We start from the raw sequence: 223,740 nt of genomic DNA, 5'->3' as shown, positions 1-223,740 counted from the left end.
CGTAGTGGGCGAGCACGAGCAGCGCCTGGTAGCCGTCGGCGGCGCGCGCGACGATGCCCTCCAGCGACCCCTGCGTGCCGCCGACCGCCGCCGCGAACAGCGCGATGTCGCCGACGGTGAGGACGCCCGCGCGCACCCGCAGCACCGCCCACACCAGGCCCGCGCCCGCCACCAGCGCGCCCGCGAGCGCGAGGCCGCCCTGGCCGCCGAGCACCCGCCGGTCCAGCGTCCGCTCGGCGCGGTTGATCGCGCGGGTCTCGCCGAGCATCCGCTCGCGGAACCAGCCGCCGAGCCCGTACAGCCGGATCTCGGTCGCGGCGCGCACGTCGGTCTGCAGCCCGGCGAACAGGCCCTGCCGCCGCGCCGCCGGGCTGGTGCCCCACAGGAACTCCGCCCGCCGCCGCGCCAGGCGCAGCTCGACGAGCAGCAGCGGCAGCGCCGAGACCAGCACGAACGCGGTCATCGGCGCGCTGATCACCAGCAGCGCCGTGACGAACCCGGCGAGCGTGAGCGCGCTCTGCACCCCCATGAAGACCGCCGACACCAGCTGCATGGGGGTGGTCTGGCCCGCCTGCTGCGCCATCCGGATGCGGTCCAGGAACCGCGGGTCCTCGAAGCGCCGCACGCCGGTGAAGGCGTTCACCGAGGCGAACAGCCGGTCCTGCATCGCCAGGCCCACCTCGCGGCGGACCTGCGCGTCCAGGTACCGGGTGAGGTGCGAGGTCATCGCCAGCACCGCGCCGAGCACGGCGAGCGCGAGGACCGGCGCGAGCACCGCGCCGCCGCCGGTGAGCCGGTCGAGCAGCAGCTTGGTGACCCAGGCCGCCGCCGGCGGGACGAGCCCGCCGGCCGCGACCACGGCGAGGTGGCCGGTGGCGGCCGCCGGGGCCGCCCGCCAGGTGAGCCGGAGCAGCCCCGGCAGGCGCCGGGCGGCGCCGCGGGCGCCGCCCCGCGGCGCACCGGTCACGCGGCCACCGGCGCGGGCAGCGCCCGGATGCTGGTGTGCCCGGCCGCGACCGTGGCGTCCGGCCCGACCAGGTAGAAGGTCGGGAACACCCCGACCTTGAACGCCGCCGCGAGCCGCCCGTCGGCGGGTTCGGCGACCACCCGGACGTGCTCGCGCAGCGCGGCGACCAGGTCCGCGCCCTCGGCGGCGTCGCCGCTCACCACCGCGACCGCGTCGGTGACGGCCCGGCCCCGCACGTAGGCCAGGAACGGCTCGACGTGGGCGCGGCAGGACTGGCAGGAGCCGGAGAAGAACCCGACCACGGTGGTGCCGCCGGTGAAGTCGACGGGCCGCCCGGCGAGGTCGGCGGCCTGGACGGCGGGCACCGGCGTCCCGGTCTCCAGCAGGCTGAACGGCAGCGCGGCGGCCTCGTCGCGGTCGTGGTCGTGCTGCGGCTGGTCGCGCAGCCGCCGGATGATGGTGACGGTGAGCAGCAGGTTCAAGACGGTGAGGGCGCCGAGCAGGACGACGGCGGCGGCGAGATAGGGCATGGGGGCTCCTAGCTTCGGGCGAACAGCGAGGTCAGGTCGTCGAACAGCAGGACGAGGACGAGGCCGAGGGCGGCCCCGGCGAGCGCCACCGTCACCCCGGCGGGGTGGCCCAGGTGGACGGGGCCGGCGAGGCGGCCGGCGGTGGCGGTCACCGCCGCCGCCAGCAGCAGGCCGTTGCGGATCAGGTGCGCGGCGCCGAGCGGCGCCTCCGACGCCCCGAAGCAGCGGCACGGCACCCGGTCGCCGCGTGCGAGGCTCACCGCGATCCCGGCCGACAGGACCGACAGCAGCGCGGCGGCGGCGACCGGCCCGGCCGCCGAGGGCAGGCAGAGCAGGACGGCGGCGGCCGCCTCGGCCGCCACGACCACCGCCGCGACCGCCTTCGCCCGCTGCGGCGGGACGAGCCGCAGCCGCCGCAGCGACCAGGCGAAGTCGTCGAACGCGCCCGCGCGGCCGAACGCGGGGACGGGCAGCTTGCTCGCCGCCGACACCGCGAACACCCCGGCCAGCAGGCACTGGCAGGCGAGGATCAGATAACCCATGAGGGCACTCCCGGGACGGTCCCGGGGCGGGCCGGCCGCCCCGGGACCTCATCGGATCAGCAGGGGACGGAACGGCCGCAGTCGTAGGAGCAGCCGCGGTTGACGGCCTCGCACCGGCAGTTGTAGCAGTAGCGGCACGACACGACGCAGCTCCCGGCGCAGTGCGCCTCGGTCCAGCAGTCCGGCGGACAGCAGGCCGACGCGTCCGCGCCCGGCAGCACCGTGGTGAGCAACCGCTCACCGATGGACAGGACGGATTTGACCATGACGCCTCCTGGGAGGGCTCGACAACGGACGCCCCATCGTGCGCGCCGCCCCTACCAGCGCCCTGCCGTCCGTCTGCCGTCGCGCTAACAGGCCTGGCGGCGAGCGCCGCAGCCTCCGGTCGCGCCCGTGTGCCGTACGCCGCCGGGCGTAGGCGGTGCCATGCGGATGCGCCTCATGGCGCAGGGGCGGTGTCTCTTCCGGCCCGACGACGCAGGGGGTGCCGTCGGCCGACGATCTTCTGTATGGGCAATGCGGCAGAGGCACGAAGGTCGGTCATGGAGGCGCGGGGCGGCACGGTCGTCGCGCACGTGGGTCCCGGCGCGGCGCGCGCCGAGGTCTACGGCGGGGTCGCGCGGGAGCTGTGGGGGCGCCGGCGGCGCATCGCGGGCCTGGCCGGTGCGGTGATGCTCGCCGTCGCCTTCCTCGCCGGCACCCTCGCGCTCGGTGACGCCGAGGTCGTCGACGGCACGGTGCCGAGCGGCCTGCGGTCGGTGCTCGCCGGGTTCGGCGGCGTCGCGCTGCTGGTGGCGGCGTTCGGGGTGCACCGCGCCTGCACGGGCACCGCCGCGCAGCGCGCCCGCGAGACGGCGCGGCTGCGCGCCCGCGGCGTCGCGGCCGGCCGCATCCGCGCCCTCGCCGCCGCCGAGGCCCTCGCGGCCGGCGCCGCCGGCACCGTGCTCGGCCTCGCGGCCGCCGCCTGGTGCGTGCGGCTGCTGAGCGCGCTGTTCCCGGCGGCGGGCCTGCACGGCCTCGCGGCCGGCGCCACGCCGGGCCCGGCCGTGGCGGCGGCCGGCCTGCTGGTCCCGCTGCACGCCGTGCTGCGCCGGACCGGGTCCGGCGGCCCCTCGGAGTCGCGGGTCATCATCGGCGGCGCGGTCGCCGCCGTCGCGGCCGGGGCGGTGGTGTCCGGCGCGTTCGGCGGCCGCGCCGACCTCGCCATGGCGGGCGCGATCATGATGCTGGGCGTGGTGGTCGTCCTCGGGCCGGTCGTGGCCGGGGGGCGCGCCGCGACCGCGCCGGCGGTCGGGTTCGGCGCGGTCGCGCTGCTGGCCGTGCTGGCCGGCTCGCTCCGCGCCGACCTGCGCGATGTGGTCTACGCGATGCTGCTGCTGGCGGGCACGATCGTGCTGCCCGGCTGCCTGGCGCTGGCGGCGCGCGAGCCCGGGCCGCGCACCTGGCCGGCGACGCCGGCGGGCGCCGCGGCCGGGCTGCTGCTCGGCCTCCTGCTCGGCTGGGGAGTGGCCGGTGCGCTCGGCGGTCCGTCCGCCACGCCGTGATCGGGCCCGGATATGGTGTGTCCATGCAGGTCACCCAGTCGGGCAAGCTCACCAACGTCTGTTACGACATCCGCGGGCCGGTGCTGAAGCGCGCCAGGCAGCTGGAGGAGGCCGGGCACCGCATCCTCAAGCTGCACATCGGCAACCCCGCCCCGTTCGGCTTCGAGGCGCCGCCCGAGCTGCTCCAGGACATGATCCGCAATCTGCCGGACGCGCACGGCTACAGCGACTCCAAGGGCATCCTGCCCGCGCGGCGCGCCGTCGTGCAGCGCTACCAGGACCAGGGCATCGCCGGGGTGGACGTGGAGGACGTCTACCTCGGCAACGGCGTGTCCGAGCTGATCGTGATGACGCTGCAGGCGCTGCTGAACGACGGCGACCAGGTGCTGATCCCGGCGCCGGACTACCCGCTGTGGACGGCGGCCGCGTCGCTGTGCGGCGGCACCCCGGTGCACTACCTGTGCGACGAGCAGAACGGCTGGCAGCCCTCGGTCGAGGACATCGAGGCCAAGATCACCGAGCGCACCCGGGCGCTGGTGATCATCAACCCGAACAACCCGACCGGCGCCGTCTACTCGCGCCCGGTGCTGGAGCGGCTGGTCGAGGTCGCCCGCCGGCACGGCCTGCTGATCTTCGCCGACGAGATCTACGACCGGATCCTGTACGACGAGGCCGCGCACACCTCGATCGCCTCGCTCGCCCCCGACCTGCTCTGCCTCACCTTCGGCGGGCTGTCCAAGAACTACCGCGTCGCGGGCTTCCGGTCCGGCTGGGTCGTGCTGTCGGGGCCGAAGGAGCACGCCGAGTCCTACATCGAGGGCCTGGACATCCTGGCCAACATGCGGCTCTGCCCGAACGTCCCCGGCCAGCACGCCATCCAGGCGGCGCTCGGCGGCCACCAGAGCATCGACGAGCTGGTGCTGCCGACGGGCCGGCTCGGCGAGCAGCGCGACCGCGCCGCCAAGCTGCTCAACGACCTGCCCGGCGTGAGCTGCGTGCGGCCGCAGGGCGCGCTGTACGTCTTCCCCCGGCTCGACCCGCAGATGTACCCGATCGTGGACGACGCCCGGTTCGCGCTCGACCTGCTGGAGCAGCAGAACATCCTGGTCGTGCAGGGGACGGGCTTCAACTGGCCCGCCCACGACCACTTCCGCGTCGTCACCCTGCAGTACGCCGACGAGCTGGAGGAGGCCATCGGCCGCATCGGCGACTTCCTGGAGACGATCCGCCGCTAGCCCTTCCCGCCCGCCGCCTCGTCCAGGCGGCGCAGCGCGCCCCGCACGACCTGCGGGTCGGTGGTGGCCCAGAACGGCGGCAGCGAGTTCTTCAGGAAGCCGCCGTAGCGGGCCGTCGCCAGCCGCGGGTCGAGGACCGCGACCACGCCCCGGTCGTCCATCGACCGCAGCAGGCGGCCCGCGCCCTGCGCGAGCAGCAGCGCGGCGTGCGTGGCGGCGACCGCCATGAAGCCGTTGCCGCCGTGCGCCGCGACCGCGCGCTGGCGCGCCGACTGGACCGGGTCGTCGGGGCGCGGGAACGGGATGCGGTCCATGATGACCAGCTGCAGCGACGGGCCCGGCACGTCCACGCCCTGCCAGAGCGACAGCGTGCCGAACAGCGACGTGCGCTCCTCCTCGGCGAACTGCTTGACCAGCAGCGAGGTGGAGTCCTCGCCCTGGCAGAGCAGCGGGTGCGTCAGGTGGCCGGCCAGCTCGTCGGCGGCCTGGCGGGCCGCGCGCATCGAGGAGAACAGCCCGAGCGTGCGGCCGCCCGCCGCCTCGATCAGCTCGGTGATCTCGGTCAGGTAGGCGTCGGAGAGGCCGTCGCGGCCCGGCGCGGGCAGATGCCGGGCGACGTACAGGATGCCCGCCTTCGGGTGGTCGAACGGCGAGCCGACGTCCAGGCCCGTCCAGACCAGCTTGTCGTCGGTGGAGTCGTCCTTGGTCGCGGTGTGCGCGAGGCCCTCGGCGGCGGCCTTGGCGTCGCGCGGCGCGGCCTGCTCCAGCGACGGCAGGCCCCACTGGCGGGCGAGCGGCTCGAACGAGCCGCCGAGCGTCAGCGTCGCCGACGTCAGGATGGCGGTGCGCTGCTCGAACAGCGTGGTGCGCAGCAGGCCGCCGACGCCGATCGGCGCGACGTACAGCGTCGGCGGGCGCTTCGGCCGGCCCTCGGGCGCGAACGGCTGGTCGACCCAGACGACGTCGAAGCGCGCGGAGATCTCGGGCTTGAACGACTCCAGCGTCCGCCCGGCGGTGTCGTGCAGCTCCTCCAGCGCGGACCGGGCGGCCTTGCGGGCGCCGGCGTCGGCGGGGTCCTGGTCCTTGTTCTCCGGCCCGATCGCGGTGAGGCAGGCGTGCGCGGCGTCGCGGACGACGGCCAGGGTGGTGCCGAGCGCGGGCGGCAGCACGTCCATCCGCCCGGCGGGGGCGTCCTCCAGCAGGGCGCCGAGCGCCTCGCCGGCCTCGGTCAGCCGGGCCGCGACGCCTTCTTCCACCAGCCGCCCGCAGCGCCGCGCGGCGGCCTCCACGCCCGGCCCCGACAGGTCGCCGGTCGCGACGGAGGTGACCCGGTCGACCAGCTCGTGCGCCTCGTCCACGATCACCACGTCGTGCTCGGGCAGGACCTGGAACTCCTCCAGCGCGTCGATCGCCAGCAGCGCGTGGTTGGTGACGACGATGTGCGCCTCGCCGGCCTCGGCGCGGGCCAGCTCGGCGAAGCACTCGGTGCCCTGCGGGCAGCGCGCCGCGCCGAGGCACTCGCGGGCGGTCACCGCGACCTGCCGCCACGCCTGCTCGCCCACCCCGGGGACGAGCTCGTCGCGGTCGCCGGTGGTGGTCTCCTCGGCCCACTCGTTCAGCCGCTTGACCTGGCGGCCGAGCGTGGACAGCTGCTGCGGGTCGAACAGGCCGGGGCCGTCCTCGGGGTCCTCGGGCGCGCCGGTCTGCACCCGGTGCAGGCACAGGTAGTTGCGGCGGCCCTTCAGGATCGCGAACTTCAGCTCCCGGCCGAGCAGCGGGCGCAGCGCCTCGGCGAGCCGGGGCAGGTCGCGGTCGACCAGCTGGCGCTGCAGCGCGATCGTCGCGGTGGACACGACCACGGTGGTGTTCTTGCGCATCGCGTGCCGGATCGCCGGGATCAGGTAGGCCAGCGACTTGCCGGTGCCGGTCCCGGCCTGGGCGGCGACGTGCTCGCCGGTCTCGATCGCGTGCGCGACGGCCTCGGCCATCCGGACCTGGCCGGGGCGCTCGGCGCCGCCGATCGCCGCTACGGCGGCGGCGAGCAGGGGGCCGATGTCGGGAATCGCGGTAGCGCTGTCGTTCAGCAGTTCAGGGGCGGGCACGTCGCCCAACGCTACCGGCCGCGCGGCGCGCGCGTGCCCGGGCCGGGCGAGCCGGGGCGCGCCGCGCGTAGATCATTCGAGCCGCCGGGCTCAGCGGTCCGGTTCCGCGCGCCCGGTGTCGCCGAGGGAGACCAGCAGGCGGCGCAGCAGGTCCGTGAGCTGTTCGCGGTCGGCCGCGGACAGGCCCTCCAGGAGCCGCCGCTCGTTGGCGAGGTGGTGGCCGAGCGCGTCGTCGACCAGGCGCATCCCCCGCTCGGTCAGGGAGACCAGCACGCGGCGGCGGTGCGCCGGGTCCACCGCGCGGTCGACCAGGCCCTTGTCCACCAGCCGGTCGACCCGGTTGGTGAGGGCGGCCGAGCTCACCATCGACGCGGTGCTGAGCTCGCCGGCGGTCAGCGTGTGCGGCGGGCCCGAGCGCAGCAGGGTGGCCAGGACGTCGAACTCCCACGGCTCCAGCCCGTGCCGCGCGAACTCCTCCTTGACCCCCCGCTCCAGCAGCCGCGACGCCCGCGACAGGCGCCCGACGACGCCCATCGGGGAGCAGTCCAGGCCGGGCCTGACCGTCTGCCACTGCTGAAGGATCATGTCCACGCCGTCCTCGGTGCCGTCCATCCGCATCCCTTCGCCGTGCCGATGCGCCCACTCTAACTCTTCGACGTCGAAGTGTTTGACGTTTGCTGGATCTTGTGGTTAAAGTTTCGACATCGAAGTTTTTGATGGAGGTTTGATCATGCGTACTCTTCTCATCGGCGCCGCCGGCTACCTGGGCACGGCCGCCGCCGAGGCACTGACCGCCGCCGGGCACGAGGTCGTGGAGCTGGCCCGTCCCGGGACCGAGGGTCCCGCGGGCGGCCGCGAGCGCCGCACCGGCGACCTGGCCGACCCCGCCTCGCTCACCGCGGCGGTCACTCCCGACATCGACGCGGTGATCCACCTGGCGACGCCCCTCGGCGACGCGGACGCCGACGCGGCGGCCGTCGAGGCGCTGCTCGCGCCGCTGCGCGGCACCGGCCGGGCGTTCGTCTACACCAGCGGCATCTGGGTCCTCGGCGCCACCGGGGACGCGACCGCCGACGAGGAGTCGCCGACCGACCCGCTCCCGATCGTCGGCTACCGGCCGGGCATCGAGCGCCAGGTGCTCGCCGCCGCCGAGGACGGCGTGCGCGCCGCCGTGATCCGCCCCGGCATCGCGCACGGGCGCGGCGGCGGCATCCCCGCCCTGCTGGTCGAGCTGGCCCGCAAGAACGGCGCGCCGCGCGTCGTCGGGAACCTGGCGGTGCGCTGGCCGTCGGTCCACGCCGACGACCTCGCCGAGCTGTTCGTCGCGGTCGCGGAGCGCGCGCCCGCCGGCACGCTGTGGCACGGCGTGGCCGAGTCCGCCGTCCCCGTCCGGGACCTCGCCGCCGCCGCGGGCGAGGCGGCCGGCGTCTCCGGCGAGCCGGAGGTCTGGCCGCTGGAGGAGGCCCGCGCCGAACTCGGCGAGCTGTTCGCCGACGCGCTCGCGCTCGACCAGTCCGTCAGCGGCGCCGCGGCCCGCGACCGGCTGGGGTGGCGCCCCTCCCGCGCCGGCGCCGTCGCCGACGTGCGCACCGGCTCCTACCGCTGAACCCCGGAAGGTGGGGACATCATGAGCATCGAGGTCTTCGGAGCCGACGGCGACCGGCAGGCCGACGTCGAGGCGATCACCGCCCTGGTCGCCAAGGTCCAGCACGCCCAGCAGAACGAGCTGCCCGGCGCGTTCATGGAGCTGTTCAGCAGGCGGGACCCGGTGTGGACCACCGGCCACGGCATGCGCCTGTCGGGCTGGGACACCATCTCCGAGTTCACCCACAAGGTGCTGCCGGGGGCGATGAAGGAGGGGACGGCCACCTACGAGGTGGTGCGCGTCCTGTTTGTCCGCCCCGACGTGGCGGCCGTGAACGTCCACCAGCGGCCGGTCGGCCCCGGCGGTGAGCCGCGGCCCGGCCTGCCCGAGGGCCGTCCCTTCTACATCCTGGCGAAGGAGGGCGGCGAGTGGAAGATCGCCGCGGCCCAGAACACACAGGTCGTGGGGTAAGGATCCACCCGCGCCAGAGGTGTCTGGAACGTGCGGGCGCACGTCCGGGCGGGGCCGGGCCGCAGATGGCGGCCCGGCCTCGCCGCTTCGTTCGGGTCAGGACTCGACGGCGGCCTGGACGGGCTCCCGCTCCTGGGCGTCCTCCAGGATCATGCGTCCCATCACCTCGTAGCGGTGCGGATGCCGGGCCCTCATGTACAGGGCGAAGGCGACGCCGGCGGCGAAGACCCCGCCGACGATCCACGGGATCAGCGTGAACACCAGGGACTTGCTGGCCGCGCCGGCGGCGAAGGACAGGTTGTCCACCAGCAGCCAGATCGCGGTGAGCATGCCGAGGCCGCCGAGCAGCGGCGCGGCGAGCGTGGCGAACCAGGGCCGCTCCTGCGGGGGCCGGCGCCGGAAGTAGGCGATCACCGCGAACGAGCAGAGCGTCTGCACGATCAGCAGGGCGAGCGTGCCGAGGATCGCCATCAGGCCGTACAGGTCGGTGTAGGGGTCCTTGCCGCTCACCGCGAAGGCCAGCACGATGGCCGTCGCGATCACGGTCTGCGCGAAGGACGCGACGAAAGGCGAGCCGTGCCGGGGATGGGTCCGCCCGAGCGCGCGGTGGATGAACCCCTCACGCCCGATCGCGTACAGGTACCGCGAGGCGCACTGGTGGAACGCCATGCCGCAGGCGAACGCGCTGGTGCACATCAGCCACTCGAACACGCTCACCGACCAGTGCCCGACGTAGTGGTCCAGCGGGCCGGTGAACAGCCGCAGCGGCTCGGGGGAGCCCGCCGTCCGCACCGACTCGGCGAACCCGTTGCCGGAGATGGTCATCCAGGTGACGAACGTGTACAGCGTGCCGAGCCCGATCACGGCGAACAGGGTCGCGCGGGGGATGACCCGCTTGGGGTTGCGGGACTCCTCGCCGTACATCGCGGTGGACTCGAACCCGATCCACGACCAGAAGCAGAAGAACAGCCCGATCCCCGCGGACGGGCCGGAGAACGCCTCGACCGGGTCGAGCGACTTGACGGCCAGGCCGTCCGGGCCGCCCCCGTGCACGAGGACCGACCCGGCGAGGATCAGCAGGATGCTCACCTCGCCCACCAGGAACACCCCGAGGATCTTGGCCGCGATGTCGATGTCGAAGTACGACAGCACCGCGGTGACCGCGAGCATCCCGAGGGCGTAGGCCTCCCACGGCCCGTCCCACCCGAGCTGCGCGGCCACGGCGGTCTTGGCGAAGTAGGCGAAGATGCCGACGATGGACGCCTCGAACACCATGTAGGCGAGCACGGCGAGCAGCCCGGAGGCCATGCCGGCGACCCGGCCGAGGCCGTAGGAGACATAGCCATAGAAGGCGCCCGCGGCGGTGATGTACCGGGCCATCGCGACATAGCCGATGGTGAAGACGGTGAGCACGAGCGTGACGAGCAGGAACCCGGCGGGCGCGCCGATCCCGTCGCCGCCGATGACATAGGGCATGTTGCCGGCCATCGCGGTGACCGGGGCGGCGGTGGCCAGCGCCATGAACACCACGCCGATCACCCCGACCGAGTCGGGCTTCAGCCGGTCCGGGCGGGCGGGGGCCGGCCTTTCGGGCGGCGGGAGAACGGACAACTGCGCACCTCCGCAATGAGGGGATCGCTTGATCGCGGCCACGGTGAGCCGCTGGCCGTCAGCATCAGGCCGGGGGACGGGCCGGACAAGCGGCAGACCGTCGATATGTGGGCGCGGAGCTGGACGCAGTGTCGTTGCATCGGGCGATGACGGCCGGAATTGACCATCTCGTAACATGCGGCGGCGCGGTCGGCCGGTACATTTCGCCGCCATGGAAGGTTCGCTGGTGACGGGCCCGCCGGCGGAGATCTCCGTCCGCGACGCCCTGGAGCTCCCGGCGCTCCGCCACGGGCTGCCCGAGGTGGTGGCCGGGGCGGACGGCCTGGACCGGCCCATCCGGTGGGTGCACGCCGGCGAGGTCCCCAACATGGCCCAGCTGCTGCGCGGCGGCGAGCTGTTGCTCACCACCGGGATGGGCGTCGGCACCCGCCGCGCCGAGCAGCGGCGCTTCGTCGGCGAGCTGGCCGACCGCGGCATCGCCGCGCTCGTGGTCGAGCTCGGGGTGCGCTTCCCCGTCCTGCCCGACGCGCTGGTCGACGCGGCCCGCGGGCGGGGGCTGCCGCTGGTCCAGCTGCACCGGCAGGTCCCGTTCGTCGCGGTCACCGAGGCCGTCCACACCGCGATCGTCAACGGCCACTACCGGCTGCTGCGCAGCGCCGAGGAGATAGCGCGCCGGTTCTCCGAGGCGCTGCTGGCGGGCGAGGGCGTCCCCGCGGTGCTCCGGCTCCTGGCCGGCCACACGGGCAATCCGGTGGTGGTGGAGAACGCCGAGGGCCGGGTCCTGGCCTACGCGGGCGGCGCGGACCACGACCGGCCCGAGCCGTCCAGCTCCGCGCTGGCCGTCTGGGAGGCGGCGGCCCGGCGGGCGTGCGGACCGGCGCTGCGGATCCCGGTCCCGATGGGGTCGCCGGACCGGCTCGGGCACCTGGTGGTCGTCCCCGTCGACTCGGCGCTGACCCCGCTGCACCGGATCGTGGCCGACCGGGCCGCCTCGCTGATCGCCCTGGCGATGCTGCGCTCCCGGCAGGAGGAGGAGCTGGCCGCGCACGGCCACAGCGACTTCCTGGACGACCTGGCGTCCGGCCGGATCCCCGCGGACGAGGCCGCCGGACGGGCCAGGGTCCTCGGCTTCGCCGCCCGCGCGCTGCTGGTCCCCGCGGTGGTCCGGCTGCCGCCGGACGACGGCCTGGTGGCCGGGGACCCGCGCCCGGGCGGCGCGCCCTGGCGCACGGCCGGCCGGGCGATCGGCGCGGAGCTGGCCGGGCTCGGGCTGCCGGTGATGGTCGGCAGCAGCCCGCCGGCGGGGCGGCTGCTCGTCCTGGCGGGCGTGCCCGACCGCGGCCGGCGGACGGCGACCGCCGACCGGATCGCGGCCGCCGCGCAGGCCGGCGCCGCCCGCGCGGGCCTCACCGGCCGCCCGCTCGTGATCGTCGGCCAGGTGCAGACCTGGGCGACGGCCGCCGCCGGGCTGCGGCACGCCGCCGAGGTGGCCGTGGCGGCCGCCGGGCTGGCGCCCCGGCCCTGGCACGACGCGCGCACGCTCGACGTGGAGCTGCTGCTCTGGCTGCAGCGCGAGCACGGGAGCCTGGCGGGGTTCGTCCGCCGCAACCTCGGCCCGCTGCTCGGGCCGGCCCACCGGCAGGCGCTGGGCACCCTGGAGGCCTACTGCCGGCACGGCGGCCGCAAGGCCGAGGCCGCGCGCGAGCTCCAGATCAACCGGCAGACGCTCTACGCCCGGCTGGCCCGCATCAGGCGGCTGCTCGACGTCGACCTGGCCGACCACGAGGCGATCCTGACCCTGAGCCTGGCCCTGCGCGCCCGCCGCCACCTGCCGCAGGAGGGCGGCGACCCGGGGTTATCCACAGGTGACCGGAGCGCTGGCACCGGCCCGGCCCGCCCGCAAGGCTGGGAGGCATGAAACCGCTGGAGATCCGCACTCCCGAGGACGCCATCGCGGCCGTCCCCTACATGCTCGGCTTCCACCCCTCCGACAGCATCGTCTGCGTCGGCTTCGACGGGCCCGAAAGCACCTGCGCCATCCGCCAGGACCTGCCGCGGACCGACTGCCGCGCGGCCGAGGTCCTGGCCGGGAACGGCTTCCGCCGGGCCCTCCTGCTCGGCTACGGCCCCGCCGCCGAGGTGGCCGAGGCCGCCGGGCGGCTGCACACCGCGCTGACGGAGGCGGGCCTGCAGGTGCTCGACATGCTGCACGTCACCGGCGGCCGCTGGCGCTCCCTCGCCTGCGCCGACCAGGACTGCTGCCCGCCCGAGGGCAGGCGCTACGACAGCTCCGCGTCCCGGGTGGCCGCCGAGGCCACCCTCGCCGGCCACGTGGCGCTGGCCGGGCGGGCCGAGCTCGCCCGCACCATCGCCCCGCTGGAGGGGCCGGCCCGCGCCGCCATGCGCCGGGCCACGGCCCGCGCCGAGGCCCGCTACTTCGGCCTCGGCCGCGGGTTCCGCTCGCGCGCCGACCGCGAGGGCAGGGAACTGGTCGCCGGGCTGCTCGACCGCGCCCGCTCGGGGGCCGGCCCCCCGGACGACGACGAGGTCGCCTGGCTGGGGGTGCTGCTGACCGGCGTCCGCGTCCGCGACGAGGCATGGGTGCGCATCGACGAGGACGACCCGGCCGCCGACATCGCCTTCTGGCGTGACTTCCTGCGCCGCGTCGAGGACCGCTACGCCGCGCCGCCCGCCACCCTGCTCGCCTTCGCCGCCTACGCGGCGGGCGACGGCGCCCTGGCCAACGTGGTCCTGGACCGCGCTCTGGAGGCGGACCCGGCCTACTCGGCGGCCATCGTGATCCGTGACCTCATCAACGCCGGCATCCCGCCCGGCAAGGCCCGCATCCGGATGACCCCGGAGGACCTGGCCGCCGTCTACGCCGACGACGAGCAGCCCACCTCCCACAGCCCTCCGCCCGAAACCCGCCGGGCAAGCTGACCCGGCACAGAACCCTGCCCGCACACGGCACCCTGACGCCAAGCCGCGACCTTCCACCAGCCGAGGGCCGCCCACGCGAGGTGGTGACCTGCCCCGCGCGGCGCGGTGCTCTGCACACACGCGGTGCCCGCCTGCAGAGCCGGGCACTCCATCTGCGTGGACTCCTGTCCGCGCGAGGTGGTGTCCTGCCCTGTGTGGCCGTGGTGCTCTGCCTGCACGCGGTGCCCTGATGTCATGACGCGGCATCCCATCTGCCGAGGGCTGTCCGTGCGAGGTGGTGTCTTGCCTTGTGCGGCGCGGTGTTCTGCCTGCACGCGGTGCCCTGATGTCATGACGCGGCATCCCATCTGCCGAGGGCTGTCCGTGCGAGGTGGTGTCTTGCCTTGTGCGGCGCGGTGTTCTGCCTGCACGCGGTGCTCTGTCTGCACGCGGTGCTCTGTCTGCAGGGTGGGGCACTCCATCTGCGTGGGTTCTTGTCCGCGCGAGGTGGTGTCCTGCCTCGTTTAGCGCGGTGTTCTGCACGCACGCGGTTCCCTGCTTGCAGGACGCGGCACTCCGCCTGCATGGGGCCCGGTCCGCGTGAGGTGGTGACTTGCCTTGTGTGGCGCTGCACGCGGTGCTTGTCTGCAGGGCGGGGCGCTCCGCCTGTGTGGGTTCTGTGCGCGCGAGTGGTGCTCTGCTGCGCCGGGGGTGTGTCGGGGCGGTGACGGGTCAGGAGGAGACGGCTTCGCCGGGGGTGCCGGGGTCCAGGCGGCGGCGGTCGCGGTTGCGCTCGTTCCAGGCGCGCATGCGGGGCGGGTAGCCGACGATCTGCACGTCGTAGGCCGGCAGGCCGCGGTCGCGGGCGACCTTGGCGATCACCTTGGGGGAGCCGACGCGGCGGCGGATCCACTCGCCGTCGTGGGCGACCGCGACCGCGGTGGTGTCGGTGGCGAAGGTCTCGGGCTCGATGAAGAACTCCACGCCGCGGCGGGCCTCCGCGAAGGCGATGAGGGCCTCGATGTCGGCGTCGGTGGCCTCGCGGTCCAGCTTGGTGACCGTGGCGCCACGGTGCCTGCGGATGCCGAAACGGTCGCGGAACCTCATCGGATGTCCCGTCCTGTCTGCCGCTCCGGAACGGCTCCGGAGTCAGGAAGGCGAGTTATGACAATAACGATCTATCGGGCGGGGCGGGTTCCCGACACGGATGTTCATGCCATGAACGGAGGACGTCCAGTACCTACACTGGCGGGCTTACCCGACTGCGCGAGGGGGCGTTCATGCAGGGTGCGGCGCGGCGGGCCGCCTGGGTGGTGATCGCTCTGGTGGGCTGCGGCTGGCTGAGCGCGCTGCCTTCCAGGACGGCGGACGACCGGGCGCCGATGACGGCCGGGATCCTGGCCCGGCCGGTGGCACAGGAGCGTCCGGTGCCGCGGGTCGACTGCGCGCGGGCCCGGTGCGTCGCGCTGACCTTCGACGACGGGCCGGCGGGCGGCACCGCCGGGCTGCTCGCCATCCTGGCCGGGCGCGGGGTCAAGGCGACCTTCTTCGTGGTGGGGCGCAACGTGGCGGAGCGGCCCGACCTGGTGCGGCAGGAGGCGGCCGCCGGCCACGAGGTCGGCGACCACGGCTACACGCACGCCGACCTCGGCAAGGCGTCCGCGGCGAAGATCGACCAGGAGCTGACGCGGACCCAGGAGGTGATCCGGCAGGCCACCGGGACCACGCCGGTGCTGATGCGGCCGCCCTACGGCTCGACGGGCCGCGCGCTGACCGAGGCGGTCAAGCGGCGGGGCATGGCCCAGATCATGTGGACCGTGGACCCGGTCGACTGGAAGGTCCGCGACACCCGGGCGGTCGAGCGGCGCATCCTGGACCAGGCGCGCCCCGGCTCCATCCTGCTGGTCCACGACATCCACCCGACGTCGGTCGCCGCGGTGCCCGCCATCATCGACGGGCTGCGCCGCAAGGGCTACGTCTTCGCCACCGTCTCGGAGCTGATCGGCCGGCCCCTCGTCCCGGGGAGGAGGTACGACCGGCGGCCCTCCCCCTGACGGGCGGGGGAAGTCAGGGACGGCTCAGGGACTTCCCCGATGGCGGTGGCGCGTCCCGGCGCCGACCATGAAGTCATGAACAGCCAAGCGACGGGCCATCTGCGCGTCTCGGACGCAGAACGCGAACCGGTCATCGAGCGTCTCCAGACCGCCTACGCCGAGGGGCGGCTGGACCACGACGAGTTCGACATGCGGACCCACCTGGCCATGACGGCCAAGACCCGCGACGAGCTCGCCGTCGTGCTGCGCGACCTGGCGCCGCCGGCGAAGGGCATGGTCCCTGCGGGGGCCGAGACGGGGGAGGACCGCGTGCTCGCCGCCCTCGCGCACGGGCTGGCGATCCCCACCGTGTTCGTGGGCCCGCTGGTGCTGATGCTGGTCAGCGGGAAGCGCTCGCCGTACGTGCGGCGGCACGCCGCCGAGGCGGTGAACTTCCAGCTCACCCTGCTGCTCGTCACGATCGTGACGTTCGGGATCGGCGGCGTGGTGTACGCGGTGGCCTGGATCGCCTCCGCCGTCGCGGCGATCATGGCGCTGGCCGGGGCCGACTTCCGCTACCCGTGGACGCTGCGGCCCGTCAAGTGAGCGCGGGCAGCCCGTCGATGCTGGTGGCGTTCTTCTTGGCCCGGTAGGCCTCCAGCTGCTCGGGCGACTTGCGGCCGGCCCAGTCCTTCAGCATGTCGCGGTCGCCGGCGACCTCCATGTAGGGGACGCCGTAGCCGCACGAGTCCGAGACCCGCTCGACCGCGATCGTGATGACGGCGCGGGTGCCGGGCGTCTCGGGGAAGAGGCCGACCAGTTCCGGCCAGGACGGCTCGCCGGGCAGCACGACCGTGCCCGTCCCGTGCAGCCGCACGATGTTGGGCGTGCGGCCGAACGAGCAGAACATGACGGTGATCCGGCCGTTCTCGCGCAGGTGCGCGATCGTCTCCGCGCCCGAGCCGGTCAGGTCCAGGTAGGCGACGGTGTGGTCGTCGATGACGGCGAAGGTGCCCGCGTACCCCTTCGGGGAGACGTTGACATGGCCCTCCGCCGGGGCGGTCGCGACGAAGTACATAGGCTGGTCGGCGATGAACGCGCGGAGCCGCTCGTCGATCCGTTCGTGCACTTTGCCCATGACTTTTATTCCCCTCGCTGCCTGTGACGACGCTCTCGCCCGTTTATGTGGAACATACATGGGATGATCGGTTTACTGTCACGGGGAGGGACGCATGACGGAGCTTCTGGTCAACGATGATCATCAGCGGGCGGTGTCCGCGCTGCGCAGGTCGTACGAGGCGATCCCGGCGGGCACACCGGTCCGGCTGGCGAAGAAGACCTCCAACCTGTTCCGGTGGCGCGATCCGTCGCAGGCCCCGGGCCTGGACGTGTCCGGCTTCGACAAGGTGCTGAGCGTCGATCCGGAGACGCGCACCGCGCAGGTGCAGGGCATGACCACCTACGAGGACCTGGTCGACGCGACCCTGCCGCACGGGCTGATGCCGACGGTGGTGCCGCAGCTGAAGACGATCACGCTCGGCGGGGCGGTCACCGGCCTCGGCATCGAGTCGACGTCGTTCCGGCTCGGCCTGCCGCACGAGGCCGTGCTGGAGATGGAGGTGCTGACCGGCGCCGGTGAGATCGTCGTCGCCACCAAGGACAACGAGCACAGCGACCTGTTCCACGGCTTCCCCAATTCTTACGGGACGCTCGGCTACAGCCTGCGGCTGAAGATCGGGCTCATCGAGGTCAAGCCGTACGTGAAGGTGCGGCACCTGCGGTTCGCGAGCGCGGCCGAGCTGACGGCGGCGATGGCCGAGATCACCGAGGCGGGCGAGTACGACGGCGAGACCGTCGACTTCATGGACGGCACCGTCTTCGGCGCGGACGAGCAGTACATCACGCTCGGCTTCTTCACCGACTCGGCGCCCTACACCTCCGACTACACCGGCCAGCGGATCTACTACCGCTCGATCCAGCAGCGGTCGGTGGACTTCCTGACGGTCCGCGACTACATCTGGCGCTGGGACACCGACTGGTTCTGGTGCTCGGGCGCGTTCGGCGTGCAGAACCCGCTGGTGCGCCGGGTGTGGCCGGACAAGGCCAAGCGGTCGGACGTCTACCGCAAGCTCGTCGCCTACGACCGGCGCTACCAGGTCATCGCCCGGATCGAGCGCTGGAAGGGCCTGCGCCCCCGCGAGGACGTCATCCAGGACATCGAGGTGCCCATCGAGCGGCTGCCCGAGTTCCTGGAGTTCTTCCACGACAAGGTGGGGATGAAGCCGGTCTGGCTGTGCCCGCTGCGCGCGCGCGAGGGCTGGCCCCTGTACCCGCTGGAGCCGGGCCGCACCTACGTGAACGTCGGTTTCTGGGGCACGGTGCGCCTGCCTCCGGGCCAGATTCCCGAGTACCACAACCGCTTGATCGAGCGCAAGGTCGCCGCTCTTGAAGGCCACAAATCCCTCTACTCGACGGCTTTTTACAGCCGGGACGAGTTCTGGCGCTACTACGACGGGGAGACCTACCAGCGGCTGAAGGAAGCCTACGACCCCGCGAAACGGCTGCTGGATCTCTACGACAAGTGCGTGCGCGGGCGCTGAGGCGTCCGAGGCATCGGGGGGAGGGCCCCGGGACCGGGGCCATGATGCCGTCGCCCCTGCACGGGGGCGGAGAGACAGGAGGAACAAGATGACGCTGGCCAGGGTCTTCGAGCGGCTCGCCGGGGCTGGGGCGCCAGTGGAGTTCGCGGCGTACGACGGGTCGCGGGCCGGGGTGCCGGGCGCCGGCATCCGGTTCGACGTGCGTTCGCCCTACGCGGTGTCGTACCTGGTGCACTCGCCGGGTGCGCTCGGCCTCGCCCGCGCCTACGTCACCGGCATGATCGACGTGAGCGGCGACATGTACACCGCCCTGTCGACCATGCAGCAGGTGCTGGGGGAGGTCGGCCCGCGCGACAAGATGAAGATCGTCGGTGCGGTGGCCCGCGACCCGCTGCTGCGCGGCGCGATCTCGCGGCGGCTGGACCCGCCGCCGCAGGAGGCGCCGTTCAGCCGGCTGCCGTCGTGGCTGCGGCACTCCAAGCGCCGCGACGCCAAGGCGATCTCCCACCACTACGACGTCTCCAACACCTTCTACGAGTGGGTGCTCGGCCCGTCCATGGCCTACACCTGCGCCTGTTATCCCAGCGAGCACGCGACGCTGGAGGAGGCGCAGTACCACAAGTTCGACCTGGTGGCCCGCAAGCTCGGCCTGAAGCCGGGCATGCGGCTGCTGGACGTCGGCTGCGGCTGGGGCGGCATGGTCATGCACGCCGCGAAGGAGTACGGCGTGAAGGCCCTCGGCGTCACGCTGTCCAAGCAGCAGGCCGAGTGGGCGCAGAAGGCCATCGCCGACCGGGGGCTGAGCGACCTGGCCGAGGTGCGGCACCTGGACTACCGGGACGTCACCGAGACCGGGTTCGACGCCGTCAGCTCGATCGGCCTCACCGAGCACATCGGCAAGGCGAACCTGCCCGGCTACTTCTCCTTCCTGTACGGGAAGCTGAAGCCGCACGGGCGGATGCTCAACCACACCATCACCCGCCCCGACAACATCGCCCCGGCGATCAAGCAGGACGGGTTCATCAACCGGTACGTGTTCCCCGACGGCGAGCTGGAGGGCCCCGGGTACGTCCAGTCGCAGATGAACGACGCCGGCTTCGAGATCCGGCACCAGGAGAACCTGCGCGAGCACTACGCCCGCACGCTCCGGGGATGGTGCCGCAACCTGGACGAGCACTGGGACGAGGCCGTCGCCGAGGTCGGCGAGGGCACCGCCCGGGTCTGGAAGGTCTACATGGCCGGCTGCGTCCTCGGCTTCGAGCAGAACTGGATCCAGCTGCACCAGACGCTCGGCGTCAAGACCGACGAGCAGGGCCGCTCGGACATGCCGCTGCGTCCCGACTGGGGCGTCTGAGCGGTATCGGGTGAACGGGCCGGCCGGGGGTCTTCCCCGGCCGGCCCGCCGCGCGTCAGAGCATGCGCGTGGTGTCGGCGATGCGGTCGGTGTCGGCGGGCATGTCGCCCTGCTTGGCGGTGACGGTCACCGTGCAGGACCGCCCGCCTGAGTTGACCATGTACTGGCGGCCGGTCAGCACCCCGAGCTGGGAGTTCAGCTCGTAGGAGGTCTTGACACCGGGCACCCCGGCGACGAGGGTGTCGGTGACCTGGACGTTCCTGGCGCCGATCTTGGTGAGGCCCAGCCGGACGCTGGCCTTCAGCTGGTCCAGCGAGCCGGTCGCCGACGGCGAGCAGAGGCCGTTCACCGAGGTGGCGTAGCCCTTGGCGGCCGACTCGGTCTCGATGGCGAACACGGCCTTCTGCTGCTGGAGCTGCTGCAGGCTCTGCCGCATCGTCGCCGCGCTGGGGCCCTTCAGGCCGAGCTTGTCCAGCCCCTCCTCCAGGTTGCCCTGGGTCAGGTGGATCTCGGTCCAGCCCTCCGGGACGGCGAACGACAGCCCGTTGTCGGGGCCGCCGATGGTCTTCCAGCCGGGCGGTGTCGAGGCGGCGCTGGTGGGCCGGCCGGTGGCGGTGGAGCCGGCGGCGGGGGAGTCGGTGCCGGAGACGCCCGCGGAGACCTGCGTCGTCGGGCCCTCGCCTGCCGGGTCCTTGTCGTTTCCGCCGAGGCAGCCCGTGAGGGTGAGCGTGGCGCTCGCGCCCACGACGGCCACAGCGATCATCCGGCGATTCATCGGCGCCCCTTGTTCAGTTGCTTCGAACCTGCCAAAAGAAGATGTCCGAACCGGGGGAATGGTTCGCCGTCTCCGCTTGTGACCTGCATCACTTCGTTGGGCCGGGGTGATGCTGGACACTTTTTCGCCCAGTGTCCAGTGGACTCTGTGCTGGTCCGTGACCTGGACCCCGTTTCCGGTGGTCCGGCGCTCCATCGGAACGGAGAGTGAGAACATGGACGCGGGCGGCATGCAGTGATATTCCAGTCCCGTCAGGGTCGCCGACAGTGCGGCCCCACGTCACCGGGAGCCCCCATGGAATTCGACTACGTCGTCGTCGGCGCCGGCTCGGCGGGCGCCGCCGTCGCGGCGCGCCTCGCCGAGGACACCTCGGTGCGGGTCGCGCTGCTGGAGGCCGGGGGCCCGGACGCCAAGCAGGAGATCCACATCCCGGCCGCGTTCCCCAAGCTGTTCAAGACCGAGTACGACTGGGACTACAGCACCGTCAAGCAGGACGGGCTCGGCGGCCGTGAGCTGTACTGGCCGCGCGGCAGGACGCTCGGCGGGTCGTCCTCCCTGAACGCCATGATGTGGGTGCGCGGCCACCGCGCCGACTACGACGGCTGGGACCTGCCCGGCTGGTCCTACGACGAGGTGCTGCCCTACTTCAAGCGCCTGGAGGGCCGCGTCGGCAGCAACGAGGGCGCCGTCTACGGCACCGACGGACCGCAGACGGTCTCCGAGCAGCGCAGCCCGAACGTGACGACCCGGGCGTTCCTGGCGGCCTGCGAAGCGGCCGGGCTGACCCGGCTGCCCGAGCTGAACGGGCCGTCCAACGAGGGCTTCGCGCCGACCCCGGTCAGCCAGCGGCGCGGCCGCCGCTGGAGCACCGCCGACGCCTACCTGCGGCCGGCCCGCAAGCGCCCCAACCTGACCGTGCTCACCGGCGCGCACGTGTCGCGCGTGGTGATCGAGGACGGCCGCGCCACCGGCGTGGAGTACGACGGCAAGCGGGTCGGCGCGCGGCGCGAGGTCGTGCTGTGCGCGGGGGCGATCGGCTCCCCGCAGCTGCTGATGCTGTCGGGCGTCGGCGACCCCGGGCACCTGCGCGAGATCGGCGTCGAGCCCGTCGTGGAGAGCCCGGCGGTCGGCCGGCACCTGCGCGACCACCTGTCGGTCGCGGTGCTGCGGCACTGCCCGCGCCCGGTCACCCTCACCGGTGCCGACAGCCCCGCGAACATCGCCCGCTACCTGCTCGCGCGGCGCGGGCCGCTCACCTCCAACGTCGGCGAGGCGGCCGCGTTCATCAAGAGCGACCCGGCGCTGCCCGCCCCCGACCTGGAACTGATCTTCGCGCCGGTGCCGTTCACGAACCACGGGCTGACGGCGCCGGCCGAGCACGGCGTCACCGTCGGCGTGGTGCTGCTGCGCCCCGAGTCGGCCGGCCGCATCACCCTCGCCTCCGCCGACCCGGCGGCCGCGCCGGCGATCGACCCGGGCTACCTGACCGAGGAGGCCGACCTGCGCCGGCTGGTGCACGGCGTCCGCTTCGCCGAGGAGATCCTCGGCACCGCGCCGCTGAAGGGGTACGCGGCCGGGCCGCTCGCGCCGTACCCGGGCGCGGACGACGACGAGGCCCTCGCCGCCTACGTCCGGGCGCACTCCGAGACCCTCTACCACCCGACCGGCACCTGCCGGATGGGCACCGGCGACGACGCCGTCGTGGACCCCGAGCTGCGGGTGCGCGGCGTCGAGGGGCTGCGGGTGGCGGACGCGTCGGTGCTGCCGGAGATCATCCGCGGCCACACCAACGCGCCCGCCATCATGGTCGGCGAGAAGGCCGCCGACCTGCTGCGCGGCTGAACCCGGGGGCGTGCCCCCGTGGGCACGCCCTACAGGCGGGCCCAGGCCTCGGTGAGCACCGAGCGCAGGATCTGCTCCATCTCCACGAAGTGCGACTCGTCGCAGATCAGCGGCGGCGCGAGCTGGACGACGGGGTCGCCGCGGTCGTCGGCCCGGCAGTACAGCCCGGCCTCGTAGAGGGCCTTGTCCAGGAAGCCGCGGAGCAGCCGCTCGGACTCGTCGGCGTTGAAGGTCTCGCGCGTGGCCTGGTCCTTGACCAGCTCGATGCCGTAGAAGAAGCCGTCGCCGCGCACGTCGCCGACGATCGGCAGGTCGCGCAGCTTGTCCAGGGTCGCGCGGAACACCGGCTCGTTGCGGCGGACGTGGCCGAGCAGGTCCTCGCGCTCGAACAGGTCCAGGTTGGCGAGCGCGACCGCCGACGACACCGGGTGGCCGCCGAAGGTGTAGCCGTGCGCGAACATCGTGTCGCCGTGCCTGAACGGCTCGAACAGCCGGTCGGCGACCATCATGCCGCCGAGCGGGGAGTAGCCGGAGGTGACGCCCTTGGCGAAGGTGATGATGTCGGGCACGTAGTCGAACTTCTGCGAGCCGAACATCGTGCCGAGCCGGCCGAACGCGCAGATGACCTCGTCGGAGACCAGCAGCACGTCGTGCCGGTCGCAGATCTCGCGGACCCGCTGGAAGTAGCCGGGCGGCGGCGGGAAGCAGCCGCCGGCGTTCTGCACCGGCTCCAGGAACACCGCCGCGACGGTGTCGGGGCCCTCGAACTCGATGGCCTCCTCGATCCGGTCGGCGGCCCAGCGGCCGAACGCCTCGGGGTCGTCGCCGTGCGCGGCGGCGCGGTAGATGTTGGTGTTGGGCACCCGGAAGCCGCTCGGCACGAGCGGCTCGAAGGGGGCCTTCAGCCCCGGCAGCCCGGTGATCGACAGCGCGCCGTGCGGGGTGCCGTGGTAGGCGACCGCGCGGCTGATCACCTTGTGCTTGGTCGGCTTGCCGACGAGCTTGTAGTACTGCTTGGCCAGCTTCCAGGCGCTCTCCACCGCCTCGCCGCCGCCCGAGGTGAAGAACACCCGGTTCAGGTCGCCCGGCGCGTGGTGCGCGAGCCGCTCGGCGAGCTCGATGGCCTTCGGGTGGGCGTAGGACCACAGCGGGAAGAAGGCCAGCTCGGCGGCCTGCTTGGCGGCGGCCTGCGCCAGCTCCTCCCGGCCGTGCCCGGCCTGGACGGTGAACAGCCCGGCCAGGCCGTCCAGGTACCGCTTGCCCGCGGTGTCGTAGACGTAGGGGCCGTCGCCGCGGACGATCGTCGGGATCTCGCCGCCGTCCTGGTACCCCGAGTGGCGGGCGAAGTGCAGCCACAGGTGGTCCCGGGCGGCGGACTGCTGATGGGCTGTCTGCTCCGTCATCACGCTTCCTCAGTATACGAGCGATCCAGTCGTCCTGATGCTAGATGACTGCGGAATCCGATGTAAACACATACCGATACAGCGATATCCGAAGATCTGGTGAAGCTTCTCACCTCTGCGGCGTCAGGATAGGGTCACCTGCGGGCCACGAAGGGACGGGCATGGACGCCATCAGGCAGGGCACGGTCAAGGCGAACGGGCTGGACTTCGGCTACCTGGAGGCGGGCCCGGACGACGGGCCGCTCGCCCTCTGCCTGCACGGATTCCCCGATTCGGCGCACACCTGGCGGCACCTGCTGCCCGAGCTGGCCGCCGCCGGATACCGGGCCGTCGCGCCCTTCAGCCGCGGCTACGCGCCGACGGGCGTCCCCGAGGACGGCGCCTACCAGGCCGGCGCGCTCGCGGCGGACGCGAACGCGCTGCACGACGCCTTCGGCGGCGGCCCCGACGCCGTCATCATCGGGCACGACTGGGGCGCGTTCGCCACCTACGGCGCGTCCGCCCACGCCCCCGGTCGCTGGCGCAAGGCGGTCGCGATGTCGGTGCCGCCGCTCGGCGCGCTGATGGGCGCCTTCTTCACCTACGAGCAGCTGAAGCGGTCCTTCTACATCTTCGTGTTCCAGACGCCGGTCGCCGAGATGGTGCTGAACCGGGCGTTCGTCGAGTCCCTCTGGCGTGACTGGTCGCCCGGCCACGACGCCGCCGAGGACGTCGAGCACGTGATGGCCTGCCTGTCCCTGCCCGAGAACCGGGCGGCGGCGATCGGCTATTACCGCACGATGCTCGACTCCTCGCGGCACGTCGCGCGCTACGCCGCCGAGCAGGCCGCGGCGGCCACGCCCGGCGAGCGGCCCGTCCTGTACCTGCACGGCGGCGCCGACGGCTGCCTGGACGCGGCGGCGGCCGACCCGGCGGCGGTGCTCGCGCACCTGCCCGCCGGGTCGCGCGCCGAGATCGTCGACGGCGCCGGCCACTTCCTGCAGCTGGACCACCCGGCGGAGGTCAACCGGCTGATCCTGGACTGGCTGGCCGACTGACCCGCCGCCGGGGGACGGGCGCGCCGGGCTCGGGGGAGCAGCGTCAACGGCGGTGCTCTACCCCGCCGGCCCCGGCACCCGCTCCTGCGAGGCCCTGCGGCCGCTGCGGGTGATCGGCGCGCAGGACCTGGCCGTGCGAACGGCCTTTCCCGGCCGGCCGCGGGCCGGCCGGGAGGCGGCGGGCTAGCGCAGCTCGCGCTTGAGGATCTTGCCGGTGGCGGTCATCGGCAGCTCGTCGCGGAACTCCACGATGCGCGGGTACTTGTAGTTGGCGAACTGCTCCTTGCCCCACTCGACCAGCTCGGCCTCGGTGACCTCCACGCCCGGCTTGCGGATCACGTACGCCTTGATCTCCTCGCCGTGCGAGTCGTGCGGGACGCCCACCACGGCCGCGAGCGAGACGGCCGGGTGGGTCATCAGGACCTCCTCCAGCTCACGCGGGTAGACGTTGAAGCCGCCCCGGATGATCATGTCCTTGGAGCGGTCGATGATGTAGTAGTAGCCCTCGTCGTCGCGGCGGGCCACGTCACCGGTGCGGAACCAGCCGTCCTGGATGCTCGCCTCGGTCGCCTCGGGCCGCTTGTAGTAGCCCTTCATGATGTTGTGCCCGCGGATGGCGATCTCGCCGGGCCCCTCGCCCTCGATCTCCTTCCACTCGTCGTCGATCAGCTTCATCTCCACGCCCCAGACGGGCAGGCCGATCGAGCCGGGCTTGGTCGGGCGGTCCGGGCGGTTGAACGAGGCGACCGGGGAGGTCTCCGACAGGCCGTAGCCCTCCAGCACGTCGACGCCGAACTTCTCCTTGATCCCCTTCAGCACCTCCAGCGGCAGCGACGCGCCGCCCGCGACCGCGACGTTGAGGTTCTCGCGGATCGCGGCGATGTCGGCCTCGCCGGTGTCGTCGGCCAGCAGCGCCCAGTACATCGTCGGGACGCCCGCGAACACGGTGACCTTCTCGTCCACCATCAGGCGGATCGCGGCCTTGGCGTCGAAGCGCGGCTGCATGATCAGGGTGGAGCGCCGATAGAAGCCGACGTTCATCACGCACGTCTGGCCGAAGATGTGGAACAGCGGCAGCGTCACCAGCGAGACGTCGTGCGCCGTCTTGGCGAACAGGGTGTCGTCCACCATCGTGTTCATCAGCAGGTTGCCGTGCGTGAGCTCGGCGCCCTTGGGCTGGCCGGTGGTGCCGCTGGTGTAGATGATCACCGCGGTGTCGGTCGGCTCGGTCTGCGCCGTCTCGAAGGTCTTCGGCTGGTCGGCCAGCGCCGCCCAGAACAGCTCGGCGCCCTCGATCGGCGACTCGGTGGTGGCCAGGCTCGCCGGCAGCAGGAAGAAGTGCTCGCACTCCTCGGCCCGCTCGAACCCGGCGTGCCCCGACTCGCCGAGCGGCAGCTCGGGCGTGCCCTCGAAACAGAAGAACGCCTTGGCGTCGGAGTCGCCCAGGTGGTAGGCGATCTCACGCGGCTTCAGCAGCACGTTCAGCGGCACCACGACGGCGCCGGCCTTGAGCGCGCCGAAGTAGATCATCGGGAAGTACGGCAGGTTCGGCGACGCGATCGCGATCTTGTCACCGCGCTCGATGCCGCGTGCGCGCAGCAGGTTCGCCACCTGGTTGGCGACCTGGTCGATGAAGGAGTACGAGAGGCGGATGTCGCCGAAGACCACGGCGTCGCGGTCCGGGGTCTCTCGCGCGGCGTCCTCAAGAAGCACGGACAGGTTGAGCATGGCACTCCTCGCACGGGGCTTGTCACCAGGCGGTTGTTACCGACGAGTGTAGGAACGGTCACGCTCATCCTGGTACATAAGCGCTTGCCTGCGCCATCCGTGCCCACCCCCATGTTGTGGCCGGGGTGCGTCAAGCCGCGCCCGGGCCCGTTCCGGACGTGTCCGGGCGGCGCCCCCAAGGCTTGCGACTGCGCTAGTCTTGATATATGCGAGCCAGGCTGCTCCTTATCTGACCACGTCGGCGGACTGAGACGCCGGCGTGGTGGCCCCTCCTGCGCGAGGGGCACTTTCATGTCAGCAGCCCTTACGAACCTGTGAAGGACCGGAGCCAGTAACCGTGAGCAGCGACGAGCAGCAGTACGACCCGCGGGCAGTTCAGGACAAGTGGCAGGCCCGCTGGGCGGAGCTCGAGCCCTTCAAGGCGGCGGAGGGCGACGACGGCCGCGAGCGCCGCTACGCGCTGGACATGTTCCCCTACCCCTCGGGCGACCTGCACATGGGCCACGCCGAGGCGTTCGCCATCGGCGACGTCCCGGCCCGCTACTGGTTCCAGCGCGGCTACAACGTCCTGCACCCCATCGGCTGGGACTCCTTCGGCCTGCCCGCCGAGAACGCCGCGATCAAGCGCGACTCGCACCCGGCCGAGTGGACCTACGCCAACATCGAGACGCAGGCCGGCTCCTTCCACCGCTACGCGGCGTCCTTCGACTGGTCCCGGCGGCTGCACACCTCCGACCCCGAGTACTACCGCTGGACGCAGTGGCTGTTCCTGCGCTTCTACGAGCGTGGCCTGGCCTACCGCAAGGGCGGCCAGGTCAACTGGTGCCCCAACGACCAGACCGTGCTGGCCAACGAGCAGGTCGTCGGCGGCCACTGCGAGCGCTGCGGCGCGCTGGTGGAGAAGCGGGTGCTGACCCAGTGGTACTTCAAGATCACTGACTACGCGGACCGGCTGCTGGACGACATGAAGCAGCTGGAGGGCGGCTGGCCCGAGCGCGTCCTGCTGATGCAGCGCAACTGGATCGGCCGCTCCACCGGCGCCGACGTCGACTTCGTCATCGAGGGCCGCGACGAGCCGGTCACGGTGTACACCACCCGCCCCGACACCCTGTACGGCGCCACCTTCATGGTCGTGGCGGCCGACGCCGCGCTCGCCGAGGAGATCGTCGCCCCCGAGCAGCGCGCCGCGTTCGAGGCCTACCGCGACGAGGTCTCGCGGGAGAGCGAGATCGAGCGGCTGTCCACCGAGCGCGAGAAGACCGGCGTGTTCCTCGGCCGCTACGCGATCAACCCGGTGAACGGCGACCGCATCCCGATCTGGGCGTCGGACTACGTGCTGGCCGAGTACGGGCACGGCGCGATCATGGCGGTGCCCGCGCACGACCAGCGCGACCTGGACTTCGCGCTGAAGTTCGGCCTGCCGGTGCGGGTCGTGGTCGAGACCGGCGAGCCCGACCCCGCCGAGACCGGCGTCGCCACCGCCGGCGACGGCGCCATCGTCAACTCCGGCCCGATCGACGGCCTGGCCAAGGCCGACGCCATCGCCCGCATCACCGCGCTGCTGGCCGACAAGGGCCTCGGCAAGGCCGCGGTCAACTTCCGGCTGCGCGACTGGCTGGTGTCCCGGCAGCGGTTCTGGGGCTGCCCCATCCCGATCGTGCACTGCCCGGCGTGCGGCGAGGTCCCCGTCCCCGACGACCAGCTGCCGGTGACGCTGCCGGCGAACCTGCGCGGCTCGGACCTGGCGCCGAAGGGCACCTCGCCGCTCGCCGCCGCCGAGGACTGGGTCAACGTCGACTGCCCCAAGTGCGGCGGCGCCGCCAAGCGCGACTCCGACACCATGGACACCTTCGTCGACTCTTCCTGGTACTACTACCGGTACTGCTCGCCGGGCTACGAGGACGGCCCGTTCGACCCCGAGGCCGTGCGCCGGTGGATGCCGGTCGACCAGTACACCGGCGGCGTCGAGCACGCCATCCTGCACCTGCTGTACAGCCGGTTCTTCACCAAGGTCCTGTACGACATGGGCATGGTGGACTTCACCGAGCCGTTCACCCGCCTGCTGAACCAGGGGCAGGTGATCCTGAACGCCAAGGCCATGTCGAAGTCCACCGGCAACCTGGTCGACCTCGGCGAGCAGATCTCCGAGTACGGCGTGGACGTCGTCCGGCTGGCGATGCTGTTCTCGGGCCCGCCCGAGGACGACATCGACTGGGCCGACGTGTCCCCGTCCGGCATGGCCAAGTTCCTGACCCGGGTGCACCGCATCGCCACCGAGGTCGCCTCCGCGCCCGGCGCCGACCCGGCCGGCGGCGACACCGCGCTGCGGCGCGTCACCCACCGCACCATCGACGAGGCCACCGTGCTGGTCGAGGCGCACCGGTTCAACGTGGCGATCGCGCGGATCATGACGCTGGTCAACGCCGTCCGCAAGGCCATCGACTCCGGCCCCGGCGCGGGCGACCCGGCGGTCCGCGAGGCCGCCGAGACGATCACCGTGCTGCTGTCGCTGTTCGCGCCCTACACCGCCGAGGAGGCCTGGGCCGTGCTCGGCCACCAGGCCCCGGTGATCCGGGCGGGCTGGCCCGCCGCCGACCCGGCGCTGCTGGTGGAGGAGTCGGTGACCTGCGTGGTGCAGATCGCGGGCAAGGTCCGCGACCGGCTGGAGGTCTCGCCGGCCATCGAGACGGCCGAGCTGGAGCGGCAGGCCCTGTCGTCGCCGAAGGTGCAGGAGGCGCTGGGCGGGGCGGAGATCGTGAAGGTGATCGTGCGCGCCCCCAAGATCGTGAACATCGTGGTGCGGTAGCGGGTCCCGTGCGGGGGCTTCGGGCTCTGGTTGACCTCGGGTCCGGTCGAGGTTGCACGATCGTTTCCGGAGGGCGGGCCGGCCGTCCTCCGGAAACGAGGAGAGTGCGATGGACGCCCCCGAGGACTTCTGCTCGGTGATCGACCACATCGTGGACGGTCCCGAGACCCAGCGGGAACCGGTGGCGGCCTTCGCCTACCGGCGCTTCGAGCGGGGATCCGACGCCGAGGGCCGCATGGCCGCGATCATGGCCGCCCTGGCGGGGCTGACGGGGAAGGCCGAGCCGCGCATGACGGAGTCGCCGCGCTACCGGGTGGCCCGCGAGGTCACCGCCGGCCCGCAGCGCGTGGACTCCTGATGCTGATCGAGGTCTACGCGGACATCCTGTGCCCGTGGTGCTACATCGGCAAGCGGCGGCTGTCGGCCGCGCTGGCCGGGCTGGAGGAGCGGGTGGAGGTCGTCTGGCGCTCCTTCGAGCTCGGCCCGGACGCCTCCCGAGAGCCCGGCGTCTCGGCGGCCGAGGCGATGCGGGAGTGGTGGGGCGACGAGACGGAGGCGCGGGTCGCCCGGATCCGCTCGCTGGGGGCGGCCGAGGGGCTCGACCTGGCCATGGACAGGGCGCGGCCGGTGAACACCTTCGACGCGCACCGCCTGATCCATCTGGCCACGGAGCGGGGCCTGGGGGACGCCATGGCGGAGCGGCTGCTGCGTGCGTACCACACGGAGGGGTTGAACGTCGCCGACCTGGGCGTTCTTGCCGGGCTTGGCGTGGAGGCGGGTGTGGAGTCCGCTGAGGCGCACGCCGTGCTCAACGGGGACCGGTACGCCGAGCGGGTGCGGGAGGACGAGCGGCGGGGGAGGGCCCGGGGGATCGGCGGGGTGCCGACCCTGGTGATCGCGGAGGGGGCGCCGATGTCGGCCGTGCGGTCGCCGGAGCTGCTGCGGGAGGCCGTGCTGGCGGCTTTGGCGTAGCGGCCGGACATGGCGAAGGGCCCGGTCGCGGCAGGCGCGGCCGGGCCCTTCACCGTGCGTTCTCAGGAGCGCGGCGCGAGAACGCGGGGGGCCTCACATCTTGCGCAGCACGGCGACGACGCGGCCGAGCACCGACGCCTCGTCGCCCGGGATCGGCTCGTAGGCCGCGTTCTGCGGCATCAGCCAGATGTGCCCGTCCTTGCGCTTGAAGGTCTTGACCGTGGCCTCACCGTCGATCATGGCGGCCACGATGTCGCCCTGCTCGGCGACCGGCTGCTGGCGCACCACGACCCAGTCGCCGTCGGCGATGGCGGCCTCGATCATCGAGTCGCCCGACACCTTCAGCAGGAAGTGGGTGCCCTCGCCGACCAGCTGCTTGGGCAGCGTGAACACGTCCTCCACGGCCTCCTCGGCCAGGATCGGGCCACCGGCGGCGATCCGGCCGACCAGCGGCACGTAGGCGGGCGCGGGGCGGGCGCCGGGGTCGGCGGCGGGCGTCTCGAAGGGCTCGTCGTCGGTGCGCACCGGGGTGGCGCCCGGGACGCGCACCTCCACCGCGCGCGGCCGGTTCGGGTCGCGCCGCAGGAAACCCTTGCGCTGCAGGGTGCGCAGCTGGTGCGACACGCTGGAGGTGCTGGTCAGGCCGACCGCCTCGCCGATCTCGCGCATCGACGGCGGGTAGCCGCGCCGGTGCACCGAGTCGCGGATGACCTCCAGCACCATGCGCTGCCGCTGGGTCAGGCCGGTCTCGTCGCTCGGGCCGTCGGGCAGCTCCCGGACCTTGCTCATCGCTCGTCGCCTCCAGACGCGTGGGCCGTCACTCCTTGTCATGGGACGGTATCGCGTTCGAGCCGGATGATCAAACAATTGTTCGAAGTTGGGCCTCGCCATTGCGCGCCGTCCTGTTGTAGAACATCGTACAGACGTTCGATCGAAAATTCATTCGAAGCGCGTCGGTGGTCGGCTGGTCGCGAGGGGGGTGCCGTAGATGTCCGGAACGCGGCGGCACACGGTGGCGTATGGCGCGGCCGGGAGGTGCGGGCCGGCGCGGGCGGCGGGCGGGGCCCGGCGGCCCGTGGCGCGGCGCGTCCGGCTCGCCGACATCGGCCCGGGGGAGATCCGGCGGCCCGCCCCGGCGCGCCCGGCCGCGGCCCGCCCGGCGCCGCCCGCGCGCGAGCCGGCCGGCCTGCGGCTCACCCGGCGCGGGCGTGTGGTGTTGATCTCCTTCGCCGCGGGCGTCCTGCTGCTGATCCTCTGGCTCGCCGCCGGGCACTGGGCGCAGGCCCGGTCCGGCGGTGCGCGGCCGGTGAACGATCAAGCCCCCGGTGGCCCTAAGGTGTACTCCGTCGTCGTCGAGCCAGGCGAGACGCTCTGGGAGATCGCGGTGCGGGCCGACCCGCACGCCGACCCCCGCGTCACCGTCCGCCGCATCACCGACCTCAACGGCCTCTCCGGCTCCATCATCCAGCCCGGGCAGCGGCTGCGCGTGCCCGTGCGCTGAACCGTGCCACGAACCCCTGGCAGGGTGTTCGGGCAGGTCAGGCGGGGTAGTGAAGCAGGCGATCCGGTCGCCGGGAGTGATCGTGTGAGCGCGACACGCCGGGGCCGCGTCCGGCATGGCCGACGTGACCAGGGGGGACGCGCGGACCCCCCGGTTCCAGGTTGCGAAGCCCTCTGCCGAGCCCTACCGTTGACCACAACATCTAGTAGTCACATCGGCAACAGCAGGCACAAATTGTGCCTGCGGTCGGTTCTTGGGAACCGGCGTGTCGGGAGGGAGGGAGCGCGGTGCACTGCCCGTTCTGCCGTAACCCCGACACCAAGGTGATCGACAGCCGCTCCACCGACGACGGCGCCGCCATCCGGCGGCGCCGCTCGTGCCCGGAGTGCGGCAAGCGGTTCACCACCCAGGAGAACGTGCTCCTCATGGTGGCCAAGCGCAGCGGGGTCACCGAGCCGTTCTCCCGCGACAAGATCGTCGCCGGGGTGCGCCGGGCCTGCCAGGGCCGCCCGGTGGGCGAGGACGCGCTCGCCAAGCTCGGCCAGCGGGTCGAGGAGGCGCTGCGCGCGACCGGCGCCGCGGAGATCCCCTCACACGAGGTGGGGCTGGCGATCCTCGGGCCGCTCGGCGAGCTCGACGAGGTCGCCTACCTGCGATTCGCCTCGGTCTACCGGGGCTTCGAGTCGCTGGAGGACTTCGCGCGGGAGATAGAGGCACTGCGGCGGGCCGGTTCCGCGGAGGAACCCGCCCCGCCGCCGCACTGACGCGCAACTGCACAGGCATTCGACACATTTCACAGCGCCCCGGACGGCATGGGCCGGCGGTGGGCGGGGTTGTACCTGAACAGGGCCCGGCGGGAGGGCCCGGAGGGGGAAGAGGCGATGACGGAGACGGTGAGCTCGGCGGCCCGGCGCGGCAAGGGGGGCCGCAAGGGGCTGAAGATGGAGCGGATCTTCACCACGCCCGGCGTGCACCCGTACGACGAGATCCGCTGGGAGCGTCGTGACGTGGTCATGACCAACTGGCGGGACGGCTCGGTCAACTTCGAGCAGCGCGGGGTGGAGTTCCCCGACTTCTGGTCGCTGAACGCCGTCAACATCGTGACGTCCAAGTACTTCCGCGGCGCCGTCGGCACGCCGGCCCGCGAGTGGAGCCTGAAGCAGCTCATCGACCGGGTCGTGCGGATGTACGTCGGCACCGGCCGCGAGCACGGCTACTTCGCCACGCCCGAGGACGCCGAGATCTTCGAGCACGAGCTGACCTACGCGCTCGCGCACCAGATGTTCAGCTTCAACTCGCCGGTCTGGTTCAACGTCGGCACCAAGTCGCCGCAGCAGGTCTCGGCCTGCTTCATCCTCTCGGTCGACGACACGATGGAGTCGATCCTGGACTGGTACAAGGAGGAGGGGATCATCTTCAAGGGCGGGTCGGGCGCCGGCCTGAACCTGTCGCGGATCCGCTCGTCCAAGGAGCTGCTGTCGTCCGGCGGCACCGCCAGCGGCCCGGTGTCGTTCATGCGCGGCGCCGACGCCTCCGCCGGGACGATCAAGTCGGGCGGCGCCACCCGCCGCGCCGCCAAGATGGTCGTGCTGGACGTCGACCACCCCGACATCGCCGAGTTCATCGAGACCAAGGCCCGCGAAGAGGACAAGATCCGGGCCCTGCGCGACGCCGGGTTCGACATGGACCTCGGCGGCAAGGACATCGGCAGCGTCCAGTACCAGAACGCCAACAACTCCGTCCGCGTCTCCGACGAGTTCATGCGCGCGGTGGAGACCGACGGCGAGTTCGCGCTGCGCGCCCGGATGACCGGCGAGGTCGTGGAGACCGTCAAGGCCAAGGAGCTGTTCCGGCTCATGGCCAAGGCCGCCTGGGAGTGCGCCGACCCCGGCATCCAGTACGACGACGTCATCAACGACTGGCACACCAACCCCGAGACGGGCCGCATCACCGCGTCCAACCCGTGCTCGGAGTACATGTCGCTGGACAACTCCTCCTGCAACCTGGCCAGCATCAACCTGCTGAAGTTCCTCGGCGCGGGCAACGTCTTCGACACCGAGCGCTTCGTCAAGCTCACCGAGCTGGTCATCACGGCGATGGACATCTCCATCACCTTCGCCGACTTCCCGACCGAGCCGATCGCGCGGACCACCCGCGACTACCGCCAGCTCGGCATCGGCTACGCCAACCTCGGCGCGCTGCTGATGGCCACCGGCCACGCCTACGACTCCGACGGCGGCCGCGGCCTCGCCGCCGCGATCACCTCGCTGATGACCGGCGTCGCCTACCGCCGCTCCGCCGAGATCGCCGGCGTCGTCGGCCCGTACGCCGGCTACGCCCGCAACGCCGAGGCGCACAAGCGCGTCATGCGCAAGCACGCCGCCGCCAACGACGAGATCCGCCCGCTGGACGAGATGGACAAGTCCATCGTCGCCGCGGCGACCCGGCAGTGGCAGGAGTGCCTGAAGGCCGGCGAGAAGCACGGCTACCGCAACGCCCAGGCGTCGCTGCTCGCGCCGACCGGCACCATCGGCCTGATGATGGACTGCGACACCACCGGCATCGAGCCCGACCTGGCGCTGGTGAAGTTCAAGAAGCTCGTCGGCGGCGGCTCGATGCAGATCGTCAACCACACGGTGCCGCGCGCCCTGGACAAGCTCGGCTACCAGCAGGAGCAGATCGAGGCGATCGTCGAGTACATCTCCGAGAACGGCCACGTCGTGGACGCCCCGGGCCTTCGCCCCGAGCACTACGAGGTGTTCGACTGCGCGATGGGCGAGCGGGCGATCAGCCCGATGGGGCACGTGCGGATGATGGCGGCCGTCCAGCCGTTCCTGTCCGGCGCGATCTCCAAGACCGTCAACATGCCCGAGCAGGCCACCATCGAGGACATCGAGAAGGTCTACTACGAGGGCTGGAAGCTCGGCCTGAAGGCGCTGGCGATCTACCGCGACAACTGCAAGGTCGGCCAGCCGCTGTCGGCCGCGGGCAAGAAGGAGGAGCCGAAGGCCGCCGCCGCCCCGGCCGCGCCGGCCGAGGTGCGCCCGGTCCGCCGCCGGCTGCCCAAGCAGCGCCCGGCGACCGTCACCCGCTTCTCCGTCGCGGGCGCCGAGGGCTACATGACGGCCTCGTCCTACCCCGACGACGGCCTCGGCGAGGTCTTCCTCAAGCTCGGCAAGCAGGGCTCCACCCTGGCCGGCGTGATGGACGCCTTCTCCATGGCCATCTCCATCAGCCTCCAGTACGGCGTGCCGCTGGAGACCTGGGTGGAGAAGTTCACCAACATGCGCTTCGAGCCCGCCGGCATGACCGACGACCCCGACATCCGCATGGCCACCTCGGTGATGGACTACATCTTCCGCCGCCTCGCGCTGGACAACATGCCGTTCGAGCAGCGCGCCGAGCTCGGCATCTTCACCGCCGAGGAGCGGGCGATGCAGGCCAACGGCGAGGACCCGGCGACGCTGCACGCCGACAACCAGGTCGAGCACGACATGCTCGCCCAGTCGGCGCCGATCGCCGCCCCGGCCGCACCGGCCCCGGCCGCCCCGGCGCAGGCCCCGGGCGCGGCGCGCTCGTCGATGGAGGTCATCGAGAGCCGCCAGGGCCGCACCGCCGACGCGCCGCTCTGCATGACCTGCGGCACGAAGATGCGCCCGGCCGGCAGCTGCTACGTCTGCGAGGGCTGCGGTTCCACCAGCGGCTGCAGCTGAAAGTGAGCACCACCCGGGCGTGAAACGCCTGGTCAGAGCGGGGAGTCCGGCGGCGGGCCGGCTCCCCGCTCTTGCCGTGCCGCAGGCGCCGCGTCGCCCGGCCGGCTTGACCACGCCGGGCAGGCCCTTGCCGAGGGCATCCCGCCCGACTCCGCCGAGGCCGTCCCCGTCCTCGATCGCATCATCGCGCCCGACACCCCCACAGCGCAGCGGGCCCGCATCCTTGAACAACTGGAGACGTTCGTCGACGCCCGGGTGGAGCGGTACTGGCAGCTACTGGCGATCATCAACGGCCGGCTGCCCCAGCCGCCGGCGGTCCCCGGCTCCGAATGGCTGATCGCCGCCCTCCGCGCCGACGGCAGGACCCGGAAGACCGCACCTTCGGAATGAGTGCGCTGCCCCAGGAGCCCGATCGGCGCCTGCCGGGGGCGAGGGGTGCGGGCGTGCGCCGGCACCCGCCCGCGTCAGGCCCGCTGTTCTCCGGGGCGGCCGCTCAGCCGGTTTCCCCGGCCACCCGGGCGCGGGCGCGTTCGATCTCGTTGATGTGCGTCTCCGTCCACCGGCGGAGCGCGGCGATCGGCTCGGCGAGGCTGCGGCCGAGCTCGGTCAGGTCGTAGTCGACCCGGGGCGGGACGGTGGGGTGCACCCGGCGGGAGACGAACCCGTCGGCCTCGAGGCCGCGCAGCGTCTGGGTGAGCATCTTCTGCGACACGCCCTCGATGCGGCGGTACAGGTCGGTATAGCGCTGGGTGCCCTCGGTGAGGGCGTCCACGACCAGGATGGTCCACTTGCCGGAGATGTGGTCGATGACCTGGCGGGTCGGGCACTTCGCGGAGTAGACGTCGGCCGGCAGCCCGGACGATTCCACGGTGGTCTTCATGCGGGGAGGGTAACGCACTTTCAGGTGCCCTCTTCCTGAAAGAGAGTGACTCTCTAATAGTTAGTGGCATGACGAGTCCCACGATGTCCGTCGCGGAGGCCATCCGCACCCGCCGCACCGTCCGCCACTATCTGCCCGACCCGGTCCCGCGGGACGCGCTCGACGCGCTCCTCGATCTCGCCGTCGAGGCCCCCAGCAGCTGGAACCTCCAGGACCGCTCGATCGTGGCGGTGACCGGGGACGAGGGCCGCGCGGGGCTGGCCTGGGCCACCGGGGGCCAGCCGCAGCCGCAGGAGGCCCCGGTCGTCCTGGTCTTCGTCGCCGAGCCGCAGTCCTGGCGCGACGACCACGGCGACGTCCACGAGCAGGCGCGGCGGAGCGGGGCGTGGAGCGAGGAGTTCGCCGCGATGTTCGCCGCCGCGTCGCGGGAGTTCCAGCAGGACCTGGACCGCCGCGGCCTGCTCCGCGAGTACGCGGTCAAGGACGCCATGATCGCGGCCTCCTTCGTGATGCTCGCCGCCACGGAGCTGGGCCTGGCGACCTCGCCCATGAACGGCTGGGACGAGGCGAAGGTGAAGAAGGTGATCGGGATCGGCGACCGGGACGACCTGGCCATCGCGCTGCTGATGTCGGTCGGGTACCCGGCGGAGGAGCGGCGCCACCCGGGCCGGCGCGCCCGGGAGCGCAACGTCTTCCACGAAGCGCACGGGGTCCGCGCGGCGGAGGACGGCGCGCGCCGGGAGTGAGGCCCTCGGCCCGTGTCCCGGAGTGTCAGCGGCCGGCCGTGCGCGCCAGGACGCGGTCGAGGGCGGTCGCCAGGGCGGCGGCGGGGTTCTCCGTCATGGCGGGGGAGCGCCAGGCGACGAAACCGTCGGGACGGACCAGGAGCGCGCCGTCGGCTTCGAGGCCGGCGACGTGCGGCCACCGGCCCTCGGTGTCGTGGACGATGCGGTGTGCGGCGAGGCCCGCGCCGAGGCCGCGCGCGGCCTGGACCCAGCCGTCGCCGGCGGGGCCGGTGAGCACGGTGAAACGTGATTCCAGCAGGTCCAGGGTGGAGACGCGGCGGCCGTCGCGCTCCAGCCAGACGTGGGGGACGCGGGAGCCGGGGGAGCCGTCCAGGGCGGGTTCCACGTCCTCGGCCGAAGGCAGGTCCGGCCGCGGATCGATGATCGCTGCGGAGTCGTAGCGGTAGCCGAGCTGCACGACCGGCGCGTTCAGCACCCCGGCCGCGGCGCGCGCGGCCGCCACCTCCGGCCCGGAACCCCAGTGCAGGCGCGGGTCGGGCAGGCGCCGCATCGCCTGGTCCAGGGTCAGCGCCGCGACCGGGCGCCGCTCGGCCTCGTAGGTGGTCAGGAGGGCGGGGCCGGCGCGGCCGTCCAGGACGGCGGCCAGCTTCCACGCCAGGTTGTGCGCGTCGGCGACGCCGGTGTTCATGCCGAACGCGCCGAGGGGCGGGACGGCGTGGGCGGCGTCCCCGGCCAGGAACACCCGGCCGTCCTGGAAGCGGTCGGCGAGCAGGCCCCGCACCCGCCAGGGCAGGACGCTGAGCACCTCCACGTCGAGACCGGGGTCGCCGATCGCGGCGCGGACCAGCTCGCGGCAGCGCCCGGGCGTGAAGTCCGCCGGGGACGCGCCCGCCTCGGGGTCGTAGGCGACGTGGAAGGTCCACTCCTTCTCCCCGTCCACGGTCAGCAGCATGCCGGGGGAGGCGGGGGTGGTGATGTCGCACCCGACGAACGAGCGGCCCTGGGTGTAGGGGGTGAGATCGGCCCGGAACAGGATGTTCATCTTGGGGGTGCCGAGCGCGCCGGGGCCGGTCGTGCCGATGCCGAGCGCGTCGCGGACGCCGCTGCGCGCGCCGTCGGCGGCCACCAGGTAGGACGCCCGGACGACCTGGGTGCCGGCGGGGCCGGCGAGGGTCGCGGTGACGCCGTCCGCGTCCTGCTTGAAGGACACCAGCCGGGTCGAGTACCGCACGTCCGCGCCGCGTGCGGTCGCCTCCCGCAGCAGCACCGCGTCCAGCCGGTTCTGCGGGCAGGTGCCGCGCAGCGCGCCCGGGCTGACCCTGCCGTACGCCTGCGCGACCTGGTGGGGACGCGGCGGGGGCTCGGGCAGGACGGCCTGGGCGAGCGTCTCGGCGGAGATCTTGCCGAGGTTGCCCGCGGACATGTCGACGGCCACGGCGTTCACCGCGTCCTCGATGCCGACCTCGCGGAGGAACTCCACGGTGCGCGGGCCGACGCCGGTGGCGCGGGGGTGGACCGAGGGGCCGTCCTGGCCTTCCGCGACCAGGGGCGCGACGCCGTGGTGGGCCAGGAACAGCGCAGTGGACAGGCCGACCGTGCCGCCGCCGGCGATCAGGACGGGGACGTGGACCTCGGACATGGCTCCTCCTTGTGGCTACATCGTTCTCATTGCGGCTACACCGTAGCCAGATGGGTACGATGTACGCAATGCCGAGACCGACAAGGGAGGACCGCGATGGCCGACCCGGCGCAGGAACCGGGCCTGGTGTGGACCAGGGACCGGCGCACGCCGCGCCGCCGCGCCCCGGGCGTGGAGCAGATCGTGGCGCGGGCCGTCGCCATCGCCGACGCCGAGGGCGCGGGCGCGCTGTCGATGCGGCGGGTCGCCGCCGACCTCGGCTCCGGCACCGCCTCGCTCTACCGGTACGTGGCCGGCCGGGACGAGCTGCTGGACCTGATGGTCGACGCGGTGCGGGGCGAGGACGCGCCGCCGCCCCCGACCGGCGACTGGCGGCACGACCTGGCGGACGTCGCGCGGCGGCTGCGGGCCGCCCTGCTCCGCCATCCCTGGCTCGGCCCTGAGCTCACCGGGCGCCCGGCCCTCGGCCCGAACTCGCTCCGCCAGGCCGACGCGGCGCTCGGCGCCGCCGCCGCGCTCACCCCGGACGCCACCCTCGCCTCCTGCGCCGTCGACACGGTGGCGGCGTACGTCCTCGGCGCGGTCGCGGGGGAGCTCGCCGAGGCGCAGGCGCAGCGGCGCACCGGCCTGACCGAGGACGAGTGGCGGGCGAGCGTCGGCCCCTACATCCGCAAGGTCGTCGAAAGCGGCGACTACCCGCACTTCGCGCGCCGGGTCGTCGACGCCGAGGACCCCGACGCCACCGAGCGCTTCGAGTTCGGCCTCGCCTGCGTGCTCGACGGCTTGGCGGCCCGGCTGGGGGATTGAGCGCCTACCCGCAGGCGGTGCAGGGCCTGCGGGTGCGGCGGGCGAAGGCGACCGTGGCGATGGCCAGGCCGACGCCCCAGAGGAGATAGCCGGGGACGGCCAGCCAGAAGAAGGTCTCGGGCAGGGCGAGACCGCCGTCGGGCGGGAAGGGGTTCCGGCCCTGCAGCCGCTCGGAGATCATCTGGAGCTGCATCAGGCCGAAGTAGACGATCAGCCCGGCCGAGACGCCGGCCGCGGGCCACAGCACCAGTGGGCGCGGGACGCGGCGCCCGCCCGTCAGCGGCCAGACGCGTCCCCAGGAGTGCACCAGCGCGAGGGGGAGCACGATGCCCGCGAGCAGGAAACCGGCCTCGAACAGCAGCGGCGCGGCGGCGGCCTCGACGAGCCTGCCGCCGTCGAAGGCGAGCTGCGCGGCGAGCCGCGCCAGGCAGCCCGCCACGGCCAGGTAGGCGGCCCACCATGCCCAGGCGGGCGTGCGCCGGTCGATCGGCGCGGGCGCGGTCTTCCCGCAGGTGAGGCAGGCGCCCCGGGCCCGGCGCCGGAACGACAGCGCCGCCAGGCCGACCGCGGCCCCCATGCCCGCGCAGGCCGCGCGGCTGGCCGCGCCCAGCGGGTAGAACCGCACGCCGACGCCGGGCAGGAGCAGGCCGACGACGTCCAGCAGGAGCATGGCGCTGGACGCGACGAGGGCGAGGCCGACCGCCCACGCGGCGAACGGCAGCACCCGGCGGCCCGGACCGCCGGCCGGCGCGGCCAGCAGGACGGCCGACACCAGGGCGGCCGCCGCGCACAGGCCGACCGAGGCCCAGCCGGTGAAGGCGACGAGGTCGTACCCGACCGGCGACATGCGGTCCGGCATGTGACCGGATTGCCAGTATCCCCGGACCGCCCCATAGAGGACGGCCCAGAGCAGGGCGATGCCCGCGAGGCGCCGGTGCGGAATGGCGGTGAGCGTCATACCTGGCGAGTGTCCGGAAAACGCGCGCGCCGGGCCTCACCAGCGGAGGGGAGACGCCTCCCCCGCCCGGGGGAAGCGCCGGAGCGGCGGGGGACCGAGGCTTCCGATCATGAACGGTTCATCGGCCGCGCGGCGGTTCGCGGGGTACGGGGCGGCCCTGGCGATGTCCTGCTACCTGTCGGTCAAGATCGGCTGGGTGGCCCTGGTGCTGCTCGGGCACGCCGCGCCGGGGATGAGGAGGGCCGAGTGGGCGGTCCTGAACGGCGTCACGGCCGTGATGGCGACGCTGGGCGTCGCGCTCGTGCTCGCGCAGCCGTTGGGACGGCGCATCCCCGCGCCGCCGCTGCTGCTGGGCGACTTCGGGTTCGGCGCGCTCCTGGCGGCCGGGTCCGGCTGGGCGCTCACGTCTCGCCGCGCCCTGCCGACGGGCATACCGGTGACGATCGGGTTCGTGACATCGGGGATGCTGTTCGCGTGGAGCGCCTGGAAGCTGCCGCTGGCGTTGCTGCGTCCCGGGGGCTACGCGCCGCCCGAGCACCTGGCCGTGGCGGTCGTCGAGCACGGGCTGGGCATCGGCGCGGGCGTCGCGCTTCTGCGCCTCCTCCTCAAGACCGTCCGCGCACGCGCGGCGGGGGTGGACGATCGGAGAACATGAGATGAGCGACCTTGAAGTGCGGCCCGTCCCGGTGGAGTGCGGAGGCCGGGAGGACGTCACGGCCGCCCCGGTGCACGAGCTGCTCAAGCCGCGGCGGATGCCGCTCGGCGAGAGCACGGTCGTGCGGCGGCTGCTGCCGAGCCTCGGCCGGCGGATGGTGGGCGCCTGGTGCTTCGTGGACCACTACGGCCCCGACGACATCGCGGGCGAACCCGGCATGCAGGTGCCGCCGCACCCGCACATCGGGCTGCAGACGGTGAGCTGGCTGCACGGCGGCGAGGTGCTGCACCGCGACAGCCTGGGCAGCCTGCAGACCGTCCGGCCGAGGGAGCTCGGGCTGATGACGGCGGGCCGGGCCATCTCCCACTCGGAGGAGTCGCCCCGGGACCACGCGCCGATCCTGCACGGCGCCCAGCTCTGGGTGGCGCTGCCGGACGAGCACCGCGGCACCGCGCCCGCCTTCGAGCACCATGCGGACCTGCCCCGCCTTTCCCGGCCCGGGTTCGAGGCCACGGTCATCCTCGGCGAGCTGGCCGGGGCCCGCTCGCCCGGCACGGCGTTCACCCCGATCGTCGGCGCCGACCTGGCGCTCGCCGACGGGGCCGAGGCCCGGCTGCCGGTGGAGCCGGACTTCGAGTACGCGGTCCTGACGATGTCGGGCCTGACCGAGGTCGACGGCGTGCGGCTGGAGCCCGGCTCGATGCTCTACCTCGGCTGCGGCCGCCGCGAGCTGGCGCTGCGGGCGCACGGCGACAGCGGCCTGATCCTGCTCGGCGGCGAGCCGTTCGAGGAGAGGCTCGTGATGTGGTGGAACTTCGTCGGCCGGTCGGGGGAGGAGATCGCGCAGGCCCGCGCCGACTGGATGGCGGGCGACCGCTTCGGCACCGTGCGCGGATACGACGGCGCCCCGCTCCGCGCGCCCGCCCTCCCGCCGACCCCGCTGAAGCCCCGCGGCCGCACCCGCTGACGCCGGGTGCGACCCCGCCGCTTCCCGCGCCTGCGATCACCCCGGATCCGCACGGCCGAGCGCTTCCTGCGCGGAGGCCCGGGGACTGGACTCCGGCGGTCCCCACGCCCGTGGGTGGTTCAAGCCAGGGCTTCGGCCTCTTCACGGGTGCGGGCCGGGTCGGTGCCCGGCACGTAAGCGGGGTCGGTGGGGACGGCGGTGGTGCCCGCGGCGACCCGGGCCTGGGCCTGCCGGAACTCCTCGATCGGGCCGGTGGCGGCGTAGACGCCGTTGAGGAGCAGCCGGAGGGCGGTGCGGCGGGCCCGCAGCTCGACGGGGTTGGGCGGGCGGTGCATGACCATGGTGGCGGCCCAGCCCGGCAGGGTGTCGCGGACGGCCCAGTCCATGAACGGGCCGGTGAGCAGGGTGGTGGGGACGTCGCGGAGGTTGGGGCCGGTGCGGGCCGCCTGGCCGTGGGTGAGCGCCAGGCAGGGCAGGTGCGCCCTCAGGCATTCGAGGGTCTCGGCCTTGGTGGTGGGCAGGTCGGTCCCGCCGAGGGCGTGGCCGACGCGCACGAACTCGCCGTAGTAGCGGTCCAGGTCCTTCCCGCGTAGCGGGCGGGGGTGGTAGCGCTCGTGGGCGGTGGCCAGCCCCCATACGACGGTGGCGTAGTTCCAGCGCAGCCACTGGGGGTCGTCGGCGTCATAGGCCAGGCCGTCGGGACGGGTGCCCTTGACGGTGTGGTGCATGGCGCGCACGGTCCGGGCGAGGCGTTCGGCGGTCGCGGTGGAGCCGTAGGCGGTGCCGATGAAGAACGACAGGGAGTGCCCGAACCGGATGGCGGCCCCTTCCGGGTCGATCCCGCCGACGGGTCTTCCGTCGCCGTCCTTGGTGACGATCCGGGAGTGCTGGACGCCCATCCAGTAGATGCTGGGGTCCAGCCCTTCCAGGTAGGCCGCGCACGCCAGCCCGAAGGACAGGAGCGGGGTGTGGGAGTGCACGTGCCACACCGCGCTGCCGGGGCCGAACCAGCCCGGGTCGCCCTCGGGCCCGGCGAACTCCAGCCCCCGGAAGAAGCGGGATCTGACCTGGGTGTCGAAGTGGCCGTCGAACCGTCCGGCGATCGACCGGACGAGTGCGCGGTGGGGCAGGGGGACCATGCCGACTCCCTACTCTGGCTACAGGTGTGTCCAGAGTAGGGCATTTCTGGCCACGGGTGTAGCCAGAATGAGGCCGGGATAGGGTGGGCCGGTGGCGAGCGACGCAAGGACCGCGGCGACCCGGTGGGCCGGCATGCCGCTGGCCGCCCGGCGCGAGGAGCGCCGGGCCCGGCTGGTGGAGGCGGCGTTCGAGCTGTTCGGCACCCAGGGCGAGGCGGGGGTGTCGGTCCGCGCGGTGTGCCGGGCCTGCGGCCTGCACGCCCGCTACTTCTACGAGAGCTTCGCCGACACCGGCCAGCTCCTCGGCGCGGTCTACGACACGGTCGCCGCCGAGCTGTCCGGCCGCCTCCTGGCGGCCCTGGCGGCGGCCGGCGACGACCGGGCGGTACGGGTCCGGGCCGGCATCCGCACCGTGCTGGACTTCAGCTCGGCCGACCCGCGCCGGGGCCGGGTGCTGTTCACCGAGGCCCGCGCCAACCCCGTGCTGGCCGCCCGCCGCCAGGCCGCCCAGACCGCGCTGATGGACGAGGTCCTGCACGAGGAGACGCGCACCCGCCCCGCCGTCGACCCCCGCCTGGCCCGGGTGAGCGCCGCGATGTTCACCGGCGCGATGGTGGAACTGGCCCAGCAGTGGCTGTCGGGCACCCTGGGCGACGACCTGGACGCCGTCGTCGACCACGCCGCCCGGCAGCTGGCACCGCACGTGGCGTAGGGCCTGGCCTGGCCACGACAGATTCAGCGGCGGCTTGTGCTCATGCGGGGGTGTGCAGCTGTCGGGCAGCCTGGGTGATGGCCCGGTCGCCGTTGTCGGTTACGCCGTCTATTGGCCGGCACCCCACGTCCTGTTGGGCTGGCCTGGTCATGGGAGATTCGGTGGCGGCTTGTGCTCATGCGGGGGTGTGTGGCTGTCGGGCGGCTCGGGGGATGGCCTGGACGTCGTCGTCGGCTACACCACCCGGCCGATGGCGCCGCACGTGGCGTGAAGCCGGATCGGTAGGCAAGGCCTCAGCGGAGATTTCTGCGGCGGTTCAAGGTCATGTTGGGGATCGGGGCGTATCGCGGGCGTATCGGAAAACGCATACGCCGCGGCAACGGCCCTTCGTCTTCAGTGGGGCCATGGACCGCAGCGCATCGACGGCCGGTCCCCTCGCTCGGGAAAGGGCTGTGATCATGGATTTGGATTCCGCACGCGGCATCGATCGGCGGCGGCTGCTCGGGTGGGGCGGGCTGACGGCCGCCGGAGTGGCGGCGGCCGCCACGCCGCTGGTGGGCGCCCGGCCCGGTCACGCCGAACCGGCCGGCCCTGACGTGGTCCCGCCCGACACGCGGCCTGGCGGGGCCTACGACCGGTACGTGGCGAAGCTGGCCGCCGAGGGCAGATTCTCCGGCGTGGTGCTGCTGTCGCACCGGGGGCGGACGGTGCTGTCGCGCAGCTACGGCATGGCCGACAAGGAGAAGGGCGTTCCCAACGGCGAGGACATCGCGTTCAGTCTCAGCTCGGCGGGCAAGCCGTTCCACGCGGTGGCCATCCTGCAGCTGGCTCAGCAGGGCAAACTGCGGTTGTCGGACACGGTGGGCACCCACCTGAAGGACTACGCCAAGGACATCGCCGAGAAGGTGACCGTCCACCACATGCTCACCGGCACGTCCGGGCTGAAGACCCCGGACGAGGACGTGCAGCGCGTCTTCCAGAGCCGGGAGGAGGTGCACGAGTTCTACGAGCGGTGGGCCCGGCAGGCGACGCCGGAGGCCCCTCCCGGCACACCCAGCGACCATTCCGGCGCCGATGTCGCCATCCCCGCGCAGATCATCGAAGCCGTGTCCGGCCAGAGCTACTGGGACTACGTCCAGGAGAACATCTTCAAGCGCTGCGGCATGACCGGTTCGGGCTTCTACACCAGGCCGCAGTGGCTGACGGACCGGCACATCGCGCACCCGTACATGGAGCTGGCCGACGGCAGCGTGGTGGACGCGGTCCGCAACCTGGACAAGGGCAGTCCGCACCAGTACGAAGCGGGCAAGAATCCAGGCCGCGCCTTCATCGACGCCCCCGGGGACGGCGGCTTCGTCACGGCGCCGGACCTGGTCCGCTTCGCCCGCGCGCTGGGCGACGGCACGCTGCTGGACCGGCACTACGCCGAACTGCTCACCGGACCCAAGCTTCCCCTCCTCCCTCAGGGCGGCGGCGCCCTGGCCCGCCGGACGGCCCCCGCCGACGCGGGGTTCGGGGCGTACCAGATACCGGTCAGCCTCGTCAGCGGCCAGTGGGTGTGGAACCGGGCCGGCGCCAATCCCGGTGTCGGCGCCAGCTGGACCATCTACCCCGACACCGGCTGGGTCGGCGTCATCCTCGTCAACTCCGACGGCGTGCCGCTGTGGGAGATCGTCGAGCAGGAGTCCCAGGCCGTCATCGGCCGGCGCTGACACGCCCCCACCACCGACCGGCACCCGGAGAGGACCGCTCGCTTGCACGTCCCCGTCTGCCCGACGTGCTTGATGCGCCCGGCGTGCCGGGGTGGTGGCCCGGCACCGGGACACCTCGGCCTGCAACTGGGCGGGCGGGCAGTCGGGTGGTCAGGCCGGCCGGCGCATCGGCCGGTCGGGTGGTTCGGTGGGTGTTCTCATGAGGCCGCTGAGCTGGGTGGGCACGTCACCGGGCTTGCGCTGCTTCCGCTGGGGGTGGGCGTGGCAGGTGCGGGAGCGGCCAGGCGCGCGGCGGGGGCCGGACGGCGTTCGGGGCGGAGGATCAGGCGCCAGGCGGTCAGGGCGGCGGCGGCGTAGGCGGCGCCGATCAGGGCGAAGGACAGGGCCGCGCCGGTCGGCCAGTCGGGGGACGCCGCGAGGAGGGCGCCGATGGCCGCGATGCCGATCAGGGAGCCGATCTGGCGGTTGGTGTTCAGGACCGAGCCCGCGGTGTGGCCGTGTTCGGGGCCGGCGGCGTCCACCAGGGTGGCCGTCATGGCGGGGGAGATGATGCCGCCCGCGACGCCGGTGACGGCCAGGGCGAGGGCGATCGCCCAGTAGGGGGTCACCACGAGCAGGGTGAAGGAGGCGGCGGAGGCCAGCAGGAGCGCGATGGTGATGAGGGGGCCGTTGGCGAAGCGCGTCGAGACGCGGGCGTAGAGGAGGTTGCTCAGCGGCAGCACGAGCGTCAGCGGCAGGAGCTCCAGGCCCGCGCGGAGCGGGGACGCGCCGCGGGAGTGCTGGAAGTGGAGGGCCAGCAGGAAGAGGATCCCGAAGAAGGCGGCGTTGAACAGGAAGCCCACCAGGTTGGCGCCGGTGAAGCGGGGGCGGCCGAACAGGGCCCAGGGCATCACCGTGGTGGTGGCGCGGCGTTCGCGGGCGAGGAGCAGCAGCGCGGAGGCCGCGGTGACGGCGGCCGCCAGCGCGACCGGCGGGGACGTCCAGCCGCGGTGCGGGCCCTCGATCAGGGTGAGGCTGAGCGCGGCCAGGCCGAGGACGACCAGCAGGTGGCCCGGGACCGCCAGCGGCGCCGGCCGGCCGGCGGACGGGGCGATGCAGCGGCGGGTCAGCGCCATGCCCGCCAGGCCGATCGGCAGGTTGACCAGGAAGATGCTCGGCCAGCCGAACGCCGAGACCAGCACGCCGCCGAGGGTCGGCCCGAAGGCCACCGAGGACGACACGATCGCCGACCACAGGCCGAGGACGCGGGTGCGCTCGCGGGGGTCGGGGAACGCCTCGATCAGCAGGCCGAGCGAGCTCGGCATGAACAGGGCCGCGCCGGCGCCCTGGAGCAGGCGCGCCCCGACGAGGAACCCGATGCCGGGGGCGAGGGCGGCCAGCAGGGACGCGGTGAAGAACACCGCCATGCCGCCCAGGTAGACGCGGCGGGCGCCGAACCGGGCCGACAGGCCGCCGGCGAGCATCAGCAGGGCGGCGAAGGCCAGCACGTAGCCGTCGACCGCCCAGGTGAGCGGGGTGAGGCCGGTGTGCAGGTCGTGCTGGATCGTCGGTCCCGCGACCTGCATGACGGTCGTGTCCACCGCCGCCATGACGAAGCCGGTGGCCAGGGCGGTGATCTTGAAGGCGGGAGAGGCCATGGATGCCCTTTCGCTCAAGCGGACGGATGGCGTCCGCTTGAGCACCGTAACCCAAGCGGACGCCCGGCGTCCACTTAAAGCGGACGCGAGTCGTCCGCTTGCGGGTAGGGTGGACTCCATGACCGTGAGTGCCGTGGAGCGGCTGCTGGCCGGGCGCGTCACCCGGGCGGACGCGCGCCGCAACGTCGAGCTGCTGGTCGGCGCCGCGCGGGAGGCCGCGAACGAGGGCGGCGAGTTCTCCGCGCACGACATCGCCCGCCGCGCCGGCGTCGGGGTGGGCACCTTCTACCGCCGGGTCGGCACCCTGGAGACGCTGCTGGAGGCCGTGCTCGAGGAGGTCGCCGCCGAGATCCTGGCCAAGGCCGAGGAGGGGCTGGCCGAACCGGACGCCTGGGAGGGGTTCCGGCGGTTCGCCATGGCGTACGTCGACCTGCGCAACGAGCTGTGCGACCTCAACGCCGCGCGCGGCGGTGGGAGCATCCGCGCCCTCGCCGAGATGCGCGACTCGATGCGGCGGCTGGTCGAGCGCGCGCAGGAGTCCGGGGGCATGCGCGCCGACCTCGGCTGGACCGACGTGGCGTTCCTGCTGGTGTCGGTCTCGACCGGTGACCACACGATCGGCCTGCGGGCCGCGCCGCACCAGCGCGAGCGCAACCTGCAGGTCGTCCTGGACGGGATGCGCACCCCCGACCCGGGCCCGCTGCCGGGAGAGCCGCCGCGCGCCGAGGAACCTTGACCCGGTCCCGTCCGTCTCGCTGAGAGGCCCGGATGTCGCCGGGGACGTCATCCGGCATAGGTTGGTGGCGTTCGGATCAGGAGGAGGGTTCATGTCCTTGCAGAAGGGCGCCAACATCGCGGTGCCGGTTCCCGCCGTGCGGGTGGAGCTGGGCTGGCAGGGCGGTCCGGGCGTCCCGGACGCCGACGCGTCCGCGCTGCTGCTCGCCGAGACGGGCAAGGTCCGCTCCGACGGCGACTTCGTCTTCTACAACCAGCCCGCGCACGCCTCGGGCGCGGTCCGGTACGAGGGCAAGCAGCAGGGGCCGGCGGTCCGGGACGTGCTGTTCGCCGATCTGGCCCGGGTCGAGCCGGCGATCGACAAGATCGTGATCGCGGCGTCCGCGGACGGCGGCACCTTCGCGCAGTTCAAGGGCCTGTACGTGCGGGTGCTGGACGCCGGGACCGGCAGCGAGATCACCCGGTTCGACAGCGACGGTGCGACGACCGAGACCGCCTACGTCCTCGGGGAGCTGTACCGCCGCCAGGGCGCCTGGAAGTTCCGGGCGGTCGGGCAGGGCTACGACTCCGGTCTCGCGGGGCTGGCCACCGATTTCGGCATCAGCGTGGACGACGCTCCGCCTCCGCCGGCTCCTCAGCAGCAGCAGTACGCGCCCCCGCCTCCGCCGCCTGCTCCGCAGCCGCAGAACCAGTACGCGCCCCCGCCGCCTCCGCAGCAGCAGTACGCTCCGCCGCCGCCCCCGCAGCAGTACGCCCCGCCGCCGCCTCCGCCGCAGCAGCAGTACATGCCGCCGCCCCAGCAGTACGCGCCCCCGCCGCCTCCGCAGCAGTACGCGCCGCCGCCGGCTCCTTCGCAGCCCCAGCAGCAGGGCGGCACCATCTCGCTGACCAAGAACTCCCCGTCGGTCTCGCTCACCAAGCAGGGCGCGACCTCGGGCCACATGCGCGTCAACCTCAACTGGACGGCCCGGGCGGGCGCGCCCAAGGGCCTGCTCGGCAAGCGCCGCCGCGGCCACGACCTCGACCTGGACCTGTGCTGCCTCTGGGAGCTGCAGGACGGCAGCAAGGGCATCATCCACGCCCTCGGCGACATGGGCGCCCTCGACCGCGCCCCGTTCATCCAGCTCGACAAGGACGACCGGACCGGCGCCATCGAGTCCGGCGAGAACATGACGATCAACCTGGACCACACCGCGAAGTTCAAGCGGATCCTGGTGTTCGCCGAGATCTACGACGGCGCCGACGACTTCCGCGGCCTGGACGCGATCGCCACGCTCTACCCGGTCGGGTCGGCCCCGATCCAGATGCGCATGGACGACTGCCACGACGCCTCCCGCGACGCCGTCCTCGCCCTGATCGAGAACGTGAACGGGGAGCTGGTGGTGCGCCGCGAGGGCCGGTTCGTGCCGCCGCCGCCCGGCCGCCCGCGCTGGGGCAAGATGGCCGTCGACCAGGCCTACGGCTGGAACCTGGAGTGGGTGGCCTCGCGCGGCAAGGATTGAGCTGATCTTGCCATTGCCCAGGGCCGGGAGAGCGGGATAGGAACGGTGCCATGAGCACCCCCTATCCGGTCGTCCCGGCCCCGCGCTTCGACGTGCCCGGCGAGCAGGCGGTGGCGCGCGCCCGCGCGTTCGCCGACGCGATGGCGCTGCGCCGCACCGTCCGGGACTTCGCGTCCCGGCCGGTGCCGCCCGAGGTGATCGACCACGCGGTCCGGGCCGCGGCGACCGCGCCGAGCGGCGCGAACCTGCAGCCCTGGCGGTTCGTGGTGATCACCGATCCGGAGCGCAAGCGGCGGCTGCGCGCGGCCGCCGAGGACGCCGAGCGCGAGTTCTACGAGCGGCGCGCCTCGCCCGAGTGGCTGGCGGCCCTCGCGCCGCTCGGCACCGACTGGCGCAAGCCGTTCCTGGAGGAGGCGCCCGCCGTCATCGTGGTGTTCGAGGTGCACAAGGGCCCGCACACGCCCCGGCCGTACTATGTAAAGGAATCGGTCGGGATCGCCGTCGGGTTCCTGCTGGCCGCGCTGCACCAGGCGGGCCTGGCGACGCTCACGCACACGCCGAGCCCGATGCGGTTCCTCAACGAGGTGTGCGAGCGGCCGCAGGAGGAGCGCGCCTATGTGGTGATCCCCGTCGGCTACCCGGCGGACGACGCGATGGTCCCCGACATCACCCGCAAGCCGGCGGAGGAGGTCGTCGTCCGGCTGTGAACGACGACCTCCGCGCGGTCACCCCTTGACCACCGCCTCGGCGAGCCTGCGGTCCCGGCCGGCCCGGACGAGCGCGGCGGCGAACCGGGCGATGTCCTTGTCGGCGACCTCGTCGGCGAGGCGTTTGGGGTCGGTGGGCAGGCCGAGCCGTTCGGCGCCCTTGAGGGCGTGCGCGTCGAAGTAGGGCCGCAGCCACGGCCACATCGCCTGCGCCTCGCGGCAGAAGATGTCGACGCCCGTCGGGCCGATGCCGGGGAACTCCCGCAGCAGCGCGGCGGCGCGCTCGATGTCGCGTCCGGCCTCGATGGGCAGGCGCCGCAGGTCGCCTCCGTAGCGTTCCTGGACGAGGTCGGCCATGTCGCCGAGCCGGGTCGCGGTGCTCTCGTCGTAGCGGACGTAGTGGGCGCGGCCGAGCGCGTCCACCCGGTTCTGCCAGCTCAGCCGCGCCATGCCCCGCGCCGTGCCGCCGCCGGCGTCGAACAGTTCCCGTGCCGCCGCCATCGCGATGTCCGAGGAGATGCGCGTGCTCAGCAGGTTGGCCAGCGTCAGCAGTTTGAACAGTGCCGCGGGCTGGTCCTTCAGGGGGATCCCGGCCTCCTCGGCGAAGGTCTCGCCGCCCGCTGTGCGCAGCAGTCTCTTCACGACAGTGCCCATGCCTGTTACCTCCCGTTTACCCGGGCTTACCCAGGTGGACGGGAGTAACGCTCACAGGAGACTGAGTTGGCCTTCTCCGGTAAGGGGGTCGCGGTGCCGTTTCAGGTGCCGCCAGCGCGGCAGGTCGTCCAGGTACGACCAGGACATGCGGTGGTGCGGGGTGGGGCCGTGCTCCTCCAGCGCCTTCTGGTGGACGGGGGAGGGGTAGCCGGCGCTGCCGGCGAACCCGTAGCCGGGGAACTCGGCGTCCAGGGCGGCCATCAGCCGGTCGCGGTGCACCTTGGCGAGGACGGACGCCGCCGCGACCGTCACCGACCGCTGGTCGGCCTTGATCTCGGTCCGTACCCGCCACGGCGCGCCGAGGAAGTCGTGCTTGCCGTCCAGCAGGACGATGTCGGGCGGTTCGGGCAGCGCCTGGAGCGCGCGGACGGCGGCGCGGCGCAGCGCCCCGGTCATGCCGAGCTCGTCGATCTCGGCGGGGGAGGCCGCGCCGATGGCGTGCCCGGCGAGCCAGGCCGGCAGCACGTCGGCGAAGGCCTCGCGGTGCGCCTCGGTGAGCAGCTTGGAGTCGGTCAGCCGGACGGTCTTGGTGCCGCGTCCGGGCAGTTCGGGCGGTGCGGACAGGTCGGTGACGGCCGCGCAGACCACGACCGGCCCGGCCCAGGCGCCCCGTCCGACCTCGTCGACGCCGGCGATGCGCAGCGGGCGGCCGCCGGGCGACCGGGCCTGCAGGTCGTCCTCGATGGCGTAGCCGGCGTGGCGGGGGACGGCGGGTGCGGACGCGGTGGCGTCCAGGCCGGGCAGGGCGTCGGTCAAGGGGTCTCCTGGACGAAGGCGGCGACGGCGTGCGCGAGCCGCTCCCCGTCGTCCTCCTGCAGGAAGTGGCCGGCGCCCTCGATCGTAGGGTGCGCGAGGCCCTTGGCGCCGGGGATCAGGTCCTTGAACAGCGGCGCCATCGGCCCGGTGATCGGGTCGCGGTCGCTGAAGGCGACCAGGAACGGCTTGTCCCAGGCGCGCAGGACGTCCCAGGCGTCGCGGTTCGGCTGGGCCTGCGGGTCGTCCGGGTCGGCGGGGACGAGGCCGGGCATGGCGCGCGGGCCGGCCTTGTAGGTCTCGTCGGGGAACGGCGCGTCGTAGGCGGCGCGGACGTCGGCGGGCAGGGTGGTGCGGCAGCCGGACTGGATGCCGCGCGCGACGTCGAACTCGGGGGCGGTGCGGACCGATTCGCGGAAGCGCAGCCAGGTCTCGGGCATCGGGAAGTCGCCGGTGGGCAGGCCGGTGTTGGCGGCGACGATCCGGGCGAACCGCTCGGGGTGCGCCACGGCGAGGCGCAGGCCGATGAGGCCGCCCCAGTCCTGCCCGACGAGGGTGACGTCGCGCAGGTCCAGGGCGTCGAAGACCAGCGCGCGGATCCACTCGATGTGCCGGGCGTAGGTGTGGTCGGCGATCTCGGCGGGTTTGTCCGAGCGGCCGAACCCGACCAGGTCGGGGGCGACGACGCGCAGCCCCGCGTCCGCCAGCACGCCGATCACCTTGCGGTACAGGAAGGACCAGCTCGGCTCGCCGTGCAGGCAGAGGACCACGGGCCCGTCGGGTGGCCCGGCGTCCACGTAGGCCATTCGCAGGGTGCCGCCGTCCTGGTCGGGGACGTCGGCGTAGCGCGGTTCCCACGGGAAGCCGGGCAGGGCGCCGAACCGGTCGTCGGGGGTGCGCAGGGTTCGCATACCGCCCATCATGGCGTCACAGCCAGCCGTTGTGCCGGGCGGTTCCCACCGCTTCGATGCGGTTGCGCGCGCCGGTCTTGCCGATCGCCGCCGACAGGTAGTTGCGGACGGTGCTCTCCGAAAGGTACAGCCGGGCCGCGATGTCGGCGACGGTGGCGCCGTCCGCCGCCGCCGTGAGGACGTCGCGTTCCCGCTCGGTGAGCGGGTTCGGCCCGACCGACAGGGCGGCGGTGGCGAGGGCGGGGTCCACGACCTGCTCGCCCGCCAGGACGCGGCGCACTGCTGCTACCAGGTCCTCGATCGGGCCGTCCTTGACCAGGAACCCGCGCGCGCCCGCCTCCATCGCCCGCCGCAGGTAGCCGGGCCGCCCGAAGGTCGTGACGATCAGCACCTTGCAGTCGGGCAGTTCGCGGCGCAGGTCGGCGGCGACGTCCAGGCCGCCGCGCCCGGGCATCTCGATGTCCAGGATCGCCACGTCGGGGCGGGTCCGCCGGGCGGCCTCCAGCGCCTCCAGGCCGTCGCCGGCCTCGGCGACGACCTCGATGTCCTCTTCCAGGCCGAGCAGCAGCGCGAGCGCGCCGCGCATCATGCCCTGGTCCTCGGCGAGCAGCAGCTTGATCACGTCGTCCATTGTCCCGTCTCCAGCGTGGCGGTCAGCAGGAAGCCGCCGCCGGGCGCCGGGCCGGTGCGGACGGTGCCGCCCGCGGCGTCCAGCCGTTCGGCCAGCCCGCGCAGTCCGTTGCCGGCGGGGCCGCCGGGCGCGGGCCCGGCGCCGTCGTCGCAGATCTCCAGGACGGCCCGCCCGGCGTCGTGCCGCAGCGTGATCTCGCAGCGCCGGGCGCCGCTGTGCCGGATCACGTTGGTGACGCCCTCGCGGACGACCCAGCCGAGCAGCGCGTCCGCCTCGTCCGGCAGCGGGCCGCCCGCCCGGTCGAGCACCGGCTGCACGCCCGCGTCGGTGAGGGCGGTGCGCGCCGCGTCCAGTTCGGCGCCGGCGCCCCGGCCCCGGTAGCCGGCGACGGCCTGGCGGACCTCGGTGAGGGCCTGCCGGCCGACGGTCTCGATGTCGGCGGCCTGCGCGGCGGCGACCGCCGGGTCGCGTTCGGCGATCAGCCGGACGGCCTGCGCCTTCACCACCATCAGCGACAGCGTGTGGCCGAGCAGGTCGTGCAGGTCGCGGGAGAAGCGCAGCCGCTCCTGCTCGACGGCGGCCTCGGCCAGTTCCTCGCGGGCCTCGCGCAGCATGGCGACGACGGTGAACAGCCGGATGACGATGGCCGAGACCGCGCCCGCGGTGAGCGCCGAGTAGCCGGATCCGAGCATCGCGCCGGTGCTCGCGCCGCCGAGCCACGCCGACGCCAGGACGGCGGCCGAGGCGCCGCCGACGCAGAGCAGCATCGGCAGCTCCGGCCCGTGCGTCCGGCGCGGCAGGTGCCCGGCCACGACGCCGGCGGCGAGGCCGAGCAGCGCGTACGCGGCGGCCCAGCGCCCGTCGAACACCGGGATCGCGACGGCGCCGAAGGCGGTGTGCACGACCAGCAGCGCGACCGGGACCCGCAGCGGGAACCGGCCGTCGAAGGCGGTGCGCACCACGCCGAGGTAGAGCGCGGCGAGCGCCGCCAGGGCGAGCGCGGGGAGCCAGGGGGCCTGCGGGCCGCGGCCCGCCACGACGTCGCGCAGCGGCCAGACCAGCAGGAGCGCCCAGGCCGTGAAGGCGCCGGGGCCCGGCCCCCGGCCGTCCAGCCGGCTGAGGTCGATCTTGGGTTTCCGCGGCACGGTGCCCCTTATCTGCCATTTCGTCACGCGGTCACCGTACGGGTTCCCGGCGGCGGGGTCCGCTTCGCCGGTTCCGGACGGCGAAGCCGCGTCATCCGTCACGGACCTGACGCTAAGGCCGGGCGCGCCGCGGCGGCAGGGCCGAACATCCGCAGCTGGGTGGGACGAATGTCCCGCCTTCGCAACCCGCGGTCTTCACCCGGCCGGACCCGCGCGAGTCAATGAACCCGCCCCGGGTAGTCCCCTTACGTCGGTACCTACGATTTACTCGGCTCAATGGCTTTGTTCGGCGGCTTCCGCTCCCGCCCGGCGGCGGCGACCACGGCGCGGGATCTGTTCGAGCGCCTTCGATCGCGCTACTTCCAGGTGGTACCGGGGCTGAGGTTCCTCGGCGGCGTGGTGCTGACGGTCGCCATGGTGGCGCTCGCGGTGGTGCTGGAGCTGCCCGTCGCCGCCGCCGCGGCGTTCACCGTCATCCTGCTGATCGTGGCCCATCTGACCTTGCGCTCCCCGGCCGGGATGGCGGTCGTGACGGTCGTGGCGTGCTGGCTCGCCGCGTCCGTCCCGCTCGGCGACCTGTACCCGCACCCGCACTACCAGGGCCTGCTGCTGGCCGCCCTCGCGCTGCCGGTGGCGGCCGTGGCGCTCCGCCTCAGCGGCTACGCGCCCTGGCGGACCGCGCTGCTGGCGCTGCTCGCGGCGGGCGCCGCCACCGCCGCGCTCGCGCCGCCGCTGCCCGCGGCGGGCGTCGCGCCCGGCTGGCTGGCCGCCCTCGCCGTCCTCGGCTACCGCTGGGACCGGGCTCGCCGTACGGTGTCCGCGGAGGCCTACGACACCGGCTGGGTCCAGGAGCAGTCCAGCCCGAGAGGGGACGCCATGACGCTTCCCGGCAGGCCGCCGCCCGACCGGGGCCGCCGCGACGGCGACGCGGCCGGCGTCCCGGCGGCGACCCAGTCCGCCTACGACCAGCGCGCCGCCGCCGAGTCGGCGGCCGAGCCCGCCGAGGAGGCGCCGCGGCCGTCGGTCACCGAGGCGCTGGCCGAACTGGAGGCGATGGTCGGGCTCGCGCCGGTCAAGCGGCAGGTGCGCGCGATCGCCGCGTCGATCGAGGCCGCGCACCTGCGCGCCGCCGCCGGGGTGCCGACCGAGAAGCCGATGCGGCACTTCGTGTTCGTCGGCCCGCCCGGCACCGGCAAGACCAGCGTCGCCCGCGTCCTCGCCAAGATCTTCTACGCGTTCGGGCTGCTGCCCACCCCCGGCATGGTCGAGGTGCACCGCGGCGACCTGGTCGGCGAGTACCTCGGCGCCACCGCGATCAAGACCGGCCAGGTGGTCGACTCCGCGCTCGGCGGCGTGCTGTTCATCGACGAGGCCTACGGCCTGGTCAACGCCGCCGAGGGGCAGCCCGACCGGTTCGGCAACGAGGCCGTGCAGACGCTGCTGAAGCGCGCCGAGGACGACCGCGACAACCTGGTGATCATCCTGGCCGGGTACGAGGCGCAGATGGCGGCGTTCCTGGACTCCAACCCGGGCCTGGCGTCGCGGTTCGGCACCCGGGTGCACTTCCCCTCCTACTCGCCCGAGGAGCTGCTGCGCATCGCCGAGTACCACACCGGCCTGCGCGACGACCGGCTGGACGAGGAGGCCCGGCGGCGCCTGGCGGCCCGGTTCGCCGAGCTGGAGCGGCGCGGGATCGTCGACGAGCTCGGCAACGGCCGGTTCGTCCGGTCGCTGACCGAGACCGCCGCCCGCGCCCGCGACGTGCGCGTCGTCGGCGCCGCGGCCGGCCGCACCCCGAGCGCCGAGGAACTGGTCACGCTGCGCGCCGAGGACGTGGAGAGCGCGTTCGCCGAGGCCACCGAGCGCTACCGCGGCTACGCCGAGACCCCCACGCTGGCCGAGGCGCTCGCCGAGCTGGAGGAGATGATCGGGCTCGCCCCGGTCAAGCGGCAGGTCCGCGAGATCGCCGCCCAGCTCCAGGTCGCCCGGCTGCGCCAGGAGCAGGGCCTGGTCACCCGCCCGCCGACCCGGCACTTCGTGTTCACCGGCCCGCCCGGCACCGGCAAGACCACCGTGGCGCGGGTGCTCGGCCGGATCTTCGCCGCGCTCGGCCTGCTCGCCCGGCCCGCGGTGGTGGAGGCCCAGCGCGCCGACCTGGTCGGCGACCACCTCGGCTCGACCGCGCTGAAGACCAACAAGGTCGTCGACTCCGCGCTCGGCGGCGTGCTGTTCATCGACGAGGCCTACGCGCTCAGCAACGCCGGCTACTCCGGCGGCGACGCGTTCGGCGCCGAGGCCGTGCAGACGCTGCTGAAGCGCGCCGAGGACGACCGGGACCGGCTCGTCGTCGTGCTCGCCGGCTACGAGGCCGACATGGAGCGCTTCCTGGCCTCCAACCCGGGCCTGGCGTCGCGGTTCGACGCGCGGGTGGACTTCCCCTCCTACGGCCCCGACGAGCTGCTGCGGATCGCCCAGCTGATCGCCGCGCAGGGCGGCGACGAGTGGGAGGAGCGTGCCCTGGACGACCTGGCGCTGGTCTTCCAGCGCGCCGTCGGCTTCGGCAGGATCGACGAGCTGGGCAACGGCCGGTTCGCCCGCACCCTGTACGAGAAGGCGTGCGCCTGCCGGGCGCTGCGCGCGGCGGGCCTCGGGCACGCCGCCACGCCCGCCGACCTCACCGTGCTGACCGCCGAGGACGTCCGCGCGGCGTTCGCCGAGCTGGCCCACCGCCTGGGCTGACGGATGCCCGCCGCTGTGGTGGGATCTGATCATGAGTTCGGTGACATGGCCCCAGGTGCTGGCCTGGCGGATGGGACGGCAGTACCTCACCACCCCGGGCGGCGGCCCGGTCGAGATCGTCCGGCGGCTCGCCGGGGTGCAGGCGCAGGTCGCCTCGGCCGCCGAGCTGGCCGTCGCGCTCCGCCAGGCCGCCCCGGGCGGCGCCGCGCGGGCGCTGGAGGAGCGGGCGCTGGTCAAGACCTGGGCGATGCGCGGCACCCTGCACCTGCTCCCGGCCGGCGAGGCCGCGGCCTACCTCGCGCTGTGCGCGACGATCCGCAACTGGGAGAAGGCGAGCTGGCAGAAGACCTTCGGCGCGACCCCCGCCGACCTGGAGGCCATCGCGGCGGCGGCCGCCACCGCGCTCGCCCCCGGGACGCCCCTCACCCGCGAGGAGCTGGCCGCCGCGATCATCGAGGAGACCGGCTCGGCGCACCTGGCCGAGCTGCTCGGCTCCGGCTGGGGCGTGCTGCTGAAGCCGCTCGCCTGGTGGGGCGTGCTCTGCTACGGCCCGGCGCAGGGCACCCGCGTCACCTTCACCTCGCCCGCCGCGTGGCTGCCGGGCTGGACGGCCCCGCCGCCGGTGGAGGACGCGGCCCGCACGGTGATCCGCGCGTTCCTCGGCGCGCACGGCCCCGCCACGCCCGAGATGTTCGACAACTGGCTGATGCGCAAGACGAGCAGGAAGAAGGACGTCAAGGCCTGGTTCGCGGCGGTCGCGGACGAGCTGGCCACCGTCGAGGTCGAGGGCGAGCCGATGCACGTCCTCGCCGAGCACCGCGACGAACTCCTGGCCACCGCGCCGGACGCCTCGGTGCGGCTGCTCGGCGCGTTCGACCAGTACGTGCTCGGCGCGGGCACCGCGGCCACCTACCTGATCCCGGCCGAGCACCGGCCGGCGGTCAGCCGCGCGGCCGGGTGGATCTCCCCGGTCGTGCTCCACCAGGGGCGCGTCGCGGGCGTCTGGGAGGCCAAGGACGACGACATCGCCGTCACGACCTTCGAGGACGTCCCGGTCGCCGCCCTCAGCGAGGAGATCGACCGCCTGCGCCCGCTCCTCCAGCGCACCTGAACCGCACGGTCTGACCGGGGCGCAGCTGGGCGGCGAGGGGGAGGTCGGCGGACGCCACCACCGCGATCACCGGGTAGCCGCCGGTGGTCGGGTGGTCGGCCAGGAAGAGGATCGGCAGGCCGTTCGGCGGCACCTGCAGCGCGCCGGTGACCATGCCCTCGCTGCTCAGCTCGCCGTCGCGCGCGCGGGCGAGGGCGGACCCCTGGAGCCGGACGCCCACCCGGTTGCTCTCCGAGCTGGCCTCGTAGGGGGCGGAGGTGAGCGTTTCCAGGGCGTCCGGGGTGAACCAGTCGTCGCGGGGGCCGGGTAGGACGTGCAGAACGGGCTCGTCGGGAAAGCCGGGGGTCGGGGCGACGTCGACCGTGATGTCGGCCAGGCCCCGGGCGGGCCCGATGGGCAGGCGGTCGCCGGGGGAGAGGGGCGCGGGCCCGAGGCCCGACAGCAGGTCGGTGGAGCGGCTGCCGAGGACGGGTTCCACGGCCAGGCCGCCCCGCACCGCCAGATAGCTGCGCAACCCCTGAGACGGTATGCCGAGTTCCAGCACGGCTCCGGCAGGGACATGGCAGGGGGCGTTCATGCCGTGGGCGCGGCCGTCCACACGCACCGGCAGCGGCGCGCCGGTGACGGCGATCCAAGCCGGGGAATGGAAGCGCAGAGCGGCGCCGCCGAAGGTGAACTCCACGCCCGCGCAGGCCTCGGCGTTGCCGACCAGGCGGTTGGCCAGGCGCAGCGCACGGGCGTCGGCGGCGCCCGACCCTGGCACGCCGAGGTGCGCCAGGCCCGCCCGGCCGAGGTCCTGGACGGTCGCCAGCGGCCCCGGCCGCACCACCTCGATCATGAGGCGTCCGCGACGAACCGGACCCGGGCGCCGGGCCGCAGCAGCGACGGCGGATCGCGGGTCACGTCCCACAGCGCCAGGTCGGTGCGGCCGAGCAGCCGCCAGCCGCCGGGCGAGGGCGCGGGGTAGACCGCCGCGTACGGCCCGGCGATCGCCACCGCCCCCGCCGGCACCGCCGTGCGCGGCGAGTCGCGGCGCGGCACGCGCAGCTCAGCCGGCAGGCCCGTGAGGTAGCCGAAGCCGGGGGAGAAGCCCAGGTAGGCGACGGTGTACTCGGCGGCGGTGTGCCGGGCCACGACCTCCTCCGGCGACAGCCCGGTCAGCTCGGCGACCTCGGCGAGGTCGGCGCCGTCGTAGACGACCGGGATCTGCACCGGCGGCGCGTCCCCCGCGGCCTGCTCCGGCAGCGGCAGGCCCGGCAGGCGCTCGGCGAGCCGGCCGGGATCGCCGGCCGTGGTGATCAGGACGGTCCGCTCGCCGGGCACGACGTCGAGAACGCCCGGTAGGCCCGCGGCGCGGACCGCGGCGTGCAGCCGGTGCGGGTCGCCGGTCTCCACCAGCAGCCCCCGGTCGCCCGCGCGGCGGATCCTCATGCGAACGGCTCCACCCGCACCCCGGCCTCGGCGAGCGCGGCCCGCACCGCGCGGGCCAGCCCGACCGCGCCGGAGGTGTCGCCGTGCACGCAGAGGGACCGCGCGGGGATGTCGACCACGCTGCCGTCGACGGCCTCCACGGTGCCCTCGGCGGCCATCCGGACGGCGCGCGCGACCACGGCGTCCCGGTCGTGGATCACCGCGCCCGGCTCGCGGCGCGACACCAGGGCACCGGCAGGGGTGTAGGCGCGGTCGGCGAAGCACTCGGCGACGACGGTCAGGCCGCCGGCGGCCTCGTGCACGGCCGATCCGGGCAGCGTCAGCAGCGGCAGCGCCGGGTCGTAGGCGCGGACGGCGTCCGCGACGGCGGCGGCCTGCACCGGATCGCGCACGATGCGGTTGTAGAGCGCCCCGTGCGGTTTGACGTAGGCGACGCGGCCGCCCTCGGCCCGCGCGACGCCGTCCAGCGCGGCGATCTGGTACAGCACCTCGGCGGTCAGCTCGGCGGGCGCCACGTCCATCTCGCGGCGGCCGAAACCGGCCAGGTCCCGGTAGGAGACCTGCGCGCCGATCGTGACGCCGCGCGCGACCGCGCCCGCGCACACCCGCCGCATGATCAGCGGGTCGCCGGCGTGGAAGCCGCAGGCCACGTTGGCGCTGGTGACCACCTCCAGCAGCGCGTCGTCGTCGCCGAGGTCCCAGCGGCCGAACCCCTCGCCGAGGTCGGCGTTGACGTCGATCACCGGCGGCATCTAGACGGCCTCCTCGCGGATGTCGCCCACCTCGCCGCGCGGCGCCCACGCCTGGTAGACGCCGCGGTCGAACGGCTCCAGGCCGAGCCGCTCGGCGACCGGCGCCTTGCCGCCGGTGTACTCCACCCGCAGCCAGCCCTCGTGCTCGGCGAGGACGGCGAACGGCTCGCCGCGCCACTGGCAGAACGTGGTGACGTACACCAGCGACTCGACCTCGGCGGCGGGCACCACCCGGACATGGCGGGTCTCGGTGACCTGGGCGAACCCCTCGGCGGGACGGGCCCGGTAGAGGCGGACGCGGGCGCCGTCGGGGCTCGCCTCGTACTCGGCGCCCTGCCAGCGCGCGTAGTAGCCGTGCCTGATGCTCATCCCCGTCCCCCCGGTGCCGGCGGCCGCCAGGCGCCCCGGTCGGCGTCGTAGACCGCCACCAGCGCCACCGTGCCGTCGCGGCAGACGCGGTGGATCTCGGCGCCGTGCGGCAGCCGCTGAGTGTTGATCTTGAATTCGGGGATCGCGGCGCCCTCGCCCGGCGCGTACCCCGAGCCCGGGAACGGCGCCTTCTCGATCACCCAGCCGCCCGGGATGATGCTCATGCTCCACTCGTCGATGCCGCCGAGCGGGGTGCGGAACAGCGCCGGCTTCACCGCGGGCCAGCGGACCACGTGCACGGTCTCGTCGGCGGCGTCGAACGGCGCGCCCTCGTACACCAGGCCGAGGCCCCGGACCAGCTTGGCCGGGGTGGTCAGGTCCTGGACGTCGACGAGGCGGTGCACGTACCCGGCGACGCGGTCGTAGCCGCCCTTCAGGTAGTGCTGGACGTGCTCGGGCCGCAGCACCTTCTGCATGACGACGAAGTCGGTGGGCGGCGGCTTCGGCCTGGTCCGCGGCCGGGCCTGCGGCACGGGCGGCGGCGACGGCGGTGCGGACGGAGGAGCCTTCGGCGCGGGCGGAGGCGCCTGCGGCGCGGGCGTGGGCGTGGGCGCTTGCGGCGTGGGCGGAGGCGCCTGCGGCGCGGGCGGGGGAGAGGGCGGCGCGGGCGGGCGGGCCGGTGGGCTCTGCCCGGCGGGAAGAAGGGTGTGCGCCTCCAGATAGGCGGCGCTCGGCAGCCCCGGGTTGATCGCCAGCTGCCACTCCGGGTGCGGCCAGACCCGCGCCAGCTCGGCGGGCGCGACGGCGCGGTGCCGGGCGGCCTGGCCGCGCAGCGAGTGCCGCATCGCCTCGGGCGAGGTGAAGGCCAGCACGAACGTGCCGTCGCCGAACCGCGCCGTCGCGTACTGCTGCACGCCGTTGGCGTCCAGGCCGCCGGCGTCGGGCAGGAACAGCGTGGCCCGGCCGAGCAGCTCCAGGTAGGCCCGCTGGTCGCCGCGCTCGCGGGCGGCGCCGAGCGCCCCCTCCAGGTCGGCGCCCGGGTCCGGCCCGGCCGGCGCGGCGGGCGGCGCCTCGCCCTCCGCCTCGGGGATGGCCATCGGGATGCCGAGGCCGGGCAGCGCCAGGCCGCCGCCGCCCGGGCCGCTGCGGCCGGCCTGGTAGACCAGCTCCAGCGGCGAGCGGACGCCGTAGACGTCGCGGAACGCCGCGACCATCCGCCCGGCGGTGTACTGGAAGTCGCGGCGCCGGCCCGGCAGCTCGAAGCGGAACGTCCAGTTGCGCATGTCGCGGCCGTCGGGCTCCTGCCAGCCGAGCGCCGCCAGCCGCCGCTCCTGGCGCGCCGACAGCGGCCGCGGCAGGAACGCGCTGCCCACCGCCTCGGCGTCGAACGACTCGCCCGCCCGCATGGCCTGCACGTACGGCAGGCCGCTCGGCCCCTGCACGATCAGGAACGCGCCGTCGGTGAGCCGTGTCAGCTCACGGGTCAGCCGCCCGGCGAAGTCTTCCCAGTCCACTTCGAGCCCAACCTCGCGTCCCCTGGTCCTTGATGCCTTACCCGACGGTAGCCGTTCGGCGGGGTCAGTCGGTCCGGGAGGTGGGCAGCGCCTCGGTGCGGACGGGGGTCCAGGCGGCGCCGATCGCGTCGTACACCGCGACCGGGACGTCCTCGCCGCCGTCGGCCGCCGCGCGCCACAGGCGGGTGCCGTGCGGCGGGCGCAGCGTGACGCCGGGCGCGGGCGGCGCGGCGGCCGGGCCGGCGGCGGCGTCCTCGGCGGCGAGCTGCTGGGCGGCCAGCCGGGCGACCGCGGCGGTGTCCAGGTGGATCTCGCTGGGCAGCCCCGGGTTGATCGCCAGCTGCCAGGCCGGATCCGGCCAGCCGCCCGCGATCAGCGGGAACGAGGTCGGGTAGGACGGGCCGTCGCCCATCGCCTCCTGGGAGGTGAACACCGTCACGTAGGTGCCCGCGCCGATCTGGATGATCGGCAGGCCGGACCCGTCGGCGTCGGAGACCGCGGGCAGCACCAGGTCGGCGGTGAGCAGCAGCTCGAAGTAGGTGGCGTGGTCGCCGCGCTGGCGGGCGGCGGCGAGGCGCGCCTCCAGCTCCCCGCCGGCCGCCGGTGCGGGGCCGGGGGGCGCGGGCGGCGGCGGGAGAGGCGAGGCGGGGATGGGCGAGGAGGGCACGGGCGGGCCCGCGCCGGGCAGGCCCGCGCCGGGACCGGGCGCGGGCTCGCCGGGGCCGGGCGGGCCAGGGAACGGCACGCCGTTGGCGGGCGGCACCGGGGCGCCGTAGACCGGCTCGGGGCGGGCGGCCGGCCAGGCGGGCGCGGCGGGCGCGCCCGAGCCGCGGCGCTCGTCGACCCGGGCCGGGTCCGCGACCTCGATGCCGAAGTCCAGCAGCTCGATCAGCCCGGTGCCGTGCCGGTGGAACGACTCGTACACCAGGTCCGAGGGGCGGCGCACGCCCTGCACGTCGCGCAGCGCGGTGACCATCACCTCGGCCAGCCGGGCGAAGTCGGCGGGCCCGGCCGCCGCGGGCAGCTCGGTCCACCAGTTGCGCGGCGCGGGGTCGGCGGGCGGCTGCCAGCCGGCCTCGCTCATGACCTCCTCGTCGGCGAGGGTGAGCAGCAGCGGGCCGTCCAGGAAGTTGTTGCTGACGGCCTCGGCGTAGAGCCGGTCCGGCTCGCGCATGGCCTGCACGTAGTGCCGGCTCTCGTCGCGTTCGCGCACGATCAGGATGGTGTCGGGGCCGAGACCCGCCAGCTCCCGCCCCAGCCGCCGAGCGAACTCGGACCACTCCAACAAGATCACTCCCTATGACCGGGGACGGCCCCCTTGGGTCCCGCGGGACCCATGCCCGAGATCCTGATGATTGTCGTCCCGGACGCCTTCTGGCAAACCGGGCGTCACTCCGGTGGCGCTTCGTGACGCAGCACACGCAGCGCCTCGCGCAGCGCCCGCGGGTCGTCGCCGCAGCGGTCCAGCAGGGCGATCAGCCGGTGCAGGATGTCGTGCCGCTCGAAGCCCACGTCCAGCAGCGCCTGCGCGGTCTCCCACAGCTGCGGCGGGTCGCCGTCCCACAGCCGCAGGGTGAGCCGCTCGTGCGCGTCCAGGTGCGCCGGGTCGGCGCCGGGGTGCTCGAACTCCAGGACGACCCGCCGGTCGGCGGGGTCGGCCGGGTCCAGGGTGGCCAGGTCGATCCAGCCGTGCCGGCCCGACAGCCGGTGCCGCCCCGACAGGAACGGCAGCGCGAACGCCCGGCGCGGCAGGGCCTCCAGATCGCCGTCGGGCAGCAGCCGGTCGACCAGGTCGCGGTCCAGCCCGAACGCCGACGGGTCGCGGTAGGCGCTCGCGAACTTGGCGGTGGCGTCCCACACCGCGTCCAGCGTCGCCCGGACGCCCTCCTCGGGCAGCCCGGTGCGCCGCCCCGCCCAGCGCACCCAGGACGCCAATACGTGCGGCACCGCCTCCTGCTCGCTCGGCGACAGCAGCACCTTGCGCGGCAGCCAGTCCAGCAGGAACATCTCGGCCTTGACCGGGCTGACCCGCAGCGGCCGCCCGAAGTCGTGCGTGCAGCCGTAGTCGATGATCCGGTCGACGCAGCGGCCGGCCGCGGACCGGTCCGACAGGTCCTCGGCCTCGTCGGACGCCAGGAACTGGATGGCGATCTTGGCGCGCCGGTCGCGGCCGTACACCGGCGGCTGCGGGACGTGCCCGCCGGGCGGCAGCGCGCGCAGCCGGGCGCGCAGGAAGGCGTGGTAGGAGCCGAAGGTGTCGTTGACCGGCGGGTCGGGGGTCTCGTTGGTGAACTCCAGCGCCCGCTGCAGCATGGCGCGGGTGTCGCGCGGGTCGAGCTCCTCGAAGCGCATCAGCGGGTTGGTGCGGCCCTCGTGCCGGGAGTGCTCCAGCAGCCGGTCGACCTTGGACGACACCCAGGCGTCGCGGACCAGGCCGCCGGCGGGCGGGCGGCCGCCGGCCGGGACCGGCAGCACCGTCGCCTTGGTGCGGTCCACCAGCACCACCAGCGCGTGCCGCTCGGCGCCGCCGTAGGAGTAGACGCACACGATCGAGTCCTGGTCGCCGTAGACGTCGCGCGAGACGTAGCAGCCCTCGTGCGCGATCGTCCCGACCCGGTCGGCCCAGGCGGGCCGGGGCACGCCCTTGTCCATCAGCTCCAGCACGGCCCGTTCGGCGCGCACCGCCTGCCCCGGGGTGCCGAGGTAGCAGATGCCGGTCAGCAGGGCGAGCGCGGCCGGGGTGGCGGCCCGCGCGGCGTGCTCGACCAGTTCCTCGCCGATGACCCGCTCGACGTCGCCGCCCTCGGCCCGCCGGCCCCACCAGGACCCCAGGATCTCGCTGACGATCAGTTCGGCGTCCAGCGGGCTGCGCACCGCCAGCAGCTCGCGGGCGTGCTGCAGCATCCCGTCGAAGATCGCCGAGATCTCGCCGGGGGGCCGCCCCTCCGGTGCCGGGTCCCCGGGCGGGCGGCGTTGGCTGCGCGGACTCACGCCTCATAGCTTCGCAGATTCGGCGGCCCGGATCGTCCCGGACGCGGGCGGCGGTCGAAATGGGCCGGGTCCGCTCAGCCGTCCACCCCCGCCCCGCGCCGCGGCGGCGGGCCGCTCCACGCGCCCGGGACGCGCCCGGACGGCGGCTCGGACTTGACCATGCCGACCAGGTGCTCGCGCGCCATCCGCTCCACCAGCGCCGGGGTGGCGTCGATGCCGAGATGGGTCACGCAGGCCAGCACGTCGGCGACGCAGCGGTCCACGGTGTCGGAGGGAAAGGACAGGAACTCATCGGCCAGCCGCCGCGCGAGGTCGTCGCGGGCCTGCCGGCGGTGATCGGTCAGTGCGGGCATCTGGGACACCTTTCGCGCCCGAAAGGTCCGGCGGACGGGGAGAACGCCGGTGAGCCGGGGCCGGGTCGTCCGCCCGGGTGAGGGCGAACGGCCGAACCTCGCCTCGATGTCTCATTCCAACGCTTTTATCCCCAGAGTCAAGGCTTGCACGCACCCGGATCGGCCGGTTCCTTCCCGGGGCCGTCCGAGGCCGGCGGCGCCACCTCGTCCAGCCAGGCCGGATGGTGCCGCGCGGCCCACCGGCGGTCCACCCGGCCGGTGAGGGCCCCGGCCAGCGCGCCCCGGTCGCGCAGCGCCTCCCACAGATGGCCCGCCGTCACCACCGCGATCACCAGGAACAGCCAGTCGTGCACGAAGGTCGCGCCCGTCCGCCACCGGTCGGGGAAGGGGCCCGGGAAGGCGAGCATCAGGCCGGTGCCGAGCATCACCGCGATCGCGCCGCCGGTGAAGGCGGCGTTCAGCTTCTGCCCGGCGTTGAACTTGCCGACCGGGACGATCCCGCGCCCGTCCAGCACCGCCCGCCGGTCGCGGCGGCGCAGCCACGCCCGGTCGGCCGCGGTGAACCGGTCGAGCCGGCCGAGGTCGGCCCGGAACGCCCGGGAGGCCAGCCCGAGCAGGATCGGCACCGGCAGCGCGTACCCGCACCACACGTGCACCGTCTTGACCAGGTCCCGGCGGCCCACCACCGTCGCCAGCGACGGCAGGTACAGCAGGGCCGCGGTCACCAGGCAGACCAGCATCAGCAGCGCCGTCACGTGGTGGACGGCCCGCTCGGCCCGCCCGAACCGGAGCAGGAGATCACGTGGGCTCATCGTCGCGTCCGTTCGACCGCCCGACCCATGCATCGACGTCATAGCCGCGCCGCTCCCAGTAGCCCGAGACCACCTTGTCTGTCACCTCGATGGCGCCGAGCCACTTCAGCGACTTGTACCCGTACATCGGCGCCACGAAGAGCCGCACCGGCCCCCCGTGGTCGTGGGTGACGGGCCCGCCGAGCATCCGCGTGGCGATCAGCACGTCCGGCCGCCGCGCCTGCTCCATGGTCAGCGACTCGCTGTAGACGCCGTCGAACGAGCGGAACCGCACCGCCGTCGCCTCCGGCGAGGCCCCGACGGCGTCCAGCAGGTCGGGCAGCGCGACCCCCGCCCACGCCACCCCCGGCACCCGCCACCCCGTCACGCACTGGAAGTCGCGGGTGACCTGCGTCTGCTTGAGCGCGCCGAGCTCGGGGATGGTGAACGCCCTCGTCCTGCCCACCATCCCCGACACCGCCAGCCGGTACTCGTCGGCCGTCCGCTCGCGCACGCTGCCGACGACCGAGTAGTACCGGAACCCGCCCGCCGCCGGGAGCACGTCCCCGAGCCCCCGCACGGGCGCGAGCGCCCGGTTCACCCCTGTCTGCAGGGACGCGCCGACCGCGATCCCGCCGGCGCCGAGCCCGATCATCCCGAGCACGACCCGCCGCCCGACCGGCGTCCCCTCCTTGAGTTCCACCCCTCCAGTGGAGCACCGTCCCGCCCCCGGCCGCCATGCCCGGGCCCCGCCCGTAAGCACTTCGTCACATCCGGCCGACGCCGCCCGGAACGAGAACAAATAAATCCCGCTATTTCCATATCTGGAACTCGGTCACCGCCGCCGGCCCGCCCGAAGACCTACCCGTTCTTTAATGACGGCTCCATTCCCTGATCATACAATCAAACAGAAAAAGAGAATCCAGTGAAAGGAAGAGTGCATGCGCAAAGTGCGGGCCCTGGCCATGTCGATCGTCGTGGCGGCCACCGCCGGCACGGCCGTCCCCGCCGCCGCGGCCGACCGCAGGGAGGACGTCACCAGGCCGTTCGACGTCACCATCGGCGTGGGATGGCGTTCCAAGAGGTTCCCGCAGAACGCCGGGACCGACGTCTTCGTCTGGCAGTGCCTCGGCATCGCCGGCGAGGAGTACCGCTTCGCCGTCTACAACTTCCGGACCATCGCCAGCCCGCCGCAGGAGGTCTACAGCAAGGTCTACACCTGCGTTCCCAAAAAGGGCGGGAAGCCGAACATGATCACCGAGAAGGTGCCGCTGGACCGCGGCGTCTACATGATCGAGTTCAGCGTCTTCGAGGGCTCCGACGGCGTCCACCTGAAGGGCAAGGGCACCTATCCCAAGCAGACCGACTGACACCACGCCGCCCGGAGGCGACCCCGCACGCCTCCGGGTCCCCCGCCGCCCTGCGCCTGACATGCCCCTCGCCCAGCGGCCCTTGCGGACGGACCGGCCGCGAGGCGAGGTCTGGGGAAGGGGCCGCCGTGCCCGCTACGGTGGTGGAGCGCTGCGGTCCAGAGGGGGACGAGGGGCAGCGTGATCAGAGGAATGAGGGACGATGCCGATCTCGCTGCCGATCGACGCCGGCGCCAACGCACTGCTGAACCGGAGCCCGCTGGCCCTGCTGATCGCGATGCTGCTCGACCAGCAGATCCCTCTCGAACGGGCCTTCGCCGCCCCTGCCGAGCTTGAGCGGCGGCTCGGGAGCGACCTCGACGCCGAAGCGATCGCGGACTACGACCCCGAGACCCTCATCAAGCTGTTCGGGGAGAAGCCCGCCCTGCACCGCTTCCCCAAGTCGATGGCCGCCCGGGTGCAGTCCCTGTGCCGTGCCCTGGTCGAGCGGTACGACGGTGACGCCGAAGCCGTCTGGCGCGACGCCGCCTCCGGGCGGGAGCTGTACCGGCGCGTCGCGGAACTGCCGGGCTTCGGCGACCAGAAGGCGAAGATCTTCGTCGCCCTCCTCGGCAAGGGGCTGGGCGTGCGGCCCGCCGGCTGGCGGGAGGCCGCCGGCGCCTACGGCGAGGAAGGCTCCCACCGCTCGGTCGCCGACATCGTCGACGACGAGTCCCTCGGGCTGGTCCGCGCCTACAAGCAGCAGATGAAGGCGGCGGCCAAGGCCGGGTAGAGGAGGCCGGCGCCTACGGCGAATGCGCACCGGAAGCCGGTGCATATTCGGTGCGGCGCCGCAATACCGGTATTCGGTGTCGCGGTAGGCGGCCACCTGCTCTTTCGCGGGCGGACTTCTGCGCCGGCGGCGGGGGAAACCGTGTGAGAAAGCTCATGCCCGGTTCCTGTAACACTTCCGGAGAACGTGAATAAGTTTCATTAGCCGCTGTCTGTATAAGCGGCACTCATGATTTGACAAACGCGTGCTCACCGAAGCGCTTGCGCATGATCCACTCATCTACTAGTCATGTGGGCGGCCGTTCCTCTGCCCCCGCGCTGAGTATTGTGACCAGCACAGATGGTGACGGCCGGATAGGTGCGCGCATGGACCCCCAGCGGCTCAAAAAGAACTTCGCACTGGTCGGTGGGAAGGGGGAGGACGTCGCCGCGTACTTCTACGCCGACCTCTTCGAGCGCGAGCCGGCGCTGCGCACGATGTTCCCCGCGAGCATGGAGAAGCAGCAGGAGAAGCTCCTCGCCGCCCTGTCGCACATCGTCTCCCTGCTCGACGACACCGAGACGCTCGTCCCGTTCCTGCAGGACCTGGGACGCCAGCACAACGGTTATGGCGTCAAGGAGGAGCACTTTCCGCTGGTAGGGGCGAGCCTGCTGGCCACGCTCGCCTACTTCAGCGGCCCGGAGTGGAGCAAGGAACTGGAGGAGGACTGGGCCGCCGCCTACGGGCTCGCCGCCCAGATCATGTCGGAGGCCGCAGCGGAAGCCGCCGCTTCGCAGGCGTGACCCCATATCCGCCGGGCGTCCGCTCCCCAAGGTTCGCCCTCGCGGATCCCTTCTTCTTCCATGACCACTACCACCAGGAGGTCGTGTGGACGCACAGCGGCTGAAGGAGAACTTCGCACGCGTGGCCGAACAGGGTGACGCGGTCGCCTTGTTCTTCTACAGCGACCTTTTCGTCGGCAACCCGCAGCTGCGGGACATGTTCCCCATCGGGATGGCGGGCCAGCGGGACAAGCTGCTTCGCGCGCTCGGGCTGATCGTCTCTCGCGTGGACGACCTGCCCGAACTCGTGCCGTTCCTGCAGCAGCTCGGACGTGATCACCGCAAGTTCGGGATCCTCGCCGAGCACTACCCGCACGTCGGCGCGAGCCTGATCAGGACGTTGAGGTACTTCTCCGGGTCCGCCTGGACGCCGGAGCTGGAGGCCGACTGGGGTGCCGCGTACGGGCTCGTCGCCCAGGTCATGCAGGAGGCCGCGGACGACGACTCGCGCACCAGCCCGCCCTGGTGGGAGGCGCGCGTCGTCGCGGTGGAGCGCCGCCGCTTCGACCTGGCGGTCCTGCGGGTCGAACCGGACCGGCCGCTGCCGTACCTGCCGGGGCAGTCCGTCGCGGTGGAGGTGCCGGCGCGGCTGCGGCAGTGGCGCTTCTACTCCATGGCGAACGCGCCGCGCCCCGACAACACCCTGGACTTCCACGTCCGGCTCGTCGACGGCGGCGCGGTCAGCTCCGTGATGGTGCGCACGCTGCAGCCCGGCGACCGGATGCGGCTCGGCGCCCCGATCGGCACGCTGGTGCTGGACGAGTCGTCGCCGCGGGACGTCCTGCTCGTCGCCGGGAGCACCGGCCTCGCACCGATCAAGGCGATCCTGGAACAGATCGCCCAGCGGGCCGCACGGCCCCCCGCCGTGCAGCTGTTCTTCGGGGCCCGCACCCGGGACGCGCTCTACGACCTGGAGGACCTGCGCAAGCTGGCGGCCGAGCTGCCGTGGCTCACCGTGGTGCCGGCGGTGTCGGACGAGGCGCCGCCGCGGCCGGGCTTCATCGACGTGCGGCCGAGCCTGGACGGCTCCCTCGCCCGGGTGGCCTCGGCCAACCCGCCACCGGAGGACTCCGACATCGAGTACGGGGCGCTGCCCGCCGTCCTCGCCCGGCGGGGCTCGTGGGCCGGGCACGACGCCTACGTCTGCGGCCCGGCGGCCATGGTCGCCAACACCGTGGACGAGCTCGTGCGGCTGGGCGTGGACCGAGCCCGCATCCGGCAGGAGACCTTCGTTGACACACAGAGGTGAACCCTTGTACCCCTCCGACGTCCCTGACGGCGCGATGCCCTATCCGCCCCTGAACGAGTCCGCCTCGCCGCGGGGGCACCTGCCGGCCGGCGTGCCGCCGGCCCAGGAGATGTCCGTTCCCGGGCCGGCGGCGCCCGGCGGCTTCCTGGTCGCGCGGCCGGACCGGCTCACCCCCGGCGAGGTGCGCGGGACGAACTTCGCCCGGGCCGGACGGGGCCGCCGCGGGCTGGACGAGGACGAGGTGCACGCCTTCCTCGACCGGGTCGAGGCCGAGCTGGTGCGGCTCGGCAACGAGAAGGCGGCGCTGGCCGAGGAGGTGCAGAGCCTGCGCGAGCGGCTCTCGGCCGGCGGCGCGCGCGGCGGGATGCCTCCCGAGGAGGCGCACTTCCAGGCCGTGCGGATACTGTCCCAGGCCCAGCAGACCGCCGACCTGTACGTGGCGGACGCCGAGCGCTACACCCGCGAGCTGGCCCACGAGGCCCGCCTGCACCGTGAGGCGATCCTCTCGGACGCGCGCGGGCGGGCGGAGCTGATGATGGAGGAGGCCCACCAGCGGGCGGACCGCCTGGCGGAGGAGGCGGCGCGGCAGTCCGCGCTGTCGCACCCGCAGCCGGCCGCGCCCGTGCCCGCGCAGCCGGACGGCGGCGACCGCCTGGCGGCGGAACGGGAGATCGCCTACCTGCGCACCTACAGCGACGTCTACCGCACCCACCTGCGGTCCTACCTGGAGGCCCTGCTCCGCAACGTCGACGAATGGGAGAAGTCCGAGCAGAACGCGCTTCCCGCCCGGCACCAGCCCCCCGCCCGCTGAGCGGGGCCGTGCCCCCGCCCGCTGAGCGGGGCCGTGAGGTGAAGGGCCGGCCCCCCGCGCGGGAACCGGCCCTTCGGCTCAGCCCCCGTGGACGGGGGTCCCGGCCACCACGGTCGCGACGACCGGGAGCGTGCCGAGCTCCTCGGGCGCGGTGGTGAGCGGGTCGCCGGCGAACACGGTGAAGTCGGCGTCGTGGCCGGCGGCGACCCGGCCGCGGTGGTCCTCCTCGCCAGCGGCGAGCGCGGCGTGGGTGGTGTAGCCCTCCAGCGCCTGGAGCGCGGTGAGGGCCTGCTCCTTCTGCATCGGCTCGGCGTCCGGCCGGTCGAAGCGGCGGCGCAGCCGCGCGTCGGCCATCGTCCAGCGGGGGTCGAACGGCGCGATCGGCCAGTCGGAGCCGAGCGCCAGCACGCCGCCCGCGGCGCGGACGTCGCTCCAGCGGAAGCCGTCGTCGACCCGCCCGTCGCCGAGCCGCCGCGACCAGGAGTCGCTCCGGTCGGGGTTGTTGAAGCAGGTGCAGTGCAGCGGCTGCATGCTGGCGGCGGCGGCCCGGTCGCCGAACGCCCGCACCACCTCGTCGGGGACGGTCTCCACGTGCTCGATGCGGTGCCGGGCGAGCGGGCCGAACCGGTCGCGCAGGTCGCCGAAGATCGTGAGCACCTCGCGGACGGCGCGGTCGCCGATCGCGTGGACGGCGACGTTCACCCCGGCCCGGTGCAGGGTGGTGACGGTCTCGCGGAAGCGGTCGAAGTCGCGCCACAGCGGCTCCAGGCCCTGGCCGTGGACGTCGGGGCGCTCCAGCCAGGCGGTGCCGCCGTCGATGGTGCCGTCGACGAAGAGCTTGACCCCCTCGACGCGCCAGCGCCGCCCCTTGAGGCCCTGGCGCGCCAGGACCGTCTCCGGGCCGGGGTCGTCCGGCATGACCCAGGGGTTGAAGCCGATCCGCAGCGGCAGCTCGCCCGCGGCCTCCAGCCGGGTGACCAGCTCGTGCGCGGGGTCGAGGAAGTCCATGGCGTGCAGGCCGGTGAGGCCCGCCGCCGCCATGTCCCGCAGCGTCCGCTCCAGGAGCGGGACGAGCTCGTCCGCACCCGGCTCCGGCAGGACCTCGTCGATGATCTGGAGCGCCTCGGCCTCCAGGAGGTAGCCGGTGGGGACGCCGTCCGCGTCGCAGACGATCTCCGCGCTGGAGGCGAAGGCGCGGGGCCCGTCGATGCCGGCGATCCGCAGCGCCTCGGGGGAGACGACGGCCGAGTGCGCGTCGTAGAGGTCGACGAGGGCCGGCACGCCCTCCAGGGCCGGTCCGAGCGCCGCCGCGGTCGGGGCCGCCCCGCCGAACACCACGGGGTTGAGGCCCCAGCCGAGCAGCCATCGCCCGGGGGCCAGGTCCGCGCGCGCGGCCGCGAGCGCGGCCCGCACGGCGTCCAGGTCGAGGGCGTCGCTCAGGTCCACGCCGATGGTCCGGATCGTGCCCGAGACCGGGTGGGCGTGGCCGTCGACGAGGCCGGGGGTCAGCACGGCGTCGCCGAAGTCGACGACCCGCGCCGCGCCGGCGCGCAGGTCGGCGGCGTCGCCGACGGCCAGGATCCGGCCGTCGTCGACCAGGACGCCGGTCGCCTGCGGGACGCCGGGGTCCATCGTGTGGATGCGGCGGGCGGTGTACAGGGTGCTCATCGGGTTCCTCACGGGTGGTCGGCGAGTGCGCCGTAGGTGTCGGGGCGGCGGGTCTGCAGGAACGGGAAGAGCGCGAGCCAGTCGGCGCGCTGCGCCAGGTCGAGCGTGGCGACCAGGGCGGCGTCGCCCTCGCGGGGCGCCTGGACGAGCACCCGGCCGTAGGGGTCGCTGATGAACGACGAGCCGTAGAAGGTGATCAGGCCCTCGCCGCCCCAGCGGTTCGGCACGACCATGAACTGGCCGTTGGCGATGCCGTTGCCGACGATCACCTGGCGCCACAGCGGCTCGGTGTCGAAGCCGGGATGGTCGGGCTCGGAGCCGATCGCGGTGGGGTAGGCCAGCAGCTCCGCGCCGGCGAGCGAGTAGGCCCGCGCGACCTCGGGGAACCACTCGTCCCAGCAGGTCGGCATGCCGATGCGGGGCGCGCCGGGCAGGTCCAGCTCGACGACCGGGTAGGGGTCGTCGGCGGGGCCGGGACGGAAGTAGTGGTCCTCGTAGTAGCCGGCGGTCACCGGGATGTGCAGCTTGCGGGTGCGGGCGACCAGCCGCCCGCCGGGCGCCACGAGGATGGCGGTGTTGAACCCCAGTTCGTCGCCGGCGGAGTCGGCGCGCTCGTAGAGGGAGGCGTGCACGTACACGCCGGAGGCGGTCGCGGCCTCGGCGGCGAAGCGGTGGGTGGGGCCGCCCTCCAGCGGCTCGGCGAGGAGGCGGGCCTCGCCGCCGGGCTTGGTGTCGGCGGGGTAGCGCGACAGCGTGAGCTCGGGGAGGAACACCACCTGCGCGCCGGCGCCGGCGGCGGTGGCGACGCCGTCGGCGAGGACGCCGGCGTGCTCGGCCGGGTCCTCGTGCCAGCGCGTTTGGATCGCTCCAACCGTGAGGCCCGGCCGGTCGCCGGGCGCGACGCGGGCGGGGGAGGGCAGTTCGGGGGCGGTCAGGAGTCTCATGCGTCGTTCCTCGCGGGAAGGGCGGGCTGCTGCTGGGTGATGCAGTGGACGCCGCCGCCGCGGGCGAACAGCGGCCGGGCGTCGACCGTCACGACGGCGCGCCCGGGGTAGGCGTCGGCCAGGATCGCCCGGGCCTCGTCGTCGGCGGGGTCGTCGAAGGCGCACGCGACCACGGCGCCGTTCAGGACGTAGTGGTTGACGTAGCTGTAGTCGACCCACCCCTCGGCGTCGCGCAGGACGGCGGGCGCGGGCAGCGCGGTGATCTCCAGGGGCTTGCCCCGGGCGTCGCGGGCCGCGCCGAGCGTCTCCATCACCTCGCGGCTGATCCGGGCGTCGGGGTGGGCGGGGTCGCGCTGGTCGTGCACCAGGACCCGCCCGGGCGCGGTGAAGGCCGCCACGATGTCCACGTGCCCCTTGGTGCCGAAGCGCTCGGAGTCGCGGGTCAGGCCGCGGCGCAGCCAGATGACGGCGCGCGCGCCCACGGTGCGGGCGAGCTCGTCCTCCACCTGCCGCCGGGTCCAGCCGGGGTTGCGCAGCGGGTCGAGCTGGACCGACTCGGTGACCAGGAAGGTCCCGGCCCCATCGGTGTGGATGCCGCCGCCCTCGTTGACCAGGGGGGAGTCGATGCGGTGCGCGCCGCTGACCTCGATGGCGACGTCGCCGGCCACCGCGTCGTGCTCCCAGCTGGCCCACTCCTGGCGGCCCCAGCCGTTGAAGACCCAGTCGACCGCGCCGAGCCCGGCCGGGCCGACGACGAAGGTGGGGCCGGTGTCGCGGTACCAGGCGTCGTCGAGCGGCGTCTCGTGCAGGACGATCCCGCCGGCGAGGCGGCGGCGCGCGGCCGCCAGCTCGTGCGGCGGCACCAGCATGTGCAGCGGCTCGTGCTCGGCGACCGCGTTGGCGACCGCGGCCCAGGCCGCCCGGGCCTCCTCGGCCGCCGCGGCGGTCTCGCCGAGGGTGTAGCCGGTGGACGGCCAGGCCATCCAGGTCCGCTCGTGCGGGCCGGTCTCGGCCGGCATCGTCCAGCCGGCCGGTTCGGGGGTGGTCAAGCGTCCGCCTCATGATCGGTGGGGTCCTGCCAGGGCAGGAGCGGGCTGGTGAAGTCGTCGACGATCCGCATCGCGGCGTCGTGGTCCAGGGGCCGGTAGCCGACGACGACGCGGATGGTGAGGCCGTCCAGCAGCGCCGAGACGCCCTCGGCCACCCGGTCGGCGTCGACGGTGGCGGGGAGCTCGCCGCGCTGGACGGCGTAGGCCAGCGTCTCGCGCAGCAGCCCCTGCCAGTCCTGCTCCAGCTCGGTGATCAGGTCGTGGAAGTCCTTGTCGTGGACCGCCTCGGCCCACGCCTCCAGCCACATCAGCAGGCCGCTGTCGTCCAGGCCCGACGGGGCGCCGGTGTCCAGCAGCCAGTTCCACCGCTCGCGCGCCGACGGCATGCCCTCGAACGCGGCGTGGGCACGCGCGCGCAGGTCCTGCTCCACCATCCGCAGCGAGGCCATGAACAGGTCGTTCTTGCTCTCGAAGTAGTAGAGGAGGTGGGCGCCGGTCATCTTCAGGCTGGCGCCGAGGTCGGCGAGCGTGACGTTGCGCAGCCCCTGGGCGCTCAGCGGGCCGATGGCGGCCTGGGCGATGTCGGCCTTGCGCACCTGTCGTCGGTTCGTCAAGCCTGGTCCTCGTTTCCGGTCGTCAGCGTCGGCACGGCCGCGATCAGCTCGCGGGTGTAGTCGGTGCGCGGCGCGGCGAACAGCTCGTCCACCGGCGCCGCCTCCACGACTCTGCCCGATCGCATGACCACGGCGCTGTCGCACAGGTACCGCACCAGGTCCAGATCGTGGGTGATGCAGACCAGGGTGATCCCCGTCGTCTCCCGCAGCTCGGCGAGCAGGTCCAGCACCGAGGCCTGGACGGCCACGTCCAGCGCGCTGGTCGCCTCGTCGGCGATGAGCAGCCGCGGCTCGAGCGCGAGGGCGCGGGCGATCGCCACGCGCTGCTTCTGGCCGCCCGACAGCCGGTGCGGCCGGGCGTCGCGCAGGGACGCCGGCAGGTGCACCAGGTCGAGGAGTTCCTCGACCCGCCGCGCGACCCGCTCGCCGGGGACGACGCGGTGCACCCGCAGCAGCTCCTCCAGGACCGCGCCGACGGTGCGGGCCGGGTTCAGCGTGGTGCCGGGGTCCTGGAAGACCATCTGCATCGCACGGCGGGTGGCGACGTCGCGGCGGCGCTCCAGCCGCCGCCCGTCGAAGCGGATCTCCCCGGCGTCGACGCCGGTGAGCCCCATGACCGCGCGCATGAGGGTGGACTTGCCCGACCCCGACTCGCCGACGACGCCGAGCGCGGCGCCCCGCGGGACGCGCAGGCTGACGTCGTCGACGGCGACGACCGGGCCGTCCCCGCCGAGCAGGCGGCGCAGCCGGGACGCGGCGCCGAAGCGGACGGTGACGTGGTCGATCTCCAGCAGGTCCGTCACGGCCGTGCTCCCTTGGTCGCGGCGTCCGCGAGGCGGCGGGCGAGGTTGGCGGCCAGCAGCTCGCGCGTGTAGGGGTGCCCGGGGGCGCGCAGGACCGCCGCCGTCCGGCCCTCCTCCACGATCTGCCCGGAGCGCATCACCGCGATGCGCTCGCACAGCGAGCCGACGACGGCGAGGTCGTGGCTCACGAAGACCATCGCCATGTCCCGGCTCGCGACCAGGTCCCGCAGCAGGTCCAGGATCTGGGCCTGGACGCGGACGTCCAGGGCCGTGGTGGGCTCGTCGCAGAGCAGCACGCCGGGATCGGTGGCGAGCGCGGCGGCGATCATGACGCGCTGCCGCATGCCGCCCGACAGCTCGTGCGGCCAGGCCGCGAGCCGGGCGCGGGCGCGCGGGATGCCGACCCGCTCCAGCAGCGCGGCCGCCTCGTCCCGGGCCTGCCCGCGGGTGGCGCCGGGGTGGTGCAGCCGCCAGGTGCGCGCGACCAGGTGGCCGACGCGCATGGTGGGGTTGAGCGCGATCGCCGGCTCCTGGAAGACCATCGCGGCGCGGGCGCCCGCGCGCTCGACCGTCCCCTCGGCGCGCAGCGCGGCGGGCAGGATGCCCAGCACCGCGCGCAGGGTGAGGCTCTTGCCGCTGCCGGACTCGCCGACCAGGCCGAGGGTCTCGCCCGGGGCGAGATCCAGCGACACGCCGTCGACCAGGGGCGCGCCTCCGTCGCGGTGCAGGACGCGCAGGTGCTCGATCCGGAGCACGGGCCGGAGCACCGGTTGCGGGTTCTCGCTCATCGCCGTCCCATCCGGTCCTGGAGGCCGTCGCCGAGCAGGGCGAACCCGAAGGCGAGGACGGAGATGACCAGCCCCGGCAGGACCGTGAGCCGCGGGACCTCGGTCAGGTACGCCTGCGCCGCCGCGGTCATGCTCCCCCACTCGGGGGTGGGCTGCTGGACGCCGAAGCCGAGGAAGGAGAACGCCGCCAGCGCGGTGACCGCGAACACCACGTCCGAGGTCAGGTAGACCAGCGTCTGCTTGAGCGTGTTGGGCAGCACGTGCCGCACCATGATCCGGGTGGCGCCGAGGCCGGCGGTGACCGCGGCGACGATGTACTCCGAGCCGCGGATGCGCGCCACCTCGCCGCGGATCAGCCGCGCGTACACCACCCAGCCGACGGCGGTGAAGGCGATGAGCAGCGACCGGACGCCCGGTCCGAGGACGAAGACCAGCGCGATCATCAGGATGTAGGTCGGGAACGCCTGCAGCAGGTCGCTGACGCGCATCACGACGGCGTCGAGCCAGCCGCCGGCGTACCCGGCCAGCAGGCCGAGGACCGTGCCGAGCAGGCAGGGCAGGACGGTCGCCAGCAGCGCCACCGTCAGGTCCAGGCCGGTGGCGCTCATCAGCCGGCTGAGCACGTCGCGGCCGAGCTCGTCGGTGCCGAGGGGGTAGGCGCCCGAGGGCCCCTGGAGGGCGGCGGCCACGTTCTGGGCGAGCGGGTCGTGCGGCCGCAGGACGGGCGCGAGCAGCGCGACCAGGACGTAGAGGCCGACGACCGTCAGGCCGATGGCGAGCTTGACGCGGCCGCCGCGCCGGACGCGGACGGCGGGCGCGGGGCCCGGCGGCGGCGGTGCGCCGCCGGCCGGGACGGCCGCTTCGACGGGTGCGGTCATGCGGTGATCCTCACGCGCGGGTCGATGATCGAGGTGACGATGTCGGACAGCAGGTAGAGCAGGACGGCCAGCACGGCGAAGACGAGCGTGTAGCCCTGGACGAGCGGGAAGTCGCGGGTGCCCGCGGCGGTCACCAGGCCGAGCCCCATGCCGGGCATGCCGAACGCGACCTCGACCACGACGGTGCCGAAGAGCGCGTAGCCGGCCTGGGCGGCGGTGACGGTGACGAGCGGCGGTACCGCGTTGCGCAGCTGGAACCGGCGCACCAGGCCGAACCCGCCGAAGCCGAGGGTGCGCGCGGCGCGGACGAACTCGGCGTCGGCCAGCTCCATCATGGTCGAGCGCAGGCTGCGGATCATCGGGGCGGCGATGCCGAGCGCCACCACCAGGGCCGGCAGCACCAGGGCGCGGGCGTGCTCCGCGGCGCCCTCGCCGAACCCGGCCACCGGGAACCAGCCCGTCGGCAGCGCCACCAGCCGGATCGCCATGATCGCGACCCAGAACGTGGGCAGCCCGATGCCGAGCACCCCGAAGCCCCGCACCAGGTGGTCGGCCAGGCGGTCCGGCCGGCGCGCGGCCAGCACCGCCAGCGGCACCGACATCGCCAGGGCCAGCAGGACGCCCGAGGCGGTGATCGCCAGGGTCACCGGCAGCTGCTCGGCGATCTGGGCGCCGACCGCCCGGCCGGTCTTGAACGAGGTGCCGAGGTGGCCGGTCAGCACGTCCCCGACGTAGTGCAGGTAGCGCTGCCAGACCGGCAGGTCCAGCCCCAGCCGGTGCCGGACCTGGTCCACCTGCGCCTGCGGCGCCCGCGGGCCGGCCACCAGCCGCGCCGGGTCGCCGGGGGACAGGTCGAGCAGCAGCATCACCAGCGCGACGATGCCGAGCAGCAGCGGGACCAGGCTGATCCCGCGCCGCAGCACGAAGCCGTAGCGGCTCACTTGTTCTTCCAGATCGTGGCGAGGTCGTACCCGCCCCACGGCGTCTGCCGCAGGCCGTGGACGGCGGTGCGCTGCGCCACCAGCTGCGCGCCCTGGCCGAGCGCGACGAAGGGCGCCTCCTCCAGCAGCGCGTCCTGGACCTTGGTGATGGCGGCCTGCTTGGCCTTGGCGTCGGTGGTCCTGCGGTAGTCGCCGAGCGCCGCGTCGATGGCGCCGACCGGATGGCCGGTGAACATCGTGCCGGTCGCGCCGAGGTACACCACCGGGTCCGAGGCGTCCGGGGAGATGGCGTTGTAGGCGAACAGCGCCAGCTGGTACTTGCCGCCGGAGACCGTCGCGTAGTTGCCGGCGGCGTCGGCCGCCTGGAGGTTCACGGTGATGCCGAGGTCCTTGAGGTTCTGCTGGACGATCTGGGCCATCAGCGACGTGCTCGGGTCGTTGGGGTAGGCCATCGTCAGCGTCGCCGGCCTGCGGGACGCGCCGGCCAGCAGCGCCTTGGCCTTGGCGGCGTCGTGGGAGAAGTACGGCCGGCTCGGCGGCGCCCAGTTGGCGACGTTGGTGGGCAGCGCGCCGGTGGGGACGGCCCCGTAGCCCTTCAGCGAGCTGCCGACGACCGAGGCGTAGTCGATCGCGTACCCGATGGCCTGCCGCACCTTGACGTCGGCGAGCGCGGGGTCCTTGGTGTTCATCAGCAGCACGCTCGTCATGTGGTTCAGCGTGCTGTTGATCTGCTTCTTGGGCAGCGTCGCCGCCAGCACCGGGAAGATCTCGTTGGCGAGGTCGGCCTGCCCGGACGCGAGCTGCAGCCCGATCGAGTTCTGGTCGCCGGCGTAGGTGCTGACGACCTGGTCGGTGTAGGGGAGCCCGGCGCGGTAGTAGTGCGTGTTGCGCGTCAGCACCACCTTGCCGTTGGTGCTCCAGTCGCTCACCGTGTAGGGGCCGGCGCCGACCGGCTTCTGCCAGAACTGCTTCGCCGGGCGCCCGCCGAAGTCCTTCGGCACGACGCCGGCGGTCGCCCAGGCCAGGAAGGACGGCAGCGAGGTGTCGGGCTCGGACAGCTCCAGGGCGATCGTGCGGTCGTCGATCGTCTTCGTCGAGCGGATCACCGAGTAGGTCGCGCCGTAGTTCGGGCCGGCCTTCCAGGTGGCGATCGAGAACGCCACGTCGGCCGCGGTGACCGGCTTGCCGTCGCTGAAGGCGGCCTTCGGGTCGAGCTTGAGGGTGAGCGTCCGGTTGCCGTGGCCGAACGACCACGACGAGGCCAGGCCGGGCCGCAGGGACCTCCCGTCCGGGTCCGCCCGCAGGAGGGGTTCCAGCACGGCCCCCGAGAACAGGTACGTCGCGTTCAGGCTCTCCTTGTCCAGCTCGAAGCCCTCGAACGGGTACGTCCGCAGCACGTTCAGCGTGCCGCCGCGCACCGGCTGGAGGCTGCCGCCGTCCGCCTGGCCGCCGCCGCACGCCGAGAGGGCGAGGACGGCGGCGACGGCGCCGGCCGCCAGGGCCCCGCGAGGGGCGGAACGGAGCGGGTCCAGGAGTGGCATGAGGCCTGCCCTCTCTTTTTGAATGGCGTTTAAAATCGGATTCAGAGTAGGTGAGACGCCCGTCACAGACAAGAGGGACCGCGGAGATTCGTGCGGGCGCGGCGGAGGCGGCCTCGCGTGCGGCCCCGGGACGTCCCTGGTCACAGGGGTGGGCACGGGCGGGTGCGGTCGCGGTGGAGGACGAGGAGGTGCGGCGGGCCGGACGGGGAGCGGCGCCTTTGAATGGCCGGGGAAGGGAGGCCCCGCTGTCGGCTCGGCCGTTTGCCGGGACGTTGTCGGCCGGCGATCCCGCCCGAGGGGCGAGGAGGAACGGCATGCTCTGTGACCCGGTATTTACGGTCGGCCGAGATGGGGGTGCAGCGGGGCTTTACCTGGTTTTTGCTCGGCGATCTGGTCGGAGCGTGACCGGATTGGAGGTGTCCGGAAACCAGCGAACCCGGGAAGTCGCCCACACGACGGCGGCCCGCCGTCGTACCATCACGTACTTGCCGTCCGTCCGGCCCTCTCCGGCGCTCCGGGGAGCGCGGGCGCGGCGGCGTCCGAATCCGCCGTCGCCCCTGGGAGCCCTGTGACAAGGATGGCCGCAGGTCTTCCGTCGGCGCCGAACCATCGGGATGATGAGAACCTGACTTCGACCGGTGTTGTGATGGAGGCGGGAGCGCTAGCCTGCTCCCAATCACCCATAGTGATGAGAACTTGCCGCGCGGTACGGGACCCCCTGGGGCGGAGGTGTCGCTCATGAGCACCGAGACGTCCGTTCCTCATCCCCGGCTGTCGGGGGCGGAGGGGCAGCCGATGGACGCGTCCGATGCCGCGCTGTACGCCACGCTGATGAGGCAGTCCGCGGAGGGCTTCGCCTTCTTCGACGCCGGGCTGCGGTGCCGCCGCGCCAGCGACGCGCTCGGCCGGCTGCTCGGCGTGCCCGTCGCCGACCTGCAGCGCCGCGGCCTCGCCGAGGTGCTGTCGGCCGCCGTGGCCGCCGAGTTCGAGGCGGCGCTGGCCACCGGCGCCGAGGCCGACCTGACCGTCCCCGGCGAGGGCGGCGAGCGCGTCCTGGCCTGCGCCTGGCTGCCCGCCCGCGACGAGGACGGCGCCCTGCTCGGCGCCGTGCTCACCGCGCGCGACGTCACCGAGCGGCGCCGCGCCGAGGAGGTCGTGCGCCGCAAGGAGCAGCGCTACCGCTCGCTGGTCGAGGCGAGCGCGCAGGTGGTGTGGGTGGCCGCGCCCGACGGCACGGTCATCGACGACGCCCCCGAATGGCGCGCGATCACCGGGCAGACGCCCGACGACTACGCCGCCGGCGGCTGGCTGGCGGTGGTGCACCCCGAGGACCGCGCCCGGATCGAGGCGATCTGGCGCGAGTGCGTCGGCGAGGACCGGGTCTTCGAGACCGGCTACCGGGTCCGCACCAAGAGCGGCACCTACCGGCACTTCGACGTGCGCGCCGTGCCGATCTGGCGCGGCGGCACCGTGATCGAGTGGGTCGGCGCCAACACCGACGTCACCGGGCAGCGCGAGGCCGAGGAGATGCGCGGCCGGCTCACCGAGCAGCTGTCGGCGGCGGCGCTGCGCACCGCGCGGCTGCAGCAGGCCACCTCGATGCTGGCCGAGGCGCTCACCGTCGCCCAGGTGGTGCAGGTGATCACCGAGGTCGGCCGGTCGGCGATCGGCGCCGACTTCTCCGCGGTGGCGCTGCTCGACGACGACAAGCTGCGGCTGTCGATCGTCACCCCGGCGCAGCCCGGCGAGGGCGGCGCGCCCGAGGGCGGCGCCGCGGTCCGCGGCGACATCAAGGTCAGCGACCAGACGGTCATGTCGGTCGCGGTCCGCGAGAGCCGCCCGTTCCTGGCCGAGCACCCGAACGCGCTGCGGCTGCAGCTCGGCCGCGACGAGGCCGAGTTGTTCAGCCGGCACAACGAGGAGCGCGCGTGGGTCGGCCTGCCGCTGCTCGCCGCGGGCGCCCCGATCGGCGCGCTGCGCTTCGCCTTCACCCGGCCGCGCGAGATCACCGAGGAGGAGCGGGTCTTCCTGGAGGCGCTGGCCGGCCAGTGCGCGCTCGCGGTCGAGCGGGCGCTGCTGTTCGAGCGCGAGCACAAGACCGCCGAGGAGCTGCAGCGCAGCCTGCTGCCGAGCGACCTGCCGCAGCTGCCCAACATGGTGCTGGCCGCGCGGTACAACCCGGCGACCCGGCACGTGCAGGTCGGCGGCGACTGGTACGACGTGTTCCGGCTGCCCGACGACCGGCTCGCGGTGGCCGCCGGCGACGTGATGGGCAAGGGCGTGCTCGCCGCGGCCGGAATGGGACGCGTCCGCAACGCGCTGCGCGCCCTGGCGCTGAACGACCCGCGGCCCGCCGCGGTGCTGGCCGGCCTGGACCGGCTGTTCAGCGCGACCGAGGACGAGGAGCAGTTCACCACCGTCGCCTACGCCGTCATCGACCCCGACACCGGCCAGGGCGCCTTCAGCAACGCCGGCCACATGCCGCCCCTGCTGATCTTCCCCGACGAGGCCCCGCGGGTGAGCACCAGCGAGCCGGGGACCCCGCTCGGCTGGCCGAGCCAGCGGCAGCAGACAAGTTTTTCCATCGAGACCGGCAACACTGTGGTCTTCTATTCCGATGGACTTGTGGAGAACCGTAGGCGTGGGGTGGACGCCGGCCTGGAGGAGCTGGTCTCCGTAGCGGCGTCGGCCCCACCTGAAGTGGTAGGAGACCCCGAGAGACTCGTCGACTTCCTGGTCGATCGGATGCTTGCCGGTTATGAGCAAGTGGACGATGTGACCGTCCTCGCCCTGCATGTTCCGCCCAAGTCCACACAGAACCCCCGCCGATGACGGTGCGCAGCCGGTGCTGTACGTACGAAGGACCGCTCCGCTCCCTCTAAGGTGGTGTGTTACCGGGCAGGGTTTCGAAGCGGAATGCGCAACCGTGCCAGAATGCTTGACCCTAGTAAGAGCGGGTACGCTGCGGTCCCGCACAGGGTGGCCCCGCTCGGTGTGTGGTCCCACCCCGTGTGAGGCCGGGCCCGTCAGGGCACTTGGGTCAACCAAGCCACACGTTCGTTCGAGAGGTATTTGTGTCGCCTGCTAGCTCGACCTCGAAAGCGTCAGATCTGCACGAGCACGTCATCGCGCAACTGATCGAGCGTGGACGGTCCCAGGGTTACCTCGAAGCCGACGACGTACGACGTACGTTCGAAGAGGCAGACATTCCCGTGTCTAAGGCCTCCAGCATCCTGCGGAGCCTCAGCAAGGAGGGTGTGACCGTCGTGGTGAGCGCCGCCGAGTCAGCGGCGCCGAAGCGTCCGCGCCCCAAGCGCGCGACGCCGCCGGCGCGTCCCAAGACCGCCGCTGCAGCCAAGGAGCAGCAGCCCGAGACGGTGACCGCCGTCGTCAACGACGACGCGGAGGCCGCCAAGCCCAAGCCGGCACCGAAGCCGGCTGCCAAGAAGGCCGCCGCGGCCAAGCCCAAGAAGGCCGCCGCCAAGAAGACCGCCGCCCCGGACGCCGCCAAGGCGCCGGCCAAGGCGGGCGAGGAGCCCGAGCTCGACGACGACGTCGAGGTCGACCTGGACCTGCAGGACCTCGAGGCCGACCTGGAGGTCGAGGTCGAGGTGGTCGAGGAGCCCGACGAGGACGCCGAGGAGACCGCCGCCCCGGCGGCCGCCAAGGGCGCCCCGGTCAAGGCCGCCGTCCCCGACGGCGCCAAGCCCGCCAACGAGGAGGAGGCGTTCGTCCTCGGCGACGACGACGAGGACGCCCCCGCCCAGCAGATCGCCGCGGCCGGCGCCACCGCCGACCCGGTCAAGGACTACCTCAAGCAGATCGGCAAGGTCCCGCTGCTCAACGCCGAGCAGGAGGTCGAGCTCGCCAAGCGCATCGAGGCCGGCCTGTTCGCCGAGGAGCGGCTGGCCACCGACGGCCCGACGATGTCCGAGGACGACCTCGAGGACTTCGAGTGGATCGCCGAGGACGGCCGCCGCGCCAAGAACCACCTGCTGGAGGCCAACCTGCGCCTGGTGGTCTCGCTGGCCAAGCGCTACACCGGCCGCGGCATGCTGTTCCTGGACCTGATCCAGGAGGGCAACCTCGGTCTGATCCGCGCCGTCGAGAAGTTCGACTACACCAAGGGCTACAAGTTCTCCACGTACGCCACCTGGTGGATCCGGCAGGCGATCACCCGCGCGATGGCCGACCAGGCCCGCACCATCCGCATCCCGGTGCACATGGTCGAGGTCATCAACAAGCTCGCCCGCGTCCAGCGGCAGATGCTCCAGGACCTGGGCCGCGAGCCCACCCCGGAGGAGCTGGCCAAGGAGCTCGACATGACGCCCGAGAAGGTGGTCGAGGTCCAGAAGTACGGCCGCGAGCCCATCTCGCTGCACACCCCGCTCGGCGAGGACGGCGACAGCGAGTTCGGTGACCTCATCGAGGACTCCGAGGCGATCGTCCCGGCCGACGCGGTCAGCTTCACGCTGCTGCAGGAACAGCTCCACTCGGTGCTGGACACCCTGAGCGAGCGCGAGGCGGGCGTGGTGTCGATGCGGTTCGGCCTCACCGACGGCCAGCCGAAGACGCTCGACGAGATCGGCAAGGTGTACGGGGTCACCCGTGAGCGCATCCGCCAGATCGAGTCGAAGACCATGTCCAAGCTGCGCCACCCGTCCCGCTCCCAGGTCCTGCGGGACTATCTGGACTAGGAGTCCCGGCCTGCGGCCTCGCCCTGGGGGGCGAGGCCGCAGCCGTGCTTCTGGCCAGTGCCGGACCTTCGGTCGCGCTCGCGGTGGCTGGGGTCGTTGGGCGGAATTCCGGCTGCGGCCGGTTCCTTGGTTGTTTCCGGTGTGTGTCCCCGGGCGTCGGCCGTAGTCCGATGTGGCCTGACTTGTCGAAAATTTCCAGGTCACCCTACTTATCGGTATGTAACACACTATTAACGTCCAGGTAGCGCGCGCCGCTCCGATGATTCCTACGCTCTCGCGCCATGGGACTCATGGAGCTTGGCCGGGCACCTGGAGGTCTGGTGGAGCACGACCGGATCGGCGGGCCGGCGGGGAGCCGGCCGCGCACCGCGCAGGTGATCGGCGGGCGTCCCTGGGCGGATCCCGTACTGGACCAGGCGGTGAGCGCCGTGCACGACCACCGCTTCCGGCTCGGCGCGCACATCCTCGGCGGGGCGCGCGCCGATCCCGAGACGCGGTCGCTGCGCGTCGAGGCGCTGGCCAAGGCCGCGGTCGGCCGGAGCCACGGCATCGAGACGCTGCTGGCCGAGGACCCGGGCAACCCCGACCTGTGGCTGTGGCTCGGCCGTGCCAGGGTCGAGGAGGCGTGGGCGATCCGGCCCGACGCGCGGGCGCGCGCCGTGCAGGCCACCGGCTACACCGCCTACACCCGGCGGATGCAGACCGCCCGCGAACCCCTGATGAGGGCGGCGGAGCTGCGGCCCGACGATCCCGTCCCGTGGGAGGCGATGCTCTGGCTGGCGCTCGGCCTGGACCTGGACCGCGAGGACAAGGACGCCCTCTGGCGGCAGGCGAGCCGCCGCGGCCCGGCGCTGTACGGGGCGCACGTCGCGCGCGTCGTCAGCCTGTCGCCGCAGTGGGGCGGCGTGCCGGAGGAGATGTTCGACTTCGTGCGGCTCGCGCTGAGCACGGCGGACCGGCGCGACCCGCGCGCCGCGCTGCTCCCGCTCGCCTACTTCGAGTACTTCGTCCAGGAACGGTCCGGGGTCATCCGCGGCGCGTCCTCGTGGTTCGCGCCCGGGGAGATCCGGGACGTGGCGGAGGCCGCGCGCGGCTGGTTCGAGGGGCCGCGCCCGCACCCGCGGACGATCGAGGCCCACAACCTCTTCGGCGCCGCCTTCCATCTGGCCGACGCGCGCCGTCCGGCCCGCCAGCACCTGCTCCGCACGTTCGGCCGGCCGAGCGGGCTGCCGTGGACCTACCTCGGCGGCGACGGCGTCGGCCAGTACCTCAAGGCGTGCCGCCACCTCAACGTCGTCGCGGCCTGACCCGCCCTCAGGCGGCGAGGATCACGTCGAGGTTCGGGCCGTTCAGCTCGGCGGTGTGACCGAGGTCGACGACGGCCTTCAGCAGCTCCTCGGGCGTGCGCGGGTCGGCGCCCGCCTCGATCAGGTCGTGCGCGACCTTGCCGCGGGTCGCCTTCGCCATGTGGCTGACCACGGTGCGCTTCGGCACGCCGCCGAGGATCCGCTCGCGGAACACCCGGACGGCGACGGCCGGCCGCGGCGGCTTCCAGGCCGCGGCGTACGGGCCCGAGCGCATGTCCACCACGAGGCCGTCCAGGTCCAGGGCGCCCTTGAGGACGGGCCTCCAGATGGCGGCCAGACGGCCCTCAGGCGGCAGGGAGACGCCCATGGCGAGCCGGTACGGGGGAATGCGGTCGGTGAGCCGCAGCACGCCCCACAGGCCGGAGAAGACCAGGATCTGCTCGGCGGCGGCGGCCGGATCCAGGGTCGCCAGGTCCAGGTTGTCGTACAGGACGCCGGTGTACAGGCGCGCGACGGGCAGCGTCGCGGCGCTGCGGAGGGCCTGGTTGCGGGCGAGCGCCTCGTCCGCCTGGCCGGCGGACAGCCCGAGCAGCGCGGGGGCGTCCTGGCGCAGGCACACCTCGCCGAGGGCGGCCAGGAGCCGCTCGCGGGTGGGGTTCAGCTCCGGCAGGCTGAGCGCCGCGAGGTCGAGGGGCGGGCCGTCCCCGCCGGTGGCCTTCTTCTCCGATGGCGGTAGCAGGATGTGCACGTTCCCCCCGAAAGTGCGACGAAATGATGGTCCGGCCGGGGCCGGGCGAACCTGTTCTCCCAGGATATGGCGGGTATACGGCCCGCCGGACGGACGGCGTCCCGGGAATCGGCGCCGCCGCTTCTCATCGCTGTTAACGCAGAATGTCGGGACGAATCTCCGCCACTCTCCGTGATGAAGCAATGACAATGCGCAGTTGTGCGGCAAATGTGAAGGCGGCCACCGTCTCCGGTGGCCGCCGTGGGTGATTCTCTATTGGGAGGGGTTACCGCTCGTCATCGGGGACGGCACCCGGGGTTTCGATCAGCCGGTCGCTCTCGTCCTGGATGTCGGCCCCGTTGGCACGGAGCGCCTCTGCGTACTTGCGCCCGTGGTGGGCGCAGAACAGAAGGTCGCCGCCGCCTACAAGGACTGCACGGACGTAGGCCTGGGCGCCGCAGCGGTCGCAACGGTCTGCGACGGACAGCGGCCTGGTCGGGGCAAGGGCTCCAGTCACGGCACCTTCCTCATGCTCGGGGTCGGTACTTAGGAGAACATCTAACCCGACGTGGACGTTCCCAATCCGCCCCCGCATACGCTCACAGCAGAATGCGGCCATTAGTGACCGAGGTCACATCGCGCGTCCCCGGACGGGTCAGGTGGAATCCCAGCGGAACAGGCGAACGGCCACCAGTGCGGCCACCGCCGCGACGCCGAGAAGAATCGCGATCTGCGGCAGAGCCGACATCGGGCCGAGCCCCCGGCCCATGACATTCAGCATTCCCTCGTTCAAGTAGCGCAGCGGGAAGATGTACGACAGTGCCCGCATCCACCCCGGCGCCTGGTCGATCGGGAAGAAGGACCCGCCGAGGAAGGCCATCGGCAGCACCACCAGCTGGGTGGCGGTCTGCGCGGCCTCCTGCGTCCTGGCCCACGCCCCGATCACCATCCCGATGCCGAGGAAGGCCAGCACGCCGGCCAGCACCATCGGGATCGCCATCCACCAGTACGGCTGGAGCTTCAACCCGAAGAACGGCAGCATCGCCACCGCCACGAACAGCGCGAACTGCACCAGCGCGATGGCCAGGCTGACCGCGACCCGCGCGCCGAACACCGTCGGGATCGGCGCGGGCGACAGCCGCAGCCGCCGCAGGATGCCCTTGGTGCGCCAGGTCACCAGCGTCTGCGAGGCGCCGAACACCCCGGCCGACGCCAGCGCCCAGCCGAGCAGGCTCGGGGTGAAGAACTGGATCGCCTTCAGGGAGTCGTCCTCCACCTGCTGCGGCACCATCGTGTACTTGGGCGCCCGGCCGGACGCCTCCAGGTTGGCCGCCGTGGTGATCGAGCCGAACATCTGCTGCACGGTGCCCGACTTCACCTGGTCGGTGGCGGAGTAGTGCACGGTCAGCCGGTCGCCGGTCTGCTCGACGACCGCGTCCGCGTCGCCCTTCTCGACCTGGCGCAGCGCGGCGGCCCGGTCGGTCTTGGCGGTGAGCTTCATGGTCTTGTGCAGCGTCGCGTCGTGCGCGACGGCCTGCTGCACCAGCGGGACCTGGCCGACCGTCAGCACGTTGACCTTGGAGGTCTTCTGGTGCCCGAACACCCCACCGAAGATCACCAGGAACATCAGCGGGAACAGCACGGTGAAGAACAGCGCGCCCTTGTCCCGCCGGAAGCCGAGGAACATCGCCCCGGCGAGGCTCTTGAAACTCTGGAAGGTGCTCATGCCCGGTACTCCCGTCCGGTCAGGTCCAGGAAGACGTCCTCCAGCGTCGCGCCGTGGATCTGCACGCCCGTGAGCGCGTCCCGGGCGGCCAGCGCCGCCACCACGGCCGACGGGTCGCGGGTGGACACCACCAGCGAGACGCCGTCGTCGGTCACCTCGTCGGCGCCCGGCAGCGACCGCGCGTCCTCGGGGGTGAGCGTCCCGGAGGCCACGCTCACCCGGGTCGGCGCCGCCAGGCCCCGCACCAGCGTGGCGGGCGGCCCCATCTCCAGGATCCGGCCCCGGTCCATGATCGCCACCCGGTCGCACAGGATCTCGGCCTCGTCCATGTAGTGCGTGGTGAGCACGATGGTGCGACCCTCGGTGTTGATCTCCCGCAGCACGTCCCACAGGTTGCGGCGCGCCTGCGGGTCCAGCGCGGCGGTCGGCTCGTCCAGGAACACCAGCTCGGGATCGTGCACCAGCGCGCACGCGATCGACAGCCGCTGCGCCTGGCCGCCCGACAGCTTCTCCACCTGCACGTCGGCCTTGTCGGCGAGGCCGACGGTCTCCAGCATCGCGTCCGCGCGGGCGGCGGCCACCCCGTACAGCGACCCGAAGGTGCGCAGCTGCTCGCGGGCGGTGAGCCGCTCGAAGAACGACGACGCCTGCAGCTGCACGCCGATCCGCGGCAGCAGCCCGGCGTTGCGCGGCCACGGCCGCTCGCCGAGCACCGTCACCTCGCCCTCGTCGGGCTCGCGCAACCCCTCGATGATCTCCAGGGTGGTGGTCTTGCCCGCCCCGTTCGGGCCGAGGATGCCGAAGAACTCGCCCGCGCCGACCTCGAAGGAGACGCCGTCGACGGCCTGGACGTCCCCGTAGCGTTTGCGCAGGCCGCTTACGCCGATGGTATGTGCCATGATCGGGACATTACGGGCCGGGTGAGCGGGGCACACCCCACCAAAGGTGGAGAACGCGTTCTCCACCCGGGCGGCGCACCGCCCGGCCGCCGGCGGCGGCGAGCCTGCAGAAGGACTGTCGGAGGCCGGGGGTACCCTCGTCCCGACCGTCCTACCCCCGAGGAGACCGAGCAGTTGACCGCCGCCACCGCCGAACCCACGACCGACGATCAGCAGGGCTACTCCGCCCGGCACCTCTCGGTGCTGGAGGGGCTGGAGGCCGTCCGCAAGCGCCCCGGCATGTACATCGGCTCCACCGACAGCCGCGGCCTCGCGCACTGCCTCTGGGAGATCGTCGACAACTGCGTCGACGAGGCCCTGGCAGGTCACTGCACCCACATCAGCGTCGTGCTGCGCGCCGACGGCTCCTTCGAGGTCGGTGACGACGGCCGCGGCATCCCCGTCGACATCGAGCCGAAGACCGGCCTGCCCGGCGTCGAGCTGGTGATGACCAGGCTGCACGCCGGCGGCAAGTTCGGCGGCGTGTCCTACACCGCCTCCGGCGGCCTGCACGGCGTCGGCGCCTCCGTCGTCAACGCCCTGTCGGCCCGGCTGGACGTCGAGGTCGACCGCGACGGCCACACCCACGCCATCAGCTTCAAGCGCGGCCTGCCCGGCGAGTTCGCCGACGACGGCCGCCCGAACGCCCGGTTCAAGAAGCGCTCGGGCGTCCGCCAGGTGCGGCGCACCGCCCGCAAGACCACCGGCACCCGCGTCCGCTTCTGGCCCGACCTGCAGATCTTCCTGCCCGACGCGACCGTCGAGCAGTCGCTGGTCATGGACCGCATGCGGCAGACCGCGTTCCTCATCCCGGGCCTCACCATCGAGGTCCGCGACGAGCGCGGCGAGCAGGTCGTGCAGGAGACCTTCCGCTTCGACGGCGGCATCGGCGAGTTCTGCGACCACCTGGCCAAGGACGCCCCGATCGTCGACGTGCTGCGCCTCAGCGGCCGCGGCCACTTCACCGAGACCGTCCCGGTGCTGGACGACCAGGGCCACCTCACCCCGACCGACGTCGAACGCGACCTCGAGGTCGACATCGCGCTGCGCTGGGGCACCGGCTACGACACCATCACCAAGTCGTTCGTCAACGTGATCGCCACCCCCAAGGGCGGCACCCACGTGCGCGGCTTCGACCGTGCCCTCACCAAGGTGGTCAACGAGCAGCTGCGCGCGGCCCGGCTGCTGCGGGCCGGCGACGACGACGTGATCAAGGAGGACGTCCTCGAGGGGCTCACCGCCGTGGTCACCGTCCGGCTGCCCGAGCCGCAGTTCGAGGGGCAGACCAAGGAGATCCTCGGCACCTCGGCGGCCACCCGCATCGTCAGCAACGTGGTGCTGAAGGAGCTCAAGGCGGTCTTCGACAACCCCGGGCGCGGCCAGAAGCAGCAGCTGCGCACCGTCCTGGAGAAGATCGCCGGCGCCGCCAAGACCCGCATCGCGGCCCGCACCCAGCGCGACAACCAGCGCCGCAAGAACGCGCTGGAGAACTCGGCGCTGCCGGCCAAGCTGGTCGACTGCCGCACCACCGACGACCGCAGCGAGCTGTTCATCGTCGAGGGCGACTCGGCCCTCGGCACCGCCAAGCTCGCCCGCAACTCCGAGTTCCAGGCGCTGCTGCCGATCCGCGGCAAGATCTTGAATGTGCAGAAGGCCTCGGTCGCCGACATGCTCAAGAACGCCGAGTGCGCGGCCATCATCCAGGTCCTCGGCGCCGGCTCGGGTCGCACCTTCGACATCGAGGCAGCCCGCTACGGCCGGATCTGCCTGCTCGCCGACGCGGATGTGGACGGTGCACACATCCGCTGCCTGCTGCTGACGCTGTTCTACAAGTACATGCGCCCGATGCTGGAGGCCGGCCGGGTGTTCTCGGCGGTGCCGCCGCTGCACCGGATCGAGCTGGTCAAGCCCAAGCGCGGCCAGGACAAGTACATCTACACCTACTCCGACGCCGAGCTGCGGCGGCGGCTGGTGGAGCTGGAGCGCAAGGGGCAGCGCTGGAAGGAGCCCATCCAGCGCTACAAGGGCCTCGGTGAGATGGACGCCGACCAGCTGGCCGAGACCACGCTGGACCCGCGCTACCGGGTGCTGCGCCGCATCCGCATCGAGGACGCCGAGGAGGCGGCCAAGATGTTCGACCTACTGATGGGCAGCGAGGTCGCGCCGCGCCGCGCGTTCATCACCGCCGGCGCCTCCGAGCTGGACGCCGACCGCATCGACGCCTGAGCGCCGGCGGCTGAGCGGGGGCGTGCCCCCGTGGGCCGCCCGGGGGTGGCGCCAGTGCCACCCCCGGGCGGAAAGCCGCGCTACCGACGGCGCACCCTGCCGACCGGCACCGTAGTGATCATCAGATCCGGCGGTGCGGGGAGCGGTGATGGAGTCGACGGTCCTGGGGTGGTGGGAGGCCGCCGAGCGGGCGGCCGAGCCCTGGCTGGCGCTGCCGCCGGTGGCGGTCGCGATGACGGGCTGGCGGTTCTGCTCGCACACCACGGTGCTCGCCGGCTGCTGGACGGCGCTGCACCGGCACGACCTGCTCGCGGCGCTGCTCGGCCTGCTGTGGCTGGTGCCGTGGCAGGGGGTGCTGCGGCGGGCGCTGTCGATGCTGCTGGACTGGCGGGCGGCGGGACGCGCCGTGTTGCGCGCCTCGCACCGGCACGGCCGGAGGAGCGTCACCGTCCAGGGCGGATGCCCCGTGCCGGGCCTGGGCCGGGTCCCTGGCCGCGGGAAGCCGGCGATCCGCAAGGAGGACGGGAAGCCCGTCCCGCCCGGGCGAGAGCGGGTTCTCCACCCGGGGGTGGAGAACCGGCGTCCGCCCCTGCGCCGAGCCGTCGCGCGCCGGCGGTCCCTAGCCTGGGAGGCATGGACTCTCCGCACGCCTGGGACCGCCCCTGGAAGTTCGCCGGGCTCACCCTGGAGCCCCGGCACCTGCGCGGGGTCCTGGTCGCCGGGGCCCTGGTGTGGGCGGTCACCGTCTATGTCCGGGCCGTGTGGACCGGGGACCCCCGGCCGTCCCTGCACGGCGCGGGGCTGGCGGTCGTCGTGCTCAACCTCGCCGGGGCCGCCCTGCTCGGCGGCGGCCTCCGGCTGACCCACGGGCGGCGGTGCGGGCGGGAGGCGGGACGGCGCGACGCCGTCGGGGTCGTGCTGCTGGTCGCCACCCTGGTGCTCGCCCTGGTCCTGTACGGCCTGGCGTCGCGGGGCGGCGTGGGCGTCATGCCGGGGATGGTGGCGCTGTGGGCGCTGGCCTGGCTGCTGCCGGTCGCCCGGGCGATCGCGCTCGGCATCGCCGTGATCATCGCGCTCGGGGCGACGGGCGGGCTGACGCGGCACGGCGGCCCCGAGTACGGGCTGCTGGTGGCCGCCGGCGGCGTCTGCCTCGGCGCCGTGGCGAGCCGCGCGCGCAAGAACGCCGAGGAGGCGACCCGGCGCGCCGAGGCCGCCACCGCGGTGCTGGACGAGCGGTCCCGCATCGCCCGGGAGATCCACGACGTGCTGGCGCACTCGCTGTCGGCGCAGATCGTCCATCTGGAGGGGGCGCGGCTGCTGCTGGCGCGAGACGACGGCCGGGAGCAGGCCCTGGACCGGGTCGAGCGCGCGCAGCGGCTGGCCCGGGCCGGGCTGGAGGAGACCCGGCGGGCCCTCGCCACGCTGCGCGGCGACGCGCCGCCGCCCGAGGAGGCCCTCGCCGAGCTGGCGGAGGAGTTCCGCGCCGCGACCGGCCGCGAGTGCGCGGTGACGGTGTCGGGCGCGCCGCGCGAGCTGTCCCCGCAGGCCGGGCTGGCCGTCGTGCGCACCGCGCAGGAGGCGCTCACCAACGTCCGCCGGCACGCGCCCGGCGCACGCGTCCACGTCGTGCTGCACTACGGGGAGGAGGTGACCGTGCTGCAGGTCACCGACAGCGGCGGCGCCGGGCCGCCGCCGGAGCCGGGCGGCGGCTACGGGCTGGTCGGGATGCGCGAGCGCGCGGAGCTGATCGGCGGCACACTGGAGACAGGGCCGGAAGGAAAGGGGTACCGGGTGTCGCTGCGGGTGCCGGCATGACGCGGGTCCTGGTCGTGGACGACCAGACGGTGGTGCGCGACGGTCTCGTCCTGCTGCTGGAGCTGCTGCCCGGCCTGGAGGTGGTCGGCGCGGCCGGGGACGGCGAGCAGGCGGTCGCGATGGTCGCCGAGCTGCGGCCCGAGGTCGTGCTGATGGACCTGCGGATGCCCCGGATGGACGGCGCCGAGGCCACCCGCCGGATCAGGGCCGCCCACCCGGAGGTGGAGGTCGTCGTGCTGACCACCTACGCCGACGACGAGTCGATCTTCGCGGCGCTGCGCGCCGGCGCGCGCGGCTACCTCACCAAGGACGCCGGCGGCGAGGAGATCGCCCGCGTGGTGGCGGCGGTGCGCGGCGGCGCGACGCAGCTCGACCCGGCCGTGCAGCGCCGCCTGGTCGAGGCCGTCACCGCCGGCGAACACCCCGCCCGTGCCGCCCGCACCGGCCTGCCCGACGGGCTGACCCGGCGCGAGGCCGAGGTGCTCACCCTGATCGCCCGCGGCCGCTCCAACCACGAGATCGCCCGGGAGCTGTTCGTCACCGAGGCGACGGTGAAGACCCACATCAACAACCTGTTCGCCAAGGCGGGCCTGCGCGACCGCGCCCAGGCCGTCGCCTACGCCTACCGCCACGGGCTGGCCGAACCCCCTGACGTGCAGAAACCTCCGGTCAGCGAACGGTAACGCGTCGCCCAACGGCCCGCGCGCACGGCACCGGGACGGCCACGATGAGGGGTGACCGTCCTGGACTCCCCGGAAGGACGCCGCGTGCCGAAGACCTGGATGATCGCCGAGTACCTGCGGCCCTTCGTCCGATGGCGCATCAACCGGGCCGACCCCTCCGACGGCGGTCGCAACGCCCGTGCCGCCATCGGCCTCATCGACGCGGCGGCCTACGCCATGCAGACCCGCGACGACGTCCCCGCCGTGGCCCGGATGACCGCCGCCGGCTGCTTCGCCGGCGGCCGCTTCGACCCCGGCGCCGAAGGCGAGGCGATCATCCGCGGCTGGCACTACGACACCCCGGCCGGCAGCCCCGCCGACCTGCTGAACCTGCTGGCCGAGGCGGCCGAACGCACCCGCGCCGTCCGCCCCTCCGGCGCGGGCAAGGCCCTCACCGCCCGCCGGCCGCTCCTGCCCCGCCCGCGCCGCGGTGCGTGAGGCGGTCAGCCCGGGGTGTTCTCCGGGCGCCACTTGATGCCGCAGCCGAGGCTGGGGACGTGCGGCTCGGGCACCGCCTTGCCCGCCAGGACCAGCTCGGTGGCGGCGCGCAGCCGCGCCCCGTCGGCGGGGACGTCGTTGCTGGGGCGGGCGCCGTCGAACTCGCCCCGGTAGGCCAGGCGCCGGCCGGCGTCGTAGAGGAAGAAGTCGGGCGTGCAGGCCGCCTTGTAGGCGAGCGCGACCTGCTGCGACCCGTCCACCAGGTAGGGGAAGTCGAAGCCGGCGCGGGCCGCCTGCTCGCGCAGGTGGGCGGCGTCGTCGTCGGGGTAGCGCTCGGTGTCGTTGCTGCAGATCGCGACGGTGGCCAGGCCGAGCGCGGCGTGCTCGGCCGTGAAGACGCCGATGGCCCGCTCGATGCGGCGCACGTACGGGCAGTGGTTGCTGAGGAAGACCACCAGGAGGGCGGGCGCCCCGGTGAAGTCCTCCAGGGAGACGGTGCCGCCGTCGGCGGAGGGGAGCGTGAAGCCGGGCGCGGGAGTGCCCAGCGGGACCATGAACGATGCGATCGCCATGCGGACATTGTGGCCCCCGCGCGGCCGATCACCACCGCGGCCGCCTCCGGCCGGCGGGCCGCGGGGGAGCGGCATGCCGGCGCGGCGCGCACCGGTCCGCGGGTATCCGGCCCGGCCACGGCGCCACGGGCCTGGCCCTTGTGACCCGGCGGATAGGCTGCCGCCGAAGTGGCCGATCATGGCCGTTCCCGCCGAGGAGGTGCCCCGTGGGCTGGCTTCCCCCCGACCAGTACGTTCGGACGCTGCCGTCCGCCACGATGTACGCCGCCCTGTACTTCACCGACGCCGCGGGCGACCCCTTCCTGCTGCGGTCGGCGCAGGGGCCGGAGACCTGGCAGTTCCCCGGCGGCAACGTCGAGCACGGCGACGCGACGCCCTTCGCCACGGCGGTGCGCGAGTGCCGGGAGGAGACCGGGATCGTCTTCGAGGGGCCGCCCGTCCTGCTGCTGACGCACTTCCTGCCGCCGAGGCCCGCGTGGCCGTGCGCGAAGGTCGGCCTCGTCTTCGACGGCGGGACGCTCACGCCCGGTGTGCTCGACGGTGTCGTCCTGGACCCCGCCGAGCACACCGAGTGGCACGTCCGGCCCCGCGCCGCCTGGGAGGCCGAGCTGAGCCCGCGCCTCCGCGCCCGCCTCGTGGCCCTCGCCGAGGCCCGCCGCACCGGCGCGGCCGCCTACCTGTGCGAGCCGGAGCCGCTTGCTTGACCAAGCGCTCGCTCGGTAAGGTGGCGGGCCACGTCCCCGGGAGAGAGCGGGCCGATGCCGGACCACGTGCACATGAAGAACGTGCTGCGCCGCTACGTCGAGCTGTTCAACGCGGGCGACCCGGCCGCCGTCGCGGACCTGTACGCCGACGACGCCGTCATCGAGGACCCGGTCGGCAAGCCTCCGGTGACCGGACGGGCCGCCATCGAGGAGTTCTACACCGCCGCGATGTCGTCAGGTGTCCGGCTCGCCCTGGTCGGCGAGCCCCGCGCCTCCTACGCCGACCGCGCCGCGATGGCCTTCACCGCGCGGCTGCCGGGCCTGCTGATCGAGGGCATCGAGGTGATGACCTTTGACGAGGACGGCCGGGTCGCACGCATGGAGGCCTTCTGGGGCCCCGACGACTTCGGTCACCCGACCGGGGAGTAGCCGTACCCGCTGTCATCATCCGGCCGGGCCGGGCGAACCCCTGCGTCCGGGTGACCCAGTAGCGGTGTCCGGCGGTCCACTCGTCCTTGCGGCGCAGCCGCACCGTCAGTGGGACGTGTGCCGCTCGGCCCTGTCCTGGCCAGGGGGTGCCCCTGGCCAGGACGGGAGCGGCACTGCTCAGTCGACGCTGCCGCCCAGTTCCGCGGCCTCCTCGGCCGCGGCCCCGGCGGCCTCGGCGGCGTCGATGGACGGGCCGAGCGGGCCGCCGAGGAAGGCGATCGCCTGGGGCAGCTTCTCGCCCGAGCCGTCGCGGCGGCCGAGCTCGTAGTCCAGGGCGATCGCGCGGCCGTTGTCCGCGGCCGCCTTGACCGGGGTCGGGCCCGCCCAGGCCAGGATCAGGGAGTCCTCGCCCTTGAGGAAGCGGTGCGAGCGGACGCCGCCGGTGGCGCGGCCCTTGGCCGGGAACTCGGCGAAGTCGGCGATCTTGATGGCGCCGGTCTGGGTGCCCGGCAGGGCGGTGGAGCTGCCCGCGACCGTCACCACGCGCGCCTCGCGGCCGGGCTCCAGCGCGCCGAACCAGATGACGCGGGCGTCCGCCGACAGCTTGACGCCGGCCACGCCGCCCGCCGCGCGGCCCTGCGGGCGCACGGTCGAGGCGGTGTAGTGCAGCAGCTGCGCGTCGCTGGTGATGAAGACCAGGTGCTGGTCCTCGCCGGTGAGCTGGACGGCGCCGACGACGCGGTCGCCGTCCTTCAGCCCGATGACCTCGAACTCGTCGCGGTTGGCCGGGAAGTCCGGCACGACCCGCTTGACCACCCCCTGCGCGGTGCCGAGCGCGAGCCCGCCGCCCGACTCCTCCAGCGCGCCGAGGCCGACGACGGTCTCGCCCGGCTCCAGGTCGACGTACTCGGTGACCGGCGCGCCGCCCGCCAGCGACGGCGGTGAGGCGACCGGCGGCAGGGCGGGCAGGTCGAGCACGTCCACCCGGATCATCCGGCCGGCCGAGGTGACCACGCCGACCTGGCTGCGCGCGGTCGTCGCCACGACCGACAGCAGCACGTCGTGCGGGGCGCGCGCGCCCTCGGCGGGCAGCGGCCCGTGCCCGGCGGTCTGGGCGAGCAGGCCGGTGGCCGACAGCAGCACCCGCACCGGGTCGTCGGCGACCTCCAGCGGCACCGCGGCGGCCTTGGCCTGGCCGTTGTCCTCCAGCAGGGCGGTGCGGCGCGGGGTGGCGAACTCCTTGGCGACCTCGCCGAGCTCCTTGGACACCAGCCGGCGCAGCTTGGTCTCCGACTCCAGGATCGCGGTCAGCGCGGCGATCTCGCGGGTGAGCTGCTCCTTCTCCTTCTCCAGCTCCAGCCGGTCGTAGCGGGTGAGGCGGCGCAGCGGGGTGTCCAGGATGTACTGGGCCTGGATGTCGGACAGCTCGAAGATCTGCATGAGCCGCTGCTTGGCCTGCGCCGAGTCGTCGCTCTGCCGGATGACCTGGATGACCTCGTCGATGTTCAGCAGCGCGACGAGCAGGCCCTCGACCAGGTGCAGCCGGTCCTCGCGCTTGCGCCGCCGGTGCGCCGAGCGGCGCCGCACCACGTCGATGCGGTGGTCGATGTAGACCTGCAGCAGCTCGCGCAGGCCGAGCGTGCGGGGCTGGCCGTCGACCAGCGCCACGTTGTTGATGCCGAAGGTCTCCTGCATCGGCGTCAGCCGGTACAGGTCCTGCAGCACGGCCTCGGGGTTGAAGCCGTTCTTGATCTCGATGACCAGGCGCAGGCCGACGTTGCGGTCGGTGAGGTCCTTCAGGTCGGCGATGCCGTTCAGCTTCTTGGCGTTGACCAGTTCCTTGATCTTGGCCTTGACCCGCTCCGGGCCGACCGCGTACGGCAGCTCGGTCACCACGATGCCCTTGCGGCGCGGGGTCACGTTCTCGATGTGCGTGGTCGCCCGGGTGCGGAAGGTGCCGCGCCCGCTGGCGTAGGCGTCGCGGATGCCGTCCAGCCCGACGATCTTGCCGCCGGTGGGCAGGTCGGGGCCCGGCACGAACCGCATCAGGTCGTCCAGCGTCGCGTCCGGGTGGTCGATCAGGTGCCGCGCGGCGGCGACGACCTCGCCGAGGTTGTGCGGCGCCATGTTGGTGGCCATGCCGACCGCGATGCCGGACGCGCCGTTGACCAGCAGGTTGGGGAACGCCGCCGGCAGCACGTCCGGCTCGGTCTCCTGGCCGTCGTAGTTCGGCCGGAAGTCGACGGTGTCCTCGTCGATCGAGGTGACCATCAGCATGGCCTCGCGCGACAGCCGGGCCTCGGTGTAGCGCATGGCGGCGGGCATGTCGTCGCCGCCGAGCGAGCCGAAGTTGCCGTGGCCGTCGACCAGCGGCATCCGCATCGACCAGGGCTGGGCGAGCCGGACCATCGCGTCGTAGATGGCGCTGTCGCCGTGCGGGTGCAGCTTGCCCATCACCTCCCCGACGACCCGGGCGCACTTGACGTGCCCCCGGTCGGGGCGCAGGCCCATCTCGTTCATCGAGTACAGGATCCGGCGCTGGACGGGCTTCATGCCGTCACGCGCGTCGGGGAGCGCCCGCTGGTAGATGACCGAGTAGGCGTACTCAAGGAAGCTGCCGCGCATCTCCTCGGAGACATCGACGTCGATGATGTTCTCTTCGAAGTCCGGCGGCGGGGGAGGGGCTGGGGTTCCACGACGTGCCATGTGCAACATTGTTGCCGGTCCCAGGGACAGAATCGCACCGCGCCCGCCCCGGCGCGCCGATCACAGGAGGCTTTCGTGGGTTCACTCGCCGATTTCCAGAACGAGATCTACCTTCAGGGGCTCGGCGACGTGCTGCCCGCGCTGCCCACGGACCTGACGAGGCTGGAGGCGCTCGCCGAGCGGCGGATGTCGGCGCAGGCGTTCGGATACGTGGCGGGATCGGCCGGTTCGGAGGCGACCGCGCGGGCCAACCGGGCGGCGTTCGACCGGTGGCGGATCGTCCCCCGGATGCTGCGCGACGTCGCCGAGCGGGACCTGTCGGTGGAGGTCCTCGGCACCACGATGCCCGCGCCGATCCTGCTCGCGCCGATCGGGGTGCAGTCGATCGTCCACCCCGAGGGGGAGCTGGCGACCGCCCGCGCCGCCGCCGCGACCGGCCTCACCAAGGTCCTCAGCACCGCCGCGTCCTACTCCCTGGAGGACGTCGCGGCGGCCGCCGGCGACGGCGGCCGCTGGTACCAGCTGTACTGGCCGAAGGACCGGGAGCTGGCCGTCAGCTTCCTGGAGCGGGCGAAGGCCGCCGGGTACACCGCGCTGGTGGTGACGCTCGACACCTTCACGCTCGCCTGGCGGCCCCGCGACCTGGACCAGGCCTACCTGCCGTTCCTGCGCGGCATCGGCGTCGCCAACTACTTCAGCGACCCGGTCTTCCAGAAGGCCGTCGGCGGGCCCGTCACCGACGCCAACCGCGACATGGCGCTGCTGCACTGGGTCGCCAACTTCGGGAACCCGTCGCTGACCTGGGACGACCTGGCGTTCCTGCGCGAGCACTGGGACGGCCCGATCGCTTTGAAGGGCATCCAGCACCCCGACGACGCGCGCCGCGCGGTGGACGCCGGCATGGACGGCGTGATCGTCTCCAACCACGGCGGCCGCCAGGTGGACGGCGCCGTGGCGTCCCTGGACGCGCTGCCGGCCGTCGCCGACGCCGTCGGCGACCGCGCCACCGTGCTGTTCGACAGCGGCGTCCGCACCGGCTCGGACGTGCTGAAGGCCCTCGCGCTCGGCGCGAAGGCGGTGCTGGTCGCCCGCCCCTACGCCTACGGGCTGGCGCTCGGCGGCGAGGCCGGCGTCCGGCACGTGCTGCGCTGCCTGCAGGCCGACCTGGAGCTGACCATGGCCCTCGCCGGGCTGACCAGGCCGGACGAGGCGAACCTGGACCTGCTGGTGCGCGACCACTGACAAATGTCACGGCCCGCCCCAGCGAACCTCATGGCCGGTTCCTGACGCCCGTGACTGCACGCGGCGGCCGCGCCCCGGCAGCATGGAGGCCATGAGGGCACAGATGATCGAGGTACGCGACCTGCACGTCCGCGTCGGCGAGGGCGAGACCGTCCGCGGTGTCTCGTTCTCCCTCGCCAAGGGCGGCGTGTACGCGCTGTTCGGCCCGTCCGCCGCGGGCACGACCGTGCTGGAGGCGGTCGCGGGGCTGCGCCGCCCGGCGACCGGCACCGTCCGGGTCGGCGGCGCCGACCCCTACGAGCACCCGGGCACCCCGCGCAGCGGCGCGGTGTGGCGCGACGGCGGGCTGTTCCCCGGCCTCACCGTCGCCGAGGTCGTCGACACCTGGCGGCGCTGGACGCTGGACCCGCTGACCCGCGACGAGGTGCTCCGGCTGACCGGCCTGGCGGGCCTGGCCGGCGTCGCGTTCGAGCGGCTCACCGCCGGGCAGCGGCGCCTGCTGGACGTGGCGCTCGCCCTGGTCGGCCGGTCCGACGTGCTGCTGCTCGACGAGCCCGCCGCCGGGCTGGACGCCGCGGACGCCCGCCGCGTCCGGTCGGTGCTGCGGTTCCTGGCCGCGCACGGCGTGACCGTCGTGCTGGCCACCACTGACCCCGCCGAGGCCGCGCGCGCCGACCGGGCCGTGGTGCTGGCGGACGGCCGGGCGCGCTCGGGGGGCGCCCGGCCGCTGGCGGCGTGACATACGCTGAGGGCCCTTTCCCGACGTGAGCGCGGAGGCCGGACGCCCGGTGCAGCCGAGGATCCCCCGACCCACCGTCATCGCCGCGATCATCGTGGCGATGACGGTGCTCAGCCTGGCGGGGCTGCTGGCACCGCCCTTCTGGTACGAGCTGCTGGAGCGCCGCGACGCGGCCCGGATGCTGCTCGCCGCCGCGGCCGTCGGCGCGGTGGCGGCCCTGCACGCCCGGCTGCTCTGGCTCAACCTGATGCGCCGCACCACCCCCGCGCACCGCTACGGGCTGCTGGCGATCACCGCGGCCTGCTGGGCGCTGCCGGCGGCCCTCGGCGTCGACCACGGCTGGGGCAACACCCTGATCGTGCCCGCCGGGCTGTTCGCCGTGGTGCTGCCGCTCCGCCAGGCGGTGGTCGTCACCGCGCTCGCCACCGTCGCGGCGCCGGCCTACGGGGTGCTGCTCGGGCAGCCCGCGATGGCGGTGCTGTACGAGGTCGCCGCGATCCCCGCCTACACCTTCTCCGGCTATGTGACGGTGTGGTTCTTCCACGTCGTCCAGGAGCTGCGGGAGGCGCGCGCGGAGCTGGCCCGCTCGGCGGTGGGGGAGGAGCGGATGCGCTTCGCCCGCGACCTGCACGACGTCCTCGGGCACAGCCTCCAGGCGGTCGCGCTGCGCGCCGAGGTCGCCGACCGGTTCCTGGACCGCGACCCGGGGCGGGTCCGCAAGGAGCTCACCGAGATCCAGACGATGGCGCGCGCCGCGGTCCGCGACGTCCGCGAGGTCGTGCGCGGCTACCGCCGCACCTCGCTGCGCACCGAGCTGGACGGCATGACGGCGGTGCTGCGGGCCGCCGGGATCGAGTGCGCCCGGCCCGACGTCGCCGCCGACCTGCCCGCGCACGTGCACGAACCGCTCGGCTGGGTGGCCCGCGAGGCCGCCACCAACGTGCTGCGGCACTCCAGCGCCACCTGGTGCGAGATCATGGTGCGGGCGGGCGGCGACCGGGTCGTCCTGGAGATCGTCAACGACGGCGCGCCGCGCCGCGCGCACGGCGACCCCGGCAGCGGCCTGGCCGGGCTCGCCGAGCGGCTCGCCGCGGCGGGCGGCGAGCTCACCGCCGGCCCGGTGGGCGACGGCACGTTCCGGGTGGCCGCCGCCGTCCCGAGGGGAGAGCCATGATCCGCGTGCTGCTGGCCGACGACCACCTGCTGATCCGCGAGGCGCTGGTGCTGCTCCTGGAGACCGAGGACGGCATCGAGGTCGTCGCCGACGTCGGCCGCGGCGACGAGGCCGTCGAGCGGGCCCTGGCCCTCAAGCCCGACGTGGCGGTGCTGGACATCGACATGCCCGGGCTGGACGGCCTCGCCGCCGCCGAGCGGCTCGCCCGCGACCTGCCCGGCTGCCGGCTGGTGATCGTCACCGCGCACGGGCGGCCGGGCAACCTGCGCCGCGCCATGGCCGCCGGGGTCCGCGGGTTCCTCGGCAAGGACACCCCCGGCGCCCGGCTCGCCCAGGTCGTCCGGCAGGTCGCCGCCGGCACCCGCTACATCGACCCGCAGCTGGCCGCCGACGCCCTGGCCGCCGAGGAGTGCCCGCTCACCCCGCGCGAGCTGGACGCCCTGCGGGCCGCCGCGGACGGCGTCCCGGTGTCGCGCATCGCGCGCGGCCTCGGACTGTCGGAGGGCACCGTCCGCAACTACCTGTCGGCGGCCGTCACCAAGCTCGGCGTGGACAACCGGCACGCGGCCGTCCGCGCCGCCCGCGACCTCGGCTGGCTCTAGGGCGTGTCCGGGAACACGCCCTAGAGCGGCTTGTCGGCGCCGCCGCGGGTGCGCGCGAGGTCGGCGCGGGCCACCGCCAGGTCGGCGCTGGCGGTGGACACCTGCCGGCTGAGCAGCTCGATCTGCTGGACCAGCGACGCGCGGTCCTGCTTCAGCCCGGAGATCTCCTCCTTGGCGTCCAGCAGCTCGCGGCGCAGCATGGTGACGAGCTGGTCGGCGGTGTCCACCGCGACCGACTCGGTCTGCCGGTCCAGTTGCCGCAGCTCGCTGCGGCGGCGCATCACCGCCACCAGCGCCTGCACGATGGTGCCGCCCGCCGCGACCTGCGCGACCGACACCACGATGTCGGCGCTGCTCATGAGCGCTCACCGCCGCGCGGCTCGGGCACCCGCCGCACCGGCACCGGCTCGGGCGCCGGCTCCGGGGGCGGCCCGGGCTCCTCGCGGCGCATCCGGCGGGCGCGCGCGGTGATGGCCCGCCCCTTGATCACGCAGCCGACGGTGAGCGCCCCCGACATCACCCCGGCGGCCAGGCCGTGCGTGCGCAGGCCGGTCAGCACCGTCAGGCAGTAGAACGCGTAGCCGCCGGTCACCAGGTACAGGCCGGGCAGCTCCAGCAGGAACCGCTGGGCGTACAGGCCGTACAGCTTCATGGCCCCGCCGGCCGCGAACATGGCGCCCCACAGGTGGGCGATCACGTTCGCGTGCCCGGCCAGGCTGTTGGTCATCCCCTGGCTGACCCGGTCGCCGACGACCATTCCCAGCCCGCCGAGCAGGATCGCCGTCACCGCGACCATGGTGCCGAACGGGTTGCCGGAGAGCCGGGTTCGCCACCCCACGCGGCCACCTCCTCCCGTCGTCCGCATGTCCTGGACGGCAAAGTAACACGTGGGGTTATGGTCAGTGACGCAAAGTAATCAAATCGCGTCCAGGATCATGCGGTGGCGCCGCCGTCGATCACCATGTCGTGGCCGACGAGGTAGCCCGCCTCGGCCGAGGCCAGCCACAGCGCGGCGGCGGCGACCTCCCCGGTGCCGCCGACCCGGCCCGCCGGGGTGACCGCGCCGATGCGGGCGTCGCGTTCCGCCCGGGTCTCGCCCGGCCGGAGGCTCATGGTGGTGTCGGTCGCGCCGGGGCTGATCGCGTTGATGCGGACGCCGTCGCCGATGGCCTCCAGGGCCGCGGTCCGGGTGAGCGCGCTGACGCCCGCCTTGGACGCGGCGTAGGCGCCGAGGCCGGGCCGGCGGTCGTGCGCGCCGATGTTGGACGCGACGTTGACGATGGCGCCCCCGCCGTGCGCGCGCATGTGCGCGATCTCGTGCTTCATCGAGAGGAACACCCCGGTCAGGTTGGTCGCGATGACCGCGGCCCAGGCGTCCTCGGCAAGGTCGGCGACGGGCGCGACCTCGCCGAGGACGCCGGCGTTGTTGAACGCCACGTGCAGGCCGCCATGGCGCCGCACCGTCGTGGCCACCATGCCGGCGGCGTCCGCGGCGTCGGACACGTCGGCGACGACGTGGTCCGCCGCCCCGCCGGCGGCCTCGATCTCCTTGACGGCGGCGACGAGGCGCGCCTCGTCGCGCCCGGCGATGACGACGGTGGCGCCCTCCCGGGCGAAGGCGAGCGCGGTGGCCCGCCCGATCCCGGCGGACCCACCGGTGACGAGAACGACCTTGCCGGTGAAGCGAGCGGACATGAGGGGACTCCTATTCGAGAATGATCGATCTAATATCAGGGCCGAAAAAGGCCCGCGCCCACCAGGACGCGGGAGGTCAGCCGAGCAGGGCGAGGGCCTGCGCCGCGGCGTCGCGCAGGCGGCCGGGGTCGGCCGGCGCGCGGCCGAGCACCCGCATCCCCTGGAACAGCACCAGCAGGAAGCGCGCGAGCGCGCGCGGGTCCTTGTCCGCGGCCAGCTCGCCCTGTGCCTTGGCGCGGGTGAGCGCCGAGGCCAGCGCCGTCTCCAGCACGGTCCAGCTCGCCTCGACCCGGCGCGCCGCCGCGCCGTCGGCGGCGGCCAGCTCGACGGCGCTGTTGACCACCATGCAGCCGCGCCGCCGCTCGTCGTCCGCCGACTCGGCGGCGTAGCGCTCGACCAGCGCCCGCACCGCCGGAAGCACCGGCCCCGGCCGCGACAGCGCCTCCATGATCGCGGGATCGGTGAGCTGCGTGTAGCGGTCGAGCGCCTTCAGGTACAGGTCGTGCTTGCCGCCGAAGGTGGCGTAGATGCTCGCCCGCGCGATGCCCAGGTGCGCCACGAGGTCGGCCATGGAGGTCGCGGCGTAGCCCCGCGCCCAGAACAGCTCCAGGGCGCGCTGCAGGGCCGCGTCGGGATCGAACTCCTTGGTCCGTGCCATGGCAAGATCATAAGCCGATCTAGAACGATCGGTCAAATATCCCCGCTCGCCGCCTCCGGGCTAGCTCAAGTCGATCTTGTCCAGTACCGCGCCCTCGGCGTCCAGGGCCTCGATGACCGGGCCGCGCCGCGCCCCCCACACCACCGCGGCGTGGCCGTGCTCGGGGACGTCCAGCAGCCGCTTGCCGACCCGCAGCCGGACGACCTCGGCCGCGGCGCGCAGCCGCGCCTGGCTGACGTACTTGGCGCCCCAGGGCAGCAGCCGGTCGCCGTTGCGCACGGTCCGGCCGCCGCCGTAGCGCCGCAGGTGCCGGCCGAGCTCGGCGGCCGGGCGGCGGGTCAGCGGGTCGGCGGGGGCGGAGCCGCCCCCGCCGCCGAGCGCCATCCACTCGCCGTTGCGGCGGTGGAAGGTGTAGCCCTCGACGGACATCTCGTCGGGGAGGCCGCCGTCCTCGGCGACCAGCAGGGTGACGACCGCGATGTCGCCGTCCACGTCAAGGGCGAGCGGGAACGCGCCGGACATGTCCTCGCCGGCGGCGGCGGGCAGCCCGTCCCGCAGGAACCGCAGGCATGCCTCGGTCGCCTTTTCCTCGTTCATATAAGGGACCTCGTGATCGAGCGCTGGTGGAGGGCTCACCAGGAAGGGCCTGGAGGGCGCATTCACTGTAAAGGTCAGGGATAGGAGCTTTAAACATGTTCGGCGTGGTCATTTCGGGTGGATTTCGATCAGGTGGACGCGGGGTGGACGGAGCCGGGGGCGAAGGCCCGCGCGGCCAGCACGGCGCAGGCCGCCGCGAGCGGTAGTTCGGCGCCCGCGGCCAGCGCCAGGGCGAGGGCCCGCTCGCCGCCCGCCGGGGACATCAGCACGTCGAACCAGGCGTCCATGACCAGCAGCGCGGCGGTCGCGGCGGCGGTCAGACCGTGCCGCGCGTCGCGCCGGGCGAACAACAAGCCGGTGCCCGCCAGCCCGGCGGCCAGCATCAGGTCCAGGCCGATCCAGGCGGCGGACCAGTTCGACACCTGGGTGCTGGACGGCAGTTGCGCGGCCAGCGTGAACACCCACGGCACCATGGACGCACCCGCCGCGGTCAGGCCCCAGCCGATCCAGCGCCGCCCGCTCCGGGCCGGGCGGACCCGGTAGGTGTGACCGGGGCTCACGATGGTGACCATGGGGGGACCTCCTCGCCGTCGAACGCCCGGTGTTCCGGGCCTGCTCCGAGCCTGGCCGGGCGGGCCGCGACTTTCAGTAACGCCGCTATCCGAGTGGGGGTGGCACTAGGTGCACCCCGCGCCCTGTAGCCCGGTGGATGGCAGCCGCTCATCTGGGGCAATACGGTTCATCCATGGCATCCAGCTCCCCTCTCGGCCGGGCCCTGGCCCACGCTCCGTGGTCACCGGCCGCTTGGCGCGACACCGCGTTCATCGGCTCGGGGGTGCCGCTGCAGCTGGCCGGCTGGGCGATCGTCTGCGCGCCGTGGGCGCTGTGGGTGCCGGTCGACGCGACCCCCATCGCGATCTTCCTGCTGGCGCCGCTGTTCGCGGTGCTGCTGCTCGTCCGCCCGGCGACCCGCGCGCACCGCGAGCGGCTGTGGGCCATGCTCGGGGCCGACCTCGCCGAGCTGCCCGAGCGGCCCGGCGGCCCGGTCCTCGGCCCGCTGCGCGCGCTGCGCTCGGAGGACCTGTGGCGCGAGGTGCGCTACCACATGCTCACCGGCCCGCTGCTGGCGCTCGGCGCGATCGCGGCGCTGCTCTGCTGGCTCGGCGGGCTCGCGCTGGTCTCCCTGAACGCCTACGCGTGGGCGCTGCCCGCCTCCAGCGCGCTCAGCCTCACCTGGCACGCCGTCCGCCTCGGCGTGCTGACCGCGCTCGGCGTCGTGCTGCTGCTGGCCGCGCCGTGGGTGGCGGCCGCCGTCCGGCGGCTGGACGTCCGCTCGGCCGGGCGGCTGCTCGCGCCCGACCGCGAGGCGGAGCTGGCACGCCGGGTCGAGGACCTGGCCGAGAAGCGCGCCGAGGTGGTGGACGCCGCCGACCTGGAGCGCCGCCGCATCGAGCGCGACCTGCACGACGGCGCCCAGCAGCGGCTGGTCTCGCTCGCGCTGAACCTCGGCCTGGCCCGCGAGACGCTGACCGGCGTCCCGGACGAGGCCATGCAGGTGATCATCGAGGCGCACGAGGAGGCCAAGGAGGCGCTCACCGAGCTGCGCGACCTGATCCGCGGCCTGCACCCGGCGGTGCTGGAGGACCGCGGCCTGGACGCCGCGCTGTCGGGCATCGCCGCCCGCGTCCCGGTGCAGGTCAGGCTGTCGGTGCGGGTGCCCGAGCGGGCGTCGTCCACGGTCGAGGCGGTCGCCTACTTCGTGGTGTCGGAGGCGCTCACCAACGTCGTCAAGCACGCCCGCGCCTCGGTGGTGGACGTGGCGGTGGTGCGGCGCGGCGCCACCCTGCACCTGACGATCGCCGACGACGGCGTGGGCGGCGCCGACCCCGCCGGCGGCACCGGCCTGACGGGGCTGGCGCGGCGGGTCCGCTCGGTCGACGGTACGTTCCGGATCACCAGCCCCGCCGGGGGCCCGACCACCCTCACCGTGGAGTTGCCGTGCGCATTGTGATCGCCGAGGACTCGGTCCTGCTGCGAGCCGGGCTGATCAAGCTGCTGGAGACCTCCGGCTTCGAGGTCGCCGCGGCGGTCGGCGAGGCCGACGGGCTGCTGGCCGCCGTCGCCGCGCACGAGCCGGACGCCGCCATCGTGGACGTGCGGATGCCGCCCGGCTACACCGACGAGGGCGTGCGCGCCGCGCTGGTGATCCGCCAGCAGTGGCCGCGGGTGTCGGTGCTGCTGCTGTCGCAGTACGTCGAGGAGCGCTACGCCGCCGACCTGCTGTCGGCCCACACCAGCGGCATCGGATACCTGCTGAAGGACCGGGTCGCCGACGTGTCGGCGTTCCTGGAGGCGCTCCGCCGGGTCGCGGCCGGCGGTACCGCGCTCGACCCCGAGGTGGTGTCACAGCTGCTGCTCCGCCGGCACAGCGACCCGCTGGAACGGCTCACCCCGCGCGAGCGCGAGGTGCTCGCGCTGATGGCGGAGGGACGCTCCAACGCCGGCATCGCGGGCGCGCTCGTCGTGAGCGAGAGCGCGGTCGCCAAGCACATCAACAGCATCTTCGCCAAGCTCGACCTGCCGCATGCCGAGGGCGACCACCGCAGGGTGCTCGCGGTGCTGCGCTTCCTGGACGGGGAGACATGACCGACATCGCCGAGCACGCCGACCCCGCTGCCATGGGCCGGCCCCGCCGCAAGGGCCCCTGGACCGCGCTGGCGGCCCTGACGGCGCTGGTGATCGCCGTGCCGCTGATGCTGGAGTTCACCGGGACGGCGCTGCAGCGGACGGCCAAGGCCGTCGTTCCCATCGACCGGCCGGTCTCGGAGGTGCGGGTGGACGTCGGCGCCGCCGGGCTGCGCGTGGGGGAGGGCGGCCGGCCGCGGCTGCGGCAGCGGCTGAGCTGGACGTTCATCCGGCCCTCGGTCCGCACGTTCTGGTCGGGCACGGTGCTGTGGATCAAGGTGTCGTGCGACGGGCCGTCCCGGTTCCCGGCGGCCCTCGGCTGCGGCGCCGACCTGGACCTGACGGTCCCGCCGGGCGCCAAGGTCACCGCCACCTCCACCTCCGGGGGCGTGATGGCGGCCGGCCTGAGCGGCGCGCTGGAGATGCACACCAACAGCGGCAGCCTGAACACGCTGGGCAACCGGGGACCGATCGTCTTCAAGGGCGGCTCGGGCGAGGTGCACGCCGAGGGGCTCGCCTCGCCCGAGGTGGACGCCCAGGTCGGCTCGGGCACGGTGGACCTGGCCTTCACGGCGCGGCCCCGGCTGGTGCGGGCCCGGACGGGCTCGGGCCCGGTGACCATCGCGGTGCCGGACGCCACCCGCTACCGGCTGCGGGCCGCCGTCAGCAGCGGCGACCGGGAGGTCGATCCGGCCCTGAACGACCCGGCGGCGCCCGGTGAGATCGACGTGCACACCGGCTCCGGCTCGCTGAGCGTGCGGTATACCGGCAGGTCATGACACTGCGCCGATTTGACGACATTTGCCATCTGCGGGTTAACTGATGACCATGACCAGCGTACGCCCGTGCCCCTCGTGCCGCCCGCAGACCGTGCGGGTGCCGGGCCGCGTGCGCTGTCGTCGAATGTGTGACCGCTGAGGGCCCCCGCAGCTGAGCCTCGCGCCCCGAAGCGAGCGACCTGTCGTTAGAACGAGCCGCGCACACATGTACTTCCAGCGTCACCTTCTCGGCCACGCGCCCTACCCGCCCGGCCTCTCCTAGGCCGTACCCGGCCGCTCCGCGTCCTGCTCCACCACCTCGTGCCGCCCGACCGGCGGCGATATCGGCACGGATGATTCCCTGTGATTCAGATAGACAAACTTCGGAAGGTCTACCGCTCCCGCGGGCGCGCCGTGACCGCCGTCGACGACGTCGACCTCACCGTCGGCGAGGGCGAGATCTTCGGCGTCCTCGGCCGCAGCGGGGCCGGCAAGAGCACCCTGCTGCGCTGCGTCAACCTGCTGGAACGCCCCGACTCGGGGCGGATCGAGGTGGACGGGCAGGACCTGCTCGCGCTGTCCGGCGGCGAGCTGCGCCGGGCCCGGCAGCGGATCGGGATGATCCACCAGCACTTCGGGCTGCTGTCCAGCCGCACCGTCGCCGGCAACGTGGCGTTCCCGCTGGAGGTCATGGGGGTGCCGCGCGGCGAGCGCGCCGCCCGCGTCGCCGAGCTGCTGGACCTGGTCGGGCTCACCGACCACGCCCGCGCCTACCCGGCGCAGATCTCCGGCGGGCAGAAGCAGCGCGTCGGCATCGCCCGCGCCCTCGCCGGCCGGCCGAAGGTGCTGCTGTCGGACGAGGCGACCTCCGCGCTCGACCCCGAGACGACGGCCTCCATCCTGGAGCTGCTGCGCGACCTGAACCGGCGGCTCGGCCTCACCGTGCTGCTGATCACCCACGAGATGGACGTGGTCAAGCGCATCTGCGACGGCGCCGCGATCATGCGCGACGGCCGCTTCGTGGAGTCGGGGCCCGTCCGCGACCTGCTGCTGCGGCCCGGCTCCGAGCTCGCCCGCGACCTGTTCCCGCTGCCGGCGCCCGACCCGCGGCCCGGCACCACCGTGGCGGACGTGACGTTCGAGGGCGACAGCGCCGACCGGCCGTTCGTGTCGTCGCTCGCCCGCACCTACGCCATCGACGTCAACATCCTCGGCGGCGCCGTCGAGGAGGTCGGCGGCACCCGCGTCGGCCGGCTGCGCGTCGAGCTGCCCGGCGACCCCGAGACGAACGCGGCCCAGCTGGCGCACCTGCGCGACGCCGGCCTGACCGTCGAGGTGCACGGCCGCAGCGAAGTGGAGGCGGCCCGATGACCTGGGACGAGATCTGGCCCCTGCTGCAGAAGGCGACCGGCGAGACGCTGCTGATGACCGGCGTGTCCTCGGCCCTCGCCGGGGTGTTCGGGCTGCTGGTCGGGGTGCTGCTGGTGCTCACCGACCGCGGCGGCCTCACCCCGCTGCGCCCCCTGAACAAGGTGCTCGGCGTGATCGTCAACGTCGGCCGCTCGCTGCCGTTCCTGATCCTGATGATCGCGCTGATCCCGTTCACCAAGCTGGTGACCGGCGGCACCTCCTACGGCAACACCGCCATGATCGTGCCGCTCACCATCGGCGCGATCCCCTTCTACGCCCGCCTGGTCGAGGCCGCGCTGCGCGAGGTCGACCCCGGCGTCCTCGCCGCGGCCCGCGCGATGGGCGCCTCCCGGCGCGAGCTCGTCGTCAAGGTGCTGCTGCGCGAGGCCCGGCCCGGCCTGGTGTCGGGCCTCACCGTCACCGTCATCGCGCTCGTCGGCTACACCGCGATGGCGGGCACGGTCGGCGGCGGCGGCCTCGGCTACCTGGCCATCAGCTACGGCTACGAACGCTTCGAGACCAAGGTCATGATCGCCACCGTGGTGGTGCTCATCGTCCTCGTCCAACTGATCCAGATGCTCGGTGACCTGGTCACCCGGCGCCTCACCCACAAGTAACACGCCCAGAAAGGCACTCTTCGTGCTCCGTAAGATCACCATCGCGCTGGCCTCCGTCGGACTGCTCGCCGGCCTCACCGCCTGCGGCTCCTCCGACGCCTCCGACAAGTCCGACGGCCCGCTGAAGGTCGCGGTCAACCCCGTTCCGCACGGGGAGATCCTCAAGTACGTCAAGGACAACCTGGCCGCCAAGGCGGGGCTGAAGCTGGAGATCGTCGAGTTCGACGACTACGTCCAGCCCAACACCGCCCTGGTCGAGAACCAGGTCCAGGCGAACTACTTCCAGCACGTGCCGTTCATGCAGGAGTTCGAGAAGGCCAAGGGCAAGAAGCTGACCTTCGTCGCGCCGGTCCACCTGGAGCCGCTGGGCGTGTACTCCAAGAAGCTGAAGGACCTGAAGGCGGTGCCGCAGGGCGCCACCGTCGCGATCTCCAACGACCCGGCCAACCAGGGCCGCGGCCTGAAGCTGCTCGCCGACAACGGCCTGATCACCCTCAAGCCGGGCGCGCCGACCTCGGCCACCGAGAAGGACATCGCCGCCAACCCCAAGGGCCTGAAGTTCAAGGCCCTGAAGCCGGCCCAGCTGCCCCGCTCCCTGGACGAGGTCGACCTGTCGGTCATCAACGGCAACTACGCCCTGAAGACCGGCCTCACCCCGGCCAAGGACGCCCTCGCGCTGGAGAAGGCCGAGGGCAACCCCTACGCCAACGGCCTGGTCACCCTGCCGGGCAAGAAGGACGACCCGCGCGTCCAGAAGCTCGTCAAGCTCCTGCAGGGCCCCGAGGTGAAGAAGTTCATCCAGGACAAGTACCAGGGCTCGGTCCTGCCCTCCGCTTCCTCCTGATTCGACCTCAAGAAGGCTTCCGGGGCGGTGCGGCCGCCCCGGAAGCCTTCTGTTTCCTCTGGATTCCTCTCGGAGGGAATCCAGAGGAAGCGATCGGAAGCGATCGGAAGACTGCGGTTGGTAGCCTCCGAAGTACTAGGTAAGTACGTGCACCGTGGAGCATCTCGCCTGGAGGCCAGCATGACGGCAGAGCCCATGCCGGAGCCGCATGCGTTCGAGCGGTCCATGCCCGAAGGACGCTCAGGTGTGCCTTCATGGCTCATACCTCCAGAGGGCGGGTTCACCGCAGAGGATCTCGATCGCCTTCCGCAGTTGCCCGCTCACACCGAGCTCATTGATGGCACGCTCGTCTTCGTGAGTCCCCAGGCCAGTTTCCACACGGTGGTGATGGACGTTCTTGTGAACGGGCTGCGTCGCTCAGCACCGGAGACGCTGCGAGTGCGGCGGGAGATGACGGTCACGCTCGCTAAAAGGCAGCGCCCTGAACCGGACATCCTGCTCCTAAGAGCGGAAGCGGTCACTACCCCCGCGCAGACCAACTTCCAGCCGGAAGATGTGGTCCTGGCGGTCGAGGTCGTCTCGCCGGATTCGGAGGAGCGGGACCGCGAGCGCAAGCCGCAGCTCTACGCCAAGGCTGGTATCCGACATTTCTGGCGGGTCGAGAACGTCGACGGCCGTCCCATGGTCTGCGTCTACGAGCTCGACCCGGCCACCGGCCAGTACGGGCTGGTGGGCATCCACCATGACCGGCTGAAGCTGACCGTGCCGTTCGACATCGACATCGACCTCACGGAGATCGACCGCCTCTGACGTTTCGCTCGTGTTGGGGCAAGCGGTCCCGGGTTGTCGGCCGCTCCTGATAGGACAGGGGCCGACCGATGATCCGAAAGGACCCCCTTCCGATGACTGTGAACGCGCACCTCGAGGAGTACGCCGGGCTGCCGGTGGCGATCTTCGACTGCGAGACCGAGGACGGCGCCGAGCTGCCGTCCGCCGCCGGGCACGCCTGGCGGGTGCTGACCATGTTCGACGAGGCGCCGTTCGACGAGGTCTTCGCCCGGTTCCTGGAGGCCGTCGACACCGAGCAGATCACCGCGCTGCTCATCGGCTACTGGGGCGCGTCCTACGACCAGGAGACCGGCGACCCGGTCGCGCTGCTGACCGCCGCGGCGGACCGGTTCCCGAACCTGCGGTCGCTGTTCCTCGGTGACATCGTCATGGAGGAGTCGGAGGTCTCCTGGATCGAGCACACCGACATCACCCCGCTGTTCGCGGCGTTCCCCGGGCTGGAGCGGTTCGACGTGCGCGGCTCGCAGGACATGCGGCTCGACCCGGTGAAGAGCGGGCGGCTGAAGACGCTGCGGTTCGAGAGCGGCGGCCTGCCCGGCGAGATCGTCCGGGCGGTGGCCGCGAGCGACCTGCCGAACCTGGAGCACCTGGACCTGTGGCTCGGCACCGAGAACTACGGCGGCGACGCCACCGTCGCCGACCTCGCGCCGTTCCTCAGCGGTGAGCGGCTGCCCACGCTGCGCCATCTCGGGCTGGAGAACAGCGAACTGCAGGACGAGATCGCGGCGGCGGTGGCGGGCGCGCCGGTCGTGGCGCGGCTGGAGTCGCTCAGCCTGGCCATGGGCGTGCTGACCGACGCCGGCGCCGAGGCGCTGCTGTCGGGGCAGCCCCTCACCCACCTGCGCCGCCTCGACCTGCACCACCACTTCCTGACCGACGCGATGATGGAGCGGGTCCGCGCCGCGCTGCCGGGCGTCGAGGTCGACCTGGACGACCAGAACAAGGCGGACGGAGACTGGCGCTTCATCGAGGTGTCGGAGTGACCGTAGGCGGTCACCTCACGGAGTTCGCGGGCCTGCCGGTCTTCGACTTCGGTCCCGAGACCGGCCCGGACCTGCCGCCGGACGCCGCCGCGGTGGCCTGGCGGATCCGGGCCGGGTTCGACGAGCCCTGGTGGGAGGAGGTCTTCGGCCGCTTCCTGGAGCACGTCGGCGCCGAGCGGGTGACGGCCCTGATCGCCGGCCACTGGGGCGACCTGGACGAGCCCGACGCCGTCTACCCGGTGGAGGCGCTCGTCCAGGCCCGCGACCGGTTCCCGGACCTGCGGGCGTTGTTCGTCGGGGACGTCGCGACGGAGGAGTCGGAGGTCTCCTGGCTCCAGCACCGCGACCTCACCCCGGTCGTCGGCGCGTTCCCGCTGCTGGAGCGCCTGGAGGTGCGGGGCAGCGTGGGCCTGCGCCTCGAACCGGTGGCGAGCACCGCGCTGCGGCGGCTGCGCTTCGAGACGGGTGGCCTGCCGCGCGGGGTCGTCCAGGCAGTGGCCGCGAGCGATCTGCCGAACCTGGAGCATCTGGACCTGTGGCTGGGCGTCGCGGAGTACGGCGGCGACGCCACCGTCGCCGATCTCGCGCCGTTCCTCGGCGGCGAGCGCTTTCCGGCGCTGCGCCACCTCGGGCTGGAGAACAGCCCCATGCAGGACGAGATCGCGGCGGCGGTGGCGGGTGCGCCGGTCGTAGCGCGGCTGGAGTCGCTCAGCCTGGCGCTGGGCGTGCTGTCCGACCGGGGCGCCGAGGCGCTGCTGTCCGGGCAGCCGCTCACTCATCTGCGCAGGCTGGACGTGCACCACCACGTCATGACCGAGGAGGCGGTGGCGCGGCTGCGCGCCGCGCTGCCGGGCGTGGAGGTGGACGCCGGGGCGCCGCAGCTCGAGTACGCCCACGTCAGGAACTCCTGGGAGGAAGATCCCTGGGCTTTCGTGGCGGTGTCGGAATGAGCGTCGGGCACCACCTCACGGAGTTCGCCGACTTGCCGGTCTTCGACTTCGACACCGAGACCGACACCGAGTCCCTGCCGGACGCCGCCGCCGTCGCCTGGCGCGTGCGCTCCCACTACGTCGACCCGTCGTGGGAGGACGTCTTCGAAGACTTCCTGGACTGTGTCGACACCGAACGGGTGACCGCGCTGATCCTCGGCTTCTGGAGCGGCACCTGCCCTGCCGGGCTGCTGGTCGAGGCCGCTGACCGGTTCCCCGCGCTGCGGGCGGTGTTCGCCGGGGACATCACCGGCGAGGAGTTCGAGATCTCCTGGATCAACCAGGGCGACCTCACTCCGCTCGTCGCCGCCTTTCCACGGCTGGAGGTGCTGGAGGCGCGCGGCGGTTCCGGGCTCGAATTCGAACCGGTCGCCGGTAGCGTGCTGCGGCGGCTGCGGTTCGAGACGGGCGGCCTGCCCGGCGAGGTCGTCCGGGCGGTGGCCGCGAGCGACCTGCCGAACCTGGAGCACCTGGACCTGTGGCTCGGCGACGAGGACTACGGCTGCACCACCGAACTGGCCGACTTCGCGCCGTTCCTGGCCGGCGACCGGTTCCCGGCGCTGCGCCATCTCGGGCTGGAGAACAGCGAGTTCCAGGACGAGATCGCGACGGCGGTGGCGGGTGCCCCGGTCGTGGCACGGTTGGAGTCGCTCAGCCTGGCCATGGGCGTGCTGTCTGACCGCGGCGCCGAGGCGCTGCTGTCCGGGCAGCCCCTCACCCACCTGCGCCGCCTCGATCTGCACCACCACTTCCTGACCGACACGATGGCGGAACGGCTGCGCGCCGCGCTGCCCGCCACCGAGGTCGACCTCTCCGACCCGCAGTACGGCGGGGAAGAGCGCGGGTTCTATGTGATGGTGACCGAATGACAGACGGGGAGCATCTGACGGTGTTCGCGGACCTGCCCGTCGCCGACTTCGGCCCTGGGACGCTTGCGGACGATCTACCCGACGCCGCCGAGGTGGCCTGGCGGATCAGAACCGAACTGGGTGGTCCTGGCTGGGCCGAGGTCTTCGAGCGTTTCCTGGAGCGCGTCGACACCGCACGGGTGTCCGCGCTGGTCCTCGGTTACTGGGCCTGTCCGATCGACGGGAGCCACCCGGTGGACCTGCTTCTGCAGGCCCGTGAGCGGTTCCCCTCGCTGCGGGCCCTGTTCATCGGCGATGTGAGCTACGAAGAAGACACGATCTCGTGGATCGAACACACTGACCTCACCCTCCTCCTCCAGGAGCTCTCGCAACTGGAAACGTTGGAGATCCGGGGCACGCGCGGCCTGTGGTTCGAGCCGCTCGCCAGCGGGCTCCTGCGGCGACTGCGGATCGAGTCCAGCGGCCTGCCCGGCGAGCTGGTCGACGTGGTCGCGGCGAGTGACCTGCCGAACCTGGAGCACCTGGACCTGTGGCTCGGCGCCGCGTTCTCCGGCGGCGACGCCACCGTGTCCGACCTCGCGCCGATACTCAGCGGTGAGCGGTTCCCGGCACTGCGGCACCTCGGGCTGGAGAACAGCGAGTTCCAGGACGAGATCGCAGCGGCCGTGGCGAATGCGCCGGTCGTGGCGCGGCTGGAGTCGCTCAGCCTGGCCATGGGCGTGTTGACCGACACCGGTGCCGAGGCGCTGCTGTCCGGTCAGCCACCGGCGCATCTGCGCCGGCTCGACCTGCACCACCACTTCCTCACCGATGCGATGGTCGAGCGGCTGCGCACCGCGTTGCCCGGCGTCGAAACGGATGTGGACGATGGGCGGCTCGTGATGGTCTCTCCCGCTGACGAATGGCAGGACAACCTCGGCGCCTATGTGATGGTGCCCGAATGAGGTTCACCGTCGTCGGCGCGCCGGGGGACCGGCGGGTGGGGCTGTTCGCCGCCGCCTGCCGGTCCGCCGGCCTCGCCGAGCCCCGCGTGATCGGCTGGGCCGGCGTGCTGCGCGGCGCCGAGGTGGCCGTCGCGCCCGGCTCGGTGCTGCGGATCGACTCGCCCGGTGAGGACCGCGAGGCCGACGAGCTGCTGCGCGGTCCCGGCGACCCCGCGCGGGTCGGCGGCGGCGCCGCCTGGTACGCCGCGTTCACCGGCGCGCTCCGGCGGCTGCCGCGGGTGCGGTCCACACACGACGTGGACGACATCGCCGTCATGTTCGACAAGCGCCGCTGCCACGCCCGGCTGGAGGCCGCCGGGGTACCCGTCCCGCCCGCGTTGCCACAGGTGGGGGGTTATGACGAGCTGCGGAAGCGGATGGCGGAGACGGGGGAGCGGCGGGTGTTCGTCAAGCCCGCGCACGGCTCGTCGGCGTCCGGTGTCGTCGCGCTGCAGACGGCGCCCGGCCGGATCAAGGCGGTGACCTCGGCGGCGCGCGGCCCGGACGGCTTCCACAACTCGCTGCGGGTGCGCTCCTACGAGACCGAGCGGGAGGTCGCCGAGCTGATCGACGCGCTCGCCCCCGACGGCCTGCACGTGGAGCGGTGGCTGCCGAAGGCCTCGCCGGGCGGCCGGGCGCTGGACCTGCGCGTCGTGGTGGTCAAGGGCGAGCCGACCCACGCCGTGGTGCGGACGAGCGCCTCACCGATGACGAACCTGCACCTCGGCGGCACCCGCGGCGACCTCGCCGCCGTCCGCGGCGCCCTCGGCGAGGACGGCTGGCACCGCGCCCTGGACGTGTGCGCGCGGGCGGCCGCGTGCTTCCCCGGCAGCCTGATGGTCGGCGTCGACCTGCTGATCGGCGTCGGCTGGCGGCGGTTCGCGGTCGGCGAGGTCAACGCGTTCGGCGACCTGCTGCCCGGCCTCACCGGCTTCCCCGGCGGACCCGCCGAGGGGATCGACACCTACACCGCACAGGTCAGAGCATGCATGACATGAACGAGATCATCGGCAGCCACGACGTGCTGCTGGTGACCCTGGACACCCTGCGCCACGACGTCGCCGAGGAGCTGGCGGCGTCCGGCCGGACCCCGAACCTGGCCGCGCTGCTGCCCGGCGGCCGCTGGGAGAGGCGGCACACGCCCGGCAGCTTCACCTACGCCGCGCACGCCGCGATCCTGGCCGGTTTCCTGCCGACGCCGGCCGAGCCGGGCCCGCACCCGCGGCTGTTCGCGGCGGCGTTCCCCGGCAGCGAGACGACCGCCGAAGGCACCTGGACGTTCGACGCCGCCGACCTGCCCACCGGCCTCGCGGACGCCGGCTACCACACCGCCTGCGTCGGCGGCGTCGGCTTCTTCAACAACCGGACGGCGCTCGGCTCGGCGCTGCCGTCGCTGTTCGCCGAGAGCCACTGGGAACCGGAGTTCGGGGTGACCGACCCGGCGTCGCTGCCGAACCAGATCGACCGCGTCGCCGAGATCGTCGCCCGGCTGCCGGAAGACAGGCGGCTGTTCCTGCTGCTCAACGTCGCCGCGCTGCACCAGCCCAACTGGTTCCACCTGGAGGGCGCCACCCGCGAGCACGGCGACACCCGCGCCAGCCACGCCGCCGCGCTCGAGCACGTCGACGCCCACATCGGGCGGCTGTTCGCGCTGATGCGCCGCCCCTGCTTCGTCATCGTCTGTTCCGACCACGGCACCGCCTACGGCGAGGACGGCCACACCGGCCACCGCATCGGCCACGAGGTCGTCTGGACCGTTCCATACGGGGAGTTCCTGCTGCCATGACCAGCCCCTACCAGGGATACGTCTACGCCTATCCGCACAAGACCGCCTACCGGCCGCTGGACCCCGAGCCGAAGCTGGAGGAGGTCTGGGCCGGCGAGGCCAAGGACGCCCTCTTCCTCTACCTGCACATCCCGTTCTGCGAGATGCGCTGCGGCTTCTGCAACCTGTTCACCCGCACCGGCGCGCCCGAGGAGCTGACCGGCGCCTACCTGGACGCGCTGGAGCGGCAGGCCGCCGCCGTCCGCGGCGCGCTCGGCGACGCGACGTTCGCCACCGCCGCGTTCGGCGGCGGCACCCCGACCTACCTCACCGCCGCCGAGCTGGCGCGGCTCTGCGACATCGCGGGCGTCGGCGCGATCCCGCTCGGCGTGGAGACCTCCCCGGCGACCGCGACCGCCGACCGGCTCGCGGTGCTGGCCGAGCGCGGCACCACCCGGATCTCCATCGGCGTGCAGAGCTTCGTCGACGCCGAGGCCCGCGCGGCCATCCGGCCGCAGAAGCGCGCCGAGGTGGAGGCGGCGCTGGAGCGCATCCGCGCGGCGGCGATCCCCGTGCTGAACATCGACCTGATCTACGGCATCGACGGGCAGACCCCCGAGAGCTGGCTGTACTCGCTGAACGCCGCGCTCGCCTGGAAGCCCGAGGAGCTCTACCTCTACCCGCTGTACAAGCGGCCGCTGACCGGCCTGGCCCGCCGCGACGACTGGGACGACCACCGCCTGGAGCTGTACCGCATCGGCCGCGACCACCTGCTCGCCGAGGGCTACGAGCAGGTCTCCATGCGCATGTTCCGGCTGCCGGGCGACGCCACCGGCACCGAGTACTGCTGCCAGACCGACGGCATGGTCGGCCTCGGCTGCGGCGCCCGCTCCTACACCGCCGACCTGCACTACTCGTTCGAGTACGCGGTCGGCGCGAGCCAGGTCCGCGCGATCATCGACGACTACGTCCGGGCCGGCGACTTCGCCACCGCCCGCGTCGGGTTCCGGCTGGACGACGACGAGCGGCGCCGCCGCCACCTCCTGCAGTCGCTGCTGCAGGCCGCCGGCCTGGACCGGGCCGGCTACCGGGCCCGGTTCGGCACCGACGCCGCCGACGACTTCGACCTCGCGCCCTTCCGCGAGCACGGCTGGCTGGAAGAGGGCGATCACCTCCGCCTCACCCCCGAGGGCCTCGCCTACTCCGACGCGATCGGCCCGGCGCTGTTCTCCCCGCGCGTACAGTCCCTCATGGACGCCTACGAGGCCCGCTGATGGAGCACCTGACGATCCTGTACCGGGGGCCGCTCGCCAGCTGCGACTACGACTGCCCCTACTGCCCGTTCGCCAAGCGCCGCGACACCCCCGAGCAGCTGCGCGCCGACCGGGCGGCGCTGGAGCGGTTCGAAGGCTGGGTCGCCGCGCAGGAGCACCCGGTCTCGGTGCTGTTCACGCCGTGGGGGGAGGGGCTCGTCCGGTCCTGGTACCGGCGCGCGCTCGTCCGGCTGAGCCACCTGCCGCATGTCGAGCGCGTCGCGATCCAGACGAACCTGAGCCACCGCACCGCCTGGACGGCCGAGGCGGACCTGGCCACCCTCGCGCTCTGGACGACCTACCATCCCGGTCAGGTCTCCCACGAGAGGTTCCTCGAAAAGTGCCGTGACCTGCACGAACGCGGGGTCCGGTTCAGTGTCGGGGTGGTCGGGCAGCCCGAGCACCTGGACGCCGCGCGCCGCCTGCGGGCCGACCTGCCCGCAGGCGTCTACCTGTGGGTCAACGCCGCCGAGGGCCGCTCCTACACCGACGCCGAGGCCGCGCCCTGGGCCGAGCTCGACCCGCTGTTCTCCTACAGCCGCCGTCCGCACGCGAGCGCCGGCCTGCCCTGCCGGACGGGGGAGAGCGTCGTGTCGGTGGACGGCGACGGGACGGTGCGGCGCTGCCACTTCGTCCCGGCGGTCCTCGGCAACCTCTACGACGGTTCGTTCCGCGCCGCACTGAAGCCCCGCGCCTGCCCGCTGGCGGCCTGCGACTGCCACATCGGCTACGTCCATCTGGAGCCGCTCGGCCTCTACGACGTCTTCCGGGGCGGGGTGCTGGAACGGATCCCGGTCCTGGCGTGAACCCGCCGGGTGGCATGTGGCGATACATAGCCGACATGCCACCCGGAAAGAGGCGTTCCGCATGGACATCCTGAAGTTACTGCGCGACCTCGGCCGCGCCCTGGAGGCCCGGTCGCCGGCCGCGCTCGCCCGCCAGCGCGAGCGGCTGGCCAGGCACATCGGCGGAAGCCGCTGATGCGCCCGAAAGGACCGCTCGCCTGGCTCGCCATCGCGGTCGCCGCGCTGCTGGTGACCGGCAGCCTGTCGGCGTACGGGTACTACTGGAACCTGCAGAGCAGCATCGGGCACGAGGACTCCGACCGGCTCCTCGGCAAGGACCGGCCGAAGAAGCTGAACGGCGCGCTCAACATCCTCATGCTCGGCTCCGACAGCCGCAAGGGCGCGAACGCCAAGTACGGGCGGGGCTACCGCAACAAGGTCCCGGCGTCCGACACGATGATCGTCCTGCACCTGTCGCCGGGCGGCCGGCAGGCGATGGGGATCACCTTCCCGCGCGACCTGATGGCGCCGATCCCCTCCTGCACCCGCGAGGACGGCACGAGGTCGGCCTCCTCGACGCTGGCGATGCTGAACGAGGCGATCGGCCGGGCCGGGCCGTCGTGCACGATGAAGACGATCGAGAAGCTGTCGGGCATCCACCTCGACCATTTCGTCCAGCTCGACTTCGTCGGGTTCAAGGGCATCACCAAGGCCGTCGGCGGTGTGTGGGTCTGCCTGCCCAACGACGTGAACGACCGCAAGTCCGGCCTGCACATGTCCCAGGGCCGGCACCGGGTGCAGGGCGAGGACGCGCTCGCCTACGTGCGCAGCCGCACGGGGTTCGGCGACGGCAGCGACACCCAGCGCATCAAGCGCCAGCAGCGGTTCCTCGGCTCACTGGCCAACCAGGCGATGAGCGGCGGCGTGCTCGCCAACCCCGCCCGGCTGAACGCGCTGCTGAGCGCCTCGGCCAAATCGCTGACCACCGACAGGGCGCTGTCGGTGGGGGACATGCTCAAGATCGCGCAGAGCATGCGCGGGCTCACCGCCGGCAAGCTGCGCTTCGTCACCGTCCCGAGCCGGCCCTGGTCGCGCGACGCCAACCGGGTGGAGCTGACCGAGGCCGCCGCGCCGTTCTTCGAGGCCGTCCGCGAGGACCGGACCGTCCCGGCGCCCGCGCCGAAGCCGACGGTGCCGCCGGGCAAGGTGCGCGTCTACAACGCCACCGCGGCGGCCGGGCAGGCCCGCACCACCGCCGCGGCCCTGAAGTCGCGCGGCTACACGGTGGTGAAGGTCGGCACCCTGACCCGTCCCGCGCCGACCCAGATCCGCTACGGCAGCGGCGCCCGGCAGCAGGCCGAGGAGCTCGCCAAGCTGGTCCCGGGCGCCGCGGTCAAACCGCGCAAGGGCGGCGCGCCCGACGTCGTGGACCTCGTCATCGGGGCGGGCTTCCCGCAGCTGAAGGACGCCTCGGGCGGCATCCCGCATCTGCAGGGCGAGACCCGGGCCAGCGACGACATCTGCGACAAGGGCCAGGCGTGAACCCGGTCCCCTGGCGGCTCGGGGGCCGCCAGGGGGCCGCCGGTCCCGTCAGGTCTCGCGCTGCGGGTGGTAGTCGGCCTCACTGACGCCGAACGTCCACGCCACGCCCGCGCGGGCGGTGGCGGTGCCGGGCGGGACCCGCAGATAGTAGGTGCGGGACGTGCCGTCGGGCTCGGGGGTGGAGTTGACGACCTCGACCATGACGATCGGCTCGTCGCCCGCCAGGTCGATCCGCCACAGCACGCCCGTCTCGTCGCGGTGCAGCGGCTGCGCGCCGGTCTCGGCGAGGTAGCGGTCGTAGCCGAAGATCTCCAGCATGACCCGGCGCAGCTCGGCGTTCTCCTCGGCGCCGATCCGGGCCGGGGTGAGGCCCTCCAGCGAGGAGACGAAGCCGGCCGGGATCGGCATGCCGCGCCAGGAGTGCAGCGCGAACCCGTCGGGGTAGGCGAGGGCGGGGCCGTCGCCGCGGTGCAGCCGGCCGGGCTCGTCGCGGTGCAGCTCGGCCGGCCGCTCGCAGACGATCACCGCGCGCTCGCGGGGCCACCACCAGCCCGCCGCGCGGGCGGCCTCGGCGAGGCCCGCCAGCGGCTCCAGCCGGCCGAGCTCGTCGAACAGCGCCAGCCAGGGCGCGTCGTGCTGGCCGAGGACGGCGTCGAGCGTCGCCGCGCGCAGCTCCTCGTCGCCGAGGCCCTGGCGGATGCGCGCGACGAGGGAGCTCGTCTGCTCCCACAGCGGCGCGCCCGTGCGGGCCCAGGCGGCCGCCCACCCGGACGGGCCGAGCTCGGCGGCGGCAGCGGCGCGGGCCCGCTCCCACGGGCGGGTGCGGACGGCGTCGCGGACGCTGCCGCCCGCGTCGGTGAGGGCCGCGGCGGCGCGGGCGCCCTCGGCGGGGGAGGAGACCCAGACGAAGCGCCCGGGAGCGGGCAGCCCGGCGGCGGCGTAGGCGGCGGTGATGCCGGCCTCGGCGCGGGGACGGTCGGCCGGACCGGTGGCGAACGCGGTCTCCTGCCAGGCCAGCAGCAGGCTCGCGTGGTCGAGGGCGTCCATCAGTCGGCCACCACCCGGACGGCGCCCGGCACGTACTCGCGCTGCCGGACCACCCGGTACCAGCCCTTCGGCAGGGAGATCGCCGCGTGCTCCTCGTGCACGAGCCGGCCGCCGTCGGGCAGATGCAGGTGGTCGGGGGTGAGCGGGTCCGGCGACCGCAGCAGCGTGCCGGGGGCGGCGAGGGCGTGCGCGTGGCCGGTCGCCTCGCCGAGCGCCAGCACCATCCGGCCCCGGCCGTCGCGGGGCGCGGGCGGCAGGTCGCGCACGGTCGGCGGAACGGCCTCCTCCGCGAGGGGCACGATGAGGATGTCTCCCTGTCGGTACATGCCACGGACGCTAGACCGCGGCACCGACAGTTCTCAGAAGCCCCTGGTCCGGCGGGCCGCGGGCCGCGCCCAGCGGCCCGACGCGCTCAGCCCGACGCGCTGGAACGCCCGCACGAGCTCCCCGCCGAGGTTCACCCCGGCACCGAGCGCGAGCGCCACCGACAGCGCCGCGACCAGGCTGAGCGCCCCCTCGGTCACGCCGTCGGGGGTGTTCAGCTCCACCATCCCGCGATAAAGGAGCGTTCCAGGAAGCAGCGGCGAGATGGCCGGGACGATGTAGGGAAGGGTGGGCGCGTTCCGCCTCCGCGCGAAGGAACTGCCGATCAGGCCGATGAACACCGCCGACAGCGCCGAGGCGAGCACCGGCACGATCCCCGCGTTCAGCAGCAGCGCGTACACCACCCAGATCAGCGCGCCGCCCGCCGCCGCCGGGACCAGCACGGCGCGCGGCACCGCGAGGCAGACCGCGAACGTCACCGACACCCCGGCCGCCGCGAGCACCGGGAGCGGGGCGAGCAGCGTGGGCGCGCTCGGCAGGTCGCCGACGTTCACGTCCACGCCGAGCTTGACCGCCGTGTACACGACCGCGCCGAGCCCGGCCACGATCGCGGCGATGATGAAGAAGACCTCCAGCAGCCGCGCGCCCGCGCTGACCAGATCGCCGGTGATGCCGTCCTGGATGCTGGCCACCAGCGGGCGGCCCGGCAGCAGCGCCAGGATCGCGCCGGTCACGATGGTGGACGCCCGGCCCGGATTGCCCATCGCGACCACCACCACCGCCGCCGTCGCACCGATCCCGGCGGCGACCGCCAGCTGGAAGAACTCGGCGATGCCGCGCCGCGCGAGGGCGGCGGCGGTGCGGTCGCCGAGCAGCGTCGCCACGAACGCGGTGGCCGCGACGATCGGCCCGCCGCCGCCGAGCACACCCGCGAACGCCGCGATCAGCCCGAGCGACACCACCATCAGCCACGGCGGGTAGGGGGCGCGGCCCCGCTTGATCTCCTGCAGCCGGACGAGGGCGTCGTCCAGGTCCAGCATCCCGATGGACGCCTGCTGCACGAGCGCGTGCAGCTCGGTCAGCCGCCAGTAGGCGGGGGTGCGCCGCCGGATCGCGCGCGTCCCGGTGACCGGCGGCGCGCCGTTGCCCGGATGCGCCGACACCAGCAGGCTGGTGAAGGTGACCTGCACCTCGCAGCGCGGCAGCTCGTAGGCGACGGCGAGGCTCAGCATGGCCTCGTTGACGCGCTCGGTGGACTCGCCGGAGGCCAGGAGCAGCTCGCCGACCCGCAGCACCAGGTCGATCGCGCGCGGGTCGAAGCACTCGCCGGGCTCGTCCTCGGGAGGTTCGGGGACGGTGCCGTCCATCAGGGCCAGCCAGCTCCGCCGCAACCGTTCCGCCGCCTGCCCCATGCCCGGACGTGTCCTCCGCTCCACTCGATTCGATCTTGCCCGAGGCTACCCGCGCCCGGCCGGTCCCCGGCCCGCCGGCGGAGTGGGGTTTTCCACAGGAGCCGATTTCGGCGCGGGGTGTCGGCGGCGCCTGATAGCAAGTACGGGTGAGCACTTCGGAGGACACGCTGCGAGACGAGGCCGAACGCTGCCTGAGGGCGCTGGCCGGTGAGCACGCCCGGCTGCGCGAGGACCAGTGGACGGCGATCCGCGCCCTGGTCGTCGACCGCCGCCGCGCCCTGGTCGTGCAGCGCACCGGCTGGGGCAAGTCGGCCGTCTACTTCGTGGCGACCCGGCTGCTGCGCGAACGCGGCGCCGGTCCCACGGTCATCGTGTCGCCGCTGCTCGCGCTGATGCGCAACCAGATCGACTCGGCCGAGCGGGCCGGCATCCACGCCCGCACCATCAACTCCGCCAACACCGAGGACTGGCAGCAGATCTTCGCCGAGGTCGAGGGCGGCGCCGTCGACGTCCTGCTGGTCAGCCCCGAACGGCTGAACAACCCCGACTTCCGCGACCTGGTGCTGCCCAAGCTCGCCGCCGGCGCGGGCCTGGTCGTGGTCGACGAGGCGCACTGCATCTCCGACTGGGGCCACGACTTCCGGCCCGACTACCGGCGGCTGCGCACCCTGCTCGCCGACCTGCCGCCGGGCATCCCGGTGCTCGCCACCACCGCCACCGCCAACGCCCGCGTCACCGAGGACGTCGCCGAGCAGCTCACCGACGACCGCGCGGTCCAAGGCGCGGGGGAGGCTTCGCCAGGGGGCGCTCTTGTCCTCCGCGGCGCGCTGGAGCGCGACTCCCTGCACCTGTCGGTGGTGTCGCTGCCGTCGGCCGAGCAGCGCGTCGCCTGGATCGGCGAGCACCTGGACGGCCTGCCGGGCTCGGGCATCATCTACACCCTGACCGTCGCCGCCGCCCACGAGCTGACCGGCTACCTGCGCGAACGCGGCTACGAGGTGGCCGCCTACTCCGGCCAGACCGACCCCGCCGAGCGCCTGCAGGCCGAACGCGACCTGCAGGACAACAAGCTGAAGGCGCTCGTCGCCACCAGCGCCCTCGGCATGGGCTTCGACAAGCCCGACCTCGGCTTCATCGTGCACGTGGGCGCGCCGCAGTCGCCCGTCGCCTACTACCAGCAGATCGGCCGCGCGGGCCGCGGCGTCGACCGCGCCGAGGTGATCCTGCTGCCCGGCCGCGAGGACCGCGACATCTGGGCGTACTTCGCGAGCCTGGCGTTCCCGCCCGAGCAGATCGTCCGCACCACCCTGGCGGTGCTGGAGGAGGCGGGCCGCCCCCTGTCCACCGGCGCGCTGGAACCGCGCGTCGACCTGAACCGGGCGCGGCTGGAGATGATGCTGAAGGTGCTGGACGTCGACGGCGCCGTCCGCCGCGTCAAGGGCGGCTGGACCGCCACCGGCGAGCCGTGGTCCTACGACCGCGAGCGCTACGCCCGCGTCGCCGCCGAGCGGGGCCGCGAGCAGCAGGCGATGCTCGACTACATCGCCACCACCGGCTGCCGCGAGGAGTTCCTGCGTCGCCAGCTCGACGACCCGGCCGCCGCGCCCTGCGGCCGCTGCGACAACTGCACCGGCGTGCACCGGTCCGGCGAGGTCAGCGCCGAAGGCGCCGCGCAGGCCCGCGACCGGTTGCACCGCCCCGGCGTGGACGTCGCGCCGCGCCGCATGTGGCCGACCGGCGTCAAGGACGACCCCGGCGTGTCCGGCCGCATCCCGCCGGACGCGCAGGCCGAGACGGGCCGGGCCCTCGGCCGCCTCACCGACATCGGCTGGGGCAACCGGCTGCGCGCCCTGCTCGCCGAGGGCGCGCCCGACGCCGAGATCACCGACGAGATGTTCGGCGCCGTGGTGAAGGTCCTCACCGCCTGGGACTGGGCCGAGCGCCCCGCCGGCGTCGTCGCGGTCGGCTCGCGGACCCGCCCGCTGCTGGTCGGCTCGCTGGCTCGGCGCCTCGCCCGGATCGGCCGGCTGCCCTACCTCGGCGAGCTCGTCCCGCTCGGCGAGCCGGTGCCGCGCCGCCACAACAGCGCGCAGCGCCTGCGCTCGGTCTGGCACGGCCTGACGCTGCCCGATGACGTCGCGGCCGCCGCCCGCGACGCGGGCGGCCCGATCCTGCTGGTCGACGACCGCATCGAGTCGGGCTGGACGGTGACCGTCGCCGCCCGGCTGCTCCGCGAGGCGGGCGCCCCCGCCGTCCTCCCCCTGGTCCTGGCCGTCCCCAGCTGATCACGAGGCCACCCGCCCGGCCCGGGCACGGCCCGCCCCGGCTGGGGTCCTCCGGTGCCGGGGCGTTCCGGAGGTCGTCCCGCCTGGTCTTTTGACCGGGCGGTTCCCGGCCGGGCTGCGCCGGTGGACGACTTCCGTCGGTCCTGGGCGGGGTGTCCAGGGCTTTCGCCATTGATGGCGAGGTACTTCCGGGCCGAGTGCAGCCCGTCTCGCCTGGTCTGCCGACGGGGCGGTTCCTCAGCCGGAGGCTGCGCCGCTGGATGTCCTCGGCCGGACTTGGGCTGGGGCTCATCGCCGTGGCGCATCCGGCAGGTGTTCGCGGACGGATGCGCCCTCGTGGCCGACCGGGATGGGGGCCGGTCGGCCACGAGGGCGCGCGGATCGATCGATCAGTTCTTGATGGGGTTGTCCAGGACGTCCAGGGACGGGCGGGCGCCCAGGTGCTGCAGGGCCTGCGCGGCGAGGCGGCAGCCGGCGGCGAGGGCCTCGGCGGGCGGCTTGCCGTCCAGCCACGGCGGCAGGAAGCCCGCGACGAACGCGTCGCCCGCGCCGGTGCCGTCCACGATCTTCTCGACCGGCTCGGCGGCGACCGTGACCGGCTCGGGCCGGCCGTTGGTGTACCACAGGGCGCCGTCCGCGCCGGTCTTGATGACCACCTGCGGGTACCAGGCGGTGAGCACCTTGGCGGCCTGGTCGGGCTGCTCGCGCCCGGTCAGCACCTCGGCCTCGCCGGTGTTCAGCACCAGCAGCCGGGCCCCTTGGGTCCACTCCAGGAACGGCTCGGCGCCCATCCGCTTCAGCGGCGACGACGAGCCGCCGTCCACCGAGATCGACATCTGCGCCTTGCGGGCCAGCTCCAGGGCGTGGATGGCCGCCTTGCGGGACCCTTCGTTGATCAGGGAGTAGCCCGACAGGTGCAGGTGGACGCCCTGGTTGAACAGGTCCTTGCAGCGTTCGACGTCCTCGACCAGCAGCGCCGCGTTGGCGCCGGGGTCCGACAGCATGGTGCGGTCGCCCTTGTGGGTCACCAGCACCACGCAGGTGCCGGTCGGCCGTTCGGAGTCCATCACCAGGCGGGCGTCGACGCCGTAGCCCATCAGCTCCATGTCGCGGTTGCGCCCCGCGATGTCGGAGCCGCGGCGGCCGACGAACGCGACGTCGACGTCGTTGAGGGCGAGCCAGGAGGCGACGTTCGCCCCTGAACCACCCCCGTGGGAGGACACGGCGGCTGGGGTGTCGCTGCCCTTGGCGAGGGGGAACGCGGCACGTGCCACGGTGTCGGTCATCAAGTCGCCAACCACGACCACGCGCGTCATGGGAGTCATCACCTCGATCAACACGGCCCGCGTGAGCGGCATACTGGGCGTAAGGTCGACCGTAACAGCTCTTGACCCCGGATTAGGTCTCGAACGCGCAGCGAACCCGGGAACAGGGTGTTTTTCCTGGGTGCGGGACGCGCCCCGGCGTGCCTTACCCTCGGGTGGGTGACCGAGGGTTATCCGGATCAGTGGGAGGCCGACGTCGTCCTGACGGACGGCGGGACGGCCCATCTGCGGCCGATCCGGAGCGAGGACGCCGAGCTGCTGCGCACGTTCTACGCCCGGCTGTCGCCCGAGTCGATCTACTACCGCTTCTTCTCGCCGCGCCCGACGCTGAGCGACCGTGAGATCGCGCACTTCACCACCGTCGACCACGACCGGCGGGTCGCGCTCATCGCCACCGTCGGCGAGGAGATGATCGCGGTGGTGCGCTACGACCGGCTGCCGGACCGCCCCGGCACCGCCGAGGTGGCGTTCCTGGTCGAGGACGCCCACCAGGGCCGCGGCCTCGGCGCCGTCCTGCTGGAGCACATCGCGGCGGCGGCCCGCGAGCGCGGCCTGCACCGGTTCGTGGCGAGCGTGCTGCCCGACAACCGGCGCATGACGCGGGTGTTCCGCGAGGCCGGGTACCGGGCCGAGCAGCGGTTCGAGGACGGCGTGATCGAGCTGGTGCTGGACCTGGAGCCGACCGAGACCTCGGTGGAGGTCATGGCGGCCCGCGAGCACCGGGCCGAGTCGCGCTCGATCCAGCGGCTGCTGTTCCCGCGGTCGGTCGCGGTGATCGGCGCCAGCCGCGCCGAGCACAGCGTCGGCCAGACCGTGCTGCGCAACCTGCTCGGCGGCGACTTCACCGGCCCGGTCTACCCGGTGCACCCGGCGGCCGTGGCGGTCGCGGGGGTGCGCGCCTACACCTCGGTGCTGGAGATCCCCGGCGACGTCGACCTGGCGGTGGTGGCGGTCCGCGCCGACACCGTCCACGACGTGGTCGAGCAGTGCGCGGCCAAGGGCGTGCGGGGCCTGATCGTGGTGTCGTCGGGGTTCGGCGAGACCGGCGCGCAGGGCCGCAAGAACCAGGAGGAGCTGGTCCGCCTCGCCCGCGCCTACGGGATGCGGGTGGTCGGCCCGAACTGCCTCGGCATCGCCAACACCGACCCCGAGGTGCGGCTGAACGCCACCCTCGCCCCGACGATGCCCGGCCGCGGCCCGGTCGGCTTCTTCTCCCAGTCCGGCGCGCTCGGCATCGCGATCCTGCAGCGCACCGCCGAGCGCGGCCTCGGCCTGTCGACGTTCGTGTCGGCGGGCAACCGCGCCGACGTGTCCGGCAACGACCTCATGCAGTACTGGGAGGAGGACCCGGCCACCAAGGCGGTCCTGCTCTACCTGGAGTCGCTCGGCAACCCGCGCAAGTTCGCCCGGCTGGCGCGGCGGCTCGGCCGCCGCAAGCCGATCGTGGCGGTCAAGAGCGGCCGCAGCACGCAGGGCGTGCCGCTCGGGCACGCCGCGTCCGCGCTCAGCCTGCCCGACCACGCGGTCAGCGCGCTGTTCGCGCAGGCCGGCGTGATCCGGGTGGAGGACCTGTCGGAGCTGTTCGACGTGGCGCAGCTGCTGGCCTACCAGCCGCTGCCCGCGGGCGACCGCGTCGCGATCATCGACAACTCCGACTCGCTCGGGCTGCTGGCGCAGGACGCCGCGGTGGCGCTCGGCCTGGACGTGCGCCCGCCGGTCGACCTCGGGCCGCGCGCGGGCGCCACCGAGTACGAGCAGGCGCTGGCCGAGGCCATCGCCGACGAGTCGGTGGACGCGGTCGTCGCGCTGTTCACCCCGCCGACCATCGGCGGCTACGACCTGAGCGTCCCGGAGAAGATCCTGCGGATGGCCGCCGCCGGCGCCAAGCCGATCGTGGCGACCTACCTCGGCGCCAAGGGCATGCCCGCCGACCTGCGTGTCACCGGCCCGGACGGGATGCCGGCCGAGGGGTCGGTGCCGTCCTATCCGGCGCCCGAGGACGCCGTCCGCGCGCTCGCCTACGCGGTCCGCTACGCGCAGTGGCGGCGGCGCCCGCCCGGCCGGGTGCCCGAGGTCGTCGGCGCGGACCGGCGCCGCGCCCGCGCGCTGGTCGCGGGCTGGCTGGCGGACGGCGGGCCGGTCGACGCGACGCCGGAGCAGGCGGCCGAGCTGCTCGGCTGCTACGGCATCGCGGTCGCCCGCAAGGGCGAGGGCGTGCCGACCCGGATCACCGCGTCCGAGGACCCCTCGTTCGGCGCGGTGATCTCCTTCGGGCTCGCCGACGAGACGGCCGCGCTGCTGGACGACCGCGCGTACCGGCTCGCGCCGCTCACCGACGTGGAGGCGGCCGAGCTGGTGCGCGCGATCCGCACCGCGCCGCTGCTGCTCGGGCACCGCGGCGCCGAGCCGGTGGACGTGGCCGCGCTGGAGGACCTGCTGCTGCGGGTCTCCCGGCTCGGCGACGACCTGCCGGAGGTGGCGCGGCTGGAGCTGGACCCGGTGATGGCGAACGCCTCGGGCGTCACCGTCTGCTGTGTCCGGCTCCGTCTGCAGCGCCCCCTCGGCCCGCGGCCCGAGCTCGGGCCGCGGCGGCTCCGCTGAGGCGCGCTAGCTCGGCGGGGCGGGCTGCGGCGACGGCGGGACCGGGATCGGGTCGGGCGAGGGCCCCGGCGGCGGGCCGGGCGGCGGCGGGGACGGCTGCGGAGGCGGCGGCCCCGGCGCGGGCTCGGGCGGAATGGGCGGCTGCGGCGGCGGCGCCGGGTCCGGGGTGGGCGGCGGGACCGGCGGCGGCGAGGGCAGCGGATCTCTATCGTCCATGTCCCCTGCCCTACCCCGCCGCACGCGATATGACCATGTTCGCGGGCCGCGTGTGCGCGGGCCGCCCGAGACAGGGCAGGATGGGCACCATGAGGGAAACCCGAGCGACGGCTCACGGGTTGCGCACGGCCATCGAGCGCAGCGGTTACTACCCGGCACTGGTCGCGGACGCGGTCGAGTCGGCGATAGGCGACGAGCGCGTGATGGCGTACGTGGTCCACCACGAGGCGACCTTCGACCCCGCCATGGAGGTCCGGCGGCACGTGACGGTGCTGGTGCTGTCGGCGTCCCGGCTGCTGGTCTGCCACACCGACGAGCATCCGCCGGGCGAGGGCATGGCGCAGCCGCACGCCTCCACCACCACCGAGGCGGTGAAGCTGGAGCGGGTCCAGTCGGTCGCGGTGACCCGCGTCGTCCCCGACCCGGCCTCCTACGTGCCGGGCGTGCCGCCGACCGAGGTGGTGCTGACCATCGGCTGGGGCGCGATCGCGCACATCGACCTGGAGCCGGCGACCTGCGGCGACGAGAACTGCGAGGCCGACCACGGCTACACCGGCAGCGTGACCGCCGACGACCTGTCGCTGCGGGTCAGCGAGGCCGCCGACGGCGCGGACGCCGTCGTGCAGGTCCTGGCGTTCGCCGAGGCGCTGTCGGCCGCCACGGCGAAATGACCACGGCGAGATGACGGTGCCGGCGCCGCCCGTCCCGCGCTACGGGGCGGGCGCGCTCGCCGACCTGCCCCCGGCGGTCCTGGCCTCGCTCGGCGTGCCGGGCGCGGCCGACGTGCTCGGCCTGCGGCCGGCGGCGCGGGTGTGCCTGCTCGTCGTCGACGGGCTCGGCTGGGAGCAGCTGCGCGCGCACCCGGAGGAGGCGCCGTTCCTGTCGTCGCTGACGGGCGGCGCGCTCACCGCCGGGTTCCCGGCGACCACGGCGACCAGCCTCGGGTCGCTCGGCACCGGCCTGCCGCCCGGCGGGCACGGGCTGCTCGGCGTGCAGGTGGCGGTCCCGGGCACCGGCCGGCTGCTGAACTGCCTGCGCTGGTCGGCGGCCGACGTCGACCCGCTGACCTTCCAGCCCGCCCCGACCGTCTACGAGCGGGCGGCGGCGGACGGCGTCGCGGTGGGCTACGTCGCGCTCGGCCAGTACGAGAAGAGCGGCCTCAGCCTCGCCGCGTCGCGCGGCGCCACGTACCTGCCGGCGGCCGGTCTCGGCCAGCTCGTCGGCCGGGCCAAGGCGGCGCTGCGCGTGGGCGGGCGGTCGTTCGTGACCGTCTACCACGCCGACCTGGACTCCACCGGCCACCGCTTCGGCGTCCGCTCGGACTCCTGGCGCGAGCAGCTGCGCTTCGTGGACCTGCTCGCCGAGCGGCTGGCCGACGTGCTGCCGCCCGGCGCGGCCCTGCACGTCACCGCCGACCACGGCATGACCGACCCGGCCGAGCGGGTGGACGTGGACGCCTCGCCCGCGCTGCGGGACGGGGTCGCGCTGCTCGGCGGTGACGCCCGCTCCCGCTACGTCTACACCGAGCCGGGCGCGGCGGCCGACGTGCTGGCCGCCTGGCGGGCCGAGCTCGGCGACCGCTGCTGGGTGTACTCGCGCGACGAGGCGATCGAGGCGGGCTGGTTCGGGCCGGTCGCGCCCGGTATGGCCGGGCGGATCGGCGACGTGGTCGCCGTCCCGTTCGCCGGCGTGGCGCTGGTGGCGTCCGAACGCGAGCCGTGGCTGGAGCGGATGGTCGGGATGCACGGCTCGCTCGTCGCCGAAGAGCAACTCGTTCCCCTGTTGTCCGCCATCGGAGAGTGAGATCCTGCCCATGCCCCTCCCGAATTCGGACAAGCGCGGTCAGACTGGCGATGTGCACCCACTCGTCGACGCTCCCGCCCTGGACCGCCTGCTGCGCGGGGAGCCCACGCCGGTCCTGCTGGACGTGCGCTGGCATCTGGCCGGCCCGCCCGGCATCGACTCCTACCGCCGCGGCCATCTGCCCGGCGCCGTCTTCGTGGACCTGGACCGCGACGTGGCCGGGCCGCCGGGCCCGGCCGGGCGGCATCCGCTGCCGGACGCCGCGGCCTTCGAGGCCGCCATGCGCCGCGCCGGCGTCTCGGGCGACCGCCCGGTGGTGGTCTACGACGACGCCGACTCCACCGCCGCCGCCCGCCTGTGGTGGACGCTGCGGTACTTCGGGCACGAGCGCGTCCGGGTCCTGGACGGCGGCTACCACGGCTGGGTCGACGCCGGCCGGCCGGTGACCGCCGAGGAACCCCAGGTCGGACCGGGCGATTTCACCGCCCGGCCGGGGCGGCTGCCCGTCCTGGACGCGGCGGGCGCCGCCGCGCTCGCCAAGGGCGGCATGCTGCTGGACGCCCGTGCTCCCGAGCGCTTCCGCGGCGAGAACGAGCCGGTCGATCCGGTCGCCGGGCACATTCCGGGCGCGGTCAACGCGCCCACCCTCGGCAACGTCGGCGTGGACGGCCGGTTCCTGCCCGCCGATCTGCTGCGCGAGCGGTTCGCCCAGCTCGGCGCGACGGACGCGGTGGACGTCGGCGCCTACTGCGGCTCGGGGGTGACCGCGGCGCACGAGATCCTCGCGCTGTCCGTCGCGGGGATCCCGGCCGCCCTCTATGTCGGTTCGTGGTCCAACTGGGTCGCCGACCCGACCAACCCGGTGGCCACCGGGGAGGACTGACCCGGCCGGAGGCCGCCCGGGGGGTGTGGGGGGTCGTCCCCCCTCGAACGGGACTGACCGGAGCCGAAGCACAGGAAGCCGAGCACGCCGGGGGAGCGGGGCGCCGCCGCCAGTGCGTGCGCGGTGGGGAGCCCGGCGCACAGGCCGGTGTGGAAGGCGTGCATGAAGTCCGGGGCGTCCGCGTCCCGGACGGGCGTGACGCTGGCGACCACGGTGGCGGTGCCGAGCGCGAGCAGGACGCCCGCCATCCCGATGACCGCGTCGCCCGCCTCGGCGCGCCCGGCGTCGCAGGCCGACAGGACCACCACGTGCGGGGGCTCGGCCAGCGCCTCCAGGTCGTGGACGAGCAGCGGGCCGCCGGCGAGGCGCAGCCGCGACAGCAGCGGGTTCCCCGGCCGGAACTCGCCGTGCGCGGCGATATGCGCGAGGCAGGCGCCGTCCAGGGCCTCGCGGACGGTCTCAGCGCGCGCGCTCGGGGCGGTCAGGACGAGCGCGCCGGGGTGCAGGCGGCGCAGCAGCCGCAGCTCGCGGGTGGCGTGCGCCAGTTCGGGACCGGAGACCAGGACGCGGTGGTCACCGCCGCCGTTGCGCGCGGTGCGGGCGCGCAGCCAGGCGGCGGCGGACGGGACGACGGTGAACGGCCGCCCGGCCAGGGACGGGAGGGCCGCCCAGGGCAGCCCGTGCAGGACACCGGCCGGGGCGACGACCAGCTCGCGGTCGCCGTGCAGCGGGGTGAGTAGACGGTCCAGGCGTGCCGCGGTCTCGGCGAGGTCGCCGAGCGCGCGCGGGTCGTCCCCGCCGGAGGCCAGCCGGCTGAGGACGGCACGGAGCAGCGCGACGTCGCGGGCCGCCTCCTCGTACGCGCCGAGATGCTCGCGCCGCAGGAGCCCGTCGCGCATGGTCACCGCGTGCAGCTCGGCCCCGATCCGGACGAACTCCACCAGAACGCGGTCCGCCAGCGCGCCGGCCAGCTCGGTCATGTCCAGGCGGGCCCGTGGGGCAGGTGCGCCGGGGCGGCGGAGCGACTCGTCCCGCACCGTCGACTCCAGCCGCGCCAGCCGCCCGGCCAGGATCGGGCAGTGGCCGCCGCGCGCCGTGGCCGTCGTCTGCTCGGTGCTGAGCGTGCGCAGCTCGGCGAGGGCGGCGGCGTGGCCCCGGTCGCGGGGCGGCCGGATCGCGGCCGGCCGCGCGATGGCACGCCGCCGCTCCTCCGCGGCCAGCAGCTCCCGCGCCGAGCGGGCCAGGCCGAGGCCGAGCTCGGCCAGGTCGTCGCCGAGACCGGCCGCGCGGGCGCGCAGCTCCAGTGCGCCGAACACCTCGGCGTGCTCCTCCAGGAGCGCAAGGCCCGTCCAGACCGCCGCGAGCGCGCCGGTGCGGTCCTGGCGGGACAGCCGCTCCAGGCCGATGGCGTGCCAGGCGGCGACGCGCAGCGCACCGGGACCGCGCGCCGTCCGCACCTGCTCCAGCAGGTGCCCGGCGGGACGGCCGAGATGCAGCGCCACCCGGGCCGCGATGATCCTCGCCTCCGCCGCCGCTGGCTCCCAGCCGCCGCGCTCCAGCCGGTCCGCCGTGGCGACTGCAGAGGCGAGCAGCAACGGGGATCGTTCCCCGGCGGCCCAGCGCGCGCGCAGCACCAGGTGCTCGGCCGGGAGCGTCCAGCCTGGACGCCCCTGCGCGGTGAACGCCGCGCGCGCTTGCTCGGCGGTGCGCGCGGCCCGCTCGGGATCGCCGTCGGCCAGCTCGGCGTGGGCCAGCAGCAGGAGCCGGTCGGCCGCGCCCGCGCCCGCCGCGCCGGACGCCGCCAGCAGCTCCCGCGCCTCACCGGCCAGGCCGGCCCCGACCAGGACCTCCGCCCGGTCGAACCGGCACCGGTCCAGCCGCTCGCCGACCAGATCGCGCTCGGCCTCGGCGAACAGCGCCAGCGCGCGCGGTACGTCCCCGCCGCGCGCCACGACGAAGGCCAGGTCGCTGCGCGCGGCCGCCGCCTGGTGCCGGAGCCCGGCGCTGACCTCGACGGCCTCGGCCAGCGCCGCCTCGGCCGCCGCCGGCTCGCCCCGGCACGCCTGCGCCAGGCCGAGTCCGGTGAGCAGCCCGGCCAGCGCCACCGGATCACCGCTCCGGCGGGCCCGGGGGAGCGCCCCGGCCGCGGCGTCGCGCGCCTCGAGAAGCCGGCCGGCCCGCGCCAGGACGCAGGACACGACGGCGGCGAGCCGGTCGGCGTCCGTGCCGCGCAGGGCGGCCCGGGCCCGCTCCGCCTCCTCCAGCGCGGCGGGGACGTCCCCCAGCGCCGCCAGGACGCCGGCCAGGTCCGCCCGCACCCGCGCGGCCTCGTACGGCGACCCGGCGGCGCCGAGGGCCCGGCCGAGCAGCTCGCGCCCCTCGCCCGGGCGGCCGAGCTCCTTGGCGGCCAGCCCGGCGGTCCGGTCGTCGCCGGACCGCAGCGCGCGGCGGTAGGCGACGGCCGGATCATCGGCGACCGCCGTCACAGCCGGATCCAGCTCGTCACCACCGAACTGGCGTCGGGCAGCTCGAAGACCAGGCTGACCAGGCCCTCGGCGGCGCCGGGCAGCAGGAACCGGCCCGACTCGTCGGCGCTGGTGACCACCTCGCCGCGCACGGCGTCGCGGACCCGCAGCCGGGCCGGTGACGGCGGCGTCAGCCGCCCGGTGACGGCCTCGTCGGCCACCTCCAGCTCGACCGTCACGTCCGGGCCGGTGAAGGTCAGCGTCCGCTCCCGGCCGCCGCGCACACCGGGCCGCGCCGGGGCGTCCTGCTCCCCGGCGAGCTCGGCCAGCCCGGCGCCCGGCACCCGCCACGACAGCGCGGACCGGCCCGCCGCCAGCACCCCCTCGGGCACCGGGTCGATGGCCTGGAAGGCGGCCCGGATCTGGCGGACCAGCTCTTGTTCGTTCATCGGGCGAGCCTCCGGTGCAGATGGGCGAGGCAGCGGGCACGGGTCGGGCCGACGCTGCCGAGCGGCATCTCCAGGGCCGCCGCCAGCTCCGCGTGGGTCGGCGCCTGCGCGAACATGCGCAGCAGGAGCTGGCAGCGGCGGGGAAGGTCCTGGAGGGCCGAGCCGACACGGCAGAGCCGCTCGCGCGCCACCACGACCTGGTCGGCCGCGGGGACGGCCGCCGGCTCGGGCACGTCGCCGGGCAGCTCCCGGTTGCGGCGCTGCGCCGTCCGCCGGCACTCCCGGCGCGCCGTGGTGGCGAGCCAGCCGCCCACGGCCGCCGGCTCGAGGATCTGGTCGAGCCGCTCCACCAGCCGCAGCCAGCAGGTCTGCACGACGTCGCCGCAGTCGGCGTCGCTCAGGCCGTGTGAGCGGGCGATCGCCCACAGCAGGCCGCTGTACCGCTCGACGAGCCGGGCCCAGGCCGCGCCGTCGCCGGCACGGGCCCGGGCGACCAGCTCACCGGTGTCCCGAAGTTCTTCCTGGGGCAACGCGCACTCCTTCGCGAGGCCCCCCGCAGCAGCGAACCTAGGGGCCCGGCCGGGGACGCGGCGGCCTGGTTGCCGCATCACGGCCGGGCCGTGCCCAAGACCTGATGATTGCGTGGGGACGACATGGGAAAGCGACGGAACCGATGCCCGCACACCGGACGGAACACCGCGGATGACAGCCCGCGCGACATTCCCCGCCGATCCCTTGTGGAAATCTCCGAAGATCACTTCTTTTCGGCACGAAACCCCCGCTGAGGGGTAGGCCGCGGCGACAAGGGTTGGGCAAACCCCGGTCGCGTGGTGGTGCGTCCCGTGTCGATGATGCAGAATGAGTCACGCGGACGCCACCTTGAGGTGTACGAGGCCGTAGGGGAAGACGAGCCTCAGTACAGATCCTGGAGGTCCGGTGACCGCACGTGGCGTTTTTTACGTCCACTCCGCGCCACCTGCGCTGAGCCCGCACATCGAGTGGGCCGCCGCAGGTGTCCTTGGCGTGCCCGTGTCCCTGGAGTGGGCCGATCAGCCGGCCGCCCCGGGGACGCTGCGCGCCGAGCTGCACTGGGAGGGCAAGCCCGGCGTGGCCGCCGGGATCACCTCCGCGCTGCGCAACTGGAAGCTCGCCCGGTTCGAGGTCACCGAGGACCCGACCCCGGGCTGTGACGGCGTCCGCTACAGCTTCACCCCGACGCTCGGCGTCTTCACCGGGATCATCGGCGCCAACGGCGACATCATGATCCCCGAGGACCGGCTGCGCGCCGTCATGGCCAACGCCGCCGTCGGCAAGACGACGCTGGAGCACGAGCTCGACCGGCTCCTCGGCACGCCCTGGGACAACGAGCTGGAGCCGTTCCGCCGCGCCGGCGACGGCGCCCCCGTCCGCTGGCTGCATGCGGCGGTATGAAAAGCCGGCCCCTCGCCTGGCGGCCCGGGCCTGACCGGCCGGGCGGCGAGCGCCGCAGCCTCCGGCCGTGCTCGCGGTGGCCGGTGTTCGTGCGGGGCGAGGAAAGGCCGGGTCTCCGCTCAGAGGCGGGCGGCGGTGCTGCGGGCGGGAGTACCTCGTCCGGCCGCCCGGAGAAGAGAGCGAACCTACCGCGGGCCGGGGAGGGGGATCTCGGCGCGGAGGTGGGCGCCCGGGGTCGCGGGGATCACCTCCAGGGTGCCGCCGTGGGCGGTGGCGATCTCGCGGGCTATGGCCAGGCCCAGGCCTGAGCCGCCGGTGTCGCGGGCGCGGGCCTCGTCCAGGCGGGTGAAGCGGTCGAAGACGGTGGCGTGGTGCTCCGCGGGGATGCCCGGGCCGTCGTCGGTGACCTCCAGCACGGCGCGGGGACCGTCCACGGCCAGGCGGACGGCGACGGCCGAGGAAGCGTGCCGCACCGCGTTGTCGACCAGGTTGGCCACCAGCCGCCTGAGCCGGTCGTCCGAGCCCGTGACCAGGACGTCCGCGGCGACGTCGAGGGCGACCGCGACGTCGGGGCGCGGGCGGGGGCGGGCCGCCTCCTCGGCCACGACCTGACCGAGGTCGACCTCCTCGTCGCGCAGCGGCTCCCCGGCGTCGAGCCGGGCGAGCAGGAGCAGGTCGGCGGTGAGCCGCTGGAGCCGCTCGACGTCGGTCAGCGCCTCCCCGGGGCCGGCCAGTTCCAGGCGGGTCCGCAGGATCGCCAGCGGGCTGCGCAGTTCGTGGGCGGCGTCGGCGACGAACCGCTTGTGCCGCTCCACGGCCGACTGCAGCCGGTCCAAGGTGGCGTTGACGGTCCGGGCGAGCGCGGCGATCTCGTCGCGGGAGCCGGGCTCGGGGACCCGGCGGCCCAGGTCGCCGACGGTGATCTCGGCCATCCGGGCCCGGATCGCCGAGACCGGCTTGAGCACGCGGCCGACCGAGACCCAGGTGAGCAGGGCCACGAGCAGCAGCAGCGCGGGGACGCCCGGCACGAGCAGGTTCCGCAGGGCCTTGATGGCGTCCTTGGCCGGCGCGAGCGAGGTGCGGACCTGGACGACCATGTCCCTGCCATCGGCGGTCACCCTCTCGTTGACCACGACGTACCCCTTCTCCTTCCGCCAGGCGTCCGCCGGTTCGCTCCCGCCCACGATCCGGACGCCGTCGGCGGCGTCCCCGTCGTTCCTGCGCAGCGCGACGGCCTCGGCCTTGGCCCGCCGGGCCGCCTCGTCGCGGGCGCTGCGCTCCAGGCTGCCCTGCAGCACGGTGAGCAGGGCGAACGAGGCCAGGGCCAGGGCGACGGCCACCGTCAGCGTGGCCGCGAGCGTGGTCCGCAGGCGCATGGTCACGCCTCCAGCCGGTAACCGGCGCCGCGCACGGTCACCAGCGACGCGCGGCCGAACGGCTTGTCGATCTTCCGGCGCAGCGCGCTGACGTAGACCTCCACGATGTTGGAGTCCCCGTCGTAGGCGAAGTCCCAGGCGTGCGACAGCAGCTCGCTCTTGGTGACCACCTCGCCGGCCCGGCGGGCCAGGCAGTGCAGGATCGCGAACTCCTTCGGCGTCAGCGCGATCGCGGTGTCGCCGCGGCTGCAGCGCAGCCCGGCGGGGTCCACCCGCAGGTCCCCGACGGCGATGACCGCCGGGCGCTCCCTCAGCCCGCGCCGCACCAGCGCGCGCAGCCGGGCCAGCAGGACGGTGTAGGAGAACGGCTTGGACAGGAAGTCGTCGGCGCCGGTGTCCAGCGCCTCGGCCTCGTCGTGGACGCCGTCCTTGGCCGTCAGCATGAGGATCGGCGTCCAGATCCCGTCCGCGCGGAGCCGCTCGCAGACCGCGTAGCCGTTCAGCCGCGGCAGCATCACGTCCAGCACGATCACGTCATAGGGGTTCTCGGCCGACAGCCACAGCCCCTCCCGCCCGTCACCGGCGAGATCGACCGCGAACCCCTCCTGCTCCAGGCCGTCCTTCAGCACCTCGGCGAGGCGCCGCTCGTCTTCCACCACCAGGATGCGCACGCCGCCAGCGTGCACCCGGCGACCTAAAGCCAAGATGAAGACGGGCGGAACGTGCTCAGCGTGGCTTCAGGTGCCGGTCGCAAGACTCCGGAACGTCCGCAGTAACCGACTCCCTCACGGAGGAGCCATGAAGAAGAAGCACCTGGTGGTGAGCGTCCTGGCCGGGGGCCTCGCCGTCGCCGGGCTGGGCGGCGCCGCGCAGGCCGCCGGCCACGAGCCCGGCAAGCCGCCGAAGCCCGCCAAGCGGGAGCGCATCGTCTGCTTCGACCGCAAGGAGGGCGGTCCGCGGAGCACCGGCCCGGCCGGCGAGAAGGGCGCGAGGAAGCGCGTCGTGCTGAAGGCCGGCCCGGACGGCGCGCAGGAGTTCCAGGTGAAGCCGGGCGAGAAGGCCGGGCCGATCAAGCGCGAGAAGCTCGCGTGCGCCGCCAAGCCCGGCGGCTTCCCGAAGGGCGGCCCGAAGGGCGGCAAGGACGACCCGGAGGCCGGTAAGGGCGACCCGAAGCGGACCGGCGGGAAGTGACCACCGGGTGAGCGGCGGCCGCCGGGTTGATCTGCCCGGGGCCGGGAAGACGACCGCCACCGGCCGGTTCCAGGTTCCGCGTCAGGAAGGACGGCAGATGGTCATCGGCGCGTCGGAGCTTCTCGTGGTCTTCCTGGTGGTCCTGCTGATCGCCGCGAAGATCGGGTTCGTGGTCTTCATGCTGCGCAGGTCCCGCCGCTGACGAAGACGGCCCGGTGATCTCAGATCACCGGGCCGTCGGTCGTCGTCCCGCAGCGTCAGAGCGCGCGCTGGAAGACGACCGAGACGTTGTGGCCGCCGAAGCCGAACGAGTTGTTGAGCGCGGCGGCGGGGCCGTCGGGCAGCTTGCGCGGCTCGCCGCGCACGATGTCCAGGTCGACTTCGTCGTCCAGGTCCTCCAGGTTCGCGGTCGGCGGCACCAGGCCGTCGCGCAGCGTGAGGATGGTGATGACCGACTCCAGCGCGCCGGCGCCGCCGAGCAGGTGGCCGGTCATCGACTTGGTGCCGGTGACGGTGACCTTGGCGCTGACCTCCTCGCCGAGCGCGGCCTTGATGGAGTTGAGCTCGGCGACGTCGCCCGCCGGGGTGGAGGTGGCGTGCGCGTTGATGTGCACGATGTCGGCGGGCTCCAGGCCCGCGTTGTCGAGCGCGCGCAGCATGGCCTTGGCCTGGCCGCCGCCGCTCGGGTCGGGCAGCACGATGTCGAAGGCGTCGCCGGAGTAGCCGCAGCCGGCCGCGATGGCGTGCACCTTCGCGCCGCGGGCGCGGGCGTGCTCCTCCGACTCCAGGATCATGACGGCGGCGCCCTCGCCGAGGACGAACCCGTCCCGGTTCTTGTCGTAGGGGCGCGACGCGCGCCGGGGCTCCTCGTTGCGCGTCGACATCGCCCGCATCGCGCCGAAGGAGGCCATCTGCAGCGGGTGGATGCACGCCTCGGTGCCGCCGCAGATCACCACGTCGGCGCGGCCCGTGCGGATCATGTCGATGGCGTAGCCGACCGCCTCGCCGCTGGACGCGCAGGCGCTGACCAGGGCGTGCGAACCGGCCATCGCGCCGAACTCGATGCCCACGTGCCCCGACGCGCCGTTCGGCATCAGCATCGGCACGGTGAACGGCGAGACCCGCGACCAGCCCTTCTCCTTGAAGACGTCGTAGCTGTCCAGGGCGGTGTGCAGGCCGCCGATGCCGCTGGACACGACCACGCCGAGCCGGTCGCCGTCGACGCGGAAACCCTCGGGGTCGGCCTGCGACTCGGCCTTGGCCGCGCGGCCCTTCTTGGCGGGCGGCGCGAAGCCGGCGTCCGCCCACGCCTCGTGCGCGGCGATCAGCGCGATGGCCTGGTTGCGGTCCAGCCGGCGCAGCTGCTGCCGCGGCATGACCTCCGACGGATCGACGGCCAGCTGCGCGGCGAAGCGCACCGGCAGCTCCTCCACGCCCTCCCATTCCAGAGCGCGCACCCCGGACTCGCCGGCGAGCAGCGCGGACCAGGTCGACGCGACGTCGCCGCCGAGCGGTGTCGTGGCCCCGAGTCCGGTCACGACGACGGTGGTCTGGCTCTTGCTCATGATCGAGTGCTCCTCGCAAACTGGGGGGTGCGGAGACGGCGCGCCACCGGTCCGTGCGGGGGGACGGCGGCGCGCCGCGCCTGCGCTTACTACTGCTGCAGCTTCTGGACGAAGTTGATCACGTCGTTGACCGTCTTCAGGTTGCGCAGCTCGTCGTCGGGGATCTCGACGCCGAACTGGTCCTGAGCGGCCACCGCGATCTCTACCATCGACAGGGAGTCGATGTCGAGGTCGTCGATGAAGTTCTTCTCCGGGGTCACCTCGGACTTGTCGATGCCGACGATGTCGTCGATGATCTCGGCGAGACCGTCCAGGATCTGCTGCTCGGTGGCGACTGCCATGGTTTTCGTGTTCTCCTTCTTGGTTGGTCCAGGGCCCGTGCGCAGGCGTAAGGGGGCCTACGGGATCTGGATGACTTGGGCAGCGTAGGCCAATCCGGCACCGAACCCGATGAGCAGGGCCGGGGCGCCGGACGGGACGTCGCCGCGTTCGATCATGTGGGAGAGCGCCAGCGGGATCGAGGCCCCGGAGGTGTTCCCCGAGTGCGTGATGTCGTGCGCGACCACGGCGCCGGGCGCCTTGACCTTGCGCGCGATCGCGTCGATGATCCGCAGGTTGGCCTGGTGCGGCACGATCGCGGCCAGCTCGTCCGGCCGCACGCCGGCGCGCTCGCACGCCTCCAGCGCGACCGGCGCGATGGCCGAGGTGGCCCAGCGGAACACCGCCTGGCCCTCCTGCCGGATGTAGGAGTTGCGGTCCGCGATCATGATGCGGTCGGCCTGCGCGCCGTCGCTGCCCCACACCACCGGGCCGACGCCGGGCGAGGACGCCGGGCCGACCACCGCGGCGCCCGCGCCGTCGGCGAAGATGATGCAGGTGGAGCGGTCGGTCCAGTCGATCCACTGGGACATCTTCTCGGCGCCGATCACCAGCACGTGCCGGGCCATCCCGGTGCGGATCGCCGCGTCGGCGTTGGCCAGGGCGTAGCAGAAGCCCGCGCAGGCGGCGTTCAGGTCGTAGGCGCCGGGCGCCTGGATGCCGAGCCGGTGCGCGACCATGGCGGCGTGGCTCGGCATCGGCGTCTCGGCCGAGCAGGTCGCCACGATCACCAGGTCGATGTCGGCGGGCGCGAGGCCGCTGCCGGCCAGCGCCTTGCCGCCGGCCTGCACGGCCAGCTCGACGATGCCCTCCTCGGGCCCGGCGATGCGGCGCTCGACGATGCCGACCCGGCTGCGGATCCACTCGTCGTTGGTGTCGACCTCGCGGGCCAGGTCGTCGTTGGTGACGACGCGGGCGGGCTGGTGGTCGCCGAAGGCCAGGATGCGCGAGCCGGTGACCAGCTCGGGCAGGCGGAGCGTCAGGGGGGCGGTCATGAACCCGTCCCGGAGCCGCTGTGGTTCTTGATCAGCTCGCGGGCCTTGTCCAGGTCGTCCGGGGTCTTCAGGGCGAGCAGCTCGATGCCCTTCAGCTCGCGGCGGGCGAGGCCGGTCAGGGTGCCGGCCGGCGGCAGCTCGATGATCGCGGTGACGCCGAGGTCGCGGATGGTGCCCATGCAGGCGTCCCACCGGACCGGGGCGCTGACCTGCTCGGCGAGCCGGGCGAGGTAATCGCGGCCGGAGTCGACCACCGCGCCGTCCCGGTTGGACAGCAGCGCGATCGCCGGGTCGGCGACCGGCGCGCCCTGCGCGAGACGCCGCAGCACCGCGACGGCGGGGGCCATGTGCTCGGTGTGGAAGGCGCCGGCGACCGACAGCGGCCGCAGCCGCGCCTTGGCGGGCGGCTCGTCGGCGAACGCCAGCAGCCGGTCCACCGGGCCGGCCGCGACGATCTGGCCGGCGCCGTTGACGTTGGCGGGGGTGAGGCCGTGCTTGTCGATGGCGGCGAGCACCTCCTCGGCGTCGCCGCCGAGCACCGCGGTCATGCCGGTCTCGGTGACGGCGGCGGCCTCGGCCATCGCCCGGCCGCGCTCGCGGACCAGCACCAGCGCCGCCTCGGGGGTGAGCACCCCCGAGATCGCCGCGGCGGCCAGCTCGCCGACGCTGTGCCCGGCGACGGCGTCGGGGCGCGCCGGGGCTGCGGTGTCGGGCGCCACCTCGTACAGCGCCTCGTAGGCGGCGAGGGCGGCGGCCACCAGCAGCGGCTGCGCGATGGCGGTGTCGCGGATCTCCTCGGCGTCGGCGGTCGTGCCGTAGCGCACCAGGTCCAGGCCGGTCACCGCGGACCACCATGCCAGCCGGTCCGCGACGCCGGGGACGTCGAGCCATGGCTGCAGGAATCCGGGGGTCTGGGCGCCCTGACCGGGCGATGCGAGGAGGATCACAGCGACAAGCCTGCCTGGTGCGGGTGGTACCTGCCGATGCCGATCAGCACGAAGTTTCGTCCCGGGGGTTTGTACGACACCTACAAGCGTGAATAACGGGCGTTCCGCCGCAACGGGAAGCCTAGGCCCGTGGCGGGCGCTCCCCGAACCGGCCGAGGACCAGCGCGATCCGCAGGGTGAAGGCGTTGCGGCCATCGGTCGGGGCGAGCCCGGTCAGCTCGGTGACCCGCCGCAGCCGGTAACGGACCGTGTTCGGGTGGACGAACAGCAGCCGCGCGGTCGCCTCCAGCGAGGACCCCTGCTCCAGGTAGGTCGCCAGGGTGTCCAGGAGCGGGGCGCCCGCCGCCAGCATGGGGTTGTAGACCTCCTCCACCAGGTAGCGCCGGGCGGCCTCGTCGCCGTCCAGCGCCCGCTCGGGCAGCAGCTCGCCGGCCTGGACGGGGCGCGGCGCGTCCGGCCAGCCGGCGGCGGCGCGCAGGCCCGCGAGCGCGGCGTGGGCCGAGGTGGTGGAGTCGTACAGGTCGTCGACGGGCGGGCCGACCACGACGGGGCCAGGGCCGCACTTGGCGGCGATGGGGCGGGCGGCCTCCAGCGGGTCCTCCGCCCCGCCGACGATCACGATGACGCGGCGGCCCTGCACGCCGGCCAGCACGTCCACCCGGGCGCGCCGCGCGGCCAGCTGCATCTGGTCGATGGTGACCTCGGGGTCCTCGTCCTCGGGCGTGTAGCCGGCGATCACCGTGACGGGCTTGGACGTCCAGCCGAGCGCGGCGGCCCAGGAGTGCATGCCGTCGTCGACCTCGCCGCGCAGCACCGCGTTGACCACGAGGGCCTCCAGGCGAGCGTCCCAGGCGGCGCGGGTCTCGGCGGCCTGCGCGTACACCTGGGCGGCGCCGAACGCCACGTCGCGGGTGTAGCGCAGGATCGCCTCGCGCAGCTGGGGGGTGCCGCCGGGCGCGGCCAGCTCGTCCAGCCGCGTCTCCACCACATCGATGATCACCCGGACCATGTCGATGGTGTGCTTCAGCTTGATGGCGCGCAGCAGCTCGCGCGGCGCGGTGCCGAACACCTCCCCGGCGATCGCCGGGCGCGTCTGCTCGGCGCTCTTGAACCACTCCACGAACGCGGCGATGCCGGCCTGGGCGACCAGGCCGATCCAGGAGCGCTGCTCGGCGGGCATCCGCCGGAACCAGGGGAGCTTCTCCTCCATGCTGGCCAGGGCTGCCGTCCCGAAGGTGCCCATGGCCTTTTCCAGGCGTTCGGTCGTCTGCTCGCGGAGGGCGGCCTCGTTCGGGGTGTCCACCCGACCAGAGTGCCACCACATGGGCGATGTCCCGTCCACTTCCGCATCCGACCAACGGCCGACTCCCCGCCACCTGACCGGTAACGACCACCCCGCCCGGACAAGCAACGACCCCGGCACCGCCAAAGGCCTGACCGGCTCAGAACCCAACCGGCCATCCCGACGCCTGAGCGGTCGACCAAGAACACAAGCCGGCCAGGCTGACGTCTGAGCGGTCGAGGGAGGAGCAGGCGGCTGGGCCGGCGCCCGCGTGGTCGAACGAGGGCATAGGTGGGTGGGGTGGCGCCGGGCGGTCGAGCGAGGATGTGGGCGGCCGGTGCTCGGATGGAGGGGGCGGGGTGGTGGTGGTCAGGCGGGGGTGACTTCGGCGGGGTGGGCCAGGGCTATGGCGGTGAGGTTGCGCAGGGAGGGCGAGCCGGGGCGCAGGTAGTCGCTGTGGCCGCTCGGGCCGGCGTCGAAGACGCGGGCGCCGAAGCGGCGCGAGACCGGGTCGGGGCCGAGGCCGAGGCCGAAGATGCGCACGTGCGGGACGTCCTCCATCCAGTCGGTGGAGCCGCGGCCCGCCCAGACGCGGGCGGAGCCGCCGAGGGCGGTCGCCGACCAGGCGGTGGTGCCGGGGCTGCCGAACAGCGCGATGTCGGTGACACTGCGCCAGGCGGCGCCGCCGGGGCCCTGGCCGGACAGCGCGGCGCGTCCGCACACCACCGAGCCGTAGCTGTGGCAGAGCAGGCCGACCTGGGCGCCCGGGTTCACCCGGTGCAGCGTGGTCAGGAAGCGGCGGAGCTCGATCGCGCCCTGGCCCGCGCGTTCGTCGGTGATGACGTCGCTGCTCAGCATCTTCGGCGCGGCGTAGCCGAGCCAGGCGACGACGGCCAGGTCCGGGTGCGGGGTCGTCGCCGCGGCCTGGCGGTAGAGGGCGCGGGCGCCGCCGCCCGGGGTGGACCACGGTTTGCCGGTGCGGGTGTCGAAGTCGCCGAGGGTGGTGTCGGCGCCCGGCACCAGCAGCGCGATCCGGCGCGCCCGGGTGAGGTCGCCGATGACCTCGACGGCCTGCCCCCGGCCGCGCGCGTCGAACTGCAGGAACCGGCGGCCGGGCTGCAGGAACGCGCCGAGCGCGCGGACCCGGCCGGCGTCGCCCACCTTCCGGGCGGTGCCGAGGGCCTGCTCGATGGTGTGCCGCTCGGCGGCGTACCGCGCGGTCAAGGTGGCGGGGGTCAGGGTCGGCACCGGGCCGGGGGCGGCGTAGGGGTCGGCGTGACCGGTCCCGGCGGTGGTCAGCAGGATGCCCATGATGGTCGCAGCACAGGCCAGTGCTCTGCGGAGCCGTCGGGCACGCGGGACCGGCTTGTCGTGTTGCGGCGGCATGATCCGTCTTTCTACCTGATGGCGGTGAATGATCCGCGCATCCGGAGGCGGGGCGCGTGTCAGCGGGGTGCTCCCTTCATGAGATGTACGAAGCGGCGCCGGGGTTGGGTCCGGCGGCGGCCGATTCCGCGGACCGGGACGGCGAGGGCGGTCAGGACGGCCGCGAGGACCGGCAGCCACAGCAGCCGGGACCAGAGCCAGCCGGGATGGCCGGGCGCGGTGAGCAGGCCCGGCGGCGTCCCGAAGGCGTGCGCTGTGACGGAGGTCGCCAGCAGGACCGGCTGGTGCCACAGGAAGATTGTCATCGAGCTCATGGTGACCAGGGCGATCACCGCCCACCGGCCGGGGCGCCGGGCCCAGCGGGTCAGCGGGCCGCGCAGGAGCAGCGCGCCCCCGGTCTGCGCCAGCCCGAAGGTCGCCGCCGCGAGGGTGGGCGGGGACAGGTTGGAGACCGCCGCGCCGGGCACCCCGACCATGCTCGCCGGATAGCCGGCGAACAGCACCAGCAGGGCCGTGGCGACGCTGCCCCCGGCCAGCAGCAGGACGGGCCCGCGCCGGCGGGTGAACGCGCCCTGCGCCCAGGCGATGCCGAGCAGGAACGGCACCGGCCAGCAGGTGAGGACCGTCCCCCAGGCGAGCGGTTCCGGGCCGAGGTCCAGCACCGCCGTGGCGCCGAACGGGACGACGGCCGCCCAGGGGCCGGTGCGGCGGCAGACCGCGGCCAGTGCCGGGGCGAGCAGGGCCAGCGCCCCGTAGACGCACAGGAACCACAGGGGCGACAGCGCCAACAGCGCCAGCCGTTGCACGGTGTCGGCGGGGTGGCCGCTCCACAGCAGGGCGCCGCTCAGGAGGGCCACGGCGAGCAGGAGCGGCGGGACGGGCCGGACCAGCCGGCCCAGCCGGCGTTTCGTCCAGTCGCGGTACGGCTCGCCCGGGCGCAGGCTCTTCGCGGTGCTGTAGCCGCCGACCAGGAAGAAGACCGCGAGCGTCTGCAGGAGCCAGGTCGCTGGTTCCAGTGCCGGCATGGCCTGGAGCGGGCTGGCCACCCGCAGCCCGCCGCCGGGCTGCGGGACGAGGGCGGTGACCAGCCAGTGGCCGAGGACCACGCCGAGGATCGCCAGGGCGCGCAGCACGTCCACGGCCCGGTCGCGCTGCGCGGGCGTGCCCGCGTCGATCCGCTCGGCGAGCCGGTCGAACCGCCCCGGCCCGGTTTCGGCCAGGCGCTCGTAGCGGGCGGCGTGCCAGGCGGGCAGCCGCAGCACCTTGGGCTCATGCGGCACGGGCCACCTCGCCGTCGCGGCCGAGGGCGATCCAGGTGAGGTTGCGCAGGGCCGTCGAGCCCGGCTTGAGGTAGGCGCTGTGGGGGCCCGCCCCGGCGTCGAAGCGCAGGGCGCCGAAGGCGGGGGAGACCGGGTCGCGGCCGAAGCCGAGGCCGCCGACCCTGACGTGGGGGACGTGGCGCATCCAGTCGCCGCGGGCGCGGCCGGCCCAGACGGCGGCGGTGGCCGACAGGGCGGACGCTGAGCGGGCGGTGGTGCCGGGGCTGCCGTAGAGCGCGATCTCGTCGACCGGTAACCCGGCGGGCAGGCGCGGCGCGGCCCGGCCGCACAGCACCGAGCCGTAGCTGTGGCAGAGCAGCGCGAAGCGGGCCCGGCCGTTGACGCGGTGCAGGTCGGTGAGCAGGGCGCGCAGGGGACCGGCGCCGGCGTCGGCGGCACCGGTGGTGAGGACGCCGGGGCCGAGGGTGGACGGGGAGTCGTAGCCCAGCCAGGCGATCACGGCGAGCCGGGTGCCGGGTGCGAGCGAGCGGGCCTGCGCGGCCAGGGCACGGGCGCCGCCGCCCGCCCACTTCCAGGAGTCGAAATCGGCCAGGCCGCCGTCCGCGCCGGGGACGACGACCGCCACCCGGTCGGCCGTGGCGGGGTCGCCGACGGCCTCCACGGCGCGGCCGTGGCCGCGCGCGTCGAAGGCCAGGAAGCGGCGGCCGGGGGCCAGGAAGGCGCGCAGGGTACGGGCGCGGGTGGCGTCATGGGTCGTGGCGGCGAGGTCGGCGGCTCGTTCGATGTCCTGCCGGACGGCGGCGTAATGGGCCGGCAGCCGCTGGATCGTGGTGGGGGCGGTGGGCGCGGCGTAGCCGATGCCCGGCGCTCCCACGAGGGAACCGGTCACGGCCAGGACCGCCGAGACGGCGAGGAACCTGCGCATCGGGCGTCCTTCCTGGGAGGTCGAGAGCACTGCCAGGAACGCTAGAAATCGCAGGGTGTGGTCGGGATCGGCCCACGGTTCACACTTGCGGGTGCTACCGCGGTACTACGCCGACCAGCCCCCGCCGCCACCACACGAAGGGCCGGGTCCGTGGACATGCCAGCAGGCCGGTGCGCATGGGCACCGGCTGTGCTTGCCGGGTGAGACTTCGAAGTCGTGGCCAGAGCGTTTCGGGTGCCTGAGTCCGTGGACGTGGTCGCCTGTTGTGCTGCCGGGCAGCGCCTTGACACGGTGGCCGGGCCGTTTCGGGGTGCTTGAGTTCGTGGGCGTGGGCGTGGGCGTGGGGTTGGTCGGCGGGCGGCTGGGAGGTTGGGTGGGCGTGGCCGCCGGTTGTGCTTGCCGGGTGAGGTTTTGAAGCCGTGGCCGGGCCGCTTCAGGGTGCCTGAGTTCGTGGGGTTGGTCGGCGGCGGTTGGGAGGCCGGTGGGCGTGGTCGCCGATGGTGCTTGCCGGGCGGGGCCTTGAAATGGCAGCCGGGCCGTTTCGGGGTCCGCGAGTTCGCGTGTGCACTGGCTTGGTTGGGTGAGGGGCGTAGGCGGGGGCCCTGGACTTCGGCTAGTCGCCCGGGCGGACCAGGCCTGTTTCGTAGGCGTAGACGATGGCCTGCGGGCGGTCGCGCAGGCCGAGTTTCATCAGCGTCCGGCTGAAGTGGGTCTTCACGGTCTGCTCGGCGAGGACGAGCTCGGCGGCGATCTCGGCGTTGGACAGGCCGCGCGCGACCAGGACCAGGACCTCGGTCTCCCGGTCGCTCAGCTCCTTCAGCCGCTTGCGGGACGGGCCGCGCGGGCCGCCCAGCCGGGCGAACTCCGCGATCAGCCGCCTGGTGACCGACGGCGACAGCAGCGCGTCGCCCGCCGCCACCACCCGGACGGCGTCGGCCAGCTCGCCCGCCGAGGCGTCCTTGAGCAGGAACCCGCTGGCCCCGGCGCGGAGCGCGGCGTAGACGTAGTCGTCCAGGTCGAAGGTGGTCAGCATCAGCACCTTCGGCGGGCCGGTGACGCCGCCACCGTCCTCGTCGTCGGCGGCGAGCAGCCGGCGGGTGGCCTCCAGGCCGTCCATGACGGGCATCCGCACGTCCATCAGCACCACGTCGGGCGCGAGCTCGGCGATGCGGCGCAGCCCCTCCTCGCCGTTCACCGCCTCGCCGACGACCTCGATGCCGGGCTGGGCGTTCAGCAGCACCCCGAACCCGGCGCGGACCATGCCCTGGTCGTCGACGATCACGACGCGGATCGTCATGCGGGATCCCGCACCGGCAGTGTGGCGGACACCTGGAAGCCTCCCTCGGGGGTGGGGCCGGCGAGCAGCTCGCCGCCCAGCATCGCGGCCCGCTCGCGCATCCCGGCCAGCCCGTGCCCGGCGCCCGGTGGCGAGGGGGTCGGGCGGTGGCCGGGGCCCGGCGGCCCGTTGACGACGGTCAGCCGCAGTATGCCGTCCGCGTGCGCCACGTCGAGGCCGACCCGCGACCCCGGCGCGTGCCGCATGGCGTTGCTCATCGCCTCCTGGACGATCCGGTAGGCGCTGAGGCCGACGCCGGACGGCAGCGCGGCCAGGTTCCCGGCCAGCCGGTCCTCCACGGTGAGGCCGGTGCCGCGGGCGGCGGTGACCAGTTCCGCCAGCCGGTCCAGGCCGGGCTGCGGCGCGGTCTCGGCGCCCTCGGCCGAGCGCAGCACGCCGAGGATGCGGCGCATCTCGGTGAGGGCGTCCAGCGCCGTCGCGCGGATCTCCGCCAGGTCGCGGCGGGTCTCCGCGGGGACCTCGGCCTTGTAGGGCGCGGCCTCCGCCTGGATCGCGATCATCGACATGTGGTGCGCGACGACGTCGTGCAGCTCGCGGGCGATGCGCTGGCGCTCGGTCAGCACCGCCGCCTCCTCCCGGTGCCGCCTGGCCTGCTCGGCCAGCTCCCGCCGGGACGCCTGCCGCAGCCGTGACATGTACCCGACGACCAGCGGCAGCAGGATCAGCACGGTCGCGCCGGCGGCCGAGTGGCGGTCGGCCGCCCACACGCCCGCGACCGCCAGCAGGCCGGCGCCGACCGTGGTCTCCCGCGGGCAGCGCACCGCCACGGTGTACAGGATCAGCAGCCCGCTGATCGTCCCGGCGGGCACGTAAGGGGTGCTGAGCCAGTGCTGGAAGGAGGTCCACGCCATCCCCACCAGGAGGAGCCGGAACGCGCCGAGGGGGTGCCGGTGGCGCAGCGCGAGGGGCGCCGTCATCGCCAGGGCGCCGAGGAACAGCAGGGAGCCGGGGTAGCCGGGGTGGGCCGGGCGGACCTCGGTGAGCAGCAGCGAGTACGTGCCGGGCAGCATGATGAGCACGAGCAGCAGGTCGGCGGCCTGGGCGACCGCGTTGAACGGCAGCCGGCCGATCATGATCCGCCGGGTCCAGCCCAGCCCGGCGGGCCAGGGCCGTGCGGCGGGGTAGGGGTCGGCGGCGCCGGTGGCCGCGGCGAGCACGAGCGGCCGCCAGACCAGCGCCGCCGTCTCCCGCCACCCGTGCTTGTCGCTCATGCGGTCCAGGCTAGGGAACGGCCGCTGTAGACCGGATGAGACCGCGGTCCTGCTTCGCTGTCATACCCAGGTACTCCCTCACAGGAGGCCGTGCCACATCTGCTCGGCCAGCAGCGGCCACCAGGCGTCCGGATCGCGGACGGCGGCCGGGTCGATGCCCGCCAGCTGCGCCTGGACGCCGGCGACGACCGCGGCGGCCGCGTGCGGGGCGCGGCCCTTCATCCGCTGCCGTCCCCGGGTGAGCAGCGCGAGGGACCGGGCGAACGACGCCGCGTCGCTGCTGACGAACCGCCGGGTGCCGAGCTCGGGGTCGACCGCGTGGAGGGCGCCGCCGGGCTCGACGCCGATGACGCAGTGCCCGTCGCTCCCGAGGGTCCGCCATCCGGCGTAGCGGGCGACCGCGCCCTCGTCCAGCGGGCCGCGCTTGCGCAGCATCGCCTGCATCGGCTCCAGGTCCCAGGCCTTGAACAGGTGCGGGACCTGCACGGGGAGCCCGGCGACGGCGAGGGTGTGCCGTGTCCCGGGCGGGACGTCCCCGGGCAGCTCGCCGGGCCCGTAACGACGGACCCCGCCCGGCCCGAACACCGAGAACAGCACCCTGCCGAGCTGCTCGCCGTCCACCGGCTCCGCCCGATCCAGGACGGGTATCGGGACCGGAACGGCGGCGGGCACGGCGGGCAGGCCCGTCATCTGCGCCAGCATCGCCGCGCGCTCGCGCACGGACTCGACGGCGGCGGCGCGCGCCCGCGGGGTGTCGCCGTAGTTGCAGCCGATGGAGAACTCCGCGTCCGGAAAGGCGAACCCCCGCAGCATCGGGTCGCAGTAGCAGCCCGGCAGGCGGCAGAAACCGAGCTCGGAGTGGACGGCCAGCACGCTCTTCCGGGGGATGCCGAGGCGCTGGAGCTCCTCGTAGGCCTGCCAGCAGGGCGGTGGCAGGCCGGGCCCGCTCGTGTGCGTCAGGAAGACCTCTTCGCCCTCGCTGTCGCGGTAGGTGACGGTCAGGGTGTTGCCGGCGCCCACGGCGGGCGCGTCGTCATGCTGCATCGGCTGCTTTCGCTGGGAGCTGGAGGACATCTGGCGGGTGATGTCGCCTGAAAGATCGACGATGACCGGGGGAGTTCGGTTTCATGGGCTTGCGGTGGGACGTCCGGCCCGGCGGATGTGGCGGGGGCGACGGAGCGCGGTCGCGGGCACGGCGGGGGGCGTCCGGCGCAGCTGCATGAACTTCAGCGCCGCTGGGCCTCGGCCATCGGCTGCGCACCGGGATCGGCGGTCATGGCCTGAAGGCTAGGCGCCGGGCGCCCTCAGCGCGGTGACGTCACCGCGCGCCTCGGCGATCTCCCAGGTCCGGTCGAAGTGCCGGACGCAGGTGGTCAGCAGCGGCCGCGACGCGCCGCCGCGCAGCTCCAGCGACGCCGTCTCGGACGCGCGGGCGGGCGGCAGCGTGATCGTCAGCCGGCCCCAGGCGTGGTCGCACAGCACCAGCGTGGACCGCAGGTGGCTGCGGAAATGCCCCATCGAGACGGTGCCGTGCAGCTCGCCGCCGGCCGCCCGGCGCGCGTCGGCCATCGTCTCCAGCAGGCGCGCCCGCACCACCCGGATCTCGTCGCCGATCGTGGCGCCCCGGTCGATGCCGCCCGACTCGGAGACCTCCACGTCGCGCAGGAACACCCCGTCCGGCTCCGGCGTGAGCAGCCGCAGGTCCCCGCCGCGCCCCAGCATGTGCGCGAACGCGTCCTTGTGGATCTCGAAGAGGCGCACCGCGCTGGTCGACATCACCCGCACCACCCGCGCGTTCCGGATGCCCTCGGTCAGCTGCGGGCCGGCGATGCCGTCCTCGCCGATCCGGGCGATGCCGAGCCGCTCGCACGGGTCCAGGAGGGCCGCGACGCGCTCGTCCAGCGCGGCCGGCAGCGAGTCGCCGCGCACCCAGCCCGGCCGCGGGTTGTCGACGATCTCCTTGTGCAGCGCCGCGACGATCTCGCGGGCCAGCTCGTCGGGGGTGCGCCAGGCGCTGCGCAGCCGGTCCTGCCCGATCTTGGCGCGGAACAGGGCGACCCGCTTGTCGGCGACGTCCTCCTCGTCCAGCAGGAACGCCAGCACCGGCTTGCCGGTGGCGACGGCATAGTCGTACTCGCTCTCGACATAGGAGACGCCGTTCGGGCGCTGCGACCCGTAGAGGCGGCCGACGATGAGGACGTAGTAGTCGCACTCGTCGATGAACCGCTCGATCAGCGGCCAGCCGGCCTGACCGGACGCCGGGAACTGCTCCATGCCGATCGGGATGAACCCGTGCTCCAGCAGCGCTTCGGCCACGGCCCGGCGCTCGTCGCCGAGATCCCGCCGGGTGGAGCTGATGAACACCTGATAGCGCTTCGCGACCACGCCGGAACCTCCGGGAGCGGTGAGGGGAAGGGGATCCTATCCCGCGCCGCCGGTGCGGAATGTCGTAGGTCTTCCGTAGGGTCGCGGGGTGAACCGCACCAACCGGCTTTACGCCCTGGTGGAGGAACTGCGGGCCTGCGCGCCCCGCCGGCTGAGCGCCCGCGAGCTCGCCGCGCGCTACGAGGTGAGCGTGCGCACGATCGAGCGCGACATCGGCGCCCTGCAGCAGGCGGGGGTGCCGATCCACGCCGACGTGGGCCGCACGGGCGGCTACACCCTGGACAAGAGCCGCACGCTGCCGCCGCTGAACTTCACCCCGGCCGAGGCGGTGGCGGTGGCGATCGCCCTCGGCCGGGCCGCCGGGTCGCCGTTCGCGCGGTCGGCCCGCACCGCCCTGCACAAGATCGTCACGGCGATGTCGGCGGCCGACGGCGCCGCCGCCCGCGAGCTGGCCGGCCGCATCCACTTCCTCACCCCGGCGGACGCCGAGGCGCCGCGCACGGTCCCGGCGGTGCTGGAGCAGGCGATGTGCGAGCGCCGGGTGGTGCGCATCGGGTACGTCGACGCGGCGGACGCGGTGACCGAACGCGACGTCGAGCCGATCGCCTTCACCGCCGCGTCCCGCGCCTGGTACCTGATCGGCTGGTGCCGGCTGCGCGGCGGGATCCGTGTCTTCCGCATCGACCGGGTGCGCAGCGCCGCGCTGCTGGAGGAGGCCGCGCCCGACCGCGCGCTCGAGTACTCCTCGATGAGCCCGCCGAACCTCGTCGCCCGCGCGCTGGAATTCATCTGAAAACACCGACACAGGGTTGTCGCACGCCTGTTCGACGATGGGCGGGACGCACAGGAACGACGAAGGAGCGACACCATGAGCGCACCCGCCTACAACTCGGTGGCCTGGTTCGAGATCGGCACCGACCGGCCCGAGGACGTCAAGCGCTTCTACGGCGAGCTGTTCGACTGGACGTTCACGGCGCCCCCCGGCGACGCGCCGGCCTACGAGGAGATCACCGCGCCGGGCGCGGAGCAGCCGTCCGGCGGCGTCTTCCCCTCGGGCGGCGCCTTCCCCGACTACGCGATCTTCTACGTGGTGGTGCAGGACGTGGCGGCCACCGTCGCCCGCGCCGAGGAGCTCGGCGGCAAGGTCGTCGTGCCGGTGACCACCACCGCCAACGGGCTCGTCTTCGCCCAGCTGACCGACAGCGCCGACCACCACTTCGGCGTCTTCACCCCGCCGCCGGTGGCCTGACCGTCCCGAACGCGCGAGGCGCCCTCCCCGGCCCGGGGAGGGCGCCTCGCGCGGTGAACGGGCGTGATCGCGTCCTACACCGCCGCGATCACGCCCGTCCGGTCAGGACTCGCCGCCGGTGTTGCTCTCGGCGGTCTGCACGCCGCCCGCGAAGACGCTGCTCACGTCGGCGTCCAGCTTGTAGCGCTCGATCGCCTGCTGCAGCGCCTCGTGCTTGACCTCGCCCTGCCGGGCGAGGCGGGTGAGCACCGCCAGCACGATCGACGCCGAGTCGACGTGGAAGAAGCGCCGCGCCGCCGCGCGGGTGTCGGAGAAGCCGAACCCGTCGGTGCCGAGCGAGGAGTAGTCGCCGGGCACCCAGGGCGCGATCTGGTCCGGGACGGCCCGCATGTAGTCGGTCACCGCCACGATCGGGCCGGAGGCCTCGCCGAGGGCGCGGGTGACGTAGGGCACGCGCTGCTCGGCGTCGGGGTGCAGCAGGTTCCACTCGTCGCACGCCTGCGCCTCGCGGGCCAGCTCGTTCCACGACGTGGCCGACCACACCTCGGCCGCGACGCCCCACTCCTCGGCGAGCAGGCGCTGTGCCTCGGCGGCCCAGCGGCCCGCGACGCCCGAGGCGACGATGTTGGCCTTCGGCGCGTCCCCGTCGCCGACCTGCGGCGCCGGCTTGTACCGGTACAGCCCCTTGAGCAGGCCGCCGACGTCCAGGCCCTCGGGCTCGGCCGGCTGCTGGTACGGCTCGTTGTACACGGTGAGGTAGTAGAAGACGTCCTCGCCGTGCGGGTGCTCCTCGGTGGGGGAGTACATCCGGCGCAGCGCGTCCCGGGTGATGTGCGCCAGCTCGAACGCGTAGGTCGCGTCGTAGTGGACGCAGGCCGGGTTGGTCGCCGCGAGCAGCGGCGAGTGCCCGTCGGCGTGCTGCAGGCCCTCACCGGTGAGGGTGGTGCGGCCCGCGGTCGCGCCGAGCAGGAAGCCGCGGCCCATCTGGTCGCCGAGCGCCCACATCTGGTCGCCGGTCCGCTGGAACCCGAACATCGAGTAGAAGATGTAGACCGGGATCATGAACTCGCCGTGCGTGGCGTAGGACGTCGCCGCCGCGATCACCGACGCCATCGAGCCGGCCTCGCTGATGCCCTCGTGCAGCATCTGGCCCTGCTCGGACTCCTTGTAGGTGAGCAGCAGCTTGCGGTCCACCGCGTCGTAGGTCTGCCCGTGCGGCGAGTAGATCTTGGCGGTGGGGAACATCGCGTCCATGCCGAACGTGCGGTACTCGTCCGGGGCGATCGGCACGAACCGGGCGCCGATGTTCTCGTCCTTGATCAGGTCCTTGAGCAGCCGGACGAACGCCATCGTGGTGGCGATGTTCTGCTTGCCCGAGCCCTTGCGCAGCTCGCCGTAGACCGCCTCGCCGGGCAGCTTGAGCGGCTTGGCCCGCACCACGCGCTTCGGCAGGAAGCCGCCGAGGGCCGCGCGGCGCTCGCGCATGTACTGGATCTCGTCGGAGTCCTCGCCCGGGTGGTAGTAGGGCGGCAGCTCGCCCTCCAGCGCCGAGTCGGGGATGTCCAGGTACAGGCGGTCCCGGAACTCCTTCAGCTCGGCCTTGGTGAGCTTCTTCATCTGGTGCGTGGCGTTGCGGGCCTCGAAGTCCGACCCGAGCGTCCAGCCCTTGATGGTGTGGGCCAGGATCACCGTCGGCTGGCCGACGTGCTCGCGGGCGGCCTTGAACGCCGCGTAGACCTTGCGGTAGTCGTGCCCGCCGCGCGACAGCTTGCGCAGGTCGTCGTCCGTCAGGTGCTGGACGATCTTGCGCAGCCGGGGGTCGTCGCCGAAGAACTTCTCCCGGATGTACTCGCCCGACTCGACGGTGAAGGTCTGGAACTGCCCGTCGGGGGTGGTGTTCATCTTGTTGACCAGCACGCCGTCGGCGTCCTGCGCCAGCAGCGGGTCCCAGTCGCGGCCCCAGACGACCTTGATCACGTTCCAGCCGGCGCCGCGGAAGAACGACTCCAGCTCCTGGATGATCTTGCCGTTGCCGCGCACCGGGCCGTCGAGCTGCTGCAGGTTGCAGTTGACGACGAAGGTGAGGTTGTCCAGCTCCTCGCGGGCGGCCAGGCCGATCGCGCCGAGCGACTCGGGCTCGCCCATCTCGCCGTCGCCGAGGAAGGCCCACACGTGCGAGCGCGAGGTGTCCTTGATCTTGCGGTTGTACAGGTACCGGTTGAACCGGGCCTGGTAGACCGAGTCGATGGCGGTCAGGCCCATCGACACCGTCGGGAACTCCCAGAAGTCGGGCATCAGCCGCGGGTGCGGGTAGGACGACAGCCCGCCGCCCGGGTGCGAGATCTCCTGGCGGAAGCCGTCCAGCTTGTCCTCGGTGAGGCGGCCCTCCAGGAAGGCGCGGGCGTACACGCCCGGGGCCGCGTGGCCCTGGATGAACACCTGGTCGCCGGACTCGCCGTGGTCCTTGCCGCGGAAGAAGTGGTTGAAGCCGACCTCGTACAGCGACGCGGCCGAGGCGTAGGTGGCGATATGGCCGCCGACGCCGAGGTTCGGGCGGTTCGCCCGGGACACCATGATGGCCGCGTTCCACCGGATGTAGGCGCGGATGCGCCGTTCCACGTGCTCGTCGCCGGGGAACCAGGGTTCGCTCTCGGGCGGGATGGAGTTGATGAAGTCGGTGCTGCGCAGGCTGGGCACGCCCACCTGCTGCTCGCGGGCCCGCTCGAGAAGCCGGAGCATCACGTAGCGGGCCCTGCCGCGGCCCTGGGTCTTGATGACCGTGTCCAGCGATTCCAGCCACTCCCGGGTCTCGTCCGGGTTGATGTCGGGCAGCTGGCTCGGCAGGCCGTCGCTGATGATCGAAAAGCGTTGACGTCCGGAAGCCACGGGGTCCCCTCTGTGCTTACCGTTTGAGCTATCACGACTGGTGGTCGTTAGGGTTCGTGATCCATCGTCGCCGTTTGTGACGGCTAACGCATCTCTACCAACCGGTAACCATTCTGGCCGGTGAGAGGCGGTGCGCGAACCCCCCGGCGGCTTTTTTCGGGCCGCCGCCCCGCCCTCCCTCGACGTGACGGCCGCCACGTACCATCGTGGGAGATAGCGGGACATGCCCGGGCGGCCCCGGAGAACGGGACCGTGATCGTCTGGGGGGAGCATATGAACGCATCGATCGGTGACCGGCTGCACGTGCACGGCAACGCCGTGGGGCACCCGGACAAGATGGGGGAGATCGTCGAGGTGCACGGCGACGGGGGCGCCCCGCCGTACCTGGTCCGCTTCGACGACGGCCACACCCGCCTGGTCTTCCCCGGCCCCGACGCGGTGATCGAGACGCCGGCCATGGAGGCGGCGCACCCGCGGATGTGACGGGGCGCACCGCGACGGACCGCGTGGCGACGGGTCGCCGGCGCGCGGCGGGGTAGAGACCTGCCCATGGAGAGCACCGTGATCCAGGTGACCACCGGGGACCGGGAGGTCGTACAGGACATCACCGCCGAATGCGAGCGGTTCGCCGCGGAACAGGGCGGCGACGGGCTGCTGCACGTGTTCGTGCCGCACGCCACGGCGGGCGTGGCGATCATCGAGCTCGGCGCCGGCAGCGACGACGACCTGCTCGCCGCGCTCGGCGACCTGCTGCCCGCCGACGACCGCTGGCGGCACGCGCACGGCTCGCGCGGGCACGGCCGCTCGCACGTGATGCCGGCGCTCGTCCCGCCTCATGCCTCGGTCCCGGTGCTGGAGGGGCGGCTCGCCCTCGGCACCTGGCAGTCGATCGCGCTGGTCGACCTGAACGTGGACAACCCCGATCGCCAAGTGCGGTTGTCCTTCCTTGCGGGATGAGCGAGGGTTGTTACCCTCGGTGCGTGCCAGGTGACGAGCACGGCCGTATTCGGGGCGGCGACCCCACCAAAAGCCATGAAGACACTTGCGCGACGACCCCTTACTTGTGTGGACTGTCCCGCAAACACCGCAGCGGTGCGGGCGGGCCGTCCGTCCGGGGGGCCCGGACAGCACCGGGTGCGCATTCGATGACAGCTGGCGTCCACCCCGCGGGGCGGGCGGAGACCGCAACGACCATTGGAGGACTTTCGTGAGCGCGACCGCGGGTCAGGCGCAGAGTGAGCGCAGCCTGGCCGAACGGCTCGGCCTCAAGGCCGGCCAGGTGGTGCAGGAGATCGGTTACGACGACGATGTCGACGAGGATCTGCGTAACTCGATCGAGCTCGTGACCGAGGCCGAGCTGGCCGACGAGGACTACGAGGACGTCGTCGACATCGTGCTGCTGTGGTGGCGCGAGGAGGACGGCGACCTGTTCGAGGGCCTCACCGACGCCATGGTGCCGCTGGCCAGCGGCGGCCAGATCTGGCTGCTGACGCCGAAGGCCGGGCGGGAGGGGCACGTGGAGCCGAGCGACATCGGCGAGGCCGCCGTCGCCGCCGGGCTGGCCCAGACCAGCAGCATCAGCGCCGCCCAGGAGTGGTCGGGCACGCGCCTGGTCGCACCGAAGGTCCGCAAGTAGCCGGACGCCGGTCCGCCGTCCGCCTCCGGTGACCGGGAGCGGGCGGTGACCGGCCTCCCGATCGCGCGCGCCGGGTGGCAGACTGGCGCGTGCGCCGTACGCCCGTGCGGCGCGACAGGCCCCCGCCCGGGCGGGGAACGATCCGCGGGGAGAGGTTGTGGCGGTCGAGGTAGGCGACAGCGCACCGGACTTCGAGCTGAAGGACCAGCACGGCGCGCCGGTCAGGCTGTCGGACTTCCGTGGCGACAAGAACGTCGTCCTGGTGTTCTATCCGCTGGCGTTCAGCGGCGTGTGCACCGGCGAGCTCTGCGCGATCCGCGACGAGCTGCCGACGTTCGGCGCCGAGGACGACGTCCAGGTGCTGGCCGTCTCGGTCGACTCGGTGTTCGCGCTGCGCGCGTGGGCCGAGCAGGAGAAGTACACCTTCCCGCTGCTGTCGGACTTCTGGCCGCACGGGGGCGTGGCGCGGCGCTACGGCGTGTTCGACGAGGCCAAGGGCCTGGCGACCCGCGGCACCTTCATCATCGACACCGCGGGCGTCGTCCGCTGGAAGGTGGAGAACGCCCTTCCCGACGCGCGCGACCTGGACGAGTACCGCAAGGCGCTCGCCGAACTCTGAGAGTGGCGGAACGGGCCCGGCCGGGTCCCGCTCCCCGCACACCCTGGAGGTGTGATGCCCTGCTTCCGCTGCGGGGCCCGGCAGAACGACCCCGTGCGCGGCGCGAGCCCGTGGCGGCGCGGGGTCCGGGCCGACCGGCAGGTGCTCGCCTGCCCGCTCTGCCAGCTGGCCGACGGCTGGGACGCCGAGCTGGACCGCTGCGCCCGCTGCGGCTCGGTGGCGCTGCTGTGCCGCCTCGGTGAGATCGAGTGCCGCGACTGCGGGCACACCCGCGAGGCCGTCCGGGAGGACCGCCCGGCCGAGCCGTTCCCCGTCGATCCCGGCCTGGCCGCGGAGGTGGAGGCGGCGCTGGCCCGGGTGCTGAGGCGCCGGACGGGCGTCTGACGGGCGCCTGACGCGCCGGGCGGGCGGTGGCCGACTCCGGCCAGTGCCCCTGCTCGCGCAGGGTGACCGAGTGACGTCCCTTTTGGGCGATTTCGGGCTTGACGTCGCAAACGACCGATGTCACGCTGCCTCGCACCATCGGTGAGCAGCAGCCGGGAGGCGACGGTGCCGTATCTGGTCAGGCGGCTGATGCACGGGCTCGGCGCCCATGCCTGGCGCGCGCCCGCACTGGTGCTGCTGCTGGCCGGCCTGCTCGGCTGGACGCTGATGGCGGTCTTCGAGCCGCCGGACGCCAAGATCAGGCAGCCGGTGCACTACCTCTGGTACTTCTTCGTCAGCGGCACCACCACCGGCTACGGCGACCTGTTCCCGGTGAGCACGGGCGGCCGGATCGGCGGCTCCATCGTGATCATCGCGGGGCTGACGGCGGGGCTGGTGCTGTTCGCGGAGCTGACGCTGTGGATGGCGAAGGGCAGGACGATGAAGGCCAACGGGCAGGCGCGGCTGCACCACCGCAAGCACATCGTGGCCGTCGGCTACGACCGCGACGGCCTGCGGGCCGTCATCGGCCAGCTGCGCGCCGACCCCGCCTACGCCCGCACCCCGGTGGTGACGGTGTTCTGGCCGGACCAGCTCTCCGGGGAGAACCCCGACCCGGGCCTGTACGACGTAGTGCTGTACGACGAGTCCGCGTTCGCCCGCGCCTGCGTCGAGCACGCCCGGACGGTCCTGGTCACCGGCCGCACCGACGACGAGACGGTCCGGGTCATGCTCGGCCTGAACGCCCACCTGGCCCGCAGCGGCGCCGGCGTCCGCCCGCACCTGCTGGCCGGGGTGCACGACGGCGGCCGCCGCGCCGAGATCGCCGAGGCGCTGGAGCTGATCGACCCCGACATCGAGCCGGTGGACATCGACGACCCGGCGGTCGTCGCGGTCGCCGTCCGCAACCCCGGGGTCGCCTCGATCTACCACAACCTCGCCAGCACCCTGGACTCCGACTCCACCCTGTTCCGGGTGGACGTGCCCGCGGACGCGGGGGAGTGGTCCCGGCTGGATCTGGCGATCTTCCTGCTGCGGCAGGGCAGCACGCTGCTGGCCGTCGGCGAGTCGCACCGCCCGAACGCCCGGTTCCGGCTGGCCGCCGAGCCCGGTGAGACGGTGCGCGGCGGCCAGTCGCTGGCGGTCGTGGCGCTGGAGCGGCCGGAGATCCCCTGGGGGGAGCTGGCCGCGCACACGGAAAGCCGGGAGGGCGCCCGGGTGACCGGTTGACTCGCCCTCCCGGCGTGCGGCATCGCGCGGCCCGGGATCCGGGGCCTCCCCGCGCGATCCGCCGTCCGTGGTGCCCGAACGCGTCCGCCAGGGCCTAGGCGGCCTGCTGGCGGTGGTCGGCGTCCAGCAGGTGGTAGAGCAGCAGCAGCTGCGTGATGGCCAGCGGGTCGCTGGTGCCGCCGGCGTAGCGGCCGAGCGCGTCGGCGTCCAGCCGGCCGTCGCCGGCCCGCTGCCCGACCCGCTCCCAGATCGCCTTCTTGATGATCTGGGACTCCTCCGGCTGGACGTAGCCGTGCACGTGCAGGGCGTCCACCGGGCGGCCGTCGGTGTCGCGGTGCAGCCGCAGGTGCATCGCGGTGTCGCCGCCGCCGGGGGAGGTGACGGCCTCCAGGACGGGCGCGAGCTCGGGGTGGTCGATCGTCGGGCGGAGCAGCAGCTCGGCCGACAGGGGCGTGCCGGGCGGGTCGACGCGCTCGGCGACCGGCGCGAACCGCACCACGATGTCGGCCCACTTGCGCTGCGGGCGGATGTAGGCGGCGCTCTCGGGCTCGCGCCGGTCCAGCTCGGCCTGCACCTGCTCGGGCCGGTAGCCGCGCTTGTCGCAGTCGCGCTGGACCTTCCACGAGTGCCGCAGCGGCTCGGGCGGGTCCAGGTAGACGGTGATGTCGAAGCAGGCGCGGGCGAGGCGGGTGTGCAGCGGCAGCAGGCCCTCGACGATGACGAAGTCCTTCGGCTTCACCAGCTCGGGCCGGACCAGCTCCCCGGTCGCGTGGTCGTACACCGGCTTGAGGATGGGCTCGCCCATCGACAGCAGCTGCAGGTGCTGCTCCATGATGTCGATGTGGTTGCAGTCGGGGTGCAGCGCCGTGAACGGCTTGCCGGCCCGTTCCCTGCGGTCGTAGCGGTGGTAGTCGTCCACGCAGACCGCGGTCATGCGGTCCTCCCCCAGACACTGCACGAGCCCCCGGGTCAGTGTCGTCTTGCCCGCCGCGCTGTCCCCGGCGATGGCGAGCATGACGGGGCGGCGTCCTGATCCGCGCGCCCGGAGCATATGCACGATCCGATGGGGCACCTGGCCTCCTTGCGAGCCGGTAGCGAAATCCGACCCTGAACGTATGACGGGCGTCCTCACCGCTCGTCACCCCAATGGGTGAGAAAGGGGGTGAAACGCCGGAAAGGCCCACCAGGCCGGGGCTACTGGTGAGTAGCTTGGGGTTGTTATCGTGCCGGGATGGGAGCCCCCGTACGCGTCGTCCTGGTGGACGACCACGAGATGATCCTCGCCGGTCTGCAGGCGATGCTGGCCGGTTTCGCGGGGCGGGTGCGCGTCGTGGGACAGGCCGGCAACGCCGCCGACGCCACCCGGCTGGTGACCATGCTGCGCCCCGACGTGGTCCTGCTCGACGTGCGGCTCGGCCCCGAGAGCGGCCTGGACCTGTGCCGCGCGCTCACCGGGACGGTGCCGGAGGCGCGGGTGGTGTTCCTGTCGGTCTACGACGACGAGCAGTACGTCTTCGAGGCGCTGCGCGCGGGCGCGGGCGGCTACCTGCTGAAGCGGGTGGACGGCCCCGAGCTCGTCCGGCGGCTGGAGGAGGTCGCGCAGGGCGAGACGGTGGTGGACCCGACGCTCGCCGGGCGGATGGCCGTCACCGCCGCCCGCCTCACCCGCGGCGAGTTCTGGCCGGGCGCCAACCGCGGCCTCACCCAGCGCGAGAGCGAGGTGCTGTCGCTGCTGGTCGGCGGCCTGTCCAACAAGGCGATCGCGGCGCGGCTGGTGCTCAGCGAGGAGACGGTGAAGAGCCATCTGCGGGCGCTCTACCGCAAGCTGGAGGTCGCCGACCGGTCCGCGGCGATCGCGGTCGCGCTGCGCGAGGGGCTGTTCCGGTGACCCCGCCCGTGGTGGGGAAGCAGGCCCTGGAGGGGCACGGGCGCGACCTGCTGGTGCGGATCGTCGCGGTGGCCTGCGCCGACCGCGAGCTGCCGCAGCTGGCGGACGAGCTGGCCGGGCTGGTCGTCCGCTCGGCCGAGGCGCTGGCGTTCTGCGACGTGTACGTGCTGGACGACGCCGGCCGCGCGGTGGAGGGCCCCGGCGAGCCCGTCCCGCTCGGCGACGGCGACGTCGGCTGGGCCGCCGCGCACGGCCGGTCCCGGCCGCACGCCGACGGGCGCGGCGTCGCGGTCCCGGTGCACAGCGACGGCGCCGTCATCGCGGTGCTGGACGTGCGGTCGGCCGGGCCGTGCGCGGACGCCGACGCCGCCCTGGTCACCGCGCTCGGCGAGCTGTTCGCGCCGGTGCTCTGCTCGGCCCGGCGGCTGCGCACCGCGCGCGAGCGCGAGCACGCCGCCGAGCGGTTCGCCGAGCGCGCCGTCGAGGCGCAGGAGGCCGAGCGGACCCGGCTGAGCCGCGAGATCCACGACGGCATCGCGCAGCGGCTGGCCAGCCTCGGCTTCCACCTGTCGGCCGCCGAGCGGGCGCTGCCCGAGCACCACCCCGAGGCGCTGGCGCAGATCATGCTGGCCCGGGAGCTGTGCGACCTGGCCTCGGCCGAGACGCGCGCGGCGATCGGCGGGCTGCGGCCGCCGGTGCTGGACGACCTCGGCCTGTCGGCGGCGCTGTCGACGCTGGCCCGCGACGCCGGTGCCGCCCTGGACGTCACCGTGACGGTCGCGGGGGAGCTGGAGGCCGCGCTGCCCGACCACGTGCAGACCGCGCTGTACCGGATCGCGCAGGAGGCCGTCGGCAACTGCCTGAAGCACGCCCGCGCGTCCTGCCTGGACCTGCTGCTGGAGCACGACCGCGACCGGGTGCGGCTGCGCGTCGCCGACGACGGGGCCGGGTTCCCGGCCGGCCAGCCGGGTGCGCGGTCGGACTCCTACGGGCTGCGCGGCATGGCCGAGCGGGCCGAGCTGCTCGGCGGCCGGGTGGTGGTGACCAGCCGCCCCGGCGCCGGCACGGCGGTCGAGGCGGTGGTCCCGATCCCCGTGCTCAGCCGGCCGCGGGCTCCGGGCCGCGCACGACCCGGAACGTCAGCCCGGCCTTGACGAGCCGGTCGATCAGCGCGTCGCCCATCGCGGCGGCGGTGGTGACCTGCCCGGCGGTCGCGGGCAGGTCGTCGTGGGCGAGGCAGAGCGCCGACTCGGCGAGCATCCTGGCCGTCTCGTCGTAGCCGGGGTCGCCGCCCGCGACCTCGGTGACGACCCGCTGCCCGCCGCCCTCGCCGACGAACGTCACGCTGAACCAGTGCTTGGCGCGGCGCTCGGGCGAAGGCCCGTCGCCGGGCGCGCGCAGCCGGAGCAGCAGCGAGCGGGCCGGCGGCAGCTGGGCGAGCGCGAGCACCGCGCCGGTGCCGGCGACCATCGCGGCCGCTGTCGGCAGCCGCCGCACCGCGACGTAGTGGCCGTAGGAGAAGTCGGGCCCGTAACGTTCCAGCGCGGACGCGGACCGCACCACGATCTGCGGGTCGAGGGTCGGCAGCGGCAGCGTCCAGCCCGACACCCGCGCCTTGGGGACGGGCCACCGCGACACGCGCGCCCGCCGTCCGGCCGGGCGCCGCTCCAGGGCGTTCCGCGCGCGCTCGGCGCGCACCATGCCGGGCACGTCCGCGAAGATCCCGACGGCCGAGTGCAGGGTGCCGCCGGAGATGTCGGCGTTGACGCGGACGAACCCCTCCACGTGGAGCGGCACGCCCTCGGGCAGCCGCTGGACGGTGAAGTAGGCGCCGAGGTCGTGCGGGATCGAGTCGAACCCGCAGGCGTGCACGATCCGCGCGCCGGTGCGCACCGCCTGCTCGTGGTGGCGGACGTACATCTCGTCGATGAAGGTCGGCTCGCCGGTCAGGTCGACGTAGTCGGTGCCGGCGCGGGCGCAGGCGGCGACGAGCGGCTCGCCGTGCTCGGCGTACGGGCCGACCGTGGTGATCACCACCCGGGCGGCGGCCGCGACGGCCTCGATCGAGGCGGCGTCGGCGGTGTCGGCGATCAGCAGCGGCAGCGTGGCGAGGCCGGGGTCGATCGCGGCGAGGCGCTCGCGCACCGCCTCCAGCCGGGCCCGGTTGCGCCCGGCGAGCGCCCAGCTGGTGCCGCCCGCGTGCCGGGCCAGGTACTCGGCGGTGAGGCCGCCGGTGAAGCCGGTGGCGCCGAACAGGACGATGTCGTAGCTGCGGTCGGCCGTCATGGGGGGAGTTCCTTCCGGGAGTCCGAATTCGATTCTGCCCGTTGCGGGATGGCGCGGAGCGGTCACCCGGGACGGTGTGAGCGAGCCCACTCGGCGTCCTGCCCGGCCGCCGCCCAGCCGGGCGCCTCCAGCAGGTGCCCGACGAACAGCAGCGTCGTCGGCGTCGGGTCGGCGCCGGCCACGGCGTGCCAGGGGCGGTGCAGCGGCGTGCCGGGCGCGTCGATCACCACCAGCCGGCCGTCGGCCAGGTGCGCGCCGACCGCGTCCCGCGACACCAGCGCGGCGCCGAGCCCGGCCGCCGCCCCGGCGATCACCGCGCCGTTGGAGCCGAGCACCAGGCGGGGCGGCGCGACGTCGCGCTCGGCCAGGTAGGCCTGCGCGGTCGCGCCGGTGCCCGAGCCCGGCTCGCGCATCACCCACGGCGTGGCGTCCAGCGTGAACGACGCCGCGAGCGCCGGCGCGCCGACCACGACCAGGTCGTTCGGGCGGCGCGCCAGCACCGTCGCGGCCAGCTCGGCGGGCGGGCGGCCCGCCAGCACCAGGTCGGCCTCGTGCGCCTCCAGGCTCGACCACACCTGGCGGCGCGGCCCGACCTCCAGCGCCAGCTCCACCTCCGGCCAGCGGTCGCGGAAGGACGCCAGCAGCTCCGGCAGCACCTGGTCGGCGGCCGTGGTGACGGCCGCCAGGCGCAGCGTGCCCCGCCCCGGCTCGGCCGCACCGCGCGCCGCCGCCCGGCCCTGCTCCAGCAGGCCGAGGACCTGCCGCGCATAGGCGGCGTAGACGGTCCCCGACGGGGTGAGCCGCAGCCCCCGCCCCTCCCGGCGGACGAGCGGAACCTCCAGCTCACGGGCGAGCGCGGTCACCGCCGACGACACCGCCGACTCGGTCACGTACAGCCGCCGCGCCGCCTCGCGCACCGATCCGGTGTCGGCCAGCGTGACGAACGTGCGCAGCCTTGATTCAGTCATCGCTCAACAATCCGCCCGAAACACTTGATGGACATGGCAAGTATCGCCGGGGCAGTCTCGAACCGTCCACGGACACCGTGGCCGGGGCGCGGCGCGCCACCCGGTTCCCCTGGGGCCTGCCGTCCTTTCTCGGGAGACGCGCCGTCCCCGGCCCGGCCGGGCTTACCGCCGCAAGGCGAGAAGGAGTGTGACGATGAGCGCAGGCCGTTGGTCGGCGGGCGTGATCCCGTACGCGGAGATGGGCTACTGGCGCCCGGACTACCAGCCGAAGGACAGCGACATCCTCGCCGCCTTCCGGATCACCCCCCAGCCCGGCGTGCCGCCGGAGGAGGCGGGCGCCGCCGTCGCCGGCGAGTCGTCCACCGCCACCTGGACGGTGGTGTGGACCGACCGGCTGACCAGCTACGAGAACTACCAGGCCAAGTGCTACCGGGTGGAGCCCGTCCCGGGGCAGGAGGGCCAGTTCATCGCCTACATCGCCTACGACCTCGACCTGTTCGAGGAGGGGTCGATCGCGAACCTGACGTCGTCGATCATCGGCAACGTCTTCGGGTTCAAGGCGCTGAAGGCCCTCCGCCTGGAGGACATGCGCATCCCGGTGCACTACGTGAAGACGTTCCAGGGCCCGGCGCACGGCATCGTCATGGAGCGCGAGTACCTCGGCAAGTTCGGGCGGCCGCTGCTCGGCGCGACCGTCAAGCCGAAGCTCGGCCTGTCGGCGCGCAACTACGGCCGCGTCGTCTACGAGGCGCTGCGCGGCGGCCTGGACTTCACCAAGGACGACGAGAACATCAACTCCCAGCCGTTCATGCGCTGGCGGGACCGCTTCCTGTACTGCATGGAGGGCGTCAACAAGGCGCAGGCCGCCTCCGGCGAGATCAAGGGGCACTACCTCAACGTCACCGCCGGGACGATGGAGGCGATGTACGAGCGGGCCGAGTTCGCCAAGGAGCTCGGCAGCGTCATCGTGATGATCGACCTGACCATCGGCTACACCGCGATCCAGTCGATGGCCAACTGGGCGCGCTCGAACGGCGTCATCCTGCACCTGCACCGGGCCGGGCACTCCACCTACACGCGGCAGAAGAACCACGGCGTCAGCTTCCGCGTGATCGCCAAGTGGATGCGGCTGGCCGGCGTCGACCACATCCACGCCGGCACCGTCGTCGGCAAGCTGGAGGGCGACCCCAACAGCGTCGCCGGCTTCTACGACACGCTGCGCAAGGACCGGGTCGAGGCCGACCCCGTCAAGGGCCTGTACTTCGACCAGGAGTGGGCGTCGATGCCCGGCACCATGCCGGTCGCCTCCGGCGGCATCCACGCCGGGCAGATGCACCAGCTCCTGCACTACCTCGACGAGGACGTCATCCTGCAGTTCGGCGGCGGCACCATCGGCCACCCGATGGGCATCGCGGCCGGCGCCGCGGCCAACCGCGTCGCGCTGGAGGCGATGATCAAGGCCCGCAACGAGGGCCGCGACTTCCTCGCCGAGGGCACCGACATCCTGCGCGCCGCGGCCAAGAACAGCCGCGAGCTGGACGTCGCGCTCGCCACCTGGGGCGACATCACCTTCACCTACGAGTCCACCGACACCCCCGACGTCGTCGAGACCCCTGTGAGCAGCTGATGCGGATCACCCAAGGCACCTTCTCGTTCCTGCCCGACCTGACCGACGACGAGATCAGCAGGCAGATCGCCTACGCCCTGGACCAGGGCTGGCCCTGCTCGGTCGAGTTCACCGACGACCCGCACCCGCGCAACTCCTACTGGGAGATGTGGGGCCTGCCGATGTTCGACCTCACCGACCCGGCCGGCGTGCTGCTCGAGGTGAACGAGTGCCGCAAGGCCTACCCCAACCACTACATCCGCCTGAACGCCTACGACGCGCGGTACGGGCGGCAGACCACGGCGCTGTCGTTCATCGTGCAGCGGCCCGCCGCGGAGCCCGGCTTCCGGCTGGACCGCGAGGAGGCGTCCGACCGGCGCATCCGCTACCGCACGCACGCGTACGCGACCGACCGGCCCCAGGGTGAGCGCTACTCATGACCGAGTTCTCCATGCGCAACGGCTCCCCGGTCGCCCCCGGGGAGCCGTTGCCCCCACCCGAGGTCCTGCCGCCCGACGCCCGCGTCGACCTGGCCCGCGAACGCGCCGACTCGCACGCCGACGAGGTGCTGGACGCCCTCGACGCCGAGCTGATCGGCCTCGTCCCGGTCAAGACCCGCATCCGCGAGATCGCCGCGCTGCTGCTCATCGACCGGGTGCGCGGCCGGTTCGGCATCGACTCCGGCCGCCCCAACCTGCACATGTGCTTCACCGGCAGCCCCGGCACCGGCAAGACCACGGTCGCGGTCCGCCTCGCCGAGCTGCTGCACCGGCTCGGCTACATCCGCAAGGGGCACCTGGTGTCGGTGACCCGCGACGACCTGGTCGGCCAGTACGTCGGGCACACCGCGCCGAAGACCAAGGAGGTCCTCAAGCGCGCGATGGGCGGCGTCCTGTTCATCGACGAGGCGTACTACCTGTACCGGGCCGAGAACGAGCGCGACTACGGGCAGGAGGCCATCGAGATCCTGCTGCAGGTCATGGAGAACAACCGGGACGACCTGGTCGTCGTCCTGGCCGGCTACAAGGACCGGATGGACTCCTTCTTCTCCTCCAACCCGGGCATGAGCTCGCGCATCGCGCATCACATCGACTTCCCCGACTACGCCACCGACGAGCTGGAGGCGATCGGCCGGCTGATGACCGCGCGCGAGGGCTACCGCCTGTCGGACGAGGCCGAGCCGGTGTTCCGCAGCTATCTGGAACGCCGCCGTGAGCAGCCGCGGTTCGCCAACGCGCGGTCCGTCCGCAACGCGCTCGAACGCGCGCGCCTGCGGCACGCCAGCCGGCTCCTCGCCGCCGGGGGAGAGGTCACCCGCGACGACCTGACGACGCTGCGGCCCGAGGATTTCCTCGCCAGCCGGGTCTTCGAGACCTGATCCCTGTTACCGGGATTATCCGGCCCATGTCTTATGTTGGTCCCACCTGAACCGGTGCTGGCGTGGGGGAGACGTGGCGAAGCCTGAGGACCTGTACGAACTGGACGGCGATCTGCCCGAGCTGACCGGGCCGGTGCTGTTGCACAGCCTCGACGGTTTCGTGGACGCCGGCTCGACGGGGCAGCTGGTGCGCGAGCACCTGCTGGAGACCCTGGAGCACCGGGTGGTGGCCCGGTTCGACGTCGACGCGCTGATCGACTACCGCGCCCGGCGGCCGATCATGACCTACGACCGGGACCACTGGGCGTCCTACGACGCGCCCGAGCTGGCGGTCCGGCTGCTGCACGACGAGGTCGGCACCCCCTTCCTGCTGCTCACCGGCCCCGAGCCGGACCGGCTGTGGGAGGGCTTCACCGGCGCCGTCCGGCACCTGGTCGAGCGCCTCGGCGTGCGCCTGGTCGCCGGGTTCCACGGCATCCCGATGGGCGTGCCGCACACCCGCCCGGTCGGCATGACCGCGCACGCCACCCGGCCCGAGCTGGTCACCCGCTCGTCCTGGTTCGACAAGGTCCAGGTCCCCGGCAGCGCCGCGGGCCTGCTGGAGCTGCGCCTCGGCGAGGCCGGGCACGACGCCGTCGGCTTCGCGGTGCACGTCCCGCACTACCTCGCCCAGTCGGCCTACCCGGCCGCGGCGGTCGCGGCGCTGGAGGCGGTCACCGCCGCCACCGGCCTCGTGCTGCCCGCCGCCAAGCTGCGCGAGGACGCCGCCCGCACCGACGCCGACATCGCCGAGCAGGTCGCCGGCAACGACGAGGTCGAGAAGGTCGTGCACGCCCTGGAGCAGCAGTACGACGCCTTCGCGGGCGCGTCCGAGCGCGAGAGCCTGCTCGCCGAGGCCCAGGACATGCCGACCGCCGACGAGCTGGCCGCCCAGTTCGAGCGCTTCCTCGCCGAGCAGGACGGCCCCGACCAGCCGTGACCCGTTTCGCCCCCGGCCCGCGCAGGGGGCGTGGGGGCGGAGCCCCGCATCGGGGGTTCCAGGGGGTCGCTCCCCTGGGAGAAATGACGAGAGAGTGTCGGCCTGCGCCTTCCGCAGGCACGCCTCATCGGGGGTTCCAGGGGGTCGCTCCCCTGGGAGAAATGACGAGAGAGTGTCGGCCTGCGCCTTCCGCAGGCACACCTCTCCCACGAACGAGTGGGGCTGGCCGGACTCGAACCGACGACCTACGAGGTGTAAGCTCGCCGCGCTACCAACTGCGCCACAGCCCCCTGACCGCAAAGACGATACCGTCTTCGGGCCCGGTATCAGTACATCGTTTCAGGTGCCCGGCGGCCGGTCCACGGCCGCCCCGGCGGCGGTGATCACCTGGGTGAGCGCGCCGTGCAGGGCCCGCAGTTCGGTCAGGTCCATGCCGAGGCGGTCCACGATGGCCGCGGGGATCTGCTCGGCCCGGGCGCGCAGCGCCCGCCCGGCGGGCGTCAGGGTCACCCGCAGCAGCCGCTCGTCGCGCGCGTCGCGGTCCCGGCGCACCAGCCCGGCCGCCTCCAGGCGTTTGACCAGCGGGGACAGGGTGGCCGGTTCCAGCTGCAGGAGCCGGCTCAGCTCTTTGACCGGCTGCCCGTCGTGCTGCCAGAGCGCGAGCATGACCAGGTACTGCGGATGGGTGAGGCCCATGGGCTCCAGCAGCGGCCGGTAGACGGCGAGGACGCTGCGCGAGGCGACGACGAGGGCGAAGCAGACCTGCTGCTCCAGGGCGAGCGGGTCGGGGATGTCGCGCACATCACTCATCGCGGGCTCCGGGCGGGGACGGTCATGGGGTTCAATGTATACGCACTAACGATTAGTGCACTAATCGTCTGGAGGTCCGATGGCCCCGAAGCCGCGGTCGCTGTTCCCCTCGCTCGACTCGCTGGAGCGGCAGGTCGTCGCGCGCAACGAGAAGCAGCCCGACACCGGCAGCCGGAACTTCGACCACCCGACCGCCAAGTACATCTTCGTGGTGATGCTGGTGATGACGGTCATCGGCCACATCGTGGGCGGCATCGCCCTGATGGTCATGGAGTGACGGACCGGCGCATCATCACGCCGGAGTTGCCCTGCTGCTCCAGCGACCAGGCGACCGCCTCCCAGCCGAGGTCCTCCAGGCGCTCCACGGCGGCGAGCAGCGCGGGCAGCGCGCCGGACATCGGGGCGATCTTCAGGACGCGCGGGGTCGCGACGAGGAAGACGTGCCGGTGCGGGTAGCCGTCCAGCAGCGAGGGATCGCGTTCCAGGTCCCTGGTGTAGATGTGACGTTCCTCATGCAAACGGCGCAGCACCGGGTTCATGGGCGGAGTATGCCAGCCCGCCCGCGAGTGCGGGGTATGGCCGGAAAACAGGCCGTGTGACCGGTATCTCAGCCTCGTTCGCCCAGGTCAGCACCCGTTTAACACGGCGTTCACATACGGGCAACAGGTCCGAAATGCCCCATTGACACTCTCGTTTTCGGCCACAACCGAGAGGCCGCGCAGGACGAGAGGAACCGACGTTGAGCTACAAGGCCGAGTACATCTGGGTGGACGGCACCGAGCCCACCGCACGGCTCCGGTCCAAGACCAGGATCGTCGCCGACGGCGCCGAGCTGCCGGACTGGGGCTTCGACGGCTCCAGCACCAACCAGGCTCCCGGTGACAAGTCGGACTGCGTGCTCAAGCCGGTCTTCTCCTGTCCGGACCCGATCCGCGGCGGGGACAACAAGCTGGTCCTCTGCGAGGTCTTCCTCGTGGACGGCACCCCGCACCCCACCAACAACCGGGCCAAGCTCCGCCCGGTCGCCGAGCAGTACGCCGACCAGGACTCCTGGTTCGGCATCGAGCAGGAGTACACCTTCTTCCAGGCCGGCCGCCCGCTCGGCTTCCCCGAGACCGGCTTCCCGGCCCCGCAGGGCCCGTACTACTGCGGTGTCGGCGCCGACGAGGTCTTCGGCCGCGACATCGTCGAGCACCACATGGACGCCTGCCTGCAGGCCGGCCTGAAGCTGTCGGGCATCAACGCCGAGGTCATGCCCGGCCAGTGGGAGTTCCAGATCGGCCCGGCGGGCCCGCTCGAGGTCGCCGACCACCTGTGGGTCGCGCGCTGGCTGCTCTACCGCATCGCCGAGGACCACAACGTGGCCGCCACCCTGGACCCCAAGCCCGCCAAGGGCGACTGGAACGGCGCCGGCGCGCACACCAACTTCTCCACCAAGGCGATGCGCGAGGGCTACGACGCGATCATCACCGCCTGCGAGGCGCTCGGCGCCGAGGGCAAGGTCGAGGAGCACATCGCCGAGTACGGCCACGGCATCGCCGACCGTCTCACCGGCCAGCACGAGACCGCCCCGCACGACGTCTACAGCTACGGCGTGTCCGACCGCGGCTCCTCGGTCCGCATCCCCTGGCAGGTCGAGGTGGACAAGAAGGGCTACATCGAGGACCGCCGCCCGAACGCCAACATCGACCCCTACAACGTGGCGCGCGTGCTGGTGAACACCTGCTGCTCGGCGCTGGAGAAGGCCGGCCAGGTCTGATCTGACCGTCTCGCTCGCGGCGGCCGCCGCGAGCGAAGGGCCGGGGGATCTCCATTGCGGAGGTCCCCCGGCCCTTTCGTGTCGTTGTCAGCGGATGACGGTCAGCGTCACGCTGTTGTCCGCGTAGGACACCTTGAACCGGTGGCCGTGCTCGGTGACGACGCCGCCCTCGCGCAGGCCGCGGAACGTCCCGTGGATCGACGTGCCGCTCAGGACCGTCAGCCGGGTGCCCGGGGTGAGGTCCCCGGAGACGTCCAGGTCCAGCCGCCCCGAGAGCGTCACGTCGCCGGCGGCGCGCACGCTCGTGGCGGCGCCGTCGGCGACGGTCGCGAGGAGGCCGCCGTGGTGGCCGACGCGCAGGTCCCCGCCGACGTTCAGGACGGTGCCCGCGACGACGTGCTCGTTGGCGGCGCGCCTGGCCTCCGCGGCCGAGACGCCGGCCTGGAGCGTCCCGCCGGTGACGTCGACGTCGCCGGCCACGCGGCCGGTGCCGCCGAGCGTCCCGCCGCGCACGACGATCCCGCCGGACTGCGAGCCCAGCACCGACAGCTTGCCGTCGTCGACGGTGGTCGCTCCGTGCCAGGTGTTGGCGCCGGTCAGGAACAGGGTCCCGTCGCCGCGCTTGACGAGGCCGCCCACGTAGGTGCGGGCGTTGCGGGCCTGCTCACGCCGGGTGCCGACCGCGTAGTCGAACCTGTCCTTGGCGCTCGCGTCCGAGGGCAGCCCGTCGGTCCACCCGCGCTCGGCCTTGGTCGCCTTCCACGCGGCGGCCTCGGCGGCGTCCTCCTGCTTGCGCGCCTGGATGGCGACGTCGGAGATGTCGTTGGACCACACGTCGGTGTAGCCGCGCGTGTCGGCGACGAACGCGCCGAGCAGCTGGCCCGGGCCCTGGAGCGCCTCACGCAGGCTGACGGTGTGCCAGCCGTTGCGCGAGTCGGGGACCTGCACCATCTGGCCGGCCGTGGGGTTGGGCACATGGGCGCCGGACGCGTCGGAGACCGTGGCGTTCTGCCGGCCGGTCGTGTACATCGTGTGCAGCGCCTGCGTGTTGGTCATGTACGGGAACCGCTGCATGATCAGCGACAGCGCCGCCGCCGAGTGCGGGCCGGCCATCGAGGTGCCCGACGCGGCCCGGTACCGCGCCCGCGGCACCCCGTCCACGACCTCGACCCAGGTGCTGTTGATCAGCCGGCTCGGCGCGGTGACGCAGGACCACTTGGCGATGCCGCACTGGTTGAACTCCTGCCGGCCCGGGACCCGCACCGAGCCGTCGGCGTTCAGCGTGCGCCCGATGTTGGGGTTGACGCCCGAGGTGGTGTACCAGCTGCGCTCCAGGTCCGGCCGGTAGTACGGCGTCGCGGCGCGCGCCGTCGGGTTGGCGACCCCGGCGTTGCCCGCGGTGAACTGGACGATCTTGCCGGACTCGGCGACGCGGATCGCGCCGTTCAGCCAGTGCAGCGTGTTGCCGTTGCCGTCGGGGACGCCGTCGGGGGTGGCCAGGTTGCGCCAGGCGGCGTTCACGCCGAAGGACGCGGGGGCGCCGGGCGGCGGTTCGAGGGTGTTGTAGTTCTCGGTGGGCGGCGCGCTGCCCCAGCTGCTGGTGATGATCCGGACGGGCCGCCCGTCCTTGGTCCGCGCCGTGGCGACGGCGCGGTAGACGTTGGCCAGGTAGCCGTTGTCGATCTTCTGCGCGTCGGTGCCGTCCGGCGGGACCAGGCCGTAGAAGACGCCGTCGGTCTTGTGGGTGTTGCCGACGTACAGGTGCGCGTTGAACGCGACGCCGTGCATGTTGGCCTCGGGCCCGTCCGGCGTCGTCTCGCCGACGCCGTCGCGGCTGGCGCCGATGGTGCCGGTGACGTGGGTGCCGTGGCTGTCGTTGTAGGCGGGGTCGTAGGCGCCGGAGGTCTTGCCGGTGTCGCCGCCGCTGGCGACCACCGGGGTGAAGCGGTCCGGCACCTTGTAGCCGGTGGCCAGGCTGCCGTGCTCGCGCACGTGCCCGGTGTAGTAGCCCGAGTCGACGACGCCGATGTTCTGCCCGCCGCCGGTGTACCCGCCGGCGTAGGCGAACTCCGCGCCGATGGTCACCAGGCCCGAGTCCCGGTCGAACTCGGGGGTGCGCCAGCTCGCCGGGTCGCCCGGCCGCCCGGGGTCTCCGGGATAGGACGTGATGGGCGTCGGCCGGACGGGCTGCGCCATGGCCGACTGTGCGACGACGCAGGGCAGCATCCCCAGCGAGGTCAGTGCCACGAGCCGTGCGGTCTGCACGCGTTTGGTGGTCGCCACCTGGCCTCCCTCATGATCGATTTCGTGCGAACGTATCTTCGCGGTCAAATCGGATCAATGGGGCAGTTGGTAACGATTAGGCCTCTGGCGGATCAGCGTGGTATACGCCGGCGACGCCCCTCCGGAGAGGGCCGGGCCGCCGCGCGGCGGGCCCTCAGGGCAGCGGGCGGCGGCCGGCGAAGCCGAGGTCGGCGCGGTGGTACCAGGCCAGCTCGGTGTCGCCCTCCAGCCAGCAGAGGCAGACCGGGCGCCCGTCCAGCACCGCCGGGAAGTCGATCAGGAGCGGGGCGATGCCGCGCACCTGGATGCCCTGCCCGGTGAACCAGGTGAGCTCCTCGTCCAGCCGGGCCTCCAGGCCCTTGATCTCGGCCCGCCCGCCGAGCGGCGAGGCGCCGAGCTCGCGCAGCTCCAGCGCCAGCTCGGCCAGGTCCGCGCGCAGCCGGACGATCTCGGCGGCCCGCTCGCGCACCTGGGGCACGAGGGCGCGCGCCTCGGCCACGGTGAACTCCCAGGTGCCGTGCTCCGCCGCCGCTTCCGGGCCGTCGTCCTCCATACCGTCACGTTAGCGGGCGATTCCCCTCGGCCGTGTCCTCGCCGTCCGGATCGGGGTCGGGCTCCAGCCAGTCGTCGTGCGGGCCGTCGGGGGTCAGCCAGTACAGGAAGCGGCCGAGGAGCGACCGGGCCGGCGTGTCGTCCGGCGCGGAGTGGGGCGGGGGAGTGGGCACGTGCGGTCGCCTTCTGGGAGCTGCGTCTTCAGGTTGTTCTCAGGGCATTCTCAGGGATGCCCTCCGACAATGCCCTGCCGGACCCCGGCGCGGAGGGCGTTTGCGCCGGTCGGGGGCACGCGGGGCCACGATCAAATGACGACAAAGACCCGAACGGGGTGGAGTCCCGGCGAACCGCTCCGGGTAGCAATGTGCTGTCCGGATGGGGGAGGAACCATGGGCGACACGCCGTTCGAACCGTTCTTCGACGGACTGCCGCCCCGGCGTGCCCGGCGCGGGACCGCACGCCCCCGCTCCTACGCGCGCTCGTTCCGGTGCCGGTCGGTCACCCGCCGCCGCACCGAGGCGTCCCCGGGCCGCTTCACCGACTTCCTCGCCCTGCACGACGCCCTCGCCGAGCGGCCCGGGGTGGACCTGCGCCGCGTGTGGCTGTGCGGCCTCGCCTGCGCCTCGGCCGCGTCCGCCCTCGCCGCCGCGAGCGTCCTGCTGCTGCACGGGCTGCTCCGGGTGGAGGTCCCGGTGTTCACCGCGACCGGCACCGACACGGCCGCGCTCGCCTACGGCATCTGCGCGGGCGCCATGACCGTGCAGGCGACCGCGCTGCTGCACGTGCTGGTCGCCACCGCGGCCCGGCCGCTGCGGGCGTTCTGCTGGATCGGCGCGATGATCGTCGTGCTGGTCACGCTGCTGCCGCTGTCGGCCGACGCGCCCGCGTCCGCCATCATCGCCACCGCGCTGCTGGACTGGGCGGGCGGCTCCGGCGTCATCGCGACGCTGGCGGCGGTCGCCGCGCTGTCGCGCGGGCCCGGCCGGGACCCGTTCGAGGGGTACGGCCCGCCGCACCTGCGCTGAGCGGCCGGCCGGCGCGGGCGGGTCAGGCGCCGGCGAAGCGGGCGAGCAGGTCGGCCAGGTCCAGCGTGCCGGCGGTCAGCGCGGCGTACATCTCGTCGACCTCCAGGTAGCCCAGGTCGCGGGCGACGGCGAGGGAGTCGCCGTGCGCCTCGGCGGCCAGCAGGTCCAGCTCGCGCCGGGCCAGGGCGCGCACGAGCAGGCGGCGCCCGGCCTCGGCGGCCTCCTCGGCGCCGCGCCGGGCGAGCGCCTGCCCGATGTGCACCCGGGCCGGGGCGGTCACCGCGAAGTCCAGCCAGTCCGCGGACGGCACCGAGCCGGGGTCGGTGAGCACCTCCACCACGTTGCCGCCGCGCACCTCGGCCGACAGGGCGGCCGGGCGGCCGTTGACCAGGGCGCCGATGCTGCGGTCGCCGGTCGCTGGGCCGAGCGCGTAGGCGAAGTCCAGCACGGTCGCGCCGGCCGGCAGCGTGACGATCTGCCCGGCGGGGCTGAGCGCCGCCACGTCGCCCTCGGCCAGGTCGGTGCGCAGGTTCTCCAGGAACCGCTCCGAGGGCGCGTCCGACTGCCAGGCGAGCAGCCGGCCGAGCCACTCCAGGTCGCGCCGCCCGGCCACCGCGCCGGTCCCCTCCCCGCCGGTGCGGTGCGCGGCGTCGCGGATGTGCGCGACGATGCCGTACTCGGCGACCGGGTGCATGGCCCGGCTGCGCACGATCACCTCCAGCGGGTCGCCGTCCGGGCTGATCACCCGGGTGTGCAGCGACCGGTACAGGTTGTCCTTCGGCAGCGCGATGTAGTCGGCGACCCGCCCGGAGATCGGGTGCAGCGCCGCGTGCACCGCGCCGAGCGCGACGTAGCAGTCGCGCTCGGCGCCGTCGACGACCACCAGCAGCCGGGCCACCTGGCAGGGCCGCAGGCCCGCCAGGTCGCCGCCGGTCGCCTTGTGCACCGCGTACAGGTGCGAGACGCGCACGCTGACGTCGGCGCGGACCCGGTGCTCGGCGAGCGCGCCCCGCAGCCGGGTCACGGCCGGGCCGAACGCGGCGGGCGCGCCGCGCATCGCCGCGCGGACGGCGCGCCCGGTCGCCGCGTGCGCCCCCGGGTCGCCCGCGGCGAACGCCAGGTCGTCCATCTCCCGTTTCAGCACGTGGACGCCGAGCCGCTCGGCGAACGGCACCAGCAGCTCGTGCGAGGCCTTGGCGATCCGCGCGCGCTTGTGCGGCGGCTGGAAGCCGAGCGTGCGCAGGTTGTGCAGCCGGTCCGCCAGCTTGATCACCAGTACCCGCAGGTCCGCCGCGGCCGACAGCACGATCTTGCGGAAGGTCTCGGCCTCGGCGCGGTCGCCCCAGCGCTCGCCGTCCAGCTTGGTCACCCCGTCCACCAGCACCGCGATCTCGTCGCCGAAGTCGGCGCGCACCTGGCCGAGGGTGTAGGGGGTGTCCTCGACGGTGTCGTGCAGCAGCGCCGCGACGAGCGTGGTGGTGTCCAGGCCGAGCCCGGCCAGGATGGTGGCGACGGCCAGCGGGTGGGTGATGTAGGGGGCGCCGGACTTGCGCAGCTGCCCCCGGTGCAGTTCCTCGGCGACCCGGTAGCCGCGCAGCAGCGCCGCCTCGTCGGGGTGGGGGCAGGCGGCCCGGTGCGCGGCCAGCAGCGGCGCGAGGGCGGACGGGACGGGGTCGGCGGCGCGGGCCCGCGCCCCGGGCGCGATCAGCCGGTACAGGACGGGCGCGAGCGGGCGGCGCCGGCGCGGCGCCACCGGCAGCGGGCCGTCCGGGAGCGCGGCCCCGGGTGGCCCCGGAACCTTGCCGTTCGCCGGATTGAGGGTCGTCATCGCGCACCGACCTGGCTGCCGGCCCCGTAGCGCGACTACTACAGGGTGTGATCGTCATTATGCGCGATCGACCGGCCGCGGCGCGAGGGGGGTCCCCGGCCGGTCACGGCGCGTCGCGGCGCCGTCGCCACACGTCAGGGCGGTGCCGGCGGCGCCGCTGACCGGCCGGTCGTTCATCGTCCGTCCATTCCGGGGCCGCCGTGGCGTGCGTCAAGCCGAATTAACATGTCCTTCATGGACGTGTGATATCGGTCTCAGGGCATGCGGTGTATGAATGCTATGCAGGAGCTAGACCGCTTACGGCCGATCTTCCGCCCCATCGATCCTCAAATGGAGATGGATAATAACGAAATGATCCCCTCTCCCCGCAGCCTGCGCACCGCCGCCTCCCACCTCGCCCACAAGATGCTGTACGGCCACCTGGCCGACCTGCGGCCGATGCCGACCGAGATGATCGACGACGGCCCCAAGCGCTCGGTCTACCGGTACCGCCCGCCGGAGGGGGTCGTGCCCGCGGGGCCGCCGGTGCTGTTCGTCCCGCCGCTCGCCGCGCCGGCCCGCTGCTACGACCTGCGCCGCGGCTGCAGCCTGGCCGAGCACACGGTGAACGCGGGACGGCTGAGCTACCTGCTCGACTACGGGCCGATCGGGTACGCCGACCGGGAGCTGGGCTTCGAGGAGTGGGTGGGGGAGGTGCTGCCCGGCGCGATCCGCACCGTCAGCGCGGACGCGGGCGGCCAGCCCGTCCAGCTGGTCGGCTGGTGCCTCGGGGGGATCTTCGCGCTGCTGACCGCCGCCGCCGACCCGGACCTGCCGATCGCCTCGGTGGCGGCGATCGCGACCCCGATCGACACCGCCGCGGTGCGGCTCGCCGCGCCGCTCCGGCCGATCGCCAGGCTGACGGGCGGGATCGAGGCGGGGGTGGTCGGCGCATTGTTCGGGGGACTTCCGCAGCCGCTGGTGAAGCGCTCCTATCAGCTCATCGGCATCGACAAATACCTGCTGCGTCCTTACAAGATGCTGACGAACCTTGACAATAGGGAGTTCTTGGAGCAGATCGAGGCGATCGATCATTTCACCGACTCGATGCTGGCCTATCCCGGCCGCACCGCGGAGCAGATCTACCGCGGGCTGTTCAAGGACAACGCGCTGGCCGGGGAGGGCCTGGCGGTCGGCGGCCGCCGGATCCGGCTGCAGGACGTGCGGGTGCCGGTGCTGGCCATCGCCGGCCGGGGCGACGGCATCGCGCCGGTCGCCGCCGTCCGGCCGCTGCGCGCGCTGCTGACCGGCGCGCCGCAGGTGCGGTTCGAGGTCGCCGCCGGCGGCCACCTCGGCGTGCTGACGGGCCGGTCGGCCATGCGCACCACCTGGGTGCACCTGGACCGCTGGCTGGACGAGGGCACCGTCCGGCACGGCATCCGCCCGCAGCGCCGCGAGGCCCTCGCGAGCGTGTAGCGCGGCAGGAGGACGTGTGGCGCCGCGCACGGCGCCGAAGCGGGACCCCGGGCCTTCCGCCCGGGGTCCCGCTTGCGTCAAGAGAGTCTCCAGGGAACCTCTTGAGTCCCGTGATCCCTGCCCTCGCTGGTGTGTCGTCTGTGTGATCAAAGGGTCGCCGCCCGTAATGTGTCGCAGCGTCGTGGGCCCAGGCCCGCGCGCCGGATTTTCAGCACGGGTACAGCACAGGTCGCAGGGCCGCCGCCGGACGGGTCACCCGGCGGCGCGGACGACGGGGGGCAGCGCATGACGGCTGGGGCCGGTTCGGGCGGCGTGCCGAAGGGCACGGACTGGGTCGAGGACCGGGCCGGGCACGCCGTCCCGGAACCGGGGCGGCCGGGCGCCGGGCGCCGGCGCCGCCCGCCCGCGAAGATCATCGGCGTCGGCCCGTTCGGCCGCCCCGCCCCGCACCTGACGGTCGCGGTCGCCCGCGCGGGCGGCCTCGGCGTGCTGGACCTCGGCACCGACCGCGCCGCCGCGCTCGCCGCGCTGGCCGACGTCGGCCGCTGGTGGCCCGGCCGGTTCGGGGTGCGGGTCCCGGCGGGCTGCGGGGTGCGCCCGGACGAGCTGCCGGAGGCGGCGGGCACCGTCCTGATCGACGCGGCGGTGCTGCGTCCGGACGCCGCGTCCGCCGACGCCGTCGCGTTCGCGCGCGGCCGCCGGCTGCTGGTCGAGGTCGTCGACCCGCGCGAGGCCGCGGCCGCGCTGCGGCTCGGCGAGCAGGTCGCCGCGGCCCACGGCGGCGCCGGGCTGCACGGCCTGATCGCGCGCGGCTGCGAGGCCGGCGGCCGGGTCGGCGAGCTCACCACGTTCGTGCTGCTGCAGCACCTGCTCGGCGACCCCCGGGTGAACGTGCCGGTCTTCGCGGCGGGCGGCATCGGCCCGCACACCGCCGCCGCGGCCGTCGCGGGCGGCGCGGCGGGCGTGCTGCTGGACTCCCAGCTCGCGCTCGTGCGCGAGATGGAGCTGCCCGCCGACGTCGCCGCCGCGATCGCCGCGATGGACGGCAGCGAGACCCGGGTGGTGGAGGGGCACCGCGTCTACACCCGCCCCGACCTGCCCGAGATCGAGCTGTCCTGCCTGGACCTGGCCGGGATCAACGGCCGGCTCGGCCCGCACGGGCTGCGCTCGCGGCTGCTGCCGATCGGCCAGGACGGCGCGCTCGCCGCGCCCCTGGCGGCCCGGTACAAGACGGCGGGCGGCGTCGTGCAGGCCGTCCGCGACCAGATCGCCGCGAGCATCCGCGCCGCCGTGCGCGCCGAGCCGCTCGCCCCGCGCGACGACCCGCCCGGCGGCTCGGTCGGCCGCGACTACCCGGTGGTGCAGGGCCCGATGACGCGGGTCAGCGACCGGTCGGCGTTCGCCGCCGCGGTCGCGCAGGACGGCGGGCTGCCGTTCCTGGCGCTGGCGCTGATGTCGGGCGAGCAGGTCCGCGAGCTGCTGGCCGACACCGCCGACCGGCTCGGCGACCGGCCCTGGGGCGTCGGCGTCCTCGGCTTCGCCCCGGGCGAGCTGCGCGAGGCGCAGCTGGCCGCGGTGTGCGAGGCCGCGCCGCCCTACGCGCTGATCGCCGGCGGCCGCCCGGCGCAGGCCGCGACGCTGGAGGAGGCGGGCGTCAGCGCCTACCTGCACGTGCCGTCGCCGGGCCTGCTGGAGCGGTTCCTGGCCGACGGCGCCCGCAAGTTCGTCTTCGAGGGCCTGGAGTGCGGCGGGCACGTCGGGCCGCGCGCCAGCTTCCCGCTGTGGGAGACCCAGGTCGGCCGCCTGCTGGACTTCGCGGACGCCGACCCCGGCGCGGCCGGGGAGCTGTCGGTGATGTTCGCCGGCGGCGTCCACGACGAGCGGTCGGCCGCGATGGTCGCCGCGCTCGCCGGGCCGCTCGCCGAGCGCGGCGTGGACGTGCGGGTGCTGATGGGCACCGCGTACCTGTTCACCTACGAGGCCGTCGCCGCCGGGGCGATCATGCCGGGGTTCCAGCGCGCCGCGGTGGAGTGCGACGGCACCGCGCTGCTGGAGACCTCGCCCGGGCACGCCACCCGCTGCGCCCGCACCCCCTACGTCCAGGCGTTCGAGGAGGCGCGCCGCGAGCTGGAGGAGGCGGGCGTGCCGCGCCGGGAGATGTGGCGGCGGCTGGAGGAGCTGAACCTCGGCCGGCTGCGCATCGCCGCCAAGGGGCTGCGCCGCGACCCGGACGGGCCGGAGGGGGAGCTGGCCGCCGTCGCGAACGACGAGCAGCGCCGCGAGGGCATGTACATGATCGGGCAGGTGGCCGCGCTGCGCTCGGCGACCACCAGCATCACCGGCCTGCACGAGCAGGTCTCCACCGGCGCCACCGGGTTCCTGGCCGCCCGCGCGGCCGCGCTCGGCCTCACCGCCGGGGAGGCCGGGCGCGACGCCGCCGCCCCGCTGGACATCGCCATCGTCGGGATGGGCTGCGTGTTCCCCGGCTCGCCCGACGCCGACGCGTTCTGGGCGACGATCGTGTCGGGCACCGACCGGGTGACCGAGGTGCCGGCCGAGCGCTGGGACCCCGCCGTCTACTACGACCCCGACGCCACCGGGCCGGACGCGGCCGAGCGGACGCCGTCCAAATGGGGCGGGTTCCTGCCCGACGTCCCCTTCGACGCGCTCGCGCACGGCATCCCGCCGAACTCGCTCGGCAGCGTCGAGCCGGTCCAGCTGCTCGCGCTGGAGGTCGCCGCCCGCGCCCTGGCCGACGCCGGCTACGCCGACCGCCCCTTCGACCGCTCCCGCACCTCGGTGATCTTCGGGGCGGAGGCCGGCACCGACCTCGGCACCGCCTACGCGACCCGCGCGAACCTGCCGCGCTACTTCGGCGAGGTCCCCGAGGGCCTGGCCGGCCAGCTGCCGCGGCTGACCGAGGACTCCTTCCCCGGCGTGCTCACCAACGTCATCGCCGGCCGCATCGCCAACCGGCTGGACCTCGGCGGCGCCAACTACACCGTGGACGCCGCGTGCGCCGCGTCGCTCGCCGCGCTCGACTCGGCCTGCAAGGAGCTGGCGGCCGGCACCAGCGACATGGTGCTGTGCGGCGGCGCCGACCTGCACAACGGCATCTACGACTACCTGCTGTTCTCCTCGGTGCGGGCCTTGTCGCCGAGCGGCCGCTGCGCCGCCTTCGACGCCGATGCCGACGGCATCGCGCTCGGCGAGGGCGTCGCGTGCGTGGCGCTGAAGCGCCTCGCCGACGCCGAGCGCGACGGCGACCGGATCTACGCCGTCGTCAAGTCCGTCGCCGGGTCCAGCGACGGCCGCCACCTCGGCCTCACCGCCCCGCGCGGGGAGGGGCAGCGCCGCGCGCTGGAGCGCGCCTACACCCGCGCCGGGGTGTCGCCGGCGCGGGTCGGGCTGGTCGAGGCGCACGGCACCGGCACCGAGGTCGGCGACCGCACCGAGCTGGCCGCCCTCACCGAGACCTTCACCGCCGCCGGGGCCGCCCCCGGCAGCGTGACGCTCGGGTCGGTGAAGTCGCAGATCGGGCACACCAAGTGCGCCGCCGGGCTCGCCGGGCTGGTCAAGGCCGCCCGCGCGCTGCACGCCGGCGTGCTGCCGGGCACCCTGCACGTGCGCGAGCCGAACAAGGCGTGGGACGAGGCGTCCAGCCCGTTCGCGTTCGGCCGCGCGGCCCGCCCGTGGGCGGCGGCGCCGGGCGAGCGGTTCGCCGGGCTGAGCGGGTTCGGGTTCGGCGGCGCCAACTTCCACGCCGTCCTCGCCGGGTACGACGGCGCGCCCGAGCCGGTCTCGGGCCTGGCCGAGTGGCCCGCCGAGCTGTTCCTGATCCGCGGCGCCGACGACGACGCCGCGCGCGCCGAGCTGGACCGGCTCGCCGCCCTGGCGGGTGGCCGGGCGCGGCTGCGCGACCTGGCCCGCACCTTCGCCGGCGGCGACGGCCCGGTGCGGGTCGCGTTCGTCGCCGAGGACCTGGCCGACCTCGACGCCAAGATCGCCCAGGCCCGGGAGCTGGCGCCCGCGCCCGGGGTGTTCGTCGCCGACGAGGCGCGCGAGCCCGGCCAGGTCGCGTTCCTCTACCCCGGGCAGGGCAGCCAGCGCCCGAACATGCTCGCCGACCTGTTCGTGGCCTTCCCGCGTCTGCAGCGCCTGCTGCGCACGGAGGGCGGCCGCTACGCGCCCGCGATGTTCCCGCCCGCCGCGTTCTCCGAGGACGAGGCCGGGCGGCAGCGCGCCGCCCTCACCGACACCCGCGTCGCGCAGCCGGCGCTCGGCATCGCCGGGCTCGCGGTGCACCGGCTGCTGACCGAGCTCGGCGTGCGGCCCGACCTGGCCGGCGGGCACAGCTACGGCGAGCTGGTCGCGCTCTGCGCCGCCGGGGTGTTCGGCGAGCAGGACCTGGTCGGGCTGAGCGTGGCCCGCGCCGAGGCGATCCTCGGCGCCGCCGCCGCGCGCGGCGACCGCGCCGACGACCCCGGGGCGATGGCCGCCGTCGCGGCCACCCTGGAGGAGGTCCGGGCCGCGACCGCCGAGGTGTCGCAGGTCGTGGTCGCCAACCACAACGCGCCGCGCCAGGTGGTGCTCTCCGGCGCGGCCCCGGCGCTGCGCGAGGCGCTGGAGCGGCTCGCCGACCGCGGCGTCGCCGCGCAGCCGCTCCAGGTCGCCTGCGCCTTCCACAGCCCGCTGGTCGCCGGCGCCGCGCAGCCGCTGCTCGGCGAGCTGGCCGCCCGGGACCTGCGCTCGCCCGCGTTCCCGGTGTGGTCCAACACCACCGCCGCGCCCTACGACAGCGAGCCGGCCGAGCTGGCCGCGACGCTCGCCGCGCAGGTCGCCGCGCCGGTCCGGTTCGTCGAGCAGATCGAGGCGATGTACGAGGCGGGCGCCCGGGTGTTCGTGGAGGCCGGGCCGGGCCGGGTGCTCACCGGGCTCGTCGGGGAGATCCTCGGCGACCGCCCGCACACGGCGGTGCACTGCGACGCGCCCGGCGAGGGCGGCCTGAAGCGGCTGCTGCTGGCGCTCGCCGAGCTGGCGGCGGCGGGCGTCCCGGTGGACGCGCTGCCGCTGTTCGCCGGGCGGGACGCCCAGGTGGTGACCGCCGCCGACACGGCCGTGCCGGGCTGGATCGTCAACGGCCACCTGGTGCGCACCGCCGACGGCGCCTACCTCGACAACGCGCTGCGCCCCGCCGAGCGGGTCGCCCCGCCGGCCGCCGTGCCCGTCCCGGCGGGCGGGCGCGGGGTGGCCGAGCAGGCGGTGCTGGAGTACCTGCGCACCAGCCGCGAGCTCGTCGCCGCCCAGCGCGACGTCGTGCTCGGCTTCATCGGCGGCGCCCCGGCGGCGCCGGCGGCGGCGCCCGAGCCGGCCGCGGCGATCCCGCCGGTGCCCGCGCCGCGCCCGGAGGTGACCGTGCCGAAGCCCGAGCGGGTGCCGGTCCCGGTGCCGGCGCCGGGACCGGAGAAGCACGGGCCGGCGGAGATCCGCGCCGCGGTGCTCTCGGTGATCAGCGCCCGGACCGGGTACCCCGAGCCGATGCTCGGCGCCGACCTGGACCTGGAGGCCGACCTGTCGATCGACTCGATCAAGCGCACCGAGATCGTCGGCGCGCTGGCCGAGCGGCTCGGCCTGGCCGCCCCCGGCGCCCGGCTGGCCGACTCCGTCGTGGAGCGGCTCGCCCGGGTGCAGACCATCGGCGAGATCGTCGGCCGGCTCGGCGAGCACCTGGGCGGGCCCGGCCCCGAGCCCGAGCTCCCCGATCTCGTGGCGGCCGAACCGGCGGCCGAACCCGCACCCGTGCCGGACGAGCCCGCGGTGGAGGAACCGGTGATCGCCCCGCCGCTCCGCCACGTCGTCCGGGTGACCGACCTCGGCCCGCCGCCTCCGCCCGATCCGGCGCCCGGCACCTTCACCGGCCGCCGGTTCGTCATCGTCGACGACGGCTGCGGCATCGCGCTGGAGCTCGCCGCCCTGCTGGAGCAGCAGGGCGCGCAGGTCCGCGTCCCGCTGGAGCCGGACGCCCCCTGCGACGGCCTGGTCCACCTGGCCGCGCTGCGCCCCGGCGGCGGCCCGGTGCTGCCCGGCGCCTACGGCGGTATCCGCGACGCGCTGGCCGGCGGCCTGCGCTGGCTGCTCCTCGCCGGCGGCTCCGACGGCGCGTTCGGCCACCGCTACGACGGCAACGGCGTCGGCGACCCGACCCCGGGCGCCGGGCTGCGCGGCCTCGCCCGCACCATCGCCCGCGAGTACCCCGAGACGCACGTGCGCGCGATGGACGTCGACGTCAAGGACACCCCGCGCGCCGTCGCGCTGCGCATCATGGCCGAGCTGGCGGCCCCGGACGGGCCCGTCGAGGTCGGCTACGAGGGCGACGCGCGCCGCACGCTCAGCGTCGTCCCGGCCGAGCTGCCGGGCACCGGCCGCGCGCTGGACCTCGGCCCCGACGGGGTGGTCCTGTTGACCGGCGGCGCCCGCGGCGTCACCGCCCGCATCGCGCTGGAGCTGGCCCGCACCACCGGCTGCCGCATCGAGCTGGTCGGCCGCACGCCCGAGCCGCTCCTGCCGGCCGACCCCGACCTCGCCGCGGCCGCGGGCCCGGACGAGCTGCGCCGCGCCTTCCTCGCGCGCGGCGCGGGCACGCCCGCCGAGATCGAGGCCGCCGTCCGCCGCGCGCTCGCCGAACGCGAGGTGCGCGCCACCCTGGACGCGCTGCGCGGCACCGCCGCGTCCGTCCGCTACCACGCCGCCGACGTGCGCGACCCGCAGTCGGTGCACGCCGTCGTCGCCGACGTCTACGGCTGGCACGGCCGCCTGGACGGCGTCGTGCACGGCGCCGGGCTGCTGGAGGACCGGCTGATCCGCGACAAGGATCCGGCCTCCTTCGAGCGCGTCTACCGGACCAAGGCGGGCGGCGCCCGCGCGCTGGCCGCCAGTGTCCGCCCCGACGTGGGGTTCTTCGTGGTGCTCGGCAGCATCGCCGGCGTGCACGGCAACCGCGGCCAGGCCGACTACGCCGCCGCCAGCGACGCCTGCGACACCCTGGCCCGGGTGTGGCGGGCCGAGCTGCGCGGCCGGGTGCTGGTCGCCGACTGGGGGCCATGGGCGGGCGGCGGCATGGTCACGCCCGAGCTGGCCCGCGAGTACGCCCGGCGCGGCGTCCCGCTGATCGACCCGGACGCCGGCGTCGCCGCGCTGCTGCGCGAGCTCGCCGAGGGCGACGAGGTCCAGGTCGTGTTCACCGGGGCCGGCGCGTGAGCGAGCCCATCCCCATCGCGGTCGTCGGGATCGGGGCGGTCTTCCCCGGCGCCGGGTCGGCGGCGGAGCTGTGGCGCAACGTCCGGGCCGGGGTGGACGCCATCACCGACGTGCCGGCCCACCGCTGGGACCCGGGGCTGTACTACGACCCGGCGTCCTACGACGCGCCGCGCAGCGACCGGTTCTACTGCCGCCGCGGCGGGTTCGTCGACGACCTGGCCACCGTCGACCCGGCCCGGTTCGGCATCATGCCGGCGGCGGTGGCGGGCATGGAGCCCGACCAGCTGCTCGCGCTGCGCACCGCCGCCGAGGCGATCGCGGACGCGGGCGGCGACGAGCGGCTGCCCGACCGGTCCCGGGTCGGCGTGGTCATCGGCCGCGGCGGCTACATCACCCCGGGCGTCGCGCGGTTCGACACCCGGGTGCGCACCTCGCACCAGCTGGCCGGGGTGCTCGGCGAGCTGCTGCCCGATCTCGGCGCGGACCGGGTGGAGGAGATCCGCCGCGCGTTCTGCGACCGGCTCGGCCCCGACGGGCCCGACTCCTCGGCCGGCCTCGTGCCGAGCTTCGCCGCCGCGCGCATCGCCAACCGGTTCGACCTGCGCGGCCCCGCCTACACCCTGGACGCGGCGTGCGCGTCGTCGCTGCTGGCCGTCGAGCACGCGGTGCGGGCGCTGCGCAGCGGGCAGTGCGACGCGATGCTGGCGGGCGCGGTCCACCACGCCCACCACGCGACGCTGTGGAGCGTGTTCAACCGGCTGCGCGCGCTCAGCCCGAGCGGGCGGATCCGGCCGTTCGACCGGTCCGCCGACGGCACGCTGCTGGCCGAGGGCACCGGCGTGGTGCTGCTGAAGCGGCTCGCCGACGCCGAGCGGGCGGGCGACCGGGTGCACGCGGTGATCCGCGGCGTCGGGTCCTCCAGCGACGGCCGCGCCGCGGCGCTGATGAGCCCGCTGGTGGACGGCCAGGTCCTGGCGGTCGAGCGGGCCTGGCGCGACGCCGGGCTGGACCCGGCCGCCCCGGGCGCGGCGGGGCTGGTGGAGGCGCACGGCACCGGCACCCCGGCCGGCGACGAGGCCGAGATCGCCACGCTGCTGCGGGTGTTCGGCGCGGCCGGGCCGCCGCTGCCGGTCGGCACGGTCAAGTCGATGATCGGGCACGCGATGCCGGCGGCCGGGATCGCCGGGCTGATCAAGGCGGTGTGCGCGGTGCGCGACGGCGTCCTGCCGCCGACCCTGCACGTGCGCGAGCCGCACCCGGCGATGGCCGGGACGCGGCTGGCGCCGGTCCGCGAGCCGGCCGGCTGGGAGCGGCCCGCCGGGGCGCCGCGCCGGGCGGTCGTGAACGCCTTCGGGTTCGGCGGCGTCAACGCGCACGTCGTGCTGGAGGAGCCGCCGGCCGCGCGCCGGCCGCGCCGGGTGCGCACGCCGCGCCTCGGCGACGAGCCGGTGCTGCGCCTGGCGGCGGCGACGCCCGCCGAGCTGGCCGAGATGCTGGAGCAGGACGACGCGGCGCTGCTGGCCGCCCTGGACACCGAGCCCGCCGACCTGCCGTGCCGCCTCGCCGTCGTCGGCCCGACCGCCCGCAAGCTGGACCTCGCGCGCGCCGTGGTGCAGCGCGGCACGCCCTGGCGGGGCCGCAGCGACATCTGGTTCACGCCGCGGCCGCTGCTGGCGACCGGAGGCCGGCTGGCGTTCCTGTTCCCCGGCTTCGAGCCGGCGTTCGAGCCGCGGGTGGACGACGTCGCGGCCCACTTCGGCCTGCGCCGGCCGATGCTCACCGGCCGCACCGACCTGCCCGGCCACGCCGCCGACGTGATCGCGACCGGCCGGGTGCTGGCCGCCGCGCTCGCCGCCGCCGGGATCGAGCCGGACGTCGTCGCCGGGCACAGCGTCGGCGAGTGGACCGCGATGATCGTCTCGGGGATGTGCCCCGGCGACACCGCCGCGGCGTTCCTGGACACCCTGGACCCCGCCGACCTGGACGTCCCCGACGCCGCCTACGCCGCGCTCGGCTGCGGCGCCGACCGGGCCCTGGAGGCCCTCGCCGACCGGCCCGAGGTCGTGGTCTCGCACGACAACTGCCCGCACCAGTCGGTGATCTGCGGCCCGCCCGAGCAGGTCCGCGAGATCTGCGCCCGGCTCGCCGCCGAGGGCGTCCTCGGCCAGGAGCTGCCGTTCCGGTCGGGGTTCCACACGCCGCTGGCCGAGGTCTACATCGAGCCGCTGCACCGCACGTTCGGGACGCTGCCGATCCGCGAGCCGCGGGTCGCGATCTGGTCGGGCACGACGGTCGAGCCGTTCCCGGCCGACCCCGCGCGGGTCCGCGAGGTGTTCGTGCGGCACCTGCTGGAGCCGGTCCGCTTCAGCGAGCTGGTCGAGGAGCTGTACGGCGCGAACGTCCGGGCGTTCGTGCAGGTCGGCCCCGGCAGCCTGACCGGGTTCGTCGGCGACCGGCTCGGCGACCGCGAGCACCTGGCGATGGCGGTCAACGTGCCGCGCCGCGACGGCATGGGGCAGCTGCGCCGGGTCGTGGCGGCGCTGTGGGCCGAGGGGCACGGCTCGGCGGCGGCCCCGCCCGCGCCGGGCGGCCAGAACACGGTCCGGCTGGACCTCGGCACGCCGCTGGTCACCCTCGGCGGCGCCGTCGAGCCGATCCGCCCGGACACCGGGACGCGCCCCGCGCCGCCGGCCGGCGACCCGGTGCTGGCCGAGCTGGACGCGCTGCTGCGCGACACCGCCACCAGCGCGCAGGCGGTGCTGGAGGCGCTGGAGTACGGCGCCCCGGGCGGGGGCGGATCGCCCGCCGCGGGCCCGGCGGCCACCGAGCTGACCACCTCGCGGGTGTTCTCGCTGGAGGCGATGCCCTACGTCGCCGACCACTGCCTGATCGAGCAGCGCCCCGGCTGGCCCGAGATGTCGGACCGGTTCCCGGTCGTCGCGCTCACCACCCTGCTGGAGGTGATGGCCGGGACCGCCCGCGAGCTGTTCCCCGACCTGCACGTCGTCGGGTACGAGCAGGTGCGGGCGCTGCGTTGGGTCGTCGCCGACCCGCCCACCACCGCCGACGTGCACGCGCGGCTCGCCGAGCCCGCCGGCGCCGACGGCGTGCACCGCGTCCGGGTCGTCATCAGCGACCACACCGAGGGGACCGTCCTGCTCGCGGCGCGCCACCCGCGCCCGCCCGAGCCCGACCGGACCCCGCTGACCGGCGAGGGCCCGCCCGCCGTCACCGCCGACCGCTTCTACGCCGAGCGCTGGATGTTCCACGGCCCGCTCTACCGGGGCGTCACCGGCATGCGCTCGCTCGCCCGCGACGGCCTGCGCGCCACGCTGACCGCGCTGCCCACGCCGGGCGCGACGCTGGACAGCGCCGGGCAGCTGTGCGGCCACTGGATCCAGGTGCGCGGCGACAAGGACCAGACCGTCTTCCCCGTCGGCATCGAGCGGGTGACCTGGTACGCGCCGCCGCCTCCGGCCGGGGAGCGGCTGGAGGTCACCGTCCGCAACCGCTCGGTGTCGGACACCACGCTGCGCTGCGACGCCGAGCTGACCGGCGCCGACGGCACGGTGCGGGCGCGCGTCGAGGGGTGGACGACCTACCGCTTCTACACCGACGAGCCGGTGTGGCGGCTGAAGTTCGCGCCCGGCACGACCGGCACCGGCGAGCCGCAGCCGGGCGGCTGGACGCTGGCGCGGCCCCGCTGGGACGGCACGCCCTCGCGCGACCTGCTGATGCGCCAGTACCTGTGCGCCGCCGAGCGCGCCGAGTACCAGGCCCTCGCGCCCCGCGCGCAGGGTCCGTGGCTGCTCGGCCGGATCGCGGCCAAGGACGCCGTCCGGCACTGGCTGTGGGAGCGCGGGCACGGCCCGCTGTTCCCGGCCGAGGTGCGGGTCGGCAACGACGAGGACGGGCGGCCCGTGGTGAGCGGCCCCTTCGCGCAGGCGCCGGAGGTGTCGATCGCGCACACCGCCGCGTTCGGCGTCGCGCTCGTCCGCGACACCGGGACGCCGGCCGGCATCGACGTCGAGGCCGTCGCCGACCGGGGCGGCGCCCTGGAGGCGGTCGCGCTGACGCCCGCCGAGCTGGCCCTGGCCGAGCGGCTGGACGGCGACCGCGCCGCCGTCCTCACCCGGCTGTGGACGGCCAAGGAGGCCGCCGCCAAGGCCGCCGGGACGGGGCTGCGCGGCCGCCCGCGCGACTTCGCCGTCACCGCCGCGGGCGGCGGGCGGCTGCTGGTCACCGGCCCCGAGGTGACCGTGGAGGTGGAGTCGCGCCTGCTGGAAGGGCACGTGGTGACCTGGACGCTCGGGGAGCGGCGCGGGAGCACGCGGATCGAGGACGAGGAGAGAAGAGAAGATGACGCACAGTGACACGGGCGCGGACGACATCTTCGGCGAGGTCGTCCGGATGCTCGTCGAGGTGATCGGCGCGGACTTCCTGCTGGAGGCCGAGGTGGGGCCCGGCACCACCTTCCACGAGGACCTGGCGATGGAGAGCATCGAGTTCATCGCGCTCGCCGAGCGGCTGCAGCGGCGCTACGGCGACCGGGTGGACCTCCCGGCCTACATCGCCGGCCTGGACCTCGACCAGATCATGGGCATGACCGTCGGCGGCCTGGTCGGCCACATCGGGGCGCGGCTGCAGGCGACCGCCGTCTGACCGGCGGCCGGCTCCCCCGGCCGCGAACTTCCCTGAGGAGGACCATGCCCGAGGTCACCGCGCGCGGCGTGCGGTTCCACGTCCAGACGCTGGAACCGCGCGCCGGCGCCGCCGCGGACCCGCCGGTCGTCGTGTTCGTCCACGGCCTGATCCTGGACGACCTGGCCAGCTTCCACTACACCCTCGCCGGGCCGGTCGCCGCCGCCGGCGCCCGCCCGGTGCTGTACGACCAGCGCGGCCACGGCCGCACCGGCCGCCCCGCCACCGGGTACACCCCCGAAGACGCCGTCGCCGACCTGTTCGCCGTGCTGGACGCCCTGGACGTGCGCGGCCCGGTGTTCCTGGTCGCCAACAGCTTCGGCGGCCTGGTCTCGCTGAACGCCGCCCTGGCCCGCCCCGGCCGCGTCGCCGGGCTGGTGCTGATCGAGTCCTACGGCCCCGCCGCGCAGGCCGAGGGGTGGGCCGAGGACGTGCTGAACACCCTCGCCCGCACCGCCCTCGCGCTGGAGTACGAGGACCTGGCGGGCCGGCTGCTGCGCTCGGGCGAGCGGCGGCGCGGCCGGCAGGCCGCCACCGCCGGCGGGCTGGTCAACGGCACCAGCCTGCTGGCCGACCTGGCCGCGGCGCGGCCGGTCCTGCCCGCCGCCCTCGCCACGCTGCCGTGCCCGGTGCTCGCCGTCTACGGGGAGCACTCCGACGTCGTGGACGCCGGGCGGCTGCTGCTCCGCTCGGTCCCCGACTGCACCCTGCACATCATGGCGGGCCACGCGCACACCGTGCTGCGCGAGGGCACCGCCGAGCTCCTGGAGGTCATGTTGCCCTGGTTGGCCCACCACGCCGGCACCGCCGTGCCCGCCGCGTCCGCGGGAGGGACGGCATGAGAGGCCGCCGCGTCCAGGTCCCCTCGCTGCTCGACGACATACCCGCCTCGCTCGGCGGCACGGCCGCGGCGCCGCCGCCCGTGGAGGAGGGCGGCGGCCGGCGCCGCTTCCTGTTCGCCGTCCCGCCGCTGGTGGGGCACGTCAACCCGGCCGTGTCCGTCGCCTCCGAGCTCGCCGCACGCGGCCACCGCGTCGCCTGGGTGGGGCACAAGACGATGCTGGAGCCGCTGCTGAAGCCCGGCTCGCGGATCTTCCCGGCCGGGGACGCCGAGTTCGCCAAGCGGCTCACCGCCGCCCGCGAGCAGTGGCGCGGGCTGCGCGGGCCGGCCGCGCTGAAGTTCCTGTGGGAGGAGTTCATCGTCCCCCTCGGGCACGCGATGCTGCCGGGCGTCCAGGAGGCCATCGGCAAGTTCCGCGCGGACGTCGTCGTCGGCGACCAGCAGGTGCTGGCCGCCCCCGTCGCGGCCCGGCTGTGCGACGTGCCGTGGGCGACGTCGGCGACCACCTCGGCCGAGTTCACCCGCCCGCTCGCCGGGATGCCGCTGGTCGAGGAGTGGGTGCGCGACCAGATCGGCGACTTCCAGCTCGACCACGGCATCGAGGACCTGCTGGACCTGCGCTTCTCCGACCACCTGACGCTGGTCTTCACCACGAGCGCGCTGCTCGGCGACACCTCCTTCTTCCCCGACCACTTCGCGTTCGTCGGGCCCGCGCTCAGCCGGCCGCCCGGCGGCGACTTCCCGTGGGAGTGGCTGCAGGAGGGGCGGCCCGCCGTGCTGGTGTCGCTCGGCACCGTGGAGGGCGCGGCCGGGGCGCGGTTCCTCCAGGCCGCCGCCGAGGCCGTCGCGGACCTGGACGTGCAGGCGGTGTTCGTCGCGCCGGACCGGGTGCTGCGCGACCCGCCGCCGAACGTGCTGGTCCGGCCGCACGTGCCGCAGCTGGAGCTGCTGGCGCAGATGTCGGCGGTGGTCACGCACGGCGGCCACAACACCGTGTGCGAGTCGCTCGCGCACGGGCTGCCGCTCGTCGTCGCGCCGATCCGCGCCGACCAGCCCATCATCGCCCGGCAGGTGGAGACGGCGGGCGCCGGGCGCACCGTCCGCTACGGCCGGGCGGGCGCCGCCGAGCTGCGCGAGGCGCTCGTCGACGTGCTCACTGGCACCGCCTACCGCGAGGCCGCCGGGCGGGTGCGGGAGTCGTTCGCCGCCGCTGGGGGCGCCGCCGAGGCCGCGAGCCGGCTGGAGAAGTTGGCGTGATCGGATCCGTGCTGGTCGCGGCGGGCGTCGCGGTCCACGCGGTGCGCCTGCGCCGCCGGGTCGCCGGCCTGCCCCGGGTGCCCGCCGCCGCCGGCGGGCCGCTGCGCTGGGACGCCGCGACCGGCACCGGGGACTACACGGCGGCCACCGCGGCCGGGGCGGCGCTGCCCGCCCCGGCCCGCCGCTCCGCGACCGCCTACGCGCGCCGACACCGGCTGCAGGTGCTCGACCTCGTCCCGGCCGACCTGCCGGTCGAACGCGCCCTGGACCTCGCGCGCACGGTGGATCCGGCCGGGAAGATGGCGGACGGGCGCGGCGCCGGGTTCGCCCTCCTTGCCCGCACCGCGCTGCTGGAGCGGTCGGGGGAGCGGGCGCAGGGCCTGGACCCGGGCGCGTTCGGCATGGCGACCGTCCGGCTCCGCCGCTGCGCCGCGCCCGGCGCCGAGGGCCTCGCCGTCGTGCCCTGCCGGACCACGCCGCGCGGCCACGCCTGCCGGGGCCGGCGGTCCTGGCTGCGCGGACTGGGCGTCGCGCCGTCGCGCGCCGTCGCCGGGTCGGTGGCCGGCTACGCGGCCGTGCTCGCCGCGATCGCCGCGGACCCCGCCTGGGGGCCGGCTCCCGCGCTCGCCTACTGCGCCGCCCCCTACCTGGTCTTCGCCAGGACGCCGCTGCGGCCCCGCGACCTGCACCGCGCGGCGCTGCTGCGGCTCGTCCGCACGCCGTGGACGTGGTGGGCGACGCTCACCGACCCGCCGGTGGCACCCGAACGCGACCGCGAGCAGGTGCGCCACCGGTGCCGGCCCGAGCCGGCCGGACGGCTCGCCGTCCCGCTGGCCCTGGCCCTCGGCGACGCCTGCCGCGTACCGGCACGAAAGGACGACGGATGACCTCCACCGAGGAGAGGGGCGTCGCGCAGACCCCCGCCGCGGATCCGGAGCTCCGGCTCACCGCGTACGTGTTCGAGCGGGCCTTCGGCGCGGCGCCCGTCACGGTGCGGCGCGCGCGCGGCGGCCTCACGCTGCTGAGCGGCCCGGGAGCGTCGCTTGCTGTCGCACTGCCGTGGGGAGCGACCGTGGCGGCAGGGCCGGGAGAGGACGGCACGGCCGAGCTGTTCTCCATGAACCTGCACGGCGAGCACTTCTTCTTCAACGAGGAGACCCGGCCGGACGACATCCCGTCCTGGGCGGAGCCCGCGGTCACCGCGCTGCGCGCGCGCAGCGGGCCGATCCCGGGCGTCCGGCTGGTGACCAACGGCGAACTGCCCGCCGAGACGGGGCTGCTGAGCGGCGGCGAGATGGCCTGCGCGGTGGGACTGGCGCTCGGCGACCTGTACGGGCCAGAGCATGCGGCGGCGTCCGTCCGCGACCCGGCGCACGCGGTGTCCTTGGCCGCGCGCGAGGCGCACGCGGTCCTGACCACCGGCGACGGAGCCCGGACCATGGCGGGCGGGCCCGTGCCCTGCGATCTGGCGGGGGCCGGGCTACGGCTGATGATCATGGATGTGGCGGCCGCGGCGACGGCCTCGCCGCCCGCCCCGCTTCCCGGCCTGGTCGAGCGTGCCGCCGCCGCGCTGGACGCCGGCGATCCCGCCGCGCTCGGCCCGCTGCTCACCGAGGCCCGCACGCGCCAGGGCGTCCTGCCGGACCGGGTGCTGGACGCCGCACTGGACACCGCCCGCGCGGCGGGTGCGCTCGGCGGCCTGGCGATCGGCCGCTGCGCGGTCGCGCTGGTGCCGATGGCCGTCGTGCCCCGGGTGCGCGCCGAGGTCACCGCCCGCCTGGCGGGCTCGGCCCAGCGCCCGCCGCGTTTCCTGACGGTCGTGCCGGCGGGGGCCTAGGGAGCCGTCTCGCGGTCGCGCAGCGCCGATTCGACCAGGTCGACGGACTGCAGCAGCGCGACCAGCCGCGCGCCCTCCTGCCGGTAGGTCTCCAGCACCGACTCGATGCCGTGCGGCGGGACGGCGCCCGCGAGCTCGACCCGGGCGGACCGGAAGCCCGTCCGGGCCGCCTCCACCGAGGCGTGCACGTGGTGCCGCGCCATCCGGGCGAGCGCCACCGGGTAGCGGCGCAGCACCCCGTACCGCCGGTACTCGGGCGGGACGAGCTCCAGCAGCCAGGTCAGCGCGGTGTCCTCGAAGCGCTCGGCGCCCGGCGGATGCACCTGCGCGGGCCAGCCGGGCGGTACGTGCGTGCTCACGGCCTCAGCATAACCCGCGCGATCGAACATGTGTTCGACCGATGCCGGTCACTCCGGCTGGGGGTCGGCCCCGGCGCGGCGGATGCGGATGCGGCCGGAGTCCAGGTCGTCGCGCCCGCCGCCGGCCACCTGGTGGTCGTCCTCGCGGCGCGTCTGCTGGGCCTGCTGCTCCTCCATCTTGATCTTCTTGGAGCCCTCGAAGGCCGAGGCCAGGTCCTCGAACATGCCGCCGCCGAACCCGGCGCCGGTCTCCCCGTCGCCGCGGATGGCGCCCATCAGGGACGACTTGCCGGTCCCCTCGTGCGGCCAGTCGACGATCTCCTGCTCGACGGGCTTGCGCTTGGCGGCGACACGCCCCTTGACCCGCCTGCGGCGGCGAAACGGTGACTTCACACACTCTCCAACGCGATGGTTCCGCTGATTGATCCCGCGGGCCGCGTCACGTTTCGAACGACCAGCGGGTGGGGGAGCCGGTGAAGTCTCCCTGCCTCAGCCCGAATGCCCGCTGCGGCCGCACCGCTACCGTCGCGTTCACCGCGGGATCCAGGAAATCCACACCATAGCCGGTGGCGTACTTGGCGTTGACCAGGTCGATGAACCGCTGGAGGTCGCGCGCGTCGGTCACGATCTCGGCCGTCCCCTCCAGCACCACCGGCTCCTCGGCCGCCTCGGTCGTCACCACCACCTGGGGATTCTCCCGGATGTTGCGCAGCTTGCGCGACGGCACGCTGGAGGAGAACCAGAACCGCTCCCCGTCCCAGGCCCCCCACACCGGCATGGCGTGCGGGCGGCCGTCGGGCCGCACCGTGCTCAGCCAGAAGTTGCGGGCGGCCTCCAGCCGCTCCACGGCCCAGGACCAGGGGAGCAGGCCGCTGCCCTCGTCCGTGCCGAGGATGCCGTACCCGGGCATGTGCGGACGGGTCGCGGCGGGCTCGGACATGAAGATCTCCTCTCGGTCGGCGGTGCGCCCATCGTCGCAGACCGCGCGCGTCCGGTTCCGTACGGTGCGTACGACACGGTTGGACCGCCCGGGGGCGGTAGCCTGCGGAACGTGCGTCTTTCCCAAGTCATCGCGGTCCTCGAAGCGCTGTACCCGCCCGCATGGGCCGAGTCCTGGGACGCGGTCGGGCTCGCCTGCGGCGACCCCGGCCAGGAGGTGCGGCGGGTGCTGTTCGCCGTCGACCCGCTGGCCGCCGTCGTCGACGAGGCGCTCGACTGGGACGCCGACCTGATCGTGACCCACCACCCGCTGCTGCTGCGCGGCGTCACCAGCGTGGCGGCCACCACGCCGAAGGGCCGCACCGTGCACCGGCTGATCGGCGCCGGGACGGCGCTGTACACCGCGCACACCAACGCCGACGTGGCCGACCCCGGCGTGTCGGACGCGCTCGCCCGCGCCGTCGGCCTCACCGGCAAGCTGCGCCCGCTCGCCCCCGCCGGCGACGACTCCGGCCGCGGCCTCGGCCGCGTCGGCGAACTGCCCGAACCGCTCACGCTGCGCGAGTTCACCGCCCGCGCCGCCGCCGGCCTGCCCGCCACCGCCTGGGGCGTGCGGGCGGCCGGCGACCCCGACCGCCAGGTCGCCACCGTCGCCGTCTGTGGCGGCGCGGGCGACTCGCTGCTGGACACCGCCCGCGCCGCCGGCGTGGACGTCTACCTCACCGCCGATCTGCGCCACCACCCCGCCTCGGAGTTCGCCGAGCACGACGGCCCCGCCCTCGTCGACGCCGCGCACTGGGCGACCGAGTGGCCCTGGCTGGCCGACGCCGAACGGCGGTTGCTGGCCGGCGCGACCGGCACACTGGAGACCCGGGTGTCCACGCTCGTCACCGACGCGTGGCGCCTGCACGACGAAGGAGACAAGTGAAAGCCGCACCGCAAGCCCAGCAGCGCCTGATCGACCTGCAGGAGCTCGACAGCTCGCTGGACCGCCTCGCGCACCGCCGCCGCACCCTGCCCGAGCTCGCCGAGATCGACCGGCTGCAGGGCCGGGCCGGCGAGCTGCGCGACGCCATCGTGGCCGCCGAGACCGAACTCGGCGACCTGGACCGCGAGCAGCGCAAGGCCGAGCAGGACGTCGAGCAGGTCCGCGCGCGCGCCGACCGCGACCAGAAGCGGCTCGACTCGGGCATGGTCACCTCGGCCAAGGACCTGTCCGGCCTGCAGGCCGAGATCGCCTCGCTGCAGCGCCGCCAGGGCGACCTGGAGGAGGTCGTGCTGGAGATCATGGAGCGCCGCGAGGAGGCCGAGGCCAAGGTCGCCGGGCTGCGCGCCGAGCGCGAGTCCGCCGAGCGCGAGCTGGCCGGGCTGACCGGCCGCCGCGACGAGGCCCAGCACAAGATCGACGACGAGGCCGCCGCCACCTCCACCGCCCGCACCGCCGTCGCCAAGGACGTCCCGGACGACCTGATCGCCCTCTACGAGAAGCTGCGCGGCCAGTTCGGCGGCGTCGGCGCGGCCGTGCTGTACCGGGGGTCGTGCCAGGGGTGCCGCCTGGCGCTCAACACCGTCGACCTGAACCGCATCCGCGCCGCGGCCGACGACGACGTGCTGCGCTGCGAGGAGTGCCGCCGCATCCTGGTCCGCACCGCCGAGTCGGGGCTGTGAGCGCCGGCGAGGAGACCACGGGCACCGCGAGCCGACGCGCGGTGGCTGGACTGAGGAGCCTGCGACGAGGGAAGCCGCCGCGTGAAACGGCGGCGAGCCGTCGAGCGGAGGCGAGACCATGAGCACGGAGTTCATCGTCGAGGCCGACGGCGGCTCCCGGGGCAACCCGGGGCCCGCCGGGTACGGCGCGCTGGTCCGCGACGCCGCGTCGGGCGAGGTGCTCGCCGAGGTCGCCGAGGCGATCGGGCACGCCACCAACAACGTGGCCGAGTACCGCGGCCTGATCGCGGGCCTGGAGGCGGCGGCGGAGCTGGACCCCGGCGCGCGCGTGCGGGTGCGGATGGACTCCAAGCTGGTCGTCGAGCAGATGTCGGGCCGCTGGAAGATCAAGCACCCGGACATGGTGCCGCTCGCGGCCCGCGCCCGGGAGGCGGCGGCGTCCTTCGCCGGCGTCGCCTACGGCTGGATCCCGCGCGCGCAGAACGCCGACGCCGACCGGCTGGCCAACGAGGCGATGGACGCCGCGGCCCGCGGCGAGGAGTGGTCGGTGCAGGCGTCGGTCCCCGCCGCACCGGCGGCCCCCGCCTGGTCCCCGGCGAGCACGACGCCCCTCACCACGCTCCTGCTGCGGCACGGCGAGACGCCGCTGTCGGCCGAGAAGCGCTTCGCCGGCATCGGCGACCACCCCCTCACCGACCGCGGCCTCGACCAGGCCCGCGCCGCGGCCCGCGCCCTCGCCGGGCGCGGGATCGAGGCGATCGTCTCCTCCCCCCTGGCGCGCTGCCGCGCGACCGCCGCCGAGGCCGCCGCCGCCACCGGCCTGGAGGTGGAGATCGAGGAGGGCTTCCGGGAGACCGACTTCGGCGACTGGGAGGGCCTGACGTTCGCCGAGGCGGGCGAGCGCACCCCCGCCCGGCTGAAGGAGTGGCTGGCCGACCCGGCCGTCGCGCCGCCGGGCGGCGAGAGCTTCGCCGAGGTGTCCCGCCGCGTCCGGGCCGGCCTGGACCGGCTGAAGGAGCGCCACCCGGGCCGCACGGTCCTGGTCGTCTCGCACGTGACGCCCATCAAGCTGCTGGTCAAGGACGCCCTCGGCGCGCCGATGGCGTCGCTGTACCGGATGCAGCTGGACGTGGCGTCGCTGTCGGCCGTCCAGTGGTACGAGGACGGCCCGGCGTCCCTGCGGTCCTTCAACGACACCCACCACCTGGACTGACGCCGCCTCCTCGGTTACGTTGCGTGCAGCGCCCGTCACCGAGGAGGCCGCCATGGTCGAGCTGCCGCGCCGCTGGTACAACATCGTCCCCGACCTGCCCGCGCCCCCGCCGCCGCCCCTGCACCCGGGCACCCGCGCCCCGCTCGGCCCGGACGACCTCGCGCCGCTGTTCCCGGCCGACCTCATCGCGCAGGAGGTGAGCACCGAGCCCTTCACCGACATCCCCGAAGAGGTCCGCGAGGTCTACCGGCTCTGGCGCCCGACCCCGCTGATCCGGGCCCGCCGCCTGGAGAAGGCCCTCGGCACGCCCGCCCGCATCTACGTCAAGTACGAGGGCGGCTCGCCGGTCGGGTCGCACAAGCCGAACACGGCCGTCCCGCAGGCGTACTACAACGCGCGCCAGGGCGTCCGGCGCCTCACCACCGAGACGGGCGCGGGCCAGTGGGGCAGCGCCCTGGCGTTCGCGTGCGCCCAGTTCGGCCTGGACTGCGAGGTCTGGATGGTGCGGGCGTCCTACGACCAGAAGCCGTACCGGCGGTCGATGATGGGGCTGTTCGGCGCCACCGTGCACGCCAGCCCGTCGCCGCGCACCACCGCCGGCGCCAAGGTCCTCGCGGACGACCCCGACTCGCCCGGGTCGCTCGGCATCGCCATCAGCGAGGCCGTCGAGGCGGCCGCGCCCGACGACACCCGCTACGCCCTCGGCAGCGTCCTCAACCACGTGCTCATGCACCAGACGGTGATCGGCGAGGAGGCGCTGGAGCAACTGGGGGAGGCGCCCGACCTCATCGTCGGCTGCACGGGCGGCGGCTCCAACTTCGCAGGCCTGGTGTTCCCGTTCCTGCGCGGGAAGCTGGCCGGCGGCCACTCCCCGGACGTCCTCGCCGTGGAACCGGCGGCCTGCCCGTCCTTCACCCGGGGCCGGTACGCCTACGACTACGGCGACACCGCGGGCTTCACGCCCCTGCTGAAGATGCACACCCTCGGGCACGACTTCGTCCCGGACCCGATCCACGCCGGCGGCCTGCGCTACCACGGCATGTCGCCGCTGCTGTCCCACATGTACGAGCTGGGGCTGTTCCGGGCGACGGCCAAGCCGCAGCGCGAGTGCTTCGAGGCGGGCGTCCTGTTCGCGCGCACCGAGGGCATCGTCCCGGCGCCGGAGCCGACGCACGCCCTCGCGGCCGTCGTCGAGGAGGCCCGGCGCTGCGCCGCCACCGGCGAGGCCAAGGTCATCCTCACCGCCCTCTGCGGGCACGGCCACCTGGACATGGCCGCCTACGACCGCTACCTGTCGGGGGAGATGCGCGACCACGACCTGCCCGAGGGGCGCCTGGACGCCGCGCTGGCCCGGCTGCCGTAGGGTCGCCGGATGACCGGCGACCTCACCCTCACCCTCACCGTCCTCGGCTCGGCGACGCCGTACCCGTCCGTCGACAATCCGTGCTCGGGCTACCTGATGTCCCACGGGACCACCCGCCTCTGGATGGACGCGGGCACCGGCACCCTGGCCGAGCTGCAGCGCCACACCCGTCTGGACGAGCTCGACGGCATCTGGATCTCCCACCTGCACGCCGACCACTGCGCGGACCTGCTGACGGCCTACTACGGCGCCCTGTACGCCGACATCGAGCTCAAGGAGCCCATCCCTCTGTTCGCCCCGCCCGGCACCGCCGACCGCCTGGCCGGCTTCCTGACGAACGGCCCGGCCCGCAGCCCCGTCGAGTCGGCCTTCGCCGTCGAGGAACTCCACGACGGCCACCGGACCCGCCTGGGGGACCTGTCCCTCACCTCCCGGGCCGTCTCCCACGAGATGCCGGCCTTCGCCCTCCGCGTCGAGACTCCCGGCGCCTCCCTGACCTACTCGGGCGACACGTCCCCTTGCGCGAACCTCACCGCCCTCGCCGCGAACTGCGACGTCCTCCTCTGCGAAGCGGACGGCCCGGCCCCCACCCCCGCCCACCACACACCGGAACAAGCAGGCGAAACAGCGACCGCCGCCGGCGCCGCCGCCCTGCTCCTGACCCACGTGGGCCGCTCCCTCACCCCCACCGAAGCGATCACCCGGGCGGCCACCCGCTACCAGGGCCCCATCTCCTACGCGGCCCCCGGCGGCGTCTTCCCCATCGGCCGAACCCGCTAGGCTTGCCCGTACGGCGGACGAGCCGGCCGGACGGCCGCGTCGGGGGCCTTGCGCCCCCGTCGAGGAAAGTCCGGGCTCCACAGGGCAGGGTGGTCGGTAACGCCGACCCGGGGCGACCCGCGGGACAGTGCCACAGAAAACAGACCGCCACCGGCCTGGCCGGTGGTAAGGGTGAAACGGTGAGGTAAGAGCTCACCAGCGCCCACGGTGACGTGGGCGGCTCGGTAAACCCCACCTGGAGCAAGGTCAAGAGGAAGGCGACAGCCTTCTGCGCAGGCGTTCGAGGGCGGCCCGCCCGAGCCTGCGGGTAGACCGCTGGAGGCCGCCGGCAACGGCGGTCCGAGATGGATGGCCGTCACCCGTCGCAAGACGGGCACAGAACCCGGCTTACAGGCCGGCTCGTCCGCCCCCGCGCCTCGCTTCGTCAGGAGCCGCTGAGCTTCCCGCCGCCGCAGTGGCAGAGCAGCCGGCCGGCCGCGTCGTAGGCGAGCAGGTCGGCGCTGGAGGCGTCGGTGATGGACAGGGCGAAGAGCCGCGTTCCCGGCCGCGGGGACGCCGTCAGCGGGACGTCGTAGCGCGGCCCGCCGGCCGAGGTGGCCAGCACCAGGCGCTGCACGGCAGGGCCCACCGCCCCGGCGGCCACCAGCGCGGTCTCGCCGTCGTAGGACGCCCCGTAGTTGACCGGTTCGCCGCCGGGCGCGACCTCGGGCCACTCGGTCCGGGGGCGTCCCCCCTCCTCGGTGTAGCCGAGGGCCTCCTGCCAGACCGGCGCCGCCAGGTCGTCGGTGGTCAGCATCCGGACCTGGATGAGGTGGGTGACCACCAGGCCGCCCGCGAACAGGACGGCGGCGCCGCCGGCCGCGGCCAGCGCGCGGGGGCGCAGCCGCAGGCGGCCGGCCAGCAGCAGGTGCGGTGTGCGGGCGGCGCGCCAGGCGGTGAGCAGGCCGAGGCAGCAGAGGGCGAACGCGCAGAGCGCCCGCGCGTTGGCGGCGGCGAAGCCGAGCACGCCGTGGCCGAGGGCGGGGCCGGGGACGACCATGACGGCGATGATCGCGACCGCGGCCGTCCGGCGGAGCAGCGAGCCGCGCGCGAAGAGCAGGATCCCCGCCAGCACCGTCCACGCCTGGTGGTGGGTCCAGGAGACCGGGGAGACCGCCAGGGTCGCGCATCCGGTGATGACCGCCGCCTCGGTGGCGTGCCCCGTCCGGAACAGGTCCCGCGCCCGGTACAGCGCGGCGCCGCAGGCGACCGCGGCCAGCAGCAGGAAGGCGGTCCCGCGGTCGGCGTCGGTGAGCGGCAGGCGCAGCAGCATGCCGTTCAGCGACTGGTTGCCGCCGATGGACAGGTCCCCGATCCGGGAGGTCGAGAAGACCGCGCCGGTCCAGAACGTCAGCGAGTCGCGGGGCAGCACGGCGGCGGCCACCGCGCCGCAGGCCGCGAACACGCCGAGGGCCCGCGCGGCCGCCCGGCGCTGCCCGGTGACCAGCAGGTAGCCGATGAACAGCAGCGGGGTCAGCTTGATCGCCGAGGTCAGGCCGATCAGCACGCCCCGCCACCGCGGCGGGACGACGCCGGCGGCGTCGGCGAAGGCCAGCGCCACCAGGAACACGCTGACCTGCCCGAACCTCAGGTCGCTCTGCAGCGGGGCCGACACCAGCAGCAGCGCGGCCACCGCGAAGAGCCATCGGCTCCTCCCGGCGCGGCGGACGGCGACGGCGGCCATGGCGACCACGGCCCCGCAGGTGGCCAGCGTCCACAGGAGCCGGAGGAGGCCGTCCGGCACCTGGCCGGCGGGCCAGAGCACCAGCAGCGCGAACGGCGGGTAGGTGAACGGGTCGCCGTTCGGGGCCGCGTACGAGTACAGCGGCGCACCCCGGGAGACGGTGCCGATCGCGCCGAGGTAGACGTTCAGGTCCAGCTGGCGGACGGAGGAGGGCCGGTCGAGCGTGGTGATCGTGAACCAGCACGCGAGGGCCGTGTAGCCGAGCGCCGAGACGGCCATGGCCAGGGTGGTGAGACGGGCAGAGCGCGGCATGTGCCCCCCGATCCGAAGAGTCGCAAGATCACGGATTATGCCGGATCGAGCCGTCGGTGGGGCCGGGCGTAGTGGCGCGCCAGGGCGTGGAACGCCTCCTTCGGCTGCCAGTGCCAGTGGGAGGTCGGGTCGTTCTCGGTTCCCCAGATCGTCTTCACGATGCTGTAGCCCGCCATGTCGAGGTCGTAGCGCGGATCGCGCCGGTGGGGAGCGTCAGGGGTGACGAAGTTGTAGGTCATGGCCGCGTAGAGCCCCATCGCCTCGAAGACGTCGAGCAGGCCTGTCAGATAGGCCGCCTGGGTCCGTTCGCTGCGGACCAGGTGGCCCTTGATCTCAGGTTTCGGCTTGTCGTAGTCGACGACGTCCCAGCCCATGCCGCCCTTCTGCGGGGCGCCCTTATAGGTGCACGAGCCGAACTCGGAGACCACCACCGGTTTGTGCCGGCGCTGGTATTTGCGCAGTTCCCGGACGTGGCGGGCCGGGTCCTGGAAGTAGGAGTAGTAATTGACGCTGACGAGGTCGAACAGGCGCCAGTCGACCTCATCGCCTTCGGCCGCGCCATAGGTCAGCGGGCCGTGGAAAACCGATCGGCCCACTTTCGCGGCCTGGGCGATGAACGCGGTCAGCCGCCGCATCATCTGCTGCGGGTCGTAGTTCCCGCTCATCAGGTTCCTGATCCGTTCCACCGCGTCGGCGCCCGGCACGATCCCCGGGACGAACAGCACGAACTCGCAGCCGACGCTCAGATGCACCCGCGCGCCCTGCCGGCGGAGCCGCTCGGCGTGCCTGCCGGTCTCGGCCAGGTGGTCGAGGATCTCGTGCGGCGGACGGTCCGCCAGGCGCGGCTGGAGCCAGACGTGCAGTCCCCGCTCGGCCGCCTCCGTCGCGGTGGCCTTCAACCGGCCGGCGCCGTCGCCGAAGACCGAGACCGAATCGGCGTGCAGCCTGTCCTTGATGGCCCGGATGTCGGTGCGCATCCGGGTGGCGTTCCAGCCGGTCTCGGCCGTCTCCCCGTCCGTGACCTCGTAGCAGACGCCGCGGTAGGACAGCCCCCACCGCTCCTTCGCCGCGGCACTCCCGGCCGGCAGGAGCGCTCCCGCCGCCCCCGCCAGGCCGGCCGCCAGAAATCGTGCCCGGCTGATTCCCTCGTCCTGCATCATGCCTCCCCGTGCTCTCGCCCGACCTTCAGTCTGGTGAGCGCGGTACCGGCGGGCCGTCGGCCGATGGTCTACGGTGCGGCGACTTAGGTATGCGGGGCCTTGCGGGCCCTGCCCCGGTAGGTGGCGACGTCGTAGCGCCGCTCGCTGTCCCTGAGCTTGTCGGCCCCCGCCTCCACCAGGTCGACGCCGAGCGCGTCGGCCAGCCGGACCAGGTAGTTGAAGACGTCGCCGAGCTCGGCGCGCACCCGGCCGCCCGCCTCCGGATCGGCCATCACCCGGGCGCTCTCCTCCGGCGTCAGCCACTGCAGCTCGGCCAGCAGTTCGCCGACCTCGCCGGCCAGGGCCATCGCGAGGTTCTTGGGGGTGTGGAACCGTTCCCACTCCCGCTCCGCCGCGAACCGGCGCAGCTCCGCCGCGAGCTCTTGGAGATCCATCCCCACAGGCTAGGCGCTCCGTTCCGCGGGCGGGGCTTCGTTGGCGGGGCGATGGCGATAGGCCGCCCGAGTTCGGGGTAGGGCGATCTACCGGGGGAAACACGAATGCGAGAGGAGACCGCGTCATGACGGACGTCTCCGCCATGGGCCCGGGGCCCGGCGATGACCGCGAGGTGCTCACCAACCGGCAGGGCCACCCGGTGTTCGACAACCAGAACCAGCGCACGGTCAGCGCCCGGGGGCCGGCGACGCTGGAGAACTACCAGTTCCTGGAGAAGATCAGCCATTTCGACCGGGAGCGCATTCCCGAACGGGTCGTGCACGCGCGAGGCGTGACGACCTACGGCTTCTTCGAGGCGTACGGGAAGTGGGGCGAGGAGCCGATCGCCCGGTTCACCCGCGCCAAGCTGTTCCAGGAGGAGGGCAAGCGCACCCCGGTCGCGGTGCGGTTCTCCACCGTCATCGGCGGCCGGGACTCCGCCGAGACGGCCCGCGACCCGCGCGGGTTCGCGGTGAAGTTCTACACCGAGGACGGCAACTGGGACCTGGTCGGCAACAACCTGGCCGTGTTCTTCATCCGGGACGCGATCAAGTTCCCCGACGTCATCCACGCGCTGAAGCCCGACCCGGTCACCTTCCGGCAGGTGCCGAACCGCATCTTCGACTTCATGTCGCAGACGCCCGAGGCGATGCACATGCTGGTCAACCTGTTCAGCCCGCGCGGCATCCCCGCCGACTACCGCCACATGCAGGGCTTCGGCGTCAACACCTACAAGTGGGTCAACGGCGACGGCGAGACCGTGCTGGTGAAGTACCACTGGATGCCCAAGCAGGGCGTGCGGAGCATGACCGCCGACGACGCCGCGGCGGTCCAGGCGGGCGACCTCGGCCATGCCACCCGCGACCTGCGCGAGGCCATCGACCGCGGCGAGTACCCCGAGTGGGAGCTGGTCGTGCAGATGATGAGCGACGAGGAGCACCCCGAGCTGGACTTCGACCCGCTGGACGACACCAAGGTCTGGCCGGAGGACACGTTCCCGGCGCTGCCGGTCGGGCGGATGGTGCTGGACCGCAACGTCGGCAACGACTTCGCCGAGAACGAGCAGATCGCGTTCGGCACCGGCGTGCTGGTCGACGGCCTGGACTTCTCCGACGACAAGATGCTGGTCGGCCGGACCTTCTCCTACAGCGACACCCAGCGCTACCGGGTCGGGCCGAACTACCTGCAGCTGCCGGTCAACCACGCCAAGGAGGCGGCCGTCCGCACCAACCAGCGCGACGGGCAGATGACCTACCACGTCGACGGCGGGGGCGAGAACCCGCACGTCAACTACGAGCCGTCCATCACCGGAGGATTGCGCGAGGCGCAGTACCCGACGCACGACGAGCAGGGGCCGGTGATCAACGGGCGGGTCACCCGCAAGCGCATCCCGCGCACCAACGACTACGAGCAGGCCGGGCAGCGCTACCGGCTCATGGAGGACTGGGAGCGCGACGACCTGGTGAAGAACCTGGTCGGCCAGCTCGCGCAGTGCGACCGGCCGATCCAGGAGCGGATGGTCTGGCACTTCCTGCTGGTGGAGGACGAGCTCGGGCTGCGCGTCGGCGAGGGCCTCGGCATCGGCCCGAACGACGTGCGGCACCTGGAGCCGCTGGCGAGCCAGGACCTCACCGACCAGGACCGCGAGCGGCTGGGCAACCTGGGCAAGAACGGGCCGCGGGACGTGTCGGGCCTGACGATGACGCACTGCGTCCCGGACGAGCGGGCCGTCCACGAGTTCCCGTCGTCCTGACTCCGGCGCCGCGCCCCGGTGACCGCCCGCCCGGTCACCGGGGCGCGGCTTCGCCGGGTAAATCGGGATGCGCCCGGAATAGATGATCAGTAGTGTGGCGGCCGTTCCGGTACGGGGGAGGGCTGCGGCATGACCAGGCTGAATCAGATCATCGCGGTGGAGAAGGGCGCCAAGACGCGCACCCAGCGCGAGCTGGCCGATGTCCAGCAGGTGCTGCAGAAGCCCGGGCTGCTGTCCGGCCTGTCGCGGACCTACCGGCCGAAGGACGAGGAGGGCGAGACCCTCCCGCCCGAGTCCACCCGGGTGCAGGTGAAGGCCGAGGACGCGCTGCGCGACGTCGCCAAGGCGCTGACCCGGCTGTTCGACGTCGTGGCCACCAAGGACTGGGCCAACTGCGAGGCCCGCGCCGACGTGGTCGTGGACGGCCAGGTCGTCGTGGCGGAGGTCCCCGTGACCTACCTGCTCTTCCTGGAGAAGCAGCTCGCCGAGGTGGCGCAGCTGATCGGCCGGCTGCCGGTGCTGGACGCGAGCGAGTCCTGGAGCTACGACGAGGGCCAGGACGTGTGGCGCACCGACCCGGTGGAGACCGCCCGGACCAAGAAGATCCCGCGGGCGCACGTGCTGTACGAGGCGACCGACAAGCACCCCGCGCAGGTGGAGACCTACACCGAGGACGTCATCGTCGGCACCTGGACCAAGGTCGCCTACTCGGGCGCGCTGCCGGCGCGGCGGGTCAACGAGCTGCGCGACCGGCTGGAGCGGCTCCAGGCCGCGGTGAAGTTCGCCCGGGAGGAGGCCAACGGCGCCGAGGTCGTGGACCGCAGGGTCGGCGACGCGGTGTTCGGCTACCTTTTCAACTGAAGACTCCCCCCGCTGGAGCGCGGGGGGTGCGCCCTATGCAGGGCGTGACGGCTGAGGATGAGGCTCAGTTTGAATCCACCGGTGTCACTGAGGGTTCGAGTCCCTCCCCGGGCACTGCAGGTCCGGGTGGCCCAACTGGTAGAGGCGGCCGGTATCACGTTCAGACTCTCGCTCCATGTTCAGCATCGCCTGGTCCAGCACCGTCTCCGCCGGACGGACGAATATCGTTGAGTGCCGGTTCGACTCCGGTCGGGAACTCTCCGTGTTCCCGTAGCTCAAAGGTAGAGCGAACGAGATTCATGACTGATCCGCCCGGTGAGACGACGGGACAGCACGTGGACGGCACCTGTCAGGGCCCCGGGGCATGGGTATACCCCGGGGCCCGCCGCCGTCTCCGGCGGGGTTGACCTGCGCGGACGCGGGGAATCACGACGGGAGTCCTGTCCTCTGCACTGAGAGTGACCATGAGATTCCCAGTCCGGGCCCACCAGATGCCCGCCCGCATCGCCGCCGGCCTCTTCATCCTCAACTCCGGGATGACCAAGTCCAAGGCCGACAAGCAGACCGCCGAGGGCCTGCACGGGATGGCGGGGGGCACCTATCCCTTCCTCAAGAGCCAGGACCCCGAGCGGTTCACCGCCCTGCTGGCCAAGGCCGAGATGGCGCTCGGGGCCGCGCTGCTGCTGCCGATGGTGCCGTCGCTGGCCGCCGGGGCCGCGCTGACCGCGTTCGGCGGCGGGCTGATCGGCATGTACCTGAAGACGCCCGGCATGCACGAGGAGGGCAGCGTGCGGCCGACCCAGCAGGGCCTCGCGGTGGCCAAGGACATCTGGCTCGTCGGCATCGGCCTGAGCCTGGTCACCGAGGAGCTCGGCCGCCGGAAGCGGTAGCGCCGGGCCGGGCCGCGGCGGTTTCTTTGTCTCCTGGCTGACAAAGGGGCCGCGGGGAATTGATCAAGTGACACTACTGTCCGGTAACCTGCGCCGCCGATGCTGGGACTCCTGTGCGCGGGGCCACTGGACAGGAGAGCGCGATGAGTTCGTCCGGCACCTCCGGCCTCCCCGCCCCGGGCGTCGCCGCGGAGCTGGTCCGGCCGCTGCTGCCGCACGTCGAGGCCGCCGCGGCCGAGATGGTCCGGGAGATCCAGGGGCTCGTCCCCGAGTACGCCCGCCCCGCCGAGAGCCGCTACGGGCAGCGGATGCGGTGGGCGATCGAGCAGACCGTGCGCGGCTTCGTCGACGCGTTCGGGCGGCCCGACATGGACTGGGGCCAGGTCACCGGGATCTACGCCGAGATCGGCGCCTACGAGGCCCGCAAGGGCCGCAGCCTGGACGGCCTGCAGACCGCGATCCGGGTGAGCGGGCAGGTGGCCTGCCGCCGCTTCATCAGGGACGCCCGCCGCCTGGAGTGGTCCCTGGACACGCTCGGCGCCGTCACCGAGTCGCTGTTCGTGTTCCTGGAGCGCATCGCCAGCGCCGCCGGGCAGGGCTACGCCGACGCCCGGGGCGAGATCGCCGGGGAGCGCGAGCGGTACCGCTGGCGGCTGCGCGACCTGATGGTCGCCGACCCGCCCGCGAGCGTCGAGGCGATCGGGGAGCTGGCCCGCAGCGCCCGCTGGGAGCCGCCGCGCACGATCGCGGTCGTCGCCGTCCGGCCCGAGCCCGGCGGGGACCTGCCGGTGCTGCCGCCGGCGTTCCTGGCCGACTGGCACGCCGGCGACCCCTACATCGTCTGGCCCGACCCGGACGGGCCCGGCCAGGAGCGCCGCATCCAGGCGGTGCTGGGCGAGGTGCCGGCCGCGATCGGCCCGACCGTCCCGTTGACCAGGGGCGCGCTGTCGTTCCGGTGGGCGCGCGAGGGCCTGGCGCTGATCGAGCGCGGCGTGCTGCCGGCCAAGGAGCCGCTGCGCTGCCTGGACCACCTGCCGAGCCTCACCGCGATGCTCGCCGAGGACCTGATCGCCGCCGGGCTGTCCGGCCGGCTCGCGCCGCTGATGGAGCTGCCCGCGCACCGCCGCGAGCCCCTCGCCCGCACCCTGCTGACCTACTGCGAGAACCGCGACAACGCGGTCGCGACCGCCGAGCGGCTGCTCGTGCACGAGCAGACCGTCCGCTACCGCGTCCGCCGGCTGGAGGAGATCCTGGGCGAGGTCATGTACGACCCCGCCCACCGGATCGAGCTGCTGCTGCTCCTGCACTACTGGGTGCGGCTGCGCGGCACCGGGGACGGCTAGGGCGCCCGGAAGATGGTGAACAGCACCCGCAGGATCATCACCAGGCCGGCGCCGAACAGCGCGTAGCCGAGGACCTGGTAGAGGCCGAGCGCGGGCGTCACCCGGGGGCCGCCGGTGGTGCCGAGCAGCATCACCGCGACGACGGCCGCGGTCGCGCCGAGGACGGTCAGCAGCGTCCGGTTCAGCAGCTCGGTCACCGTCCGCCGGTCGCGCTCGTCGGCGAACAGCCGCACGCTGACGGTCAGCCGGCCCTGCTCCACCGAGCGCGTGACGCGGTCGAACCGGCGCGGCAGCCGGCGCAGCACCGGCAGCGCGCCGAGCAGCTCGTCGGTGAGCGCGTCCTTGACCGTGCCGGGCCGCAGCCGCTCCGACAGCTGCCCGCCGGCGTGCTCCTGCGCCGCCTGGGCCAGGTCGAAGCCGGGCGCGAGCCGGGTCAGCGTGCCCTCCAGGGTGGCCAGCGCCCGGAACACCGCCGCGATCTCGGGGTGGACGGCCAGGCCGTGCGCCGCCACCAGCTTGAACAGGTCGGTGAACATCTCCACCCCGGAGGCCGGCCCGGCGCCGAGGTGGCGGGCCATGAAGCGGCCGAGCGCGCGCTGCAGGTCCGGCTCGTCCAGCTCGTCCGGCCGGGTGACGATCTCCAGCAGCGCGTCGCTCATCGCGGCCGGGTCGCGGCGGCCGACGGCCAGCAGCAGGTCCTCCAGCGCGCCGCGCAGCTGCCCGTCCAGCCGGCCGACCGACCCGAAGTCCAGCAGCGCGAGACGACCGTCGCGCAGCAGCATGATGTTGCCCGGATGCGGGTCGGCGTGGAAGACGCCGTCCTGCATGATCTGCACGAGCAGGCCGTCCAGCAGCGTGCGGGCGAGCTTGCCGCGGTCCAGGCCGTGCTCGGCGATGATCGGGTCGGCGGCGGCGAGCGGCACCCCGTCCAGCCACTCCTGGACCAGCACCCGCTCGGTGCTGAGCTCCTCGTGCAGGCGCGGCACCCGCAGCTCGGGCCGGGTGCTCGCGACCGCCGCGGTGTTGCGGGCCTCCACCCGGAAGTCCAGCTCCTCGCGCAGCGCGGCGCCGAAGCCGCGCGCGAGCGCCACCGCGCCGAGCGACCGGCCCCACCGGGTGCGCCGCTCCAGCGTGGCGGCGAGCCGGTCGACGATGTCCAGGTCGCGCTCCACCAGCGGCCGGACGCCGGGCCGCTGCACCTTCACCACGACCTCCTCGCCGGTGTGCAGCCGGGCCCGGTGCACCTGGCCGACCGAGGCCGCGGCGAGCGGCTCGGGGTCGAAGGCGGCGAACACCGTGTGCGGGGACGCGCCGAGCTCCTCGGTGAGGACGCGCTCGACCTCGGCGGCGGGCGCCGGCGCGACGCTGTCCTGCAGCCGCGCCAGCTCGTCGGCGAAGTCGGGCGACAGCAGGTCGCGGCGGGTGGACAGCACCTGCCCGAACTTGACGAAGGTGACCCCGCCCTCCTGCAGCGCCAGGCGCAGCGACCGCGCCGGCGGGGTGCCGGCCCGGCCGCGCAGGAACGGGCCGAGGCCGTGCCGGACCGCGATCCGGGTGATCTGCGAGTAGCGGCGGCTGCGCGCGACCCGGCGCCGCAGCGCCGCCGCCATCTCGATCGGGCGCGGCAGCGAGCCGGTCGGCACCAGCGCCTCGGCCACCACGACGAACGTCATGGCGATCAGCACGGCCGACGCCGCCGACACCGCGAAGACGGTCCCGCCCTGCCGGTCGCGCACGTTCTGCGCGATGGCCCCCGACAGCGTGAAGCCGAGGAAGGCGCCGACGACGGTCCGCGAGGTGCCCACCGGCAGCCCGAGCAGCCGCCGGCACGCCCAGGCCAGCGCGAGGACGAGGGCCACCCCCGTCAGCATGGCCAGCAGGACGAGGGCGGGGGTCATCGGCATGGGCTCGTGCACGCGTTCTCCTGGGGGGACGCCATAACGATCATCGGCCCGGCGAGCCTAACCGCGCCGGCGCCGCCCCGCTTCCCCCGCCAGGTCTAGCCCGTCCGGAGAACGTCCGGCGCCGGTGGCGTGGATCTCTCAAAAATCCGGTCATACGACACAGAGGATCGAAAAGCGTGCGCCTAACGTCCTAGGTACAGCCGGTCGCATGGGGAGGCCGGCGGTGGCGGCGGGGATCCGGCGAGAACCCCGCAGAGAGGAGCGCACCATGGTCATCATCGTCATCGCGGCCATCGCGGCGATCGCGCTCGTCACACTGGCAACGATCCTGCTGGCGGACTTCGCGCGGGCCAGCCGCAACGACGCTCTCTTCCACCCGGCGGACTCCTCCGGCATCCGGCGCGCCCGCCGCGTCACCGGCATGTACACCCGCGGCAGCGACGAGCACACCCGCAGCGGCGACGAGCACGACCAGCTGGTCGGGCGCTGACCGGACCAGACCACCGAAGGCATGGGCGAGGGGCCGTCCCGATCCGGGGCGGCCCCTCGGCCATGAGGTCCCTCGCGCGCGTCAGGCGAGGGCGGGGGCGTCCGCGGCGTCGCCGGGGTTCTCCTCCGCGACCGGGACGAAGGAGCCGGAGGCGCGGTCCAGCATCTGGACGTCGGCGGTCTCCAGGTCCAGGTACAGGCCGACCAGCTCGACCTCGCCGCGGTCGGCCATCGCGCGCAGCCACGGGTAGGACAGCAGGTTGTCCAGCTGCTGCATCACGTTGATCTGGCAGAGCCGGGTGAGCGGCGGCCGGCCGTCGGGCTCGGCGTCCAGGAACCGGGCGAGGCTGTGGTTGCCGTGCTTCAGCCAGCGCGTCAGCGAGGTGAGGTGCTCGACCTCGGTGCCGCCGGCCAGCAGCGCGGCCATCGCGCCGCAGTTGGAGTGGCCGCAGACCGTGATGGTGCGGATGCCGAGCACGTTGAGGGCGTACTCGACGGTCGCGGCGACCGAGTCGTCGGACGTGCGCGACCCGTGCCGCGGCACCATGTTGCCCACGTTGCGGTTGATGAACAGGTCGCCCGGGCCGCTGGCGGTGATGATGTTGGGCACCACGCGCGAGTCCACGCAGGTGATGAACAGGTGCTCGGGTTTCTGCTCGAACGCCAGCTCGGACATGATGGGCCGCACCAGCGGCGCGGTGCGCCCCTGGTACTCGCGGACGCCGGCCAGCAGCAGGGCGCTCGGCGACACCTCCGGCGCGTCCAGTTCCGGGACCTCGCTGCGCCGCCGACGATTCGCCCACGGAGCCCACCAGCGGGCAGACGGGGGCGTCTTACGCTGCGGTGATATATCGCCTGTCACGGCTCTTTCATACCAAGCCTCGTGAACCTCGTCGATGTCGACCCTCCCCCCGAGGCGCTCGTGCGCGAGCCGCCACTGGTGGATCGCGTCGAAGGCCGCGTGGTCCATGAAGTCGACGTTGAGGTCCAGGTCGACGCCCGCGCCCGCCGGGATCCGCTGCAGCGCGCCGGTCACCCGCGGCACGCCGAGGAAGGTGAGCGTCCCCTCCACCACCACGTGCCAGCCCGCCTGGCCCGGACGGTCGTCGGCGGCCGGGACCGCCTCCTCCACCCGCACCGACAGCCGGGTCAGCCGGCGCAGCGCCATGATCGCGGCGACGCCGATGCCGAGCAGCACCCCCTCGCCGAGCCCGAGCGCGACCACCCCGGCCAGGGTCGCGGCGCAGGCGGTCGCCTCGCGGTGGTGGCGCAGCTCGCGGGGCCGGGCGGCGCCGATCATCTTGGCGCCGAGCGCGATCAGCAGCGCGGCGAGCGCGGCCAGCGGCACCTGCTCGATCACCGGGCCGCACGACAGGGCGAGCACCAGCACCCACACGCCGTGCAGGACGGTCGCGGCGCGGGTCCGCGCCCCGGCCTCCACGTTGTTGGTGCTGCGCACGATGGCGCCGGCGATGGGCAGGCCGCCGAGCAGGCCCGACAGCGTGTTGGAGGCGCCCTGCGCGAACATCTCGCGGTCCAGGTCGGCGCGGGGCACCCCCGGCGGCCGCCGCCGGTCCAGCGCGACCGTGCAGAGCAGCGACTCCACGGCCGCGACCAGCGCCACCGACACGACCGCGCCGAAGATCTCCGGCAGCGGGCCGCGCGGCAGCACCGGCGCCCGCCAGTCCGCCAGCAGCGACTCCGGCAGGTCGACCCGGACGGCGTCCCAGCCGAACCACCACGCCACCAGCGTGGCAAGGCCGATCGCCGGCAGCGGGGCCGGGACGAGGCGCAGCGCTCCGGCGAGCCGCGGCCCGGTGATCCGCGGCAGCCGCGTCCACACCGTCAGCACGGTGATCGTCAGCAGCGCGAGCAGCGCCGGATGGGGGTGCGCGTGCAGGAGCCGCCCCGGCAGCCGGACGAGGTTGTCCAGCACCGAGTGCCGCGGGGTGCCGCCGAGCACCACGTGCGCCTGGGCGAGGACGAGCGCGACCCCGACCCCCGCGATCATGCCGTGCACGACGGCGGGCGAGACCGCGAGCGCGGTGCGGGCGACCCGGCAGGCGCCGAGCAGCAGCTGCAGCAGCCCGCCGAGCAGGACGATCGTGCAGGTGGCCGGCCAGCCGTAGGCGGGGATCAGCCCCGCCATGATCACGGTGAGGCCGGCGGCGGGCCCGCTGACCTGCAGCGGCGAGCCGCCGAGCAGCCCGGCGACCACCCCGCCGACGATCGCGGCGATGAGCCCGGCCGCGACGGGCGCCCCGCAGGCGACCGCGATGCCGAGCGACATCGGGATCGCGACGAGGAAGACCACGAACGAGGCGAACAGGTCCCGTCGTAGGGTCGATACGTTGAGTGGCTTTATAGTCACGCTACGTATAGAACCATGGCCGCGGCCGGTTCACCGCCGGGGACATGGCGGCATGACAACGGGCGAGGCCCGCCGCGGGTGCGGCGGGCCTCGCCCGTTGGGTGCGCTCGTGGTGCGAGCGCGGATGCCGTACCGGGTCAGCGCCGGTAGTCGCGGTGGTTCTGCCAGTCGTCCTGCGTCTGGCGCGTCTCCCGCTCTCCCGCGGGCGGGTACGACGGGTCGTACTGCTGCCCGCCGGTGTCGCCCGGCTTCTGCGGGTACCCCTGCTGCTGCGGCGGCTGCGAGCCGAAGTAGCCGCTGCCGTACGCCTGCGTGGCGTTGGGGTCGTAGCCGCCCTGCTCGCCGCCGGTGGGCGCGCCGAGCGGGTCGGAGCCGCCGTTGTAGCCGCCGCCACTGAAGTCGCCGTAACGGCCGGGCTCGACAGGGGTCTCGCCGGTCGAGCCGTACGCGGAGCGGTTGCCGCCGGTGTTCAGCGGGTCGTCGTAGCGCGGGGTCTCGCCGTAGGCGGCGGGGGAGGCCGGGTAGCCGTCGCCCTGCCCGCCCTGGCCGTAGCCGGAGTTGGTCAGCCCCGGGTAGGAGCCGGAGTCGGCCTCGTAGCCCGCACCGCTGGAGGCGCCGGGCGACCAGGACGAGCCGGTGCCGCCGGTGCCGCCGCCGAACGAGCCGCTGCCGAGCGGATCGCCGAGGGGGTCGCTCAGCGAGTTGCCGAACGAGCCCTGGGACTCCGGTGCGCCCGGAGCGGGGCCGGAGGTGCGCTGCCGGTCGGTCTGGATGCGCTGCAGCAGCTCGTCCACGGTCGGCAGCTTGTGGTTGTCGGTGTCGGACGGCGAGCCGGCGGCCGGCGCGGGGGCCTGGTTCTGGCCGGTGTCCCAGCCGCCGGGCTGCGCGGGCGGCTGCATGGCCGGCGGCTGGACGGGCTGCGGCGGCTGGACGGGCTCCTCGGTGCGGCCGAGGGGCATGCCCAGCGGGTCGCCGAGCGGGTCGGCGGGGGCCTGTGCGGCCGGGGACAGCGGCAGGTCGAACGCGTCGCGTCCACCGGGGCGGACGGAGCCGAGCGGGTCGCCGCCGTACGCGGGCTGCTCGCCGAAACCGGGCTGGTCGCCGTACGAGGGCTGCTCGTACGAAGGCTGCTCGTAGGACGGCTGCTCGTAGGACGGCTGCTCGTACGAAGGCTGCTCACCGTAGGAGGGCTGGTCGCCGTAGGACGGCGGCGACGGCGGCTCGGACGGGGGCAGGCCGTACGGGGACGAGTCGCCGTACGCGGGCTGCTGCTCCCCGTACACCTGCTGGTCGCCGTACCCGGGCTGGTCGAACCCCTGGCCGGCGTCGACGGGCGGCAGCGGGTCGTGCGCGGTCTGGCCGGGGTCGCCGCCGAACGCGGCGGGCGCGAAGGAGCCGGGCTGCTGCGGACCCGTGTTCGGGGGGCCCGGGTTCGGCGGGTTCGGGTTCAGCGCGCCGAAGTCGGGCCGGCCGTCGGCGCCGAGCGCGACCGGCTGGGTCAGGCCCGGGTGCTCGGGCTGCTCGGCCGGCTGCGGGGCCTCCTGCGGCGCGTGCAGCGGGTCGGCGGCCCGGTCGGCCTCGTTCCTGGCGTCGGCGTTCTTCTGCTGCCAGGGGAACTTCGGCTTGTCGAAGGTGATGGTCGCCCAGTAGTCGTCGTCCTCCATCTCGTCGGACGCCGGCCCGGACGGGGGCGGCGGAGGAGAGGAGACGGGCGCGGGGGCCGGTGCGGCGAGCGGGGCTCCGGTGAGCGGGGCCCCGGCGTGCTGCGGGCCCGTGTGCTGAGGGCCCGTGTGCTGCGGGCCCGCGGACTGGGGCCCGGTGTGCTGTGCGACGGGCTGCGGGGGACCGGCGTGCTGGGGACCGGTGTGCGGCGGGGGCGCGTGCTGGGCGGGCGGCCCGGCCGGCGCGCCGCCGGCGACGCGCCGGTCGAAGTCCTGGTTGTCGCGGCCGGCGTCATAGGAGCCGCCGTCGTGGGCGGGGCCGTAGCCGTCGTCGGGCGCCTCGTCCTGGGGCGGCAGAGCCCTGCGGCGGCGCGAGCGCGACTGCGGTTGCTGCTGCTGCGGCTCGTCGTCCATCCATTCGTCGTCCTCGTCGGGCGCCCTGCTGGCCCGCAGGCCGAGCGCCACCAGGACGATCACTAGGACCACGACCACGATCAGGCCGAAGACCAAGATGTAAGAAGTCATGCCACCACCCAATGCCTTGGCCCGGAGAGAGTCGCCAGCGAGGACCGCGGGTTCGTCCCGATTACCGCCAGCAGCCGGTTCCCAGCATGCCTAGGAAGATTCTGACCGACCGCTATGACCGTTGTCACACCCTTCGCGCACATTTACCCTCACCCGGCCGGTGCCGGACGGTCCCTCGAACCGGTCCGTCCGCCCCTGTCCGCCCGGTCTCCCAGGTCGATTTGTCCGACATTGCGCCCGATGGCCCCATGGAGAACGCGCTACCTGGTGCCGAAGTTCCCGGTGATCCGGCCCCGGGCCACCGTGTGCTTGGCGATGGCGCCGAGCGACTCCTTGAGCGGGGCGCCGTTGGCGAACGGCGCCGGGCTGTCCAGGGCGTAGATGGTGAACCGGTACCGGTGCCGTTCGCCCTTCGGCGGGCACGGCGGCGTGTAGCCCACCTTCTTGCCGGTGTTGAGACCCTCGATCGTCTTGTCCAGTTGCGCGCCCTCGACGAGCTCCTGCTTGTTGCTGTCGATGCCCGCGTACACCCAGTGCACGTAGGCGCCGTCGGCGGCGTCCGGGTCGTCCATGACGATCGCGAACGACCGGGCCTTGGTCTGGGCCCCCGCCGACCAGCGCAGCGGCGGGGTCTTGCCCGGCCCGCCAGAGCCAGAGTACGTCGTGCAGCCGAACCGCGTGGGCAAGTCGCCGCCATCGCGGAACACCGGGCTGGTCACCGTGAACCACTCGGAGAGTTCGGCGCTCTTGTTCTCCGGCTGGCCGATCAGCCCGCAGCCGCTCAGCGCGACGGTGAGCGCGGTAGCGCCCACCGCGGCCAGCGCGGGTCGCCGGTCTCTGCTCATCTTAGATTCGCTCCCGGGCGAGATCGTACGCCGCGCGTCGCCGGATCGGCCGGGCCCGGCGGGCCCGTCTCCGGTGGCGGCGGCTCGCCGGCCGCGCTCCCTTCTGGTCCGGGCCAACTTTAGACGCTCGGGCGGGGTGGAACGGGTCTTTCCTCCCGTGCGGCGCGGACGCCTCCGGAGAAAGCTGCTGTGATGTTCGTCATGCACCTTTTACCCAGAAACGTCCGAAATTAAGGGAAGGAGTGGGGAAGTTCACGCCCTGGGCACGCTCCACTTTGCCGGGAGCGGAAGTTTCGCTGTTCTTTCGTGGGTTCCGGTTGGCATTGGGGACGTTCCATCGGCTAGCTTGTGAATGTCTTCACAAGCCGACCGTGAACATTGGAGGGCCGCTATGGCCAGGACCGCCGAGGGGACCCCTGGCGCTCCCCACATCCTCATCGTGGGTGGCGGCTATGTGGGCATGTACACCGCGCTGCGCCTGCAGAAGAAGCTCAAGCGCGAGCTGAAGCGAGGCGAGGTCAAGGTGACCGTCGTCGACCCGAACGCGTACATGACGTACCAGCCGTTCCTGCCCGAGGCCGCCGCGGGCAACATCTCCCCGCGCCACGTCGTGGTGCCGCTGCGCCGGGTGCTGGACCGCTGCACCGTGCGCAACGCCCGCGTCACCGAGCTCAACCACGACGAGGGCTGGGCGATCGTCCAGCCGCTGGCCGGGCCGCCCGAGCGGATCTCCTACGACTACCTGGTGATGGCCGCCGGCGCCGTGCCGCGGATCCTGCCGATCCCGGGCCTGGCCGAGAACGGCATCAGCCTGAAGACCGTCGGCGAGGCCATCCACCTGCGCAACCACATCCTGGAGCAGCTGGAGATCGCCGAGTCCACCAACGACCAGGAGATCCGCCGCAAGGCGCTGACCTTCGTGTTCGTCGGCGGCGGCTTCGCGGGCGTGGAGGCGGTGGCCGAGCTGGAGGACATGTCCCGCGACGCCACCAAGTACATGCGCAAGGTGAGCCCCGAGGACCTGCGCTTCGTGCTGGTCGAGGCCGCCGACCGCATCCTGCCCGAGGTCGGCCCGGACATGGGCAAGTGGACCGCCGAGCAGCTGCGCGGCCGCGGCATCGACGTCAAGATGAAGACGTTCCTGCAGTCGGCGGTGGACGGCCAGATCGAGCTGTCGGACGGCAGCAGCTTCCCGGCCGGCACCCTGGTGTGGAACGCCGGCGTGAAGGCCGCCCCGGTCGTCAAGCACACCGACCTGCCGCTGAACGAGCGCGGCCAGGTCAAGGGCACCGAGTACCTCACCATCGAGGGCATGGTCCGGGCGTTCACCGCCGGCGACAACGCGGCGATCCCCGACCTCACCCAGGAGGGCATGTTCTGCCCGCCGAACGCCCAGCACGCGCTGCGGCAGTCCAAGGTGCTGGCGGCCAACATCGTCCGCTCGCTGCGCGGCAAGTCGCTGAAGCCGTACGTGCACGGCAACCTCGGCGCGGTCGCCGGCCTCGGCCTGCACAAGGGCGTGGCCAACCCGCTCGGCTTCAAGATCAAGGGCTGGCCGGCCTGGCTGTTCCACCGGACCTACCACGGTCTGATGGTGCCGACCGTCAACCGCAAGATCCGGGTGCTGGCGGACTGGACGCTCGCCCTGGTCTTCAAGCGCGAGACGATCTCGCTCGGCTCGGTGGAGCGCCCGCGCAGCGACTTCCAGCTCGCCGCGGTCGAGGACGCCAAGCCGAAGGAGAAGGCCGTCTGAGACGCCCCCTCCTGGCACCAGGCGCCCCGGCGGTCCTCGCGACCGCCGGGGCGTCCGGCGTCCGGGCCGGGGCGCGCGCCCGATAGGACACAATCGGGACGTGCGGATCGGGATCCTGGGGCCGGTGGAGGTCACGGCCGGCGGCCGTCCCGTCGAGATCGGCGGGACGCGGCTGCGCGTGCTGCTGACCCTGCTCGCGCTGGAGGCGGGCCGGCCCGTCCCGTCCGGCCGGCTCATCGACTCGCTGTGGGGCGAGCAGGTCCCCGCCGCGGCCCCGAACGCGCTGCAGTCGCTCGTCTCGCGCCTGCGCACGGTGATCGGCCGCGAGTACCTGGAGTCGCGGGCCGGCGCGTACCGGCTGGTCCTGCCGCCCGAGGCGGTCGACGCCCACGACTTCGAGGCGCGGCTGGCCCGTGCCCGCGCGCTGGCGGACCCGGCCGATCGCGCGCGGGAGCTGCGCGAGGCCCTCGCGCTCTGGCGGGGCCCGGCCCTCGCCGACGCCGCCGGGCAGCCGTTCGCCGAAGGCCCGGCCGTGCGGCTGGAGGGGCTGCGCCGGGCCGCCCTGCTGGAACGCCTCGACGCCGATCTGGCGCTCGGCCGCCACGCCGCGCTCATCCCCGAGCTCGAGGCGCTGACCCGGGACGACCCGCTGTCGGAGCCGCTGCGGGCCCGGCTGATGCGCGCCCTGTACGCGTCCGGGCGGCAGGCCGACGCGCTCGCCCAGTACGAGTCGGCCCGCGCGGCCCTCGCCGACGCCCTCGGCGTGGACCCCTCGCCCGAGCTGCGCGACGTCCACCTCGCGGTGCTGCGCCACGACGCCGATCTCACGCCCGCGGCCCCGGCCGACGGCCCGCGCGGCAACCTGCCCACCCGCTTGACCAGCTTCATCGGCCGCGACGAGGACCTCAAGCAGGTCGCCGGGCTGCTGGAGGAGGGCCGCCTGGTCACCCTCACCGGCCCCGGCGGCGCCGGCAAGACACGGCTGTCGCTGGAGTCGGGGGAGCGGCTCGCCGGCAGCGCCCCCGACGGCGTCTGGTTCGTCGGGCTCGCCCCGGTCGAGGATCCCGCCGAGGTCCCCTCCGCCGTGCTGACCGCGCTCGGCCTGCGCGAGACGGTGCTGCTCCCCGCGGGCCGCGGGCGGCTGGCGGTGGCCGACGCCGGCGACCCGCTGGACCGGCTGGCCGCGGCGCTGCGCGGCAAACGGCTGCTCCTGCTGCTGGACAACTGCGAGCACCTGCTCGACGCCGCCGCCCGGCTGGCCGACCGCCTCCTGGCCGGCTGCCCCGGCGTGCGGATCCTGGCGACCAGCCGCGAACCGCTCGGCATCACCGGCGAGACGCTGTGGCCGGTCGAGCCGCTGGAGCCGCCCCCGCCGGACGCCGGCACCGGCACGGCGGCGGCCTACCCGGCGGTCCGGCTGTTCGCCGACCGCGCCGTCGCGGTGTCCCCGCGCTTC

Annotated in this window: 204 protein-coding genes, 1 tRNA gene and 1 other RNA gene (2 of these 206 cut by a window edge); 109 read left to right on the top strand and 97 right to left on the bottom strand. The window is 74.0% G+C overall.

Translation table 11 applies throughout. The annotated features are described in order from the left end of the window. The 4 genes in view from ACRB68_RS32475 to ACRB68_RS32460 are tightly spaced (at most 56 nt apart) and all read right to left on the bottom strand, a layout consistent with a single transcriptional unit that may run on beyond the window. Window positions 1-967, bottom strand: partial view of an ABC transporter ATP-binding protein gene (locus ACRB68_RS32475; protein WP_328595055.1) — the 5' portion only. The gene continues 890 nt to the left of window position 1, outside the view; 967 of the gene's 1,857 nt are visible here — the first part of the coding sequence; it begins with the start codon at window positions 965-967; its stop codon lies beyond the left edge, outside the window. Then, window positions 964-1,497, bottom strand: coding sequence for a TlpA family protein disulfide reductase (locus tag ACRB68_RS32470; RefSeq protein ID WP_153539159.1), 534 nt, complete (start codon window positions 1,495-1,497; stop codon window positions 964-966). Before ACRB68_RS32470 ends, ACRB68_RS32475 begins: the two co-directional genes overlap by 4 nt. Window positions 1,498-1,505: 8 nt before the next feature. Beyond that, entirely contained in the window at window positions 1,506-2,039 is a 534-nt protein-coding gene (locus ACRB68_RS32465; RefSeq protein ID WP_153539157.1) for a MauE/DoxX family redox-associated membrane protein, read from the bottom strand. Window positions 2,040-2,095: 56 nt separating this feature from the next. Beyond that, on the bottom strand, window positions 2,096-2,305 hold the full coding sequence (locus tag ACRB68_RS32460) for a hypothetical protein (protein ID WP_153539155.1): 210 nt from the start codon (window positions 2,303-2,305) through the stop codon (window positions 2,096-2,098). Window positions 2,306-2,548: 243 nt separating this feature from the next. Here ACRB68_RS32460 and ACRB68_RS32455 point away from each other — a divergent pair, with 243 nt between their 5' ends. Both ACRB68_RS32455 and ACRB68_RS32450 read left to right on the top strand, forming a co-directional pair. Next, window positions 2,549-3,583 (top strand): FtsX-like permease family protein, encoded by a 1,035-nt coding sequence (locus tag ACRB68_RS32455; RefSeq protein ID WP_153539153.1) that lies wholly within the window; start codon window positions 2,549-2,551, stop codon window positions 3,581-3,583. Window positions 3,584-3,606: 23 nt separating this feature from the next. Then, entirely contained in the window at window positions 3,607-4,818 is a 1,212-nt protein-coding gene (locus tag ACRB68_RS32450) for a pyridoxal phosphate-dependent aminotransferase (RefSeq protein ID WP_153539151.1), read from the top strand. Here the strand turns inward: ACRB68_RS32450 and ACRB68_RS32445 are convergent. Further along, window positions 4,815-6,920 (bottom strand): ATP-dependent DNA helicase, encoded by a 2,106-nt coding sequence (locus ACRB68_RS32445; protein ID WP_328595054.1) that lies wholly within the window; start codon window positions 6,918-6,920, stop codon window positions 4,815-4,817. The genes ACRB68_RS32450 and ACRB68_RS32445 overlap by 4 nt on opposite strands. Window positions 6,921-7,010: 90 nt before the next feature. Continuing rightward, window positions 7,011-7,532: a MarR family winged helix-turn-helix transcriptional regulator gene (locus ACRB68_RS32440; RefSeq protein ID WP_153539149.1), complete on the bottom strand. Its 522-nt coding sequence runs from the start codon at window positions 7,530-7,532 to the stop codon at window positions 7,011-7,013. Between the two features lie 118 nt (window positions 7,533-7,650). Here ACRB68_RS32440 and ACRB68_RS32435 point away from each other — a divergent pair, with 118 nt between their 5' ends. Both ACRB68_RS32435 and ACRB68_RS40665 read left to right on the top strand, forming a co-directional pair. Further along, window positions 7,651-8,526 carry an NAD-dependent epimerase/dehydratase family protein gene (locus ACRB68_RS32435; RefSeq protein WP_207709891.1) on the top strand — a complete coding sequence of 292 codons (876 nt, stop codon included), beginning with the start codon at window positions 7,651-7,653 and terminating at the stop codon, window positions 8,524-8,526. A 21-nt stretch (window positions 8,527-8,547) separates the two neighbouring features. After that, window positions 8,548-8,976: an SgcJ/EcaC family oxidoreductase gene (locus tag ACRB68_RS40665; protein WP_207709890.1), complete on the top strand. Its 429-nt coding sequence runs from the start codon at window positions 8,548-8,550 to the stop codon at window positions 8,974-8,976. A 96-nt stretch (window positions 8,977-9,072) separates the two neighbouring features. Here ACRB68_RS40665 and ACRB68_RS32430 read toward each other — a convergent pair whose 3' ends face one another. Then, window positions 9,073-10,587 carry an APC family permease gene (locus ACRB68_RS32430; RefSeq protein WP_207709889.1) on the bottom strand — a complete coding sequence of 505 codons (1,515 nt, stop codon included), beginning with the start codon at window positions 10,585-10,587 and terminating at the stop codon, window positions 9,073-9,075. Window positions 10,588-10,798: 211 nt separating this feature from the next. Between ACRB68_RS32430 and ACRB68_RS32425 the strand changes: the two genes are divergently transcribed. Beyond that, on the top strand, window positions 10,799-12,505 hold the full coding sequence (locus ACRB68_RS32425) for a PucR family transcriptional regulator (RefSeq protein ID WP_153539147.1): 1,707 nt from the start codon (window positions 10,799-10,801) through the stop codon (window positions 12,503-12,505). Beyond that, window positions 12,502-13,527, top strand: coding sequence for a DUF4192 domain-containing protein (locus ACRB68_RS32420; RefSeq protein WP_153539145.1), 1,026 nt, complete (start codon window positions 12,502-12,504; stop codon window positions 13,525-13,527). Before ACRB68_RS32425 ends, ACRB68_RS32420 begins: the two co-directional genes overlap by 4 nt. 711 nt (window positions 13,528-14,238) lie before the next feature. Here the strand turns inward: ACRB68_RS32420 and ACRB68_RS32415 are convergent. After that, on the bottom strand, window positions 14,239-14,613 hold the full coding sequence (locus tag ACRB68_RS32415; RefSeq protein ID WP_153539143.1) for a hypothetical protein: 375 nt from the start codon (window positions 14,611-14,613) through the stop codon (window positions 14,239-14,241). 173 nt (window positions 14,614-14,786) lie between these two features. Here ACRB68_RS32415 and ACRB68_RS32410 point away from each other — a divergent pair, with 173 nt between their 5' ends. Then, on the top strand, window positions 14,787-15,560 hold the full coding sequence (locus ACRB68_RS32410; protein ID WP_235960449.1) for a polysaccharide deacetylase family protein: 774 nt from the start codon (window positions 14,787-14,789) through the stop codon (window positions 15,558-15,560). A 75-nt stretch (window positions 15,561-15,635) separates the two neighbouring features. After that, window positions 15,636-16,145, top strand: a complete 510-nt coding sequence (locus tag ACRB68_RS32405) for a DUF1707 and DUF4870 domain-containing protein (protein WP_153539141.1) — start codon at window positions 15,636-15,638, stop codon at window positions 16,143-16,145. Here the strand turns inward: ACRB68_RS32405 and ACRB68_RS32400 are convergent. Next, window positions 16,138-16,677, bottom strand: a complete 540-nt coding sequence (locus ACRB68_RS32400) for a pyridoxamine 5'-phosphate oxidase family protein (RefSeq protein WP_153539139.1) — start codon at window positions 16,675-16,677, stop codon at window positions 16,138-16,140. The genes ACRB68_RS32405 and ACRB68_RS32400 overlap by 8 nt on opposite strands. A gap of 94 nt (window positions 16,678-16,771) precedes the next feature. Here ACRB68_RS32400 and ACRB68_RS32395 point away from each other — a divergent pair, with 94 nt between their 5' ends. Together ACRB68_RS32395 and ACRB68_RS32390 are read left to right on the top strand one after the other, a co-directional pair. Next, window positions 16,772-18,139, top strand: coding sequence for an FAD-binding oxidoreductase (locus tag ACRB68_RS32395; protein ID WP_153539137.1), 1,368 nt, complete (start codon window positions 16,772-16,774; stop codon window positions 18,137-18,139). Between the two features lie 88 nt (window positions 18,140-18,227). Beyond that, entirely contained in the window at window positions 18,228-19,493 is a 1,266-nt protein-coding gene (locus tag ACRB68_RS32390; RefSeq protein ID WP_153539135.1) for a class I SAM-dependent methyltransferase, read from the top strand. Window positions 19,494-19,548: 55 nt separating this feature from the next. Here ACRB68_RS32390 and ACRB68_RS32385 read toward each other — a convergent pair whose 3' ends face one another. Next, a complete protein-coding gene (locus ACRB68_RS32385) occupies window positions 19,549-20,256 on the bottom strand; it encodes a hypothetical protein (RefSeq protein ID WP_153539133.1) in 708 nt (235 codons plus the stop codon). Between the two features lie 306 nt (window positions 20,257-20,562). Here ACRB68_RS32385 and ACRB68_RS32380 point away from each other — a divergent pair, with 306 nt between their 5' ends. Next, window positions 20,563-22,110, top strand: coding sequence for a GMC family oxidoreductase (locus tag ACRB68_RS32380; protein WP_153539131.1), 1,548 nt, complete (start codon window positions 20,563-20,565; stop codon window positions 22,108-22,110). A 29-nt stretch (window positions 22,111-22,139) separates the two neighbouring features. On the opposite strand, the gene ACRB68_RS32375 is transcribed toward ACRB68_RS32380, so the two are convergent. Then, the gene (locus ACRB68_RS32375; protein WP_153539129.1) at window positions 22,140-23,513 is read right to left on the bottom strand and encodes an aspartate aminotransferase family protein; all 1,374 of its coding nucleotides are present in this window, start codon (window positions 23,511-23,513) and stop codon (window positions 22,140-22,142) included. Window positions 23,514-23,674: 161 nt separating this feature from the next. On the opposite strand from ACRB68_RS32375, the gene ACRB68_RS32370 reads away from it, so the two are divergent. After that, a complete protein-coding gene (locus ACRB68_RS32370; protein ID WP_153539128.1) occupies window positions 23,675-24,550 on the top strand; it encodes an alpha/beta fold hydrolase in 876 nt (291 codons plus the stop codon). A 52-nt stretch (window positions 24,551-24,602) separates the two neighbouring features. Then, the gene (locus ACRB68_RS42230; protein ID WP_268890502.1) at window positions 24,603-24,737 is read left to right on the top strand and encodes a hypothetical protein; all 135 of its coding nucleotides are present in this window, start codon (window positions 24,603-24,605) and stop codon (window positions 24,735-24,737) included. Here the strand turns inward: ACRB68_RS42230 and ACRB68_RS32365 are convergent. After that, on the bottom strand, window positions 24,734-26,278 hold the full coding sequence (locus ACRB68_RS32365) for a long-chain-fatty-acid--CoA ligase (RefSeq protein WP_153539126.1): 1,545 nt from the start codon (window positions 26,276-26,278) through the stop codon (window positions 24,734-24,736). The genes ACRB68_RS42230 and ACRB68_RS32365 overlap by 4 nt on opposite strands. Window positions 26,279-26,615: 337 nt before the next feature. Here ACRB68_RS32365 and leuS point away from each other — a divergent pair, with 337 nt between their 5' ends. The 3 genes from leuS to ACRB68_RS32350 all read left to right on the top strand — a co-directional run bounded on the left by leuS (window position 26,616) and on the right by ACRB68_RS32350 (window position 30,056). Continuing rightward, window positions 26,616-29,084 (top strand): leucine--tRNA ligase, encoded by a 2,469-nt coding sequence (gene leuS / locus ACRB68_RS32360; RefSeq protein ID WP_328595052.1) that lies wholly within the window; start codon window positions 26,616-26,618, stop codon window positions 29,082-29,084. Between the two features lie 109 nt (window positions 29,085-29,193). After that, window positions 29,194-29,442 (top strand): hypothetical protein, encoded by a 249-nt coding sequence (locus ACRB68_RS32355; RefSeq protein WP_153539124.1) that lies wholly within the window; start codon window positions 29,194-29,196, stop codon window positions 29,440-29,442. After that, window positions 29,442-30,056 (top strand): DsbA family oxidoreductase, encoded by a 615-nt coding sequence (locus ACRB68_RS32350; protein WP_153539122.1) that lies wholly within the window; start codon window positions 29,442-29,444, stop codon window positions 30,054-30,056. The genes ACRB68_RS32355 and ACRB68_RS32350 overlap by 1 nt, the downstream gene beginning before the upstream one ends. A gap of 93 nt (window positions 30,057-30,149) precedes the next feature. Here the strand turns inward: ACRB68_RS32350 and lexA are convergent, their stop codons facing one another. After that, the gene (gene lexA / locus ACRB68_RS32345) at window positions 30,150-30,845 is read right to left on the bottom strand and encodes a transcriptional repressor LexA (RefSeq protein WP_194293535.1); all 696 of its coding nucleotides are present in this window, start codon (window positions 30,843-30,845) and stop codon (window positions 30,150-30,152) included. A 199-nt stretch (window positions 30,846-31,044) separates the two neighbouring features. On the opposite strand from lexA, the gene ACRB68_RS32340 reads away from it, so the two are divergent. From ACRB68_RS32340 to ACRB68_RS32330, 3 genes are all read left to right on the top strand, one after another. Continuing rightward, window positions 31,045-31,557, top strand: a complete 513-nt coding sequence (locus ACRB68_RS32340; protein ID WP_153539118.1) for a LysM peptidoglycan-binding domain-containing protein — start codon at window positions 31,045-31,047, stop codon at window positions 31,555-31,557. Between the two features lie 287 nt (window positions 31,558-31,844). Continuing rightward, entirely contained in the window at window positions 31,845-32,321 is a 477-nt protein-coding gene (nrdR, locus tag ACRB68_RS32335) for a transcriptional regulator NrdR (protein ID WP_328595051.1), read from the top strand. Window positions 32,322-32,438: 117 nt separating this feature from the next. Then, window positions 32,439-35,270, top strand: a complete 2,832-nt coding sequence (locus ACRB68_RS32330; RefSeq protein ID WP_153539116.1) for a vitamin B12-dependent ribonucleotide reductase — start codon at window positions 32,439-32,441, stop codon at window positions 35,268-35,270. Between the two features lie 493 nt (window positions 35,271-35,763). Here the strand turns inward: ACRB68_RS32330 and ACRB68_RS32325 are convergent, their stop codons facing one another. Continuing rightward, window positions 35,764-36,150, bottom strand: a complete 387-nt coding sequence (locus ACRB68_RS32325; protein ID WP_153539114.1) for a winged helix-turn-helix transcriptional regulator — start codon at window positions 36,148-36,150, stop codon at window positions 35,764-35,766. Window positions 36,151-36,218: 68 nt separating this feature from the next. On the opposite strand from ACRB68_RS32325, the gene ACRB68_RS32320 reads away from it, so the two are divergent. Further along, on the top strand, window positions 36,219-36,896 hold the full coding sequence (locus ACRB68_RS32320) for a nitroreductase family protein (RefSeq protein ID WP_153539113.1): 678 nt from the start codon (window positions 36,219-36,221) through the stop codon (window positions 36,894-36,896). Window positions 36,897-36,921: 25 nt separating this feature from the next. Here ACRB68_RS32320 and ACRB68_RS32315 read toward each other — a convergent pair whose 3' ends face one another. Next, the gene (locus ACRB68_RS32315) at window positions 36,922-38,535 is read right to left on the bottom strand and encodes an FAD-dependent monooxygenase (RefSeq protein WP_153539110.1); all 1,614 of its coding nucleotides are present in this window, start codon (window positions 38,533-38,535) and stop codon (window positions 36,922-36,924) included. Window positions 38,536-38,631: 96 nt separating this feature from the next. On the opposite strand from ACRB68_RS32315, the gene ACRB68_RS32310 reads away from it, so the two are divergent. Further along, window positions 38,632-39,342 carry a TetR/AcrR family transcriptional regulator gene (locus ACRB68_RS32310; RefSeq protein ID WP_153539108.1) on the top strand — a complete coding sequence of 237 codons (711 nt, stop codon included), beginning with the start codon at window positions 38,632-38,634 and terminating at the stop codon, window positions 39,340-39,342. A 4-nt stretch (window positions 39,343-39,346) separates the two neighbouring features. On the opposite strand, the gene ACRB68_RS32305 is transcribed toward ACRB68_RS32310, so the two are convergent. Further along, on the bottom strand, window positions 39,347-40,300 hold the full coding sequence (locus ACRB68_RS32305) for a hypothetical protein (protein ID WP_153539106.1): 954 nt from the start codon (window positions 40,298-40,300) through the stop codon (window positions 39,347-39,349). Between the two features lie 109 nt (window positions 40,301-40,409). Here ACRB68_RS32305 and ACRB68_RS32300 point away from each other — a divergent pair, with 109 nt between their 5' ends. Further along, window positions 40,410-40,955: a hypothetical protein gene (locus ACRB68_RS32300; RefSeq protein WP_153539104.1), complete on the top strand. Its 546-nt coding sequence runs from the start codon at window positions 40,410-40,412 to the stop codon at window positions 40,953-40,955. A gap of 1 nt (window position 40,956) precedes the next feature. Continuing rightward, window positions 40,957-41,922, top strand: a complete 966-nt coding sequence (locus tag ACRB68_RS32295; RefSeq protein WP_153539103.1) for a pirin family protein — start codon at window positions 40,957-40,959, stop codon at window positions 41,920-41,922. A 119-nt stretch (window positions 41,923-42,041) separates the two neighbouring features. Here the strand turns inward: ACRB68_RS32295 and ACRB68_RS32290 are convergent, their stop codons facing one another. Further along, complete coding sequence (locus tag ACRB68_RS32290) at window positions 42,042-43,061, bottom strand: oxygenase MpaB family protein (protein ID WP_153539100.1); 1,020 nt, start codon at window positions 43,059-43,061, stop codon at window positions 42,042-42,044. A gap of 91 nt (window positions 43,062-43,152) precedes the next feature. On the opposite strand from ACRB68_RS32290, the gene ACRB68_RS32285 reads away from it, so the two are divergent. Together ACRB68_RS32285 and ACRB68_RS32280 are read left to right on the top strand one after the other, a co-directional pair. Beyond that, the gene (locus ACRB68_RS32285; RefSeq protein WP_328595050.1) at window positions 43,153-43,773 is read left to right on the top strand and encodes a TetR/AcrR family transcriptional regulator; all 621 of its coding nucleotides are present in this window, start codon (window positions 43,153-43,155) and stop codon (window positions 43,771-43,773) included. Window positions 43,774-44,231: 458 nt separating this feature from the next. After that, window positions 44,232-45,485 carry a serine hydrolase domain-containing protein gene (locus tag ACRB68_RS32280; protein ID WP_153539098.1) on the top strand — a complete coding sequence of 418 codons (1,254 nt, stop codon included), beginning with the start codon at window positions 44,232-44,234 and terminating at the stop codon, window positions 45,483-45,485. Window positions 45,486-45,682: 197 nt separating this feature from the next. Here the strand turns inward: ACRB68_RS32280 and ACRB68_RS32275 are convergent, their stop codons facing one another. Beyond that, entirely contained in the window at window positions 45,683-47,122 is a 1,440-nt protein-coding gene (locus ACRB68_RS32275; RefSeq protein WP_207709888.1) for an MFS transporter, read from the bottom strand. 118 nt (window positions 47,123-47,240) lie between these two features. Here ACRB68_RS32275 and ACRB68_RS32270 point away from each other — a divergent pair, with 118 nt between their 5' ends. The 3 genes from ACRB68_RS32270 (at window position 47,241) to ACRB68_RS32260 (ending at window position 50,066) form a co-directional block, all read left to right on the top strand. After that, window positions 47,241-47,858: a TetR/AcrR family transcriptional regulator gene (locus ACRB68_RS32270; RefSeq protein WP_194293534.1), complete on the top strand. Its 618-nt coding sequence runs from the start codon at window positions 47,241-47,243 to the stop codon at window positions 47,856-47,858. Between the two features lie 91 nt (window positions 47,859-47,949). Then, window positions 47,950-49,359 carry a TerD family protein gene (locus ACRB68_RS32265; protein ID WP_153539094.1) on the top strand — a complete coding sequence of 470 codons (1,410 nt, stop codon included), beginning with the start codon at window positions 47,950-47,952 and terminating at the stop codon, window positions 49,357-49,359. Between the two features lie 50 nt (window positions 49,360-49,409). After that, a complete protein-coding gene (locus ACRB68_RS32260) occupies window positions 49,410-50,066 on the top strand; it encodes a nitroreductase family protein (protein WP_153539092.1) in 657 nt (218 codons plus the stop codon). An 18-nt stretch (window positions 50,067-50,084) separates the two neighbouring features. Here ACRB68_RS32260 and ACRB68_RS32255 read toward each other — a convergent pair whose 3' ends face one another. The 5 genes from ACRB68_RS32255 to ACRB68_RS42670 are packed head-to-tail and all read right to left on the bottom strand — an operon-like array spanning window position 50,085 to window position 54,247. Further along, entirely contained in the window at window positions 50,085-50,720 is a 636-nt protein-coding gene (locus ACRB68_RS32255; protein ID WP_153539091.1) for an HhH-GDP family DNA glycosylase, read from the bottom strand. Window positions 50,721-50,771: 51 nt separating this feature from the next. Beyond that, complete coding sequence (locus tag ACRB68_RS32250; RefSeq protein ID WP_407924321.1) at window positions 50,772-51,524, bottom strand: ribonuclease HII; 753 nt, start codon at window positions 51,522-51,524, stop codon at window positions 50,772-50,774. Window positions 51,525-51,532: 8 nt separating this feature from the next. Then, a complete protein-coding gene (locus ACRB68_RS32245; RefSeq protein ID WP_153539089.1) occupies window positions 51,533-52,444 on the bottom strand; it encodes a haloalkane dehalogenase in 912 nt (303 codons plus the stop codon). A 16-nt stretch (window positions 52,445-52,460) separates the two neighbouring features. Further along, on the bottom strand, window positions 52,461-53,066 hold the full coding sequence (locus ACRB68_RS32240) for a response regulator transcription factor (RefSeq protein WP_328595070.1): 606 nt from the start codon (window positions 53,064-53,066) through the stop codon (window positions 52,461-52,463). Continuing rightward, window positions 53,063-54,247: a sensor histidine kinase gene (locus ACRB68_RS42670; RefSeq protein ID WP_153539085.1), complete on the bottom strand. Its 1,185-nt coding sequence runs from the start codon at window positions 54,245-54,247 to the stop codon at window positions 53,063-53,065. The genes ACRB68_RS32240 and ACRB68_RS42670 overlap by 4 nt, the downstream gene beginning before the upstream one ends. A gap of 249 nt (window positions 54,248-54,496) precedes the next feature. Between ACRB68_RS42670 and ACRB68_RS32230 the strand changes: the two genes are divergently transcribed. Then, window positions 54,497-56,959, top strand: coding sequence for an AAA family ATPase (locus tag ACRB68_RS32230; RefSeq protein ID WP_153539083.1), 2,463 nt, complete (start codon window positions 54,497-54,499; stop codon window positions 56,957-56,959). A gap of 31 nt (window positions 56,960-56,990) precedes the next feature. Continuing rightward, entirely contained in the window at window positions 56,991-58,070 is a 1,080-nt protein-coding gene (locus tag ACRB68_RS32225) for a winged helix DNA-binding domain-containing protein (RefSeq protein WP_153539081.1), read from the top strand. Here ACRB68_RS32225 and ACRB68_RS32220 read toward each other — a convergent pair. The 10 genes from ACRB68_RS32220 to ACRB68_RS32175 form a co-directional block, all read right to left on the bottom strand. Then, window positions 58,024-58,908 carry a 5-oxoprolinase subunit C family protein gene (locus ACRB68_RS32220; RefSeq protein WP_153539079.1) on the bottom strand — a complete coding sequence of 295 codons (885 nt, stop codon included), beginning with the start codon at window positions 58,906-58,908 and terminating at the stop codon, window positions 58,024-58,026. The genes ACRB68_RS32225 and ACRB68_RS32220 overlap by 47 nt on opposite strands. Beyond that, window positions 58,905-59,501 (bottom strand): 5-oxoprolinase subunit PxpB, encoded by a 597-nt coding sequence (gene pxpB, locus ACRB68_RS32215; protein ID WP_153539077.1) that lies wholly within the window; start codon window positions 59,499-59,501, stop codon window positions 58,905-58,907. Before pxpB ends, ACRB68_RS32220 begins: the two co-directional genes overlap by 4 nt. Next, window positions 59,498-60,253 carry a LamB/YcsF family protein gene (locus ACRB68_RS32210; protein ID WP_153539075.1) on the bottom strand — a complete coding sequence of 252 codons (756 nt, stop codon included), beginning with the start codon at window positions 60,251-60,253 and terminating at the stop codon, window positions 59,498-59,500. Before ACRB68_RS32210 ends, pxpB begins: the two co-directional genes overlap by 4 nt. Then, window positions 60,254-60,622 carry a hypothetical protein gene (locus ACRB68_RS32205; RefSeq protein WP_153539073.1) on the bottom strand — a complete coding sequence of 123 codons (369 nt, stop codon included), beginning with the start codon at window positions 60,620-60,622 and terminating at the stop codon, window positions 60,254-60,256. Further along, entirely contained in the window at window positions 60,619-62,136 is a 1,518-nt protein-coding gene (locus tag ACRB68_RS32200; RefSeq protein WP_153539071.1) for an SseB family protein, read from the bottom strand. Before ACRB68_RS32200 ends, ACRB68_RS32205 begins: the two co-directional genes overlap by 4 nt. Before the next feature lie 64 nt (window positions 62,137-62,200). After that, a complete protein-coding gene (locus ACRB68_RS42225; RefSeq protein ID WP_268890501.1) occupies window positions 62,201-63,424 on the bottom strand; it encodes a TY-Chap domain-containing protein in 1,224 nt (407 codons plus the stop codon). A gap of 101 nt (window positions 63,425-63,525) precedes the next feature. Then, a complete protein-coding gene (locus ACRB68_RS32190) occupies window positions 63,526-65,127 on the bottom strand; it encodes a hypothetical protein (RefSeq protein ID WP_407924317.1) in 1,602 nt (533 codons plus the stop codon). A gap of 74 nt (window positions 65,128-65,201) precedes the next feature. Next, window positions 65,202-65,480 carry a hypothetical protein gene (locus ACRB68_RS32185; RefSeq protein ID WP_153539069.1) on the bottom strand — a complete coding sequence of 93 codons (279 nt, stop codon included), beginning with the start codon at window positions 65,478-65,480 and terminating at the stop codon, window positions 65,202-65,204. 137 nt (window positions 65,481-65,617) lie between these two features. Then, window positions 65,618-66,292, bottom strand: coding sequence for a cytochrome b/b6 domain-containing protein (locus ACRB68_RS32180; protein ID WP_207709887.1), 675 nt, complete (start codon window positions 66,290-66,292; stop codon window positions 65,618-65,620). Beyond that, window positions 66,279-66,974 (bottom strand): molybdopterin-dependent oxidoreductase, encoded by a 696-nt coding sequence (locus tag ACRB68_RS32175; RefSeq protein ID WP_207709886.1) that lies wholly within the window; start codon window positions 66,972-66,974, stop codon window positions 66,279-66,281. Before ACRB68_RS32175 ends, ACRB68_RS32180 begins: the two co-directional genes overlap by 14 nt. A gap of 238 nt (window positions 66,975-67,212) precedes the next feature. On the opposite strand from ACRB68_RS32175, the gene ACRB68_RS32170 reads away from it, so the two are divergent. The 5 genes from ACRB68_RS32170 (at window position 67,213) to ACRB68_RS32150 (ending at window position 71,294) form a co-directional block, all read left to right on the top strand. Then, window positions 67,213-67,641: a hypothetical protein gene (locus ACRB68_RS32170; RefSeq protein WP_153539065.1), complete on the top strand. Its 429-nt coding sequence runs from the start codon at window positions 67,213-67,215 to the stop codon at window positions 67,639-67,641. Window positions 67,642-67,843: 202 nt separating this feature from the next. After that, entirely contained in the window at window positions 67,844-68,413 is a 570-nt protein-coding gene (locus tag ACRB68_RS32165) for an HhH-GPD-type base excision DNA repair protein (RefSeq protein WP_153539063.1), read from the top strand. Between the two features lie 365 nt (window positions 68,414-68,778). Beyond that, window positions 68,779-69,195: a globin domain-containing protein gene (locus ACRB68_RS32160; protein WP_194293532.1), complete on the top strand. Its 417-nt coding sequence runs from the start codon at window positions 68,779-68,781 to the stop codon at window positions 69,193-69,195. An 85-nt stretch (window positions 69,196-69,280) separates the two neighbouring features. Further along, window positions 69,281-70,483 carry a globin domain-containing protein gene (locus tag ACRB68_RS32155; protein ID WP_207709885.1) on the top strand — a complete coding sequence of 401 codons (1,203 nt, stop codon included), beginning with the start codon at window positions 69,281-69,283 and terminating at the stop codon, window positions 70,481-70,483. Window positions 70,484-70,487: 4 nt separating this feature from the next. Continuing rightward, window positions 70,488-71,294 (top strand): DivIVA domain-containing protein, encoded by an 807-nt coding sequence (locus ACRB68_RS32150; RefSeq protein WP_153539059.1) that lies wholly within the window; start codon window positions 70,488-70,490, stop codon window positions 71,292-71,294. A gap of 78 nt (window positions 71,295-71,372) precedes the next feature. On the opposite strand, the gene ACRB68_RS32145 is transcribed toward ACRB68_RS32150, so the two are convergent. From ACRB68_RS32145 to ACRB68_RS32105, 9 genes are read right to left on the bottom strand one after another with little or no spacing between them, the layout of a single operon-like run. Continuing rightward, window positions 71,373-72,962, bottom strand: coding sequence for an amidohydrolase (locus tag ACRB68_RS32145; RefSeq protein ID WP_153539057.1), 1,590 nt, complete (start codon window positions 72,960-72,962; stop codon window positions 71,373-71,375). A gap of 8 nt (window positions 72,963-72,970) precedes the next feature. Then, window positions 72,971-73,906, bottom strand: a complete 936-nt coding sequence (locus ACRB68_RS32140) for a nitrilase-related carbon-nitrogen hydrolase (protein ID WP_153539056.1) — start codon at window positions 73,904-73,906, stop codon at window positions 72,971-72,973. Further along, window positions 73,903-74,955: an agmatine deiminase family protein gene (locus ACRB68_RS32135; protein WP_235960442.1), complete on the bottom strand. Its 1,053-nt coding sequence runs from the start codon at window positions 74,953-74,955 to the stop codon at window positions 73,903-73,905. Before ACRB68_RS32135 ends, ACRB68_RS32140 begins: the two co-directional genes overlap by 4 nt. Continuing rightward, complete coding sequence (locus ACRB68_RS32130; RefSeq protein ID WP_153539054.1) at window positions 74,952-75,569, bottom strand: TetR/AcrR family transcriptional regulator; 618 nt, start codon at window positions 75,567-75,569, stop codon at window positions 74,952-74,954. Before ACRB68_RS32130 ends, ACRB68_RS32135 begins: the two co-directional genes overlap by 4 nt. Continuing rightward, entirely contained in the window at window positions 75,566-76,372 is an 807-nt protein-coding gene (locus ACRB68_RS32125; protein ID WP_328595049.1) for an ABC transporter ATP-binding protein, read from the bottom strand. Before ACRB68_RS32125 ends, ACRB68_RS32130 begins: the two co-directional genes overlap by 4 nt. After that, complete coding sequence (locus ACRB68_RS32120; protein WP_153539052.1) at window positions 76,369-77,160, bottom strand: ABC transporter ATP-binding protein; 792 nt, start codon at window positions 77,158-77,160, stop codon at window positions 76,369-76,371. Before ACRB68_RS32120 ends, ACRB68_RS32125 begins: the two co-directional genes overlap by 4 nt. After that, on the bottom strand, window positions 77,157-78,038 hold the full coding sequence (locus ACRB68_RS32115) for an ABC transporter permease (RefSeq protein WP_153539050.1): 882 nt from the start codon (window positions 78,036-78,038) through the stop codon (window positions 77,157-77,159). The genes ACRB68_RS32120 and ACRB68_RS32115 overlap by 4 nt, the downstream gene beginning before the upstream one ends. Beyond that, on the bottom strand, window positions 78,035-78,979 hold the full coding sequence (locus ACRB68_RS32110) for an ABC transporter permease (RefSeq protein WP_153539048.1): 945 nt from the start codon (window positions 78,977-78,979) through the stop codon (window positions 78,035-78,037). The genes ACRB68_RS32115 and ACRB68_RS32110 overlap by 4 nt, the downstream gene beginning before the upstream one ends. Further along, the gene (locus ACRB68_RS32105; RefSeq protein WP_153539046.1) at window positions 78,976-80,520 is read right to left on the bottom strand and encodes an ABC transporter substrate-binding protein; all 1,545 of its coding nucleotides are present in this window, start codon (window positions 80,518-80,520) and stop codon (window positions 78,976-78,978) included. Before ACRB68_RS32105 ends, ACRB68_RS32110 begins: the two co-directional genes overlap by 4 nt. Before the next feature lie 738 nt (window positions 80,521-81,258). Between ACRB68_RS32105 and ACRB68_RS32100 the strand changes: the two genes are divergently transcribed. The 3 genes from ACRB68_RS32100 to ACRB68_RS32090 all read left to right on the top strand — a co-directional run bounded on the left by ACRB68_RS32100 (window position 81,259) and on the right by ACRB68_RS32090 (window position 86,524). Continuing rightward, window positions 81,259-83,352 (top strand): SpoIIE family protein phosphatase, encoded by a 2,094-nt coding sequence (locus ACRB68_RS32100; protein ID WP_153539044.1) that lies wholly within the window; start codon window positions 81,259-81,261, stop codon window positions 83,350-83,352. 242 nt (window positions 83,353-83,594) lie between these two features. After that, on the top strand, window positions 83,595-85,217 hold the full coding sequence (locus ACRB68_RS32095; protein WP_328595048.1) for an RNA polymerase sigma factor: 1,623 nt from the start codon (window positions 83,595-83,597) through the stop codon (window positions 85,215-85,217). A 320-nt stretch (window positions 85,218-85,537) separates the two neighbouring features. Beyond that, window positions 85,538-86,524, top strand: coding sequence for a tetratricopeptide repeat protein (locus tag ACRB68_RS32090; protein ID WP_235960439.1), 987 nt, complete (start codon window positions 85,538-85,540; stop codon window positions 86,522-86,524). Window positions 86,525-86,531: 7 nt separating this feature from the next. Here ACRB68_RS32090 and ACRB68_RS32085 read toward each other — a convergent pair whose 3' ends face one another. From ACRB68_RS32085 to ACRB68_RS32070, 4 genes are all read right to left on the bottom strand, one after another. Further along, complete coding sequence (locus ACRB68_RS32085; RefSeq protein WP_328595047.1) at window positions 86,532-87,272, bottom strand: YaaA family protein; 741 nt, start codon at window positions 87,270-87,272, stop codon at window positions 86,532-86,534. Between the two features lie 265 nt (window positions 87,273-87,537). After that, window positions 87,538-87,768 carry a DUF7455 domain-containing protein gene (locus ACRB68_RS41675; RefSeq protein WP_328595046.1) on the bottom strand — a complete coding sequence of 77 codons (231 nt, stop codon included), beginning with the start codon at window positions 87,766-87,768 and terminating at the stop codon, window positions 87,538-87,540. Between the two features lie 138 nt (window positions 87,769-87,906). Continuing rightward, on the bottom strand, window positions 87,907-88,977 hold the full coding sequence (locus ACRB68_RS32075; protein WP_153539040.1) for an ABC transporter permease: 1,071 nt from the start codon (window positions 88,975-88,977) through the stop codon (window positions 87,907-87,909). After that, window positions 88,974-89,876, bottom strand: a complete 903-nt coding sequence (locus ACRB68_RS32070; RefSeq protein WP_153539038.1) for an ABC transporter ATP-binding protein — start codon at window positions 89,874-89,876, stop codon at window positions 88,974-88,976. Before ACRB68_RS32070 ends, ACRB68_RS32075 begins: the two co-directional genes overlap by 4 nt. Window positions 89,877-90,050: 174 nt before the next feature. On the opposite strand from ACRB68_RS32070, the gene ACRB68_RS32065 reads away from it, so the two are divergent. The 4 genes from ACRB68_RS32065 to ACRB68_RS32050 all read left to right on the top strand — a co-directional run bounded on the left by ACRB68_RS32065 (window position 90,051) and on the right by ACRB68_RS32050 (window position 95,116). After that, entirely contained in the window at window positions 90,051-92,141 is a 2,091-nt protein-coding gene (locus ACRB68_RS32065; RefSeq protein WP_153539036.1) for a DNA gyrase/topoisomerase IV subunit B, read from the top strand. A gap of 633 nt (window positions 92,142-92,774) precedes the next feature. Then, the gene (locus ACRB68_RS32060) at window positions 92,775-93,956 is read left to right on the top strand and encodes a sensor histidine kinase (protein WP_207709884.1); all 1,182 of its coding nucleotides are present in this window, start codon (window positions 92,775-92,777) and stop codon (window positions 93,954-93,956) included. Continuing rightward, window positions 93,953-94,639 (top strand): response regulator, encoded by a 687-nt coding sequence (locus ACRB68_RS32055; RefSeq protein WP_153539034.1) that lies wholly within the window; start codon window positions 93,953-93,955, stop codon window positions 94,637-94,639. Before ACRB68_RS32060 ends, ACRB68_RS32055 begins: the two co-directional genes overlap by 4 nt. Before the next feature lie 84 nt (window positions 94,640-94,723). Then, on the top strand, window positions 94,724-95,116 hold the full coding sequence (locus ACRB68_RS32050; RefSeq protein ID WP_153539032.1) for a hypothetical protein: 393 nt from the start codon (window positions 94,724-94,726) through the stop codon (window positions 95,114-95,116). Between the two features lie 5 nt (window positions 95,117-95,121). Here the strand turns inward: ACRB68_RS32050 and ACRB68_RS32045 are convergent, their stop codons facing one another. Continuing rightward, a complete protein-coding gene (locus tag ACRB68_RS32045) occupies window positions 95,122-95,688 on the bottom strand; it encodes a thioredoxin family protein (RefSeq protein WP_153539030.1) in 567 nt (188 codons plus the stop codon). Window positions 95,689-95,894: 206 nt separating this feature from the next. Here ACRB68_RS32045 and ACRB68_RS32040 point away from each other — a divergent pair, with 206 nt between their 5' ends. Together ACRB68_RS32040 and ACRB68_RS32035 are read left to right on the top strand one after the other, a co-directional pair. Further along, window positions 95,895-96,392, top strand: a complete 498-nt coding sequence (locus tag ACRB68_RS32040) for an NUDIX domain-containing protein (protein ID WP_207709883.1) — start codon at window positions 95,895-95,897, stop codon at window positions 96,390-96,392. 54 nt (window positions 96,393-96,446) lie between these two features. Beyond that, on the top strand, window positions 96,447-96,821 hold the full coding sequence (locus tag ACRB68_RS32035) for a nuclear transport factor 2 family protein (protein WP_153539028.1): 375 nt from the start codon (window positions 96,447-96,449) through the stop codon (window positions 96,819-96,821). Window positions 96,822-96,998: 177 nt separating this feature from the next. On the opposite strand, the gene ACRB68_RS32030 is transcribed toward ACRB68_RS32035, so the two are convergent. Then, entirely contained in the window at window positions 96,999-99,527 is a 2,529-nt protein-coding gene (locus ACRB68_RS32030) for a DNA gyrase/topoisomerase IV subunit A (RefSeq protein ID WP_153539026.1), read from the bottom strand. Window positions 99,528-99,602: 75 nt separating this feature from the next. Between ACRB68_RS32030 and ACRB68_RS32025 the strand changes: the two genes are divergently transcribed. The 4 genes from ACRB68_RS32025 (at window position 99,603) to ACRB68_RS32010 (ending at window position 103,284) form a co-directional block, all read left to right on the top strand. Next, window positions 99,603-100,769, top strand: a complete 1,167-nt coding sequence (locus ACRB68_RS32025) for a lactate 2-monooxygenase (RefSeq protein WP_328595045.1) — start codon at window positions 99,603-99,605, stop codon at window positions 100,767-100,769. Window positions 100,770-100,860: 91 nt separating this feature from the next. Beyond that, complete coding sequence (locus ACRB68_RS32020) at window positions 100,861-101,508, top strand: ATP-binding cassette domain-containing protein (protein WP_194293531.1); 648 nt, start codon at window positions 100,861-100,863, stop codon at window positions 101,506-101,508. 49 nt (window positions 101,509-101,557) lie between these two features. Further along, the gene (locus ACRB68_RS32015; protein ID WP_328595044.1) at window positions 101,558-102,682 is read left to right on the top strand and encodes a sensor histidine kinase; all 1,125 of its coding nucleotides are present in this window, start codon (window positions 101,558-101,560) and stop codon (window positions 102,680-102,682) included. Further along, on the top strand, window positions 102,679-103,284 hold the full coding sequence (locus ACRB68_RS32010; RefSeq protein ID WP_153539024.1) for a response regulator transcription factor: 606 nt from the start codon (window positions 102,679-102,681) through the stop codon (window positions 103,282-103,284). Before ACRB68_RS32015 ends, ACRB68_RS32010 begins: the two co-directional genes overlap by 4 nt. Before the next feature lie 20 nt (window positions 103,285-103,304). On the opposite strand, the gene ACRB68_RS32005 is transcribed toward ACRB68_RS32010, so the two are convergent. The 6 genes from ACRB68_RS32005 to ACRB68_RS31980 form a co-directional block, all read right to left on the bottom strand. Further along, the gene (locus tag ACRB68_RS32005) at window positions 103,305-103,643 is read right to left on the bottom strand and encodes a hypothetical protein (protein WP_153539022.1); all 339 of its coding nucleotides are present in this window, start codon (window positions 103,641-103,643) and stop codon (window positions 103,305-103,307) included. Further along, window positions 103,640-104,122 (bottom strand): hypothetical protein, encoded by a 483-nt coding sequence (locus tag ACRB68_RS32000; protein ID WP_153539020.1) that lies wholly within the window; start codon window positions 104,120-104,122, stop codon window positions 103,640-103,642. The genes ACRB68_RS32005 and ACRB68_RS32000 overlap by 4 nt, the downstream gene beginning before the upstream one ends. A gap of 95 nt (window positions 104,123-104,217) precedes the next feature. Next, window positions 104,218-104,979 (bottom strand): SDR family NAD(P)-dependent oxidoreductase, encoded by a 762-nt coding sequence (locus ACRB68_RS31995; protein WP_153539019.1) that lies wholly within the window; start codon window positions 104,977-104,979, stop codon window positions 104,218-104,220. A 76-nt stretch (window positions 104,980-105,055) separates the two neighbouring features. Further along, window positions 105,056-105,637, bottom strand: a complete 582-nt coding sequence (locus tag ACRB68_RS31990; RefSeq protein ID WP_153539017.1) for a TetR/AcrR family transcriptional regulator — start codon at window positions 105,635-105,637, stop codon at window positions 105,056-105,058. 60 nt (window positions 105,638-105,697) lie between these two features. Further along, a complete protein-coding gene (locus ACRB68_RS31985) occupies window positions 105,698-106,234 on the bottom strand; it encodes a hypothetical protein (protein WP_153539015.1) in 537 nt (178 codons plus the stop codon). Window positions 106,235-106,362: 128 nt separating this feature from the next. Continuing rightward, on the bottom strand, window positions 106,363-106,806 hold the full coding sequence (locus tag ACRB68_RS31980; RefSeq protein WP_207709882.1) for a hypothetical protein: 444 nt from the start codon (window positions 106,804-106,806) through the stop codon (window positions 106,363-106,365). Window positions 106,807-106,979: 173 nt separating this feature from the next. Here ACRB68_RS31980 and ACRB68_RS31975 point away from each other — a divergent pair, with 173 nt between their 5' ends. The 16 genes from ACRB68_RS31975 to ACRB68_RS31900 all read left to right on the top strand — a co-directional run bounded on the left by ACRB68_RS31975 (window position 106,980) and on the right by ACRB68_RS31900 (window position 122,626). After that, window positions 106,980-108,245, top strand: a complete 1,266-nt coding sequence (locus ACRB68_RS31975) for a sensor histidine kinase (RefSeq protein ID WP_153539013.1) — start codon at window positions 106,980-106,982, stop codon at window positions 108,243-108,245. Then, window positions 108,233-108,880 (top strand): response regulator transcription factor, encoded by a 648-nt coding sequence (locus ACRB68_RS31970; protein ID WP_328595043.1) that lies wholly within the window; start codon window positions 108,233-108,235, stop codon window positions 108,878-108,880. Before ACRB68_RS31975 ends, ACRB68_RS31970 begins: the two co-directional genes overlap by 13 nt. Then, a complete protein-coding gene (locus tag ACRB68_RS31965; RefSeq protein WP_153539011.1) occupies window positions 108,877-109,698 on the top strand; it encodes a DUF4097 family beta strand repeat-containing protein in 822 nt (273 codons plus the stop codon). The genes ACRB68_RS31970 and ACRB68_RS31965 overlap by 4 nt, the downstream gene beginning before the upstream one ends. Before the next feature lie 342 nt (window positions 109,699-110,040). Then, the gene (locus ACRB68_RS31960; protein WP_328595042.1) at window positions 110,041-111,048 is read left to right on the top strand and encodes a methionine ABC transporter ATP-binding protein; all 1,008 of its coding nucleotides are present in this window, start codon (window positions 110,041-110,043) and stop codon (window positions 111,046-111,048) included. Beyond that, window positions 111,045-111,704, top strand: coding sequence for a methionine ABC transporter permease (locus ACRB68_RS31955; protein ID WP_153539009.1), 660 nt, complete (start codon window positions 111,045-111,047; stop codon window positions 111,702-111,704). The genes ACRB68_RS31960 and ACRB68_RS31955 overlap by 4 nt, the downstream gene beginning before the upstream one ends. 22 nt (window positions 111,705-111,726) lie before the next feature. Next, window positions 111,727-112,548, top strand: a complete 822-nt coding sequence (locus tag ACRB68_RS31950; protein ID WP_328595041.1) for a MetQ/NlpA family ABC transporter substrate-binding protein — start codon at window positions 111,727-111,729, stop codon at window positions 112,546-112,548. A 195-nt stretch (window positions 112,549-112,743) separates the two neighbouring features. Then, on the top strand, window positions 112,744-113,358 hold the full coding sequence (locus ACRB68_RS31945; protein WP_235960638.1) for a Uma2 family endonuclease: 615 nt from the start codon (window positions 112,744-112,746) through the stop codon (window positions 113,356-113,358). A gap of 92 nt (window positions 113,359-113,450) precedes the next feature. After that, a complete protein-coding gene (locus ACRB68_RS31940) occupies window positions 113,451-114,380 on the top strand; it encodes an STM4015 family protein (protein ID WP_153539005.1) in 930 nt (309 codons plus the stop codon). Beyond that, entirely contained in the window at window positions 114,377-115,330 is a 954-nt protein-coding gene (locus ACRB68_RS31935; protein ID WP_328595040.1) for an STM4015 family protein, read from the top strand. Before ACRB68_RS31940 ends, ACRB68_RS31935 begins: the two co-directional genes overlap by 4 nt. Next, window positions 115,327-116,238 (top strand): STM4015 family protein, encoded by a 912-nt coding sequence (locus ACRB68_RS31930; protein ID WP_153539003.1) that lies wholly within the window; start codon window positions 115,327-115,329, stop codon window positions 116,236-116,238. Before ACRB68_RS31935 ends, ACRB68_RS31930 begins: the two co-directional genes overlap by 4 nt. Continuing rightward, on the top strand, window positions 116,235-117,182 hold the full coding sequence (locus ACRB68_RS31925; RefSeq protein WP_194293530.1) for an STM4015 family protein: 948 nt from the start codon (window positions 116,235-116,237) through the stop codon (window positions 117,180-117,182). Before ACRB68_RS31930 ends, ACRB68_RS31925 begins: the two co-directional genes overlap by 4 nt. Continuing rightward, a complete protein-coding gene (locus ACRB68_RS31920; RefSeq protein ID WP_153539001.1) occupies window positions 117,179-118,219 on the top strand; it encodes an STM4014 family protein in 1,041 nt (346 codons plus the stop codon). The genes ACRB68_RS31925 and ACRB68_RS31920 overlap by 4 nt, the downstream gene beginning before the upstream one ends. Continuing rightward, the gene (locus ACRB68_RS31915) at window positions 118,207-119,007 is read left to right on the top strand and encodes an STM4013/SEN3800 family hydrolase (RefSeq protein ID WP_153538999.1); all 801 of its coding nucleotides are present in this window, start codon (window positions 118,207-118,209) and stop codon (window positions 119,005-119,007) included. The genes ACRB68_RS31920 and ACRB68_RS31915 overlap by 13 nt, the downstream gene beginning before the upstream one ends. Then, entirely contained in the window at window positions 119,004-120,260 is a 1,257-nt protein-coding gene (locus tag ACRB68_RS31910; protein WP_153538997.1) for an STM4012 family radical SAM protein, read from the top strand. The genes ACRB68_RS31915 and ACRB68_RS31910 overlap by 4 nt, the downstream gene beginning before the upstream one ends. Further along, the gene (locus tag ACRB68_RS31905) at window positions 120,260-121,105 is read left to right on the top strand and encodes an STM4011 family radical SAM protein (RefSeq protein WP_153538995.1); all 846 of its coding nucleotides are present in this window, start codon (window positions 120,260-120,262) and stop codon (window positions 121,103-121,105) included. Before ACRB68_RS31910 ends, ACRB68_RS31905 begins: the two co-directional genes overlap by 1 nt. A 174-nt stretch (window positions 121,106-121,279) precedes the next feature. Further along, complete coding sequence (locus tag ACRB68_RS31900) at window positions 121,280-122,626, top strand: LCP family protein (protein ID WP_153538993.1); 1,347 nt, start codon at window positions 121,280-121,282, stop codon at window positions 122,624-122,626. 48 nt (window positions 122,627-122,674) lie between these two features. On the opposite strand, the gene ACRB68_RS31895 is transcribed toward ACRB68_RS31900, so the two are convergent. From ACRB68_RS31895 to ACRB68_RS31885, 3 genes are read right to left on the bottom strand one after another with little or no spacing between them, the layout of a single operon-like run. Then, window positions 122,675-123,673 (bottom strand): DUF6745 domain-containing protein, encoded by a 999-nt coding sequence (locus ACRB68_RS31895; protein ID WP_153538991.1) that lies wholly within the window; start codon window positions 123,671-123,673, stop codon window positions 122,675-122,677. Beyond that, a complete protein-coding gene (locus ACRB68_RS31890) occupies window positions 123,673-123,999 on the bottom strand; it encodes a hypothetical protein (RefSeq protein ID WP_153538989.1) in 327 nt (108 codons plus the stop codon). Before ACRB68_RS31890 ends, ACRB68_RS31895 begins: the two co-directional genes overlap by 1 nt. Before the next feature lie 33 nt (window positions 124,000-124,032). Beyond that, window positions 124,033-125,409, bottom strand: coding sequence for a threonine/serine exporter family protein (locus ACRB68_RS31885; RefSeq protein WP_235960434.1), 1,377 nt, complete (start codon window positions 125,407-125,409; stop codon window positions 124,033-124,035). A 146-nt stretch (window positions 125,410-125,555) separates the two neighbouring features. Here ACRB68_RS31885 and ACRB68_RS31880 point away from each other — a divergent pair, with 146 nt between their 5' ends. Continuing rightward, entirely contained in the window at window positions 125,556-127,694 is a 2,139-nt protein-coding gene (locus ACRB68_RS31880; protein WP_328595039.1) for a RecQ family ATP-dependent DNA helicase, read from the top strand. A 389-nt stretch (window positions 127,695-128,083) separates the two neighbouring features. On the opposite strand, the gene ACRB68_RS31875 is transcribed toward ACRB68_RS31880, so the two are convergent. Beyond that, a complete protein-coding gene (locus tag ACRB68_RS31875) occupies window positions 128,084-129,010 on the bottom strand; it encodes a carbohydrate kinase family protein (RefSeq protein ID WP_153538987.1) in 927 nt (308 codons plus the stop codon). Window positions 129,011-129,178: 168 nt separating this feature from the next. Here ACRB68_RS31875 and ACRB68_RS31870 point away from each other — a divergent pair, with 168 nt between their 5' ends. Continuing rightward, window positions 129,179-131,620, top strand: coding sequence for a bifunctional acetate--CoA ligase family protein/GNAT family N-acetyltransferase (locus ACRB68_RS31870; RefSeq protein WP_328595038.1), 2,442 nt, complete (start codon window positions 129,179-129,181; stop codon window positions 131,618-131,620). Window positions 131,621-131,626: 6 nt separating this feature from the next. On the opposite strand, the gene ACRB68_RS31865 is transcribed toward ACRB68_RS31870, so the two are convergent. Continuing rightward, window positions 131,627-131,836, bottom strand: a complete 210-nt coding sequence (locus ACRB68_RS31865) for a hypothetical protein (RefSeq protein ID WP_153538985.1) — start codon at window positions 131,834-131,836, stop codon at window positions 131,627-131,629. Between the two features lie 89 nt (window positions 131,837-131,925). On the opposite strand from ACRB68_RS31865, the gene ACRB68_RS31860 reads away from it, so the two are divergent. The 3 genes from ACRB68_RS31860 to ACRB68_RS31850 are packed head-to-tail and all read left to right on the top strand — an operon-like array spanning window position 131,926 to window position 134,522. After that, complete coding sequence (locus tag ACRB68_RS31860; RefSeq protein ID WP_153538983.1) at window positions 131,926-132,507, top strand: DUF5998 family protein; 582 nt, start codon at window positions 131,926-131,928, stop codon at window positions 132,505-132,507. 10 nt (window positions 132,508-132,517) lie between these two features. Continuing rightward, window positions 132,518-133,639 carry an alkaline phosphatase family protein gene (locus ACRB68_RS31855; RefSeq protein ID WP_153538981.1) on the top strand — a complete coding sequence of 374 codons (1,122 nt, stop codon included), beginning with the start codon at window positions 132,518-132,520 and terminating at the stop codon, window positions 133,637-133,639. A 52-nt stretch (window positions 133,640-133,691) separates the two neighbouring features. Then, window positions 133,692-134,522 carry a sulfurtransferase gene (locus ACRB68_RS31850; protein ID WP_328595037.1) on the top strand — a complete coding sequence of 277 codons (831 nt, stop codon included), beginning with the start codon at window positions 133,692-133,694 and terminating at the stop codon, window positions 134,520-134,522. Here the strand turns inward: ACRB68_RS31850 and ACRB68_RS42665 are convergent. The 3 genes from ACRB68_RS42665 to ACRB68_RS31835 are packed head-to-tail and all read right to left on the bottom strand — an operon-like array spanning window position 134,456 to window position 137,966. Continuing rightward, entirely contained in the window at window positions 134,456-137,008 is a 2,553-nt protein-coding gene (locus ACRB68_RS42665) for a CHAT domain-containing protein (RefSeq protein WP_153538977.1), read from the bottom strand. The genes ACRB68_RS31850 and ACRB68_RS42665 overlap by 67 nt on opposite strands. After that, on the bottom strand, window positions 137,005-137,436 hold the full coding sequence (locus ACRB68_RS31840) for a hypothetical protein (RefSeq protein ID WP_153538975.1): 432 nt from the start codon (window positions 137,434-137,436) through the stop codon (window positions 137,005-137,007). Before ACRB68_RS31840 ends, ACRB68_RS42665 begins: the two co-directional genes overlap by 4 nt. Continuing rightward, window positions 137,433-137,966 carry an RNA polymerase sigma factor gene (locus ACRB68_RS31835; RefSeq protein ID WP_235960430.1) on the bottom strand — a complete coding sequence of 178 codons (534 nt, stop codon included), beginning with the start codon at window positions 137,964-137,966 and terminating at the stop codon, window positions 137,433-137,435. The genes ACRB68_RS31840 and ACRB68_RS31835 overlap by 4 nt, the downstream gene beginning before the upstream one ends. Before the next feature lie 406 nt (window positions 137,967-138,372). Between ACRB68_RS31835 and ACRB68_RS31830 the strand changes: the two genes are divergently transcribed. Further along, a complete protein-coding gene (locus tag ACRB68_RS31830; protein ID WP_328595036.1) occupies window positions 138,373-138,867 on the top strand; it encodes a DUF3145 domain-containing protein in 495 nt (164 codons plus the stop codon). A 185-nt stretch (window positions 138,868-139,052) separates the two neighbouring features. Here ACRB68_RS31830 and ACRB68_RS31825 read toward each other — a convergent pair whose 3' ends face one another. Together ACRB68_RS31825 and ACRB68_RS31820 are read right to left on the bottom strand one after the other, a co-directional pair. After that, the gene (locus tag ACRB68_RS31825) at window positions 139,053-140,243 is read right to left on the bottom strand and encodes a sensor histidine kinase (RefSeq protein ID WP_153538973.1); all 1,191 of its coding nucleotides are present in this window, start codon (window positions 140,241-140,243) and stop codon (window positions 139,053-139,055) included. Window positions 140,244-140,245: 2 nt separating this feature from the next. Then, window positions 140,246-140,914, bottom strand: coding sequence for a response regulator transcription factor (locus ACRB68_RS31820; protein ID WP_328595035.1), 669 nt, complete (start codon window positions 140,912-140,914; stop codon window positions 140,246-140,248). Between the two features lie 127 nt (window positions 140,915-141,041). Here ACRB68_RS31820 and ACRB68_RS31815 point away from each other — a divergent pair, with 127 nt between their 5' ends. Further along, window positions 141,042-141,434 (top strand): hypothetical protein, encoded by a 393-nt coding sequence (locus ACRB68_RS31815; protein ID WP_153538971.1) that lies wholly within the window; start codon window positions 141,042-141,044, stop codon window positions 141,432-141,434. A gap of 257 nt (window positions 141,435-141,691) precedes the next feature. Here ACRB68_RS31815 and ACRB68_RS31810 read toward each other — a convergent pair whose 3' ends face one another. From ACRB68_RS31810 to ACRB68_RS31755, 12 genes are all read right to left on the bottom strand, one after another. Then, complete coding sequence (locus ACRB68_RS31810) at window positions 141,692-142,999, bottom strand: beta-ketoacyl-[acyl-carrier-protein] synthase family protein (RefSeq protein ID WP_153538969.1); 1,308 nt, start codon at window positions 142,997-142,999, stop codon at window positions 141,692-141,694. An 89-nt stretch (window positions 143,000-143,088) separates the two neighbouring features. Further along, on the bottom strand, window positions 143,089-143,340 hold the full coding sequence (locus ACRB68_RS31805) for an acyl carrier protein (RefSeq protein WP_153538967.1): 252 nt from the start codon (window positions 143,338-143,340) through the stop codon (window positions 143,089-143,091). A 57-nt stretch (window positions 143,341-143,397) separates the two neighbouring features. Next, window positions 143,398-144,372: a beta-ketoacyl-ACP synthase III gene (locus ACRB68_RS31800; RefSeq protein WP_153538965.1), complete on the bottom strand. Its 975-nt coding sequence runs from the start codon at window positions 144,370-144,372 to the stop codon at window positions 143,398-143,400. Then, the gene (locus ACRB68_RS31795; protein WP_328595034.1) at window positions 144,369-145,319 is read right to left on the bottom strand and encodes an ACP S-malonyltransferase; all 951 of its coding nucleotides are present in this window, start codon (window positions 145,317-145,319) and stop codon (window positions 144,369-144,371) included. Before ACRB68_RS31795 ends, ACRB68_RS31800 begins: the two co-directional genes overlap by 4 nt. A gap of 121 nt (window positions 145,320-145,440) precedes the next feature. Further along, on the bottom strand, window positions 145,441-146,562 hold the full coding sequence (locus ACRB68_RS31790) for a PucR family transcriptional regulator (RefSeq protein WP_194293545.1): 1,122 nt from the start codon (window positions 146,560-146,562) through the stop codon (window positions 145,441-145,443). A 408-nt stretch (window positions 146,563-146,970) separates the two neighbouring features. Then, window positions 146,971-147,912 carry an alpha/beta hydrolase gene (locus tag ACRB68_RS31785; protein WP_153538963.1) on the bottom strand — a complete coding sequence of 314 codons (942 nt, stop codon included), beginning with the start codon at window positions 147,910-147,912 and terminating at the stop codon, window positions 146,971-146,973. A gap of 134 nt (window positions 147,913-148,046) precedes the next feature. Next, complete coding sequence (locus ACRB68_RS31780; RefSeq protein ID WP_153538961.1) at window positions 148,047-149,267, bottom strand: acyltransferase family protein; 1,221 nt, start codon at window positions 149,265-149,267, stop codon at window positions 148,047-148,049. Beyond that, window positions 149,257-150,192, bottom strand: coding sequence for an alpha/beta hydrolase (locus ACRB68_RS31775; RefSeq protein ID WP_153538959.1), 936 nt, complete (start codon window positions 150,190-150,192; stop codon window positions 149,257-149,259). Before ACRB68_RS31775 ends, ACRB68_RS31780 begins: the two co-directional genes overlap by 11 nt. Before the next feature lie 613 nt (window positions 150,193-150,805). Further along, complete coding sequence (locus tag ACRB68_RS31770; RefSeq protein ID WP_153538957.1) at window positions 150,806-151,489, bottom strand: response regulator; 684 nt, start codon at window positions 151,487-151,489, stop codon at window positions 150,806-150,808. Further along, the gene (locus ACRB68_RS31765) at window positions 151,486-152,760 is read right to left on the bottom strand and encodes a sensor histidine kinase (RefSeq protein WP_153538955.1); all 1,275 of its coding nucleotides are present in this window, start codon (window positions 152,758-152,760) and stop codon (window positions 151,486-151,488) included. The genes ACRB68_RS31770 and ACRB68_RS31765 overlap by 4 nt, the downstream gene beginning before the upstream one ends. Window positions 152,761-152,838: 78 nt before the next feature. After that, window positions 152,839-153,804: an SUKH-4 family immunity protein gene (locus ACRB68_RS31760; protein ID WP_194293528.1), complete on the bottom strand. Its 966-nt coding sequence runs from the start codon at window positions 153,802-153,804 to the stop codon at window positions 152,839-152,841. Between the two features lie 243 nt (window positions 153,805-154,047). After that, window positions 154,048-155,145 (bottom strand): DUF4062 domain-containing protein, encoded by a 1,098-nt coding sequence (locus tag ACRB68_RS31755; protein ID WP_153538951.1) that lies wholly within the window; start codon window positions 155,143-155,145, stop codon window positions 154,048-154,050. Window positions 155,146-155,233: 88 nt separating this feature from the next. Between ACRB68_RS31755 and ACRB68_RS31750 the strand changes: the two genes are divergently transcribed. Further along, complete coding sequence (locus ACRB68_RS31750) at window positions 155,234-155,938, top strand: helix-turn-helix transcriptional regulator (RefSeq protein WP_328595032.1); 705 nt, start codon at window positions 155,234-155,236, stop codon at window positions 155,936-155,938. A gap of 75 nt (window positions 155,939-156,013) precedes the next feature. After that, complete coding sequence (locus tag ACRB68_RS31745; RefSeq protein WP_153538949.1) at window positions 156,014-156,394, top strand: VOC family protein; 381 nt, start codon at window positions 156,014-156,016, stop codon at window positions 156,392-156,394. Between the two features lie 102 nt (window positions 156,395-156,496). On the opposite strand, the gene aceE is transcribed toward ACRB68_RS31745, so the two are convergent. Continuing rightward, the gene (gene aceE, locus ACRB68_RS31740) at window positions 156,497-159,280 is read right to left on the bottom strand and encodes a pyruvate dehydrogenase (acetyl-transferring), homodimeric type (RefSeq protein WP_407924316.1); all 2,784 of its coding nucleotides are present in this window, start codon (window positions 159,278-159,280) and stop codon (window positions 156,497-156,499) included. Between the two features lie 273 nt (window positions 159,281-159,553). Between aceE and ACRB68_RS31735 the strand changes: the two genes are divergently transcribed. From ACRB68_RS31735 to ACRB68_RS31710, 6 genes are all read left to right on the top strand, one after another. After that, window positions 159,554-159,763, top strand: a complete 210-nt coding sequence (locus tag ACRB68_RS31735; protein ID WP_153538947.1) for a DUF1918 domain-containing protein — start codon at window positions 159,554-159,556, stop codon at window positions 159,761-159,763. 66 nt (window positions 159,764-159,829) lie between these two features. After that, window positions 159,830-160,237: a secondary thiamine-phosphate synthase enzyme YjbQ gene (locus ACRB68_RS31730; RefSeq protein ID WP_153538945.1), complete on the top strand. Its 408-nt coding sequence runs from the start codon at window positions 159,830-159,832 to the stop codon at window positions 160,235-160,237. A gap of 250 nt (window positions 160,238-160,487) precedes the next feature. After that, the gene (locus ACRB68_RS31725) at window positions 160,488-160,916 is read left to right on the top strand and encodes a DUF3052 domain-containing protein (protein ID WP_328595031.1); all 429 of its coding nucleotides are present in this window, start codon (window positions 160,488-160,490) and stop codon (window positions 160,914-160,916) included. A 157-nt stretch (window positions 160,917-161,073) separates the two neighbouring features. After that, the gene (locus ACRB68_RS31720) at window positions 161,074-161,535 is read left to right on the top strand and encodes a peroxiredoxin (protein ID WP_328595030.1); all 462 of its coding nucleotides are present in this window, start codon (window positions 161,074-161,076) and stop codon (window positions 161,533-161,535) included. A gap of 54 nt (window positions 161,536-161,589) precedes the next feature. After that, window positions 161,590-161,919, top strand: coding sequence for a hypothetical protein (locus ACRB68_RS31715; RefSeq protein ID WP_153538941.1), 330 nt, complete (start codon window positions 161,590-161,592; stop codon window positions 161,917-161,919). Between the two features lie 141 nt (window positions 161,920-162,060). Further along, window positions 162,061-163,188 (top strand): potassium channel family protein, encoded by a 1,128-nt coding sequence (locus ACRB68_RS31710; protein ID WP_153538939.1) that lies wholly within the window; start codon window positions 162,061-162,063, stop codon window positions 163,186-163,188. Between the two features lie 94 nt (window positions 163,189-163,282). Here ACRB68_RS31710 and ACRB68_RS31705 read toward each other — a convergent pair whose 3' ends face one another. Next, window positions 163,283-164,260 carry a phosphoribulokinase gene (locus tag ACRB68_RS31705; RefSeq protein WP_328595029.1) on the bottom strand — a complete coding sequence of 326 codons (978 nt, stop codon included), beginning with the start codon at window positions 164,258-164,260 and terminating at the stop codon, window positions 163,283-163,285. 159 nt (window positions 164,261-164,419) lie between these two features. Between ACRB68_RS31705 and ACRB68_RS31700 the strand changes: the two genes are divergently transcribed. Continuing rightward, window positions 164,420-165,076 carry a response regulator gene (locus ACRB68_RS31700; RefSeq protein ID WP_153538937.1) on the top strand — a complete coding sequence of 219 codons (657 nt, stop codon included), beginning with the start codon at window positions 164,420-164,422 and terminating at the stop codon, window positions 165,074-165,076. Next, window positions 165,073-166,230, top strand: coding sequence for a GAF domain-containing sensor histidine kinase (locus tag ACRB68_RS31695; protein WP_328595028.1), 1,158 nt, complete (start codon window positions 165,073-165,075; stop codon window positions 166,228-166,230). The genes ACRB68_RS31700 and ACRB68_RS31695 overlap by 4 nt, the downstream gene beginning before the upstream one ends. Here ACRB68_RS31695 and ACRB68_RS31690 read toward each other — a convergent pair. Next, the gene (locus tag ACRB68_RS31690) at window positions 166,175-167,362 is read right to left on the bottom strand and encodes a saccharopine dehydrogenase family protein (RefSeq protein ID WP_153538935.1); all 1,188 of its coding nucleotides are present in this window, start codon (window positions 167,360-167,362) and stop codon (window positions 166,175-166,177) included. The genes ACRB68_RS31695 and ACRB68_RS31690 overlap by 56 nt on opposite strands. Window positions 167,363-167,424: 62 nt before the next feature. Continuing rightward, complete coding sequence (locus tag ACRB68_RS31685) at window positions 167,425-168,330, bottom strand: LysR family transcriptional regulator (protein WP_153538934.1); 906 nt, start codon at window positions 168,328-168,330, stop codon at window positions 167,425-167,427. Between the two features lie 193 nt (window positions 168,331-168,523). Between ACRB68_RS31685 and ACRB68_RS31680 the strand changes: the two genes are divergently transcribed. The 4 genes from ACRB68_RS31680 to ACRB68_RS31665 all read left to right on the top strand — a co-directional run bounded on the left by ACRB68_RS31680 (window position 168,524) and on the right by ACRB68_RS31665 (window position 172,293). Continuing rightward, window positions 168,524-169,957 carry a form I ribulose bisphosphate carboxylase large subunit gene (locus ACRB68_RS31680; RefSeq protein WP_153538932.1) on the top strand — a complete coding sequence of 478 codons (1,434 nt, stop codon included), beginning with the start codon at window positions 168,524-168,526 and terminating at the stop codon, window positions 169,955-169,957. Beyond that, window positions 169,957-170,376: a ribulose bisphosphate carboxylase small subunit gene (locus ACRB68_RS31675; RefSeq protein ID WP_153538930.1), complete on the top strand. Its 420-nt coding sequence runs from the start codon at window positions 169,957-169,959 to the stop codon at window positions 170,374-170,376. The genes ACRB68_RS31680 and ACRB68_RS31675 overlap by 1 nt, the downstream gene beginning before the upstream one ends. Further along, window positions 170,373-171,314: a CbbX protein gene (cbbX, locus tag ACRB68_RS31670; RefSeq protein ID WP_153538928.1), complete on the top strand. Its 942-nt coding sequence runs from the start codon at window positions 170,373-170,375 to the stop codon at window positions 171,312-171,314. Before ACRB68_RS31675 ends, cbbX begins: the two co-directional genes overlap by 4 nt. A 73-nt stretch (window positions 171,315-171,387) precedes the next feature. Continuing rightward, window positions 171,388-172,293, top strand: a complete 906-nt coding sequence (locus tag ACRB68_RS31665; protein WP_328595027.1) for a proteasome assembly chaperone family protein — start codon at window positions 171,388-171,390, stop codon at window positions 172,291-172,293. Between the two features lie 217 nt (window positions 172,294-172,510). Here the strand turns inward: ACRB68_RS31665 and ACRB68_RS31660 are convergent. Together ACRB68_RS31660 and ACRB68_RS31655 are read right to left on the bottom strand one after the other, a co-directional pair. Then, a tRNA-Val gene (locus ACRB68_RS31660) sits at window positions 172,511-172,583 on the bottom strand. Between the two features lie 49 nt (window positions 172,584-172,632). Beyond that, window positions 172,633-173,103, bottom strand: a complete 471-nt coding sequence (locus tag ACRB68_RS31655; RefSeq protein WP_153538924.1) for a MarR family winged helix-turn-helix transcriptional regulator — start codon at window positions 173,101-173,103, stop codon at window positions 172,633-172,635. A gap of 79 nt (window positions 173,104-173,182) precedes the next feature. On the opposite strand from ACRB68_RS31655, the gene ACRB68_RS31650 reads away from it, so the two are divergent. Next, the gene (locus ACRB68_RS31650; RefSeq protein ID WP_153538923.1) at window positions 173,183-173,380 is read left to right on the top strand and encodes a hypothetical protein; all 198 of its coding nucleotides are present in this window, start codon (window positions 173,183-173,185) and stop codon (window positions 173,378-173,380) included. On the opposite strand, the gene ACRB68_RS31645 is transcribed toward ACRB68_RS31650, so the two are convergent. After that, entirely contained in the window at window positions 173,370-173,642 is a 273-nt protein-coding gene (locus ACRB68_RS31645) for a hypothetical protein (protein WP_153538921.1), read from the bottom strand. The two genes, ACRB68_RS31650 and ACRB68_RS31645, sit on opposite strands and share 11 nt — an antisense overlap. Window positions 173,643-173,842: 200 nt before the next feature. Between ACRB68_RS31645 and glnII the strand changes: the two genes are divergently transcribed. Beyond that, window positions 173,843-174,862, top strand: a complete 1,020-nt coding sequence (gene glnII / locus ACRB68_RS31640) for a glutamine synthetase (protein ID WP_153538919.1) — start codon at window positions 173,843-173,845, stop codon at window positions 174,860-174,862. Between the two features lie 87 nt (window positions 174,863-174,949). Here glnII and ACRB68_RS31635 read toward each other — a convergent pair whose 3' ends face one another. The 3 genes from ACRB68_RS31635 to ACRB68_RS31625 form a co-directional block, all read right to left on the bottom strand. Continuing rightward, window positions 174,950-177,145 carry a S8 family serine peptidase gene (locus tag ACRB68_RS31635; protein WP_153538917.1) on the bottom strand — a complete coding sequence of 732 codons (2,196 nt, stop codon included), beginning with the start codon at window positions 177,143-177,145 and terminating at the stop codon, window positions 174,950-174,952. 154 nt (window positions 177,146-177,299) lie between these two features. Further along, window positions 177,300-177,698 (bottom strand): DUF2203 domain-containing protein, encoded by a 399-nt coding sequence (locus tag ACRB68_RS31630; protein WP_153538915.1) that lies wholly within the window; start codon window positions 177,696-177,698, stop codon window positions 177,300-177,302. A 4-nt stretch (window positions 177,699-177,702) separates the two neighbouring features. After that, window positions 177,703-177,870 (bottom strand): hypothetical protein, encoded by a 168-nt coding sequence (locus ACRB68_RS31625; protein WP_153538913.1) that lies wholly within the window; start codon window positions 177,868-177,870, stop codon window positions 177,703-177,705. A gap of 216 nt (window positions 177,871-178,086) precedes the next feature. Here ACRB68_RS31625 and ACRB68_RS31620 point away from each other — a divergent pair, with 216 nt between their 5' ends. Beyond that, window positions 178,087-178,722, top strand: coding sequence for a hypothetical protein (locus ACRB68_RS31620; protein WP_153538911.1), 636 nt, complete (start codon window positions 178,087-178,089; stop codon window positions 178,720-178,722). A gap of 22 nt (window positions 178,723-178,744) precedes the next feature. Here ACRB68_RS31620 and ACRB68_RS31615 read toward each other — a convergent pair whose 3' ends face one another. Then, window positions 178,745-180,550 carry a RelA/SpoT family protein gene (locus ACRB68_RS31615; protein WP_153538909.1) on the bottom strand — a complete coding sequence of 602 codons (1,806 nt, stop codon included), beginning with the start codon at window positions 180,548-180,550 and terminating at the stop codon, window positions 178,745-178,747. Window positions 180,551-180,901: 351 nt separating this feature from the next. Here ACRB68_RS31615 and ACRB68_RS31610 point away from each other — a divergent pair, with 351 nt between their 5' ends. The 8 genes from ACRB68_RS31610 to ACRB68_RS31575 all read left to right on the top strand — a co-directional run bounded on the left by ACRB68_RS31610 (window position 180,902) and on the right by ACRB68_RS31575 (window position 197,898). Beyond that, entirely contained in the window at window positions 180,902-182,005 is a 1,104-nt protein-coding gene (locus ACRB68_RS31610) for an alpha/beta hydrolase (RefSeq protein ID WP_153538907.1), read from the top strand. Between the two features lie 285 nt (window positions 182,006-182,290). Further along, window positions 182,291-189,262, top strand: a complete 6,972-nt coding sequence (locus ACRB68_RS31605) for a type I polyketide synthase (RefSeq protein WP_153538905.1) — start codon at window positions 182,291-182,293, stop codon at window positions 189,260-189,262. Next, window positions 189,259-193,635: a beta-ketoacyl synthase N-terminal-like domain-containing protein gene (locus tag ACRB68_RS31600; RefSeq protein WP_207709881.1), complete on the top strand. Its 4,377-nt coding sequence runs from the start codon at window positions 189,259-189,261 to the stop codon at window positions 193,633-193,635. The genes ACRB68_RS31605 and ACRB68_RS31600 overlap by 4 nt, the downstream gene beginning before the upstream one ends. Further along, window positions 193,622-193,924 (top strand): acyl carrier protein, encoded by a 303-nt coding sequence (locus tag ACRB68_RS31595; protein WP_153538903.1) that lies wholly within the window; start codon window positions 193,622-193,624, stop codon window positions 193,922-193,924. The genes ACRB68_RS31600 and ACRB68_RS31595 overlap by 14 nt, the downstream gene beginning before the upstream one ends. Before the next feature lie 44 nt (window positions 193,925-193,968). After that, window positions 193,969-194,805 (top strand): alpha/beta fold hydrolase, encoded by an 837-nt coding sequence (locus tag ACRB68_RS31590; protein WP_153538901.1) that lies wholly within the window; start codon window positions 193,969-193,971, stop codon window positions 194,803-194,805. Further along, the gene (locus ACRB68_RS31585; RefSeq protein WP_153538899.1) at window positions 194,802-196,061 is read left to right on the top strand and encodes a glycosyltransferase; all 1,260 of its coding nucleotides are present in this window, start codon (window positions 194,802-194,804) and stop codon (window positions 196,059-196,061) included. The genes ACRB68_RS31590 and ACRB68_RS31585 overlap by 4 nt, the downstream gene beginning before the upstream one ends. Beyond that, window positions 196,058-196,948 carry a hypothetical protein gene (locus ACRB68_RS31580; RefSeq protein WP_153538897.1) on the top strand — a complete coding sequence of 297 codons (891 nt, stop codon included), beginning with the start codon at window positions 196,058-196,060 and terminating at the stop codon, window positions 196,946-196,948. The genes ACRB68_RS31585 and ACRB68_RS31580 overlap by 4 nt, the downstream gene beginning before the upstream one ends. Further along, window positions 196,945-197,898, top strand: a complete 954-nt coding sequence (locus ACRB68_RS31575; RefSeq protein WP_153538895.1) for a GHMP family kinase ATP-binding protein — start codon at window positions 196,945-196,947, stop codon at window positions 197,896-197,898. Before ACRB68_RS31580 ends, ACRB68_RS31575 begins: the two co-directional genes overlap by 4 nt. On the opposite strand, the gene ACRB68_RS31570 is transcribed toward ACRB68_RS31575, so the two are convergent. Genes ACRB68_RS31570 through ACRB68_RS31560 form a run of 3 tightly spaced genes read right to left on the bottom strand, consistent with a single transcriptional unit; the run spans window position 197,895 to window position 199,197 of the window. Next, complete coding sequence (locus tag ACRB68_RS31570) at window positions 197,895-198,257, bottom strand: hypothetical protein (RefSeq protein WP_328595026.1); 363 nt, start codon at window positions 198,255-198,257, stop codon at window positions 197,895-197,897. The two genes, ACRB68_RS31575 and ACRB68_RS31570, sit on opposite strands and share 4 nt — an antisense overlap. Before the next feature lie 48 nt (window positions 198,258-198,305). Continuing rightward, window positions 198,306-198,650: a DUF6191 domain-containing protein gene (locus ACRB68_RS42660; protein ID WP_328595025.1), complete on the bottom strand. Its 345-nt coding sequence runs from the start codon at window positions 198,648-198,650 to the stop codon at window positions 198,306-198,308. Between the two features lie 46 nt (window positions 198,651-198,696). Next, window positions 198,697-199,197, bottom strand: a complete 501-nt coding sequence (locus ACRB68_RS31560) for a pyridoxamine 5'-phosphate oxidase family protein (RefSeq protein ID WP_153538891.1) — start codon at window positions 199,195-199,197, stop codon at window positions 198,697-198,699. A 111-nt stretch (window positions 199,198-199,308) separates the two neighbouring features. On the opposite strand from ACRB68_RS31560, the gene ACRB68_RS31555 reads away from it, so the two are divergent. From ACRB68_RS31555 to rnpB, 6 genes are all read left to right on the top strand, one after another. Further along, window positions 199,309-200,124: a Nif3-like dinuclear metal center hexameric protein gene (locus tag ACRB68_RS31555; protein WP_328595024.1), complete on the top strand. Its 816-nt coding sequence runs from the start codon at window positions 199,309-199,311 to the stop codon at window positions 200,122-200,124. Beyond that, window positions 200,121-200,864: a zinc ribbon domain-containing protein gene (locus tag ACRB68_RS31550; protein WP_328595023.1), complete on the top strand. Its 744-nt coding sequence runs from the start codon at window positions 200,121-200,123 to the stop codon at window positions 200,862-200,864. The genes ACRB68_RS31555 and ACRB68_RS31550 overlap by 4 nt, the downstream gene beginning before the upstream one ends. 118 nt (window positions 200,865-200,982) lie before the next feature. Next, a complete protein-coding gene (locus ACRB68_RS31545; protein ID WP_153538889.1) occupies window positions 200,983-202,077 on the top strand; it encodes a bifunctional RNase H/acid phosphatase in 1,095 nt (364 codons plus the stop codon). Between the two features lie 52 nt (window positions 202,078-202,129). Next, on the top strand, window positions 202,130-203,440 hold the full coding sequence (locus ACRB68_RS31540; RefSeq protein ID WP_153538887.1) for a TrpB-like pyridoxal phosphate-dependent enzyme: 1,311 nt from the start codon (window positions 202,130-202,132) through the stop codon (window positions 203,438-203,440). A 9-nt stretch (window positions 203,441-203,449) separates the two neighbouring features. Next, a complete protein-coding gene (locus ACRB68_RS31535) occupies window positions 203,450-204,220 on the top strand; it encodes an MBL fold metallo-hydrolase (protein ID WP_153538885.1) in 771 nt (256 codons plus the stop codon). 18 nt (window positions 204,221-204,238) lie between these two features. Further along, window positions 204,239-204,626: RNase P RNA component class A (gene rnpB / locus ACRB68_RS31530), an RNA gene on the top strand. Between the two features lie 18 nt (window positions 204,627-204,644). Here rnpB and ACRB68_RS31525 read toward each other — a convergent pair. The 3 genes from ACRB68_RS31525 to ACRB68_RS31515 form a co-directional block, all read right to left on the bottom strand. Further along, window positions 204,645-206,255, bottom strand: coding sequence for a glycosyltransferase 87 family protein (locus ACRB68_RS31525; protein WP_153538883.1), 1,611 nt, complete (start codon window positions 206,253-206,255; stop codon window positions 204,645-204,647). Between the two features lie 35 nt (window positions 206,256-206,290). After that, window positions 206,291-207,415: an abortive phage infection protein gene (locus ACRB68_RS31520; RefSeq protein WP_153538881.1), complete on the bottom strand. Its 1,125-nt coding sequence runs from the start codon at window positions 207,413-207,415 to the stop codon at window positions 206,291-206,293. 83 nt (window positions 207,416-207,498) lie between these two features. Next, window positions 207,499-207,849: a nucleotide pyrophosphohydrolase gene (locus ACRB68_RS31515; protein ID WP_153538879.1), complete on the bottom strand. Its 351-nt coding sequence runs from the start codon at window positions 207,847-207,849 to the stop codon at window positions 207,499-207,501. Between the two features lie 125 nt (window positions 207,850-207,974). On the opposite strand from ACRB68_RS31515, the gene ACRB68_RS31510 reads away from it, so the two are divergent. The 4 genes from ACRB68_RS31510 (at window position 207,975) to ACRB68_RS31495 (ending at window position 212,736) form a co-directional block, all read left to right on the top strand. Beyond that, window positions 207,975-209,642 (top strand): catalase, encoded by a 1,668-nt coding sequence (locus ACRB68_RS31510; RefSeq protein WP_153538877.1) that lies wholly within the window; start codon window positions 207,975-207,977, stop codon window positions 209,640-209,642. 129 nt (window positions 209,643-209,771) lie between these two features. Beyond that, window positions 209,772-210,503: a DUF7873 family protein gene (locus ACRB68_RS31505; RefSeq protein ID WP_153538875.1), complete on the top strand. Its 732-nt coding sequence runs from the start codon at window positions 209,772-209,774 to the stop codon at window positions 210,501-210,503. A gap of 464 nt (window positions 210,504-210,967) precedes the next feature. After that, a complete protein-coding gene (locus ACRB68_RS31500; protein WP_153538873.1) occupies window positions 210,968-211,393 on the top strand; it encodes a hypothetical protein in 426 nt (141 codons plus the stop codon). A gap of 143 nt (window positions 211,394-211,536) precedes the next feature. Further along, window positions 211,537-212,736 carry a PucR family transcriptional regulator gene (locus tag ACRB68_RS31495; RefSeq protein WP_153538870.1) on the top strand — a complete coding sequence of 400 codons (1,200 nt, stop codon included), beginning with the start codon at window positions 211,537-211,539 and terminating at the stop codon, window positions 212,734-212,736. Here the strand turns inward: ACRB68_RS31495 and ACRB68_RS31490 are convergent. After that, the gene (locus ACRB68_RS31490; protein ID WP_328595022.1) at window positions 212,733-214,652 is read right to left on the bottom strand and encodes an AarF/UbiB family protein; all 1,920 of its coding nucleotides are present in this window, start codon (window positions 214,650-214,652) and stop codon (window positions 212,733-212,735) included. The genes ACRB68_RS31495 and ACRB68_RS31490 overlap by 4 nt on opposite strands. Before the next feature lie 256 nt (window positions 214,653-214,908). Between ACRB68_RS31490 and ACRB68_RS31485 the strand changes: the two genes are divergently transcribed. Further along, a complete protein-coding gene (locus ACRB68_RS31485) occupies window positions 214,909-215,130 on the top strand; it encodes a hypothetical protein (RefSeq protein WP_153538869.1) in 222 nt (73 codons plus the stop codon). Window positions 215,131-215,211: 81 nt separating this feature from the next. Here the strand turns inward: ACRB68_RS31485 and ACRB68_RS31480 are convergent, their stop codons facing one another. The 3 genes from ACRB68_RS31480 to ACRB68_RS31470 all read right to left on the bottom strand — a co-directional run bounded on the left by ACRB68_RS31480 (window position 215,212) and on the right by ACRB68_RS31470 (window position 220,531). Then, window positions 215,212-217,500 (bottom strand): SulP family inorganic anion transporter, encoded by a 2,289-nt coding sequence (locus tag ACRB68_RS31480; RefSeq protein ID WP_328595021.1) that lies wholly within the window; start codon window positions 217,498-217,500, stop codon window positions 215,212-215,214. A gap of 137 nt (window positions 217,501-217,637) precedes the next feature. Next, entirely contained in the window at window positions 217,638-219,686 is a 2,049-nt protein-coding gene (locus tag ACRB68_RS31475) for a chromosomal replication initiator protein DnaA (protein WP_153538867.1), read from the bottom strand. Between the two features lie 260 nt (window positions 219,687-219,946). Next, window positions 219,947-220,531 (bottom strand): YbhB/YbcL family Raf kinase inhibitor-like protein, encoded by a 585-nt coding sequence (locus tag ACRB68_RS31470; protein WP_153538865.1) that lies wholly within the window; start codon window positions 220,529-220,531, stop codon window positions 219,947-219,949. A 391-nt stretch (window positions 220,532-220,922) separates the two neighbouring features. On the opposite strand from ACRB68_RS31470, the gene ACRB68_RS31465 reads away from it, so the two are divergent. After that, on the top strand, window positions 220,923-222,284 hold the full coding sequence (locus ACRB68_RS31465) for an NAD(P)/FAD-dependent oxidoreductase (RefSeq protein WP_153538863.1): 1,362 nt from the start codon (window positions 220,923-220,925) through the stop codon (window positions 222,282-222,284). 100 nt (window positions 222,285-222,384) lie between these two features. Then, on the top strand, window positions 222,385-223,740 hold the beginning of the coding sequence (locus ACRB68_RS31460; RefSeq protein ID WP_328595020.1) for an ATP-binding protein. 1,845 nt of this gene lie beyond the right edge of the window; the window shows 1,356 of its 3,201 coding nt (coding positions 1-1,356); the start codon lies at window positions 222,385-222,387; its stop codon lies off the right edge, out of view.

Source organism: Actinomadura macrotermitis (assembly GCF_009604375.1).
Taxonomy (GTDB): Bacteria; Actinomycetota; Actinomycetes; order Streptosporangiales; family Streptosporangiaceae; genus Spirillospora; species Spirillospora macrotermitis.
This window is presented reverse-complemented; position numbering and strand designations above follow the sequence as displayed.

Bases quoted from the DNA above. Each gene is read 5' to 3' on its own strand.
- ACRB68_RS32105 (WP_153539046.1), bottom strand. From the start codon at position 80,520: ATGCCACTCCTGGACCCGCTCCGTTCCGCCCCTCGCGGGGCCCTGGCG.
- ACRB68_RS32295 (WP_153539103.1), top strand. From the start codon at position 40,957: ATGAGCGACCTTGAAGTGCGGCCCGTCCCGGTGGAGTGCGGAGGCCGG.
- ACRB68_RS32035 (WP_153539028.1), top strand. From the start codon at position 96,447: ATGCCGGACCACGTGCACATGAAGAACGTGCTGCGCCGCTACGTCGAG.
- ACRB68_RS31685 (WP_153538934.1), bottom strand. From the start codon at position 168,330: ATGACTGAATCAAGGCTGCGCACGTTCGTCACGCTGGCCGACACCGGA.
- ACRB68_RS32030 (WP_153539026.1), bottom strand. From the start codon at position 99,527: ATGGCACGTCGTGGAACCCCAGCCCCTCCCCCGCCGCCGGACTTCGAA.
- ACRB68_RS32410 (WP_235960449.1), top strand. From the start codon at position 14,787: ATGCAGGGTGCGGCGCGGCGGGCCGCCTGGGTGGTGATCGCTCTGGTG.
- ACRB68_RS31645 (WP_153538921.1), bottom strand. From the start codon at position 173,642: ATGAACCCGGTGCTGCGCCGTTTGCATGAGGAACGTCACATCTACACC.
- ACRB68_RS31485 (WP_153538869.1), top strand. From the start codon at position 214,909: ATGGTCATCATCGTCATCGCGGCCATCGCGGCGATCGCGCTCGTCACA.
- ACRB68_RS32205 (WP_153539073.1), bottom strand. From the start codon at position 60,622: ATGAGCATCAGGCACGGCTACTACGCGCGCTGGCAGGGCGCCGAGTAC.
- ACRB68_RS31875 (WP_153538987.1), bottom strand. From the start codon at position 129,010: ATGACGCGCGTGGTCGTGGTTGGCGACTTGATGACCGACACCGTGGCA.
- ACRB68_RS31905 (WP_153538995.1), top strand. From the start codon at position 120,260: ATGGAGCACCTGACGATCCTGTACCGGGGGCCGCTCGCCAGCTGCGAC.
- ACRB68_RS31520 (WP_153538881.1), bottom strand. From the start codon at position 207,415: ATGATGCAGGACGAGGGAATCAGCCGGGCACGATTTCTGGCGGCCGGC.
- ACRB68_RS31605 (WP_153538905.1), top strand. From the start codon at position 182,291: ATGACGGCTGGGGCCGGTTCGGGCGGCGTGCCGAAGGGCACGGACTGG.
- ACRB68_RS31785 (WP_153538963.1), bottom strand. From the start codon at position 147,912: ATGGGCATCCTGCTGACCACCGCCGGGACCGGTCACGCCGACCCCTAC.
- ACRB68_RS31650 (WP_153538923.1), top strand. From the start codon at position 173,183: ATGGCCCCGAAGCCGCGGTCGCTGTTCCCCTCGCTCGACTCGCTGGAG.
- ACRB68_RS32010 (WP_153539024.1), top strand. From the start codon at position 102,679: ATGATCCGCGTGCTGCTGGCCGACGACCACCTGCTGATCCGCGAGGCG.
- ACRB68_RS31540 (WP_153538887.1), top strand. From the start codon at position 202,130: ATGGTCGAGCTGCCGCGCCGCTGGTACAACATCGTCCCCGACCTGCCC.
- ACRB68_RS31535 (WP_153538885.1), top strand. From the start codon at position 203,450: ATGACCGGCGACCTCACCCTCACCCTCACCGTCCTCGGCTCGGCGACG.
- ACRB68_RS31840 (WP_153538975.1), bottom strand. From the start codon at position 137,436: ATGAACGAACAAGAGCTGGTCCGCCAGATCCGGGCCGCCTTCCAGGCC.
- ACRB68_RS31505 (WP_153538875.1), top strand. From the start codon at position 209,772: ATGACCAGGCTGAATCAGATCATCGCGGTGGAGAAGGGCGCCAAGACG.
- ACRB68_RS32375 (WP_153539129.1), bottom strand. From the start codon at position 23,513: ATGACGGAGCAGACAGCCCATCAGCAGTCCGCCGCCCGGGACCACCTG.
- ACRB68_RS32225 (WP_153539081.1), top strand. From the start codon at position 56,991: ATGAGTTCGGTGACATGGCCCCAGGTGCTGGCCTGGCGGATGGGACGG.
- ACRB68_RS31825 (WP_153538973.1), bottom strand. From the start codon at position 140,243: ATGCGCCTGCGGACCACGCTCGCGGCCACGCTGACGGTGGCCGTCGCC.
- ACRB68_RS32045 (WP_153539030.1), bottom strand. From the start codon at position 95,688: ATGGCGATCGCATCGTTCATGGTCCCGCTGGGCACTCCCGCGCCCGGC.
- ACRB68_RS32415 (WP_153539143.1), bottom strand. From the start codon at position 14,613: ATGAGGTTCCGCGACCGTTTCGGCATCCGCAGGCACCGTGGCGCCACG.
- ACRB68_RS31855 (WP_153538981.1), top strand. From the start codon at position 132,518: ATGACGGTGCCGGCGCCGCCCGTCCCGCGCTACGGGGCGGGCGCGCTC.
- ACRB68_RS32425 (WP_153539147.1), top strand. From the start codon at position 10,799: ATGGAAGGTTCGCTGGTGACGGGCCCGCCGGCGGAGATCTCCGTCCGC.
- ACRB68_RS31675 (WP_153538930.1), top strand. From the start codon at position 169,957: ATGCGGATCACCCAAGGCACCTTCTCGTTCCTGCCCGACCTGACCGAC.
- ACRB68_RS31545 (WP_153538889.1), top strand. From the start codon at position 200,983: ATGAGCACGGAGTTCATCGTCGAGGCCGACGGCGGCTCCCGGGGCAAC.
- ACRB68_RS31475 (WP_153538867.1), bottom strand. From the start codon at position 219,686: ATGACTTCTTACATCTTGGTCTTCGGCCTGATCGTGGTCGTGGTCCTA.
- ACRB68_RS31525 (WP_153538883.1), bottom strand. From the start codon at position 206,255: ATGCCGCGCTCTGCCCGTCTCACCACCCTGGCCATGGCCGTCTCGGCG.
- ACRB68_RS31590 (WP_153538901.1), top strand. From the start codon at position 193,969: ATGCCCGAGGTCACCGCGCGCGGCGTGCGGTTCCACGTCCAGACGCTG.
- ACRB68_RS31500 (WP_153538873.1), top strand. From the start codon at position 210,968: ATGAGATTCCCAGTCCGGGCCCACCAGATGCCCGCCCGCATCGCCGCC.
- ACRB68_RS32460 (WP_153539155.1), bottom strand. From the start codon at position 2,305: ATGGTCAAATCCGTCCTGTCCATCGGTGAGCGGTTGCTCACCACGGTG.
- ACRB68_RS32385 (WP_153539133.1), bottom strand. From the start codon at position 20,256: ATGATCGCTGTGGCCGTCGTGGGCGCGAGCGCCACGCTCACCCTCACG.
- ACRB68_RS31885 (WP_235960434.1), bottom strand. From the start codon at position 125,409: ATGGGGCAGGCGGCGGAACGGTTGCGGCGGAGCTGGCTGGCCCTGATG.
- ACRB68_RS31680 (WP_153538932.1), top strand. From the start codon at position 168,524: ATGAGCGCAGGCCGTTGGTCGGCGGGCGTGATCCCGTACGCGGAGATG.
- ACRB68_RS32305 (WP_153539106.1), bottom strand. From the start codon at position 40,300: ATGACGCTCACCGCCATTCCGCACCGGCGCCTCGCGGGCATCGCCCTG.
- ACRB68_RS31920 (WP_153539001.1), top strand. From the start codon at position 117,179: ATGAGGTTCACCGTCGTCGGCGCGCCGGGGGACCGGCGGGTGGGGCTG.
- ACRB68_RS31805 (WP_153538967.1), bottom strand. From the start codon at position 143,340: ATGGCAGTCGCCACCGAGCAGCAGATCCTGGACGGTCTCGCCGAGATC.
- ACRB68_RS31690 (WP_153538935.1), bottom strand. From the start codon at position 167,362: ATGACGGCCGACCGCAGCTACGACATCGTCCTGTTCGGCGCCACCGGC.
- ACRB68_RS31810 (WP_153538969.1), bottom strand. From the start codon at position 142,999: ATGAGCAAGAGCCAGACCACCGTCGTCGTGACCGGACTCGGGGCCACG.
- ACRB68_RS31895 (WP_153538991.1), bottom strand. From the start codon at position 123,673: ATGGACGCCCTCGACCACGCGAGCCTGCTGCTGGCCTGGCAGGAGACC.
- ACRB68_RS32395 (WP_153539137.1), top strand. From the start codon at position 16,772: ATGACGGAGCTTCTGGTCAACGATGATCATCAGCGGGCGGTGTCCGCG.
- ACRB68_RS31945 (WP_235960638.1), top strand. From the start codon at position 112,744: ATGCCGGAGCCGCATGCGTTCGAGCGGTCCATGCCCGAAGGACGCTCA.
- ACRB68_RS31980 (WP_207709882.1), bottom strand. From the start codon at position 106,806: ATGGTCACCATCGTGAGCCCCGGTCACACCTACCGGGTCCGCCCGGCC.
- ACRB68_RS32230 (WP_153539083.1), top strand. From the start codon at position 54,497: ATGGCTTTGTTCGGCGGCTTCCGCTCCCGCCCGGCGGCGGCGACCACG.
- ACRB68_RS32405 (WP_153539141.1), top strand. From the start codon at position 15,636: ATGAACAGCCAAGCGACGGGCCATCTGCGCGTCTCGGACGCAGAACGC.
- ACRB68_RS31770 (WP_153538957.1), bottom strand. From the start codon at position 151,489: ATGACGATCCGCGTCGTGATCGTCGACGACCAGGGCATGGTCCGCGCC.
- lexA (WP_194293535.1), bottom strand. From the start codon at position 30,845: ATGAGCAAGGTCCGGGAGCTGCCCGACGGCCCGAGCGACGAGACCGGC.
- ACRB68_RS31930 (WP_153539003.1), top strand. From the start codon at position 115,327: ATGAGCGTCGGGCACCACCTCACGGAGTTCGCCGACTTGCCGGTCTTC.
- ACRB68_RS31630 (WP_153538915.1), bottom strand. From the start codon at position 177,698: ATGGAGGACGACGGCCCGGAAGCGGCGGCGGAGCACGGCACCTGGGAG.
- ACRB68_RS32280 (WP_153539098.1), top strand. From the start codon at position 44,232: ATGGATTTGGATTCCGCACGCGGCATCGATCGGCGGCGGCTGCTCGGG.
- ACRB68_RS31700 (WP_153538937.1), top strand. From the start codon at position 164,420: ATGGGAGCCCCCGTACGCGTCGTCCTGGTGGACGACCACGAGATGATC.
- ACRB68_RS31515 (WP_153538879.1), bottom strand. From the start codon at position 207,849: ATGGATCTCCAAGAGCTCGCGGCGGAGCTGCGCCGGTTCGCGGCGGAG.
- ACRB68_RS32075 (WP_153539040.1), bottom strand. From the start codon at position 88,977: ATGAGCACCTTCCAGAGTTTCAAGAGCCTCGCCGGGGCGATGTTCCTC.
- ACRB68_RS32380 (WP_153539131.1), top strand. From the start codon at position 20,563: ATGGAATTCGACTACGTCGTCGTCGGCGCCGGCTCGGCGGGCGCCGCC.
- ACRB68_RS31955 (WP_153539009.1), top strand. From the start codon at position 111,045: ATGACCTGGGACGAGATCTGGCCCCTGCTGCAGAAGGCGACCGGCGAG.
- ACRB68_RS32390 (WP_153539135.1), top strand. From the start codon at position 18,228: ATGACGCTGGCCAGGGTCTTCGAGCGGCTCGCCGGGGCTGGGGCGCCA.
- ACRB68_RS31575 (WP_153538895.1), top strand. From the start codon at position 196,945: ATGACCTCCACCGAGGAGAGGGGCGTCGCGCAGACCCCCGCCGCGGAT.
- ACRB68_RS32055 (WP_153539034.1), top strand. From the start codon at position 93,953: ATGACGCGGGTCCTGGTCGTGGACGACCAGACGGTGGTGCGCGACGGT.
- ACRB68_RS32115 (WP_153539050.1), bottom strand. From the start codon at position 78,038: ATGACCGCACCCGTCGAAGCGGCCGTCCCGGCCGGCGGCGCACCGCCG.
- ACRB68_RS31560 (WP_153538891.1), bottom strand. From the start codon at position 199,197: ATGTCCGAGCCCGCCGCGACCCGTCCGCACATGCCCGGGTACGGCATC.
- ACRB68_RS31815 (WP_153538971.1), top strand. From the start codon at position 141,042: ATGAAGAAGAAGCACCTGGTGGTGAGCGTCCTGGCCGGGGGCCTCGCC.
- ACRB68_RS31715 (WP_153538941.1), top strand. From the start codon at position 161,590: ATGCCCTGCTTCCGCTGCGGGGCCCGGCAGAACGACCCCGTGCGCGGC.
- ACRB68_RS31985 (WP_153539015.1), bottom strand. From the start codon at position 106,234: ATGAACGAGGAAAAGGCGACCGAGGCATGCCTGCGGTTCCTGCGGGAC.
- ACRB68_RS31790 (WP_194293545.1), bottom strand. From the start codon at position 146,562: ATGGGCACCTTCGGGACGGCAGCCCTGGCCAGCATGGAGGAGAAGCTC.
- ACRB68_RS32320 (WP_153539113.1), top strand. From the start codon at position 36,219: ATGACGAGTCCCACGATGTCCGTCGCGGAGGCCATCCGCACCCGCCGC.
- ACRB68_RS31915 (WP_153538999.1), top strand. From the start codon at position 118,207: ATGCATGACATGAACGAGATCATCGGCAGCCACGACGTGCTGCTGGTG.
- ACRB68_RS31925 (WP_194293530.1), top strand. From the start codon at position 116,235: ATGACAGACGGGGAGCATCTGACGGTGTTCGCGGACCTGCCCGTCGCC.
- ACRB68_RS32220 (WP_153539079.1), bottom strand. From the start codon at position 58,908: ATGATCGAGGTGGTGCGGCCGGGGCCGCTGGCGACCGTCCAGGACCTC.
- ACRB68_RS32355 (WP_153539124.1), top strand. From the start codon at position 29,194: ATGGACGCCCCCGAGGACTTCTGCTCGGTGATCGACCACATCGTGGAC.
- ACRB68_RS32325 (WP_153539114.1), bottom strand. From the start codon at position 36,150: ATGAAGACCACCGTGGAATCGTCCGGGCTGCCGGCCGACGTCTACTCC.
- ACRB68_RS32120 (WP_153539052.1), bottom strand. From the start codon at position 77,160: ATGAGCGAGAACCCGCAACCGGTGCTCCGGCCCGTGCTCCGGATCGAG.
- ACRB68_RS31800 (WP_153538965.1), bottom strand. From the start codon at position 144,372: ATGACCGCCCCCCTGACGCTCCGCCTGCCCGAGCTGGTCACCGGCTCG.
- ACRB68_RS32070 (WP_153539038.1), bottom strand. From the start codon at position 89,876: ATGGCACATACCATCGGCGTAAGCGGCCTGCGCAAACGCTACGGGGAC.
- ACRB68_RS32370 (WP_153539128.1), top strand. From the start codon at position 23,675: ATGGACGCCATCAGGCAGGGCACGGTCAAGGCGAACGGGCTGGACTTC.
- ACRB68_RS32455 (WP_153539153.1), top strand. From the start codon at position 2,549: ATGGGCAATGCGGCAGAGGCACGAAGGTCGGTCATGGAGGCGCGGGGC.
- ACRB68_RS31775 (WP_153538959.1), bottom strand. From the start codon at position 150,192: ATGCGCAGGTTCCTCGCCGTCTCGGCGGTCCTGGCCGTGACCGGTTCC.
- ACRB68_RS32140 (WP_153539056.1), bottom strand. From the start codon at position 73,906: ATGAGACTCCTGACCGCCCCCGAACTGCCCTCCCCCGCCCGCGTCGCG.
- ACRB68_RS32420 (WP_153539145.1), top strand. From the start codon at position 12,502: ATGAAACCGCTGGAGATCCGCACTCCCGAGGACGCCATCGCGGCCGTC.
- ACRB68_RS31465 (WP_153538863.1), top strand. From the start codon at position 220,923: ATGGCCAGGACCGCCGAGGGGACCCCTGGCGCTCCCCACATCCTCATC.
- ACRB68_RS32300 (WP_153539104.1), top strand. From the start codon at position 40,410: ATGAACGGTTCATCGGCCGCGCGGCGGTTCGCGGGGTACGGGGCGGCC.
- ACRB68_RS32005 (WP_153539022.1), bottom strand. From the start codon at position 103,643: ATGAGCAGCGCCGACATCGTGGTGTCGGTCGCGCAGGTCGCGGCGGGC.
- ACRB68_RS31940 (WP_153539005.1), top strand. From the start codon at position 113,451: ATGACTGTGAACGCGCACCTCGAGGAGTACGCCGGGCTGCCGGTGGCG.
- ACRB68_RS32255 (WP_153539091.1), bottom strand. From the start codon at position 50,720: ATGGGCACTGTCGTGAAGAGACTGCTGCGCACAGCGGGCGGCGAGACC.
- ACRB68_RS32180 (WP_207709887.1), bottom strand. From the start codon at position 66,292: ATGAGCCCACGTGATCTCCTGCTCCGGTTCGGGCGGGCCGAGCGGGCC.
- ACRB68_RS31585 (WP_153538899.1), top strand. From the start codon at position 194,802: ATGAGAGGCCGCCGCGTCCAGGTCCCCTCGCTGCTCGACGACATACCC.
- ACRB68_RS31610 (WP_153538907.1), top strand. From the start codon at position 180,902: ATGATCCCCTCTCCCCGCAGCCTGCGCACCGCCGCCTCCCACCTCGCC.
- pxpB (WP_153539077.1), bottom strand. From the start codon at position 59,501: ATGAGGATCCGCCGCGCGGGCGACCGGGGGCTGCTGGTGGAGACCGGC.
- ACRB68_RS32310 (WP_153539108.1), top strand. From the start codon at position 38,632: ATGGCCGACCCGGCGCAGGAACCGGGCCTGGTGTGGACCAGGGACCGG.
- ACRB68_RS32100 (WP_153539044.1), top strand. From the start codon at position 81,259: ATGAGCACCGAGACGTCCGTTCCTCATCCCCGGCTGTCGGGGGCGGAG.
- ACRB68_RS32350 (WP_153539122.1), top strand. From the start codon at position 29,442: ATGCTGATCGAGGTCTACGCGGACATCCTGTGCCCGTGGTGCTACATC.
- ACRB68_RS32060 (WP_207709884.1), top strand. From the start codon at position 92,775: ATGGACTCTCCGCACGCCTGGGACCGCCCCTGGAAGTTCGCCGGGCTC.
- ACRB68_RS31730 (WP_153538945.1), top strand. From the start codon at position 159,830: ATGGAGAGCACCGTGATCCAGGTGACCACCGGGGACCGGGAGGTCGTA.
- ACRB68_RS31760 (WP_194293528.1), bottom strand. From the start codon at position 153,804: ATGCAGCATGACGACGCGCCCGCCGTGGGCGCCGGCAACACCCTGACC.
- ACRB68_RS32260 (WP_153539092.1), top strand. From the start codon at position 49,410: ATGAGCACCCCCTATCCGGTCGTCCCGGCCCCGCGCTTCGACGTGCCC.
- ACRB68_RS32170 (WP_153539065.1), top strand. From the start codon at position 67,213: ATGCGCAAAGTGCGGGCCCTGGCCATGTCGATCGTCGTGGCGGCCACC.
- ACRB68_RS32020 (WP_194293531.1), top strand. From the start codon at position 100,861: ATGAGGGCACAGATGATCGAGGTACGCGACCTGCACGTCCGCGTCGGC.
- ACRB68_RS31620 (WP_153538911.1), top strand. From the start codon at position 178,087: ATGGGCGACACGCCGTTCGAACCGTTCTTCGACGGACTGCCGCCCCGG.
- ACRB68_RS31990 (WP_153539017.1), bottom strand. From the start codon at position 105,637: ATGGCACGGACCAAGGAGTTCGATCCCGACGCGGCCCTGCAGCGCGCC.
- ACRB68_RS31965 (WP_153539011.1), top strand. From the start codon at position 108,877: ATGACCGACATCGCCGAGCACGCCGACCCCGCTGCCATGGGCCGGCCC.
- ACRB68_RS32440 (WP_153539149.1), bottom strand. From the start codon at position 7,532: ATGGACGGCACCGAGGACGGCGTGGACATGATCCTTCAGCAGTGGCAG.
- ACRB68_RS32290 (WP_153539100.1), bottom strand. From the start codon at position 43,061: ATGGTCCCCCTGCCCCACCGCGCACTCGTCCGGTCGATCGCCGGACGG.
- ACRB68_RS31470 (WP_153538865.1), bottom strand. From the start codon at position 220,531: ATGAGCAGAGACCGGCGACCCGCGCTGGCCGCGGTGGGCGCTACCGCG.
- ACRB68_RS32275 (WP_207709888.1), bottom strand. From the start codon at position 47,122: ATGGCCTCTCCCGCCTTCAAGATCACCGCCCTGGCCACCGGCTTCGTC.
- ACRB68_RS32340 (WP_153539118.1), top strand. From the start codon at position 31,045: ATGTCCGGAACGCGGCGGCACACGGTGGCGTATGGCGCGGCCGGGAGG.
- ACRB68_RS31900 (WP_153538993.1), top strand. From the start codon at position 121,280: ATGCGCCCGAAAGGACCGCTCGCCTGGCTCGCCATCGCGGTCGCCGCG.
- ACRB68_RS32145 (WP_153539057.1), bottom strand. From the start codon at position 72,962: ATGAGCACCCTGTACACCGCCCGCCGCATCCACACGATGGACCCCGGC.
- ACRB68_RS31655 (WP_153538924.1), bottom strand. From the start codon at position 173,103: ATGAGTGATGTGCGCGACATCCCCGACCCGCTCGCCCTGGAGCAGCAG.
- ACRB68_RS32270 (WP_194293534.1), top strand. From the start codon at position 47,241: ATGACCGTGAGTGCCGTGGAGCGGCTGCTGGCCGGGCGCGTCACCCGG.
- ACRB68_RS32470 (WP_153539159.1), bottom strand. From the start codon at position 1,497: ATGCCCTATCTCGCCGCCGCCGTCGTCCTGCTCGGCGCCCTCACCGTC.
- ACRB68_RS31595 (WP_153538903.1), top strand. From the start codon at position 193,622: ATGACGCACAGTGACACGGGCGCGGACGACATCTTCGGCGAGGTCGTC.
- ACRB68_RS32185 (WP_153539069.1), bottom strand. From the start codon at position 65,480: ATGCCCGCACTGACCGATCACCGCCGGCAGGCCCGCGACGACCTCGCG.
- ACRB68_RS32450 (WP_153539151.1), top strand. From the start codon at position 3,607: ATGCAGGTCACCCAGTCGGGCAAGCTCACCAACGTCTGTTACGACATC.
- ACRB68_RS31860 (WP_153538983.1), top strand. From the start codon at position 131,926: ATGAGGGAAACCCGAGCGACGGCTCACGGGTTGCGCACGGCCATCGAG.
- ACRB68_RS32210 (WP_153539075.1), bottom strand. From the start codon at position 60,253: ATGCCGCCGGTGATCGACGTCAACGCCGACCTCGGCGAGGGGTTCGGC.
- ACRB68_RS32400 (WP_153539139.1), bottom strand. From the start codon at position 16,677: ATGGGCAAAGTGCACGAACGGATCGACGAGCGGCTCCGCGCGTTCATC.
- ACRB68_RS31890 (WP_153538989.1), bottom strand. From the start codon at position 123,999: ATGTACCGACAGGGAGACATCCTCATCGTGCCCCTCGCGGAGGAGGCC.
- ACRB68_RS31995 (WP_153539019.1), bottom strand. From the start codon at position 104,979: ATGTCCGCTCGCTTCACCGGCAAGGTCGTTCTCGTCACCGGTGGGTCC.
- ACRB68_RS40665 (WP_207709890.1), top strand. From the start codon at position 8,548: ATGAGCATCGAGGTCTTCGGAGCCGACGGCGACCGGCAGGCCGACGTC.
- ACRB68_RS32245 (WP_153539089.1), bottom strand. From the start codon at position 52,444: ATGCGAACCCTGCGCACCCCCGACGACCGGTTCGGCGCCCTGCCCGGC.
- ACRB68_RS31735 (WP_153538947.1), top strand. From the start codon at position 159,554: ATGAACGCATCGATCGGTGACCGGCTGCACGTGCACGGCAACGCCGTG.
- cbbX (WP_153538928.1), top strand. From the start codon at position 170,373: ATGACCGAGTTCTCCATGCGCAACGGCTCCCCGGTCGCCCCCGGGGAG.
- ACRB68_RS32265 (WP_153539094.1), top strand. From the start codon at position 47,950: ATGTCCTTGCAGAAGGGCGCCAACATCGCGGTGCCGGTTCCCGCCGTG.
- ACRB68_RS32315 (WP_153539110.1), bottom strand. From the start codon at position 38,535: ATGTCCGAGGTCCACGTCCCCGTCCTGATCGCCGGCGGCGGCACGGTC.
- ACRB68_RS32165 (WP_153539063.1), top strand. From the start codon at position 67,844: ATGCCGATCTCGCTGCCGATCGACGCCGGCGCCAACGCACTGCTGAAC.
- ACRB68_RS32465 (WP_153539157.1), bottom strand. From the start codon at position 2,039: ATGGGTTATCTGATCCTCGCCTGCCAGTGCCTGCTGGCCGGGGTGTTC.
- ACRB68_RS31765 (WP_153538955.1), bottom strand. From the start codon at position 152,760: ATGAGCGACAAGCACGGGTGGCGGGAGACGGCGGCGCTGGTCTGGCGG.
- ACRB68_RS32160 (WP_194293532.1), top strand. From the start codon at position 68,779: ATGGACCCCCAGCGGCTCAAAAAGAACTTCGCACTGGTCGGTGGGAAG.
- ACRB68_RS31510 (WP_153538877.1), top strand. From the start codon at position 207,975: ATGACGGACGTCTCCGCCATGGGCCCGGGGCCCGGCGATGACCGCGAG.
- ACRB68_RS32330 (WP_153539116.1), top strand. From the start codon at position 32,439: ATGACGGAGACGGTGAGCTCGGCGGCCCGGCGCGGCAAGGGGGGCCGC.
- ACRB68_RS31865 (WP_153538985.1), bottom strand. From the start codon at position 131,836: ATGGACGATAGAGATCCGCTGCCCTCGCCGCCGCCGGTCCCGCCGCCC.
- ACRB68_RS31910 (WP_153538997.1), top strand. From the start codon at position 119,004: ATGACCAGCCCCTACCAGGGATACGTCTACGCCTATCCGCACAAGACC.
- ACRB68_RS32435 (WP_207709891.1), top strand. From the start codon at position 7,651: ATGCGTACTCTTCTCATCGGCGCCGCCGGCTACCTGGGCACGGCCGCC.
- ACRB68_RS31975 (WP_153539013.1), top strand. From the start codon at position 106,980: ATGGCATCCAGCTCCCCTCTCGGCCGGGCCCTGGCCCACGCTCCGTGG.
- ACRB68_RS31495 (WP_153538870.1), top strand. From the start codon at position 211,537: ATGAGTTCGTCCGGCACCTCCGGCCTCCCCGCCCCGGGCGTCGCCGCG.
- ACRB68_RS31615 (WP_153538909.1), bottom strand. From the start codon at position 180,550: ATGACGACCCTCAATCCGGCGAACGGCAAGGTTCCGGGGCCACCCGGG.
- ACRB68_RS32365 (WP_153539126.1), bottom strand. From the start codon at position 26,278: ATGCTCAACCTGTCCGTGCTTCTTGAGGACGCCGCGCGAGAGACCCCG.
- ACRB68_RS31745 (WP_153538949.1), top strand. From the start codon at position 156,014: ATGAGCGCACCCGCCTACAACTCGGTGGCCTGGTTCGAGATCGGCACC.